Source organism: Halogranum gelatinilyticum (assembly GCF_900103715.1).
Taxonomy (GTDB): Archaea; Halobacteriota; Halobacteria; order Halobacteriales; family Haloferacaceae; genus Halogranum; species Halogranum gelatinilyticum.
This window is the reverse complement of sequence record NZ_FNHL01000003.1, coordinates 1-223,938: the sequence shown is the minus strand read 5'-3', so window position 1 is coordinate 223,938 and position 223,938 is coordinate 1. Positions and strand designations below refer to the sequence as shown.

The 223,938-nt window shown below is 66.5% G+C and carries 228 protein-coding genes, 1 tRNA gene and 1 pseudogene; 123 read left to right on the top strand and 107 right to left on the bottom strand.

What is annotated here, in order from left to right; all coding sequences use genetic code 11:
• Positions 1-101 precede the first annotated feature (101 nt).
• Positions 102-257 (top strand): rubrerythrin-like domain-containing protein, encoded by a 156-nt coding sequence (locus tag BLR57_RS18980; protein WP_139173345.1) that lies wholly within the window; start codon positions 102-104, stop codon positions 255-257.
• A gap of 14 nt (positions 258-271) precedes the next feature.
• Here the strand turns inward: BLR57_RS18980 and BLR57_RS12455 are convergent, their stop codons facing one another.
• The 6 genes from BLR57_RS12455 to BLR57_RS12430 all read right to left on the bottom strand — a co-directional run bounded on the left by BLR57_RS12455 (position 272) and on the right by BLR57_RS12430 (position 9,422).
• Entirely contained in the window at positions 272-1,237 is a 966-nt protein-coding gene (locus tag BLR57_RS12455; protein WP_244510012.1) for a DUF368 domain-containing protein, read from the bottom strand.
• Positions 1,237-4,380, bottom strand: coding sequence for an oligosaccharyl transferase, archaeosortase A system-associated (locus BLR57_RS12450; protein ID WP_089697960.1), 3,144 nt, complete (start codon positions 4,378-4,380; stop codon positions 1,237-1,239). The genes BLR57_RS12455 and BLR57_RS12450 overlap by 1 nt, the downstream gene beginning before the upstream one ends.
• Before the next feature lie 151 nt (positions 4,381-4,531).
• On the bottom strand, positions 4,532-5,434 hold the full coding sequence (locus BLR57_RS12445) for a glycosyltransferase family 2 protein (protein ID WP_089697958.1): 903 nt from the start codon (positions 5,432-5,434) through the stop codon (positions 4,532-4,534).
• A gap of 51 nt (positions 5,435-5,485) precedes the next feature.
• The gene (locus BLR57_RS12440) at positions 5,486-6,964 is read right to left on the bottom strand and encodes a sulfatase (RefSeq protein WP_089697956.1); all 1,479 of its coding nucleotides are present in this window, start codon (positions 6,962-6,964) and stop codon (positions 5,486-5,488) included.
• Positions 6,965-6,966: 2 nt separating this feature from the next.
• Positions 6,967-7,962: a hypothetical protein gene (locus BLR57_RS12435; RefSeq protein WP_089697954.1), complete on the bottom strand. Its 996-nt coding sequence runs from the start codon at positions 7,960-7,962 to the stop codon at positions 6,967-6,969.
• An 83-nt stretch (positions 7,963-8,045) separates the two neighbouring features.
• Positions 8,046-9,422, bottom strand: coding sequence for an arylsulfotransferase family protein (locus BLR57_RS12430; protein ID WP_089697952.1), 1,377 nt, complete (start codon positions 9,420-9,422; stop codon positions 8,046-8,048).
• 144 nt (positions 9,423-9,566) lie between these two features.
• Between BLR57_RS12430 and BLR57_RS12425 the strand changes: the two genes are divergently transcribed.
• Positions 9,567-10,466: an alkaline phosphatase family protein gene (locus BLR57_RS12425; RefSeq protein WP_089697950.1), complete on the top strand. Its 900-nt coding sequence runs from the start codon at positions 9,567-9,569 to the stop codon at positions 10,464-10,466.
• 26 nt (positions 10,467-10,492) lie between these two features.
• Here the strand turns inward: BLR57_RS12425 and BLR57_RS12420 are convergent, their stop codons facing one another.
• On the bottom strand, positions 10,493-11,326 hold the full coding sequence (locus BLR57_RS12420) for an SDR family oxidoreductase (RefSeq protein ID WP_170830633.1): 834 nt from the start codon (positions 11,324-11,326) through the stop codon (positions 10,493-10,495).
• A 398-nt stretch (positions 11,327-11,724) separates the two neighbouring features.
• On the opposite strand from BLR57_RS12420, the gene BLR57_RS12415 reads away from it, so the two are divergent.
• The 3 genes from BLR57_RS12415 to BLR57_RS12405 are packed head-to-tail and all read left to right on the top strand — an operon-like array spanning position 11,725 to position 16,186.
• Positions 11,725-13,146, top strand: a complete 1,422-nt coding sequence (locus tag BLR57_RS12415) for a sulfatase-like hydrolase/transferase (protein ID WP_089697947.1) — start codon at positions 11,725-11,727, stop codon at positions 13,144-13,146.
• A gap of 59 nt (positions 13,147-13,205) precedes the next feature.
• On the top strand, positions 13,206-14,744 hold the full coding sequence (locus BLR57_RS12410) for an alkaline phosphatase family protein (protein ID WP_089697945.1): 1,539 nt from the start codon (positions 13,206-13,208) through the stop codon (positions 14,742-14,744).
• Positions 14,741-16,186 (top strand): lipopolysaccharide biosynthesis protein, encoded by a 1,446-nt coding sequence (locus BLR57_RS12405; protein WP_089697944.1) that lies wholly within the window; start codon positions 14,741-14,743, stop codon positions 16,184-16,186. The genes BLR57_RS12410 and BLR57_RS12405 overlap by 4 nt, the downstream gene beginning before the upstream one ends.
• Positions 16,187-16,189: 3 nt before the next feature.
• Here BLR57_RS12405 and BLR57_RS12400 read toward each other — a convergent pair whose 3' ends face one another.
• Together BLR57_RS12400 and BLR57_RS12395 are read right to left on the bottom strand one after the other, a co-directional pair.
• Complete coding sequence (locus tag BLR57_RS12400; protein WP_089697942.1) at positions 16,190-17,248, bottom strand: glycosyltransferase family 4 protein; 1,059 nt, start codon at positions 17,246-17,248, stop codon at positions 16,190-16,192.
• Positions 17,245-18,387, bottom strand: a complete 1,143-nt coding sequence (locus tag BLR57_RS12395) for a glycosyltransferase (RefSeq protein WP_089697940.1) — start codon at positions 18,385-18,387, stop codon at positions 17,245-17,247. Before BLR57_RS12395 ends, BLR57_RS12400 begins: the two co-directional genes overlap by 4 nt.
• Before the next feature lie 92 nt (positions 18,388-18,479).
• Between BLR57_RS12395 and aglJ the strand changes: the two genes are divergently transcribed.
• A complete protein-coding gene (aglJ, locus tag BLR57_RS12390) occupies positions 18,480-19,451 on the top strand; it encodes an S-layer glycoprotein N-glycosyltransferase AglJ (RefSeq protein ID WP_089697938.1) in 972 nt (323 codons plus the stop codon).
• Here aglJ and BLR57_RS12385 read toward each other — a convergent pair.
• A complete protein-coding gene (locus BLR57_RS12385; protein WP_089697936.1) occupies positions 19,448-19,774 on the bottom strand; it encodes a DUF5789 family protein in 327 nt (108 codons plus the stop codon). The two genes, aglJ and BLR57_RS12385, sit on opposite strands and share 4 nt — an antisense overlap.
• Before the next feature lie 105 nt (positions 19,775-19,879).
• On the opposite strand from BLR57_RS12385, the gene BLR57_RS12380 reads away from it, so the two are divergent.
• The gene (locus BLR57_RS12380; protein ID WP_089697934.1) at positions 19,880-20,089 is read left to right on the top strand and encodes a ribbon-helix-helix domain-containing protein; all 210 of its coding nucleotides are present in this window, start codon (positions 19,880-19,882) and stop codon (positions 20,087-20,089) included.
• A gap of 9 nt (positions 20,090-20,098) precedes the next feature.
• On the opposite strand, the pseudogene BLR57_RS12375 reads toward BLR57_RS12380, so the two are convergent.
• Positions 20,099-20,509, bottom strand: a pseudogene (locus BLR57_RS12375) (hypothetical protein); the annotation flags it as partial.
• Between the two features lie 197 nt (positions 20,510-20,706).
• Here BLR57_RS12375 and BLR57_RS19890 point away from each other — a divergent pair.
• On the top strand, positions 20,707-20,841 hold the full coding sequence (locus BLR57_RS19890) for a DUF7503 family protein (protein WP_280140453.1): 135 nt from the start codon (positions 20,707-20,709) through the stop codon (positions 20,839-20,841).
• A gap of 17 nt (positions 20,842-20,858) precedes the next feature.
• Here the strand turns inward: BLR57_RS19890 and BLR57_RS12370 are convergent, their stop codons facing one another.
• A complete protein-coding gene (locus BLR57_RS12370) occupies positions 20,859-22,931 on the bottom strand; it encodes a hypothetical protein (protein WP_089697928.1) in 2,073 nt (690 codons plus the stop codon).
• Positions 22,932-23,027: 96 nt separating this feature from the next.
• A complete protein-coding gene (locus BLR57_RS12365) occupies positions 23,028-23,717 on the bottom strand; it encodes an MBL fold metallo-hydrolase (protein WP_089697926.1) in 690 nt (229 codons plus the stop codon).
• A gap of 144 nt (positions 23,718-23,861) precedes the next feature.
• Between BLR57_RS12365 and BLR57_RS12360 the strand changes: the two genes are divergently transcribed.
• Together BLR57_RS12360 and BLR57_RS12355 are read left to right on the top strand one after the other, a co-directional pair.
• Positions 23,862-24,569, top strand: a complete 708-nt coding sequence (locus tag BLR57_RS12360) for a VOC family protein (RefSeq protein ID WP_089697924.1) — start codon at positions 23,862-23,864, stop codon at positions 24,567-24,569.
• 47 nt (positions 24,570-24,616) lie between these two features.
• On the top strand, positions 24,617-25,099 hold the full coding sequence (locus BLR57_RS12355) for a cupin domain-containing protein (protein ID WP_089697922.1): 483 nt from the start codon (positions 24,617-24,619) through the stop codon (positions 25,097-25,099).
• Between the two features lie 50 nt (positions 25,100-25,149).
• On the opposite strand, the gene BLR57_RS12350 is transcribed toward BLR57_RS12355, so the two are convergent.
• Complete coding sequence (locus BLR57_RS12350; RefSeq protein ID WP_089697920.1) at positions 25,150-25,440, bottom strand: DUF5779 family protein; 291 nt, start codon at positions 25,438-25,440, stop codon at positions 25,150-25,152.
• A 393-nt stretch (positions 25,441-25,833) separates the two neighbouring features.
• Between BLR57_RS12350 and BLR57_RS12345 the strand changes: the two genes are divergently transcribed.
• From BLR57_RS12345 to BLR57_RS19435, 11 genes are all read left to right on the top strand, one after another.
• Complete coding sequence (locus BLR57_RS12345; protein ID WP_089697918.1) at positions 25,834-26,994, top strand: LeuA family protein; 1,161 nt, start codon at positions 25,834-25,836, stop codon at positions 26,992-26,994.
• Positions 26,995-27,306: 312 nt separating this feature from the next.
• A complete protein-coding gene (gene ilvB, locus BLR57_RS12340; RefSeq protein ID WP_089697916.1) occupies positions 27,307-29,070 on the top strand; it encodes a biosynthetic-type acetolactate synthase large subunit in 1,764 nt (587 codons plus the stop codon).
• Positions 29,067-29,762 (top strand): acetolactate synthase small subunit, encoded by a 696-nt coding sequence (gene ilvN, locus BLR57_RS12335; protein WP_089697914.1) that lies wholly within the window; start codon positions 29,067-29,069, stop codon positions 29,760-29,762. Before ilvB ends, ilvN begins: the two co-directional genes overlap by 4 nt.
• Complete coding sequence (gene ilvC, locus BLR57_RS12330) at positions 29,755-30,792, top strand: ketol-acid reductoisomerase (RefSeq protein ID WP_089697912.1); 1,038 nt, start codon at positions 29,755-29,757, stop codon at positions 30,790-30,792. The genes ilvN and ilvC overlap by 8 nt, the downstream gene beginning before the upstream one ends.
• On the top strand, positions 30,789-31,025 hold the full coding sequence (locus BLR57_RS12325; RefSeq protein WP_089697909.1) for a DUF7989 family protein: 237 nt from the start codon (positions 30,789-30,791) through the stop codon (positions 31,023-31,025). Before ilvC ends, BLR57_RS12325 begins: the two co-directional genes overlap by 4 nt.
• Positions 31,018-32,439 (top strand): 3-isopropylmalate dehydratase large subunit, encoded by a 1,422-nt coding sequence (gene leuC, locus BLR57_RS12320; protein WP_089697907.1) that lies wholly within the window; start codon positions 31,018-31,020, stop codon positions 32,437-32,439. The genes BLR57_RS12325 and leuC overlap by 8 nt, the downstream gene beginning before the upstream one ends.
• A complete protein-coding gene (gene leuD / locus BLR57_RS12315) occupies positions 32,436-33,056 on the top strand; it encodes a 3-isopropylmalate dehydratase small subunit (RefSeq protein ID WP_089697905.1) in 621 nt (206 codons plus the stop codon). The genes leuC and leuD overlap by 4 nt, the downstream gene beginning before the upstream one ends.
• Positions 33,049-34,026, top strand: a complete 978-nt coding sequence (gene leuB / locus BLR57_RS12310; protein ID WP_089697903.1) for a 3-isopropylmalate dehydrogenase — start codon at positions 33,049-33,051, stop codon at positions 34,024-34,026. The genes leuD and leuB overlap by 8 nt, the downstream gene beginning before the upstream one ends.
• A 91-nt stretch (positions 34,027-34,117) precedes the next feature.
• On the top strand, positions 34,118-35,323 hold the full coding sequence (locus BLR57_RS12305; RefSeq protein ID WP_089697902.1) for a hypothetical protein: 1,206 nt from the start codon (positions 34,118-34,120) through the stop codon (positions 35,321-35,323).
• A 126-nt stretch (positions 35,324-35,449) separates the two neighbouring features.
• Positions 35,450-35,731 (top strand): HPr family phosphocarrier protein, encoded by a 282-nt coding sequence (locus tag BLR57_RS12300; protein WP_089697900.1) that lies wholly within the window; start codon positions 35,450-35,452, stop codon positions 35,729-35,731.
• An 83-nt stretch (positions 35,732-35,814) separates the two neighbouring features.
• Complete coding sequence (locus BLR57_RS19435) at positions 35,815-35,964, top strand: DUF7557 family protein (protein ID WP_170830632.1); 150 nt, start codon at positions 35,815-35,817, stop codon at positions 35,962-35,964.
• 70 nt (positions 35,965-36,034) lie between these two features.
• On the opposite strand, the gene BLR57_RS12295 is transcribed toward BLR57_RS19435, so the two are convergent.
• Positions 36,035-36,493: a DUF5799 family protein gene (locus tag BLR57_RS12295; protein WP_089697898.1), complete on the bottom strand. Its 459-nt coding sequence runs from the start codon at positions 36,491-36,493 to the stop codon at positions 36,035-36,037.
• 111 nt (positions 36,494-36,604) lie between these two features.
• Here BLR57_RS12295 and BLR57_RS12290 point away from each other — a divergent pair, with 111 nt between their 5' ends.
• Together BLR57_RS12290 and BLR57_RS12285 are read left to right on the top strand one after the other, a co-directional pair.
• Positions 36,605-36,931 (top strand): 2Fe-2S iron-sulfur cluster-binding protein, encoded by a 327-nt coding sequence (locus BLR57_RS12290; protein ID WP_089697896.1) that lies wholly within the window; start codon positions 36,605-36,607, stop codon positions 36,929-36,931.
• Positions 36,932-36,978: 47 nt separating this feature from the next.
• The gene (locus tag BLR57_RS12285; RefSeq protein WP_089697893.1) at positions 36,979-37,431 is read left to right on the top strand and encodes a DUF6194 family protein; all 453 of its coding nucleotides are present in this window, start codon (positions 36,979-36,981) and stop codon (positions 37,429-37,431) included.
• Between the two features lie 4 nt (positions 37,432-37,435).
• On the opposite strand, the gene BLR57_RS12280 is transcribed toward BLR57_RS12285, so the two are convergent.
• Positions 37,436-38,605, bottom strand: a complete 1,170-nt coding sequence (locus BLR57_RS12280; protein ID WP_089697891.1) for an MBL fold metallo-hydrolase — start codon at positions 38,603-38,605, stop codon at positions 37,436-37,438.
• 123 nt (positions 38,606-38,728) lie between these two features.
• Here BLR57_RS12280 and BLR57_RS12275 point away from each other — a divergent pair, with 123 nt between their 5' ends.
• Complete coding sequence (locus tag BLR57_RS12275) at positions 38,729-39,364, top strand: ferritin family protein (protein WP_089697890.1); 636 nt, start codon at positions 38,729-38,731, stop codon at positions 39,362-39,364.
• Between the two features lie 49 nt (positions 39,365-39,413).
• Entirely contained in the window at positions 39,414-39,953 is a 540-nt protein-coding gene (locus BLR57_RS12270; protein WP_089697888.1) for an MOSC domain-containing protein, read from the top strand.
• Positions 39,954-39,970: 17 nt separating this feature from the next.
• Here the strand turns inward: BLR57_RS12270 and BLR57_RS12265 are convergent, their stop codons facing one another.
• The 5 genes from BLR57_RS12265 to BLR57_RS12245 form a co-directional block, all read right to left on the bottom strand.
• The gene (locus tag BLR57_RS12265; protein ID WP_089697886.1) at positions 39,971-40,930 is read right to left on the bottom strand and encodes an acetamidase/formamidase family protein; all 960 of its coding nucleotides are present in this window, start codon (positions 40,928-40,930) and stop codon (positions 39,971-39,973) included.
• 268 nt (positions 40,931-41,198) lie between these two features.
• Complete coding sequence (locus tag BLR57_RS12260) at positions 41,199-42,437, bottom strand: mandelate racemase/muconate lactonizing enzyme family protein (protein WP_089697884.1); 1,239 nt, start codon at positions 42,435-42,437, stop codon at positions 41,199-41,201.
• Positions 42,438-42,574: 137 nt separating this feature from the next.
• The gene (locus BLR57_RS12255; protein ID WP_089697882.1) at positions 42,575-43,297 is read right to left on the bottom strand and encodes a SipW-dependent-type signal peptide-containing protein; all 723 of its coding nucleotides are present in this window, start codon (positions 43,295-43,297) and stop codon (positions 42,575-42,577) included.
• The gene (locus tag BLR57_RS12250) at positions 43,297-43,863 is read right to left on the bottom strand and encodes a signal peptidase I (RefSeq protein ID WP_089697881.1); all 567 of its coding nucleotides are present in this window, start codon (positions 43,861-43,863) and stop codon (positions 43,297-43,299) included. The genes BLR57_RS12255 and BLR57_RS12250 overlap by 1 nt, the downstream gene beginning before the upstream one ends.
• 1 nt (position 43,864) lies before the next feature.
• On the bottom strand, positions 43,865-44,446 hold the full coding sequence (locus BLR57_RS12245) for a DUF7344 domain-containing protein (RefSeq protein WP_089697879.1): 582 nt from the start codon (positions 44,444-44,446) through the stop codon (positions 43,865-43,867).
• 280 nt (positions 44,447-44,726) lie between these two features.
• Here BLR57_RS12245 and BLR57_RS12240 point away from each other — a divergent pair, with 280 nt between their 5' ends.
• The 3 genes from BLR57_RS12240 (at position 44,727) to BLR57_RS12230 (ending at position 47,407) form a co-directional block, all read left to right on the top strand.
• Positions 44,727-45,443 carry a TasA family protein gene (locus BLR57_RS12240; RefSeq protein ID WP_089697877.1) on the top strand — a complete coding sequence of 239 codons (717 nt, stop codon included), beginning with the start codon at positions 44,727-44,729 and terminating at the stop codon, positions 45,441-45,443.
• A 17-nt stretch (positions 45,444-45,460) separates the two neighbouring features.
• The gene (locus BLR57_RS12235; RefSeq protein WP_089697875.1) at positions 45,461-46,204 is read left to right on the top strand and encodes a SipW-dependent-type signal peptide-containing protein; all 744 of its coding nucleotides are present in this window, start codon (positions 45,461-45,463) and stop codon (positions 46,202-46,204) included.
• A gap of 345 nt (positions 46,205-46,549) precedes the next feature.
• Positions 46,550-47,407, top strand: a complete 858-nt coding sequence (locus BLR57_RS12230; protein ID WP_089697873.1) for a hypothetical protein — start codon at positions 46,550-46,552, stop codon at positions 47,405-47,407.
• Positions 47,408-47,430: 23 nt separating this feature from the next.
• Here the strand turns inward: BLR57_RS12230 and BLR57_RS12225 are convergent, their stop codons facing one another.
• Complete coding sequence (locus BLR57_RS12225) at positions 47,431-47,784, bottom strand: DUF5658 family protein (RefSeq protein ID WP_089697871.1); 354 nt, start codon at positions 47,782-47,784, stop codon at positions 47,431-47,433.
• Between the two features lie 243 nt (positions 47,785-48,027).
• Positions 48,028-48,558 (bottom strand): DUF7344 domain-containing protein, encoded by a 531-nt coding sequence (locus BLR57_RS12220; RefSeq protein ID WP_089697869.1) that lies wholly within the window; start codon positions 48,556-48,558, stop codon positions 48,028-48,030.
• 391 nt (positions 48,559-48,949) lie between these two features.
• On the opposite strand from BLR57_RS12220, the gene BLR57_RS12215 reads away from it, so the two are divergent.
• The 7 genes from BLR57_RS12215 to BLR57_RS19625 all read left to right on the top strand — a co-directional run bounded on the left by BLR57_RS12215 (position 48,950) and on the right by BLR57_RS19625 (position 57,191).
• A complete protein-coding gene (locus BLR57_RS12215) occupies positions 48,950-50,323 on the top strand; it encodes a SipW-dependent-type signal peptide-containing protein (RefSeq protein WP_089697867.1) in 1,374 nt (457 codons plus the stop codon).
• 77 nt (positions 50,324-50,400) lie between these two features.
• Positions 50,401-52,242, top strand: a complete 1,842-nt coding sequence (locus BLR57_RS12210) for a SipW-dependent-type signal peptide and vWA domain-containing protein (protein ID WP_089697865.1) — start codon at positions 50,401-50,403, stop codon at positions 52,240-52,242.
• Positions 52,243-52,334: 92 nt separating this feature from the next.
• Positions 52,335-53,693, top strand: coding sequence for a hypothetical protein (locus BLR57_RS19630; RefSeq protein ID WP_211603253.1), 1,359 nt, complete (start codon positions 52,335-52,337; stop codon positions 53,691-53,693).
• 107 nt (positions 53,694-53,800) lie between these two features.
• Entirely contained in the window at positions 53,801-54,562 is a 762-nt protein-coding gene (locus tag BLR57_RS12200; RefSeq protein ID WP_089697863.1) for a hypothetical protein, read from the top strand.
• A gap of 171 nt (positions 54,563-54,733) precedes the next feature.
• The gene (locus tag BLR57_RS12195) at positions 54,734-55,318 is read left to right on the top strand and encodes a hypothetical protein (protein WP_089697860.1); all 585 of its coding nucleotides are present in this window, start codon (positions 54,734-54,736) and stop codon (positions 55,316-55,318) included.
• 255 nt (positions 55,319-55,573) lie between these two features.
• Positions 55,574-56,611 (top strand): signal peptidase I, encoded by a 1,038-nt coding sequence (locus BLR57_RS12185; protein WP_089697857.1) that lies wholly within the window; start codon positions 55,574-55,576, stop codon positions 56,609-56,611.
• Complete coding sequence (locus BLR57_RS19625; protein ID WP_211603250.1) at positions 56,598-57,191, top strand: hypothetical protein; 594 nt, start codon at positions 56,598-56,600, stop codon at positions 57,189-57,191. The genes BLR57_RS12185 and BLR57_RS19625 overlap by 14 nt, the downstream gene beginning before the upstream one ends.
• Positions 57,192-57,298: 107 nt before the next feature.
• On the opposite strand, the gene BLR57_RS12175 is transcribed toward BLR57_RS19625, so the two are convergent.
• The 5 genes from BLR57_RS12175 to BLR57_RS12155 all read right to left on the bottom strand — a co-directional run bounded on the left by BLR57_RS12175 (position 57,299) and on the right by BLR57_RS12155 (position 61,699).
• Positions 57,299-57,652, bottom strand: a complete 354-nt coding sequence (locus tag BLR57_RS12175; protein ID WP_089697856.1) for a DUF5658 family protein — start codon at positions 57,650-57,652, stop codon at positions 57,299-57,301.
• Between the two features lie 52 nt (positions 57,653-57,704).
• Positions 57,705-58,169 carry a luciferase domain-containing protein gene (locus tag BLR57_RS12170; RefSeq protein ID WP_089697854.1) on the bottom strand — a complete coding sequence of 155 codons (465 nt, stop codon included), beginning with the start codon at positions 58,167-58,169 and terminating at the stop codon, positions 57,705-57,707.
• A 135-nt stretch (positions 58,170-58,304) separates the two neighbouring features.
• Complete coding sequence (locus tag BLR57_RS12165) at positions 58,305-59,561, bottom strand: HAD family hydrolase (protein WP_089697852.1); 1,257 nt, start codon at positions 59,559-59,561, stop codon at positions 58,305-58,307.
• A 104-nt stretch (positions 59,562-59,665) separates the two neighbouring features.
• Complete coding sequence (locus BLR57_RS12160; protein WP_089697850.1) at positions 59,666-60,754, bottom strand: mandelate racemase/muconate lactonizing enzyme family protein; 1,089 nt, start codon at positions 60,752-60,754, stop codon at positions 59,666-59,668.
• A 9-nt stretch (positions 60,755-60,763) separates the two neighbouring features.
• Positions 60,764-61,699: a 1,4-dihydroxy-2-naphthoate polyprenyltransferase gene (locus BLR57_RS12155; RefSeq protein WP_089697848.1), complete on the bottom strand. Its 936-nt coding sequence runs from the start codon at positions 61,697-61,699 to the stop codon at positions 60,764-60,766.
• Between the two features lie 114 nt (positions 61,700-61,813).
• Here BLR57_RS12155 and BLR57_RS12150 point away from each other — a divergent pair, with 114 nt between their 5' ends.
• Positions 61,814-62,017 carry a DUF4177 domain-containing protein gene (locus BLR57_RS12150; protein ID WP_089697846.1) on the top strand — a complete coding sequence of 68 codons (204 nt, stop codon included), beginning with the start codon at positions 61,814-61,816 and terminating at the stop codon, positions 62,015-62,017.
• A gap of 202 nt (positions 62,018-62,219) precedes the next feature.
• Here the strand turns inward: BLR57_RS12150 and BLR57_RS12145 are convergent, their stop codons facing one another.
• The 4 genes from BLR57_RS12145 to menD all read right to left on the bottom strand — a co-directional run bounded on the left by BLR57_RS12145 (position 62,220) and on the right by menD (position 66,096).
• Positions 62,220-63,134 carry a 1,4-dihydroxy-2-naphthoyl-CoA synthase gene (locus BLR57_RS12145; protein ID WP_089697845.1) on the bottom strand — a complete coding sequence of 305 codons (915 nt, stop codon included), beginning with the start codon at positions 63,132-63,134 and terminating at the stop codon, positions 62,220-62,222.
• 52 nt (positions 63,135-63,186) lie between these two features.
• Positions 63,187-63,669, bottom strand: coding sequence for a DUF8215 family protein (locus BLR57_RS12140; protein ID WP_089697843.1), 483 nt, complete (start codon positions 63,667-63,669; stop codon positions 63,187-63,189).
• A gap of 82 nt (positions 63,670-63,751) precedes the next feature.
• Positions 63,752-64,249 (bottom strand): hypothetical protein, encoded by a 498-nt coding sequence (locus BLR57_RS12135; protein ID WP_089697842.1) that lies wholly within the window; start codon positions 64,247-64,249, stop codon positions 63,752-63,754.
• An 89-nt stretch (positions 64,250-64,338) separates the two neighbouring features.
• Positions 64,339-66,096, bottom strand: coding sequence for a 2-succinyl-5-enolpyruvyl-6-hydroxy-3-cyclohexene-1-carboxylic-acid synthase (gene menD / locus BLR57_RS12130; RefSeq protein ID WP_089697840.1), 1,758 nt, complete (start codon positions 66,094-66,096; stop codon positions 64,339-64,341).
• 140 nt (positions 66,097-66,236) lie between these two features.
• On the opposite strand from menD, the gene mce reads away from it, so the two are divergent.
• Positions 66,237-66,620, top strand: a complete 384-nt coding sequence (mce, locus tag BLR57_RS12125; RefSeq protein WP_089697838.1) for a methylmalonyl-CoA epimerase — start codon at positions 66,237-66,239, stop codon at positions 66,618-66,620.
• Positions 66,621-66,713: 93 nt separating this feature from the next.
• Positions 66,714-68,864 carry a thermonuclease family protein gene (locus BLR57_RS12120; protein ID WP_089697837.1) on the top strand — a complete coding sequence of 717 codons (2,151 nt, stop codon included), beginning with the start codon at positions 66,714-66,716 and terminating at the stop codon, positions 68,862-68,864.
• Positions 68,865-68,869: 5 nt separating this feature from the next.
• On the opposite strand, the gene BLR57_RS12115 is transcribed toward BLR57_RS12120, so the two are convergent.
• A complete protein-coding gene (locus BLR57_RS12115; protein WP_089697835.1) occupies positions 68,870-70,258 on the bottom strand; it encodes an arylsulfotransferase family protein in 1,389 nt (462 codons plus the stop codon).
• A gap of 78 nt (positions 70,259-70,336) precedes the next feature.
• On the opposite strand from BLR57_RS12115, the gene menE reads away from it, so the two are divergent.
• A complete protein-coding gene (gene menE, locus BLR57_RS12110; protein ID WP_089697833.1) occupies positions 70,337-71,956 on the top strand; it encodes an o-succinylbenzoate--CoA ligase in 1,620 nt (539 codons plus the stop codon).
• Between the two features lie 34 nt (positions 71,957-71,990).
• Entirely contained in the window at positions 71,991-73,670 is a 1,680-nt protein-coding gene (locus tag BLR57_RS12105; RefSeq protein WP_089697831.1) for a long-chain fatty acid--CoA ligase, read from the top strand.
• Positions 73,671-73,701: 31 nt separating this feature from the next.
• Here the strand turns inward: BLR57_RS12105 and BLR57_RS12100 are convergent, their stop codons facing one another.
• Complete coding sequence (locus BLR57_RS12100) at positions 73,702-75,198, bottom strand: TrkH family potassium uptake protein (protein ID WP_089697829.1); 1,497 nt, start codon at positions 75,196-75,198, stop codon at positions 73,702-73,704.
• A gap of 178 nt (positions 75,199-75,376) precedes the next feature.
• On the opposite strand from BLR57_RS12100, the gene BLR57_RS12095 reads away from it, so the two are divergent.
• From BLR57_RS12095 to BLR57_RS12075, 5 genes are all read left to right on the top strand, one after another.
• On the top strand, positions 75,377-76,525 hold the full coding sequence (locus tag BLR57_RS12095; protein WP_089697827.1) for an acyl-CoA dehydrogenase family protein: 1,149 nt from the start codon (positions 75,377-75,379) through the stop codon (positions 76,523-76,525).
• 93 nt (positions 76,526-76,618) lie between these two features.
• On the top strand, positions 76,619-77,419 hold the full coding sequence (locus tag BLR57_RS12090; protein ID WP_089697824.1) for an N-acyl homoserine lactonase family protein: 801 nt from the start codon (positions 76,619-76,621) through the stop codon (positions 77,417-77,419).
• A gap of 167 nt (positions 77,420-77,586) precedes the next feature.
• Positions 77,587-77,814: a UPF0058 family protein gene (locus BLR57_RS12085; RefSeq protein WP_089697822.1), complete on the top strand. Its 228-nt coding sequence runs from the start codon at positions 77,587-77,589 to the stop codon at positions 77,812-77,814.
• A 97-nt stretch (positions 77,815-77,911) separates the two neighbouring features.
• Positions 77,912-79,690: a helix-hairpin-helix domain-containing protein gene (locus BLR57_RS12080; RefSeq protein WP_089697820.1), complete on the top strand. Its 1,779-nt coding sequence runs from the start codon at positions 77,912-77,914 to the stop codon at positions 79,688-79,690.
• 98 nt (positions 79,691-79,788) lie between these two features.
• A complete protein-coding gene (locus tag BLR57_RS12075) occupies positions 79,789-79,947 on the top strand; it encodes a DUF1059 domain-containing protein (RefSeq protein ID WP_089697818.1) in 159 nt (52 codons plus the stop codon).
• On the opposite strand, the gene BLR57_RS12070 is transcribed toward BLR57_RS12075, so the two are convergent.
• Complete coding sequence (locus tag BLR57_RS12070; RefSeq protein WP_089697816.1) at positions 79,944-80,162, bottom strand: DUF7511 domain-containing protein; 219 nt, start codon at positions 80,160-80,162, stop codon at positions 79,944-79,946. The genes BLR57_RS12075 and BLR57_RS12070 overlap by 4 nt on opposite strands.
• Positions 80,163-80,308: 146 nt before the next feature.
• On the opposite strand from BLR57_RS12070, the gene BLR57_RS12065 reads away from it, so the two are divergent.
• Together BLR57_RS12065 and BLR57_RS12060 are read left to right on the top strand one after the other, a co-directional pair.
• On the top strand, positions 80,309-80,494 hold the full coding sequence (locus BLR57_RS12065) for a DUF7576 family protein (RefSeq protein ID WP_089697813.1): 186 nt from the start codon (positions 80,309-80,311) through the stop codon (positions 80,492-80,494).
• Between the two features lie 253 nt (positions 80,495-80,747).
• Entirely contained in the window at positions 80,748-81,692 is a 945-nt protein-coding gene (locus BLR57_RS12060) for a calcium/sodium antiporter (RefSeq protein WP_394327576.1), read from the top strand.
• 28 nt (positions 81,693-81,720) lie between these two features.
• On the opposite strand, the gene BLR57_RS12055 is transcribed toward BLR57_RS12060, so the two are convergent.
• From BLR57_RS12055 to BLR57_RS12040, 4 genes are all read right to left on the bottom strand, one after another.
• Positions 81,721-84,120, bottom strand: coding sequence for an ATP-dependent DNA helicase (locus BLR57_RS12055; protein WP_089697809.1), 2,400 nt, complete (start codon positions 84,118-84,120; stop codon positions 81,721-81,723).
• Between the two features lie 149 nt (positions 84,121-84,269).
• The gene (locus BLR57_RS12050; RefSeq protein WP_089697808.1) at positions 84,270-84,677 is read right to left on the bottom strand and encodes a hypothetical protein; all 408 of its coding nucleotides are present in this window, start codon (positions 84,675-84,677) and stop codon (positions 84,270-84,272) included.
• A 79-nt stretch (positions 84,678-84,756) separates the two neighbouring features.
• On the bottom strand, positions 84,757-86,343 hold the full coding sequence (locus BLR57_RS19885) for a S8 family serine peptidase (RefSeq protein WP_170830631.1): 1,587 nt from the start codon (positions 86,341-86,343) through the stop codon (positions 84,757-84,759).
• Between the two features lie 39 nt (positions 86,344-86,382).
• Positions 86,383-86,991, bottom strand: coding sequence for an ArsR/SmtB family transcription factor (locus BLR57_RS12040; protein WP_089697804.1), 609 nt, complete (start codon positions 86,989-86,991; stop codon positions 86,383-86,385).
• A 143-nt stretch (positions 86,992-87,134) separates the two neighbouring features.
• Here BLR57_RS12040 and BLR57_RS12035 point away from each other — a divergent pair, with 143 nt between their 5' ends.
• Genes BLR57_RS12035 through moaC form a run of 3 tightly spaced genes read left to right on the top strand, consistent with a single transcriptional unit; the run spans position 87,135 to position 89,601 of the window.
• Positions 87,135-87,593 carry a DUF5518 domain-containing protein gene (locus BLR57_RS12035; protein ID WP_089697803.1) on the top strand — a complete coding sequence of 153 codons (459 nt, stop codon included), beginning with the start codon at positions 87,135-87,137 and terminating at the stop codon, positions 87,591-87,593.
• Between the two features lie 51 nt (positions 87,594-87,644).
• The gene (locus BLR57_RS12030) at positions 87,645-89,084 is read left to right on the top strand and encodes an NAD(P)H-hydrate dehydratase (protein ID WP_089697801.1); all 1,440 of its coding nucleotides are present in this window, start codon (positions 87,645-87,647) and stop codon (positions 89,082-89,084) included.
• Positions 89,077-89,601 (top strand): cyclic pyranopterin monophosphate synthase MoaC, encoded by a 525-nt coding sequence (gene moaC, locus BLR57_RS12025; protein WP_089698400.1) that lies wholly within the window; start codon positions 89,077-89,079, stop codon positions 89,599-89,601. Before BLR57_RS12030 ends, moaC begins: the two co-directional genes overlap by 8 nt.
• 1 nt (position 89,602) lies before the next feature.
• Here the strand turns inward: moaC and BLR57_RS12020 are convergent, their stop codons facing one another.
• The 3 genes from BLR57_RS12020 to BLR57_RS12010 all read right to left on the bottom strand — a co-directional run bounded on the left by BLR57_RS12020 (position 89,603) and on the right by BLR57_RS12010 (position 91,778).
• Entirely contained in the window at positions 89,603-90,073 is a 471-nt protein-coding gene (locus BLR57_RS12020) for a DUF7522 family protein (RefSeq protein ID WP_089697799.1), read from the bottom strand.
• A 92-nt stretch (positions 90,074-90,165) separates the two neighbouring features.
• On the bottom strand, positions 90,166-91,467 hold the full coding sequence (gene hflX, locus BLR57_RS12015) for a GTPase HflX (RefSeq protein WP_089697797.1): 1,302 nt from the start codon (positions 91,465-91,467) through the stop codon (positions 90,166-90,168).
• On the bottom strand, positions 91,464-91,778 hold the full coding sequence (locus BLR57_RS12010) for a DUF2209 family protein (protein ID WP_244510020.1): 315 nt from the start codon (positions 91,776-91,778) through the stop codon (positions 91,464-91,466). The genes hflX and BLR57_RS12010 overlap by 4 nt, the downstream gene beginning before the upstream one ends.
• A gap of 272 nt (positions 91,779-92,050) precedes the next feature.
• On the opposite strand from BLR57_RS12010, the gene BLR57_RS12005 reads away from it, so the two are divergent.
• Together BLR57_RS12005 and BLR57_RS12000 are read left to right on the top strand one after the other, a co-directional pair.
• Positions 92,051-92,386 (top strand): FUN14 domain-containing protein, encoded by a 336-nt coding sequence (locus tag BLR57_RS12005; protein WP_089697794.1) that lies wholly within the window; start codon positions 92,051-92,053, stop codon positions 92,384-92,386.
• A 148-nt stretch (positions 92,387-92,534) separates the two neighbouring features.
• A complete protein-coding gene (locus tag BLR57_RS12000) occupies positions 92,535-92,819 on the top strand; it encodes a translation initiation factor eIF-1A (protein WP_089697793.1) in 285 nt (94 codons plus the stop codon).
• 135 nt (positions 92,820-92,954) lie between these two features.
• On the opposite strand, the gene BLR57_RS11995 is transcribed toward BLR57_RS12000, so the two are convergent.
• Together BLR57_RS11995 and BLR57_RS11990 are read right to left on the bottom strand one after the other, a co-directional pair.
• Positions 92,955-93,680 carry a ribosome assembly factor SBDS gene (locus tag BLR57_RS11995; protein WP_089697792.1) on the bottom strand — a complete coding sequence of 242 codons (726 nt, stop codon included), beginning with the start codon at positions 93,678-93,680 and terminating at the stop codon, positions 92,955-92,957.
• Positions 93,681-93,895: 215 nt separating this feature from the next.
• Entirely contained in the window at positions 93,896-95,050 is a 1,155-nt protein-coding gene (locus tag BLR57_RS11990) for an acyl-CoA dehydrogenase family protein (RefSeq protein WP_089697791.1), read from the bottom strand.
• A 190-nt stretch (positions 95,051-95,240) separates the two neighbouring features.
• Between BLR57_RS11990 and BLR57_RS11985 the strand changes: the two genes are divergently transcribed.
• Positions 95,241-95,546 (top strand): NifU family protein, encoded by a 306-nt coding sequence (locus tag BLR57_RS11985; protein WP_089697790.1) that lies wholly within the window; start codon positions 95,241-95,243, stop codon positions 95,544-95,546.
• A gap of 115 nt (positions 95,547-95,661) precedes the next feature.
• Positions 95,662-95,808 (top strand): DUF7542 family protein, encoded by a 147-nt coding sequence (locus BLR57_RS19430; RefSeq protein WP_170830630.1) that lies wholly within the window; start codon positions 95,662-95,664, stop codon positions 95,806-95,808.
• 164 nt (positions 95,809-95,972) lie between these two features.
• Here BLR57_RS19430 and trxA read toward each other — a convergent pair whose 3' ends face one another.
• Together trxA and BLR57_RS11975 are read right to left on the bottom strand one after the other, a co-directional pair.
• Positions 95,973-96,308 carry a thioredoxin gene (trxA, locus tag BLR57_RS11980; protein WP_089697789.1) on the bottom strand — a complete coding sequence of 112 codons (336 nt, stop codon included), beginning with the start codon at positions 96,306-96,308 and terminating at the stop codon, positions 95,973-95,975.
• 66 nt (positions 96,309-96,374) lie between these two features.
• The gene (locus BLR57_RS11975) at positions 96,375-97,040 is read right to left on the bottom strand and encodes a 2,5-diamino-6-(ribosylamino)-4(3H)-pyrimidinone 5'-phosphate reductase (RefSeq protein ID WP_089697788.1); all 666 of its coding nucleotides are present in this window, start codon (positions 97,038-97,040) and stop codon (positions 96,375-96,377) included.
• Between the two features lie 135 nt (positions 97,041-97,175).
• Between BLR57_RS11975 and BLR57_RS11970 the strand changes: the two genes are divergently transcribed.
• Entirely contained in the window at positions 97,176-99,149 is a 1,974-nt protein-coding gene (locus BLR57_RS11970) for a PAS domain S-box protein (protein ID WP_089697787.1), read from the top strand.
• Between the two features lie 138 nt (positions 99,150-99,287).
• The gene (locus BLR57_RS11965; RefSeq protein ID WP_089698398.1) at positions 99,288-100,337 is read left to right on the top strand and encodes a glycosyltransferase family 4 protein; all 1,050 of its coding nucleotides are present in this window, start codon (positions 99,288-99,290) and stop codon (positions 100,335-100,337) included.
• Between the two features lie 42 nt (positions 100,338-100,379).
• On the opposite strand, the gene BLR57_RS11960 is transcribed toward BLR57_RS11965, so the two are convergent.
• Positions 100,380-100,724, bottom strand: coding sequence for a DUF7510 family protein (locus BLR57_RS11960; RefSeq protein ID WP_089697786.1), 345 nt, complete (start codon positions 100,722-100,724; stop codon positions 100,380-100,382).
• Positions 100,725-101,161: 437 nt separating this feature from the next.
• Here BLR57_RS11960 and BLR57_RS11955 point away from each other — a divergent pair, with 437 nt between their 5' ends.
• From BLR57_RS11955 to BLR57_RS11945, 3 genes are read left to right on the top strand one after another with little or no spacing between them, the layout of a single operon-like run.
• Entirely contained in the window at positions 101,162-102,445 is a 1,284-nt protein-coding gene (locus BLR57_RS11955) for a Single-stranded DNA binding protein (RefSeq protein WP_089697785.1), read from the top strand.
• On the top strand, positions 102,442-104,271 hold the full coding sequence (locus BLR57_RS11950) for a hypothetical protein (RefSeq protein ID WP_089697784.1): 1,830 nt from the start codon (positions 102,442-102,444) through the stop codon (positions 104,269-104,271). The genes BLR57_RS11955 and BLR57_RS11950 overlap by 4 nt, the downstream gene beginning before the upstream one ends.
• Before the next feature lie 3 nt (positions 104,272-104,274).
• On the top strand, positions 104,275-105,039 hold the full coding sequence (locus tag BLR57_RS11945) for a metallophosphoesterase (RefSeq protein ID WP_089697783.1): 765 nt from the start codon (positions 104,275-104,277) through the stop codon (positions 105,037-105,039).
• Positions 105,040-105,047: 8 nt separating this feature from the next.
• Here BLR57_RS11945 and BLR57_RS11940 read toward each other — a convergent pair whose 3' ends face one another.
• Together BLR57_RS11940 and BLR57_RS11935 are read right to left on the bottom strand one after the other, a co-directional pair.
• Positions 105,048-105,311 carry a hypothetical protein gene (locus tag BLR57_RS11940; protein WP_089697782.1) on the bottom strand — a complete coding sequence of 88 codons (264 nt, stop codon included), beginning with the start codon at positions 105,309-105,311 and terminating at the stop codon, positions 105,048-105,050.
• 34 nt (positions 105,312-105,345) lie between these two features.
• Positions 105,346-105,651 carry a hypothetical protein gene (locus BLR57_RS11935; RefSeq protein WP_089697781.1) on the bottom strand — a complete coding sequence of 102 codons (306 nt, stop codon included), beginning with the start codon at positions 105,649-105,651 and terminating at the stop codon, positions 105,346-105,348.
• A gap of 132 nt (positions 105,652-105,783) precedes the next feature.
• Between BLR57_RS11935 and BLR57_RS19880 the strand changes: the two genes are divergently transcribed.
• From BLR57_RS19880 to BLR57_RS11920, 4 genes are read left to right on the top strand one after another with little or no spacing between them, the layout of a single operon-like run.
• Positions 105,784-105,909, top strand: a complete 126-nt coding sequence (locus BLR57_RS19880) for a hypothetical protein (protein WP_280140452.1) — start codon at positions 105,784-105,786, stop codon at positions 105,907-105,909.
• Positions 105,910-105,963: 54 nt separating this feature from the next.
• Positions 105,964-108,804, top strand: coding sequence for a DEAD/DEAH box helicase (locus BLR57_RS11930; protein WP_089697780.1), 2,841 nt, complete (start codon positions 105,964-105,966; stop codon positions 108,802-108,804).
• A 42-nt stretch (positions 108,805-108,846) separates the two neighbouring features.
• Complete coding sequence (locus tag BLR57_RS11925) at positions 108,847-109,452, top strand: DUF8108 domain-containing protein (RefSeq protein WP_089697779.1); 606 nt, start codon at positions 108,847-108,849, stop codon at positions 109,450-109,452.
• Positions 109,453-109,500: 48 nt separating this feature from the next.
• Positions 109,501-110,037, top strand: a complete 537-nt coding sequence (locus tag BLR57_RS11920; RefSeq protein ID WP_089697778.1) for a hypothetical protein — start codon at positions 109,501-109,503, stop codon at positions 110,035-110,037.
• A gap of 3 nt (positions 110,038-110,040) precedes the next feature.
• On the opposite strand, the gene BLR57_RS11915 is transcribed toward BLR57_RS11920, so the two are convergent.
• Positions 110,041-111,063: a PAS domain-containing protein gene (locus BLR57_RS11915; protein ID WP_089697777.1), complete on the bottom strand. Its 1,023-nt coding sequence runs from the start codon at positions 111,061-111,063 to the stop codon at positions 110,041-110,043.
• 122 nt (positions 111,064-111,185) lie between these two features.
• Positions 111,186-111,578, bottom strand: coding sequence for a DUF7522 family protein (locus tag BLR57_RS11910; protein WP_089697776.1), 393 nt, complete (start codon positions 111,576-111,578; stop codon positions 111,186-111,188).
• Between the two features lie 149 nt (positions 111,579-111,727).
• Between BLR57_RS11910 and BLR57_RS11905 the strand changes: the two genes are divergently transcribed.
• Complete coding sequence (locus BLR57_RS11905; RefSeq protein ID WP_089697775.1) at positions 111,728-112,444, top strand: class I SAM-dependent methyltransferase; 717 nt, start codon at positions 111,728-111,730, stop codon at positions 112,442-112,444.
• 11 nt (positions 112,445-112,455) lie between these two features.
• On the opposite strand, the gene BLR57_RS11900 is transcribed toward BLR57_RS11905, so the two are convergent.
• Entirely contained in the window at positions 112,456-114,636 is a 2,181-nt protein-coding gene (locus tag BLR57_RS11900) for a CDC48 family AAA ATPase (RefSeq protein WP_089697774.1), read from the bottom strand.
• Positions 114,637-114,842: 206 nt separating this feature from the next.
• Here BLR57_RS11900 and BLR57_RS19875 point away from each other — a divergent pair, with 206 nt between their 5' ends.
• Positions 114,843-114,977 (top strand): DUF7128 family protein, encoded by a 135-nt coding sequence (locus BLR57_RS19875; protein ID WP_280140451.1) that lies wholly within the window; start codon positions 114,843-114,845, stop codon positions 114,975-114,977.
• Between the two features lie 101 nt (positions 114,978-115,078).
• On the opposite strand, the gene BLR57_RS11895 is transcribed toward BLR57_RS19875, so the two are convergent.
• Both BLR57_RS11895 and BLR57_RS11890 read right to left on the bottom strand, forming a co-directional pair.
• Positions 115,079-115,312 carry a DUF7508 domain-containing protein gene (locus tag BLR57_RS11895; protein ID WP_089697773.1) on the bottom strand — a complete coding sequence of 78 codons (234 nt, stop codon included), beginning with the start codon at positions 115,310-115,312 and terminating at the stop codon, positions 115,079-115,081.
• Between the two features lies 1 nt (position 115,313).
• A complete protein-coding gene (locus tag BLR57_RS11890; RefSeq protein WP_089697772.1) occupies positions 115,314-115,745 on the bottom strand; it encodes a DUF5796 family protein in 432 nt (143 codons plus the stop codon).
• Between the two features lie 94 nt (positions 115,746-115,839).
• Between BLR57_RS11890 and BLR57_RS11885 the strand changes: the two genes are divergently transcribed.
• The 5 genes from BLR57_RS11885 (at position 115,840) to BLR57_RS11865 (ending at position 119,446) form a co-directional block, all read left to right on the top strand.
• Positions 115,840-116,997 carry a hypothetical protein gene (locus BLR57_RS11885; RefSeq protein ID WP_089697771.1) on the top strand — a complete coding sequence of 386 codons (1,158 nt, stop codon included), beginning with the start codon at positions 115,840-115,842 and terminating at the stop codon, positions 116,995-116,997.
• The gene (locus BLR57_RS11880) at positions 116,997-117,476 is read left to right on the top strand and encodes a hypothetical protein (RefSeq protein ID WP_089697770.1); all 480 of its coding nucleotides are present in this window, start codon (positions 116,997-116,999) and stop codon (positions 117,474-117,476) included. Before BLR57_RS11885 ends, BLR57_RS11880 begins: the two co-directional genes overlap by 1 nt.
• 87 nt (positions 117,477-117,563) lie before the next feature.
• Entirely contained in the window at positions 117,564-118,232 is a 669-nt protein-coding gene (locus BLR57_RS19620) for a hypothetical protein (RefSeq protein WP_089697769.1), read from the top strand.
• 69 nt (positions 118,233-118,301) lie between these two features.
• A complete protein-coding gene (locus BLR57_RS11870; protein ID WP_089697768.1) occupies positions 118,302-119,153 on the top strand; it encodes a shikimate kinase in 852 nt (283 codons plus the stop codon).
• The gene (locus tag BLR57_RS11865) at positions 119,150-119,446 is read left to right on the top strand and encodes a chorismate mutase (RefSeq protein WP_089697767.1); all 297 of its coding nucleotides are present in this window, start codon (positions 119,150-119,152) and stop codon (positions 119,444-119,446) included. The genes BLR57_RS11870 and BLR57_RS11865 overlap by 4 nt, the downstream gene beginning before the upstream one ends.
• 2 nt (positions 119,447-119,448) lie before the next feature.
• On the opposite strand, the gene BLR57_RS19725 is transcribed toward BLR57_RS11865, so the two are convergent.
• On the bottom strand, positions 119,449-120,867 hold the full coding sequence (locus tag BLR57_RS19725) for a hypothetical protein (protein WP_244510008.1): 1,419 nt from the start codon (positions 120,865-120,867) through the stop codon (positions 119,449-119,451).
• Positions 120,868-121,105: 238 nt separating this feature from the next.
• On the opposite strand from BLR57_RS19725, the gene BLR57_RS11855 reads away from it, so the two are divergent.
• Both BLR57_RS11855 and BLR57_RS11850 read left to right on the top strand, forming a co-directional pair.
• Positions 121,106-121,663 (top strand): LysE family translocator, encoded by a 558-nt coding sequence (locus BLR57_RS11855; protein ID WP_211603248.1) that lies wholly within the window; start codon positions 121,106-121,108, stop codon positions 121,661-121,663.
• A 106-nt stretch (positions 121,664-121,769) separates the two neighbouring features.
• Complete coding sequence (locus BLR57_RS11850; RefSeq protein WP_089697765.1) at positions 121,770-122,606, top strand: alpha/beta fold hydrolase; 837 nt, start codon at positions 121,770-121,772, stop codon at positions 122,604-122,606.
• Between the two features lie 6 nt (positions 122,607-122,612).
• Here the strand turns inward: BLR57_RS11850 and BLR57_RS11845 are convergent, their stop codons facing one another.
• Positions 122,613-123,302, bottom strand: coding sequence for a carbonic anhydrase (locus BLR57_RS11845; RefSeq protein WP_089697764.1), 690 nt, complete (start codon positions 123,300-123,302; stop codon positions 122,613-122,615).
• Between the two features lie 58 nt (positions 123,303-123,360).
• Positions 123,361-124,335, bottom strand: coding sequence for an SDR family NAD(P)-dependent oxidoreductase (locus tag BLR57_RS11840; RefSeq protein WP_211603246.1), 975 nt, complete (start codon positions 124,333-124,335; stop codon positions 123,361-123,363).
• Between the two features lie 20 nt (positions 124,336-124,355).
• On the opposite strand from BLR57_RS11840, the gene BLR57_RS11835 reads away from it, so the two are divergent.
• Positions 124,356-125,153: a helix-turn-helix transcriptional regulator gene (locus BLR57_RS11835; protein WP_089697763.1), complete on the top strand. Its 798-nt coding sequence runs from the start codon at positions 124,356-124,358 to the stop codon at positions 125,151-125,153.
• Between the two features lie 191 nt (positions 125,154-125,344).
• On the top strand, positions 125,345-130,219 hold the full coding sequence (locus BLR57_RS11830; RefSeq protein ID WP_139173343.1) for a right-handed parallel beta-helix repeat-containing protein: 4,875 nt from the start codon (positions 125,345-125,347) through the stop codon (positions 130,217-130,219).
• A gap of 11 nt (positions 130,220-130,230) precedes the next feature.
• Here the strand turns inward: BLR57_RS11830 and surE are convergent, their stop codons facing one another.
• The 3 genes from surE to BLR57_RS11815 form a co-directional block, all read right to left on the bottom strand.
• Positions 130,231-131,013, bottom strand: a complete 783-nt coding sequence (gene surE, locus BLR57_RS11825; RefSeq protein ID WP_089697761.1) for a 5'/3'-nucleotidase SurE — start codon at positions 131,011-131,013, stop codon at positions 130,231-130,233.
• A 143-nt stretch (positions 131,014-131,156) separates the two neighbouring features.
• The gene (locus BLR57_RS11820) at positions 131,157-131,540 is read right to left on the bottom strand and encodes a DUF7522 family protein (RefSeq protein WP_089697760.1); all 384 of its coding nucleotides are present in this window, start codon (positions 131,538-131,540) and stop codon (positions 131,157-131,159) included.
• Between the two features lie 84 nt (positions 131,541-131,624).
• The gene (locus BLR57_RS11815) at positions 131,625-132,059 is read right to left on the bottom strand and encodes a PRC-barrel domain-containing protein (protein WP_089697759.1); all 435 of its coding nucleotides are present in this window, start codon (positions 132,057-132,059) and stop codon (positions 131,625-131,627) included.
• A gap of 111 nt (positions 132,060-132,170) precedes the next feature.
• On the opposite strand from BLR57_RS11815, the gene BLR57_RS11810 reads away from it, so the two are divergent.
• The 3 genes from BLR57_RS11810 to BLR57_RS11800 all read left to right on the top strand — a co-directional run bounded on the left by BLR57_RS11810 (position 132,171) and on the right by BLR57_RS11800 (position 134,482).
• Positions 132,171-132,860: a plastocyanin/azurin family copper-binding protein gene (locus tag BLR57_RS11810; RefSeq protein ID WP_089697758.1), complete on the top strand. Its 690-nt coding sequence runs from the start codon at positions 132,171-132,173 to the stop codon at positions 132,858-132,860.
• A 103-nt stretch (positions 132,861-132,963) separates the two neighbouring features.
• Entirely contained in the window at positions 132,964-133,347 is a 384-nt protein-coding gene (locus BLR57_RS11805; protein WP_089697757.1) for a DUF5798 family protein, read from the top strand.
• Positions 133,348-133,501: 154 nt separating this feature from the next.
• A complete protein-coding gene (locus BLR57_RS11800) occupies positions 133,502-134,482 on the top strand; it encodes a PLP-dependent cysteine synthase family protein (protein WP_089697756.1) in 981 nt (326 codons plus the stop codon).
• 123 nt (positions 134,483-134,605) lie between these two features.
• Here BLR57_RS11800 and BLR57_RS11795 read toward each other — a convergent pair whose 3' ends face one another.
• The 3 genes from BLR57_RS11795 to BLR57_RS11785 all read right to left on the bottom strand — a co-directional run bounded on the left by BLR57_RS11795 (position 134,606) and on the right by BLR57_RS11785 (position 137,169).
• A complete protein-coding gene (locus tag BLR57_RS11795; protein WP_089697755.1) occupies positions 134,606-135,028 on the bottom strand; it encodes a CoA-binding protein in 423 nt (140 codons plus the stop codon).
• Positions 135,029-135,117: 89 nt separating this feature from the next.
• The gene (locus tag BLR57_RS11790; RefSeq protein WP_089697754.1) at positions 135,118-135,729 is read right to left on the bottom strand and encodes an RAD55 family ATPase; all 612 of its coding nucleotides are present in this window, start codon (positions 135,727-135,729) and stop codon (positions 135,118-135,120) included.
• A gap of 303 nt (positions 135,730-136,032) precedes the next feature.
• A complete protein-coding gene (locus BLR57_RS11785) occupies positions 136,033-137,169 on the bottom strand; it encodes a hypothetical protein (protein WP_089697753.1) in 1,137 nt (378 codons plus the stop codon).
• A gap of 168 nt (positions 137,170-137,337) precedes the next feature.
• Between BLR57_RS11785 and BLR57_RS11780 the strand changes: the two genes are divergently transcribed.
• Positions 137,338-138,621 carry a geranylgeranylglyceryl/heptaprenylglyceryl phosphate synthase gene (locus BLR57_RS11780; protein ID WP_089697752.1) on the top strand — a complete coding sequence of 428 codons (1,284 nt, stop codon included), beginning with the start codon at positions 137,338-137,340 and terminating at the stop codon, positions 138,619-138,621.
• 73 nt (positions 138,622-138,694) lie between these two features.
• Positions 138,695-138,769: transfer RNA gene (locus BLR57_RS11775), tRNA-Arg, on the top strand.
• A 69-nt stretch (positions 138,770-138,838) separates the two neighbouring features.
• Here the strand turns inward: BLR57_RS11775 and BLR57_RS11770 are convergent.
• The gene (locus BLR57_RS11770; RefSeq protein ID WP_089697751.1) at positions 138,839-139,705 is read right to left on the bottom strand and encodes a DUF7537 family lipoprotein; all 867 of its coding nucleotides are present in this window, start codon (positions 139,703-139,705) and stop codon (positions 138,839-138,841) included.
• 127 nt (positions 139,706-139,832) lie between these two features.
• Between BLR57_RS11770 and BLR57_RS11765 the strand changes: the two genes are divergently transcribed.
• The 5 genes from BLR57_RS11765 (at position 139,833) to BLR57_RS11745 (ending at position 146,703) form a co-directional block, all read left to right on the top strand.
• Positions 139,833-140,270, top strand: a complete 438-nt coding sequence (locus BLR57_RS11765) for an arsenate-mycothiol transferase ArsC (RefSeq protein ID WP_089697750.1) — start codon at positions 139,833-139,835, stop codon at positions 140,268-140,270.
• Positions 140,271-140,389: 119 nt separating this feature from the next.
• Positions 140,390-141,625 (top strand): hypothetical protein, encoded by a 1,236-nt coding sequence (locus tag BLR57_RS11760; RefSeq protein WP_089697749.1) that lies wholly within the window; start codon positions 140,390-140,392, stop codon positions 141,623-141,625.
• A 189-nt stretch (positions 141,626-141,814) separates the two neighbouring features.
• Positions 141,815-143,284: a lamin tail domain-containing protein gene (locus BLR57_RS11755; RefSeq protein WP_089697748.1), complete on the top strand. Its 1,470-nt coding sequence runs from the start codon at positions 141,815-141,817 to the stop codon at positions 143,282-143,284.
• The gene (locus tag BLR57_RS11750) at positions 143,284-143,778 is read left to right on the top strand and encodes a DUF3006 family protein (protein WP_089697747.1); all 495 of its coding nucleotides are present in this window, start codon (positions 143,284-143,286) and stop codon (positions 143,776-143,778) included. Before BLR57_RS11755 ends, BLR57_RS11750 begins: the two co-directional genes overlap by 1 nt.
• A 111-nt stretch (positions 143,779-143,889) precedes the next feature.
• Positions 143,890-146,703, top strand: coding sequence for a PAS domain S-box protein (locus tag BLR57_RS11745; RefSeq protein WP_089697746.1), 2,814 nt, complete (start codon positions 143,890-143,892; stop codon positions 146,701-146,703).
• Positions 146,704-146,709: 6 nt separating this feature from the next.
• Here BLR57_RS11745 and kynU read toward each other — a convergent pair whose 3' ends face one another.
• Positions 146,710-147,999 carry a kynureninase gene (gene kynU, locus BLR57_RS11740; RefSeq protein ID WP_089697745.1) on the bottom strand — a complete coding sequence of 430 codons (1,290 nt, stop codon included), beginning with the start codon at positions 147,997-147,999 and terminating at the stop codon, positions 146,710-146,712.
• An 85-nt stretch (positions 148,000-148,084) separates the two neighbouring features.
• Positions 148,085-149,395: an MFS transporter gene (locus BLR57_RS11735; protein ID WP_170830629.1), complete on the bottom strand. Its 1,311-nt coding sequence runs from the start codon at positions 149,393-149,395 to the stop codon at positions 148,085-148,087.
• A 170-nt stretch (positions 149,396-149,565) separates the two neighbouring features.
• On the opposite strand from BLR57_RS11735, the gene BLR57_RS11730 reads away from it, so the two are divergent.
• Positions 149,566-150,519: an alpha/beta hydrolase gene (locus tag BLR57_RS11730; RefSeq protein ID WP_089697743.1), complete on the top strand. Its 954-nt coding sequence runs from the start codon at positions 149,566-149,568 to the stop codon at positions 150,517-150,519.
• 1 nt (position 150,520) lies between these two features.
• On the opposite strand, the gene BLR57_RS11725 is transcribed toward BLR57_RS11730, so the two are convergent.
• The gene (locus tag BLR57_RS11725) at positions 150,521-151,537 is read right to left on the bottom strand and encodes an AIR synthase family protein (protein ID WP_089697742.1); all 1,017 of its coding nucleotides are present in this window, start codon (positions 151,535-151,537) and stop codon (positions 150,521-150,523) included.
• A gap of 90 nt (positions 151,538-151,627) precedes the next feature.
• Between BLR57_RS11725 and BLR57_RS11720 the strand changes: the two genes are divergently transcribed.
• The 3 genes from BLR57_RS11720 (at position 151,628) to BLR57_RS11710 (ending at position 153,405) form a co-directional block, all read left to right on the top strand.
• Positions 151,628-152,071: a GNAT family N-acetyltransferase gene (locus tag BLR57_RS11720; protein WP_089697741.1), complete on the top strand. Its 444-nt coding sequence runs from the start codon at positions 151,628-151,630 to the stop codon at positions 152,069-152,071.
• Positions 152,072-152,154: 83 nt separating this feature from the next.
• Positions 152,155-152,550, top strand: a complete 396-nt coding sequence (locus BLR57_RS11715) for a VOC family protein (RefSeq protein WP_089697740.1) — start codon at positions 152,155-152,157, stop codon at positions 152,548-152,550.
• Between the two features lie 42 nt (positions 152,551-152,592).
• On the top strand, positions 152,593-153,405 hold the full coding sequence (locus tag BLR57_RS11710) for a BtpA family protein (RefSeq protein WP_089697739.1): 813 nt from the start codon (positions 152,593-152,595) through the stop codon (positions 153,403-153,405).
• Positions 153,406-153,447: 42 nt separating this feature from the next.
• Here the strand turns inward: BLR57_RS11710 and BLR57_RS11705 are convergent, their stop codons facing one another.
• A complete protein-coding gene (locus tag BLR57_RS11705; protein ID WP_089697738.1) occupies positions 153,448-154,755 on the bottom strand; it encodes an NAD(P)/FAD-dependent oxidoreductase in 1,308 nt (435 codons plus the stop codon).
• Between the two features lie 102 nt (positions 154,756-154,857).
• Between BLR57_RS11705 and BLR57_RS18975 the strand changes: the two genes are divergently transcribed.
• Positions 154,858-156,120, top strand: a complete 1,263-nt coding sequence (locus BLR57_RS18975) for an outer membrane protein assembly factor BamB family protein (RefSeq protein ID WP_170830628.1) — start codon at positions 154,858-154,860, stop codon at positions 156,118-156,120.
• Between the two features lie 22 nt (positions 156,121-156,142).
• On the opposite strand, the gene mvaD is transcribed toward BLR57_RS18975, so the two are convergent.
• Positions 156,143-157,120, bottom strand: coding sequence for a phosphomevalonate decarboxylase MvaD (mvaD, locus tag BLR57_RS11690; RefSeq protein ID WP_089697736.1), 978 nt, complete (start codon positions 157,118-157,120; stop codon positions 156,143-156,145).
• Between the two features lie 294 nt (positions 157,121-157,414).
• On the opposite strand from mvaD, the gene BLR57_RS11685 reads away from it, so the two are divergent.
• Both BLR57_RS11685 and BLR57_RS11680 read left to right on the top strand, forming a co-directional pair.
• A complete protein-coding gene (locus BLR57_RS11685) occupies positions 157,415-158,059 on the top strand; it encodes a SatD family protein (RefSeq protein WP_089697735.1) in 645 nt (214 codons plus the stop codon).
• The gene (locus BLR57_RS11680; protein WP_139173341.1) at positions 158,052-158,597 is read left to right on the top strand and encodes a hypothetical protein; all 546 of its coding nucleotides are present in this window, start codon (positions 158,052-158,054) and stop codon (positions 158,595-158,597) included. The genes BLR57_RS11685 and BLR57_RS11680 overlap by 8 nt, the downstream gene beginning before the upstream one ends.
• Before the next feature lie 120 nt (positions 158,598-158,717).
• Here the strand turns inward: BLR57_RS11680 and BLR57_RS11675 are convergent, their stop codons facing one another.
• Positions 158,718-159,575 (bottom strand): 3-hydroxyacyl-CoA dehydrogenase family protein, encoded by an 858-nt coding sequence (locus BLR57_RS11675; protein ID WP_089697733.1) that lies wholly within the window; start codon positions 159,573-159,575, stop codon positions 158,718-158,720.
• A gap of 154 nt (positions 159,576-159,729) precedes the next feature.
• Between BLR57_RS11675 and BLR57_RS19420 the strand changes: the two genes are divergently transcribed.
• From BLR57_RS19420 to BLR57_RS11655, 3 genes are all read left to right on the top strand, one after another.
• Positions 159,730-160,407: a DUF7409 domain-containing protein gene (locus BLR57_RS19420; protein ID WP_170830627.1), complete on the top strand. Its 678-nt coding sequence runs from the start codon at positions 159,730-159,732 to the stop codon at positions 160,405-160,407.
• A gap of 207 nt (positions 160,408-160,614) precedes the next feature.
• Positions 160,615-161,445, top strand: a complete 831-nt coding sequence (locus tag BLR57_RS11660; protein ID WP_089697730.1) for a class I fructose-bisphosphate aldolase — start codon at positions 160,615-160,617, stop codon at positions 161,443-161,445.
• Positions 161,445-162,329 (top strand): class 1 fructose-bisphosphatase, encoded by an 885-nt coding sequence (locus BLR57_RS11655; protein WP_089697729.1) that lies wholly within the window; start codon positions 161,445-161,447, stop codon positions 162,327-162,329. The genes BLR57_RS11660 and BLR57_RS11655 overlap by 1 nt, the downstream gene beginning before the upstream one ends.
• A 6-nt stretch (positions 162,330-162,335) precedes the next feature.
• Here the strand turns inward: BLR57_RS11655 and BLR57_RS11650 are convergent, their stop codons facing one another.
• Positions 162,336-163,166: an NAD-dependent epimerase/dehydratase family protein gene (locus BLR57_RS11650; RefSeq protein WP_089697728.1), complete on the bottom strand. Its 831-nt coding sequence runs from the start codon at positions 163,164-163,166 to the stop codon at positions 162,336-162,338.
• Positions 163,167-163,267: 101 nt separating this feature from the next.
• Positions 163,268-164,755, bottom strand: a complete 1,488-nt coding sequence (locus BLR57_RS11645; RefSeq protein WP_089697727.1) for a globin-coupled sensor protein — start codon at positions 164,753-164,755, stop codon at positions 163,268-163,270.
• Between the two features lie 212 nt (positions 164,756-164,967).
• Here BLR57_RS11645 and BLR57_RS11640 point away from each other — a divergent pair, with 212 nt between their 5' ends.
• Both BLR57_RS11640 and BLR57_RS11635 read left to right on the top strand, forming a co-directional pair.
• Positions 164,968-166,722, top strand: a complete 1,755-nt coding sequence (locus BLR57_RS11640; protein WP_089697726.1) for an acyl-CoA carboxylase subunit beta — start codon at positions 164,968-164,970, stop codon at positions 166,720-166,722.
• A 122-nt stretch (positions 166,723-166,844) separates the two neighbouring features.
• The gene (locus BLR57_RS11635; RefSeq protein ID WP_139173340.1) at positions 166,845-167,228 is read left to right on the top strand and encodes a DUF5658 family protein; all 384 of its coding nucleotides are present in this window, start codon (positions 166,845-166,847) and stop codon (positions 167,226-167,228) included.
• Here BLR57_RS11635 and BLR57_RS11630 read toward each other — a convergent pair.
• Positions 167,220-167,681 (bottom strand): MaoC family dehydratase, encoded by a 462-nt coding sequence (locus BLR57_RS11630; RefSeq protein WP_089697724.1) that lies wholly within the window; start codon positions 167,679-167,681, stop codon positions 167,220-167,222. The genes BLR57_RS11635 and BLR57_RS11630 overlap by 9 nt on opposite strands.
• A 186-nt stretch (positions 167,682-167,867) precedes the next feature.
• On the opposite strand from BLR57_RS11630, the gene gdhB reads away from it, so the two are divergent.
• The 8 genes from gdhB to BLR57_RS11595 all read left to right on the top strand — a co-directional run bounded on the left by gdhB (position 167,868) and on the right by BLR57_RS11595 (position 175,785).
• Positions 167,868-169,145, top strand: coding sequence for a glutamate dehydrogenase GdhB (gdhB, locus tag BLR57_RS11625; RefSeq protein WP_089697723.1), 1,278 nt, complete (start codon positions 167,868-167,870; stop codon positions 169,143-169,145).
• A gap of 162 nt (positions 169,146-169,307) precedes the next feature.
• Positions 169,308-170,156 carry an HpcH/HpaI aldolase/citrate lyase family protein gene (locus BLR57_RS11620; RefSeq protein WP_089697722.1) on the top strand — a complete coding sequence of 283 codons (849 nt, stop codon included), beginning with the start codon at positions 169,308-169,310 and terminating at the stop codon, positions 170,154-170,156.
• 147 nt (positions 170,157-170,303) lie between these two features.
• On the top strand, positions 170,304-171,560 hold the full coding sequence (locus BLR57_RS11615; protein WP_089697721.1) for a Glu/Leu/Phe/Val family dehydrogenase: 1,257 nt from the start codon (positions 170,304-170,306) through the stop codon (positions 171,558-171,560).
• 234 nt (positions 171,561-171,794) lie between these two features.
• Positions 171,795-172,709: an aspartate carbamoyltransferase gene (gene pyrB, locus BLR57_RS11610; RefSeq protein WP_089697720.1), complete on the top strand. Its 915-nt coding sequence runs from the start codon at positions 171,795-171,797 to the stop codon at positions 172,707-172,709.
• Positions 172,706-173,167, top strand: coding sequence for an aspartate carbamoyltransferase regulatory subunit (gene pyrI / locus BLR57_RS11605; RefSeq protein ID WP_089697719.1), 462 nt, complete (start codon positions 172,706-172,708; stop codon positions 173,165-173,167). The genes pyrB and pyrI overlap by 4 nt, the downstream gene beginning before the upstream one ends.
• A gap of 346 nt (positions 173,168-173,513) precedes the next feature.
• Positions 173,514-174,365, top strand: coding sequence for a hypothetical protein (locus BLR57_RS11600; protein ID WP_089697718.1), 852 nt, complete (start codon positions 173,514-173,516; stop codon positions 174,363-174,365).
• A 217-nt stretch (positions 174,366-174,582) separates the two neighbouring features.
• Positions 174,583-174,744: a hypothetical protein gene (locus tag BLR57_RS19415; protein WP_170830626.1), complete on the top strand. Its 162-nt coding sequence runs from the start codon at positions 174,583-174,585 to the stop codon at positions 174,742-174,744.
• 78 nt (positions 174,745-174,822) lie between these two features.
• A complete protein-coding gene (locus BLR57_RS11595) occupies positions 174,823-175,785 on the top strand; it encodes a nucleoside hydrolase (RefSeq protein ID WP_089698393.1) in 963 nt (320 codons plus the stop codon).
• 4 nt (positions 175,786-175,789) lie between these two features.
• On the opposite strand, the gene BLR57_RS11590 is transcribed toward BLR57_RS11595, so the two are convergent.
• Entirely contained in the window at positions 175,790-176,506 is a 717-nt protein-coding gene (locus BLR57_RS11590; RefSeq protein ID WP_089697717.1) for a ThuA domain-containing protein, read from the bottom strand.
• A 131-nt stretch (positions 176,507-176,637) separates the two neighbouring features.
• Here BLR57_RS11590 and BLR57_RS11585 point away from each other — a divergent pair, with 131 nt between their 5' ends.
• Positions 176,638-176,985, top strand: a complete 348-nt coding sequence (locus tag BLR57_RS11585) for a hypothetical protein (RefSeq protein WP_089697716.1) — start codon at positions 176,638-176,640, stop codon at positions 176,983-176,985.
• Here the strand turns inward: BLR57_RS11585 and BLR57_RS11580 are convergent.
• Together BLR57_RS11580 and BLR57_RS11575 are read right to left on the bottom strand one after the other, a co-directional pair.
• Positions 176,982-177,434: a universal stress protein gene (locus tag BLR57_RS11580; protein ID WP_089697715.1), complete on the bottom strand. Its 453-nt coding sequence runs from the start codon at positions 177,432-177,434 to the stop codon at positions 176,982-176,984. The two genes, BLR57_RS11585 and BLR57_RS11580, sit on opposite strands and share 4 nt — an antisense overlap.
• A gap of 25 nt (positions 177,435-177,459) precedes the next feature.
• Complete coding sequence (locus BLR57_RS11575; RefSeq protein ID WP_089697714.1) at positions 177,460-177,819, bottom strand: DUF7964 domain-containing protein; 360 nt, start codon at positions 177,817-177,819, stop codon at positions 177,460-177,462.
• A 99-nt stretch (positions 177,820-177,918) separates the two neighbouring features.
• Here BLR57_RS11575 and BLR57_RS11570 point away from each other — a divergent pair, with 99 nt between their 5' ends.
• The gene (locus BLR57_RS11570) at positions 177,919-179,553 is read left to right on the top strand and encodes a flippase activity-associated protein Agl23 (RefSeq protein ID WP_089697713.1); all 1,635 of its coding nucleotides are present in this window, start codon (positions 177,919-177,921) and stop codon (positions 179,551-179,553) included.
• 68 nt (positions 179,554-179,621) lie between these two features.
• Here the strand turns inward: BLR57_RS11570 and BLR57_RS11565 are convergent, their stop codons facing one another.
• Positions 179,622-180,575 (bottom strand): transcription initiation factor IIB, encoded by a 954-nt coding sequence (locus tag BLR57_RS11565; RefSeq protein ID WP_089697712.1) that lies wholly within the window; start codon positions 180,573-180,575, stop codon positions 179,622-179,624.
• Positions 180,576-180,733: 158 nt separating this feature from the next.
• Between BLR57_RS11565 and BLR57_RS11560 the strand changes: the two genes are divergently transcribed.
• The 3 genes from BLR57_RS11560 (at position 180,734) to BLR57_RS11550 (ending at position 183,027) form a co-directional block, all read left to right on the top strand.
• The gene (locus tag BLR57_RS11560) at positions 180,734-181,750 is read left to right on the top strand and encodes a lamin tail domain-containing protein (RefSeq protein ID WP_089697711.1); all 1,017 of its coding nucleotides are present in this window, start codon (positions 180,734-180,736) and stop codon (positions 181,748-181,750) included.
• A 246-nt stretch (positions 181,751-181,996) separates the two neighbouring features.
• Entirely contained in the window at positions 181,997-182,404 is a 408-nt protein-coding gene (locus tag BLR57_RS11555; protein ID WP_089697710.1) for a DUF7961 family protein, read from the top strand.
• Positions 182,404-183,027, top strand: a complete 624-nt coding sequence (locus BLR57_RS11550; protein ID WP_089697709.1) for an METTL5 family protein — start codon at positions 182,404-182,406, stop codon at positions 183,025-183,027. The genes BLR57_RS11555 and BLR57_RS11550 overlap by 1 nt, the downstream gene beginning before the upstream one ends.
• 5 nt (positions 183,028-183,032) lie before the next feature.
• On the opposite strand, the gene BLR57_RS11545 is transcribed toward BLR57_RS11550, so the two are convergent.
• From BLR57_RS11545 to BLR57_RS11535, 3 genes are all read right to left on the bottom strand, one after another.
• Positions 183,033-184,778, bottom strand: a complete 1,746-nt coding sequence (locus tag BLR57_RS11545; protein WP_089697708.1) for a rhomboid family intramembrane serine protease — start codon at positions 184,776-184,778, stop codon at positions 183,033-183,035.
• Positions 184,779-184,894: 116 nt separating this feature from the next.
• Positions 184,895-185,173, bottom strand: a complete 279-nt coding sequence (locus BLR57_RS11540) for a UPF0058 family protein (protein ID WP_089697707.1) — start codon at positions 185,171-185,173, stop codon at positions 184,895-184,897.
• Positions 185,174-185,259: 86 nt separating this feature from the next.
• Positions 185,260-185,472 (bottom strand): DUF7120 family protein, encoded by a 213-nt coding sequence (locus tag BLR57_RS11535; protein ID WP_089697706.1) that lies wholly within the window; start codon positions 185,470-185,472, stop codon positions 185,260-185,262.
• A gap of 191 nt (positions 185,473-185,663) precedes the next feature.
• On the opposite strand from BLR57_RS11535, the gene BLR57_RS11530 reads away from it, so the two are divergent.
• The 3 genes from BLR57_RS11530 (at position 185,664) to BLR57_RS11520 (ending at position 188,730) form a co-directional block, all read left to right on the top strand.
• Positions 185,664-186,257: a sulfite oxidase-like oxidoreductase gene (locus tag BLR57_RS11530; protein ID WP_089697705.1), complete on the top strand. Its 594-nt coding sequence runs from the start codon at positions 185,664-185,666 to the stop codon at positions 186,255-186,257.
• A 44-nt stretch (positions 186,258-186,301) separates the two neighbouring features.
• Entirely contained in the window at positions 186,302-187,642 is a 1,341-nt protein-coding gene (locus BLR57_RS11525; protein WP_089697704.1) for an isochorismate synthase, read from the top strand.
• A gap of 65 nt (positions 187,643-187,707) precedes the next feature.
• Entirely contained in the window at positions 187,708-188,730 is a 1,023-nt protein-coding gene (locus BLR57_RS11520) for a hypothetical protein (RefSeq protein ID WP_089697703.1), read from the top strand.
• Positions 188,731-188,765: 35 nt separating this feature from the next.
• Here BLR57_RS11520 and BLR57_RS11515 read toward each other — a convergent pair whose 3' ends face one another.
• Positions 188,766-190,442: an acyl-CoA mutase large subunit family protein gene (locus BLR57_RS11515; protein ID WP_089697702.1), complete on the bottom strand. Its 1,677-nt coding sequence runs from the start codon at positions 190,440-190,442 to the stop codon at positions 188,766-188,768.
• Between the two features lie 107 nt (positions 190,443-190,549).
• Here BLR57_RS11515 and BLR57_RS11510 point away from each other — a divergent pair, with 107 nt between their 5' ends.
• Complete coding sequence (locus BLR57_RS11510; protein ID WP_089697701.1) at positions 190,550-191,218, top strand: O-methyltransferase; 669 nt, start codon at positions 190,550-190,552, stop codon at positions 191,216-191,218.
• An 18-nt stretch (positions 191,219-191,236) separates the two neighbouring features.
• Here BLR57_RS11510 and BLR57_RS11505 read toward each other — a convergent pair whose 3' ends face one another.
• The 5 genes from BLR57_RS11505 to BLR57_RS11485 form a co-directional block, all read right to left on the bottom strand.
• Positions 191,237-192,328, bottom strand: coding sequence for an aminopeptidase (locus tag BLR57_RS11505; protein WP_089697700.1), 1,092 nt, complete (start codon positions 192,326-192,328; stop codon positions 191,237-191,239).
• A 136-nt stretch (positions 192,329-192,464) separates the two neighbouring features.
• Positions 192,465-193,259 carry a DUF4397 domain-containing protein gene (locus BLR57_RS11500; RefSeq protein ID WP_089697699.1) on the bottom strand — a complete coding sequence of 265 codons (795 nt, stop codon included), beginning with the start codon at positions 193,257-193,259 and terminating at the stop codon, positions 192,465-192,467.
• A gap of 114 nt (positions 193,260-193,373) precedes the next feature.
• Positions 193,374-194,171 carry a creatininase family protein gene (locus BLR57_RS11495; protein ID WP_089697698.1) on the bottom strand — a complete coding sequence of 266 codons (798 nt, stop codon included), beginning with the start codon at positions 194,169-194,171 and terminating at the stop codon, positions 193,374-193,376.
• A gap of 41 nt (positions 194,172-194,212) precedes the next feature.
• Positions 194,213-195,049 carry a hypothetical protein gene (locus BLR57_RS11490; RefSeq protein WP_089697697.1) on the bottom strand — a complete coding sequence of 279 codons (837 nt, stop codon included), beginning with the start codon at positions 195,047-195,049 and terminating at the stop codon, positions 194,213-194,215.
• A complete protein-coding gene (locus tag BLR57_RS11485) occupies positions 195,046-196,299 on the bottom strand; it encodes an outer membrane protein assembly factor BamB family protein (RefSeq protein ID WP_170830625.1) in 1,254 nt (417 codons plus the stop codon). Before BLR57_RS11485 ends, BLR57_RS11490 begins: the two co-directional genes overlap by 4 nt.
• A 99-nt stretch (positions 196,300-196,398) precedes the next feature.
• Here BLR57_RS11485 and BLR57_RS19410 point away from each other — a divergent pair, with 99 nt between their 5' ends.
• Positions 196,399-196,779 (top strand): nascent polypeptide-associated complex protein, encoded by a 381-nt coding sequence (locus BLR57_RS19410; protein ID WP_170830624.1) that lies wholly within the window; start codon positions 196,399-196,401, stop codon positions 196,777-196,779.
• Positions 196,776-197,495, top strand: coding sequence for a tRNA (adenine-N1)-methyltransferase (locus tag BLR57_RS11480; RefSeq protein ID WP_089697695.1), 720 nt, complete (start codon positions 196,776-196,778; stop codon positions 197,493-197,495). Before BLR57_RS19410 ends, BLR57_RS11480 begins: the two co-directional genes overlap by 4 nt.
• Before the next feature lie 63 nt (positions 197,496-197,558).
• Here the strand turns inward: BLR57_RS11480 and BLR57_RS11475 are convergent, their stop codons facing one another.
• The 4 genes from BLR57_RS11475 to BLR57_RS11460 all read right to left on the bottom strand — a co-directional run bounded on the left by BLR57_RS11475 (position 197,559) and on the right by BLR57_RS11460 (position 199,682).
• Positions 197,559-198,170 carry a DUF6517 family protein gene (locus tag BLR57_RS11475; protein ID WP_089697694.1) on the bottom strand — a complete coding sequence of 204 codons (612 nt, stop codon included), beginning with the start codon at positions 198,168-198,170 and terminating at the stop codon, positions 197,559-197,561.
• Positions 198,171-198,491: a transcription factor S gene (locus BLR57_RS11470; protein WP_089697693.1), complete on the bottom strand. Its 321-nt coding sequence runs from the start codon at positions 198,489-198,491 to the stop codon at positions 198,171-198,173.
• A 95-nt stretch (positions 198,492-198,586) separates the two neighbouring features.
• Positions 198,587-198,841: a DUF5789 family protein gene (locus tag BLR57_RS11465; RefSeq protein WP_089697692.1), complete on the bottom strand. Its 255-nt coding sequence runs from the start codon at positions 198,839-198,841 to the stop codon at positions 198,587-198,589.
• 67 nt (positions 198,842-198,908) lie between these two features.
• A complete protein-coding gene (locus BLR57_RS11460; RefSeq protein ID WP_089697691.1) occupies positions 198,909-199,682 on the bottom strand; it encodes an enoyl-CoA hydratase/isomerase family protein in 774 nt (257 codons plus the stop codon).
• A 146-nt stretch (positions 199,683-199,828) separates the two neighbouring features.
• Here BLR57_RS11460 and BLR57_RS11455 point away from each other — a divergent pair, with 146 nt between their 5' ends.
• A complete protein-coding gene (locus BLR57_RS11455) occupies positions 199,829-200,332 on the top strand; it encodes a DUF5797 family protein (protein WP_089697690.1) in 504 nt (167 codons plus the stop codon).
• A 363-nt stretch (positions 200,333-200,695) separates the two neighbouring features.
• Here BLR57_RS11455 and BLR57_RS11445 read toward each other — a convergent pair whose 3' ends face one another.
• Both BLR57_RS11445 and BLR57_RS11440 read right to left on the bottom strand, forming a co-directional pair.
• Positions 200,696-201,697: a DUF5787 family protein gene (locus BLR57_RS11445; protein WP_089697688.1), complete on the bottom strand. Its 1,002-nt coding sequence runs from the start codon at positions 201,695-201,697 to the stop codon at positions 200,696-200,698.
• Between the two features lie 3 nt (positions 201,698-201,700).
• A complete protein-coding gene (locus BLR57_RS11440; protein WP_089697687.1) occupies positions 201,701-202,162 on the bottom strand; it encodes a bis(5'-nucleosyl)-tetraphosphatase in 462 nt (153 codons plus the stop codon).
• A gap of 171 nt (positions 202,163-202,333) precedes the next feature.
• Between BLR57_RS11440 and BLR57_RS11435 the strand changes: the two genes are divergently transcribed.
• Entirely contained in the window at positions 202,334-202,666 is a 333-nt protein-coding gene (locus BLR57_RS11435) for an uS10/mL48 family ribosomal protein (protein ID WP_089697686.1), read from the top strand.
• Between the two features lie 175 nt (positions 202,667-202,841).
• On the opposite strand, the gene BLR57_RS11430 is transcribed toward BLR57_RS11435, so the two are convergent.
• The gene (locus BLR57_RS11430) at positions 202,842-203,108 is read right to left on the bottom strand and encodes a DUF7513 family protein (RefSeq protein WP_089697685.1); all 267 of its coding nucleotides are present in this window, start codon (positions 203,106-203,108) and stop codon (positions 202,842-202,844) included.
• Positions 203,105-204,643, bottom strand: coding sequence for a Na+/H+ antiporter NhaC family protein (locus tag BLR57_RS11425; RefSeq protein ID WP_089697684.1), 1,539 nt, complete (start codon positions 204,641-204,643; stop codon positions 203,105-203,107). The genes BLR57_RS11430 and BLR57_RS11425 overlap by 4 nt, the downstream gene beginning before the upstream one ends.
• Before the next feature lie 147 nt (positions 204,644-204,790).
• On the opposite strand from BLR57_RS11425, the gene BLR57_RS11420 reads away from it, so the two are divergent.
• Entirely contained in the window at positions 204,791-206,065 is a 1,275-nt protein-coding gene (locus BLR57_RS11420; protein WP_089697683.1) for an amidohydrolase, read from the top strand.
• A gap of 94 nt (positions 206,066-206,159) precedes the next feature.
• The gene (locus BLR57_RS11415; protein WP_089697682.1) at positions 206,160-206,381 is read left to right on the top strand and encodes a hypothetical protein; all 222 of its coding nucleotides are present in this window, start codon (positions 206,160-206,162) and stop codon (positions 206,379-206,381) included.
• Between the two features lie 34 nt (positions 206,382-206,415).
• Here the strand turns inward: BLR57_RS11415 and BLR57_RS11410 are convergent, their stop codons facing one another.
• The 6 genes from BLR57_RS11410 to BLR57_RS11385 form a co-directional block, all read right to left on the bottom strand.
• Entirely contained in the window at positions 206,416-207,786 is a 1,371-nt protein-coding gene (locus tag BLR57_RS11410) for a geranylgeranyl reductase family protein (RefSeq protein WP_089697681.1), read from the bottom strand.
• A gap of 122 nt (positions 207,787-207,908) precedes the next feature.
• Positions 207,909-209,003, bottom strand: coding sequence for an ABC transporter permease (locus BLR57_RS11405; RefSeq protein ID WP_089697680.1), 1,095 nt, complete (start codon positions 209,001-209,003; stop codon positions 207,909-207,911).
• Positions 208,996-210,312 carry an ABC transporter permease gene (locus BLR57_RS11400; protein ID WP_089697679.1) on the bottom strand — a complete coding sequence of 439 codons (1,317 nt, stop codon included), beginning with the start codon at positions 210,310-210,312 and terminating at the stop codon, positions 208,996-208,998. Before BLR57_RS11400 ends, BLR57_RS11405 begins: the two co-directional genes overlap by 8 nt.
• Positions 210,309-211,868 (bottom strand): ABC transporter ATP-binding protein, encoded by a 1,560-nt coding sequence (locus tag BLR57_RS11395; protein ID WP_089697678.1) that lies wholly within the window; start codon positions 211,866-211,868, stop codon positions 210,309-210,311. Before BLR57_RS11395 ends, BLR57_RS11400 begins: the two co-directional genes overlap by 4 nt.
• Positions 211,869-212,025: 157 nt before the next feature.
• A complete protein-coding gene (locus BLR57_RS11390; RefSeq protein ID WP_089697677.1) occupies positions 212,026-213,150 on the bottom strand; it encodes a BMP family lipoprotein in 1,125 nt (374 codons plus the stop codon).
• Between the two features lie 165 nt (positions 213,151-213,315).
• Positions 213,316-214,662 (bottom strand): phosphopentomutase/phosphoglucosamine mutase, encoded by a 1,347-nt coding sequence (locus tag BLR57_RS11385; protein WP_089697676.1) that lies wholly within the window; start codon positions 214,660-214,662, stop codon positions 213,316-213,318.
• Positions 214,663-214,914: 252 nt separating this feature from the next.
• Here BLR57_RS11385 and BLR57_RS11380 point away from each other — a divergent pair, with 252 nt between their 5' ends.
• Positions 214,915-215,193: an acylphosphatase gene (locus BLR57_RS11380; RefSeq protein ID WP_089697675.1), complete on the top strand. Its 279-nt coding sequence runs from the start codon at positions 214,915-214,917 to the stop codon at positions 215,191-215,193.
• A 107-nt stretch (positions 215,194-215,300) separates the two neighbouring features.
• Positions 215,301-215,513, top strand: a complete 213-nt coding sequence (locus BLR57_RS11375; protein WP_089697674.1) for a DUF8132 family protein — start codon at positions 215,301-215,303, stop codon at positions 215,511-215,513.
• A gap of 3 nt (positions 215,514-215,516) precedes the next feature.
• Here the strand turns inward: BLR57_RS11375 and BLR57_RS11370 are convergent, their stop codons facing one another.
• The 6 genes from BLR57_RS11370 to BLR57_RS11345 form a co-directional block, all read right to left on the bottom strand.
• Positions 215,517-216,413 carry a DMT family transporter gene (locus BLR57_RS11370; RefSeq protein WP_089698389.1) on the bottom strand — a complete coding sequence of 299 codons (897 nt, stop codon included), beginning with the start codon at positions 216,411-216,413 and terminating at the stop codon, positions 215,517-215,519.
• Positions 216,414-216,552: 139 nt separating this feature from the next.
• Positions 216,553-217,275 (bottom strand): ABC transporter ATP-binding protein, encoded by a 723-nt coding sequence (locus tag BLR57_RS11365; protein ID WP_089697673.1) that lies wholly within the window; start codon positions 217,273-217,275, stop codon positions 216,553-216,555.
• On the bottom strand, positions 217,272-218,114 hold the full coding sequence (locus BLR57_RS11360) for an ABC transporter ATP-binding protein (RefSeq protein ID WP_089697672.1): 843 nt from the start codon (positions 218,112-218,114) through the stop codon (positions 217,272-217,274). Before BLR57_RS11360 ends, BLR57_RS11365 begins: the two co-directional genes overlap by 4 nt.
• Positions 218,111-219,178, bottom strand: a complete 1,068-nt coding sequence (locus tag BLR57_RS11355; RefSeq protein WP_089697671.1) for a branched-chain amino acid ABC transporter permease — start codon at positions 219,176-219,178, stop codon at positions 218,111-218,113. The genes BLR57_RS11360 and BLR57_RS11355 overlap by 4 nt, the downstream gene beginning before the upstream one ends.
• A 1-nt stretch (position 219,179) precedes the next feature.
• Positions 219,180-220,145, bottom strand: a complete 966-nt coding sequence (locus tag BLR57_RS11350; RefSeq protein ID WP_089697670.1) for a branched-chain amino acid ABC transporter permease — start codon at positions 220,143-220,145, stop codon at positions 219,180-219,182.
• Between the two features lie 30 nt (positions 220,146-220,175).
• Positions 220,176-221,489, bottom strand: coding sequence for an ABC transporter substrate-binding protein (locus tag BLR57_RS11345; RefSeq protein WP_170830644.1), 1,314 nt, complete (start codon positions 221,487-221,489; stop codon positions 220,176-220,178).
• Between the two features lie 213 nt (positions 221,490-221,702).
• Here BLR57_RS11345 and BLR57_RS11340 point away from each other — a divergent pair, with 213 nt between their 5' ends.
• Positions 221,703-222,539: a proline dehydrogenase family protein gene (locus BLR57_RS11340; protein WP_089697668.1), complete on the top strand. Its 837-nt coding sequence runs from the start codon at positions 221,703-221,705 to the stop codon at positions 222,537-222,539.
• A 22-nt stretch (positions 222,540-222,561) separates the two neighbouring features.
• Here the strand turns inward: BLR57_RS11340 and BLR57_RS11335 are convergent, their stop codons facing one another.
• Positions 222,562-223,284 (bottom strand): helix-turn-helix domain-containing protein, encoded by a 723-nt coding sequence (locus tag BLR57_RS11335; protein ID WP_089697667.1) that lies wholly within the window; start codon positions 223,282-223,284, stop codon positions 222,562-222,564.
• Positions 223,285-223,390: 106 nt separating this feature from the next.
• Here BLR57_RS11335 and BLR57_RS11330 point away from each other — a divergent pair.
• Positions 223,391-223,938 (top strand): aldehyde dehydrogenase family protein (locus BLR57_RS11330; RefSeq protein WP_139173338.1); only part of this gene is annotated, 548 nt, incomplete at its 3' end.

Genomic DNA, 223,938 nt, shown 5'->3' with positions numbered 1-223,938 from the left:
GATTTTGGCCGAAAGACAGGCAGACGTCGATATTAGGTACTAGTATTCTCCCAAGAGGATTCAGGAGAACGCTTATTCCCGAAAACCTGCGACCGACTAACATGGTACTGAACAACACAGACCTCGACCCGTACACGGCAGAGCGGGGCTACTACGAGTGTCACGCCTGCGGCAATCGCACGACGAGCGAGACGCACGTCGGTTCCTGCCCCGAGTGTGGCGGGACAGTCCGCAACATCGCCGTCGCCCGCGAGTAACGAGCCGAGTTTTTTCAGTCGAGGTCGATGTCGCCGTAGTGGTCCACCAGGAGGACGACGGCCGCACCGACGACGGCAGTCGCGAGGAAGACGGCCAGGAGTTCCACCGTCCACACGGAGAGGTCCGTCCCCGCGCCGCCGTTGAGTTCCTGCGTCGCGTTCACGACCGGTGCGCGGAGCGCGCCGAGGATGAGGCTGACGAGAAACGCCAGCGTCGCCTCCCGGTAGTGGACTAACGCCAACTTGACCGCGTGGGCGATGGTGAACAGCCCGACGAGCGCGCCGGAACAGAACGCAACGACGACGGTGCCGTCGCCGACGAGCGATGAGACCGGCGCGCGGCCGAGCGCGACGGCGAGTAATCCGTCGGTGAACTCCCGGAGCGTCCCGATCATGAACTGGTACTGTCCGAGGATGATGAGCAACAGCGACCCCGAGATACCGGGGAGAATCATCGCGCTCACGGCGATCGCGCCGGCGACGACGACGAAGCCGAGACCGTTGTCGATGGCCGCCGACGCCGGTCCCGAGACGAGGAAGGCGACGGTGAAGCCGAGGACGGCCGCGGCGGCCCGCCGGGGCGTGTCGAGGCTGACCTCCGAGTAGAGGACGACCGCCGACGCGAGGATGAGCCCGAAGAAGAACCCGAACGTGAGGACGGGAATGGACTCGATAGCCCAGTCGAGCAGCCGCGTGACAGTGATGATGGCCGTCGCGATGCCGCCGCCGAGGACGAGGAGGAACACCCCATCCATCTCCATGAACGCGTCGTAGGCGTCCCGCTGGCGGCCGGGACGGACGCCGCCGAGAATCGTCAGAATCCGGTCGACGTCGACCGCGGTGATGGCACCGATGAGCCGCTCGTAGATGCCCGTGATGAGGGCGATGGTCCCACCCGAGACGCCGGGGACGGCGTCCGCGGAGCCCATACAGAGGCCCTTGAGGTAGACGACCAGCCACGAGCGGAGGTCGGTGGCCATCAGTTGGCTGTTGCCGTGTCTGCGGTGACGAGCGTCGGTGCGGTCAGCGACTGGCTCGTTTCGTTATTCGCCTCGTCTCCGCTCGACGAGTCGTCCGGCTGCTGGAACAGCGGTTCGGACTGCAGTTCGACCTGCGTGGCCGAGCCGTCCTCACCGACGACCTGTCCCTCGGTCACGTCCGCGGAGGCGGTGTAGACGACGGGCGTTCCGTTGTCGTTCGCCGTCGGACCGGAGACGAACTGGTACTGGCCGGTCGCACGCACGCTGACGTTGGTGTGGCCGTTCTCCGGGCCGAACTGGTCGTAGCCCGTCGTGGAGTACGGCACCGTCATCGTGAACTCACCGTTTGCATCCGTCTCGACCTGCTGCGTGTAGGTGAAGTTGCGCTCCTGCGACGGGATGCGCATCTGGACGCGAGCGGTGACCGTCGAGTCGGCGGGACCGGTCCCTTCGACCGTCGCACCGTCGACGCGCTCGAACGTCTTCACCCAGGCGGGACCGCCCTGCAGCGGCGCGTCGGACTCGCTGGCCTTCACGAGGCGGTAGTGTTCGAGTGCCGGGACGCGCTCGGACGGCAGACCGGGGAGACCACCGACCTGTGCGGTGCCTTCCTCTTCGACGAAGGCGCGAGCGGCACTCATGTTCTGGAACTGCCGGACCGCGCTCTGGTTACCCGAGGGGACCGTCCGGAAGGTGACTTCCTCGCCCGTGTTCGGGTTGGTCAGCGTCTCGACCTCGTAGTCGACGACGACCGGCTGGGCCTCCAGCGCGCTGCCGTGCGTCTCGTACAGGCGAACCATCATGCTGTCGTAGTAGCGCTGCTTGTTCACCTGCGTAATCGGCTGGTACTGTCCCTCGCCGACCTGCTGGTAGATTGGGTAGTAGAAGTCGTCGCTGGAGATGTTGCCCTCGTCGTAGAAGACGATGGGCGCGCCGAACTTCTGGCCGGGCGTCGCCATCTGGTAGTCGACCATGACGTACCGGGTCTGGTTACCCTCGCCAGCCTGCTGGCTGTCCATGTTCGCGAGCACCTGGTTCGCCTCCGCCTCACTCGGTGCGAGCAGGTAGTTTGCGGCGGTGGTCGCACCCTGCTGGAACGGGTTGGCGGTCGGGATACGCTCGCCCTGGACGGTGATCCAGTGGCCGTAGTCCCACCACGACATCACGCCGTAGGCACCCTCGGGGTAGTCGTAGTTACCGTCACCCTCGCTGTAGGTGCCGTAGTAGTCCAACTCACCTGCGTTGCCTGCACCGCCGTAGTCGCCCTCGGTGGGCGTGTTGTTCTGCATCCAGGCGAACGAGCCACTCCACTGGGTGACCGAGCCGGGACCGTGGTTATCCGCGATCTGCAGCGCGTTCGCGCTGGACTGCTGGCTGCCCTGCGCGCCGACGCCGACAGAGAAGGTCAGTGCCGGGCCGAGGACGACGAGCAGGACGACCGCGACGGCCGCGACCTGATAGAACTGGACGTCGTCGACGGCCTCGCTGACCGAGTCCGCCGAGAGCAGCCCGACGAACGGGAGGCTCATGACGCGGTAGAACAGGTAGGCGTTCAGCACCGCGACGACGACGGCGAGATAGTAGTTGAAACGGATCTGCGTGAACGCGGCCGACGTGATGAACGCCGCCCAGACGATGACGAAGAGCTGTTCGGCGTCGTAGCGCGTCAGGAGCGTCGCACCCACGATGAGTGCCGTGACGATGACGAGTCCGAGCAGCTGTCCCGTGACCGGGATGCCGAGCGCGCTGTCGAGCGGGGCGGCGACGGCGTTCAGGATGCTCGGCGCGAGGAACATGAGACCGATGACGGCGACCGCGCCGCCGACGTAGCCGTAGTCGCGCGTCTCACCGTCTTCGAGCAGCGGCCCGACGACGAGCCAGCCCGCGGCGACGACGCCCGTGAACATCGCGAGCCCGTACTCGGAGAGGATCTGGCCGGTCTGACTGACGCCACGCTGCTGGAGGAGCGTGGGGTCGAGGAAGGGGCGCGCTTCGGCGATGGTCCGGGTCTCTGCACCCGCGTTGAAGCCCACCGTCCGCAGCAGGTTCGCCCGAACCGTCCCGAACACGTCGGGGAGGACGAGTGCGACGGCACCGAGACCGACGACGATGAGACCGAAGACTGCGACCGGATACAGCGAGAGGTCGACGTCGCGAGCCTCCCACTGGCGGGCGAGCCACGCGAGGAAGACGCTGCCGACGGCAATCGCGAACGCGACACCCGGCTGGAGGAGCGAGAAGCGCGTCGCGGTGAAGCGGAAGACCTCGATCTGGACGGCCATCAAGAGCGTCGTGACGGTCATCGAGACGGCGGCCGCGAACGCGATGGGTTCGGGACTGCCGCCGTTGACGGTGTCGGAGACCAGCTTCAGGACGACGAACGCGCCGACGACACCGACGAGGAGGACGCCCGGCGGCCACACCCACATGTAGAGGGCGGTGGCGACGCCTGCGAGGCCCGCCCAGAGGAGCGGGGTTCGGAGGGCGTCGGTGTCGCGGTCGACGACGAGTTCCCAGATGGGTTTCTCGCGCTCGGCGACCGCGAACGCGACGAGCAGTGCGAGGACCGCGAGTGCCTGGAACAGCGGCTCGACGCCGTTGTGGTCGGCGACGCCGACCAGCGTGCGCTGGAGGAACGTCCCCGGCAGCAGCATCAGGACGACCGCGCCGAAGAGACCGGCGAGGCGGCCGCCGAGACGCTTGCCGATGTAGTAGACGGGAATCGCGGTCAGTGCCCCGAAGACGGCCGGGGCGACGAGCAGCGTCTGCGCGACGAGGTCCTGGCTCGGACTGCCGAGACCGACGAGGAGGGCGACCGTCGCGACGAGCTGGTCGTACAGCGTCCCGAACTGGCCCTGCGACGTGCCGAACGGGAAGTACGTCCAGGGGTCGAACGGCATCGTCGACGGCCAGTTGCGGACCGTGTAACTCACTTCACGGAGATGATACCATGCGTCGTTCCCCGAGAAGAGCACTTCGCCGTTCCGGGTGAAGCTGTCGTACGGGACGAGCCGTACGTACAGCATCGCCGCCACCACGGCGACGAGCGCGGGGACGTGATACTTCTGTTTGAGTACCTCGACGAGCGAGCCGTCCGTACTGAGGACGGCACTGTCGTCGGCACTCTCGCTACGCTCACTCATTGGTCGGCAAGACTCGAAAAACGCGCATAAGCCTTGTGAAACGGCACTGCCGCCCGCACCGCCCAGACTGCCGTACGCAACTGGTCTCTGGGCTATTTACACCTGATGGCCGCCTCGGCGAAACCATCCGTGTCTCCCGTCGTGAGACGGCTCATCCGTCGCGACAGAGCAGCTCACGGCCGCGCTCGGAAAGTGCGTCGCGGTCGACCTCGACGCCGTATTCGGTCTCTAACTCGGCCAACGGCTTTCGGTGGTCGGCGATGAGCCGTTCGACCGTCCCACGGCGGTCCAGCCCCGGCGGCGTCTCGAACCGCGGCAGGTCGCGCGCCGCGTAGTACGCCAACGGATAGGTCACGAGGTCGTAGAGGCTCTTCGCGGCCGTGCCGAGCGGGCCGCGCTCCTCCTCCAGGATGTAGTACCGCGGGTGGCTGACACTCCAGCGCAGACACGACCAGAAGTCGATGCCGACCTGAGCGTCGGCGACCTTGCCGGTCCAGTCCCGGCGGAGATGGTCCTCCAGCGTTTTCTCGTAGCCGATCTGCTCGCGGACCTGCGCGTGGTCGAGCCAGAGCGACGCGTCGGCCGCGAAGAGTCGTCGCCAGAGGTCGCGGTCCTCGGAACTGGCGAGGTTGCGGTACGGAATCTCCAGATAGAGCGACTTCGGGGCCATGTTGATGCCGGTCCCCGAGAGCAGGAAGTCGCCGTCGACGCCGGCTTCGAGGTCGTGGTAGATGGCGACGAAGTCCTCGATGATCGGCTCGTAGACGTCGTCGACGTCGAGCTGTGTCAGGACGTACTCGCCCTCGCACTCCTCGATGGAGCGTTGGCGGTCCGCGCCGAGTCGGCGGTCGGGGTCGGGGTCGAGCGCGACGACCCGGACGCGGTCGTCATCGGCTTCGAGGTCGCGGAGCTTCTCGACGGTTCCATCGGTAGAGCCGCCGTCGACGACGACCATCTCGAAGTCGTCGCCGACCTGGTCGAGCATACTCCGCAGGGAGGGCGTGACCGTCTCGGCCATGTTGTAGCTACAGACGGCGATGCTGTACCGCGGCATTACTCGTGGGGTGTTGTGGCGGGGTGATAAACGGGTCGCTTCCTCGGGTTCTCATTCGGCGTACCCGAGGTCCCTGAGCCGCTGTCGCGTCGCGTCGTCGACGTCGTCGACGTCGGTCCCCGCCTCGCGCACGCCTGCGTCCGAGAACTCCCCGAACACGTCGCCAACCCGGCCGTCCGCGTCCTCCCCACGCAGATACGACGCGTGGGCGTCGACCACGCGGACGTCGACCGACTCCTCGTCCCAGTCGGCGCGTTTCAGCACCGCGCCGTCGACGTCGCTGTCGCTCTCGGCTTCGTACACCGCCCGCATCTCGCCGCGGAACTGCCACAGTGCCGACGGCTCGCAGAACTGTTCGGCCAGCTCCATGTTCGGCTCGGTCAGCCCCTGAGACGAGGCGACGACCGGTCCGTCAGTGAAGCCCTCCCGCGCTCGCTCGTCGTCGCCGTCTCGCACCGCGCGGACGACGTCGGGGAAGTTGGTCAACGACGCCGGGTCGGTAACGACTTCACCCTCCTCCTGCCCCGGCCGCTTGACGACGAGCGGGACGTGCAGCTGCGACTCGTCGATACCTTCGACGTGGCCGACGAGACGCGTGCCCTTCAGCCGCGAGACCTCGCCGAAGCCCTCGCCGTGGTCCGAGGTGACGACGAGGAGCGTGTCGTCCAACTCGCCGCGCTCGTCGAGCACGTCGACGATGCGTCGCAGTTGGGCGTCCATCTGGTGGATCGCGCCGTCGTAGAGTGCCTCGAACGCCCGGCACTGCCACCACGGCACGTCGCCCCCGTGGAACGACCAGACGTGCTTCTCCAGGTCCGCCTGAAGCTTCTTGAGGCGTTTCCCACCCCACAGGTCGTGTTCGGGATTCGGCTCGTAGGGCGCGTGGCCGTCCATGAGGTTGATGCAGGCCGCCCACGGTCCCTCGCGCTTCGACTGCCAGTCGACGAACCGGTCGACGTAGGCCTCGGCGGGAGCCGACGCCATCAGCCAGTCCGGGACGAGGTCGGGGTAGTCCCACGCGAGTTTCGTGCCGACGCCGTTCAACAGCGACTTGACCGGATGGTCGTCGTCGAGACACCGCTTGACGTATTCGACGTACTGGCCCTGTCCCTCGGCGGCAGTGAACTCCGTCGGGTTCGCCGCTTCGGGGAAGAGGACGTTCTGCGCGCCGGAGACCTCGTCGAAGCCCGCGTCGAGACCGACGTCCATGATGGTCAGCCACGGGTTCTCCGAGAAGACGGCGGTCTCGTAGCCCGTCGTCTGCAACTCCTCGAAGACCGTGTTTCCGGCCGCGAGCTTGTGTTTCGGTTCGGTTACGCGGTGCTCGGCGACGTGCAGCCCGGTGAAGATACTCGTGTGACTCGGCAGACTCCACGACCCCGGCGAGCGGGCCTGGTCGTACCGCGTCGCCGACTCACTGAGACTGTCGAGGAAGGGTGTCGTCTCGTTCTCGTGGCCGTGCAGCGAGGTGTTCTTCGCGCGGACGCTGTCGAGGACGACGAGCAGGACGTTTGGGTCGTTCGTGCTCATGGTCAGACGTATCCGAGGTCGGCCAGTCGGTCTTCGAGGTCGTCCTCGTTCGAGTCCGTCACGGAGCGCGTCTCGCCGGTACGGATCGTCCGGCGCGGGCCGACGTCTCTGACGGCCCACGGCACCTCGACCAGTTCCTCGTTTCTGATTCCTTTCGGATGGCCATAGACCCGCAGCGGGAGCGGGAAGGTACGCTCGCCGAGCATATTGCCGTGGTCCGACGTGATGGCGACGCGGCCCTCGATGTCGTCGAGGAGGTCGTCGACGGCGTCGAGCGCGAGCGTCAGATTGTCGCCGTAGGCGTCCCAGAGGTCGTCTTTCGAGACGCGACCCATCCAGAGGGCGTCCCACGGGGTGTAGGGACGCTGGCGTTCTGTCGGTTCGCTGTCGTCGCTGTCGCTACTCTCCTCGCTCTCACTACCGTGACTCTCGCCCTCGATCTGCCACCCCGCGAACGTCAGCTCGCGCTCGCCGATGAAGGGATGGTGCGGCTGCATGAAGTGGACGATGACGCGCTTGTCGGGATACTCCTCGTGGGCGCGCTTGGCGGCGTCGACGACGGCCTCCGGCGGAACAGTCTTGCGCTCGTCGTCGAAGTCGGTCATCCAGCACTCGATCAGCTCGTGGAAGGCGTCGCCCGCCTCCCGTGAGACGTAGGGGTTCGAGGTGACGTAGACCGTGTCGCCGAAGTCGCCGCCCGCGAAGTTCTGGCGGACCCACTCGCGGGTCGTGCTCCCCCTGCTCGTGACGGTTCGGTAGTCGTCGTAGTCGGTGACGCTCGCGCGCTCGGTGAACAGGTCCTCGCGACAGGCGTCGAGGACGACGAGCGTGTCCCAGTCCTCGTCCATCACGCGAACCGACCCGCCGCGGCCGGGATAGACGTTCGTGTGGAAGGGACCGACCAGGAACTCGAAGACCCGCTCGCGCCACCAGTAGGGGTCGTCGTAGCTCTCGCGAAGGCCGTCGACGACGTAGGAGACCGTCTCTGTCAGACTCATCGGGACCCTCTCATTAGTGTAGGACGCACGACCCGAGGACAAAAGTCTGCTCTCTCTTCTTTCTCTTCGCTCTCTTGCCGCTCTTACCGACGGCGGAGCGGCGACTGCACTTCCCACGCCGACCACCGGAACTCGGCGACGGCCCAGACGAAGGCGATGCCGCCCATGCCGACGACAGTCAGCACGTCGCGGAAGCCGACCCACGCGGGCATGATGAAGACGACGCCGTTGACGATGAGACTCGGGACGAGCCCCTGGATGAGGTTCCACAGCTGTCGGGAGGGGTTGGTGTGGCGTTGCTCCTCCTCGCCGGTCGACTCGACGGCTCCCGTGTCACCGCGCGGTTCGAGACCAAGCTCCTGGGCGGTCTCGCCACCCCCGCTCTCGTCCGGCGTGTTCAGCCGTTCGGCCTCGTACGGCGTGTCGACGGAGACGCTCCAGACCACGTCGCCCGCCTGATTAATTTCGAGGACGCGGTTGCCGTTGGAGTCGGTGATGAGCGTGTGGCCGTTGGGCATCCGGTCGGCGTCACGCGGCCACTGGAGTTCGCTGTCGGCCCAGGCCCACGAGGCCTCCCACGTCCCCTCGTCGGTCCGCTGGTATTCGATGACGCGGCCGTTCTCCGAGTCGGCGACGAGGACTGCGGGACCGCCCTGGTCGGCCGGGATGAAGTCTGGGTTGTGCTGCTCGTAGAGCACGTCGTGGTTGTTCTCGCTCCCGAGCGTCCATTCCTCCTGCATCCCCTGTTCGGGGTGGAGGAAGACGACCTGGTCTTGGTTCCGCAGCCCGACCATGATGCGGCCGTCGTCGAGGTGCTCGACGTCGTTCATGTGCGTCCAGTCGCTCGGATAGAAGCCGCCACCTTTGATCGGGAAGTCCTCTTGGGCGTCCCAGGCGAGTTCCTGCATCCCGCTCGTGGTGTTGACGACGAAGACCTGGTCCTCGGCAATGTCGGCGACGAGCAGGCGGTGCGGGCCGAGACGGTCGACGTCGTGCCAGTCCTTGTGAGTCACGTGGCTGTAGACGACCTCCTCGGTCCCCGTCGAGACGTTGACCCGGACGACGCTGTTCAGGATACACTCCTCGCGGGCGGCTTCGACGGGACATTTCGCCTTCGGGAGGTTCTTCGTGGCGACGTACTCGACGGTCCGGTCGGTGCCGACAACGGGGTCGACGTCGAAGAACTTGCGGAACGAACTGTTGTAGTACGCGACCGTCCCGTTGGGGTTGAACGCGACGAGTTCGGCCTGACTACCCGGCCGCGACGACGTGGTGATGACGGTCATCCCGTCGCGCTCGGCGGCGACGGCGTCGCGCTCGCCTGCGGGCAACGATGCCTGCTGGGCGAGTTCCGCCTCGCCGCCGCGCGCGGTCGAGGTCAGATATCCGTTCAGGAGGAACCCCGAGGAGACGACGAGGAGGGCGAGGAAGACGATGCGATAGGTCCGTTTAGAGGGCATTACGAATGAGAATCGATGGCAGACAGTTGTAGATTGTGATTGTGACACAGTTCCGACCGTCGTGCCGACGGGGCTGTCTCGGCTGTGGGGCCCCCAGCCCGCCGAGCGAACGATATAACTCCCCGGCGCGGCGACTCGGAGGCAATGACCGACACCGTCGCAGTCCTCGCGCTCGACGCCGTCGACGTGCGGTTGGCTCGCGAGTGGGACTGTGAGAACCTGCTGCTCGACGACCACGCGAAACTGGAGACCTACGCCCACAGCCTCGAGTTCCCGCGGACGATGGAGGTGTGGCCGACCGTCGCCACCGGTCTCGCGCCCGACGAACACGGCGTCGTCGGCGACGCAAACGAGTGGGAGAACCCCGCCCTCCGCGCCGCGAGCAAGGTGACGCAGTATCTCCCGCGCGAGGTGCGCTCGACGCTCGGCAAGCCCTTCCAACGCGCCGGCGAAGAGCGGTCGATGGCCCAGACGGACGCCAGCCACGTCTTCGAGGACGGCGTCGTCCGCTACTGGCCGGGAATCACGCCCGCCGACCACGTCCGCGAGGCGTGGCGACTGATGGCACTCGCGAGCAGCGGCGACATCACCGAAGAGCGGCTCGAACGCGAACTCACCGGCTTCGCGGGCGAGGAGTTGGGCTGGCTCGCCGTCGCCAGCGAGTGGGACGTTCCCATCGCGGGCGTCCACTCGCACGTCGTCGACATCATGGGCCACACCTACGCCGAGCGCGAGGCGCGGTACCGCGAGACCTACGAGTGGATCGACGAGCAGGTGGGCTATCTCCGCGAGCGGGTCGACCGGCTCGTCGTCCTCTCGGACCACGGGATGCAGGTCGGCTGGCTCGACGACGAGGAGCCGGGCACCCACAGCTTCGAGGCGTTCGTCTCGGCGGAGGGGGTCGACGGCCCGCTCCCCGACTCGGTGTACGACGTCCGCGAGTGGCTGGCGGGCCAGCTTGACGAGGCGGTCGCGGCCGACGAGCGGGCAGCCAGTTCGGACACGCCGGTCCAGCATCTGAAGGATCTCGGCTACATGGAGTAGTCGGCCAGACCCCGCTTTCTCGCTCCTTATCTGTCAGCGAGCCGCGCGACGAATCCCGCGACCGACCAGAGCCGGTCGCGGACGCTCGCGGGAAGATGGCTCGCCGCCGAGAACACGCGTCCCTGCCATCCCACCGGATAGCGTCGCTTGGGGTTCTCGGCCGTCGCCGCCGTCAGCACCGCGTCGGCGACGTCGTCGGGGCCGCTGCCCGTCCGCGCGAGCAGCGGCAGCCAGAAGGCGAGCATCCGGTAGAGGTCGTCGTAGCCCTGCGTCGTCTCTCGGCGACCTGCGACGGTTGTCATCGCCGTTTCCATGAACCCCGTCCGGGTCACGCCGGGTTCGACGAGGACGACGTCGACGTCGTGCGGCCGCGTCTCGACGCGGAGCACGTCCATCAGCCCGTCGACCGCGTGTTTCGAGGCGGTGTAGCCGCCCATGCCCGGCAGCGGCCACCGCGCGGTCACGCTGGAGACGGTGACGATTCGCCCCCGGCCGCGTTCGCGCATCGCGGGCAACACGGCCCGAGTCACGCGGTGGACGCCGGTGGCGTTGACGGCGAAGCCCGCGCCGACGCTCGACGGCGGGACGTCCTCCAGCGCGCCTGTCACGCCGATTCCGGCGTTGTTGACCAGCACGTCGATGTGGCCCGCCTCGGTCAGAATCTCGGCGACGACGCGTTCGGCCTGTCCGGGCCAGCGCACGTCGAGTTCGCGGGTCTTGCAGCCGAGGTCGGTCAGGGGCGCGAGCGCGTCCTCGTCGAGACCGGTGGCGTAGACGGTCCACCCGGCGCGGGCGAACCGCTCGGCTGTCGCGTAGCCGATGCCGGAGTCACAGCCGGTGACGAGGACGACCTTGTTCACGTGCTCCCTGTGGTCGCTCGTCTCGTTTAAGTATCGTGGGTTTCGGGGAGGTGGTTCGAGCGCGACGACGACACACACCACGTGGCGCGTGGCTTCGCGCCGTCTCGTCGGCGCGTACTCTCACGCGAGGGATGAGCGAACGAGCACCGCGAGTGAGCGAATCGGTTGGGGAGGCTGTGGCTGCTGTCGGGTGGGACAGAAAGAGGACGTACTCTCGACGAGCTCCGCCGAAGTAAGCACCGCAGTGACTGGAAGGAACGAGGAGCACTGCGAGGCGCGGGAGTCGAGAGCACGTGGGCTTTCGAGATGCCGTCAGCAACGATCCGAAGCCCAACAATCTCTCTTTCACAGAACAGGGTCCACGTGATTTATACATCCACTAGCCGACGCTCAGACTAATGCGAAACGTCGTCCTCATCTGCCTCGACACGGTCCGCAAGGACTTCTTCGACGAGTACGCCCCCCGCATCCAGGAGCGTGCCGAGGTCTCCTTCGAACAGTGTCGCGCCGCCAGCTCGTGGTCCATCCCGAGCCACGCGAGCATGATGACCGGCGAACTGCCGTCCGTCCACGGCGTCCACGACCACAACCGCGACTTCTCCGGCATCGCCAAGGAGGACACCTTCCTCGCGGACCTCCCTGACCACTACACGACGGGCGTCTCCGCGAACGTCTACGCCTCTTCTGGATTCGGCTTCGACCGGATGTTCGACGACTTCTGCGACGTCTCGCCCGACAGCCGGTTCCCCGAGGGCATCCACGTCGGCCGCTTCGGCTACGAACATAAGGGCGAAGGGCCGAAGAAGTTCGTCTCGTTCGCGAAGGCCTGCTTGGAGCACGACCACCCGCTGAAGAGTCTCGCCAACGGTGCGGCCGTCGAACTCGACAAACTGCTCGCCAAGCTCCCCGTCCCGAAACTCCTCGACGAGGGGGCGAGCATCATCGCCCGCGAGGGGGTCAAGACCGTCTCCGCCAGCCCCGAACCCCTGTTCCTGTTCACGAACTTCATGGACGCCCACGCGCCGCTGCGGCACGTCTGGGGCTACGACCGCTCGCTGCACAGCGCCTCGTACACCTGGTCCTCCGGTGACTTCGACAAGTGGGAGCTGAACTTCGACGGCGAGGAAGGCCTGGAGCGCAACATGGCCGACGTACAGACCCACCGCGGGCTGTACAGCGCGGCCATCGACTACCTCGACCGCAAGGTTGTCGAGTTCATCGACGACGTGCAGGCCGCCGCCGACGAAGAGACGACGTTCGTGATTACGGCGGACCACGGCGAGAATCTCGGCTACGAGGCCGAGGACTACCTGTTCGGCCACGACTCCAGCCTGTCAGAAGGACTCCAGCACGTCCCGCTCTACGTCGTCAACCCGCCCGAAGACTGTGACTACGACGCCGAGGAGGACGAGTACTTCTCGCATCTCCGACTCGGCGAACTGCTCGTCGGTCTCGCCCACGAGGAGACGCCGGACGTCTTCGACGAGCGGATTCCCGCCGAGTTGATCGGCAGCAGTATCGCGAATCCTCCAGAGGACCCGGAGTACTGGAACCGGATGCTCCGCTGCGTCTACGAGGACGAGGAGAAGGCCGAGTGGGACTCGCTCGGTGGGAGTTCGCTCTACGAACTCGACCACGACCGACCGTGTTGGCAACAGCGCGTCGAGGAGGGCATCCCCTACGCCGCCTTCGACAGCGAGTTCTTCGAGGAGGAGATCTCCGCGTACAAAGAGCGCGCCGAAGCGGGCGAGGCCGCTGGCGACGGGCCGGACGTCGACGAGGCGACGCAGGACCGGCTGCAGGACCTCGGGTATCTCTGAGTTCGACTGCTGAAGCCGACCCACAAACCACATAACGGCCGCTCCAGTATCCCGCAGTAATGGAACTGCTCATCGTCGGGCTCGATGGCCTCTCGTACAACATGCTCGAGCGGTTCGACATCGACCTCCCGTACCTCAACGAGACCCGTGAGGAGGGTGTCTCCGGCCACCTCATGAGCGTCGACACGCCGACGACGATTCCGGCGTGGACCTCCTTCGCCACCGGCAAGGACCCCGGCAGCCACGGCGTCTCGAATATGCTCCGACAGGGTCCCGACTACGAAGTCGGCCCGAGCGAGCCGAACACGACCGACGCCGCCGCTTACGACCTCTTCGACGACTCCGTCTTCGTCAACCTCCCCGCCTCCGTCGGCCGCGTCCCCGCCGCCGACAACGCCCACCTCGTCGCGGCGATGCTCGCGAAGGACAAAGCCGACGCCGTCCCCGACCATCTGAAGGACCTCGACGCCTACGACGACTACATCCTCGACCACGACCGCAGCCTGAAGATGCGCCCCGAGAAGTATCTCGACCACGTCCTCGAAATCTCGACGAACCGCTACCGGTTCGCGAAGGAGGCGTTCGAGACCTACGACCCCCGCGTCGGCTTCGTCCTCTTCTCGACGCCCGACTGGGCGGGTCACATCCTCTCGAATCTCTCCTCGGACGCGAAACGCGAGCAGTTCTACACGCAGCTCGTCGAACTCGTCGACGAGAAAACCGCCCAGTTGGCCGAGCAGGCCGACAACGTCGTCCTGATGAGTGACCACGGTTTCGAGTACAAACACACCAACATCCATCTCGCCGAGTGGCTGGCCGACGAGGGCTACTTCGTCGAGGAAGCGTCCGCCACCGGCGCGGCCGACGTCGCCGTCGACGCCGCGAAGGCCGTCGCCAAACGCTCCGACCGGCTCTACTCGGTCATCCGCAAGGTCCACAACCTCATCATGGGCACCGAGGTCGGCTCGAAACTGGAGTCGGCCGCCAGCCCGCAGATCGACTATCCGAACTCGCAGGCGTGGCAGGTCCGGTACGGCTGTATCTACGTCAACGACGCCCGGTTCGACCATCCGCAGGTCGACGACCCCGACGCGCTCCGCCGGGAGGTTCGCGACGGTCTCCGGTCGCTGACGACCGATGACGGCGAGCCGGTCTTCCGCGACGTCGTCCTGCCCGAAGAGGCCTACGCGGACCCCGGCCCGAACGCGCCGGACGTCATCGCCCGCCCCGCCCAGCATCTGTTTCCGACGACGCTCTGGTCGCCGACGGGCGGCGTGACGAGTCCGACGAGCAACTACGAGCACCGCTACCGCGGCCTGTTCGCCGCCCGCGGCCCGCTGTTCGAGTCGGGCGGCGCGACCGTTGAGGGGATGAACATCGTCGACGTGTTGCCGACGGTGATGGCCGCCCTCGGCGACCCGCTGTCGCCGGAGTTCGACGGTGCCGTCCGCGAGGAGACGCTTGCCTCGCCGGGTGAGCTCTCGTATCTCGATGCCGACGACGTCCCCGCGGCACTGACCCGCGAAGACGACCTCGGAAGCGAGAACCGCGACGAGGCAGTCCAAGAGCGACTGGCGGACCTCGGCTATCTCGAATGAAAGAGACTCCGTCGCTGTCCATCGGCCGGGAGGCCCTCCTCGCCGTCGGCTCGAAGGCACTCATGGCCGGGATCGGCTTCGGCGGCATCCTCATCTTCGCGAACCTGCTCGGCGACACCGGACTCGGCGAGTACAAGACCGTCATGGCCGCGGCGTTCGTCCTCACGCAGATTCCGGCGGGCGTCGCGACCGCCGTCAAGAAACGCGTCAGTGAGGTCGACATCGACCCGCCGGGGTTCCTCGGTGCCGGGCTCCTCGTCCACGGCGCGTTCTCGCTGCTCGTCCTGCTCGCGTTCGTCGCCTTCCAGCCGTGGCTGGTCGGCTACTTCGGCTCCGTCCAGTTGGCCTACGGCGTCGTCGCCATCGTCGTCACGCTCGGCTTCTTCAACGTGACCAACCGGCTCTACTCGGGCATCGGCTACCCCGCGCTCTCGTCGTGGATGGACTCCATCAGGAGCGTGCTCACGTTCGTCCTCCAGCTCGTCGGCATCTGGTGGGGGCTGGAGTCGTTCGGTCTCGTCGCCGGTCTCGCCGTCGCGACCGCCATCACCGGCGTCATCTCCGCAGTTGCCGCGCGGGTCCGCCCCGCCATCCCGACGGTCGAAACGGCGCGGCACGTCTACGACTTCGCCCGCTGGAGCGTCCCGAACTCCCTTCTCACCAATCTCTACGCCAGCGCGGACGTGCTCATCATCCGGGCGTTCGTCGGCGCGGGCGCAGTGGGTGTCTACACCGTCGCCCAACAGCTCGCGATGCCGGCCGCGATGTTCGCTGGGAGTATCCGCGACGCGCTCTCCGTGAAGTCCAGCGGCGTCGACTCGCAGGGCGGCGAGGTCCGTGCCGACTTGGAGAACACGCTGTCCTACACCGGTCTCATCGCTATCCCGCTGTTCTTCGGCGCGCTGGCGATTCCGGGCGCGCTGCTCGCCATCTTCGGCGAGACGTTCACCGGCGCGCCCGTCCTCGCCGTCGCCGGACTCGCGCTCTTTCAGGTGTTCAACGTCTACCGACTGCCGTTCGAGGCCGTCATCGAGGGGACCGACCGGCCGGGCATCATCTTCCGCGTCAACGTCGGCATCCTCCTGGTCCATCTACCGCTGGCGGTCGGTCTCGGCTACACGGTCGGGCTACTCGGCGTCATCCTGAGCACCGTCCTCGCCGAGGGGACCCGGGTCGTCGTCTACCAGTACGTCGCCCACCGCGAGTACGGCGGGGTCGTCCTCACGCGGCCGATGGCCGAGCAGGTGCTCGCCGGGGCACTGATGTTCGTCGTCGTCGAGGCACTCACCCGCTACGTCGTGAGCATCACGAACTGGGTGTGGCTGGTCGTCGTCGTCGGCATCGGCGCGGCCGTCTACTTCCTCGCACTGCTCGGTCTCAGCCGACATTTCCGCGAGACGCTGCGGCACACGCTGCCGATGCTGGAACCGCGGGAGACGTAACCCTCAGACAAGCGATTCGTACACCGATTCGACCTCGCTGACGACGCCGTCCCACGTCGGCAGCGGCTCGCTCGGCGCGTCGAGCGCGACGGCTCGTCTGACCGCGTCGGCGACGTGTCCTCCATCGGTCTCGGCGACGCCGACGACGTCCTCGCGCCGCGTCCAGTCGACGAGCGCGCCAGCCTCGCGGACGACGCAGGGCGTCCCCGCTGCGAGTGCTTCCGCGACGGTCATCCCGTAGGCCTCGAACCCCGAGAGCGTCACGAAGGCCGCCGCACCGGCGTACAGCCCCGGCAGCTCCTCGTCGGCGACGTAGCCGAGGAAGTCGACGCGCTCTTCCACGCCGGCCTCGCGGGCGACGCGCCGCAGTTCCTCGCCGTAGTCGCCGCTCCCGGCGACGACGAGGTCGTAGTCGGGGAGGTCGGCGAGGGCGCGAATCGCGTGCTGGACGCCCTTGTACTCCTCCAGCCGACCGACAGAGAGGAGGTAGGGCCGGTCGCGCTCGGCCGCCGCTGCCTCGGAAAACCGCGCGACGTCGAGTCCGTTCGGAATCACGCGGGCGTCGACGCCGAAGTCCCGCTCCAGTTCGCCGCGTTCCCAGTCGCTGACCGCGATGACCGAATCTGCCTCCCGGAGCGCCCAGCCGCCGAGCGGCCGGTAGAGCGAGAGCAGTCGGTCGCGGAACCCGGACGCGCTGCCGCCGTGGTAGTGCGGCGTGGCGACGAAGGGGGCGTTCGGCCCGGACTCGTCGCCGACGGCGGCGAAGAAGAGCGGCAGCGAGTGGTAGTTGTGCGCGTGGACGACGTCGGCGTCGCTGGCGCGGACGGACTGGACGATGCCGGGCGCGACGTGGAACGCGCCGCCGGGGGCGACGCCGCGGTGGCGGACCACCCGGACGCCCTCGCGTCGTTGGCGACGCGGTGCGTCGGCCGTGCGGGCGTCGGCGGTGAGGACCGTCACCTCGTGGCCGCGGTCGACGAGTCCCTCGGCGAGTTCGGCGACGTGCGCCTCGACGCCGCCCGTGTGCGGCGGGTAGCGAGTCGTAACCTGGAGGACTCTCACTCGAAGGCCTCCCGCGACTCGCGGTCGATCTCCCAGACGCCGCTGCCCTCACCGCGGAGCAGACGGACGGACGCGACGAGCAGCGAGACCTGCGAGTCGACGACCGCGTAGAGCGGCTGGAGCGGGCCGAGGTTGTCTCGCTGGCCGAGGTAGCCGAACCCGAGGACTGCGAGCGGGAAGGCGAGCCCAGCGAGACCGACGAGCGAGACAGCCGCGGCCGTGACGAGCAGGATATCGAGCAGGAACAGCCACGGCGAGAGCACCATGAACCACCAGTTGAACGGGATGACGACCCGGCCGTAGTAGCCGTAGCGGCCGAGGAGGTCGCGTTGCTGGAACAGTAGCTTGAGAAGACCCATCGCGCGGCGGTCCTTGCGCTGGCGACGCTTCCGGAAGTCCGAGACGCCGGACTCGGTGAACTGGAGCGCGGGGTCCATGACGACGCGTTTGCCCGTCCGGCGGATGCGGAGGGCGACCTCGGTGTCGTCGGCCAGCGAGTTCGGGTCGATGGGGACGAAGTCCTCGCGGCGGAAGGCGAAACAGGGGCCGTGGAAGATGAACGTCGAATCGAGCCGCGATTCGAGGCTCTGGAGCTTGGCGATGATGCTTCGGTAATCAGCTTCGACCTCGCTGTCGCCGAGCACCTCGGTCTGTTGGCCGGTGACGGCACCGATGTCGGCGTCGCCGAGGTTGGCGACCGCCTCCCGAAGCACGTCGGGAGCGAGCGCGGAGTCCGCGTCGGTGCGGAAGATGATCTCGCCGGTTGCTTCCTGGAAGGCCTCGTTGAGCGCGGGTGCGACACCGCGGCGTTCGTCGTCGTGGAGGACGGTGAGGCTGGGACCGTCGCGGCCGGCCAGATAGTCGCGGGCGACGTCGGCGGTGCCGTCGTCGCTGGCGTCCGCGAGGACGATCTCCAGCTTCGAGGCGGGATAGTCAAGCGAGCAGATGTCGTCGAGTTTGCGTTCGATGATCGTCGCTTCGTTGTACGTCGGGATGACGACGCTCACGTTCGGCTCGCAGTCACGCTTCCGCGCGGGCGACCCAGCGGGACGCAGGAGGGCGTAGAGGGCGACGTACCCCACGTAGGGCAGTGCGGTCACGGCGACGGCGAGGGCCGCGACGACGGCGAGCAGGTTCATGTGCCCGGCTATGCACCGCGAGGGATAAACTCCGTGGAACCTGGTGCAGCCTACAGAAGGGCTTTTAGTACCGCCGCGTCCAGTGTCGGCCAATGGAGCACGCCGCCGCCGCGACCGCAGCCGAAGCGACCAGCGTCTCCCCGGACGACGTGTGCGTCCTCCTCCCGACGTACAACGAGGCGGAGACTATCGGCGAGGTCATCGCTGGCTACCGTCGCGAGGGCTTCGAGAACGTCCTCGTCATCGACGGTGGCTCCGAAGACGGGACCCGCAAGATCGCCTCCGAGCACGGTGCTCGCGTCCTCATCCAGTCCGGCTCGGGCAAGGGCCAGGCCATCCGCGAGGCCGTCGACGCCATCGAGGTCGACTACGTCCTCATGGCCGACGGCGACGGAACCTACCGACCCGAGGACGCCGTCCAGATGCTCGACCCGCTCGCCGAGGGCTACGAGCACGTCATCGGCGACCGGTTCGCCGATATGCAGGAGGGGGCGATGACCGGACTCAACCGCATCGGCAATCGGATCATCAACCGCACGTTCGCGTTCATCCACGGCCAGGACTACCAGGACATCCTGAGCGGCTACCGGGCGTTCACCCGCGAATCGTTCGACAGACTGACGCTCACCGCCGACGGCTTCGGTATCGAGACGCAGATGGCCATCGAGTGCGTCAAACACGAGGTGTCGACGGCGGTCGTTCCCATCACCTACCGGCCGCGACCCGACGGCTCGAACACGAACCTCCATCCGCTCCGCGACGGCGGAATCATCTTCCTCGAACTCTACCGGCGGGCGAAGACCAACAACCCGCTGTTCTACTTCGGGAGCGTCGGCACCGTCTCGACGTTCGTCGGGTTCGCCGTCGCCAGTTACGTCGGCTACGAGTGGTTCATCCGGGTGCCGCGCGTGTCCCACGAGGTGCTCGCCATCGTCGCCGCGGCGGCCGTCCTCTTCGGGGTCCAGCTCCTGATGTTCGGTGTGCTGGCGGACATGATTCTCAGCTTCCACCGAGAACAGATCGACCGCCTGGAGAAACTCGAAGGCGACGGCCGGTCGGATTAGAAGGGCAGCAGTTTGCGGAGTCGGCCGACGACGCTTCCCGAGCCTTCCGCTCGTCGCTCCTCGAAGATGGGATGGAGTGCGTTGAGCAGGTCGGCACGTTTCTCGAACTGGTCGTACGGGACCTGTTCGAGTGCGTCCGCCAGTTCGAACGTGTTGCCCGAAGCGTCGTACGGGATGGCCGTGTCGTCGACGGCGCGGACCACGTCTTCCGATGTCGCCGGGAACGACACGTTCGCATCGTCGAGTCGTGCGGCGACTGTCGCGATACCGAACTCGATGACCTCGGGTGATGAGTCGTCTCCCTGCGGTGGCCTAGCTGCCATTAGCGGCCGCTATGTGCTGAGTCCGTAAAAATCCCCGAGTGACGACGACAGAATTGTCGGGCCGTGGCGACAGACTTTATCCCGCGCGACCACTTCCCGCCGAGTATGACCGAGTACACGACAGTCTCCATCCCGAAGGAACTGGCAGAGCGCGTCGAGGACACCATCGAAGGAACGAGTTTCTCCAGTACGAGCGACCTCGTGCGCTTCCTCCTGCGGAGTATCGTCATCCAGCACCAGCGGTCGGGGCAGCTCACGGAGGCGGAGTTCGAGGAGATCACCGACCAGCTGACCGACCTCGGCTATCTGGAATAGCTGGAGCAGTTAGGCGAGCGATTCTTGCGGCGGCTCGGCATCGAGTACCGACAGGTCCAGCTGGCGGCCCGAGCGGTCGAACGCCGCGTAGGAGCGTTCGTCCCACGGCGGGACCGCGAGGAGCATCACCGCCGCGAGATGGTCGCGCTTGGTGACGACCAGTTTCCCCTGCGGATGCGTGATGAACCGGGCCTTGCCGCTCCCAGCGGGCGTCCCGAGGTCCATCCCGAAGACCGCGCCGACCGACCGGCCCGCGTCGGGGAGGTAGAAATGCGTCAACACGGGTGTCTCCGGGTCGAGATCGAGGTCGGACTCGAAGTTGCGCGCTGGCGTCGACGCCAGCGTGATGTCGAGCGCGTTCGGCTCGGCATCCTCGGCGAGGTCGAGAAGGACGTCAACCAGTCCGCGTGTGACGTATATCACAGCGACCCTACGCGAGTCGAACGCATAACCCCGTCGGCGATCTGAACGATTCGGCCGTTTCCTCCGCCAAACGAGTGGTTACTTAGGTAGCTAGCCGGATATCTAGCGACAGTGGCAGTTGTTCTCATAATGTTTTAGTCTGTCAGAAACTTGTCGGAAGTTTTATATGTTTGCGGCGTGTCGGTGTAATTGTAATGTCCGACGATACCCTCACGACGTACCTCGCAGAGAACCCGCGGATGATCGGCGTGCTGTTCACGATGATGCTGCTGCTCACGCAGGCTGGGAACGCTTCGGCAGGAATCTGGGCAGGTACTGGTGGCCCGTGAACCAGGGAGCTCTCAGTTCATTCGTCGATAATCGAGAAGTTCTGTGACCAGCGGAGTCTGCCATCAAACAGTATTGGGATGTTCTCCATCGCGACTACGTCTGAGATTTCTTCTGCAGTGGCCACCCGCACATCGATTTCTCCCGCTGCGAGGTGTTGCTTCTTCTCGTCGCCGAATGGTGTAATAGCCATTGTTCCCATGCCATGAGAGTTCGTCGGGAATAATTTGGAGGAAACTTCGTATACGTCACCATTCGACTCAATTTTGAGCAATCCCGGCGTCCGACTGTCTGACTGAACCACGTCGACGTTCCCGTCGCCAACGACGATGTACTGCCCACCGACGATAGATTCATCCTTCGCAATGTTCAGTGCCGCCCGTAGCGGGAAGCCCTGATTCAACAGCCGAACCATCGTCTTGCCGACTCGCACGGCACCGCTGTTGATGACGTCCGAGAGGGTGACGACGCCGCCGATGGCACCGCGTTCGATGAGTGCCATCCCCTGGTCGTAGGAGCGACAGGCGTTCAGGAAGAACGCGTCGACGCCGACGGTATCGAGGTCAGCGACGTCGAGTTTGCCGTCAGCGCAGTCGAAGCCCTCGTCGTCGATGTGGCCGATGTAGTGCAGGAAGTCGCTGTCGGTCTCGATGACCGCCTGCAGCGCGACCGTCGACAGATCCCGGTAGATGGTGACGTCGAACGGGAGGTCCGACCGTGAGCCGTAAATCTCCTCGGCGAGGTCACCCTCCTCGTCCATCGCGTCGTCGTTGCAGACGACGGTGATGTCGATGTCGCCGTCGGAGGCCGTCCGGTCGAGGCGGTTGCGGAAGGCCTGGACCGACGCTTTGCTCGCGCCGATAGGGGCGTCCTCGCCCGCCCACGCCTGCTCCAGGGAGTCGGCGGCCTCGGGTTGGACGAGCGACGGTGCGTCGCTCTCGCTCGGACTCTCGGCGGCACTCCGGACGAACTCGTCGCGCGTGAAGTCGCTCAGTGCGGCCATCTGCGCTTCGGAGGCCGAGACCTGCTGCCCCTGCGGCAGTCGGACGACCGCAAGGTCGTTGACCAAGAAGGGGAGCAGTTCGACGTTCTCGGGGTCCGGAGCGACGTGGGTCGTCAGCTTCCACTCGGGGACGTGGTCCTCGACGACAGCATAGGGGATGTCGAGATACGCCTCCAACTGCTCGGCGAGCGAGCGGTCGTAGAGACTGGTGAAGTCGAGGTCGACGAGATCCTCGACCGCCTCACGCTCGTGCAGAGCCACCTTGTAGTAGCCTTCCGTCCGGGTGAGACAGTCGAAAAAGAACGTCTGTTTCAGGACGCGTTCGACCTCGTGTTCGAAGCCGCGTGGCGTGTCCAACGAATGCTCGAAGCCCGTCTCGGTGACGATTCGGGGTGTCGGTCCCGGTTCGATTGCCGCACCGAGATAGTACGCCAGTGGGACGACCGGATAGAGATACCGGCGTGTCGGTGGAATCTCGATGCGGACGCCCGTCTCGGGGGTCGACAGTTCGTCCGGGATTTCGAGTTCGTCGCCGAGTTCGACCGTCGGGGGATGGCCCCGGAGCGTCGGATACGACCGTTCGCAGGTCGTCGTCTTCAGCGACGACGAGAGTGCCGAGAGAGCCTGCATCTGGTCGCGTGGGTCGGCGGTCGTCGTGATGGTCGCCTCGGGATGTTTGTGGTGCGAGCGCGCCCCGACGACGACGTCGGCGTCTGCGTCGAACGAGAGCGTCATGTGGTCGGCGTGGGTCTCGACTGAGAGTCCACCGTCGACCTGCACGTAGAGTTTGATTGGTGCGCAGAGTTCGACGCTGTAGCGCGCCGGTTGAAATGTCTGGCTGTCGAAATGTTCGATCTCGCGCAGCATCTCGCCGTCGGCCGTCCGGACGTAGGTGGCGACGACGCTTGGGAGGGTGAGAGTGGCAGTCCGAATGGAGACTGCCTCGTCGACCGGGAACCAAAATCGGTCGGGGTCGGCCGGGGTCGGCGTCACCGACGCTGGCGTCTCGAGAGCGTACTGGCGGCGTTCGGCGACGTCCGAAACCGTCAGGCCGGTCGACGCGTCCCGCTCGGCGAACGAGATCGTCAACGTGAGACACCTCGTCGGCGGTTGTTACGGCCCAGCACGGTCATCATATGCAATCTGGTTTAAACTGTGCTACTAAAAATGTACCGGCAAGTGAAGTTATCCTGCGACGAACATTTTCAGCGTCTTCCCGTAGAGAGACACGCTGCGGCTCCGTGAACCGTCGAGCGCGTCACGGAGTGCCGACGTGGCATCGCTCGTGACGCCTTCGCCGTGGCCGACGAAGAGACGCTCGGGTTCGAGGTCGCCCAGTGCGCGCTCCGGCGGGAAGAGCCGGAGCATCGGATGGACGCCCAGAGACTCGCCCGGCGCGAGGAAGTACTCGGCCGCACCGACGGACTCCGCCACGACGAGCGTCCCCGACGCCTCGTGGTAGAGTCCGACTTCCTGCCACGGCGGAACCGACGAGTCGCGGACCGTGATGGCGCGGTAGCCCGTGTCGGCCAGCTGGCGGCCGAACCGCTCGACGGGCGCGTTGAGCTCCGAGGCGACGCCGGTCATCCAGTCCGGCACGTAGACCGAGACGTCGTGACGGTTGGCGATGGCTGCGGAGTCACGCTTGTGGCGGTCGAGCATGACGACGACGCCCGCGACGTCGCCGAACTCCGCGAGCAACTCGTCGAGTCCGTCGGCGTCCACGGGGTCGACGACCCAGACGCCGCCGTCGTCGCCGACGAACGCGTGGCTGGCGCGTTGCATCTCTTCGTCGGGGTACGCGATCCAGCCGACGCCATCCTCCCAGCGGTCGATCTCGCGCAGTTCGCTCGTTCCGGAGCCTTTCATCGGCATATGCCCCGAGTTGGGACCGAATTCGCTTAAAAGACGCTCTCCCGGTGCTCCCCTCCGCTTTCGGCCGCCGAATCGTTCGCGTCGACCGACGCGCCGGTGCCGACGCGGACGTGCCCTTTTGCATTCCCGAGCCGTAGCCCCGGTATGCTCACTGGTCTCGACCGCCTCGGTCTGGAAGTCAAGTATCTCGACCGAGCGCGCGACTTCTACGAAGGACGGCTCGGACTCGACCCGACGAGCGTCACCGAGACGGCCGTCGGCTACCGCGTCGGCGACACCGACCTCGTCCTCAGACGGCCGACCGAGGCTCCCCGTGGTGGACTCCACGTCCACTACGCGTTCACGACACCGGCCGACGAGTACGACGACTGGCTCGACTCGCTCGCCGACCTCGACCCTGCGGAGTATACCTTCGGGAGTTACCGGTCGCTCTACGTCGACGACCCGGACGACCACTGTGTCGAGATCGGCGGTATCGACGGGGACGGTGGCGAATCCAGTGAAACTGGCCTGACCGGCATCTTCGAAGTCGTCCTCGAAGTCGGTCATCTCGCCCGGGCGGAGGCCTTCTACACCGCCCTCGGCTTCGAGGTCGTCGACCGCGGCGACGAACGCCACCGCGTCAGACTGCGCGGCCCGTTCGACCTCGAACTCTGGGAGCCGCAGTTAGGTCTCGCGGACGCGCGTGGGGGCGTGCACGTTGACCTCACGCTCGCCGTCGACGACCCGGCCGAGGCGGTCGCCGCAGTCGTCGGCTGGTGTGACGAACCCATCGCGGTCAGCGAGAGCGGGAAACGCGGCCTCCGCGTCCGCGACCCCGACGGCCACCTCGTGACGTTCGTCGAGACCTGATTCGGTTCCGTCCACGAGGTTATCAGGGCCGACGCTGTAACCCGCGTATGACCGGCTACCGTAAGGTCGCTATCGACGACCTCCCGAACACACCGAACCCGACGCGCGAGAAGAAGGAAGTCGACGAAGCAGTCGGCGCGACGGCGTTCAGCTTCAACGTCTTCCGGGCCGACCCCGGCGAACAGATCCCGTGGGGCTACCACAAACATCCCGACCACGAGGAGCTGTTCTACGTCCTCGCTGGCGAGCTCGTCGTCGAGACGCCCGACGAGGAGTATCACGTCGCTGCGGGCGAGGCGTTCTTCGTCCCGCCGGAACACTGGAACCGAGCCCGTGCCGTCGGCGACTCGGTGGCGGAGGTCGTCGCCGTCGGCGCGCCGAAAGACAGCGACGCGGCCGTCATCGAGGAGGAATGTCCGGCCTGCGGCGAGGTCACTGGCCGGGACTACGAGAAGCGAGAAGGCGACGACACGGTCGAATACGTTCTCTCCTGTGACGCCTGCGGTGCCGAGACGAGCCGGTTCGACTGAGTCTGACGCCGGGCCGAGTGAGCCGACTTGGGTCGGCCGAACACGCCGATTCAGTCGAGGCGGCTGGTGTCGATGTCGACGTTCTCGGGCGCGACGATGAGGAACTTCCGGAAGTGCATCAGCTCGCCGCCCATATCCTTGACCTCGCGTGCGAAGCCCGCCGCGAGCGCGTTCAGGTCGCCCTCGATGGCGAGAAACAGCACGTTGCCCTCCTGTACCTTCCGGATCCAGACGTCCGGTTCGGTGCTCCCGTCGAGGACGCCCAGGACGACGTTGCCCTCGATCTCCACGTCGTCGAGCTGGTCTTCGGCCCCTCTGAGGTCGAGTTCGAAATCGCTCATACCGAGGTTCTTGCAGGGGGCCGAGAAAAGCGTTCGGTCGTTCCGACGGGTTCGGCCGCCGAGTCCACACTCGTCCAGTCGGGGGTGCGCGTGAGCCGCTCGGGAGTTAATCTTTCTCTTTTTGGTTGAAAATATACTATTTCACGGTTCTTTTGGCTGGCCAACACATCGGTGTGATATTATGCTATATAAGGACAATCAGGGAATTGAAGGGCGTCGATGTCGTGCGGTTTCTCGAATCACCCGTGTTGCCGAGCCACATACGAAACGTGACACCGACTGTCTAAGAGACACTTTTATATATCGGAACGACCGTGACATCGAGTACAATGTCCAACCACAACATGGACACGTCGAGTACCAGCTCGGCGGGTCGAGTTCTTCCAGGGCACACTGGAACACTCTTCTGAGATAGAGAACGTACGGATTTTCGACACGACGCTCCGTGACGGTGAGCAGTCGCCACGCACCTCGTTCAGCTACGAGGAGAAGCGCGACATCGCCGCCGTACTGGACGAGATGGGCACCCACGTCATCGAGGCCGGGTTCCCCGTCAACTCCGACGCGGAGTTCGAAGCCGTCAGTGACATCGCTTCGTCGACTGACGTGACCACCTGCGGACTGGCCAGAGTTGTCGACAAGGACGTGGAGGCTGCACTCGACTCGGGTGTCGACCTCGTCCACGTCTTCGTCAGCACCAGCGACGTCCAGTTGCAGGACTCGATGCACGCGAGCCGCGAAGAGGCAGTCGAACGCGCCGTCGCCTCCGTCGAGCGAGTGAAGGAGGCGGGCGTCGACGTGATGTTCTCGCCGATGGACGCCACCCGGACCGAGGAGGCGTTCCTGATCGAGATCATCGAGGCGGTCAGCGAAGTCGACGTCGACTGGATCAACATCCCGGACACCTGCGGCGTCTGTACGCCGACCCGAATGGCCAAGCTGGTCTCGACGGTCCGCGAGCACACGGACGCCCAAATCGACGTCCACGCCCACGACGACTTCGGGCTGGCCAGCGCCAACGCGATGGCCGGCTTCGAGGCCGGTGCGCACCAGGCACAGGTCTCGGTCAACGGCATCGGCGAGCGCGCCGGTAACGCCGCCTACGAGGAGGTCGTCATGTCGGCAGAGGCGCTCTACGGCGTCGAGACCGGTATCGACACCACGCGCATCACCGAGCTGGCTCGACTGGTCGAGTCGGCCTCGGACATCCCCATCCCGGCGAACAAGCCGGTCGTCGGGCGCAACGCCTTCTCCCACGAGAGCGGCATCCACGCCGCTGGCGTGCTGGAGAACAGCGACACCTTCGAACCGGGTGTCATGACGCCCGAGATGGTCGGGGCGACACGCGAGTTCGTCCTGGGCAAGCACACGGGGACCCACTCGGTCCGCAAGCGACTGGAGGAGGCTGGCTTCGAGCCGACCGACTCCGAGGTCCGCACCATCACCCGCCGCGTCAAGGACTACGGCGCGGAGAAACAGCGGGTGACGATGACCGAACTCAAACGGTTCGCCCGCGAAGAGGGCGTCTACCGCGAGGAGGAGGTTCGGGCGTAAGATGTCCGGGCCGTCGTCCGTTTCACTACCCAGCCAGTGGCGAGTGAACGAGCCGGTGGCTTCGCGCAACCCTTGCACGCCGCGAAAAGATTATGCACGTCCGGGCAAACCAATCCAACACGATGACGCAGTCAGTCGCGGCACGTGGGTCCGCTCTCACCGCCAGCGACGCTGTCGTGCGGACGCTCATTATTGTAGGGGCCGCCTAGCCCCTTCCACCACCCCTTCTGACCCGGCGCTTGCACCGTTTTCAGTGCACCAAGCCACGCACACGACTAACCAACCACAGACCCATCGACACGGGGGTATCCAATGAGCGAACCCGAACCCGCAACCAAGACAGACACAGACACAGACACACGAGACGAGGAATCGACAACAGCCACGCCCGTCACGACCGGCGCGCAGTCGACCGTTCGCGCCCTCGAGAACGTGGGCGTCGACACGGTCTTCGGCGTCCAGGGCGGGGCGATCATGCCCGTCTACGACGCGCTCTACGACTCGTCGATCCGCCACGTCACGATGGCCCACGAGCAGGGCGCGGCCCACGCGGCCGACGCCTACGGCGTCGTCAAGGGCGACCCCGGCGTCTGCTTCGCGACGTCCGGTCCCGGCGCGACCAACCTCGTGACCGGTCTCGCCGACGCCAACATGGACTCGGACGCCATGCTGGCACTGACGGGACAGGTCCCGTCGCATATGGTCGGCTCGGACGCCTTCCAGGAGACGGACACGACCGGCGTCACGATGCCCATCACGAAACACAACTACTTCGCGAGCGACTCGGACACCGTCGGCGACACCGTCGGCGAGGCGTTCAGTCTCGCCGGGACGGGCCGCCCCGGTCCGACGCTCGTCGACCTGCCGAAGGACATCACGCTCGGCGAGACCGACCGTGAGCCTGGCGAGGCGACGACGCCGCGGAACCACACCGTCCAGACCGAAGCCGACGGCGAGGACGTCGAGACGGCGGCCCGCGCCATCGAGCGCGCGGAGAAACCGCTCTTGCTCTTCGGCGGCGGCATCATCAAGGGCAACGCGACCGAGACGGCGCGGGCGTTCGCCATCGACAACGGCATCCCTGTCGTCGAGACGATGCCCGCAATCGGCACGATGCCCGACGACCACGAGCTGTGTCTGGAGTGGGCCGGGATGCACGGCACCGGCTACGCCAACATGGCCATCACCCACACGGACCTCTTGATCGCTGTCGGCTGTCGGTTCGACGACCGCCTGACCGGTGGTGTCGACACCTTCGCCCCGGAGGCGGAGGTTATCCACGTCGACATCGACCCGGCGGAGATTTCGAAGAACGTCTACGCGGACTATCCGCTCGTCGGCGACGCGGAGACCGTCCTCGACCAGCTGACCGCGGAGCTGAACCGCTCGCCCGACGCCCGCGAGTGGCGGCAGCAGTGTCACACGTGGAAAGACGAGTATCCGATGGACTACGCCGCGCCGGACGACGAGCCGCTGAAGCCGCAGTTCGTCGTCGAGGCGTTGGACGCAGCCACCTCGGACCGCGCCATCGTCACGACCGGCGTCGGCCAACACCAGATGTGGGCCGCCCAGTACTGGAAGTTCTCGCACCCGCGCACGTGGGTCTCCTCCCACGGGCTGGGGACGATGGGCTACGGCCTGCCCGCCGCAATCGGTGCGCGGCTCGCGGCCGACGACGACCAGGAAGTCGTCTGTGTCGACGGCGACGGCTCGTTCCTGATGACGATTCAGGAGCTCTCAGTCGCCGTCCGTGAGAACCTCGACATCACCGTCGCCGTCCTGAACAACGAGTATATCGGGATGGTTCGACAGTGGCAGGACGCCTTCTTCGAAGGTCGGCGGATGGCCGCCGGTTACGACTGGTGTCCCGAGTTCGACAAGCTGGCCGAGGCGTTCGGTGCCCGCGGCTGGTCGGTCGACAACTACGACGAGGTCGCAGACACCATCGAGGAGGCACTCGCCTACGACGGTCCCTCGGTCATCGACTTCCACATCGACCCCGCGGAGAACGTCTATCCGATGGTCTCCTCGGGCGGTGCGAACGGTAAGTTCGCTCTCTCGGAGGACCAGCTATGACACAGAATCAAAAGGGACTGGCGGGTCCGACTCCGGAGGAACGACCCCATCCGGAGGGACGCCGCAATTCCCACGGCGAACGTATCGACCCCGAAGCGGAGGCAGAACAGGAGCCTCGAAGCGCGGTCGTCTCGGCACTCGTCGAACACGAGCCGGGCGTCCTCGCGCGGGTCTCGGGGCTGTTCAGCCGCCGACAGTTCAACATCGAGAGCCTGACCGTCGGCCCGACGACGGTCGAGGGCCACGCCCGCATCACGCTCGTCGTCGAGGAGACCGAAGCGGGCATCGACCAGATCAAAAAGCAGCTCCTGAAGCTCACGCCGGCCATCGCGGTCGGCGAACTGGGTAACGACGCGGTTCGCGCCGAACTCGTCTTGCTGAAAGTCGAGGGCGACGAACCGGACAAGGTCCACGCCATCACGCAGATGTACGAGGGCCAGACGCTGGACGCCGGGCCGCGGACCATCACGGTCCAGATCACCGGCGACCAGCAGAAGATCGACGACGCCATCGACGCCTTCCGGCAGTTCGGCATCATCGAGATCGCCCGGACGGGCCAGACGGCACTCGCGCGTGGCGACACGCCGACGACGCCGGGCGAGTCGCCCGGCGCGTCGAGCGAATACCGCCACAGCGACGACCACGACCAACACGCAGACGATTCCACGCAGACACCAAACTACGATGACTGACGAATTTACCACTGAAGTCTACTACGACGACGACGCTGACGCAACGCACATCACGGACAAGACGGTCGCGGTACTCGGCTACGGGAGCCAGGGCCACGCCCACGCGCTGAACCTCCACGAGAGCGGCGTCGACGTCGTCGTCGGCCTGCGTGAGGACTCCTCGTCGTGGGACGACGCCGAAGAGGCGGGCCTCCGTGTCGCCACCCCGGACGACGCGGCAGCCGAGGGTGACATCGTGAGCATCCTCGTGCCCGACACGGTCCAGCCGGCCGTCTTCGAGGCCATCGAGGACGAACTGGAACCCGGTGACACGCTCCAGTTCGCCCACGGCTTCAACATCCACTACAACCAGATCGAGCCGCCGGAAGACGTCGACGTGACGATGATCGCCCCGAAGACGCCGGGGCACATCCTCCGTCGCAACTACGTCGAGAACTCCGGGACGCCTGCACTCCTGGCCGTGTATCAGGACACGACGGGCGATGCGAAAGCGCAGGCTCTCGCCTACGCGAAGGCACTCGGCTGCACCCGCGCGGGCGTCGTCGAGACGACCTTCCGCGAGGAGACCGAGACCGACCTGTTCGGCGAGCAGGCCGTCCTCTGTGGCGGCATCGCCGAACTGATCAAGCAGGGCTACGAGACGCTCGTCGACGCCGGATACAGTCAGGAGATGGCGTACTTCGAGTGCCTCAACGAGATGAAGCTCATCGTCGACCTGATGTACGAGGGCGGCATCGGCGCGATGTACCACTCCGTCTCGGACACCGCCGAGTACGGTGGCATGACGCGTGGCCCGCGCATCGTCGACGAGCACGCTCGCGAGAACATGGAGCAGGTGCTCGAAGAGGTGCAGGACGGCACGTTCGCCCGCCAGTGGATCGTCGAGAACCAGGCGGGTCGTCCGCAGTACCACCAGCTCTACGAGGCCGAGAAGAACCACGAGATCGAGGAGGTCGGCGCGCGCCTGCGCAGCCTGTTCGCGTGGTCCGAAGAGGACGAGAAAGACGAGAAAGCCGAGATGAAAGCATGACAGAGCGAGACGACCGACAGGCGATGAAAGACATCAGCCACACGAACCCGTACACGGGCGAGACGTTCACGACCGTGTACACTCGTGGCCCAGCCGTCGCCGACGGGGGCGCGACCGAGTCCGAGCAGGAGCAAGAGATGAAAGACATCGACCACACGCCGCCGCACGGCGACGGTGCCAACGAAGTGTGGGAGCGCGGCGTATCCGACGCGGAGGACGACGTCGATGAGTGAGGGAACGCTCTACGACAAGGTGTGGGACGAACACACCGTCACCGAACTGCCGACGGGCCAGACGCAGCTGTTCATCGGGCTGCATCTCATCCACGAGGTCACGAGTCCGCAGGCGTTCGGGATGCTTCGGGAGCGCGACATGGAGGTCGCCTACCCCGAACTGACGCACGCGACGGTCGACCACATCGTCCCGACGGCGGACCAGTCGCGCCCCTACGGCGACGACGCCGCCGAGGAGATGATGGCCGAACTGGAAGAGAACGTCCGCGAGGCGGGCATCCAGTTCTCGGACCCCACCTCCGGAAACCAGGGTATCGTCCACGTCATCGGTCCAGAGCAGGGCATCACCCAGCCCGGCAAGACCATCGTCTGTGGTGACAGCCACACCTCGACACACGGCGCGTTCGGCGCGCTGGCGTTCGGGATCGGGACCAGCCAGATTCGCGACGTACTCGCGACCGGCTGTCTCGCCTTCGAGAAGCAGAAGGTGCGGAAGATCGAGGTCACCGGCGAACTCGGTGACGGCGTCGAAGCCAAGGATGTCATCCTCGAAATCATCCGCCGGCTTGGCACCGACGGCGGTGTCGGCTACGTCTACGAGTACGCCGGCGAGGCCATCGAGAGCCTCGACATGGAAGGTCGCATGAGCATCTGCAATATGTCCATCGAGGGCGGTGCTCGTGCGGGCTACGTCAACCCCGATGAGACCACCTACGAGTGGCTCGCCGAGACCGACGAGTTCAAAGACGACCCCGAGAAGTTCGAGCGTCTGAAGCCCTACTGGGAGTCCATCCGATCCGACGAGGACGCCGAGTACGACGACGTCGTCACCATCGACGGCAACGAGCTGGAGCCGGTCGTCACCTGGGGGACCACGCCCGGACAGGGCGTCGGCATCACCCAGCCCATCCCGGCCCCCGAAGACCTGCCCGCCGATAAGCAGGACACCGCCCGGCGCGCGCAGAAACACATGCGCGTCACGCCCGGCGAGACGATGGAGGGCTACGAGATCGACGTCGCCTTCCTCGGCTCCTGTACGAACGCGCGACTCGCCGACCTGCGCCGTGCCGCGAAGCTCGTCAAGGGCCGGCAGGTCGCAGAGGGCGTCCGTGCGATGGTCGTCCCCGGCAGCCAGCGCGTCCAGAAGCAGGCTGAAGAAGAGGGTCTCAAGGACATCTTCGAGGAAGCTGGCTTCACGTGGCGCAACGCCGGCTGTTCGATGTGTCTCGGCATGAACGAGGACCAGCTCGAAGGCGACGAGGCGTGTGCCTCCTCGTCGAACCGCAACTTCATCGGGCGGCAGGGGTCGAAAGACGGCCGCACCGTCCTGATGAACCCGCGGATGGTCGCCGCCGCCGCCATCAAGGGCCACGTGACTGATGTACGCGAACTGAAGGAGGTGAACGTCGCATGAGCGACGAACAGGAGATCCCCGAAGTCGACTACGTCTCCGGCACGGGTGTGCCCATCCGTGGCAACGACATCGACACGGACCAGATCATCCCGGCGCGGTTCATGAAGGTCGTCACCTTCGACGGTCTCGGCCAGTTTTCGTTCTTCGACGTGCGCTTCGACGACGACGACACGCCGAAGGACCATCCGATGAACGAAGACCGGTTCAAGGACGCCTCCGTGATGGTCGTCAACAGCAACTTCGGCTGCGGCTCCTCGCGGGAACACGCCCCACAGGCACTGATGCGCTGGGGTATCGACGCGTTCATCGGCGAGTCCTTCGCCGAGATTTTCGCAGGCAACTGTCTCGCGCTCGGCATCCCGACCGTCACCGCCGACCAGGAGACGGTCGAAGCGATTCAGGCGTGGGTCGACGAGAACCCCGACGGCGACATCGACGTCGACGTCGAGGCCGAGACCGTCACCTACGGCGACACCACCGTCGACGTGAACGTCGACGAGGCCCAGCGGAAGGCACTCGTCGACGGCGTCTGGGACACCACCGCACTGATGAAGTCGAACGCACAGGCCGTCCGCGACAAGGCCGAATCGCTCCCCTACGTGAGTCTCGATGACTGAGGAGATCGTCGTCATCCCCGGCGATGGCATCGGCCAAGAGGTCATCCCGGCCGCCCAGAAGGTACTGGATGCCGTCGGCGACTTCGAGTACGTCGAAGCCGACGCGGGCGACGCCACGAAGGAAGCGACGGGCGAGGCACTCCCGCAGGAGACCTACGACCTCGTCGCCAACGCGGACGCGACGCTGTTCGGAGCCGCTGGCGAGACGGCGGCAGACGTCATCCTGCCGCTCCGGACGGCCGTCGACTCGTTCGTCAACGTCCGGCCCGCGAAGGCCTACCCCGGCGTCGACGCGCTCCGTCCCGAGACGGACCTCGTCTTCCTCCGGGAGAACACCGAAGGCGTCTACTCGGGTCACGAGGACCGTCTCTCCGACGACCTCTCGACGCTGACGCGCGTCGTCACCACCTCGGCCTCCGAGCGGCTGGCCGAGTTCGCCTGCGACTACGTCGGTGGCGAGGGCGGCTCGTTCCAAGTGGCTCACAAGGCGAACGTGATGCGCGAGACCGACGGTCGGTTCCGTGACGCTGTCGTCTCCGTCGCCGACGAGCGCGGCGTCGAGACCGAGGAGGTCCTGATGGACGCCTTCGCGACGAAGGTCTGTCTCGACCCGACGCAGTTCGACACCATCGTCTGCCCGAACCTCGCGGGCGACGTGCTCTCGGACCTCGCGGCCGGTCTGGTGGGCGGTCTTGGACTACTCCCGTCGGCCAACATCGGTCCCGACCGCGCGCTGTTCGAGCCGGTCCACGGCACCGCGCCGGACATCGCGGGCGAGGGCGTCGCCAACCCGTCGGCGACGGTTCTCTCCGCGGCGATGCTGCTGGACTATCTCGGCTACGAGTCCGAGGCCGACGCGGTCCGCGACGCGGTCGAGTCCGTCCTCGCGGACGGCCCGCGGACGCCGGACCTCGGCGGCGACGCTTCGACCGAGGACGTGACCGAAGCGATCGTCGCACGGCTCGACTGAGTCAGCCAACGGACGGTCTTTTCCCTCGACGTGTGCGGACGCGACACAGCTGACAGCGTGGTTTATCCTCTCCGACAGTGTACTATCTTCGATGGATATCCGACGGAGAGCGGTGCTGAGCACGCTCGCCGGTCTCGGACTCGGAACGCTGTCCGGCTGTCTCGGTAGTCCTCCCGTGAGCGGCGACGGTCGGCCGCTCCCCAGAGCGCGCTCGGCCGTCGAATCGTGGACCGGCGGCGAGCGACGGGTCCCCGCGCCCCCGACCGAACTCGCTGCCGTCACCGACGGACTCGTCGGGACGACCGACCACTTCGTCCGGTACAGCCTCCGGTCGGCGACGGTCCAGACCTACGCCGCACTCCAGGACTACGACTACCCGAACGGTGCACAGGTCTGGGTCGTCCTCTCGACGTATCCCGTCCCGGAGCGCGACCCGGTGACGCTCGCGGAGGGCCGGACGGCCGTCGACGACGTGGCCGAGCGCGACCAGCCGGTGACCGTCGCGCTCGACGTCGAGACGGTTCCCGCGGAGCCGCTGTTTCTGCAGGCCTACGTCGTCCGCGCCGACCGCACTCCTCAGACGATTGGTCCCGGCGACAGCGAGAAACTGTGCGAGACCGACCCCTTCGTTGTCGCCGACGGCGAACTTGTCAGGTACGACCACGAGCACAGCCACGACTCGTTCGCGCAGGACGGCTACGTCCGCAAGTCGGCAGAGGGCGTCTACCTGCTCTCCTTCACCGGATGGACCGACCGCGAGGACTGGCGCGTCTCGTTCGTCGCGTACAAGTCGGCGTACGTCCGCGAGAAGTACGCCGCGCGCAAGCGACGCAGCCAGTACGTCACCGACGCGATGGCCGACGGTACCGCCGACGCCTTCGGTGCCATCCTCGCGGCCGAGGCGGCGGCCAACGGCTTTCGGACCCCCCGATCGAAAGTGGACTTCCTCATCGACTTCGTCCAGAACCTACCGTACGTCCCCGACGACGTCGGGACGGGCTACGACGACTACACGAAACACATGGTCGAGACGCTCGTGGAGGGCGGCGGCGACTGCGAGGATACGGCCGTCATGCTCGCCTCGCTCTTGCAGTCGGACTCGTTCAACTACGACACCGTCCTGCTCCTCTTGCCGGGCCACATGGCGGTCGGCGTCTACGGCGACGACCTGCCGGGGACGTACTACGAGTACGAGGACAGGCGGTACTACTACGTCGAGACGACGGGCAGTGGCTGGGACGTCGGCGAGATACCCGAGGAGTACGCGACCGAATCGGCGTACGTCTCGCAGGTCTGAGCGAGATGACCCGACAACTTACGTACCCGCGCCCCGTGTGGTCACGACACACATGGCAGGCAACTGTGACCGACACTACGGCCCCAGACGACGGCTCCGAACCGAGCCTTCGACGGGGAGGGAGCGATGACCGAGCGCGTCGTGACCGTCGCGACGGAGGCTGGCCTCCACGCGCGACCGGCGGACGTCTTCGTCGAGACCGCAAAGCGGTTCGACGCCGACCTCCGGCTGTCGAGAGCCGACTCCGACGACGTCGTCGCCGCCGACAGCATGATCGGCGTGAACAGTCTCAACGTCCGTAACGGCGAGGACGTCCGCCTCGTCGCGGAGGGTCCGGACGCTGAGGAAGCACTCGACGCGCTCGAAGCCGTCTTGACGACCCCGGAAGCGGAACTGCGAAGCGACTGACGGCCGCAGACTCCCGTCGCTGCCGTCGGCCGTCTCCCCGAGACGGGCGTGGGATTAAGGTTCTCGCTGACGAACTACGACCTATGCCACAGGTGGAACTCACAGCGGAGACAGTTGCCCGTCTGGATAGCCTCCGAGAAGAGGACGAGGACTACGACGAGATCGTCACCGAACTCATCAACATCTACGAAGCCGAGGAGCTGACGCTGTTCCGCACCGGCGACGAGATCTGACCGATCACCTCACGGTCCGCTGCTAGCCCGTCAGTCGATGGGCCCGACTCCACTGCCTCGCGGCCGCGACCTACTCCTGGTACGCGATCCGGACCTGCTCCCACTTGCCTTTCGTTTCGAGATGTTGTTGCAGTTCGTCGGCGTACTCCTGTGTGAGCCGTTCGGCCGCGCGGAGCCGTTCGTCGTCGCCGCCGCCCGAGCCGCCGCCACCGAGACCGAAGGCCTTCTTGATGGAGCCGAAGAGCCCGCCACCGCCGCTGCTTCCACCGGACGACCCGCCGGTCGCGCCACCCATCGCGCCCATCTGCGAGCGGATGTTCTCCAACTCGGGCATGATCTGCGGCAGTTTCTCCGTGTCGGAGACGATGCGGGCCGCCTCGGGGTCGTCGGCGTTCTCGATCTCGAACTCCGTCGCCGTCATGATGAGCCCCCACTCCTGGCCGGTGAACTCCGAGGATTGGATGCGGTCGTTGAACTCGCGGTCGACCGTCATGCGGTCGCCGACGATGCTGTCGGTCCAGTTTGACATACCGGAGCGTTGGGCGAGTGGCTATGTCAGGGTTTTGCTGCCGTACCGACCACGGCCCGCCGACAGAATTGCGCATAAAGAGTTTTGCCGGGGTCATCCGTAGCCGCGGGTATGACCGAGTACACCGTCGAGTTCGTCGGCACCGGTGAGACCATCCAGGTGTCCGACAAGCAGACCATCCTGAAGGCCTGCATAGAGGAGGGAATCGCGCAGGAGTACTCCTGTCGCGTCGGGATGTGTCTGGCGTGTTCGGCCGAGATCATCGAAGGCGAGGTCACCCAGCCGGCCGCGCGCGGCTTCACCGACGAGGAGCGCGAGGCGTACGCACTGACCTGCATGGCCCGACCGCAGTCGGACCTGAAACTCGACCGCGGGAAGTATCCCCCGAGCATCGAGAACGACGCCGCGACCGAGGCTCCCGCGGCCGACGACGACTGAATCCGCATCGCAGAAACCCCTTTGCCCGCCCGCCCCCATACGATGCTATGAACGCCGACAGGCTGCTCACGACGACGCTCGACAAGTACGACAACGTCGTGATGACCTCGGCGTGGGGCGAACAGGGGCTGTTCTACAACCCCGACAACAAACTCGCCCGTGGCACCTACTTTCTGACCGTCAAGGACTACGACAGCGGGACCGACTCCGCCTCCGAGCTGGACCGCGACGGCATCTACCGTGTGAACTTCGAGATTCGCCCCGAGACGTACCGCTCGCTGTTCGGCGAGCAGCCGCCACGCCCCGCCGCTGGCGAGCTCTGTGAGACCGGCCACGACTACGATCTCCTCGACAGCCTGCTCCCGCATCCGACGTACGCCTGGGCCTCGTGGGTCTGCGTCCTCAGACCTTCGGAGGCGACGGTCGACAGCCTCTCCGCGCTCGTCGACGAGGCGTACGAACTCGCCCAAGAGCGGTTCGAAGGACAGTTCGTGGTATAAGGACTCAGTCAGCCGTTCCCGTCGCCGCGCAGTTGTTCGGGCCGAGTTCGAGTTCGAACGCCTCCGCGTCGTCGGTCTCGCGGCGGCCGAGGTTCGTCTCGATGATGGTCTCGTAGTTCGCTGGCTGTGGGGGCATATTTTCGAGAATCCGCTCGACGAAGGCGTCTTCGTCCAGCGTGAGAACGTCGAGTCGGTCGCGGAGGTCGCCCAGCGTCGCGACGTACCGTCCCGCGTCGTCGGGCTTCGTCCGGTCGCCGACGTGTCCCGGAACGACGCGCGTCTCGGCGGGGAACGCGAACAGCCGCTCGTGGAGCGTCCCGTAGAGCGTCCGCGCCATCTCGCTCGCGCCGTCGTCGCCGACTTCGAGGTCCGGCCGGGCGACGCTGTCGAGGAAGACGCTGTCGCCCGCGAGGAGCAGGTCGCCGACCCGGAAGCCCGTCATCTCTGTCGTGTGGCCGGGCAGGGAGACGGCAGTCAGTTCCACCTCGCCGACGCCGAGCGTGTCGCCGTCGCCGACGAGCGTGGCGTCGAACGCGAGGCCACGATTCTCGGCCCCCCTGGGTAACACGATTTCCGCACCCGTCTCGCGGGCGACGTCGCGGACGCCCGAGACGTGGTCGGCGTGGACGTGCGTGTCGACGGCGTACGTGATTTCCGCACCCAACTCGGCCGCGTCGGCGACGTAGCGGTCGGTGAAGGCCCGCAGGGGGTCGACGACGACGGCCTCGTCGCCCGCGACAACGAGGATGGCGACACAGCCGCTGGAGGGACGGAGATACTGGCGGACGGTCGCCTCGTCGTGCGGAATCTCGACAGACTCGTAGACGCGCGCCCAGCCCTCCATCCCGCCGTCGAGGTTCAACGCCTCGATACCGTTGTCCGCGAGGAGGTCGGCCACGTCGGCGCTCGCCTTCCCCTCGCCACAGACGACGAGCACAGGTTCGGCGAGGTCGGCGACGAGTTCTTCCACGCCGCCGCGGACCCGCGCGACGAGGAACTTGTTGTGTGGAATCTGTGTCGCGTGGACGCTCTCGCCGTCGATGTGCCACGCCTCGAACTCGTCGCGGTCGCGGACGTCGAGGACGGTGACGGCGTCGCCACGGCGGAGTCGGTCGCGGAGGGCGTCGGCCGAAAGAGAGCCTGCCTCCCGCCCGGTGTCGGGGTCGTCGGTCATAGAACCGGTACGTCGCTCTCGGGTAAAAACTCGGGGGCGGCCGGGCTCGTCGGTCGCCCTCCTCAGCCGTGTGACGCCTCGGCCGCGCGAAACTTGAAAGCCGTCGCGCCCGTGGTGTGGGCTATGGACGCCGAAGCCTTCCAGGCGACGTTGGAGCAGTCGAAAGCGACCCAGCTCTCGCGGCTCGGTTCGAACAACCTCCTCGTCGCGCTGACCGACGCCGAACTGGAGACGCCGGTCGTGCTCCGCGTCGCCGCCAACAGCGAACACGCCGCCCGGACGACGTTCCACGAGTGGGCCGACACGGAGTCGGACGACGAGGCGAAAGCGACCTTCGAACACGTCGCCGACCAGGAGGACGAGCACTACGACCGCGTCGTCGCCGAACTCAGTGACCCGGATTTCGACCCGGTCGACGGCGGCGCGATGCACACCTACCTCCGCGGCCGCGAGGACACCGTCGAACGCCTCGCCGCCGGACTGGTCGCCCGCGGACTGGTCAGCATCCGTGCGCACACCCAGATTGTCAGTTTCTTCGTCAACGAGGCCGACGAGCGGCGTGCCGACCTCTTCCGTGACCTCAAACGTGAGACGCAGGAGGAGGTCGAACTCGGGCTCGGCCTGCTCGACGACCTGTGTGAGACCGACGAGGACTGGCAACGCGCCCAGATGGTCGCCGAGTACGTCATCCAACTCGCGTACGACGACTACGCCGACTCGCTGCGCGGGATGGGACTGGACCCCAAGCCCGTCTGCTGAGCCACGATACCACACGAACCGCTTTCTCGCCCCCGTCCCAACCTCAGCCATGAACCGGACTCCCCGCGTCGAGACCATCTTCGTCGCCCCCGAAGACTCCGCGCCGATGGAGCAGCTCGAATCCGTCGAGGCCGTCGAGGGCGGCCTGACCGGCGACCGCTATCTGACTGGCAAGGGGTACTACTCGCCGTTCGACGTCTGCGAGGTGACGTTCATCGAGGGCGAGGCAATCGAGACGATACGCGAGGAGTTCGGCATCGACCTCTCGGACGGTCGCCACAGGAGAAACGTCGTCACCCGCGGCGTCGACCTCCACGACCTGCTTGAGACAACGTTCCGCGTCGGCGACGTCGAGTTCCGGGGAACCCGCCCGCGGCCACCCTGTGCCCACGTCGAGAAGGTCGCCGACGAGGAGAACGTGATGCGCGCGCTGAAGGAACGCCGCGGTGGTATCTGTGCCGACGTCGTAACCGGGGGAGAACTCCACGTCGGCGACGAGATCGAAATCGTCGAAGACGCGCCGCGGGACGTGGGACGGTCGATTGCGGACCGGCTCCGGAGACAGTCCGAGTCGGGTCCCTCGCACTGAGCGTCGCGGCCGCCTGCTCAGGGGAAGATGCTGTCCGGCACGTAGGCCGTGACGATCCAGTTGGGCGCGTCGACGACCTCGCTGACCTTCAGGTCGACTGCCGCAGAGCAGAGGATGTACGCCTCCCCGCGCGTCAGCCCACGCTCGGCTTCGAGATGGTCGATCATGTGTCGGACCGCCTTCTTCGTCGCCTCCATCAGGTCGTCGGCGATGCCGGTCGTCGCGTACATCGGCTCGTCCTGGCCGGTCGGCGTGAACGGTCCCGTCGTCTGCAGCTGGGGCTGTTGGATGTCCATATCCTTCCGGACGTTGAAGCGGGCCGTGACGAACATCGGCGACTCGATACCCGTCACGCAGACCTCGCCGTCACCCTGTGCGGCGTGGCAGTCGGCCGTCGAGAACAGCGCGCCCTCGACCTCGACCGGGAGATAGACCGTCGACCCCTTCGTCATGTGCTTGACGTCCATGTTGCCGCCGGTGTTGCGCGGCGGGAGCGTGTCGTGTTCGCCGTCCTCGCCGGGGGCGACGCCGACGATGCCGGGGAACATATCGAGCGGGACCTCGATGCCGTTCACGAAGTGTGCCACCTCGTCGTCGAGTTCCCAGATGTGGAGTCCTGCCTCCTCGAAGTCCTCGGGCAGCAGACCGAGTCCCATCTCGCCGGGCATGTAGCCCGTGAATCCCCAGCCCTTGTGCTCGAAGTCGAGCAGTTCGACTTCGAGGACGTCGCCCGGCTCGGCACCCTCGACGGCGACGGGACCAGTCAGCGGGTGGACCGGGTCGAAGGTGGCGTTCGCGAGGTCTTCGGCCGTCGAGTCCGGGCCGACCTGTCCGTCGAGCGCGTCGCGACACTCGAACCGGACGACCTCGCCTGGCTCGACCGTCACCAACGGGTCGAGGCTGTTGTCCCAGACGCTGTGGATGTTCTCGGCGTCGTCGCTCAAGTCGTAGTCGACGGTGTAGTCTTCGTTCGACATATGGTACCGCACAACGTACTCGGTGGGCAAAAGTCTCGGTGTGGCGGAAGTCCGCGTCGCTGGTGCGCAGCTAATGAACGAAAGAAAACTGCAGGTCGTCAGTTCGGCTTCGGCTTACGCTTCGTCGAACAGCGCAACACTTCGTGCTGCTGGCTCGACGAGTCGTTTCACTCCTCGTCGAACACGGAAAATCAGAGATTTTCCTTCACGACGACGCTTAGGCTTCGTCGAACACTGCTGAGCGAAGCTCAGCAAGTTCGACGTCGGCTTACGCCTCGTCGAACAGCGTCTCGCCGTCGACCATGTGCTCCTCGACGGTGTCCATGTCGAGCGTCAGGCCGAGACCCGGCTCCTCCGGGATGGTGATGTAGCCGTCCTCGATGACGTCCTCCTCGACCAGGTCCTCCCACCAGCCGAGTTCGTAGCTGTGGTATTCGACGGCCAGCGAGTTCGGGATGGACGTGCCGACGTGGGCACTCGCCATCGTCGCGATCGGCGAGGAGACGTTGTGCATCGCGACCGGGATGTAGTACTGGTTCGCGACGTCCGCGATCTTCTGCGTCTCGCGCATTCCGCCGACCTTCGGCAGGTCGGGCGCGATGATGTCGACCGCCTGGTTCTCGATGAGACGGCGTTCCTCGGTGACGCGGTAGCGGTTCTCGCCCACGGTGATGGGCGTCGTCGTCGACTTCGTGACCTCTTCCTGCACCTCCAGGTTCTCCGGCGGGACGGGGTCCTCGAGCCACCAGACGTCGTACTCCTCGATGGCCGAGGCGAGACGCTTCGCCGAGCCGCCCGAGAACGTCCAGTGACAGTCGAAGGCGACGTCGGCGCGGTCCTTCACGCGCTCGGTGACCTTCTCGACGATCTCGGCCTTGTGACGGATCTCGCCGGGACGGAGATGGCGGTTCGCGCGGTCCTTCTCCAGGCCCGAGGGGACGTCGAGGTCGAACTTCAGGGCGTCGTAGCCGAGTTCCTCGACGACGCGCTCTGCCTCGTCGGCACAGGCGTCCGGGTCGGCCTCCTCCTCGGTGTGGCAGTCACAGTAGACGCGGACCTTGTCGCGGTACTTGCCGCCGAGCAGCTGGTAGGCCGGGACGTCGAGAATCTTGCCCGCGACGTCGTGCAGCGCGACCTCGATGCCCGAGATGGCGGTGACGGTGACACCCTCGACGGAACCCTCACCGGACATCTTCTGGACGAGATGCTCGAACAGACGGTCGATGTCGAGCGGGTTCTCGCCGACGAGGAACGGCTTCATCCGCTGGATGAGTTCCGGGACGCCCGCGCCCCAGTAGGCCTCACCGGTGCCGACGATGCCGGCGTCGGTGTAGATGCGGACGAGGGTCCACGGGAAGTTGCCGTCGACCATCGTCGTCTGGATGTCCGTAATCTCGACGTCGCGGCCGCCGCCGCGCTTCGCTGTCACTCCCATCGTCTCCGACGAGAGCTCTCGCATCGTGTACTCCGCGTTCGGGTCGTGGAGCTCCGCGTAGTCTTTGCTCATAGGTGGTCCTTTACTCGATAGTAAGTAAAACTTTGGAGAGCGGTGACGGTGACCGTGGACGGCTCAGGCTCACACTCAGGTGAGAAAGATGTATGGTTGACTGCTGAAACCGTTGGCGACGACCAATACTCTTGTTGTTATCCACGAGTAGAGGCTGCCATCGATAACGTGGTCGAACCCCCGAGGATTTGGGTCGTCGTCGATTCACAACCCGAGTTCGTCGAACTGCTCGTGCAGGTCTGTTGGTTCCCAGCGGACTGCGTCGGGGTCGATTCACAGCCGGAATTGCCTGTCACACTCGTGCAACGATCATCGTTATCCGTAGACTGTTCTGTCGTGGAGTCGCAGTCGGTGTTTCCGGCAGTGTTGGTACACCGCTCTTCGCTCTGCGTAATTTCGACCGTCCCGGTCAACTCGAAGTCCCGCCCTCGGTCCCACCACCCCGAAAGCACGAGGTCATACGTGCCAGCACTGTCAGTCTGCGTCACCAACTCGTCGCGCTCGAACTTGATGCGACAGTTCACTCCCCCTCTCTTCTCTTTGCAGGATGCGCGTGTTGCGTCGAGGGTTCCTCCGGTCTCGACAATACGGAGTGTGAAGCGGTCCGTGTCCACCTGTCCTGGTTCGTCGATGTCGAAGTGGACGTGGAATGTACCACCGTTCGATGAACGACTGATATGTCCCGGATCGGCGTCGAAGTTTCCAGCAGTGACGGTGAAGTCACTCGCTGCCTGAATCGTCACCTCGGACGTTTCTGAGTCGCTGAATGCCGCGTGGGTGTAGACGCCACCACCGAGACTGGCCATCACGAGACCGACAACGGCGTACAATGCCGCTAGTCGTTGCCTCGTCACGCGCATCAGTCGTCCTCGACTGTGACCGACGGCTGGTTCTTGTCCTCTTCACCCGTGGTCGCCGCCTGATACAGATCCCAGACCTCACCCACGACGAGAAGCGCCGACGGGACGACGACCAGAGCGAGCAGTCCAGTTTGCGACCCGCCAAAGTCGAGTACCCAGCCGATGAGCGGAATCGCGAAGAACACCCGACCGATCAGGTTCTCGGCTGGCACGAGTTGTTGGTCCACCTCCTCGTTGGCATCACCCTTGGTCTGGAAGTAGAGGCCGTCTTCCTCCTCGACAACGTCGACGACGCGGTGGGTCACGCGGTCGACATCACCCTCGCCACCGAAGTTCTCACCCGGTGCTTCGAACGTGATGACGTCCCCTTCGTCGACGCTCGTCGGATCGACGTCGTTGACGACGACGGCAGACCCGGCGTGGAACGCCGGAGCCATACTGGACGAGACGACGACGAAACTGTGTTCGGCACCGACGACCTGCGGGACGGCGAAGACGACGAACGGCACCACGAGGACGGCCAGGAGCACCAGACCAGCAGTGTTGAGGAGTTTCGACCGGTCCATCTCACTCGTCCTCCTGTTGGAGTTCCTGTTCGTAGCCCGGTGGTGGGCCTTCTTGCCCCAGACGCATCTGCCGGTTCATGTACGCGTGCGTGGCCGCAGACGCGAAGAAAAGGAAGACGACGAGTCCCGTCCAGGCTACGACTTGAATTTCACCGAACGGGAAGACACCGAACTCCGCGGCACCAATGAGCAATCCCGAGAAGACGCTCAGACCGAGATAGTAGTCGCTCCACGGGATGTCGTTCCCCGGAATGACTTCGAGGTACAACTGCAGATCACTTGCCTCCTCGCGGAGTTCAATCTCCGCGCGGTTCGGGTCGAAGTCGACGATTCCCGCTCGGTCCATCCGCGGGAGGTGTGCCTGCCTGAGCGCGGTGTAGACGTTCTTCCGCTGGTCGGACGTGACCTCGACGGGCTCGATGCCGTTCTCCCACGCTGCCACCTGCCGCGACAGCTCGCGAAGTTCGACGGGTCGGTCGTGCTGTAAGAGGTAGTGCAGCGTGTGTCGTCGTCGCTGACTACTCAGCATATCGAAGACGACCTCCCGTGGAAGCGTCTCGGTATCCGCCCCGACCTGCTTCATGCTCATTCTATAGAAATTCTTGATAGATTACACCTTATCTAATTGGCTGTTTAGGGTCCACGGTGTCGGCCGAAAACAGCGTTCGACGGTCTTTAATCGGTGATTAGAGGGGTTTCTGACTCCCTCCGAGAGACGTTCAACCGCGGTTTGTCTCTGGTCTGCCCGGGTTTGTCATCACGTCAATCGGCATATACAAAAGGGGGTATGGTGCCTTGGAGCAACTGCGTGCTAGGTGGGAGCGACCCCACGGATGCACACGTGAACGAGGTAAGACAACCCAATGTCTGACAAGAGAGTCGAACTCACGCGACGCAAGGTACTGGGCGGACTCGCAACGATCGGCGCCGCTGGCGCAGCCACGGGCGCAGGGACGATGGCGTACTTCAGTGACAACGAGACGAGCTCGGGGAACAATATTTCAGCAGGGACGGTTGACCTTAATAGCCCGAGCGGTTTCTCTGCAAATATTGAAAATCTGAAACCAGGTGGATCGGCCGAATCAAAGACTGTCTCTGTGACGTACGATGGGAGTATCGATGGTGTCAGTCTTGACATCGATACGGCTCTCAGTGAGCCGAGTGAATCAGAGGCAGCTACCAATGGTAGTGACCTTTCTGCAGATGAGTTTGCAGACAGGGTAGAGGTCGTGTCAGCATCGATTACTCATGACAGAGGGGGGACTAAGGAAACGGACGACCTCCTAGCGGATGATTCCCCATCTTCACCGATCAAGGGGAATATTAATGCGACCGATGATGCGGACGCGGAAGAAGCTAGAGATGGTGAAACGTACGTTGACCTGAGCGAACTCAACGACGCGATGGAAACGGTCAAGGGTTACGCTACCTTAAATACTGATGATACAATCACCCTCGACTTAGAGGTCAAACTTGCTGCTGACGTTGGCAACGAAGCACAAGGAGACGGGGTTGACTTTGAGGTTGCCTTCACCGTCACGCAGTCTGCTGACAACACCACTTCCCCGACTCAGGCCTAAATAGGAGGGTTCAGTCAATGGAACTTACGCGTCGGCGATTGTTGAGTGCTCTTGGAGCGACCGGCGCGGTCAGTGCAGGAACTGGTGCTGGTACGTTCGCGTACTTCACTGACTCAGAGAGTTCTGTAGATAACCAAATCAAAGCCGGCACAGTTGACTTAGGGATGCATGATGGTACGTTCGGTACCTCCTACTCGTACGACTGGAAACCGGGTGAGACCACTGAGAATCCCTACGCTCTCGAGTTAGCCCTGTTCAATACGGGGACGAGGAGACTGGATCACCTCGAAATCGACTTCAGCAATACCACTTACGAAGACAGAGACGGAGATATCGACGAAAATAATGATGGAACGCCAGATACCCCTGGAGACAGTGGTCCTGATGCAGACACTAATCCAGGAGGTAACATGGCGAAGTGGATTGAGGTGAAGTCACTCACCTACACCACAACAGATGGAGATATTGTGAATCTGGTCACCGACAGTCAACCTGACGAGTCACACAACGGAAACACCATCCAGAAGGATGCGACTGCACCAGACGATTTTGTGTCCCTCGCAGATTTGGCTGCACCAGATACCAACGAAGCGGTCTTAGACGAATTCGATCCACCGAAGTTGGGGCATACACCCCCAGATTCGCCCGAGGAGACTATCTTCAACATCGATCTGAAGATGAACGAGAACATCCCAAACGACTATCAAGGTGACGTCTTGCGGACGGATATCACGTTCGCTCTGAAGCAGGCTGGCCAGTAGACCGCTTCAAACCCCGTTTGTTCTTTTATGATTGACAGTGAATCAATAGACAATTGGATTACTATTCGAAAAATCAGTATCATATGCGTTGCACTCTTCGTAACCATCGCAGCGACTGGGGTAGGGTTGTTCGGAGGCACTGTTCCTGTTAGCCAAGAACACATTTCAACTGGGGCCAATGAGACACCACACGCTCCAGAGCCATCATCAACTACATCAACGCCAACCCGAAGCCAGAGCCATAACAATGCTGACGAAGCCTCTCAACCCGAGAACGCAGCAACCACTACCGAACCAAACTGCGGCTGCCTCGACGTCGCCTTCACACCCACCGACCCCGACGACGTGACCAACGCCGAGGGTATTGTCCCCCCGCTGGCTGGGGAACTCAGCGGCTCCGTCGAGTGGGATGTCCCTGCCGACCGAGTCACGCTCGTCGCCCACACGTGGACACCGAACGAGGAGTGGACCGAACGGAGGCGTACGACCGTCGAAGCGAGTAACGACCGTTCACTCTCTCTCAGTCAGGCGTTCGATTCGACGCGGTTGTTCTACACGGAAGCCACGACGCCCGGATTCGCCAATCCCGCCGACGCTTCGACTCGGACCCGTCGCGGCTACGTCTCGGTCACGGCCGTCCTCTACGATGGCGACGATGAACTCGACCGCGTCGCCGTCGTCGAACCGTACGAGTTCGACGTGACGAACACGGCCGAAACGGCGGTCGCGCTCGACGTCGGCGGTGCTGCCGAGACACCACTGTTGGCAGTCGAGGGTGCCGCCCCCGGATCGGCAGGTGACTCCGCCGTGACGGTCAGTAACGACGGCACCGACGACGCGACCCTCTCAATCACCGTCTCGAACCTGGTCAACGCCGAGAACGGCCTCATCGAACCCGAGCGAGCGGTCGACGCGAGTCCCGATGTCGGCGAACTCGCAGATGCACTCGAACTCAGAGTCGCGCTCGTCCGAGGCGACGGAAGCCGGTCGTATCTCGTTGGCTCCGGGAACGGCCTCCTGTCGGGGCCGAACTACGTGTCGCTGTCGACGCTTGCGACGGGCGATCCGTTGGGTTCGGTCGGCCTCGAGGCTGGCGAGCACGCACATCTCGTCGTCGAGTGGCGACTTCCGGCCGATGTCGGGAACGAGATACAGAGCGACCAGGTCTCGTTCGACGTGACGCTCGGACTGCGGACAGCGTAGTTACTCCGCCGCCGATATCTCTCTCACATCAGCATCAACTGGATGTTGTATACCGTCACGGTTGTCCCGAGAAGCGTCAGCCCAACCGGTGGCAGGTAGTACCAACTCCTGCTCCCGTCGTGGGCGGCGTCGACGCTCACCACGAGACAAATCAGGAAGGCACCGAGTTTCAGTCCGACGAGGCCTGCCTGTCCAAACGCGCCGACGGCAGTCGCGACGACGACGTTCCCCTCGGTGACGGTCGGACTGAAGTAGATGAGTGCGATGGTCGTCACGATGTCGCCGACGCCGTACGTGGTCGTCGCGAGAACCCACAGCGTGACGAACTCCTCGTCGTCGAAAGGCGTCTCTCTCAGAGAGAGCCACGTGTCGGACATACGTTATTCGAACAACTCGACAACAATGATAGCTTATGTTCTGCCGACATATCCGAGCCGGGTTCCTGTGGTGATGAACTGGCCAGTACAGTCGAAACAGCGAGCCTTCGGTTCGGTAGGGTCCGGATGCCAAGGCTGTCGCTGAGCGGAGCCACGAAACTGACGAAAAAGCGCGAATTCGCGCCGCGAAAAGGTGCCGTTCGTCCGACAAAGTGGACCATTACCTCCGGTACTGACCGAGACTTACCCGACAAGCTGCCGCAGATACAGCCACCGTTGGGTCCACAGTTGGTAGAGCGTCGAGAGCGCGACGACGAGCAGGAAGCCGCTCGTCACGAGAAGTGTGCCCGCCTCGGAGAGACCGGGGACGCCGATGGTGACGGCCAGCACCGTCAGCAGCGACAGCGTCGCGATCCCTCGGTAGTAGTCCGCCCAGGTGATGCCGTACTTCGTGACGACCTCCATGTAGATGTTGACCGCGCGAGCGCGCTCTTCGAGCGCGATGGTCTTGCGGTTCTTGTCGTAGCTGATGACGCCGCGTTCGTCCAGCTTCGGGAGGTGCGTCTGGTGCAGTGAGTTGTAGACCGACTCGCGGATGTTCTTGGGCGGCGGCGACTCGCCGGTTTCGATCTCGGCGATACCCTCCGCAAGGTCGCGCAGGGTAACGTCGCTGGTCGTCTGTCTGAGATGCTTGAGCACCGCGCGGCGGCGGTCGTTCCGCAGGATGTCGTGAATCTCGGTTTCGAGCAGGCCGGACTGGGTGAACAACTGCATGAGTGGGTCTCTCCTGTGGCGCGCGTCGTCGCGAGTTGGCGGCGATGGGGTCGCGCCGTAGTCACCACTGGGTACTATACCCCCTTATACATCCGCTGATTGCGTGGTTATACCACTCAAACCGCCGAATACGGGTATTTCAGCCGACAGTCGTGTGCGAGCAACTGGCCGTTGTCGCTCTCACAACGGCCCGTTTCGAGGTGAACAACCAGCGATTGTTGCCTGGAAACTCGTCGTTCGTCGGACTCAGTGGCCGGTTGAGCGAGCGAGGCCAGCCGTTGCGGTGAGTCAAGTCCGCCGTTCGACCTGTCAATTCGGTTATTACCTAATACCGTACTAATCCAGGGTTCTGACAGTGCTCAGCGGGATCCCCGCCGGGCGACACCCACCAATGGCAGACAAGAAACTCAACCTCTCGCGCCGCAACGTCCTGGCCGGTCTCGGAACCATCGGCCTCGCGTCTGCGGGTGCTGGAATCGGTACGACCGCGTACTTCAACGACACCGAATCGTTCACCGACAACACGCTGACCGCCGGCTCGCTCGACCTCGCAGTGCAGGCGACGGTCTACGAGTACCAAGCAGAAGCCAACGGCGGCGGCGAGACCTTCGGACCCGTCGTCATCAACGGCGAGAACGGGGTCAGCCAGCAGCTGACCGACGTGAAGCCCGGCGACTACAGCTACGGGACGTTCTGCTTCTCGCTCGTGGACAACCCCGGCTACATCTGGGCGGGTGGCGAACTCACCGCGAACGACGAGAACACCGTCAACGAACCCGAAGCGGACGCCGACCCGAACAACACCACCGAGTCCTCTTCGCCCATCGATGGCGAGGGCGAACTCGCCGACGCCATCGAAGCCGTTCTCTACTGCGTCGACGACGGCTACGTCCCGGGCGACCAGGGCCGTCCGAGCGAGAACGAGTCGATCCCAGTGGCGGGTGACGCGGAACTCGTCTTCGAGGGCAGCCTCCGCGAGGTGCTTGCAGCGCTTCAAGCTGGCATTCCACTAGACAACGACTCCAGTACGGCGGATCGAGAGCCGTTCCCGGGCACCCCCGAACAGGACTTCTCGGGTAAGTGTCTCGCGTTTGCGTGGGAACTGCCGACCGAGGTCGGCAACGAGGTCCAGACCGACTCCGTCGAGTTCGACCTGACCTTCTACGCCGTGCAGTCACGGCACAACGACGGAACGGCGAACCCCTTCGTCGATGACAGTTTCGTCTCGGGGCAGTATGACGCTGACAGTAACTACGCGGCTGATGAGTCTGGTCACCTGACGCTTGACGTCGCGTACGGGACGTCTCAGACGTTGTTCAAGATCACCGACGTTGCTGACAGCTTTGACTACATGAACAATATCCTCGCCGTCGACAGCGACGACGATGGGACTGCTGACTGGCAGGTTATCTGGCAACCGGGGCACAGTCAACTCCCGTCTGGAACCGACACGGGATACTCAGAAGTCATCACCAGCGGTGGAAACCCAGTCTGGGAGAAAGATCAGACGGGGATGTTCCAGAACCCGAGTGACGTGTCGAACCCAATCCTGTTTGCGAGTCACTCTGGAAACGTCCTGTGGGTCGCTGTAGACAACAGTGCAATGCCCAACCCGGGCGACAACTACCGCGTTCAGGTAGATGCGTTCAATTACCCTGACAGTCGCGCAGTGATCAACGCTGACGACCCAGCAACGAACCCGATCTACCCGGGGACCAACTCCACGGGTAGCGGTAACTACATCGTCACGACGTATAGTCCGTAGTTTTCTCTGCAGTAACTATCCCATTTGGAGCACGGCGGTTCGACTCCGCCGGTGGGATTCCCGAGAGGGACAGTACCATGACCGACGACAGACTCAACATCTCACGACGAACCCTCCTGGCTGGCCTCGGCACCGTCGGTGTCGCCTCGGCCGGCGCGGGTCTCGGCACGACCGCCTACTTCAACGACACCGAGTCCTTCGAGGGCAACAGCCTCACGGCTGGCGAGTTGAACCTCCGACTCGACTACCGCTCGACGTACACGACCGGTCCCGAGGTCGCCTTCGACTCGATGTCGAACGGCAACACCGGTATCAACTACGACTCGCCGGCGTCGGTCGATCGCGTCCCCGACACCGACGAGCCGATGTACGTCCTCAGCCAGATTCCTGACTTACGATACGAGACGACCGGCAACCCTGGCGCACAGGGTCAGGTCTACTCGGAGAACGACTGGGGCGACGTGACGAAGGGCGTCGACTGCGACGGGATGTACGAGCCGATCGACAGCGACGACCTGGGATTCGCTGGGCTCGTCGACGGCTTCGAGGCCACGATGTTCGACCTTCCGGACGTCAAGCCCGGCGACTCCGGCGAGATGACCATCAGCCTCCACCACTGCGGTAACCCGGCGTATCTCTGGTTCGAGGGGATGGCCGAGGTCGACAGCGACGAGGGCATCGTCGAGCCGGAAGACGCGGCGGACGGCACCTACGACGATTCAGACGGCACCGCCGACGGCGACCTCGACGACCTCATGTGGGTCGAGGCGTGGTACGACACCAACTGCAACAACCGCCTGGACGCCGAGACGAGCGAGGCCGACATCGTCCTCGCCATCGACGTCTCGGGGTCGATGCTCTACCCGAACCGCGGCGGCGAAGTCGACTTCGACGGCACGCAGGCCGCGAACGGCAACGCCCTCCGCGGCGTCGACAAGGACAACGACAACGACCTCTACCGCATCGACGTCGTCGAGGAGGCGACGAAGGAGTTCGTCACGCAGCTCAACGCCTTGCTGCCGAACGCCGACGTCCGCATCGGTGTCGTCTTCTACGGGACGACCGAGGGCCAGGACATCGACCTGAACGGCAACCCCCGAGATGCCGTGCGCGACGTGGCACTCGTCGACTCCGACGACTCCGCGCTCGTCAACGACACGCTCGACGACCTCCGCGAGGAGATCGCCGCCTCCGAGGGCAGCGCGGGCAAGACGGGGACGTTCATCAGCGCGGGCATCAGTGCAGCCAGCGACCTCCTCTCGAACGTGTCCGACCCGGCGGCCAACCAAGCCATCGTCCTGCTGTCGGACGGCGGCGACGACCAGGACCCCGGCAACGCGGTTCAGGAGGCGACCGACGCCAAGACCGTCGGTCAGCAGATCAGTTCCATCGCCATCGGTCCCAACGCCGAGGACGCGCTGCTCAACACGATTGCGACTGGCAGTGACGGGTCGTCGTTCTACGACGTCGAGTCGCTGTCGGTGTCGGGGACGAACCTGGAGGCCGCTTACACCGACGTCGCTGCCAGCATCTCCGGCGGCGCGGAGAGCCCCTTCTACCGTGGCTCGTTCGCCGGTCTCATCGACCTGCTCGAAGGCGGCCAGCCGTTCGACCCGCGGGCGGAGCCGTTCGAGATTCCCGACCCGGCCGACGCGACCTGTGTCGACCCCGGCGTCTACTGTCTCGGTATCGAGTGGTATCTCCCGAAGACGCCCGCCGAGTTCTCGACGCTGCCGTGGCAGACGCCGGACGACGAGGACGAGGCGACCTTCGCGGACCAGGTGTCGGCGCGCTACGGCGACATCGACTACGAGACGCTCAACCTCGCACAGACCGACGAGCTGACCTTCGGGCTGCGGTTCGGCGCGGTCCAGTGTCGCCACAACGAGACCAACGAGAACCCACTGCAGGCCGACTAACCACTTCGTCCCTCTCACCTCTCGGCGGTGACGCTTCGCATTCCCCCCACACCGGTGTTCCGTGGTGGTTCGACTCCACCAGTGGGCCTCACATGAAGACAGACGACACGTTCGGACTCTCGCGCCGACGGCTCTTGGCCGGGCTGGCCACCGTCGGCACGGCCTCCTCTGCGACGGGCTTCGCCACGACTGCCCTCCTCTCGGACCGCGAGGAGTTCACCGACAACACGCTCGTTGGCGGCCGTCTGGACCTCGCTGTCGCCGTCCGGTCGGTCTACGACGGAGCAGGCGAGACGCCCGTCGTGGTCGAGGGCGTCGCCGACGGGTCCACCGCGGTCGCGCTCGAACTGACCGACGTGAAGCCGGGCGACTCGGGTCGGCTCCGCTTCGACCTCGACCTCACGGGCAACCCGGCGTATCTCTGGCTCTGCACCCGGCTCACCGCGAACGACGAGAACGGCCAGCCCGAACCGGAGCTGAACCACGCCGCCGACGACTCCACGGAGACCGGCGAACTCGCCGACGCGTTGCAGGCGACGCTCGGCTACTGCGACGCGGACGGCGAACTCCTCGCGACCATCGCCTCGGGGTCGCTCGCGGACGTGCTCGACGCTATCGCTGGCGGCCTGCCGCTCGACGGCACCGGCGACGAGACCGCCGTCGCGGGCGAGCAGGTCTGCTACGCTGGGTCGGACTACGAGGCTCCCGACGGCGTCGTCAACCCCGCGCTCTGTCTCGACTGGGAACTCCCCTTCGAGACGGGTAACGAGGTCCAGACCGACACCGTCGGCGTCGACGTCGCGTTCTCGGCGTTCCAGTGTCGCCACAACGACGGCACCCGGTCGCCCTGCGCGGGCGGCGGTGACACCGAGGAGCCGCCGGACGAACCGCCAGAGGAGCACGACGCCCCCGCCATCAGCTTCGTCGCCTTCGGCACCGACGAGGAGCTGTCGGGTGACGTCGCGTTCAGCAACGTCCAGTACAAGGAAGAGAACGAACCCATCGGCTTTGACTGGGCGAGCGACGACCCGGTCGACCGCATCGTCGTCAAGGGCGCGCAGTGCTGGCAGACGGTCGACCTCTCGCCGCCAGCGACCGCGGGCACCGTCGTCTTCGACGAGTGTGACCCCGTCGCTGACGGCCAGAGTGAGAACGCGCCGCTCGGCAACAGCGGTCTGTTCCAGTACGCGAAGTACAACTACAACGGCGATTTCGTCCCTGACGATTCCGAAGACAGCGACGATAGCGGGGACGGCGGCAGTGGCAGCAATGGTGGAAACAGCGGGAACAGCGGCAACGGCGGCAACGGAGGCAGTGGTGGAAGCGGTGGAAATGGTGGAAACGGCGGCAACGATAGCAATGGAGGTAACAGCGGAAACAGCGGCAACGGTGGGAACAACGGCAACAGTGGCAGTGGAGGAAGCAGCGGCGGATTCGGAGGGATTCGGTAGCGTCCGCCCGCACGACCAGCAGAATCCGACCTGCACCGGTGTCCCGGCGACGCTCCCGTCGCCACGGCGGTTCGACTCCGCCAGCAGGTTTCCCACACGGGAACGCCATGACCCACGACATCACCCCCTCCCGTCGACAGCTCCTGGCCGGACTCGGCGGCTTCAGCCTCTTGTACGGCGGGACGGCCGTCGGCCGAGCGACCTTCGGCTTCGAGCCGGTCGAACTCACGAGCCAGCAGACCCACCAGGTCGACGGCGGCCTCGACCTCCGGGTCGGCTGGCGCGAGACCTACAACGGCGCTGTCAGAGCCGAGACGACCGAGACGACCGGCGACGCGACCGACGGCCCGGTCGTCGCGCTCGACAATGCCCTGCCGGGGGACCACGGGTCGCTCACGGTGCTCGCCGAACTGGTCGGCGACACCGCGAGGACCGCTCGGCTCTCGCTCGCGCTCGACCTGACCGACACCGCCGAGAACGGCCGGACGGAACCCGAAGTGACCGCCGGCGACGACACGCCGGACGACGGCGAACTCGCCGAGTCCATCGACGTATCCCTCCGATACGACACCGGTATCCTCGGTGTCGACGCCGCCGGCGGGCAGAACGGCATCCACGACCTCACAGAACCGCTCGTCGCCCCCGACGCGGAGGGGACGCTCGCAGAAGTTGCCGCCGCCCTCGCCGACGGCGTCGCGCTCGCGCCGGACGCAGGCGACGGCCAGCCGTGTCTCGAAGCGGGCACGACGATCCCGCTGACGATGACCTGGGCTATCGACGAGGACGTGGGCAACGTCGTACAGGGTGACAGTGCGACGTTCAGTCTCGATGTCTTCGCCGAGGAGTGTCTGGCGGAGGACAACGCATGATTGCGCCGATACATTGGCCGATTGCGCGCTGTGAACGCGCGATTAGTTATCCCCGTTCCAGTGGTGGAGTGAACCGATGGAGACGGAGAGCGTGGCTTCGAACGGTGGACGCAACGGGCCGAGCGACGCCCCACACGGCGGACGCGACGGCCCCGACGGCGGAGGACAGCCGTGACTGACGGTTCCGCCGACGGGCTTTCACGCCGACGGCTTCTCGCCGGTCTCGGCGCGGTCGGCTGTCTCGGTCTCGGCGGCGGTGCTGGCGCGTACGGCACGCTGTTCGACAGCGAACGTCTGCCAGTGACGCTCGCCTCCGGCCAGTTCGACCTCCGGTTCGCGCTCTCTGCCGACGGGACGGCCGTCCCCGAACAGTCCGGCTCCTTCCCGTCGTCGTTCACCGACGGGCCGCTCGCGCTCGACGTGGGTGAGCTGGGCACTGGCGACGTTCGGAGCGTGACCGTCGCCCTCGCCGTCCCCGACATCCCCGCCGCGGGGACGCTGACGCTCGACGCACCGAAAGGCCCGATTGCGGACGACATCGACCTCCGCGTCGAGCCGTCGTCGGTCGGCGACTCGACGGTCGCCGCCGCGAGCGACTGGACGGCCCTCGCCGAGGTCGGCACGCTCCCGCTCTGGAGCGGCTGTCGAGCCGACGAGGTCGTCGCGCTGGAGCTCGCGCTCCGCGTCACCGACGACGGCCACGCGGGCGAGTCACCCGAAATCGCGGTCCACTTCCAAGCATCACAGTGTGAGTAACATGACCCGAACCCTTCCCCCGACCCCGAACCGCGACCCGAGCGACCGCCGCAGCCACGCGAGACACCGCTCCGCGGACGACGACTCGGCGACACTGTGTCGCTGTCCGCACCGCCCCGGTCTGTCTCGGACTCGCCATCACACCGACGGCTGTCGCCACCGAAACGCCCGAACCTCCCGAGACGAGCGAGACGAACAAGACGAACGAGATGTCCGAGACGTCCGAGACAACAGCGAGAGCGACGAGGTGTCGCGATGAACACCGGACGTCTCGCACGGATCCTCGGGTTGCTCATCCTCGTCGCCGCGGTCTCCCCGTTCGTCGTCTACGGCGTACCAGAGGTCGTCGGCGGCGAGCAGAGTTACGTCGTCCTGACGGGCAGTATGCAGCCGAACATCAACCCCGGCGACGCCGTCGTCGTCGAGTCGGTCGCACCCGCGGCCGTCGTCAGCGGCGACGTCATCACGTTCACGCGCGGCGGCGAGTCGGTGCCGACGACCCACCGCGTCACCGAGGTCGAAGAGACCGCAGACGGCGTCCGCTACTGGACGAAAGGCGACAACAACGAGGACCCCGACCCCCAGCCGGTGACGCCGGACCGGCTCGTCGGCCGCGTGATGCTGACCATCCCGTACATCGGCTACGCGGTCCAGTTCGTCAACACCGACGCGGGCTTCGCCGCGCTCGTCGTCGCACCCATCGCGCTGTTCGTCCTGAACGAGGTCTGGCTCGTCGCCACGAGCGTCCGCGGCCGGTCGTCCGGTGACGAGGCGGCCGGTGACGCCGACGGTGCGGAGACGCCCGTCGCCGAGCACACGGAACACACCGAGCACACTGCGCAGACCGACGTCACGCTCGCTGTCGCGTCCGACGCGGACGACACGGCCGCCGACCCGGTGGCGGCACCGAGTGCTCCCTCGACCGTCTCCGACGAAGCGGACGAAGTCGCCTCGGGATACAGCATCTCGCGGACGGACATCCGGCTCGCCATCGTCGCGCTCGCGGCCTTTACCGCGTACAGCGTCTGGGTCGCGACCCAGCTGACCGAGGGCTGGTCCGTCGCCGTCGTCGCCGGGACCGGCGCGTCGACACTCCTGCTCTGTGGACTCTACTACGCGGCCGGGCCGGCCGGGAGTACCGAGCCGACGTCGTCGACGAGAGAGACCCCACCCGAGCCGTCGGGGGGCGGCCAGGGTCTCACCGACGGCGGGACCGACCCAGCCGAGTCTGCGGACGTCGCGCACGTCGCCGACACCGAGGACTTCTGGGAGGAGGACGATGCGGACGCCTGACCGGCGACTGTCGTCGCTGGCACTGGTCGGTCTCGTGTTCTTCACGACGCTATCGGGGGGGTTCACCGCCGCCGCGCTCTTCGACGTGGAGACGGCCGAGGTCTCGTTGACCGTCGCGGGCAACGACGCCCCGTCGACTGCCAGCGGACTGGCGGCCTCGTCGGCGGGTGGTCCCGCGCCGAGTTCGGCGGACGAGTCACCCGACGGGCCGACAGACTCCGACGGCGAGCCGACTCAGGACGCGAAGAACGAGTCGTCTCCGTCCGAGTCGACGGCGACGCCGGAACCAACGACCACGACGCCTGAGGCGACGGCGACGCCAGAGTCGACAGCAACGCCAGAGGCGACGACGACGCCGGAATCAACCACCACGACACCAGAATCGACGACGACGCCCGAGACGACGGCGACCCCGGAACCGACGACCACGACGCCTGAGGCGACGGCTACGCCAGAACCGAAGGCCACGCCGGAGTCGACCACGACACCAGAGTCGACGGCAACGCCAGAGGCAACGGCGACGCCCGAACCGACGGCCACGCCAGAACCGACGGCGACACCGGAACCGAATAGCGGCTAACGGCATCGGCTGCTCGGCTCCTGTAGAATTCACGTTTCCTTTTATCCTGTTCCAGGTGCACCGCTCTACTCTCTTATTCAATCCATGGAGAAGGGAGCGACGTCGGCTCAGCCCAACAGCAGCCGGACGTTGTAGACCGTCACGAACGCCCCGAGGAGCGTCAGTACGACGGGTGGCAGGTAGTACCAGCGTCTACTGCCGTCGTGAGCGGCGTCGAGGCTGACGACGAGACAGACGAAGAAGGCGGTCAGTTTCAGGCCGACGAGACCGGCCTGTCCGAAGGCGTCCACGGCGGCCGAGACGACGGCGTTGCCCTCGGAGATGGCCGGGACGAAGTAGATGAGTGCGATGGTGGTCACCGTGTCGCCGACGCCGTACGTGGTCGTCGCGAGAATCCAGAGCGCGACGAACTCGTCCCTGTCGAACGGCGTTTCCGACAGCGAGAGCCACCTGTGAGTCACGACCGGTCTCTGAGATGGCAGCCATAATGAGTCTGTGGGTCCCCTGTCGCCGTCAGGCCGACTGCGCGGCGTCCAGCGACTCCTCGGCGGCCGGACCCGGCCGCGTCACGAGCAGTCGGAGCGGGGTCGAGAGACCGAGCCGCTCGATCTCCGGCGTGAGGTCGACGTCGGGCGCGACCGTGCGTACCCGTTCGGGCGGGAGACCGTAGAGCTGACAGACGTAGGCGAGTCGGAGCAGCCAGTAGACGTCGCGGACGTCTTCGGGTGCGCGGAGCCACGCCGAGACCCACCCCGAGTCCGGGTCGCGGTGGTGACGGTCGGCGCGACCCTCGGTCAGGAGTTGGTCGCGGACCCCGCGGCTGAACGCGAGATCGACGAGGCCGGTATCGTAGACGTGGCCGACGAGACCGTCGGCGACGTAGAGTTCGATTCCGCCGTCGGGACAGGCGGCGAGGGTGACGCCCGGCCAGCCGGTGACGCGGTCGAGAACGTGCTCGGTGTATGGTGATGTGGTCATCTGAGTCCTCCCCTCCCCCGTATCGTTACCAGTAGTACGCGTGGGAAGAACATAACCGTGCTGTGTGTTATCGCGACACGCAACCGTCACGACTAGCGCGGCGCAGTGAGATTCCAACGACGGGCTCGCGGCCGCCTATCCGAGCTTTGCCAGCAGATTGAGAACGTAGACCGTCCGGAGCATCTCCGCGGACTTCCCGCGGTCGAAGACCAGTTCGTCCGTGTTCATCACGTGGTCGAGCACGTCCCGCGAGGCGTGGTCGGGGGCGGCACCGATACCGTAGTCGTTCTCCTCGACCCACTGCATCACGCGCAGGTCGGACTTACTGTCGCCCATGACCGTCACGAAGGGGTCGTCGATGTCGAGAACGTCCAGGGCCGCCTCGACGCCAGCGACCTTGTTGAGTTCGAGCGAGCCGATCTCGGCCGCGTCGGCGTGGTAGTAGGCGACGTCGATGCGCTCGAAGAGATCCCGAACCGACTCGGGGACGTCGTCGACCGCGGCCCCCGAGACCTCCCCCTCGGACTCCAGCACCTCGCGGATCTCCGGGTCGGCGTCGGCGTAGTAGGCACGTGCCCACTCGCGGGCGTCGTCGACGTCGACGTCACCGTTCGCTTCCTCCACGCCGGCGATTGCCTCCGCCAGGAGGTCGATGAGGTAGACCAGCCCCTCGTCGATGACCGTCTCGGCCTTCGAGGAGCCGATGTCGAAGTTGGGCTTCAGGGTGATGTTGAACTCGTTGCCCTGCAGGTGGACGCCGCGGCGGAGGTCGGCGGGGGCGTCGGGCAGCACACGCGAGCGGATCTCGTCGAAGACGGCGCGGATCTCCTCGTCGAGGTCTTCGTAGAGCAACTGTTTTGTCTGCGAGCCATGGCCCGGCGTGAAGACGCCCGTGCCGGCCTCGTAGACGATACTCACGTCGCCCGAGTGGACGAGTTCGTTGCCGAGTCCCTGGATGGCGAAGCCCTTGACGTTCTCCAGGGTCTGGCCGGTACAGATGACGATGGGGACGCCGCGCTCGTGGAACTCCGTCAGGACGTGTAGCGTGTCGCGCGGAATTTCGTTGTCCGTCTTCCCCGCAGAGCGCAGGGTCTCGTCGACGTCGAGGACGAGGGCGTTGACCGCGCGGCCGTACTTCGAGTAGAGGTCCTGTGCGGCGAACGCCTGTTCGCGCGTGGCGCGGGCGGCGACCTCGGCGAAGGTGCCGCCGGTCGCGAAGCCGTCGCGAATCTCGTCCTTTCGGCGTTCGAGTTCGTCGCTCGCCTCCTGCCAGTGGTCGAGGGCGACGCGCGAATCCACAGGGGGAAAGACGTCGACGAAGTCCTGATACTCCCGAAGCGTGTCGGTGTCGAACTCGTCGTACAGTCGATAGAGAAGGTCGTACCGCTCCATGCACGGACTCCGCGCGGGAGGCTGATAAACGCGGCGAGACGCGCAATCCGTGTGACGGCTCGCTGGTCTCACCCTCGTCGTCGGGTCTCGCTCCCGCGAATCGCTCACTCCACGTCGAGCAGCTCGTCGAAGGCGTCGCCGGCCAGCCCCGGTCCCTCGGGAACTGCCACCGCGCCGTCGACGACGGGACAGGGGTCGGCCGCGACGTCGTCGCTCAAGTAGTCTCCTGTCGCCAGCCCGCAGGCCGGTATCTCGGGGATCGCCGCGGCGACGTGGACCGCGGCGGTCCGGGCGACGACGGCGTCGATGGTCGTGGTGACGACGGGCGTGACGCCCTGCGAGCGGACGTGCCGGCCCACCGAGACCGTCGCCCGCGGGCCGCCCTGCGCCATCGGTTTGAGGACGACGACGTCGGCGTAGGCGGCGACCCCGCGGGACAGTCCGTCCGCGCCGTTGACCGACTCGTCGAGCGCGATGTCGACGCCGCGGCCGCGGAGGTCGCTGTGCCCCGCGAGGTCGTCGGCCGCGAGCGGCTGTTCGACGTAGGCGAAGTCCAACTCGGCGAGGACGCCGACCGCGCGGTTCGCTTCCGCACGAGACCACGCGCCGTTCACGTCGGCTCGGAGCGTCACGTCGTCGCCGACGGCGTCGCGGACCGCGCGCAGTCGCTCGAGGTCCGTCTCGAGGTCGCGCGCGCCGACCTTCAGCTTCAGGCAGTCGAAGCCGTCGGCGACGGCAGTCTCCGCGGCGTCGACCGTCTCTTCGACGGAGCCGTCGCCGACGGTTCCGTTGACCGGGACCGTCTCGGCCACACCGTCGGTCGCGGCCGCCGAGGTGAGATGCTCGGCCAGCGAGACGCCTTTCGTCCGCGCCGTCGCGTCGGCCGCCGCGAGAGTGACGCCGTGGCGGGCGGCCGGGCCGAGACCGTCGAGGAGGCCGCCGTCGCCGTCGACTGATTGGTCTTCCTCACCACTCTCCGCGGTCAACCCCCGAAGCGACGAGATACATTCGTCGTAGGACTCGGTCCACGGCGTGAGCGGGGCGGCCTCGCCGATGCCCCGAATCCGGGTCCCGTCCGGCCCGTAGCGGTCGACGCCGACGAGGACGCCGCGGCGTTCGGTGATCGTTTCCTTCGCTGTGCCGAGCGGCGTCTCGAGGTCGAGTGCGAACTCGCGGAGTGTGAAATCTGTCATGGTATCATCTCAGAGTGCCATCCCCACTGCGAAGAGCAGTGCGTAGAGGGCGAGCAGCTGGCCGGTCCGTTCGAGTGCGGGGTTCAGTGCCTCGCCGTCGGTCCGGGTCAACATGGTCTTCGTTACCTGTCCCGCGAGCGGAAGCGAGAGCAACGGGAGGAGGACCGTCCAGTCGAACTGGCCGCCGGCCCAGAAGTACAGCGGGACGGCGTACGCGAGAAGCAGGAGACCGACGAACTGGACGCGGCTGAAGCCGTAGCCGAAGCGAACCGCGAGGGTCCGTTTGCCCGTCTTCGTGTCTTCCTCCTTGTCGCGGACGTTGTTGACGACGAGGATGTCCGTCGAGATGGCGGCGACGGGGAGGCTGGCGACGACCGCAGCGAGCGGCAGGGTGCCCGGCGGGATGCCCACGGGGAACGGCGCGGCCAGCACCGACGCGGCCTGCACGTAGAACGTCCCCGTCACGGCGATGACGCCGAAGAAGAGGAAGACGAAGACGTCGCCGAGGCCGTGGTAGCCGAGCGGATACGGGCCGCCGGTGTAGGCGATGCCGCTGGCGACGGAGAGCAGGCCGATGACGAGGATGGGAACGCCGCCGACGTAGACCAGATAGCTCCCGACGACGATGGCCGCGAGGAACGTCAGATACATCGCGCGTTTGACCTCGCTCGCGTCGATGAGGCCCGAGGAGGTGACGCGGGTGAAGCCCTGTCGGTCCTCGGTGTCTGCGCCCTGTACGGCGTCGTAGTAGTCGTTCGCGAAGTTCGTCCCGACCTGAATCAACGCCGCGCCGACGAACGCCGCCAGTGCCGGGAGCGCGGCGAACACGCCGTCGTGGAGTGCCAGCCCGACGCCGACGAGGACGGGCGCGGCGGCCGCTGGCAACGTCTGCGGCCGGGCGGCCATCACCCACGCCTTCGTCCGGGAGATGTCCTGCGTACTCATTACCTACGAGTCAGAGCGGCTTCGGTGTCAAGGTTCGGTTCTCGGCTGCCGTCGGTGTCGCGTCGGCACGCGACCGCCACAAGACATACACGACAACCGTCTGACCACTGTCGTATGCAACAGTGGGAATACAAAATCGTCGAACTCGAAGACGGCGGGTTCATCGGCGACGGCGAGGAGGCCTCCGAGGAGACGCTGAACCGACTCGGCGAGCAGGGATGGGAGTTAGTGGAGTCGCTGGTCGGCTCACACACGAAACTGGGTTCGGGCGTACAGACCCGGACCAGCGGCCTCGTATTCAAGCGACCGAAGAAGTGAGCGGTCTGCGGTAAACCCTCCAGCGCGCTGTACCGCGCCGAGCGTAGCGAGGCGCGGAGCGGTCTTTTTCATCGACGTTTTTCAAGGAGCGGTGCCCGCAGCGTGCCGCAGGCACGCGAGGACACCCGACGTCTCCAAAAATCGGAGATTTTTGAGAAGCGCGGACGGCTTGCCGTCCGCTATCTCAGAAAAAGGTCGTCGGTTAGTAGTGCCAAGGGAACTCTCTGAACTCGGGTTCGCGCTTCTCCAAGAACGCGTCGCGGCCCTCCTGCGCTTCCTCGGTCATGTAGCCGAGTCGCGTCGCCTCGCCGGCGAACACCTGCTGGCCGACCATCCCGTCGTCGATGGAGTTGAAGGCGAACTTGAGCATCCGCATCGCCATCGGCGACTTCTTGGTCATCTCGTCGGCCCACTCCAGCGCGACGTCTTCTAACTCTTCGTGCGGAATCGCCTCGTTGGCCATCCCCATGTCGACCGCCTCTTCGGCCGAGTAGGTCTTGCCACGGAAGAAGACTTCTCTGGCTTTCTTCTGGCCGATCTGGCGGGCCAGATAGGCAGAGCCGAAGCCGCCGTCGAAGGAGGCCACGTCGGGGTCGGTCTGGAGGAACTTCGCGTGCTCCTCGGAGGCGAGCGTGAGGTCGCAGACGACGTGTAGCGAGTGGCCGCCGCCGACGGCCCAGCCGGGGACGACGGCGACGACGGGTTTCGGCATGAAGCGAATCAGCCGCTGGACTTCGAGGATGTGTAGGCGGCCGGCCTTGGCCTCCCGAACCGCGGGGTCGTCGTCGACGCCAGCCTCGTCGTCGTCGCGGTACTCGTAGCCCGAGCCGCCGCGGACGGACTGGTCGCCGCCCGAGCAGAAGGCCCAGCCGCCGTCTTTCGGCGAGGGACCGTTGCCGGTCAGGAGCACGCAGCCGACGTTGGCCTGTTTGCGGGCGTGGTCGAGGGCGGTGTAGAGTTCGTCGACCGTGCCGGGGCGGAACGCGTTGCGCAGCTCGGGGCGGTCGAACGCGATGCGGACGGCGGGGACGTCGACGCCGCGGTGGTAGGTGAGGTCGTCGAAGTCGAACCCGTCGACCGTCTCCCAACGGTCGGGGTCGAAGATGTCCGAAACCATGCTCCAAGGCGGGGTCGGAGCGCGCAAAAAGATTCCCGTCGGGGCGTTCCGGTCACTCCGTCCCGTGCAGCCCCAGCGCGACGGTCAGATACGGGAAGGCGACGACGAGGGCGGCCAGCAGGACGACGGCGACGAGACTCGGGGCGACGAGCGGGCCGCTCGCCCACGAGATATCGACGACCGGCTCGGTGAACGCCACTTCGCTAATCCAGAGGGTGGCGGCGAATGCGACGTTGTAGACGACGAGCCGAAGCAGTCCCAAGAGCGGCGTCACCTTCGGCCACGGCGGGCCGAGGGGCCGCTGTCGCTGGAGACCGACGCCGAGTACCATCGTCACCAGTGCCGCGACGGCGACGAACGTCAGTTCGGCGTCGCCGGCGAGCATCACCACGGCGAGGACCGGGGCGGTGAAGACGAACACCTCCGAGGCGGCGTCGAAGAGATGTTCGAGCCACGTTCCGAGCGCGTCGTTCTCCTCGCGCGGCCGGAGCTGTCGCTGCTCGGTCGACAGGTCGGTTCCGCGGTTCGGCGGCATGGCAGGGCCTTGTGCCGTCTCGGTATTAAACGCTCGTTCGTCGCCTGCGCCTCACTCGTCTCTCGGTCGTCGCCAGCGACGGCTAGTTTGCGGCCACGAGCGGGCCACCGGGACTCGTCAGCCACGCGGCCAGCCAGAGGAGACTGACCGCGATGAGACCGATCAGGAGTTGGCCGACGATGAGCAACGCGTAGGCCATGACGAGAAGCGAGAGCACCGAGACGGCGATTTTGCGGTTGCGACTGAGCGAGGGTGAGTAGCTCGACTGTGCAATCGCCGCGTGGAGGAAGGCGACGCCGAACGCGAGGACGCCGACGAAGACGCCGACCCAGATGGTCTGCCCGAAGACGACGCCGTAGGCCAAGGCGACGAGCGTCACGACGCTTGCGACAGCCTCCCGGCGGCGGCCGAGCGTGGGAATCGCGTCCGACTTCCCGGCGTGGCCGAGCAGCCAGCCGACGAGGAAGACGAGCGTCGCACCGACGACCCCAAGCAGGATGTTGCCAGCGATGAGGACGGCGTACGCGAGGACGAGAAGGACCGCGAGCCCGGTCGGGATTTTCCAGTCGATGGAGGACATGGCCGAAGTCTCGGACAGCGGCGTGAAAAGCTGTTCGACGGCCGACAGTCTTCTCGTTGGTGTCGTCGATGGGTCGACGGGCCGGAGCGTTACTCGCTCAGCGCGTCGACGACCTGCTCCTGTAGCGACTCGCGCACCCGGTGGCTCGACTCGGCGTCCGTCTCGACCTCGATGACGTGCGTTCTCGGCGTCGTCACGGCCTCGGCGTAGGTCTCGCGGAAGCCGTCGACGTCGACGCGGGCAAATTCCATGCCGAAGAGGTCGCCCGTCGACTCGAAGTCCAGCCCGTGCGGCGTCTTGAACTGGCCCGTGAAGGGCGGGTCGTAGTCCTCGATGGGCAGCATATGGAAGATGCCGCCACCGTCGTTGTTGACGACGACGATAGTCGCATCGACGTCGCAGCGGCCGACCGCCAGTAGGCCGGAGAGGTCGTGGTAGTAGGCGATGTCGCCCGTGACGAGCGTCAGGTCGTCCGTCGTCGCGCTGCCCGCGCCGAGTGCCGTCGACGTGATGCCGTCGATGCCGCTCGCGCCGCGGTTGCCGAGGACCGTTAGGTTCCGTGCCGCGGGACGGCCGAAGCGGTCTATGTCGCGGACGGGCATACTGTTGGAGACGAAGACCGTCGAGGGTTCGGGCGCGACGTCGGCGACGTCGGCCAGAATCCGCCCCTCGAAAGTCTCGCCGTCGTCGACCGCGCTGTCGACGGCCGACCAATGGGTCTCCTCGGCTGCTTTCCAGCGTTCGGTCCACGAGGGGTCGCGGGGGGCGCGGACGATCTGTGAGAGCCGCCACGCGAGTTGGCTGGGGTCGGCGACGACGAGGTCGGTCGCGGCGTACTCGGCCTCGCGCCACTCGCCCGCCGGGTCGACGACGAGCTGTCGGGCGTCGGTTCGGGCGAGATACTTTCTGAGGGGTTTCGACGTCGGCGACGCGCCGAACCGGAAGACGATTTTGGGGTCCGGCCAGTCTTCCGTCACCTGCTCGTCGAGATAGGCGTCGTAGCCGCCGAGGACCGTCGTCACGCGGGTGTGGCCGCCGAAGCGCAGGCCAGAGAGCGGGTCGGCGACGACGGGGAAGTCCGTCGCGTGCGCGAGAGCGGCGACGGCCTCGTGGTCGACGCCGGGCGCGTCGGCGGGTCCGGCGACGATGAGGCCGCGTTCGACTTCGAGGTCCTGTGCCAGTTGCCTGAGTTGGTCGTCGTCGAGTTCGGGGACGCCCGCGGTGGTGTCGACGTACGCGCCACCCTCCTCGCGGCCGAGGGCGGCCTCGGTGTCGAGGTCCGCGGGGACGTCGTCCGCGACGGGCGTCGGCTCCAGCGGCTTGCGGAACGGGAAGTTGAGATGGACCGGTCCCGAGGGCGTGCCCGTCGCCTCCGACAGCGCGCGGGTGGCCGTCGTCCGCAGCATCCGCAGCTTTCTGTCCGTCGCCTCCGGCTCGGGCATATCCTTGTACCACCTGACCGAATCGCCGTAGAGCTTCTCTTGGTCGATTGTCTGGTTCGCTCCAGAGTCCCGAAGCTCCGGCGGCCGGTCGGCCGTGAGGAGTAGGAGCGGGACGCGCGACTGGAACGCCTCGATGACCGCGGGATGGAAGTTCGCCGCGGCCGTCCCCGACGTGCAGACCAGCGGCGTCACCTCGCCCGTCCGACGGGCGCGGCCCAACGCGAAGAAGGCCGAGGCGCGTTCGTCGAGATGCGAGAAGACGTGGATGTCGTCGTGTTCGTCGAACGCCGTCGTCAGCGGCGTCGAGCGACTCCCCGGCGTGATACAGACGGCCGAGACGCCCGCCTCCGCCAACTCGTCGACGAAGGTGCGGGCCCACAGGACGTTACGGTTCGGCGCGCTCATTGGTGGCCGTTGGACGTGGTGGAAGAATACTCCTGTGGGTTCGGCTCGTCGCGGTGACGCTCGGTTGTTCTCCGACTCCTCGTCGGCTAGCGCCACGGCCGTCGAGCACGTTTATACGACTCACCCGCGTCACCTCGGCCATGCAGTTCGACCACGCCGGTATCGCGACCGACGACGCCGAATCGCTCGCCGACCTCTTCTCGGATCTCTTCGACGCGCCCGTCGCCCACGAGGAACGGTTCGACGGCATGACCGTCGTCTTCCTCGAACTCGACGACGGCTACTTCGAACTCTTGGAGCCCCACGATGACGGTGCCATCGGCCGCTATCTCGACAAGCGCGGGCCGGGCATCCACCATCTCGCGCTCGCCACCGACGACATCCAGGCGGCACTCGCGACGGCGCGAGAGTACGGCGTCGAACTCATCGACGAGGAACCTCGGCCGGGCGCGTGGGGACACCAGGTCGCGTTTTTGCATCCCAAGTCGACCGGCGGCGTCCTCGTCGAGTTCGTTCAGCACTGAGTCCGAGTCACTCCAGACCACTCTGCAGTTTATCGTTACCGAAGTAGTTATCGAATACTAACACTTAACCGCGGTCGGTCGGCAGAGACAGCCATGCGACGACGCAGCTTCCTCCGAACCGTCGGTGTCGCCACCGCGGCGACCTCGGTACTCGGCACCGGCCACGCCACACGCCGCGCGCTCGCCGCGGCCGACCGCATCCCCGCCATCGAGTTCGACTCCACCGCCAGCCTCCTCGCTCCGGACCGTACCCCGCTCACCGACGACAGCCACGTCGCCGTCTGGGCCGAAGCGAGCGCGTTCAACGTCGACGAGGACGGCGACGGCGACGCCGTCTCCTACCCCGACTCGACGCCGATTCCGCTCGTCGCCGTCGACGACGCGGTCGTCGGCTTCGGCGCGCCCATCGCGCAGAACGACGCGAACTTCGTCCGCGGCAACGAGGAGTTCGTCCTGAACGTGCTGGACGCCGAGGCAGGTAGTGGGACCGTCGCCTTCGACACCGGCCACGACCAGTTCTACGACCCCTCGCGCTTCGAGCAGTTCATCGGCTACACCGAAGCCAACGGCTACGACGTCGTCGGCACCGACGACCTCGCCGCCGAACTGCCGGACGCCTCAGCCGCCATCGTCACCTCACCCGCCTCGGCCTTCTCGCAGTCCGAACGCTCGGCCCTCCAAGCGTTCGTCGCCGACGGCGGCGCGCTGTTGCTCTTCGACCAGTCGGACTTCCGGAACTTCGACGCGACGGCCAATCTCAACGCCATCGCCGACGCGCTCGACCTCGCGTTCCGCTTCAACGACGACCAGGTGCTCGACCCCGACAACAACGTCGGTCCCGACTTCATCCCGCTCACGTCGAACTTCAACACGGCCTTCCCGTACTTCGCCGACCGGCCCGGTCTCGGCTTCGAACTCGACGCCGAGGAGACCTACACGGTCGACGTCGTCTCCGTCACCGACGGCGACACCGTCGACGTGCAGTTCGACAACGGCCGCGAGGAGACGGTTCGCGTCCTCGGCATCGACACGCCCGAGACGCCGCAGAACCGCTTCGCCGAGCGCGCCGAGGAGTGGGAGGGCATCGAGTCCTACGACTATCTCGGCGAGGCCGGGCTCTCGGCGACCGAGTTCGCACAGGGTGAACTCGAAGACGCCACCATCGACCTCGGCTTCGACACCAACGAACCCGTCCGCGACGCGTTCAACCGACTGCTCGGCTACATCAGCTACGACGCCGACGGCACCGGCGAGCGCGACACGCTCTACAACCGCCGCGCCGTCGAAGCGGGTCACGCCCGCCTCTACGATTCGAGTTTCGCGATGCACGACGACTTCTTCGACGCCGAACTCGCCGCCCGCGAGGCCGGACGCAACGTCTGGACCGCGAGCGACCCGGAGAACTCGACGACGATCCGAAACGACCCGGTCGACTCGTTGTTCTTCCCGAACGCGGCGGCCGTCCGCACCAGCGCGGGCGCGCTCGACCCACGACGCGCCCCGGTCTCCGCCGAATCGTCGGCGACGGTCGAGGGTGGGTCGGCCGCACACGAGTCGGACGAGATTCCGCTCGTCGGCATCGACGGCCACGCCCGCGTCGCCATGGTCGGCGCGCCGCTCGTCGACGAGAGCTACGAGGAGGCCGAGGGCTACCCGGTCTCGACGGCCGACTACGGCAACTTCGTCTTCCTGACGCATCTCGTCGACCGACTCTCCGACCGCGAGGGCGACGTGCTCATCGACGGCGGCCACGGCCAGTTCGGCGTCGGCTACGCGCTCTCCGCCGAGGACGCCGCCTACTACCAGCGGTATCTCGAAGGCGTCGGGGTCGGCTTCGAGGGGGTCAACACCATCACCCGCGAGAACCTCGACCGCGGTCGCGCGTTGCTCGTCACCGCGCCCGTCTCGGCGTTCTCCGACGCCGAACTCGAAGCACTGCGGGCGTTCGTCGCCGACGGCGGTGCCGTGGTCCTCCTCGGCGGCGACGTCCCGCCCGCCGCCCGCGACAACCTCGACGCCGTCGCCGACGCGCTCTGTTCGGACCTCCGACTCGACTCGGGCCGCGTCGTCGACACCGAAAGCAATCTCGACGACGACCCGGACGTCCCCGTCACCGGGAACGTCGACGACTGGTTCCGGCTGTTCGGCAGCTACGACGGCGAGACGACCTACAAACGCACCCGCGGCGGTCCGGGGCGGCCGGGCTGTTCGGCTGGCGGCAAAGGCAAGAACACGAAGAACTGAGTCGACTACTCTTTTCGGCGGAACCGCACCGGCTTGTGGAGGCTCACGGACCACGGTGCCCAGTAGAGTTCGAGCACGGCCCACAGGCCGAGCGTGGCCACCAGCCCGCCGACAACGAGTGCCTCGCGGAAGCCCATCCAGCCCGGCAGGACGAAGCCGAGTCCGAGGATGATCTCGCCGGGGACGATGGCGTAGGCGATGGCGCGAAGCGACAGGCCGCCACCGCCGCCGTCGCCCGCCTCGTGGGACTGGAGGTCCGCGCTGGCCGCGCTCGGGCCGCCGGTCGACTCGTCGCCCGTGCCGAGGCGTTCGGCCTCGTAGGGGAGGTTGACGGTCAGTTTCCAGACGACGTCGCCGGACTCGTCGACCTCGATGACCCGGTCGCCGTTGGAGTCCGTGACGAGCGTGTGGCCGTTCGGCAGGCGGTCGCCGTCGCGGGGCCACTGGAGGACCGCGTCGCCGTACTGCCAGGTCTGCTCCCACTCGCCGTCGACGCGCTGGTACTCGACGACGCGGTTGTTGTGGGAGTCGGCGACGAGGACGGCCGGGCCGCCCTGCGATTCGGGGAGGTAGTCGGGGTTGTGCTGCTCGTAGAGGATGTCGTAGTTGTCCTCCTCGCCGAGCGTCCAGTCCTCTTGAACACCTGTTTCGGGGTCGACGAAGACCACGCGGTCCTGATTGCGGAGGCTGAGCATGAAGCGGCCGTCGTCAAGGATTTCCACGTCGTTGATGTGGGTCCAGTCGGTCGGATACTCGCCACCCGAGTCGAGCGGGAGGTCCGACTGAGCGTCCCACTGCCACTCGACGATGCCCGTCTCGGTGTCGACGACGAACGCACGGTCCTCGGAGATGTCGGCGACGGCGAGGTGCGTCTCGTCGACGCGGTCGACGTCGTGCCAGCGGATGGAGGGTTCGTTGCGGACGACGTAGCCGTAGACCTCCCGCGTCTCGCCCGTCGAGACGTTCGTCCGGAGGACCGTATTGCGGTAGCAGTCGGTCGCGGCGTCGCACTGCTCGGCCGAGAGATACTCGGCGGCGACGTATTCGACGGTCGATTCGGTCCCCTCCACGGGGTCGACGTCCCAGTACGCTTGGTAGGTGTCGTCGTAGTAGGCGACGGAGCCGTCGGGGGCGACGGCGACGAGTTCGCCGGGGCTGTCGCCGACGAACGCCTGGTGCCAGCCCTCGCGGCCGAGACCCTGCGTGGCGACGACGGTGGTGCCGTTGGCCGGTTCGGCGATTGTCCCACCACGCTCGACGCGTTCGGGGAACGTCGGCGGCGCGGTGACGTACGAGACGGCGAGCAGGCCGACCGCGACGAGCACCACGAGAACGAAGGCGATACGGAGGGGGCGACGCGAGTCGAGAACCGAGCGGAGCCGAGAGAGCGCCATCTGTCGCTCCCTGCGGCAGGCGACTGAAAGAAGCTACCGATGCAAAGACAGTTGACCCCACAGGCCGACGTGCGGACGATGAACGACTGGCTCGCCCACCGCGCTCGGGCCACGCCCGACGCGACCGCGCTCGTCTGGGCCGAGACGGGCGACGAGTGGACTTACGCCGCCCTCGACGACGCCGTCGACGACCTCGCGGGCCGCCTCGCGGGACTCGGCATCGGTCCCGACGACCATCTCGGGATGCTGCTGTCGACACGGGTCGAAGCCGTCCGGGTCGTCCACGCGGCGATGCGGCTCGGGGCGACGCTCGTCCCGCTGAACACGCGGCTGACGCCGCGGGAACTCGACGACCAGGTCGAGCTGGCCGACGTGACCGCCGTCGTCTGCGGCGAGGCGACCGAACAGCTCGCCGTCGAGGCCACCGACGCGGCCGAGTCGGTCCCCCTCGTCTCGCTCGACGAACCACAGTGGGAACACGTCGAGCCGCTGTCGGCGGCGAGCAGCGAGCCGTTCGACCGCGCCGACTGGGCCGACGACGACCGGCTCCTCTTACTGTTCACGTCGGGGACGACCGGCGACCCGAAGGCCGTCACGCTGACCTACGGCAACATCTATTCGAGTGCCGTCGCCAGCGCGTTCCGGCTCGGCATCCTCCCCGAGGACCGCTGGCTCGTTCCGCTGTCGCTCTACCACATGGGCGGGCTTGCACCCCTCTACCGGTCGACGCTCTACGGGTCCACGGTGGTGCTCCGCGGTGAGTTCGAGCCGGGACCGACCGCCGACGACGTCGACAGCTACGACGTGACGGGCGTCTCGCTCGTGCCGACGATGCTCAAGCGGATGCTCGACAGCCGCGGGACGCTCGCGGACTCGCTGCGGTTCGTCCTCCTCGGGGGCGCGCCCGCCCCGGACAGCCTCGTCGAGCGCTGTCGGGACTACCACGTCCCGGTCTGTCCGACCTACGGCATGACCGAGACGGCCTCGCAGATTTCGACCGCCCGCACGCAGGAGGCGGTCGAACAGCTCGGGACCGTCGGCCAACCACTGTTCGGGACCGACGTGACCGTCGTCGACGAGGACGGCGAGCCGGTCGACCAGGGCGAACTCGGCGAGTTCGTCGTCTCGGGACCGACGGTCACGCCGGGCTACTACCACAACCCGGAGGCGACCGAGGCGGCGTTTTCGCAGCTCGGTCTCCACACTGGCGACGTGGGCTACCGCGATGAGGCCGGTCGGCTGTACGTCAGAAACCGGAAGGACGACCGCATCATCACCGGCGGCGAGAACGTCGACCCCGGCGAGGTCGTCGCCGTCCTTCGCGAACATCCCGGTATCGAGGACGCCGCCGTCGTCGGACTGCCCGACGAGGAGTGGGGCGAGAAAGTGGCCGCACTGGTCGTCGCCCGCGACGACGAACTGACGGCCGAGGAGGTGGAGGAGCACTGTCGCGAGCGGCTGGCCGGCTACAAGCTCCCCCGGCTCGTCGACTTCACGGACGAGTTACCCCGGACTGCCTCTGGGACGGTCGAGCGGGCGGCGGTGCGCGAGATTCTGACCGCGCCAGACCGTGTCGACGTCGCCGACGCCGAGGAGACGGCGGCGGGCGACGCCAGCCCGAAGGCGGCGGGCGAGACGGACGAGCGGGAATCGCGAGACGAGACCGCTAGCCGGGACGGCGACGACGACGCTTTGTAGGAACAATCATTAGGGACCGGCCGCTTGTCAGGGTATGGCAGGCACGACTGACCAGACTCTGCGGCCGTTCTTGTGGCGGGCGAGTCGACTGTTCCCCGACCAGGAGATCGTCTCGCGGACCCACGAGGGGATGCAACGGTTCACCTACAGCGAGTACGAGGAGCGTGTGGGACAGCTCGCGAACGCGCTCGCCGCGGCTGGCGTCGGCGAGGGCGACCGGGTCGCGACGTTCTCGTGGAACCACCACTGGCACTTCGAGACCTACTTCGCCGCGCCGAGCATGGGTGCGCAGCTCCACACCATCAACCCCCTCCTTCCCGACCACCACATCCAGTACATCGTCGAGAACGCGAACGACTCGGTGGTCCTCGTCGACCCGTCGCTCCTCCCGAAGCTGGAGGCGGCGGTCACCGCCGAGGGCGGCGAGGAGGCGTTCGCCTCCGTCGACCAGTTCGTCGTCGTCGGCAGCGAGGTTCCCGACACCTCCCTCGACATCGTCGACTACGACTCCTTCGTCGGCGGCCACGACACTGAGTACGACTGGCCCGCAGTGAGCGAAGAACAGCCAGCCGGGATGTGTTACACCTCCGGCACCACGGGCAAGCCGAAGGGCGTCGAGTACACCCAGCAAATGCTCTGGGCGCACACGATGGCCTCCTTGCCGCAGACGGGTCTCGACATCGGCGCGTCCGACGTGGTGATGCCGGTGGTCCCGATGTTCCACGTCAACGCCTGGGGACTGCCGTTCACGACGACCGCGGCGGGCGCGAAACACGTCTACCCCGGCCCGTCGCCGACGCCGGAGGACCTCGCGAAGCTCATCGAGGAGGAGGGCGTGACCATGACCGCGGGCGTCCCGACGGTCTGGCTCGGCCTGCTCGACTATCTCGACGAGCACGACGCGGACCTCTCCTCCTTGGAGCGCATCGTCATCGGCGGCAGCGCGGCCCCGCCGTCGGTCATCCGCCGCTTCGACGAGGAGTACGACGTCGACGTGCTCCACGCGTGGGGGATGTCGGAGATGTCGCCCGTCGGCACCGTCTCGCATCTCAAACCCGAGATGCAGGACTGGCCGAAGGAGGAGCAGTACGAGAAGCGGGCCAAGCAGGGCCTGTTCGTCCCCGGGCTGGAGTACCGCGTCGTCGACGACGACGGCAACGAAGTACCGGAAAACGGCGAGGACTTCGGCGAGCTGTGGGTCCGTGGTCCGTGGGTCGTCACGGAGTACTTCAAACGGCCCGACGCCAACGAGGAGGACTTCGTGGACGCGCCGGACGGAAAGTGGCTCAAGACGGGCGACGTGGTCACCATCGACCCCGACGGCTACATGGAACTCGTCGACCGCGCGAAGGACGTCATCAAGAGCGGCGGCGAGTGGATCTCCTCCGTCGAACTGGAGAACACGCTCATGGCCCACGACGACGTCGCCGAGGCGACCGTCATCGGCGTGCCGCACGAGCGGTGGCAGGAGCGGCCCGTGGCGTTCGTCGTGCCGAAGCAGGGAGCCGACGAGGCGGCCCTGAAGGCCGACCTGCAGGCGATGGTCAAAGACGAGTTCCCGAAGTGGTGGGCACCGGACGAGGTCGTCTTCATCGACGAGGTGCCGAAGACGGCGACCGGGAAATTCGACAAGAAGGTGCTGCGTGACGAGTACGACGACGAATCGCTGGTCTCGGGGAAGACGCCCGACGACGCCGCGCCTGGGCAGGACTGAACCGTCAGTTCGGTCGTCGCAACTCTCTCTTTTACGACCGCCAGTACGAGGGCGTCAAGATGACCAGCACGGGGATGATCTCGATCCTGCCGAGCCACATCAGGAAGGTCATGAGCAGCGTCGTCGTCCGCGAGAAGGGCTCGTAACTCGCGAACGGTCCCGCGATACCGAACGCCGGGCCGACGTTGAAGAACGTCGAGGCCGCCGCCCCCATCGCCTCGAACTCGGTGACGTCGACGCGACTCCGCGAGGCGTTGACCGCGACGATCACCGTCGCGACGATGAAGACGAGCAGGCTGACGAGCGTGTAGGCGTAGATGTCTCGGATGGTATCCTCGTCGACGACGCTGCCGCTCAGCCGAACCGGTCGGACGACGCTGGGATTCGAGGCGACGAACAGGTCCCGGCGGAACGCTTTGACCACGACCAGCCAGCGCACCGTCTTGATGGAACAGGTCGTACTGCCGGCCATCCCGCCGACGAACATACAGACGAACAGCAGATGTTTCGCGCCCGACGACCAGAGGTCGAAGTTCGTGCTCGCGTAGCCCGTCGTCGTCACGATGGAAACGACCTGAAAGAGCGCGTGGCGGAGGACCTCTTCGGGATTCGAGTAGGGTCCGCCTTCGAGGACGAGCACGCCCGCGACGCCGATGGTAAACAGCCCCAAAAGCGAGATGTAGAAGCGGAACTCGTCGCTCTCGCGCAGGCGGCCGACGTTGCCGCGGAGGACGACGTAGATGAGGATGAAGTTCGTCGCGCCGATGATCATGAAGGGGATGATCGCCCACTGGACCGCGGGCGAGAACGCGGCGATGCTCTCCGCCCGTGGCGAGAAGCCGCTGGTCGAAACCGTCGTGAACGCGTGGGCGACCGCGTCGTAGAGCGTCATCTCGGGTGCGAGTCCGACGAGATGCAGGGCCATCAGGACGGCCACCTGCAACGCCGTCAGGCCGAGATAGACCCGCCAGAGCAGCCCCGCAGTCTCCGAGATACGCGGGGTGAGCTTGTTGACGTCGCGAGTCTGGGATTCGGTCTCCATGAGCTGCGCGCCACCGACGCCGAGCTGTGAGAGCACGGCCGTCGCCAGCACAAGGATGCCGAGACCGCCGAGCCACTGCAGTATCGCTCGCCACAGGAACATCGCCCGCGAGTGCGCCTCGAAGTCGACGACGACCGTCGCGCCCGTCGTCGTGATGCCGCTCATCGCCTCGAACAGCGCGTTGGTCGGGTCGGCGATGGTGCCGTTTCCGGCGAGGACGAACGGGACGGCACCGACGAACGCGACGCCGAGCCAGGTCAGCGCGACCATCAAGAACGCCTCCCGCTCGCGGAGGTCGCGGCTCGTCGTCACCCGCTCCAACCCGAACCCGAGCGCGAGGGTTCCGGCCATCGTGAGCGCGAACGGCCGTAGTGGTGTCCCGTCGTAGAGTGCCAGTGCGAGCGGAAGGACGAGCGGGACCCACAGCCACTTCAGGACCGTCCCGACCAACCCGACGCTCACTCGCCAGTCGACTCGGGTCCTCATGTGGTAGTTCTCACCTCCACTGTTCAGTCACACCGACAAAAACACGTGGGACTCGGCGACTCTCGTTGCCGGACTGCGGACCGACAGCTTCGTGTCGGCACTGCAGAAAACAATAAACTTGTTTCAGTGGACATCGAATTTCACTTGGTATTAAATCATGTGGGTTCTACCCACCTGCATGGACCTTCTCGACGACTCCATCGTCCCCGAACACGCCCGCGAGGTCAAGCAGCAGGCCCGCGAGTTCGCCGAAGAGTACATCGAGCCGAACGCTGAGGAGTATTACCGTACGGGTGAGTATCCGTGGGAGATCCTCGAAGCCGGGATGGACGCCGGACTCGTCGCCCAGGACATCGCCGAGGAGTACGGCGGTTCCGGCTACGACCTCGAACAGATACTCGCCATCGCCGAGGAGTTCTACAAGGCCGACGCCGGCATCGCGCTGACGCTCCAGCTCGCGAGTTTCGGCTGTGAGATCGTCGAACAGTACGGCTCCGAGGAGCAGAAAGAGGAGTATCTCCGCCCCGTCGCGGAGAACGACCAGATTTCGGGCCTCGCCGTCTCGGAACCCGAGACCGGGTCGGACCTCGCCGGCATGACCACGACGGCCGAGAAGACCGACGACGGCTGGGTGCTCAACGGCGAGAAGTACTGGATCGGCAACGGCGTCGAGGCCGACTGGCTGACCGTCTACGCGAAGACGGGCGACGCCGAGGACCGCTACTCGAACTACTCGATGTTCATCGTCGAGACCGACACCGAGGGCTACGAGGCCGAACACATCCCGGAGAAGATGGGGATGCGCGCGTCGAAGCAGGCCCACATCGTCTTCGACGACTGCACCATTCCGGAAGAGAACCTCGTCGGCACCGCCGGTGGCGGCTTCTACATGCTCGCGGACTTCTTCAACCACGGCCGCGTCGTCGTCGGCGGCCACGGTCTCGGGATGGCCGCCGCCGCCATCGAGGAGGCGTGGGACTTCGTCCACGACCGCAACGCCTTCGGCCGCAACATCTCGGAGTTCCAGGCCGTCCAGCACGACCTCGCCGACATGCTCTTGGAGTTCGAGTCGGCCCGCTCGCTCAACTGGCGCGCCGCCGAGAAGGTGAAGAACCACGACAACGCGGGCTACTGGGCCGCGCTCTGTAAGTGCCGTTCGACCGAGGCCTCCGTCTTCTGTGCCGAGCGCGGGATGCAGCTCCACGGCGGCCGCTCGAACCTGACGGACCGGCGCATCGCTCGCGTCTACCGCGACGTCCGCATCCCGGTCATCTACGAGGGTGCCAACGCGGTCCAGCGCAACCTCATCTACCGCCAGCGGCAGTAAGGCCGCCAGCGGCAGTAAGTTCGCACCCCGCCCGACCACGCCTCGGCCTCTCACCGAGCCAACAGTTATTCTCGCGGCACCCTAACCACCGTTATGTCCGACCTGTCAGTCACGCCCGTCGACCGCGGCCGCGTCTACGCCGACACGAACTACGTCGTCGACGGCTACGCCATGGCCGACGCCGAGACCCCGAACCCGACCCACGAGATGGCCGAGTTCGTCGTCTGGAACGCCGTCGTCGACGGTCCCGAGACGACGGTGCTCTGGGATACCGGCTCGCACCCCGACGCCGGCGACGGGTACTGGCCCGCGCCGCTCTACAACGCCTTCGAGCACGTCGACGCCGCCGACCACCGCCTCGCGGACGACCTCGACGCGGCGGGCTACGCTCTCGACGACATCGACGCGGTCGTCATGAGCCATCTCCATCTGGACCACGCGGGCGGCCTCTCCGAGTTCGCCGGGACTGACGTCCCGATTTACGTCCACGAGGAGGAGCTGAAGTTCGCCTACTACAGCGCGAAGACGACCGAGGGGTCTATCGCCTATCTCGCGAGCGACTTCGACCACGACCTCAACTGGGAGATCGTCCACCGCCACCGTCACACGCTCTTCGACGGTTTCGAACTCCTCCACCTGCCGGGGCACACGCCCGGCGTCATGGGCGCGAAACTCGACCTCGGTGACGAGACGCTGCTCATCGCGGGCGACGAGTGTTACGTCGACGCCAACTGGGCAGACGAGGCCCCGCTCGGTCCCGGCTTGCTCTGGAGCGAGCGCGACTGGTTCGAGAGCCTCCAGACGTTGAAGGAACTCGAACGTCGTCACGACGCCGCCGTCCTCTACGGCCACGACCTCGACCGCTTCGAGACACTGGCCGAGCGGCTGGGCTGATATGACACGGCCGAGCAGTTGGGCAGATATGAGATGGCCGAGCGGCCGATATCCCGGATAAATCTCCAGCTAGTTCGCCCTTTATTTCCGGACAGTCAGATTCGCAAATTCCTTCGAAACGGTTCTTACCGCGTCATTTAGGCCGTCTGAGCACGTTAGTGTATCCTGTGAAGAAGAACGAACTGATTCACCTCCACACGCTCCTCGCGCAGATCGCAGAGCGGTTCATCGCGCGTGGAGTCGCAACGTCGGCGGACTTCGAACCCTACACCGCCCTCGGCGTGACGCCGATGACACTCCGAGAGTCGAGAGACCGCCACGAGGAAGCGGTACAGACCCTCACACGACTTCTTGCAGACTGCGCGCGGCGGGCCGAGACGGTCCCCGCCCAGTAAGCGACACGCTTCGCGCGAGGTACCGGAACCCGTGCGCCGAGTCCGTTCACGACGAGCGACAGGTAACCACTAAGCCAGCGGCCATACCACACCAGGTATGCGACTGGAGGACTACTGGGGAGTCGGACCGAAGACGAAGACACGGCTCACCGACGCGCTCGGGACCGAGGCCGCCATCGACGCCATCGAGTCGGCGGACCTCCGCGCGCTCGCCGACGCCGGCATCACCCGCGGCCGAGCCACGCGCATCCTCCGGCGGGCCAACGGCGACGCGGGGATGTCGATGCTCGGCACCTCGGACGCCCGAAACGTCTACGACGAACTGCTCTCGCTGGCCGGTGAGTACGCTGTCACCGAACACGCTGCCGACCGGATTCGCGTCCTGACGCCGCTGACCGACCGCGAGGCCATCACCGACCGCCTCGACAGCGTACTCGCCGCCCGCGAGGCGTGGGACTCGCTCGACGAGGCCGACAGAGACGCTGTCCTCGACGCCTTCGCCCGCTACGACGAGCGTGGCGGGACCGAACGCGCGGCCGTCGAGACCGCGCTCGCGCTCCGCGAGGCCGGACTCCGCGGCGAGACCTTCGCCGCACTCGACGACGTCGACCCCGACGCGCTCCGTGAGGCGGCGGGCGCGCTCGGCTACGTCTCCGAGGGCCGCGTCGTCGACGGCGCGGACGACGAACTCGACCGCCTGCGTCGCCAGCACGAGGCGGCGAAATCCCTCGCCAACGACGCCTTCGACGTGCTCGACACCGTCCGCGATTCGGGCGTCCGCACGCTCGACGACTTCGAACACGCCGTCGTCGAGTACGTCACCCGCGAGACCGACCTGACGCGGAGCGACGTCCAACGCGCCGCCGCCGACGACCCCGTCGACGCCGCGGACTTCGTGAGTACGACGCTGCGCGCGCTGGCGGCGGACTTGGAGGAACAGGTCGCAGACCGCGAGGAGACGGTCGAGGCGGAGATTCGAGAGGCGGTAGAGACCGCCCGCGACGACGTCGACGCCGCGGTCGCCGCCGTCGACGACATCGGCTTCGCCCTGTCGCTGGCGCGGTTCGCCGAGGCGCACGACCTCCGGCGGCCGACCCTCGTCGACGACGGTCTCGCCGTGACTGGCGCGCGGAACCTGCTCCTCTCGGGCGACGTCCAACCCGTCACCTACGGCGTCGGCGAACACGCCCTCGCTGGCAACGCTGGCGTCGACCGCGCAGGCAACGGCGCGGCGGGCGACATCACACCCCCCTCCGGCGACCGCGTGACGGTCCTCACGGGGGCGAACTCCGGCGGGAAGACGACCCTGCTCGAGACGCTCTGTCAGGTCGTCCTGCTCACCGCGATGGGACTGCCCGTGCCCGCGGAGGCCGCGGAGATCGGCGCGTTCGACACGGTCGTCTTCCACCGACGACACGCCAGTTTCAACGCGGGCGTCCTCGAGTCGACGCTGAAATCCATCGTCCCGCCGCTGACCGACGACGGGCGGGCACTGATGCTCGTCGACGAGTTCGAAGCCATCACCGAACCCGGCAGAGCGGCCGACCTGCTCAACGGACTGGTCCAACTGACCGTCGACCGCGGCGCGCTCGGCGTCTACGTGACGCATCTCGCGGACGAGCTGAGTCCGCTGCCATCGCAGGCGCGCATCGACGGCATCTTCGCCGAGGGGCTGACCCAGGACCTCGCGCTACAGGTGGATTACCAGCCGCGGTTCGGCACCGTCGGCAAGTCCACCCCGGAGTTCATCGTCTCCCGACTCGTCGCCAACGCCCGCGACCGCGCCGAGCGACAGGGCTTCGAGGCACTGGCGGCCGCCGTCGGCGAGGAGGCCGTCCAGCGGACGTTGTCAGATGCGCAGTGGGACGGAGAATAGGCGGACGAACGGCTGGTAATCGTCCCCTCAACGAACGAAACCGTCTCGAAACCCCGAGAAACACGTACCACTCACCGACTCCTCACGACGCACAACCCATGGGCTGGAGCCGGAAGCTCGTCTGTCGGCCGGGCTGTCCCTACGAGGTCACGTCGGAGGACGACGAACAGCTCGTCGCCGTCATGCTCGAACATATGTGGGACGACCACGGCGTCGCCGTCGACCCCGAGGACCTCCGCGAGATGATCTCCGGCTAGCAGGCGTCGGCGAGGTCGACGAAGCAGTCGAAGTTCGCCGAGAGCCAGACCGTGGTTCTGTCCAGGTGGCCGCGTTGTCGCGGAAAGATGGTACACTCGTCGGGACCGTTTCCGTCGCTGACGACGACACTGTGGAGGTCGAAGTCGCGTCCCGTCCGCGTATCCGTGTCTCTCCGACGGTCCACCGCCTCGAACTCCGTGTCGACGCCTGACATGACTCGGGTGAGAAAACCCGCGGCGGCCACATAAACCCCGCTAAGAGGACTCCATAGCCGAACGTAGCGGTCGGCAGGCTCTCCCTTCGGCCGAAACTGCCGTCGCAGTCGGATTGAAGTGCCGCCAGCGACGACTCTTCCGGAACATGGTTGACCCCACCTCTGACCTCGGTGAGGACGTAGACGAGAGCAACGCACCCGAGTGTGCGACCTGCGGCGAACTGATCATCCAATCGCCCACACACCGCGTGCTCACGTCTGTCGAGGACGGTATCGTCCAGCACCGGCATTTCTGTGACGACGACTGCAAGGCCGAGTGGACCGAGAACTGACCCACGACCCCTCTCACGCACCGCCACCGACGCACCGCGCGCCCGAAGCTCCCTCCGCGCTACTGACTCCTCTGGACTGTTGATTCTCTCAGATTCATAATTATTGTTCCTGATGGCTGACTCGGCGGATTTATCACTCGTTGTCGGCTACCGACCGGTAATGTTCCGTTCGGCCGACTTATCGAGCTATCTGTTATCTCCTGACACACCGGTGGTACTCCAGACCGGCGGGGGAGTCTCGGCAGCCGACGTGCTGCTCTCGACGAACACGCTCTATCTCGTCGTGGGCATTCTCCTCTTGTATCTCGGTGCCGAACTCCTCGTCGACGGTGCCGCCCGCCTCGCGCTCGGCTTCGGACTCAAGGCCGCGATCGTCGGCGTCACCGTCGTCGCCTTCGCGACGACGACGCCCGAACTGTTCGTCGCCATCCTCTCGGGACTCGACTACTCGACGAGCCTCGGGCTGGGAGCCATCATCGGTTCCAACATCGCCAACATCGGTCTCGTGCTCGGCATCGCCGCGCTCATCCGGCCGCTCTCTGTCAACGAGGACGTCTTCCGCGAGCACGTGCCCTTCATGGTGCTCGCGGCGGTGCTCCTCGTCGGTCTGGGACTCGACGGTACTCTCGGTCGCTTCGACGGTGGGGTGTTTCTCCTGCTGCTCGCGGCGTTCACGGGCTATCTGTTCTACCGGATGCAGCAGACCGAGGGTGAAGTCGAGTCCGACGAGGTCGACCTCGACGAGGACGTCGACCCCAAGCTGATGGACTTCGCGAAGCTCGGTGGCGGCCTCCTGTTGCTCCTGCTCGGCTCGCGCTGGCTCATCCAGGGCGGCCAGGGCGCGCTCGAAGCACTCGGCTTCGGGCCGCGCTTCGTCGGTCTCACGGTGCTCGCGTTCGGGACGTCGCTGCCGGAACTGGCGGCCTCCGTCGTCAGCGCGGCTCGCGGTGAGGAAGAACTCTCCATCGGCAACGTCGTCGGCTCCAACATCTACAACATCCTCGCTGTCCTCGGCGTGCTCGCGCTGATGGTCCCGCTCAACGTCCCCACGGACACGCTCAGCTTCGACTTCCCGGTGCTCATCGTCTTCACCTTCGGCATCATCGCCATCATGCTCAACAACCGCGACATCTCCCGGCTCGACGGCGGCGTCCTCGTCGGCGGCTACCTCGTCTTCTTCTACTTCCTCCTGCCCTGAGTCGACTCGTCGACTCAGTCGGTGTGACTTAGAGACTCGCCTCGCCGTCCCAGAAACGGTCGAGCGCGAACGACAGCATATCGGGACTCACCGGACGGAACTCCTCGCGCTCTTCTTCGGGCAGATACTCGCGGACGCTGTTCCACGACTCGCGAGCGTAGCGGCCGTCGACGAAGACGCGGACGCCGACCTCGTCGCTTCCGCGGATGACGCGGCCGATGGCCTGCCGCGCCTTGCGGACCGCCGGGACAGTCAGGGCGGTCTCGAAGCCGCTTCGGCTTCCACCGCCGCCACCGCCGCCGCCAGTACCACGACCCGCCGCGCTCCCGTCGCTGCCGAACTCCCGGTCGTAGGCCGTCACGAGCGCTTTGGTTCGGGGACTGGCCGTGTTGATGATGGGGACGCCGCAGACGACGGCGGCCGACAGGCGGTCGCCGCGGTAGTCGACGCCCTCGGTGAGCGTCCCTCGCAGACTGGTCACGAGCACCTTGTCCTGCCCGCCGAAGAAGTCCGTCTTCAGCGACTCGGTGGCGACGTCGTCACTCGACTCGTCGACGAGGACAGGCTTGTCCAGTCGCTCGCGGAGGACGCTCGCGATCCACTCGGCCTCGCCGTAGCTCGGCATCCCGACGAGCACGTTGCCGGGGCGTCGGGCGACTTCCGCGACCGAGTCGGCGTAGACGCGGCGCGTCTCGTTGTCCTCGCCCGGCGACCCGCGGTTGCCGTAGGTGAACTTCGGCGCGTCGACCGCGAAGCTCGCACGGTTCTCCTCGGGGAAGCCAAGACCGAAGGTCCGTTCGACGACGGGGCGGCCTTCTTCCTCCAAGTAATCGAGTCCCGAGACGCGACGGAAGACGTCGAGCGGTTCGAGCGTCGCGCTCATCAGGACGCCGCCGCCGAACTCGGCGAGCCGGTCGCCGATGGCGTCGCTCGGGACGCAGTTGTGCAGCGCGAGCCGGGCGTTGTAGGCGCGTCGCCACGAGTCCGGTGGCTGCGTCTCGTCCCACGTTCTCTCTAACTCGATTTCGCGGAAGTAGCGCTCGTGGTCCTGGCGGTACCACTCGCCGAGAACGCGGCCGACACCGGGCGTCACCCGTTTCTTGTCCTCCTCCTCGGCGGAGTTGAGGATGCGGGCGACGGTCGAACCGATGATCTCGGCGCGCGCCCAGACGCCGCCGTCGTAGCCCTCCTCTCCTGCCCACTCGGTGATCTCGTCGGTCGCGGGGACCTCGGGGTCCCGGAGGGGAAGTTCGTGGTCGTCCAGTTGGGTCAAATCGGCCCGCCAGTCGGGTTGGACGTGGTCGAGGTGGGCCGTGACGCGCCGGTCGAGTTCCTCGCGGAGGTCGCGGACGAACGACCGGAGTTCCTTCAACTCGCTGAGCGTGACGTCTGACTCCTCGAGTTCGGCGCGGACGAGTTGGGCGTCCATCGTCTGCGCGCCGGTCGACTTCGCGCCGTCGTCCTCGAACTCGACGGGCTGGATGACGCGCGTCAGCTCCGATTCGGCGTCGCGGAGGCTCACGTCACCGACGGCGTCGCTGACGAGGTCGCGGACGCGCGGTTCGAGCATATGCGCCTCGTCGCAGACAAGGAACGTCGAGTCGTCGAGCAGCGCGCCGGTGAACGTCGACGCCGTCGTCGGGTCGAAGGCGTGGTAGTAGTTGCCGACGACGACCTCGACGTGGGAAAGCACCGCGCCCATCATCGAGTGGGGACAGGTGCCGAAGCCAGCGGAGAGCGAGACGAGGTCGTCGGGTTCGATGAGGCCCTGACTGTCGAAGTCGAACGGGACGGCCTCGATGGGGTCGCCGTCCTCCGGCAGGTCGTCGAGGAACTGCGCGTAGAACGGGCAGAACTCGGTGTCGCCGTACTCGGGCATTTCTGGCAAGTAGGGCGTCGGGTCGCCCGCGGTCTCGAGATAGTCGGGACCGCTGGAGCTTGAGTCGGCGAGTCCGGTCTGGGCACTCCGGGCCTGCGAGACGAGGCTCGCGGCGGTGGTGTCGCCGCCGTCGCCGACGAGGTTTCGCGTCCGCTCGCGGAGTCCCTCACAGCGGTCGTAGACGTTCTTCTCGTCGATGCCAGCGACGCGCTCGCGGCTGTACGGACAGACGTCCGCCTTGCCGACGAGCGTCAGCCCGGAGACGGGTCGCCAGTCGTCGGGGAGGTTGTCGTTGATGGTGCGGAGGTCGTCCTCGAACTGTCGGAGCTGCTGTTTGACGCTCGTGAGGACGACCACGCGTTCGTAGTCGGAGTCGGGGTCGCGCACGCGGTCGATGCCCGCCGTCAGCGCGAGCATGGTCTTGCCAGTCCCACAGGCACCTTCGAGGACGACGAAGCCGCCGTCGTCTGCGGTCTCGATGGCCGTCTCGATGCCTGCCGCCTGTTCTGGATACGGCTCCGCGTGGCCGAACACCGACTCCCAGGTCACGTCGCTTCCTCACTGTCCGTCATGGTTAGCTGTATCGGAGCGTGGTCGCCTTCTCAGACAAAAGGGTTCGGCTGGGGTGTCGTCAGCGAGGGCGGCTTGTCGGCGAGGTCGGCCCGTCGATGGGGGCGGCCTGCTGGCGACGACGAAACTCACAGCAGACTGTCGCCGAGGACGACGACCGAGAGATTGTTCGCGAAGACGAACAGCCCGGCGGCGAGCAGCAGACCGAGCCAGAGTTCGATCCCGAACGCGAAGTAGCGGTCGTACGGCGCGGGCGTCACCCGGAGCATCCGCATCACTCCGGCGAAGGCCACTGCGACGAGGACGACCGCGAGGACGTTGACGCCGACGACGACCGGAACCGACTGTCCGAGGAGCCACCGCATCAGCGGATTGCTCTCGGCACCGACGCCGACGGCGGCGGCCGCATAGAGCGACGTCAGGAGGTCGACCGTCACGAGCAAGAACAGCGCGACGGCGATCCAACTCCAGTACTCTCGAATCCGCGGCTCCGCGCGCGGACCGCTTCGACGCCGCCTCTCGGAGGCAGGCGTCACTGACGGCTCCGGACGGGTCGGTCGGCTCCCATGTCGTCTCTCTCGGTCGCGTGCGTATTCAACTGTGCGGCGAGGATTGTCATGGGCCGTTTCCCTCGGCCGTGTCGTCGATATCGTCGAAGTCATCGATGTCGTCGACGCCGCCGACGCTGTCGACCTCGTGGCCGTCGTGGCCGTCGACGTTCGCACGCCGAACCGCGGCAGCCGCCTCGACGGCGTCGACCGCGTCGAGTCGCCGACTTTCGCCGTCCGCCGTCCGTTCGAGCAACTGCTCGACCTCGCGCGGCGACAGCCCGTCGTAGGAGGACTCGACGAGTGCCGCCGTGCCTGCGACGTACGGCGCGGCCGCGGAGGTCCCGTAGAACGTCCCGGTGACGCGCGTTCCCACCCCGTCCGGCGCGCCGACGTCGACGTCGAACTCGTCGGTGCCGTGGGAGCTGTAGTCGCGGAGCTGGCCGCTCCGGACGTCGATGGCTCCGACGGCGATGACCGAGCCGCTCGTCGCGGGCGCGACCATGCTGCCCGACGTCGTGTGCGTCAGCGACGTCGTCGTCGAGAACAGCCGGAGCCGACTGGTCGTGGGGGTCGTGTGGTTCGCGGGACTCGTAGCGTTCGTGTGACTCGTACGGTTCGCGCCGTCAGCGTCGGCCGTCCCGCCCGCGTCGTGAGCGTAGATGCCGACGTAGTAGACGCCCTTCGGGACGACGGCGTTGATGGTCTCCGTCGCCGTGGCGTTCGTCCCGTTCTGCCGCGTCACCGATTTGGCGACGACCGGGTCACGCGCCGTCCCCTTGCGGTAGAGATAGAGGTCGTAGTCGGCCGAGGTGTTCCACGAGAGCCGCAGCGAGACTCGGCCGCTCGTGGCGGTGCCGTCGGCGAGGGGGTTGGCCTCCGAGTCCGGGGCGAACTCGACCCAGCCCTCGCCGTCGTCGACGCCGCGCCAGTGGCGGTCGCCGTAGTTGCCCGCGGAGGTGACGAAGACCACCCCGTCGTCGGAGGCGTTCTCGGCGACGGCGGCGATGCGGTCCGTGTCGCCGTCCGCCGTCGAGAAGTAGCTCCCGGCGTCGACGACGACGTCGACGTCGTTGGCGACGAGCCACGAGACGGCGTCGGCGTAGGAGTCACCGGTCGGACTCGTCCCCACCTCGGCGAGATAGAGGTCCGCACCCGGTGCGGTCCGCGTGACGACCTCGGCGACGGCGGTGTCGTGGCCCGTCTCGCTCCGCGGCCGGACCGGCGGCCGCTCGACGCTGTAGTGGTCGGCGACGTGCCCCGCGATGGCCTCGTGGTCGGCGGCGAACGTGCTGCCGACGACGCCGACGCGGACGTCCTCGCCAGTGACGCCCTGCTCGTGGAGTTCGTCGGCGCGGATGGCCTGGACGCCGTCGGTCGGTTGGGACCGAGTCTGGTGGAGTGTCAGCCACGGATGCTCTTCGGCGGGGTCGGTCTGAGTCGCCGTGGGTGCCGCAGTCCCAGCTTCGCTCCCCTCGCTCTCCTCGCTCTCCTCGCTCCCAGCCGCCTCGGTGAAGAGTCGCCAGTGGCCGTCGGCGAAGCCGCCCGTCTCACTCCCCCCACCGACCGCAGTGGACGTGACTGCGGGCAGCCCGGCCGCCGAGACGAGGAGGAGCGTCACGAAGAGCTGCAGGGCTATCCGACGGCGGCTCACGGCTCCCACCTCCCGCGAGACCGACTCCGTTTCATTGGGTTACCTCCGCCGGTATTCCCACCCGGCGACGAGCGCGAGGACGAGCAGCCCGCCCGCGAGGAAGGCGACGCCCGGCGGGAGGAGGCCGAGGACTGGTCCGGCCGCGCCACCGAGACTGTCGCCGACACGGGGACCACCGGCCGGCCCGCCGAGGTCGACGACGCCCGCGCCGAACGCGAACTGGACGAGCAGACTGAGGACGCCGAGGACGGCGACAGTGCCGACGAGTCGTTTGAGCGAGTCGAGGAAGGACGAGCGGTCGTCCGCGCTGCCGACGCAGACGACGAGCGAGTCGTCGACGGGCCCGTAGACGTTCATCTCCCGGCCCTTGACCGAGTAGCGGATGTCTTTCACCTCGACGAGGCCGGCGTCTTGGAGTCGTGTCAGATGGTGGCGGACGTTCTGGATGGAGGTGTCGACGCGCTCGGAGAGTTCCGAGGCCGTCTCGGGGGCGTCATAGAGGGCGGTCAGAATCGAGCGGGCCGTCTCCGACGAGAGCGAACTGATGAGTTCGTCAGACTCCTCGTCGTCGAGCCAGAGGACGCGGAGGTCACCCTCGTCGTCGTGGTCCTCCCCCTCGGGCGGTTCGGACGGTAGGAGTCCGGACATTACTTCTGATTGCAGTTCCACCAACTAAACGGTTCGGAATCAGTTAACACACCTCGTTGCGTTTACATTCTGACTGACACGACTCGTCGGCTGGGTCCAGCGTGAGCGGCGTGCTTATGTTATTTCGTTGTGAACAAGTCAGCATGGCCCTCCATCCACTTCGTCCGCTCCGAGCGCTCCGTGACTTCCTGACCGCCACCTACTGGCGGTTCGCCGTCGTCGCTGGCGGTCTCACTGCCATCGTTGTCGGACTCGACTACTGGCAGATGGCCTCGGGAAATCTGGACTTCACTCTCGTCGTCCTCGCGGGCTTCGTCGGCGGCTACCTCTTTCACGGCCGCCCGGAGACGCCCACGCAGGTCGGCTTCCGTGTCGGTCTCGTCGGCTCGCTGCCGGTACTCCTGCAGGTCGCCGAACCGCTCGGCTACATCGTCGGCCTGAACCAACCGGCGTGGTTCACCGTTCTTCAGGGGCTGATGCTGCTCGGCTACGTCCTCCTTGCGACCACGCTCGTCGGTCTCTCGGGCATCGTCGGCGCGCTGGTCGGCAACTGGCTCGCGGGGAAGACGAGCGGACATCAGGAGTCGGCCGCGGGCAACTGATTCACTCTCGGACACCCACATCTTAACACCGCCCCGAGCGAAGCGCGAGCCATGATAACCGCCGAACGCATGGCCGTCGTCGACCGCAACGCGGCGGCACTGGGGGTCCCACAGAAACAGCTGATGGAGTCCAGCGGCAACGCCGTCGCCCGCGCCGTCCGCGAGGCCTCAGAGGAGGGCGCGCAGGTCGCCCTCGTCTGTGGCCGCGGCAACAACGGCGGCGACGCCCTCGTCGCGGCCCGCTTCCTGAAGGACTACGACGTGACGGTTCATCTGCTCGGCCGCGCTGAAACCATCACGACCGACATCGCCCGCGAGAACTGGGATGCCCTGCAGGACGCCGAGTTCGAGACACAGGTCGTCCGCGACTCGGCGGACCTCGCGCTCGACGACCCCGACGTCGTCGTCGACGCGATGCTCGGGACGGGTATCACCGGGTCGCTCCGAGAACCCGAAGCGACTGCGGCCCGCGCCATCAACGACTCTGACGCCCTCGTCGTCGCCGTCGACGTCCCCTCCGGCGTCGACGCGAACACCGGCGAGGCCGCTGCGGGCGCAGTCGAGGCGGACCACGTCGTGACCTTCCACGACATGAAGCCCGGTCTGGAGAGTTTGAAGACCGAGGTGACCGTCGCCGACATCGGCATCCCCGCGGCCGCCGAGACCTTCGTCGGTCCCGGCGACCTGACCCGACTCACCCGGAAGTCCGCGAGCCACAAGGGCGACCACGGCGAGGTGCTCGTCGTCGGTGGCGGGCCGTACACCGGCGCGCCTGCGTTGGCCGCACAGGCCGCGCTCCGGGCCGGTGCCGACCTCGTGCGGGTTGCCTGCCCGAACAACGTGGCCGACGAGATCCAGGGTTACTCGGAGAACCTCATCGTCCGACCCTTCGAGGGCGAGCGGTTCACTCCCGAGGCCGTCGACCACGTCCAGTCGCTCGCTGCGGAGCACGACGTGACGGTCCTCGGTCCCGGTCTCGGCGACGCGCAGGCGACGCTCACAGCTGTCTCGAACTTCCTGGCTGGCTTTTCGGGCACCGCCGTCGTCGACGCCGACGCGCTCCAGGTCGTCCCCGAGGTCGAGACGGACGCCGACCTGCTCTGTACGCCACATCAGGGCGAGTTGCGGAAGATGGGCGGGGAGACGAGCGACGACTGGCGCGAACGCGAAGGGCTGGTGACCGAGTTCGCCGCCGAGGTCGGCCACACGCTGCTCGTGAAGGGTGCCTACGACATCGTCTCGGACGGCGAGACGACCCGCATCGGCCGGACGGGCAACCCCGGTATGACTGTCGGCGGGACGGGCGACGTGCTGGCGGGCGCGACGGGCGCGCTGGCCTGCACACAGCCGCTCGTCGACGCCGCGGCCATCGCGGCCTACGTCAACGGCCGTGCGGGGGACCGCGTGGTCGACAGACAGGGCTACGGGCTGGTGGCGACGGACCTCGTGGACGAACTGCCGCTGGCACTGTGGGGTGACGACGATGAGTGACCCCTCGGACGACCCGACGCCGACGAAACAGGGAGACACTGGCGACGACCTCACCCACACCGACACGGAGGGCAACGTCCAGATGGTCGACGTCGGCGCGAAACCCGACACGGCCCGCCGGGCGGTCGCCCGCGGTGTCATCCATCTCCAGCCGTCGACGGTCGCGGCGATTCACGACGACGGCATCGCGAAGGGCGACGTCCTCGCGACGGCCCGCATCGGTGCGATTCAGGCCGTCAAGCACACCTGGGAGACGATTCCGATGTGCCACCAGATTCCCATCACGAACGTCGACACCGACTTCACGGTCCACGAGGACCGCGTCGTCCTCGAAGTCGCCGTCGAGACGACGGGCAAGACGGGCGTCGAGATGGAAGCGTTGGAGGGCGTGACGACGGGACTCAACGTCGTCTGGGACATGGTGAAGGCCGCCGAGAAGGACAGCGAGGGGCAGTATCCGGGCACTCGAATTACGGACGTCGAGGTGCTGTCGAAGGAGAAGCGCGCGGTCAAGTAGGTTATCGGAACTCGGGGTCGACGGCCGACTGAAGCTCTTCGACGAGCGTCGGTAGTTCGACCTCCTCGCTCGCGTCGAACGAGAAGAAGACGCCTCGGTGCTCGTCGATCGGGATGCGCACCATCGTCGCCTCCTCGAACCCGCGGACGACGTGGTCGAGGTCGCCGACCTCGTAGACCCGCTCTTTGTGCTTGTCGGTGAGCGCGGACGCGAAGCCCATCTCACGAGCGATGTCTTCGAAGTCACCCTCGTCGTACGTGGTCACGACGTCCGGCCGGACGAACAGCAGTTCGAGCGTCGTTCCGTCGTAGAGACCGACGGTTCGGAGGCTGTCGCCGACCTTCTCCTCGAGCCACGTGTCGACGCCGTCGGCGTCGGCGACGACCCGCCTCTCGGGAGCCAGTGCCTCGGTCGTCCCCGCCAGACTGTCGCCCTCCTCCCAGAACAGCTCGGGTGTCCCTCCCATCGTCATTCGAATTTCTGTTCTATCTGAATATGCATAAATATGTCTCGGGGGTGTGCGGAATCCGGCGGTGAGAGATAGAGAGAGCGAAGACTCGGCCGTCAGTTCGCCGCGACCGACAGGTCCGCCGCCTTCGAGCGTGCCTTCTCGATGATTTCGGGGCGTGCTTTGAACTCCAGCATGACGTTGTCGTCGGTGTACTCTTCGGCGTCGACGTGGCCGTGGTCGTGAATCCACGAGACGACGCTCATCGTGTCGTCGGTCATCGGGAGCATCAGCCGCTCGTCGTGCCACTCGGGGAGGTCGGCCTCGATGCGTTCGCAGAGTTCCGCGACGTTCTCGCCGGTCAGCCCCGAGACGACGACGGGGTTCGGCGCGAGCGCGGTGAGTGCCTGCTTCTTCTCTTCGAGTTCCTCGGGGTCGACCTTGTCGGCCTTGTTGAGGACGGTGACGATGGGTGCCTCGTTGCGCTCGTAGAGCGTGTCGTGGCAGGTGACGAGCTTCTCGCGCATCTCCTCGACGGGCTCGCTGGCGTCGACAACGAGGAGCACGAGGTCTGCACGATAGACCGAGTCGAGCGTCGACTGGAACGACTCGACCAGCCAGTGCGGCAGGTTCGAGACGAACCCGACCGTGTCTGTCAGGAGGACGTTCCGCATCCCGGTGTCGGCGCGGCGGGTGGTCGTTCCGAGCGTCGTGAACAGCTCGTCCTGCGACTCGGCGGTCGTCTGGAGGTCCGGATGGAGGTCCTCGTTCTCGTCGACGTCGAGGTCCTCGGCCAGCCGGCGCATCAGCGTCGACTTGCCCGCGTTGGTGTAGCCCGCCAGCGCGACGAGGTCGAAGCCCGACTCCCGACGCTCGGCGCGGCGGGTCTCCTCCTTGTCGGCGATGGCGTCGAGTTCCTGCTTGATGTTGGCGATCTGGGACTTGATGTCGCGCTCGCGGCTCTCGTCGTACTCGCCGAGTCCCATGAACCCCGGCCGCTCGTCGCGCTTGGCGAGGCTGGCCTTGGCGGCGGCGCGGGGGAGTTCGTACCGCAACTCGGCGAGTTCGACCTGGAGCTGCGCCTTTCGCGTGTGTGCCCGCTGGCCGAAGATGTCGAGGATGAGCGTGAATCGGTCGACGACCTCGACGCCCTCGGGCAGTTTCTGGCCGATGTTGTAGGTCTGATACGGCCCGAGTCGGTTGTCGACGACGACGACGTCCGCATCCGTCTCTCTGACGACTGCGGCCAACTCGTCGACCTTCCCCTTTCCGAAGCCGTAGGCGGCGTCCTCCTCACGCGTCTGCGTGAGCGAGCCGACGACGTCGTAGCCCGCAGAGCGGGCGAGGTCGGTGATCTCTTCCAAATCGGCACTTCCGGTGTCGACGCGTTTGGCGACGACGGCTTTCGTCCCTGTCATAACAGTAGCTCTCGGGCGGCGTAGGCGGCGTAGTGGGCGGCTTGCACTGTTTCGCGTTCGGCTATGCTCTCGATGTACTTGAACGGTGGCCGAAACTCCAACTCGACACGTTCGGCAGGCTCCTCGTAGAACTCGCCGCGCTCGGAGACGACCGGCCCGTCAGGCGTGTTCGGCAACTCGGCGACGGCCTCGGCGACGACGGCGAGCGTCGCGTCCAGCGTCGGCTGGGCGCGGCTGGTCGCAAAGCCCATCCCCTCGACGCTGCGGATGCGCGTCGAGTCGACGACCGCGTGGACCGCGGCGGCGACCATCAGATACTCGCCAGCCTCCTCGTGGCGACCGCTGATGTCGACGCCGACCACCTCAGGGGTGGGGGTTCTTCACCTCACGTTCTTCCGACTGCTCCATAGTCGCGGGTAGGCGACGGGTACTCTTGAAGCTTCCCGGCGACACGCGGCCGGTCAGTCTCCCGAACCTCCCCGGCGACGAGGAACCACTCACTCCATCCGACCTGTCGGCGCGGCTGACGTGTGTCCGACGGTCGGGCACAAAGGTCTTAACCGAGAGTGACGGATTTGTGACTATGCTGCAATCTGGTCTCCCCATCGCCATCGACTTCCAGCAGCTCGGCATCGAAGCCGGCTCCGGAGCGATCATCGGTGGCATCATCGGATTCGCCGCCAAGAAGGTGGCCAAGATCATCGCGATCCTCGTCGGTATCGAGCTCGCGCTGTTCAAGTTCCTCGAATCGCGCGAAATCCTCACCGTCGACTGGGACAGGCTCACTGCGGGCCTCGTCGAGACCAGTCAGGACGCCGCGACCGGCGCGCCGCCGGACTGGGTCATGACGATCCTCTCGACGCTCTCGATCTCCGGCGGGTTCGCCGCTGGCTTCTTCCTCGGCTTCAAGAAGGGATAACGCGCTCTCAGGCGGTCTCCGACGGTCGTACGGCTCTTCTCTTCCGACCGATTCTCGTCCGTTTCACTCCCCTCGTTTGCCGGGACCCCGTGGTATACGATAGCGCGCATCTCCAATGATTTAACCGTTTGCGTGTCCCAGCTATATTATGAGCGAAGAATCCGGGCGCCGTAACCTTCGGATGCCCAACAAAGACGAAGTGTTCGCCGTGGTCACAGAACGACTCGGTGGCAACCACGTCCGTCTCCGCTGTGCAGACGGCAAAGAACGACTCGGCCGCATCCCCGGCCGCATGAAGTACCGGACGTGGATTAACGAGGACGACGTCGTCATCTGCGAACCGTGGTCCTGGCAGGACGAGAAGGCCAACATCGAATGGCGCTACACCGACCAGGACGCCGACCAGCTCCGCCGCGAAGGCCACATTCAGTAGATTTTCTTCTCTCTCAACCGACCGGCTCAGTCGTGAGATTCGACGGCCGTTTTCCATCTCTGCCAGCGACCGCGTCGCTCGTCCATGGCACTGTCGGTAGCAACGCAGCCACACGAAAATGACGTCCCGACCGCGTTACCGCGTGTTGAGTTCGTCTTTGTCCTTGACGATGCGCGTCTCGGCCTCGCCGCTGGTGAGGTCGTTGACGAGGTCGTAGAAGTCGTTCTGCATCCCCGCGGGGAACGTCAGGACACCGACCCAGCCGCCGTCGTTCGTCCACTCCTCGCGTTCCAGGTCGCCGAAGGTCCGGACGCGCGCCTGCGCGCTCCCGGCGTATTCGGCGGGGAGGTTGACCGCGATGGTGACCTCGGCGAAGCGGATCGGGATGACCGGCCGCAGCGCGTCCAGCGCGTCGTCGACCTGCGACTCGACGGTCTCCATCGGGTCGATCTTGAAGCCCGCCTGCTCCAGCGCGCGCTCGATCCGCTCCGGCGGATGCGGGGCGTCGTCCATCTGCGGGTTGACCGCGTTACGGGCGATCTTGTTGATGAGCTGTTTGCGCTTCTGCTCTTGCATCTCGCGACGCTGTTCGGCCGTGATCTGAATCTCCCCGCGTTCGACGACCTCGGGGATGATCTGCATCGGGTCGGTCGTGCCGAAGACCTTCTCCAGGTCGCTCTCGGCGGGGCGGTCCCCGCGGGAGGCGTCCTCGAAGACGTCCTCGGCGGCGATGACGTCCTCCAGCTCGCCGTCGAACTCGCCGCGTTTCATCGCCAACGCTGCGTCGGGGTCGATGAGCACCTCGAAGCGCGCGCCGTGCGATTCGAGTCGTGCTGTCACGGCCTCGTCGAGTGAAATCATATCTCGGGATACCACCTCCGAGCTTAAAAGCCCTCCCCGATGTTGACACGTGCCGAGGACAGCAGGTCGGATGGCAGAGCGACGGGGCGACGGGCGACTGGTGACGGGGCGGTGGAGCGACGAAGTGACGGGGCGGCGAGGCGGCGAGGCGACGGGGCGACGAGGCGGCGTTGTCACCGCGGTTCGATGGCTTGCCGTGGCCGCCCGCAACCCGGTCAGAAGCCCTTACCGAGCAGCTCGCGGGCGACGATGTTCTTCTGAATCTCCGACGTCCCCTCGTAGATCTGCGTGATCTTCGAGTCGCGGTAGAGCCGCTCGACGTCGTGGTCGTTGACGTAGCCCGCGCCGCCGAAGACCTGGACGGCCTCGTCGGCCGCGTCGGTGGCGACCCGCGAGGCGAACTCCTTGGCCATCGACGCCAGTGCCGTCAGCTGTCCTTCGTCGTTGTCGACGCTCCACGCCGACTTGTAGGTCAGCTGTCGGGCGGCCTCTGTACGGATGTGCATATCGGCGAGCTTGTGCTGAATCGCCTGGAACTCCCCGATAGAGCGGCCGAACTGCTCGCGCTCCTGAGCGTAGTCGAGCGCGCGCTCGCAGGCACCCTTCGCGATGCCGACGCCCTGTGCGGCGACCGCGGTGCGCGTCTCGTCGAAGAACTGCATCAGTTGCAGAAAGCCCATCCCCTCCGTGCCGACGAGGTTCTCCTCGGGCACGCGGACGCCGTCGAAGTAGAGTTCGGCGGTGTCGCTGGCGCGGATGCCGAGCTTTCCCGTTATCTTGTCGGCCTCGAAGCCGTCGCGGTCGGCCTCGACGATGATCTGTGAGAAGCCCGCATAGCGGTCGTCGGCGTCGGGGTCGGTCTGGCACATGACGACGAAGTAGTCGCCGACGGAGCCGTTGGTTATCCACATCTTCGAGCCGTCGATAACCCACTCGTCGCCGTCTTTCTTCGCGCGGGTCCGAATCGACGTCACGTCCGACCCGGCCTGCGGTTCGCTGATGGCCGCACCCATGACGGACTCGCCCTCGACGATGGGCGGGAGATACTGCTCTTTCTGCTCCTCGGTGCCGAACTCGATGATGGCCTCCGCGCCGAAGCCGGCACTCGTGATACAGAGACCGACGCCGGGGTCGACGGCGAACAGTTCCTCCGTGACGAGCGCGTTCTCCAGCGACGAGTAGCCGACGCCGCCGTACTCGACGGGGAAGTGCGCGCCCGTCAGCCCCATTTCGGCAGCTTTCTGGACGACCTCGTGGGGATACTTCTCCGCTTGGTCGTACTCGCTTGCGACGGGCGCGACCTCGTTCTCGGCGAACTTGCGGACCTCCTCTTTGATGGCACGGTGCTCCTCGGAGAGTGCGTAGTCCATGAGTGTTAATCACACTCAATCGTGATATATGCCTTGTGACACTCGGAAGAACCCACCGGCAGTTCCTCGCCGACGTGTGGCGGTTTCGTCGCTGTCGACGTCGGGTCCACCGCTGCTGGCGACAGCGACGAGACCAACAACACCGTTCGCGACACGAAGTCATATATCGGCTGGCCGCCTTCCCCGACCAATGAGCACGACAGCTCCGGAGAAGGGCCTCGAAGAACGTATCGAGCTGTTCATGATGCGAAACTTCCCGCAGATACAGATGCACGGCGGCGACGCCGGCATCGACGCCATCGACGAGGAGACCGGCGAGGTCTGGATCTCGCTCACCGGTGCCTGTTCGGGCTGTGGCATCTCCCCGATGACGATTCAGGCACTCAAGACCCGGATGGTCGCCGAGTTCGACGAACTCTCCGAGGTCCACGCCGGAACGGGGATGTGGGCCCACGAGTCCGACGATGGCGAGGACTTCTCGGACGTTCCCTTCTGACCCGGCTAACGGCCGATTACGCAGACGGCAGCCGGCCGGTACGGTGTCGTTACTCTCCGTGAGACCGGCATAATGGTGTGATTACTTAACCCCCTGTCCGGGCATGGCTTGTGACATGGCGTCACATTACCGGACCTTCCACGTCGTCTGCCGCGACTGTCAGACCGAATCGCTCGTCGACTCCGAAGAGCGGGCTCGTGAGTTCGTCGACGAACACACCGCCGATTCGGACCACACTGTCGACTTCAAGCGCGTCGCGTAGCACGAGCGGTCTGGCTTCGGGACGGTTCGTCGTCGCTGGCGTCGGAACGGCTGGCGTCGTCGTCGCTGAGGGCTGTTGCAGACGTTGGAATCCGAGTGAGTCCGAGCCGTTTCGGACGTCACAGTCCGGACCGTTTCGTTCTGTGGAAAAAACGAGAGTCGCGATTAGGAGAGCTGTTCGATGACGTCGACGAGGTCCGCTTTGTCCTGTACGCCGATGACGGATTTGGCCTCCTCGCCGTCGGCGAAGAACTTCAGCGTCGGGACCGAGCGGATGCCCTGGGACTTGGCGAACTCCTGCAGTTCGTCGATGTCGACTTTGGCGACGACGGCGTCGGTCTCGGCGGCGACCTCTTCGAGGGTCGGCTCCATCATCTTACACGGCCCACACCAGTCGGCGTAGAAGTCGACGAGGACGATGTCGTTGTCCGCGACGAGTTCGTTCAGGTGGTCTTCGCTCTCGACGGGTACCGGCTTGCCTGCGCTCTCGGGTGTACTCATGGGGATACCTACTGGTGGCAGTGGCTTAACTATTGAGCCGGTTTGTCGGCGACGTGCACGACCGGCTCACACCGTGTAGTGAAGGACGACGCCGTCGTCGAGCCGTTCGACCGAGTCCAGTTCGAGCTGCGGGAACTCCTCGCGGTCGACGAACCCCTCGCCGTCGGCCAGCGTGGGCGCGTCGCGGCCGCCGATGACGAGCGAGCCGACGTAGAGCGAGAGTTCGTCGACCAGCCCGGCCGCGAACAGCGAGAAGATGAGTTCGCCGCCGCCTTCGACCATCAGCCGCTCCACGTCGCGCGATTCGAGTTCTGCGAGGCCCGCAGCGAGGTCGACGCGCTCCTCGCCCGCCCGAACCACGACCGCGCCAGCGTCTTCCAGCGCGGCGACGCGGTCGTCGGGGGCGACGTCGGCGACGAGCAGGTAAGTCACGGCCTCGTCGTCGAGGATTCTCGCGTCGGTCGGCGTCCGAGCGCGTGAGTCGGCGACGACGCGGGCGGGGTTGCCGGGACGGCCGTTCTTGAGCCGTTGGACGCGGCGGTCCTCCACGTCGAGGACGAGATGGGGGTCGTCGGCGAGGACGGTGCCGACACCGACCATGACCGCGTCGGCGGCGGCGCGGATGCGGTCCATCCGGTCGAAATCCTCCGGGCCGCTGATCTTGATCTGCTCGCGCCGCCGCGACGAGAGCTTTCCGTCGGCACTCGTGGCGGCGTTGACGACGACGTGCATACCGGGGCAATCGCGTGGGGTGTGAAAACCGCTTTCGGTGGGGTCATGCGGCGGTCGTCGCGCCCCGAGCGGTGGCCGGTGTCGACCCGGTGACGCACCAAACAGTTATCTTCGTGTCGCGAAGTGGGTGAAACCATGACTCTCTCGTCTGCGGACGCGCTTGCCGTCCTCTACGTCGGGGACGACGGGTCCGCAGATGCTGTCGCGGACGGTCTGGAGCGCGTCGACGGCCGGTTCGACGTCGAGACGGCGACGACGGCCGGGGACGCGCTGCGACGGCTCTCCGAGACGGCCGTCGACTGTCTCGTCTCGGAGTACGACCTCCCCGACAGCGACGGACTGGCACTGCTCGAAGCCGTCCGAGGCGACGCGGACCACGACGGTCTCCCCGTCGTACTCTACACCGACGCTGGCAGCGAATCGGTCGCCAGCGAGGCCATCCGTGCAGGCGTCTCGGACTATCTCCCGAAAGCCGACGCCGACATCGACCGTCTCGCCGAGCGCGTCGCCGCGGCCGTCGAGAGCCGTCGCTCGCGAGCGCGCTTCGAGTCGAACGAGCGGCGACTCTCGCTGTTCTTCGAGCAGTCCTCGCTGGGCGTCATCGAGTGGGACTCGGAGGCGCGACTCGTCCGGCTAAACGACGCCGCCGAGGACATCCTCGGCTACACCGAAGCGGAGCTGCAGGGAGAGCCGTGGGGAACGCTCGTCCCGGACGACAACCAGGAGGCGGTCGCCGACGTCATGGAACGGCTCGTCGCCAACGACGGCGGCTCACACAGCGTCAACGAGAACATCCGGAAGGACGGCGAACGCATCGTCTGCGAGTGGCACAACCGTGTCGTCACCGACGACGACGGCGAGGTCATCGCGCTCTTCTCGCAGTTCCGCGACGTGACCGAACAGCATCGACAGCGCGAACTCCTCGAAGGCCGCGAACGGGTGCTCAAAGAGATGTACGAACTCATCTCGGCACGCGAGAAGTCGTTCACCGAGCAGGTCGAGGCGTTGCTCGCGCTCGGCCGGGACGTCCTCGGCGTCTCCTACGGCACCCTCTCGAAGGTCTGTGGCGACGAGTATCTGTTCGAAGTTGTTGACGCCGCCCCCGACGCCGAATTCCAACTCGAGGCAGGCGACACGATTCCGCTGTCGATGACGAACTGCGAGGTTGCCGTGAGCACGGAGCAGACGCTCGTCCTCGGCGACATCGAGCGGGACGCACCCGAACTCCTCGAGCGGGGCGGAAACGCCGAGTGGGGGATTGGCTGTTACCTCGGCGCGCCTGTCTTTGTCGACGGCGACGTCTACGGGACGTTCTGTTTCTACGATACCGACACCCACGCTGAGCAGTTCACCGAGTGGGAGGTGACGCTCGTCGACCTCATGAGCGGCTGGGTCGGCTACGAACTCCAGCGTCGGGAGGCGAACCAGCGACTCAAGCGACAGAACGAACGGCTGGAGGAGTTCGCGTCGCTCGTCTCTCACGACCTCCGGAACCCGCTCAACGTCGCGCAGGGGCGACTCGAATTGGGGCGCGAGGAGTGCGACAACGACCATCTCGCGGTCGTCGAACGCGCACACGGCCGGATGCAGACGCTCATCGAGGATATGCTCCTGCTCGCACGCGTCGGCCGCGGCGTCGACGAGGTCAGTCCTGTCGCCCTTGCCGAGCTCGTCCGGGACTGTTGGCAGGGCGTCGCGACCGGCGACGCGACACTCGTCGTCGACACCGTCCGGACGGTACGTGCCGACGAGACGCGGCTTCGACAGCTCTTGGAGAACCTGCTGCGCAACAGCGTGGAACACGGTTCCACGAGCAGCCGGACGGAATCCGGCGACTCGGTCGAGCACGGCGGTGAATACGTGACCGTCACCGTCGGGACCTTCGCTGATGGCTTCTACGTTGCCGACGACGGCCCTGGGATTCCTGCGGAGAGCCGCGAGCAGGTGTTCGACTCGGGCTACACGACGAAATCCGACGGAACGGGCTTCGGTCTCGCCATCGTCCGCGAGATCGCCGACGACCACGGCTGGGCGATCCAGATCACCGAGAGCGAAGCGGGTGGGGCACGGTTCGAGTTTACTGGTGTCGAGTTCGAAGACAACGAGTGAGTGACGCGGCGGTATGCGGACTCGTCGCGAGGCTCAGGCCGAGTACCGGACCCGGCGTCGGCTCCGCGAGGAGTCACCGGGGCGGGCTTTTAAATAATGTGACTGGCAAGGTAGCCCAAGATGGTTCCACGAGTGTTGATGCTCGGGTGGGGATACCCACCGAACGTGACGGGTGGGCTGGACACACACGTCGGCGAAGTGTTCGACCGGATGGAAGAGCGCGACGACGTCGAGGCGGAGCTGATTCTGCCCGCGGAGTACGCGCCGGAAGGCCGCGAGAACATCGAGGGCGTCGCGACGGGTGACGGCGACATCATCACCCGCATCGGGCGGCTGAGCAAGCGCTTCGCCGAGAAGGCCGACGAGGGCGACTTCGACGTCGTCCACACGCACGACTGGTTCGGCTACGGGCCGGGATCGCGCGCACAGCAGGCCGACGCCGACATCGAGTGGATCACCTCGTTCCACTCACTGTCGTCGGACCGTAACGTCGACCCGCCGCAGCGTGAGGTCGAGACCGAACAGCGCGTCACCAACCGCTCGGACTTCCTCATCTCCGTGAGCCACCTGCTCGCGGACAAACTCAACCGCGAGTACGGCGGTGAATCGACAATCGTCCACAACGGCTTCACGGAGCCGCACATCACCGGCCGCGACATGAAGGACGAACTGGGTATCGACGGCGATATGCTCTTCTTCGTCGGCCGCCACACCGACCAGAAGGGTATCTCGCATCTGCTCTATGCGATGAAGCATCTCCGGAACCCCGACGTGACGCTCGTCGTCGGCGGCAAGGGGCATCTGACCGAGCAGTTGAAGAAGTTCGTCGAACTCATCGGCGTGGCGGATCAGGTGGAGTTCGTCGGCTACATCCCCGAAGAGGAGCTGGGCGACTACTACGCCTCGGCGGACGTGTTCGTCTCGCCGTCGCTCTCGGAACCGTTCGGCATCACGGTCACGGAGGCACTGGCCGCCGGGACGCAGGTCGTCTCGACGCCCGCGGGCGTCATCGAATGCCTGCCCGAGGGCTGTGTGGTCGAGGTCGAGATCGACTCCTACTCCATCGCCGACGGCATCGAGGAGGCACTGGCCCGCGAGGGACCGCCGGAGTACGAACCGCGGACGTGGGACGAGGTCGTCGACGAGACCATCGAGGTCTACGAGCGGGTCGCCGCGGGCGACTTCTGAAAAGGGCGGCAGTCGGACTTGTTAGTTTTCGAGCGTCTGAGACTACCGGTAGACGCTGTACTCGGTCACTTCCTCGCCGTGGACGATGGTGAAGCCGTCGGCGGTCTTCGTCACGCCGGGACCGCGTCGGATGGACTGGTACGGACTGTCGTCGCGGGCCGACTGGTACGGACTGTCGCTGTCGACCGACTGGTACGGGCTGTCGCTTCTGGCTGCTTGATACGGGCTGTCGAGGTCGGCGTCGGCGTCGAAGCCCTCCGGCGGCAGGTAGACGCGCTCGCCCGACTCTGAGCGGACGACGACAGCGGCCTCTTGGGTGCCGCTGATGGCGATTTCGGTCTTCCCGTCGGCGACGCGCACGTCGCAGTCGAACTCGTGTTCGGTCATGGAGTCGTGTCGAAGGCGAGGGCACTTAGCAGTTCGTGCCGAGATGAGTTTTTGGTGGCTTTCGTCAGACTCGGTGCTGACTCGGTTGTGGTCAGTGGAGTCGAAAACATTCAGAAAGCCCACGCGTTCTCGACTCGGGAGGCTCGCTGCGCGCTTCGCTCACTTCGTTCGCTCCAGTGCTTACGTCGCCTGCCTTCGTCGAGAACGCGTCCCCTTTCAGTCCCACCCGACGGCACGGCCACACCCTCACCAGCCGATTCGCTCACTCGCAGGCTCGTTCGCTCATCCCTCGCACGAGTGGCTCGCGCCGACGAGACGGCACGAAGCCACGCGCCGTACCGGTGGCCCAGTCTCACGCCGTCGTGTCTCCGTCCAATGGTGTGGGCCGGCTTCCCGCGTGCAACGGTTTTTAACGCATGGGGACCAAGCCGTGGCTGATGCAGTTAGACGACCATGCCGAGGAGCTCGCCTCCGCTCTCGGCGTTGACAAAGAGGAGGTCAAGGAAGACTTAGAGAACCTGGTCCAGTACAGCGTGCCGCTGGACGAGGCGAAACAGAGCATCCGACGGAAACACGGCGGTGGTGGTGGCGGCAGCACACCCTCGTCGAAGGACGTCGCCGACATCACCACCGAGGACGGCAGCGTCAACGTGACCGTCCGGGTGTTGACCGCCGGGACCCGGACCATCCGGTATCAGGGCGACGACATCACCATCCGCGAAGGCGAACTCGCCGACGGGACGGGGAAGGTCTCCTACACCGCGTGGCAGGACTTCGGCTTCGAGGCCGGCGACTCCATCACCATCGGCAACGCGGGCATCCGCGAATGGGACGGCAAACCCGAACTGAACCTCAACGACAGTTCGACCGTCGCGATGGCGTCCGAGGAGGTCGACGTCGAGTACCCCGTCGGCGGCGACGCCGACCTGCTCGACCTCGAACCCGGCGACCGCGGCCGCAACGTCGAGGTCCAAGTGCTCGAAGTCGAAGAGCGGACCATCAACGGCCGCGATGGCGACACCGACATCCTCTCGGGCGTCGTCGGCGATGAGAGTGCCCGACTGCCGTTCACCGACTGGGACCCCCACACAGAGATCGAAGAGGGTGCGAGCCTCCGTATCGAGGACGTCTACATCCGTGAGTTCCGCGGCGTTCCCTCGGTCAACCTCTCCGAGTTCTCGACGGTCACCGAACTCGCGAGCCCGGTCGCAGTCAACGACTCCGCGCCCAAGCTCTCGGTCCGCGAGGCCGTCGACAGCGGCGGGATGTTCGACGTCGAAGTCGTCGGCAATCTCCTGGCGGTGCGCGACGGCTCGGGCCTCATCGAGCGCTGTCCGGAGTGCGCCCGCGTCATCCAGAACGGCCAGTGCCGGAGCCACGGTGCGGTCGAGGGTGAGGACGACCTGCGCGTGAAAGGCATCCTCGACGACGGCACCGACACCGTCACCGTCGTGCTCGACGCCGACCTCACCGAGCGCGTCTACGGCGGCGACGTCACCGACGCGAAGGAAGCCGCCCGCGACGCGATGGACAAGGAGGTCGTCGCCGACGCCATCCGAGAGGAGATCGTCGGCCTGGAGTTCCGGGTCCGGGGCAACCTCTCGGTCGACGAGTACGGCGCGAACCTCGACGCCGAGGAGTTCGCCGAGTCCGACGACGACCCGGCCGACCGCGCCCGCGAGCTGCTTGCTGAAGTCGGCGTCACGGAGGTGAAGGCATGAGCGCGGACGACGGGGACAACGGTCCGGGCCGCCGCGAGGTCGCCCACCGTCTCTTCGCCGCCGAGTTCGACGACGCCTCCCTCTCGTACTCCGAGAGCGACGAGGAGCGCGCGCCGAACTACGTCGTCACCCCGACGGGTGCTCGCGTCAACCGCCTCTTCGCAGTGGGCGTCCTGACCGAGAAAGAACCCGTCAACGACGACGTGCTCCGAGGGCGGCTCGCCGACCCGACGGGCGCGTTCGTCAGCTACGCCGGGCAGTACCAGCCCGACGAGATGGCGTTCCTCGACCGCACGACTCCGCCAGCGTTCCTCGCGCTGACCGGGAAGGCCCGGACGTTCGAACCGGAGGACTCCGACCGCGTGTTCACCTCGGTCCGCCCCGAGAGTCTGAACGACGTCGACGGCGACACCCGCGACCGGTGGGTCGTCACGACCGCGAGAGCAACGCTCGAACGGGTCGCCGTCTTCGACGAAGCACTCGACTCCGAGAACCGCGGCGACGCGCTCGCCCGCGAACTCGAAGCCCGCGGCGTGACGCCGTCGCTGGCCTCGGGCATCCCGCTCGCCATCGACCACTACGGTACTAGCCGCGCCTACCTCGAAGCCGTCCGACAGCTCGCCGTCGACGCGCTGGAGGTCGTCACCGGCGACCGCGAAGAGGTCCGCTCGCTCGACTTCGCACCCGGCGAGGGCGGCGACGTGGTGCTCGGTCCGCTGCCCGCGGTCGACCTCGGCGACGCGCCGGAGATCGAGACGCCCGCGGAAGTCTCCGAACCGGCAGTCGAGCCTGACGAACCGGTCGACGAACCCGACGAACCGCAAGTCGACGACTCCGTCGCGGCCGAGACGGACGCCGCTGCATCGACAGAGACGCTCGTCGACGAGGCTGCCAGCGAAGAAGCGGACGAGACCGCTGAGACCGCTGCCGAACCTGCGGAAGCCGTCAGCGCGACCGACACCGGGGCAGAGCCGACGTCCGACACCGCCACCGACCCCGACCCGGTCGAGGAGACGGACGCCGAACCGGTCGCCGAGACACCGACCGAGTCGGCTGCGGCGGAGACCGACGCTGCCGGTTCGACCGAGACGCTCGTCGACGACTCCGCCACCGAAGCGGACGACGTGGCGGCCGAACCCGCGGAAGCCACCGGGACCGCCGACTCTGGTCTGGGTGACTTCGACGACACTGAGAGCGAAGCCGAAACCAGCACGGACTCCGGACTCAGCGACTTCGACGACGACCTGGGAGACTTCGACGACGACGCAGACACGGAGAGTGGTCTCGGCGACTTCGACGACGAAGACGGGACGACAGAACCAGCGGACTCAGGGACCGAAACGGGGGAAACCGACGACAGCGGGATGTACGAACTGCCCGAGGAGGAGCGCAAAGAGGTCGAAGCCGAGTTCGGTACCGAGTTCTCGACCGGCAGCGAGGTCGGCGAACCCGGCGAGGCGGATATCGACGTGCCCGACGCCGACGACCTCGAATCCGAGTTGGACGCAGCCGACTCCGAGACCGAAGAGGCCGAAGAGGACGAACCGGCCACCGCAGCACCGTCGGCAGATGCCGACGCAGACAGCGCGGACGACACCGCGGACGCCGCTGACACCGCCGACGCCGCGGACGTCGACCTCGAAGACGCCGCGGTCGCGGCGATGAGCGACCTCGACGACGGCGACGGTGCCTCCCGCGAGGCGGTCGTCGCGGCCGTCGTCGACGAGTACGGCGTCGACCCCGGAGCCGTCGAGGACGCGATTCAGGACGCGCTGATGAACGGCCAGTGCTACGAGCCGAACGAGGACCAGCTGAAGGCCATCTGAGCCGTGCCCACGGTCGAACCGCTCCCCCGCCAGCCCGCCGCCGTCGCCGACCTCGGCCACGAGCGGGCACTCGTCGTCGCCGACGTCCACGTCGGCATCGAAGCCGCGTTGCGCTACGAGCGCGGGGTCGAACTCCCGAGCGACGCCGACAGCCGCCGTGAGCGACTGCTGTCGCTGCTCGCCGAAACCGGTGCGGACAGGCTCGTCGTCCTCGGCGACCTCGGCCACCGCATCGGCGACCCGAAGGGCGACGAACTCGCGGAGTTGAACACGCTCGTCGACGCCGTCACGGACCGCGTGGCGATGACGCTCGTGACGGGCAACCACGACGCTGGTCTCGCCGACGTCGTCGCCGCCCGCGTCGACGTGACGCCCGGCTCGGGCGTCAGGCTGGGTGACGTCGGCTTCGCCCACGGCCACACCTGGCCGAGCGAAGCGGTCCTGAGCGCGCCGACGGTCTGTACGGGCCACGAGCATCCGACGGTTCGCCTGACCGACGCCGTCGGCGGCAGCCGGACCGAGAAGGCGTGGCTCCGTGGCTCGCTGGCGAGGGACGTCTTCGCCGAGGGTCTCGGTGTCGACGCCGCCGACTTGGACTGGCACGACCCGGACCTCGTCGTCTTCCCGGCGTTCAACGACCGCTCGGGCGGGACGTACGTCAACGTCGAGGGTCAGGGATTTCTCTCGCCGTTCCTTCCCGAAGGTCTCGTCGACGGCGAAGCCTACCTGCTTGACGGGACGCGCTTGGGTGACTACCGTCGGGTCTGAATCTCGACTCAGGCGAGCGTGAGCGCGAGGCCCACGACCGTGAGGACTGCGGCGAGGAGCACGAGATACAGCTGCCATCCCGGCTCGGTCGGGATGCCGTGCTCGTCGGGGTCGCGCACGAGCAGCGAGGTGACTGCGAGGAAGCTTCCGCCGACGATGACGACGACAGTTGGAACGGAGAGACCGCTCGTCCGGAGGGTGTCGAGACCGTTCGCGGCCAGGCTCGCGCCGACGACGGCGAGCGCGACGCGGTAGAGGCGGGGGACGTTCACAGCGGCGATTGTTTGTACGGCGTCATGAACCCTGTCACACCGACGCAGGCGTGTCCTCGCGCACCGTGACGCCCCTCACGTTGCTGAGGTCCTCCCACTCCGTCTCGTCGGCCTCGGTGTCGCACCGCCGAACGTGAACCGGACTCCAGCGCGTCCCGCCGTGTTCGGCGACGAGTTCGTACCGGACCCCGGAGTGCCGCGGTCGGAGTTCCAGCCGGAGACTCTCGTTCGGGACGTAGTCGATGGCGGTCGCCCGTCCTTCGATCTGCCGCTCGTCGCTCAGGAGGATCTGCACGTAGTCGAACGGCTCCAGTCCGCCGAGTGTCGTCACTTTGCTCATTGATAACATTTTGCTCGCCAGCGGCATGAACGCCTGTTCCGCTTGCACGGGAAGTCTGCCGAACGAGTGAGTCAGACGCTTCTCGTCGGACTGGCCACAATCCATTCCCGTCGCCCGCGACAACCCTCCCCCGTGAACGCATCCACCATCGCACTCGCGTTCGGTATCGGGCTGTTCGTGCTTCCGGTCCCCGGCACGTTCGTGACCGGCGGGCTGGTCATCGTCGCCGCGTTGGCGGCACGAAAGCTCGGGTCTTAACCCTCGTCGGCCGCGAACAGTGCGCTTAATCCCGTCGCGCCGTTAGCGGAGTCAATGCCAGACGGCGAGACGCAGACCGGTGTCGACGCCTTCACGCATCTCGGCGACGCCGTCCGCGGCGCGCTCTCCGAGCGTGGGTTCTCGACGCCGACGGAGCCGCAGCGACGAGCCATCCCGCCGCTCGCCGCCGGAGACAACGCGCTCGTCATCGCCCCCACCGGCACGGGGAAGACGGAGACGGCGATGCTGCCGGTCTTCGACTCGATTGCGGAGGCCGAGGACCGCTTCGGTATCTCCGCGCTCTACATCACGCCGCTCCGCGCGCTCAACCGTGATATGCGCGATCGCCTCGACTGGTGGGGCGACTATCTCGACCTCGATATCGATGTTCGGCACGGCGACACCACGCAGTACCAGCGGGGCAAGCAGGCCGACGACCCGCCGGACGTGCTCGTGACGACGCCCGAAACCCTCCAGGCGATGCTGACCGGGAAGAAACTCCGGACGGCACTCTCGGACGTTCACCACGTCGTCGTCGATGAGGTCCACGAACTCGCCTCCTCGAAGCGCGGTGCGCAGTTGACCGTCGCCTTCGAGCGACTCGGCCAACTCGCCGGCGACTACCAGCGTATCGGCCTCTCGGCGACGGTCGGCTCGCCCGCGGAGGTCGCGAAGTTCCTCACCGGCGACTGCGACTTCACCATCGTCGAGGTCGACGTCGACAACCGCGTCGACTTCACCGTTACCCATCCGCGCGTGACCGACGAGGACGAACGGCTCTCGGGGAAACTCGCGACCGACGCGGAACTCGCCAGCCACGTGCGGGCGATTCGCAACTTGGTCGAGGAACACACCTCGACGCTCGTCTTCGTCAACACGCGTCAGACCGCCGAAGCACTCGGCGCGCACTTCAAGAAACTCGACGCACCCGTCGGCGTCCACCACGGGTCGCTCTCGAAAGAGGCCCGTATCGAGGTCGAAGACGCATTCAAATCCGGCGAGCTGGACGGGCTCATCTGTACCTCCTCGATGGAACTCGGCATCGACGTGGGCCGGGTCGACCACGTCGTCCAGTACGGCAGCCCTCGGGAGGTCGCTCGCTTACTCCAGCGAGTCGGCCGCGCGGGCCACCGCCTCGGTCTCGTCAGCGAGGGGACCGTCGTCACCAGCGACGCCGACGACACCTTCGAGGCACTGGCCATCGCCCGCCGCGCCGAAGCGGGGGAGGTCGAACCGGCCCACATCCACCACGGCAGTCTCGACGTCGTCGCGAACCAGATCGTCGGCTGCGTGATGGACCACGGCGAGGTGAGTGCTCGCGAGACCTACGACCTCCTCACCGACGCCTATCCCTTCCGTGACTTGTCGGAAGAACAGTTCCGCGAGGTCGTCCGCGAACTCCACGGGAATCGTTTGCTCTGGCTGAACGAGGAGAAGGACCTGCTGGAGAAGTCCGGCGGGACGTGGCAGTATTTCTACGCCAATCTGTCGATGATTCCCGACGAGGAGACCTACGACGTCCACGACATCTCCTCACGGAAGCAGATCGGCACGCTCGACGAGAAGTTCGTCGTCAACTTCGCCGAACCGGGCGAGGTGTTCATCCAGCGCGGCGAGATGTGGCGCATCAACGACATCGACGAGGACGAGGGCGAGGTCAACGTCACGCCCATCGAGGACCCCACGGGCGAGGTCCCCTCGTGGGTCGGATCGGAGATTCCGGTCCCGAAACCCGTCGCCCAAGAGGTCGGCGAGATGCGCGGCGTCGCCGGGCCGCAGTTCGAGCGCGGCGCGCCGCGAGCGGGCGTCACGTCCGAGTTCGTCCGGCGGTATCCGACGGACGACTACACCGTCAGCGAGGCGTTGGAACTGCTCGAACGGCAGGCCGAGGCCGGCACGCCGATACCGACGCACGACCGCGTCGTCGTCGAGGGACAGGGCAGAACCGTCGTCGTCAACGCCTGTTTCGGCCACAAAATCAACGAGACCTTCGGACGCCTCCTCTCGGCACTCATCGCCCAGCGCACCGGCTCGTCGGTCGGGATGGAGGTCGACCCCTACCGTATCGAGTTCGAGGTGCCCTCGAAGGTCGGCCCGAACGAGTTCGTGGAAGTCCTCGAATCGACCGACCCCGCCCACATCGAGGGGCTACTCGAACTCGCGTTGAAGAACGCCGACTCGTTGAAGTTCACGCTGGCGCAGGTCGCCGCGAAGTTCGGGTCGCTGAAGCGGTATCAGGGGCGCAAGCGCTTCGGCGGCGACCGCCTGCTCGCAGCACTGAAGGACACGCCCGTCTACGACGAGGCAGTCAGGGAGGTCTTCCACACCGACCTCGCGGTCGAGGAGACGGCCGAAATCCTGGCCCAGATGCAGTCGGGTGACATCGACCTCGTCGTCGCCCGCGAGCGGACGCCCGTCGGTATCGCGGGCAACTCCAGCGGCCGGGACTTCCTCGTTCCCGAGAACGCCGATGCGAGTGTCATCGAGACGGTCAGAGAGCGCATCCAGAACGACCGCGTCATCCTCGTCTGTCTGCACTGCCGGGAGTGGTCGCGGAAGACGAAGGTCCGGCGCGTCCGCGAGCAACCCGAGTGTCCGAACTGCGAGTCGACGCGCGTCGCGGCGTTGAATCCCTGGGCCGACGACACCGTCCAGGCCGTCAAATCGCAGGATAGAGACGAGGAGCAGGAGGAGTTGGTCCAGCGCGCCTACAAATCGGCGAATCTGGTCCAAAGTCACGGCAAGCGTGCCGTCGTCGCGCTCGCGGCCCGCGGGGTCGGCCCACACAACGCCGCGCGCATCATCTCCAAGTTGCGCGAGGACGAAGACGACTTCTACCGGGACATCCTGGCCCAAGAGCGGCAGTTCGCGCGGACGAAGTCGTTCTGGGACTGACTCGCCGTCGCGCTTTTGTCACCAGACAAACAACGTCGGCGTATGTCAGACGAGCCCTCCTCCGTCGTCGCGCTCGCCGACTCGGTCTCGGACCTGCTGAACGGCATCGCCGGGTGGCTGCTGGTCGGTTTCGGCGTTGCCGGCCTGCTCAGTGCCGGCGGCTCGGTGGTCCAACTGGTCGGTGGTGCGTCACCCGCTCCGAACCCGGCCGTCATCCCGTTCTTAACGCTGTTCTCGCTCCTGTTCGTCACGTTCGGCATGTTCGTCAACCCTCGGTTCCGGCGACGACTCGACCGTCGCCACGCGCCGAGTCGCTTCGGATGGGTCCGGAGCGTCGACGATCGCGTCGTCCACGCCGACGAGGACTGCCGCGAGCGGTGTGTCGTCTGCGAGGACCGTGTCGACCGAGGACTGGACCGTCGGTACCGTTCGGAGTTCGTCGTCGCCGGTGTGCCGGTCTACACAGCTTCGGAAGACCACAACTACTACTGTCTAGCGTGTGCGACGGCCGACCGCTCTGGCGTCGCCGCGGAGAGCGTGACGCGTCCCGCAGCCGACGCCAACGACCTCGATACTGAAACCGACGAATCCGACACCGACACTGACGACCACGACACACGGTCCGTCGCGACGGTGGACGAACGCTGACTTCTGGGCCACGCACACTCTTGTCAGGCCGCGCCGAAAACCTCACCAATGCTCCGCCGACTCCGTGAGACTGGTCCGGTCGTACTCGTCCCGCTCGCGTGGCTCTTTGCGACAGCGGCACATCTCCAGTATCTCGAACTACGCACTGTTCTCATCGCCCACGTCGTCATGGACGTGCTTCTCTTCGGCTTCGCCGCGCTCTCGTGGCGCGATATGCAGGCTCATCCGGTCCTCAAGGCGTGGCTGGCCGTCATCGCCGCCGGGTTCGGTATCACGCTCGTCGGCACGTACGCCCTGGTGACGGGGGGCGACGAGACGCTCCTCCGGGCGACGGTCTTCGGCTGGATGCTCGTGCCCGCCGTGGCACTCTACTACACCGGACAGGTCCTCCCGGCCGAGGAGCGGGCGGCCGCGTACACCGTCGGCGGCTGGCTGTCGGGACTCGGCGCGCTGTTCTTCGTCGACGCAGCCGTCGCCGGGCCGTTCACGACGCTCTTCGCGGGTATCGACCTGACGCTGCTCTCACTCGCCGTCGTCGGCGTCGGCCAGACGGTCGGCATCGCCGTCGCGGTGCTCGAATACTGAGAGTCAGCCCCGCCACTGGATACCCGATATCTCGTACCGCATCGTCCCGTCCTCCGCAACCGTCGAGAACTCCCAGCCGTGGACTTCGGCGATACGGGCGGCGACGGCCACGTCGGGGTCGATCGCACTGCTCCCACTTCTCGCGCCCCCCTCGACGACCGCTTGCGGGACCGAACTCCGGTGGTACTCGAAGTAGATTGCGTCGTTCGCGACGCCGACACGGATGTCGACTTTCGTCCCGCCCTGGATGAGCGCGCTCTGGAAGAGATGCTGGAACAGCTGGCCGAACAGGCTGAGGTCGGCTTCGAGGACGCCCGACTCTTCGACGTCCAGCGTCGCGTCGAGCGTGTCGGTCCGCCCCCACGCCGCCAACGTGGTCGCTTCGAGACTGACGTCGGTGACGTCCAGCGTCTCGCCGCGGAGGAGCGCGAGCGCGTCGGTGAGGAGCGCGCTCATCCGCTGGAGCGACGCTTCGAGCCGGACGGTCTCCTCGGAGTCGACCTCGCTGCTGAGGACGATCACGCGGCTGATGGCCGTCGAGAGGGTGTCTTGGAGGTCTTCCGAGAGGAGCGTCGCGATGGCCTCGAACTGGTCGGTTCGGGTCTGGACGTCCAACTCGGCGAGCTTCCGGTCGGTCACGTCCATGTGGGCGACGAGGGCGTACGTCGCCTCGCCGACGCTGAAGGGGATGACGCGCATGACGAACCACCGCTTCTCGTCGGGGCTGTGACAGGGGTATTCGAGGCGGAACTCGTCTCGAATGCCGTCGAAGACGTCGCGGATGCCGGCTGCTGCGGTCGCCGAGACGGGGTCGTCGGACGCGGCGGCGTCACAGACGTCGAGGTAGTTGACGCCGACCATGTCGGCACCCTCGGTCAGCCCGTTGGCCTCGCCGAACATCCGCCACGCGAGGTTCGTCGAGACGATGACGCCGTCTCTGTCGAGTACCGCGATCTCTGCGGGAAACAGATGGAGTGCCGCCTGAGCGAACGTCCGCCCCCCACGGTTCGCGTCTGAAGTTCCCATACGAACTCCTACGCGTGCAAACTACTTGGCTCAGACGCTCACCCTGGCTCAGGCACTTATTCGACGCCGAAGCCGCCGCCGTCGCGGCTGTCTCTCACTCGCCTGTGCTCACTCGCCCGTGGTCACTCGGCGACGGCCCATTCGTCGAGGACGCCCTCGACCGCCTGCGACAGGGCTTCGAAGTCCTGCATGGTGATGCCGTCGGTCGTGATGAACACGCCGGAGTCCTCGATGGTGATGCGGACGAGATAGCCGTTCTCGAAGACGCGAATCGTGTAGCGGTAGTCGCCCAACTCGGAGCCGCGGTAGGCGTCCTGGGTCATCTTGAAGTCGTGCCATTCGTTACCGATGAAGGAGTTGAGGTCGGCGTCGCGTTCGAGGTCCTCACGCAGATAGACCTGCTCGTAGTCGAACCGGTTGATGTACGTGAGCGACCGGAGGCTGTCGCCGACGGCGGTTCGGCAGGTGCGTGTCAGGCGGTCCTTCGCCTTGTCGGGGAGTAACTGGTTCTCCATTGTCCGACACACGGTGACGCACCCTCATATATCCGGCGGCGATGCGACCGCGGGACGCGGCCGCCACGAGCGGACCGACCGACAGCCCACGTAATGCTATCACGTAGCGTCGTGACAGATTTATTACGTGTGGTATCGACTGTGACACCATGCCCACAGACGCGCTCGGACTGGCGATGCTCGACTACCAGCGCGGCGGTCTCCGCGGGCCGTGTCGCTACGTCGACGGCGCGGAGACGGCCGACGGTCAGGTTCGTGAGAACTACTTCGGCGACCCACAGCGGTGGCCCGAGCCGACGCGGCGGCTGCTCGACTCGCTCGACGGGCCGGTACTCGACCTCGGCTGTGGCGCGGGCAACCACGCACTCTACTTGCAAAGTCGAGGAGAATGCGTCGCCGCCGACGTCAGCCCTGGGGCCGTGGCCGCCGCCCGCGAGCGCGGTGTCGAAGTCGCCGTTGTCGCCGATATGTTCGCTCTTCCCTTCGCCCGCGACAGCTTCCGCTCGGTCTGGATGTGGGGAACGCAACTCGGCCTCGCGGGGTCGTTGGCGGGCGTTTCGGCGATCCTCGCGAATCTCGCGGTCGTCACCGACGGGGAGGGTACTGCCGTCGTCGACGGCTACGATCCCCGCCACGTCGACACCGACACGATGGTGGGCTACCGCTCCGACCTGCGCGAGGGCGTCGCCCGCCGCGCCTTCCACTTCGAGTACGAGCGCGACGGCGAGCGGCTGGTCGGGCGGACGCTCTCGTTCGTGTTGTTCGGACCCGACAGACTGCAGGACGCAACCGTCGGAACGCCGTGGACGGTGAGGGACGTCCACGAGCGCGACGGCGGCCACTACTGCGCCGTCTTGGAGAAGTGACGTCGGGCGACCTAGATCGCCCCGAGTGACGGCCGCACCGACTCGACTGCCCGGTCGAAGTGCTCCCGCGTGATCAGCACCTCGTCGCGGTGCTCGTTGGCCTCTTCGGGCGTCTCGTAGGCGTCGGCGACTTCCCGAATCGCCGACATGGCGGCCTCTCGACAGACTGCCGTCAGGTCGGCACCGGAGTAGCCCTCCAGCTGCCCTGCGAGGTCGTCGAGGTCGACGTCGTCGTCAACGGGCTTGTCGCGGGTGTGGACGTCCAGAATCGCCCGCCGGGCGTCGTGGTCCGGCGCGGGCACCTCGACGTGCGATTCGAGCCGGCCGGGACGCAGGAGAGCCGGGTCGAGCGCGTCGCGGCGGTTGGTGGCCGCAAGGACGACCAAGTTGGGGTTGTCGGTCAGGCGGTCCAGTTCAGTGAGAAGTTGGGAGACGACGCGCTCGCCGACGCCCGAGTCGCTGCCCATGCTGTCGCGGTCGGTCGCGACGGCGTCGATCTCGTCGAAGAAGACGATGGCTGGCGCGGCCTGTCGGGCGCGTTCGAAGACCTCGCGGACGGCTTTCTCGGACTCGCCGACGTATCTGTCCAGCAGTTCCGGCCCGGCGACGTGGATGAAGTTGACGCCGCTCTCGCCCGCGATAGCCCGCGCCAAGAGCGTCTTGCCCGTGCCGGGCGGCCCGTAGAGCAGGACACCCGACGGCGGGGCGGTGTTGGCGGACTCGAACAGCGGCCCGTAGGTCAAGGGCCACGTGACGGCGCGTTCGAGGGTGTCTTTGGCGTCCTGCAAGCCACCGACGTTCTCGAACGTCGTCGTCGGCGTCTCGGCGACGTACTCGCGCATCGCGCTCGGCTCGACGGAGGCCATCGCGGCCTCGAAGTCGGCGCGCAGCACCTCCAGTTCGTCCAGCGCGACCCGCTCGCCCTCCCGGCGCACGCGACGCAGCGCGGTCATCGCCGCCTCCTTGGCGAGCGATTCGAGGTCCGCGCCGACGAAGCCGTGCGTCCGCGAGGCGATGCGGCCGACGTCGACGTCCTCGGCCAGCGGCATCCGGCGCGTGTGGACGTCCAGAATCTCACGTCGCCCCGTCTCACCGGGCACGCCGATCTCGATCTCGCGGTCGAAGCGGCCGCCACGGCGGAGCGCGGGGTCCAGCGAGTCCACCCGGTTCGTCGCGCCGATGACGATGACGTCGCCGCGGGCGTCCAGTCCGTCCATCAGCGTCAGCAGCTGGCCGACGACGCGGTTCTCGACGTCGCCGCCGTCCTCGCGTTTGCCCGCGATGGAGTCGATCTCGTCGAAAAAGACGATGGCTGGCGCGTTCGCCTCGGCCTCCTCGAACTTTTCTCTCAATTTTTCCTCGGATTCGCCCTTGTACTTCGACATGATCTCGGGCCCCGAGATGGTGAGAAACGTCGCGTCGACCTCGTTGGCGACGGCCTTGGCGATGAGCGTCTTCCCTGTCCCCGGCGGCCCGTGCAGGAGAACGCCCTTCGGCGGCTCGATGCCGAGGCGGGCGAACACCTCCGGCTCCGACAGCGGCAGTTCGATCATCTCGCGGACGAGGTCCAGTTCGTCGTCGAGTCCACCGATGTCCTCGTAGGTGACGCCCGTGCGGTCTTCGGCGTTCGGTTTCGAGGACCCGCCGGTGACGCGCTCGACGGCCTTGCCGACGGTCTCCGACGCGCTCGACCCCGACGACCGCGTGACGGTCACGGTCGTATCCTCGGTGACGCGGACGGTGCCGTCGGGAACGGTCTTCGTGACGACGAACGCACTCCCACCCAATCGCTCGATACGGACGCGCTCGCCCTGGTGAAGCGGCCGGTCCAACAGGTCCTGTTTGACGCTCTGTCGGACGAGGTCGCTGTCGTCGAAGCCGAGGTCGTCGGGGGCGGCGAGCGTCACGCGGACGGCTTCCTCGACCGCCTGCCGACGGATACGGACCGTCTCGCCGATCTTGACGCCCGCGTTCATCCGGGTGTCGGCGTCGACCTGGATGCTGCCGTCGTCGGCCCCGCGAGCGGGCCAGACTTTCGCCACCGTCTCGCGCTCGCCCTCGATGACCACCGTGTCGCCGGAGAGGACGCCGAGTCGCTGCCGGGCCGTCTCCGGCAGGCGGGCGATACCCCGCCCGGCGTCGCGCTTCTCCGCACCCCGTACGGTGAGTTGGAGGGCCGTGTCGTCGCTCATGGCACCGGCTTGGCGTGGCCGGGCCTTTACCCTTCCCCAGCGTCGGGGCGACGTCGGCGATTCACCGTGGGACAGACTGTCCCCGCGGACTGTCCGCTGTGGGATAGATTGTTCTCCCAGACTGTCCGTCGTGGGACCGCTCATCCTCCCAGACTGTCCGCCGCAACAGCAGAGCGGCTATCTCCCGTGCTAGCTCATCTCATACCATGGTTGCCGCGACACAGGTCGAGCAGACGACGTGGTACCGCTGTGAGAAGTGTGGACTAGTCCTCGCCACCAAATTGGACGCCGAACAGCACGAGGAGTGGTGTGCAGGAGACTTGCCGTCGTACTGCTGGTGATAGGGGTACTGCGTCGCCGACACCGATTTCGTCGACGCTGGGTTCGTTGACACTGGTCTCGTCGACGTAGTTTCGTCGACATCGGTCTCGTCGACACCGGGCTACTCGTGTTCCTCGGCCAGCCGCTCGGCGTGGTCGAGCGACGTCGCCTCGACCCACCGGACCTTGCTGGCACGGCTGTAGGCCAGCGCGTCCTTCAGCGAGTCGCGGAGGACGCCCGTACCGCTGTCGACGACGGTTCCCTCGTCGTCGCCGAGTTCGTAGTAGCCGGGGCGGTCCGGCGCGCGGGCGACCGTCTTCCGAGAGAGGTCGCGCCACTGCTTAGCCAGTGCCATCTCAGTCCTCGGCGACGAACTCGTAGCTCTCCTCGCCCCAGTCGTCCTCGACGAAGGCGAAGACGCGGCCGCGAGCGACCTCGGGGTCGGCCTCGACCTCGTTGCGCATCCCGCCCGTCCGGCGGACGACGACGCCGGGGAACAGCTCCTCCTCTTCGCCCTGGTCCAGGATGACGCGGCCGACGCCGCTCCCGTCGAGGATGTCGTCGTGCGTCTTGAGGTCGTTGACGTAGATGAGCACGCCCTCGGTCTCCGTCGGGTCGGTGACGAGGATGTGCGTCTCCTTGCCCGGCCCGGTGGTCAGCGTGTCGGTGACTTTCTGCGGGGCACCGCGGTAGAGGGTCGTCCGGCCGTCGAGATACTCGACGACAACGCCCTCCTCGCGGAGTTCGACGCCGAGAGTGCTCGGCGAGACGTCGTTGCGTGCGCTCATGGATTGTGGTTTCCACGGCGCGGGGAAAAGCGTCGCGTCTCGTCCACCGGCTTCGGCCCAACATATTTATCGGCTTCGCGCCGTGTCAGACGGTATGACTCTCTCTCGACGCAGGCTGTTGGCAGCCGCACTCGCCGCAGGGTCGGCGACGGCGGGCTGTCTCGGCGGCGGCTCGAACGTCCGCTATCCCGCGGAGGGCGCGCCCGACGCCGTCGGTGACGGCGCGCAGGCGGTCCAGTCGGACGACGAGACCGACGCCAGTGCCAACGAGTCGACGACGCGGTCGGTTCCGAACCCCGCCCTCGCCGATGCGACCGGCCGCGTCGTCGACGAGATCGCGTGGTTCGCCCGCGACTACGACGCCGCCATTGCGACGACGAAAGCGGCGATGCGTCGCGGTGCCGCCGTCGTCGAGGAAGCCGAGTCGCAGGCGACGCTCGACGGCGAGACGCTCGACTGGGTCGACGACAACCTCGGTGAAGTCACCGGGACCGTCGAGACCGCGCTCGCCCCGCATTTCGGGCTACACAACACGGTCGCCGACGAGAACGACTACCACAGCTCAGTCACCCGGAAGTTCGTCGCCCGCGGCGACATGGACCGCGCACGGGAGGAACTGACCCGCTGGCGCGGCTTCTACACCGCCCGGACGACCGACACCTTCGTCGACGAGGTGCTCTCGGACGGCCCGATTCAGAACCGGCTGGTCCGGCTCGCGGCGGGCGCGCCGACCGACGACGACGAGCGGCTGTTGCTCGGCGTCTCCCACCTCGCGACGGGCTTTCGGGCCTACGCCTACAGCGGCACCGCCGACGGCCGCCGCGACTTCTCCAGCACGCCCGCCGCCGACGCCGAGGGCGTCGACACGGCCGAGGCGTTCGTCCCGTTCGGCTACGCCGAGGGACGGGTCGACGAGACGGTCCTCGTCGCCCGCCTGCTGCCCGACGGCTTCCGCCGGGGCAACGCGGGTCGCCTCGACGGCAACGAACTCTACGTTCAGGAGTACGCAGGCGTCGCCGAGGCGACCGCTGCCGTCGACGCGTTGCTCGCTGGCCCGCTCACCCAGGAAGGCAGCTACGACTTCGGGTCGACGGCGTGGCGACGGGTCTACGCCCGCGAACCCGACGACGCGCTCTACGCCTTCCTCGTTCAGGCCGGACCGTACGTGCTCACCGCCGCGCCGTCGCTGACGGCGTGGGAGGAGCGCGTCGACTGGAGCGTCCCGTTCGAGCACACGTGGCTGTGGCAGTGATGCGCGGCCAACTCAAGAGCCATCTCGCGCTCGTCGTCGGCGTCTTCACCGCCGTCGGCGTCGGGCTCGCGCTCACCGCCTACGTCTCGATGGGCTGGGCACGCCTCCAGTTCGTGACGGACGCCGCCGGTGCGTCCCCCGAGACCTTCGGCCCGGTCTTCGTCGCCGCCGTTGCCGTCCAGACGACCGTGACGGCCTTCCTCGTCGGGCCGGTGCTCGCCGGGGTGCTCGGCTTCCTCGTCGGCTCGCGCTACACCGTCGGCAGCACTGCGGCCGTCGTCACCGGTGGCGGCTCGCTCCTCGGCTTCTACGTCCTCGCGCTCTGCGCCGTCGGCGGCGTCGTCGCCGGGCTGTCGGGTGCGGGCACCGAACAGGTCTACGGCGTCGGACAGGTCTTCGGAACACTCCTCGTCGCGGGCGTCCCGACGCTCGTCGTCGGCGCGGCGGGCGGCGTACTCGGGTCGGCGACGAACGCATGACGATGACTACTACCACCACCACAACAGGGTCGCTCCACACCACCCCGAACTGTACAGTTAAGTCACTCCGCCGAAACCATCTCCCGTATGCCTGACGGGGGGACGACGCGACGGCGGCTGCTCGGACTCGTGAGCACGGGCGTCGCCGTGGCGGTCGCTGGCTGTGAGACGACGCCAGAGGACACGACGACCACTGAGACGGCGGAACCGCTCGTCGGTGGCGACGCCGGGAGCGGCGACGGCGACGGAGGGTCGGATACTGCGACGCCGACGGGAGACAGTGGTGGCAACGGAGGCAGCGGAAGTGGCGGGAGCGGCGGCGACTCCGCCGCGACGACCGACGCGCCCACCGAGTCGGAGCCGACCGGGACGCCGACGGTCGTCCCGGTGCCGCCGCCGAACGCGCTCCAGGTCGTCGAGCGCGGCCTGTCGGTGCGCCAGGACGACTACTACACCTACGTCGACGTCCGTCTCGAACTGGAGAACACGAGCGACGTGACGTTCACCCAACTGGAGTTCCGCGTCACCGTCAGTTACGACCCCGTCGACGGCGAGCCGCGGGAGATCGGGTCGGGCTACGTCGAACGACGGTGGCCCAGAGAGGAGCGAAACCGGGTCGACCAGGGCTTCGCACCGGGCGAGACCTACGAGTTCACCGAGCGGGTCCGCTTCGAGACCGACGGCCGAGCGGGCCGGTCGAGTGACGACAGCCGCTTCTCGTTCGACATCGCCTACCGACGCGTCGCCTACCGCTGATTTGCTGTCCGACCGGGCGAAAACGGCACCGACCGCCACACCTAAACCGGTCTACGGCAGTCCCCACGTATGAACGGCCGAGCGGCCGCCCTCGGGGCGGGAACCGTGTTGAACGCCCTCGCGACCGGCTTCGGGTCGGCGTTCGCCATCGACGCCGAGACGCGCGCGACCGTCGAACTCGACGACACCGGGACGGTCGACGGCGCGGTCGACGGCGTCCCCGACGCCGACACGCGACTGATCGAACGCTGCGTCGAACTCGTCGTCGAGGAGTTCGGCAACGGCCAGGGCGGCCACGTCCGAACGGAGAGCGACGTGCCGATGGCCGCGGGGCTGAAGAGTTCCAGCGCGGCCGCGAACGCGACCGTGTTGGCGACGCTCGACGCGCTCGACGCCGCCGACGAACTGTCGAGAGAGGCCGCCTGTCGCCTCGGTGTGCAGGCCGCCCGCGACGCCGGTGTGACCGTCACCGGCGCGTTCGACGACGCCTCGGCGAGTATGCTCGGCGGCGTCACCGTCACCGACAACGCCGAGGACGACCTGCGCAAGCACGAACCCGTCGAGTGGGACGTCCTCGTCTGGACGCCGCCCGAACAGGCGTTCTCGGCCGACGCCGACGTCGACCGCTGTCACGACGTCGCGCCGATGGCGGATCTCGTCTACGACCTCGCGCTCGACGGCCGGTACGGCGAGGCGATGACGGTCAACGGGCTGGCCTTCTCGGCCGCACTGGACTTTCCGACGGACCCCGCGGTCGAGGCGATGCCCCACGTCGACGGCGTCTCGCTGTCGGGCACCGGCCCGAGCGTCGTCGCCGTCGGCGAGCGCGAGCAGTTGGAGACGGTGAAGGACCGCTGGGACGAACGAGACGGCACGACACGGCTGACCACCACACGGAACGACGGAGCACGCATCCTATGACACAGAACGAAGCACGACCCGAAGAGATGAATCTGGACGAACTGCGCGAGGAGATCGAAGACATCGACCGGGAGATCGTCGAACTCATCGCCCGGCGGACCTACGTCGCCGACACCGTCGCGCAGGTCAAAGCCGAGAAGGACCTGCCGACGACCGACGAGTCCCAGGAGGAGCGCGTGATGGAACGCGCCGGGACGAACGCGGCGCATTTCGAGGTCGACTCGAACCTCGTGAAGGCCATCTTCCGGCTGCTCATCGAGATGAACAAGGCCGAACAGCGCGAGAGTCGGTAGGGCTAGTTGACCGCCTTCGACAGCTCAGCTCCCGCCTTGAACTTCACGTCCTGAGACGCCCGACTCGCGCTGGTCAGGTGAAGCACCGGCGCGTCTACCGACACGTGGGTCACGAACCGGTGATTCTCTCCGTTCACACCGTCATCAACTCTGGTCTCCCCACCTCGACTGGTGATGACATCGATGATGTCCTCCGCCAAGCCGTCGACTCCTCGCTCAACGAACTCCTCCACAGTACCCGAATCAATCCGTGCCCCCCGCAGCGCACGCTCACCAGAACTTGACCGCTTCACCACATCCTCCAGCCCGTCCCCATCCAAGTCCCCGCCCCCAACAGGAACAACACTCGTCGGGCCGGCTATCGAAACCACCGTCACCGAGTTCTCGTACAGCGCGGCGTCGTCGATGACCCACCCACCCGTGTACACGAGCTGGTCGTTGCTCTCACACCGCTGAACGTACAACAACGCTGGGAACGACTTCGGACACCGCGGCGGCTGTACCATCACCTGAAACACCGACACCCCAGTCGACGAACCAACCTCCGTCGTCCGCGCCCAGCCACCCGACCCGCACCGTTCCAGTTCAAAAGGCCATTGGACACTACAAACCTGCTCAGAGCCACGGCCCGAGCCCGGCGGCGAACTCACAACCAACACCGACCCATCCTCCGCCCGAATGGCCTCCAGACTCCCGCCCGTCGACACCGGTCCCGTCACCTCCGCAACGAAGTGCGGCGTTGTCCCACAAACCGCTCCCGGGAACACCTCCGGGTCGTTATCATCGCAATCACCTCCTCCATCCTGACCGGCCTTCGGCGTCCCCCACGAGTACACCCGGCCTTCGCCGCTGGATTTACCCGTGAGATACGCGACCAGCCGCTCCGGCGTCACCGCTTCCCGGATACTCCCGTTCCCACCCGGAACCGCGGCGTCGGGCAGGCAGACGGTAAACCGCTCGGCGACCATCGGGTTTCCGTCCAGATACGCGACGAGTTCGTCGTCCTCGTCAGCATCAGCCACGCCGTCGTCGTCGGAATCTTCATCCGACCCCCGCAGCGAGTGACGGTTACTCCGCGACGAGTTGTGATTCTGCGCGAAAAGCGGCGAGGAGGTGACCCAGCCCTCCATCTCGACCCGCTCGGCCAGCGTCGGCGTCAGCCGACTCACGTGTGGCTCACCGACGGCGAACTCGCCGACACTCTCTCCCTGCGTCCCTGCGAACACCGCCGCAGGCGACGCGGCCGTATTCGTCACCGACGACGCGACGCGGTTCAGACAGCCGGCGAGCGACCCGAGCGCGACCGCACCGACTCCCGTGAGCAGGCGACGACGACTCGTGGTAGCGTGTGACATATCTCGCGAGATACCGACCGGTCTTCGTGAACTCATGATGGACTGATAGACGGGCGGCGTAATCATAAGTATATTTATAAATCTAGTACAGAATGTTCACTCCGGAATCCAGCGGTCGACGGTCCGTGTCCGCTCTCAGCAGCCTGAGCGAGGTCGAACGGAGCAAGTTCGGTAGCACATGACACACCAGCAGAAGCTATATCGCGGAGAGTCGCCTCCGAGCGGTCGTAGGTGATGCGTATTAACGACGACAATCGGCATCCTGATTCAGGGTATCGTTCTCGGGTTCTCGATTGCGGCCCCGGTGGGTCCAATCGGCATCCTGTGCATCCAGCGAACGCTTTCTAAGGGGAGACGCTCCGGCTTCGTCAGCGGTCTCGGAGCGGCGTCTGCGGACGCCGTCTACGGGGCGATTGCGGGCTTCGGAGTCACGGCACTGTCCTCGCTCCTGCTCGACTACCGGACGGGAATCCGCGTCGGTGGGGGACTCTTGCTCCTGGCTCTCGGCGTCCAGTCGTTCCGTGCGGAACCGGCGGAGACGGCGGCCTCGGCCGCGGACGTACGGGGTCTCGCCGGTGACTACGGGTCCACGTTCCTGTTGACGGTGACCAACCCGCTCACCGTCCTCGCCTTCGTCGGCATCTTCGCCGGACTGGGTGTCGGCGCGTCGGGTGACACCACCGACGCCGCCGTGCTGGTCGGGGGCGTCTTCCTCGGGTCGGCACTGTGGTGGTTCGTCCTGAGCCTCGGTGTGAGCTTCTTCCGGTCACGGTTCACGCGGCCGGTCATGCGTCGGGTGAACCAGCTGGCGGGCGCAGTCGTCGTCGGGTTCGGGCTCCTCGCGCTCTGGGGTGTGTTCTAACCCACCCCGTGCCCCCGCGACCGGGCTTCGCCCGCGACGACGACAAGATACGTTCGGCCCACTCGTCAGCCGCCAGTTCATGCTCGTCTCGCCCCTCTAGAGGGCTATGCCCTTCGTCCAGACCGGCGACAGCCGGACGTACTACGAGCAGCGCGGCGACGGCCCGCCGGTCGTCTTCGTCCACGCGGCCATCCTCGACCACTCGCTGTGGGACGCCCAAGCCGAGGCACTCGCCGACGAGTATACGACCGTCGTCTACGACCTCCGCGGCCACGGCCGGACCGGCGGGTCGACACGGGAGCAGTACGCCGTCGAACTGCTCGCCGACGACCTCCACGCGCTCGTGACGGGTCTCGGGCTGGACCGCCCGGTCGTCTGCGGTCTCTCGCTCGGCGGCCTCGTCGCACAGTCCTACGCGGCGCGGTATCCAGACGACCTGTCGGGGCTCGTTCTCGCCGACACGTTCACCCCACCCATCCTCTCTCGCGGGGAGTGGTTCCTGCGACGCGTCGTCCTGAACGCGCTCGTGTATCCGGTCCGGCTCGTCGGCTACGAGCGTGTCGAGAAGGCAAACGTCTGGCTGACTGAACGTGTCTTCCGCGGCTCCGGCGGCGACTACGAGCAGATCGAACAGCTCCGTGCGACCGGGCCGAAGATGACCACCGACGAGTTCGCGAAGGTGATTCACTCGATGACGCGGTTCCACGAGGAGCGCGTCGACCTCGCGGCCATCGCTGTGCCGACGCTCGTCCTCTACGGCGAGCACGAACTGCCGTTCGTGCGGCACCACGCGGCCGAGCTGGCCGCACGACTCCGCGACGTCGCGGTCGACGTGATTCCTGACGCTGGCCACGCCTCGAACCTCGACGCGCCCGACGAGTTCACCGACACCGTCCGTCGGTTCCTGCGCGAGCGCGTCGCTCTCTACGAAGCGAGCGAGTGACCAGAATCAGTACGTCCAGAGGCGGTTGATGCGGTCTTCGACCTCGGGGTGGGACTCGCGCAAGCTGTCGACGTCGGTCTCGCCGTCGACGTTGACGAGCTGGACCTCGCCGCGTTCGCCGCCGTAGACGTCCTGAAAGTCGTAGACGACGCCGACGACGCTCACGCCGTCGGGGACGTCGTCGCTGTCGCACAGAAACTCGACCTGTCGGTCGACGTTGTACTCGACGAGCCGGTTGACCGCTCCGGCGCGGCCGACGTCGTCGGGAAGCGTCTCGACGCCGGGTCGCAGATGCGGCTTCAGGAGGTCGAGACAGTATTCGATACCGGCCGGCTCGGAGCCTTCGGGGAGGCGGCCAGTGAGTGCGTCGTACGTCGCCGTCACGGCCCCACAGCCCGTGTGGCCGACGACGACCACTGTCTCCGTCCCCGTGTGGGCGACGGGATAGAGCACGTCGCCCGAGACGACCGGGCCGGCCTCGGTCCGCTGAATCACGCGGTTGCCGATGTTGCCGACCGTGAAGACCTGTCCGGGTTCGTCGTTGCCCCAGATGTGGTCTTGAAGGACGCGCGAGTCCGAACAGCAGACCGTCACCGCACCGGGAAACTGCGCGTCCTGTACCGTGTCGAACCGGTCGCGGAACTCCCGGACGTGGCGTAGATTGACACGGAGCAGGTCGACGACCAGCTGATTCACTGGTGAGACACACACGTCGGAGGATATAGTGGTTGGTGCTCCCGCAACCAGCGGACGCTCACAGCAGCTCGGTGTCCAAGTAGAACGGCTCGGGCTGTGACCCGTCGACGTCGGTGAAGCCGTACTCGGTCCCGAGGTCGGCAGTCTTGTAGACACCCCCCGACTTCCCCATCACCCCGTCGTCGCCGGCGAGTGCGACGACCGCGCGGCCGACGAACTCCGGCGAGTGGGTCGTGTCGGGCACGTCCTCGTCCATCTCCGCGAACGCCCGCTCGACGCGCTCCGTGCTGACGAAGCCGGGATGCAGGACGACCGAGGCGACGCCGTGCGGCCGAAGTTCGTGGGCGACGGCCTTGCCCATGCGGTCGACGGCGGTCTTCGCAACGTCGTACATCACGCTGCCTCTGTACTTCTCGCCGTCACCGGCAGAGACGAAGACGACGAGGCCGTCGCCTTCCTCGATCATCGTCGGCGCGGCGAGTCGCGTGGCGGTGTAGTGTGCGCGGACGCCGGCGTCGAACATCCCCGGCCACCGGTCCAACGACTGCTCCCAGAAGGGGTCGGCGAAGGTCTCGTCGTGACCCTCGTAGCCGCCCCAGACGTTGTTGACGAGCACGTCGAGTCGTCCCTGTTCGTCGGCGATTCGCTCGAACAGTGCCGCCACGTCGCCGTCGACGGTGTGGTCACAGTGGACGGCGACGCCCTCGCCGCCACGCTCGGTGACGAGGTCGGCCGTCTCGGTGACGGTGCCCGGGAGGTCCTCGGTCCGGTCGTCGTCGACGCTTCGACCCGTGACGTACACTGTCGCGCCGGCACTGCCGAGTTCGAGAGCGACACCGCGGCCGACGCCACGGCTCGCGCCCGTGATGAGCGCGACCGTGTCGGAGAGGTCAGCACGAGTCACTGACTGTGCGGTCATGCTCCACTCGTCGACGTCGACGGAGAAAAACTCGCGTGCGTCGGCGTCGGTTCGCGTGGTCAGCGGCCGCAGGACGTGGTGTCCCTGACGAACTGCGCGGGGGATATATGTCACCGTAGTCGAATGGGGTGGGTATGTCAACAGCTCTCGAGGACGTCGCGTTTCTCACGCGGTCGCCGAACCGGGTGGCCGTGTTGGCCGCGCTCGCGAGCGGGCCGCAGCGCAGACACGAACTCGTCGAGGCGACGGGTGCCTCACGGGTGACCGTCGGCCGTATCCTGCGCGACCTCGACACCCGCGGCTGGGTCGCCCGCGACGGCCCGACCTACGAGACGACGACGCGCGGCCGACTGGTCGCCGAGAGCCTCTCGTCGCTCCGCGAACGGCTCGACGCCATCGACCGACTCGATCCCGTCCTCGCACACTTCCCCGCCGACCGCCTCGACGTCCCGCTCGAAGCCTTCGCCGACGCCGAGGTGACCGTTCCCGACGCGACCGCGCCGAACCGACACCACCGCCGCATCGGGACCGTCGGTGCCGCCGCCGCCGAGGCGCGGATGTACTCACACGGGGTGACGCGCGAAGCGACCGAAATCCACCGACAGGCGGTCTGTACGGACGGACAGCGGTGCGAACTCCTGCTCAGCCAGCAGGGCTTCGACGACAGCCTCGACGACGAGCAGGTCCGTGCGGGGTTCCGCGACATCGTTGCGGCGGAGAACGCGACCGTCTCGACGGTCGACGAGGGACCGCCGGTCCCGTTCCTCGCTCGCTTCGACGGCCGCGCGTTCGTCGGCGTCACCGACGACGAGGGCGTCCCGCAGGGTGCCGTCGAGTCGACGGACGCGACCCTCCTCGCGTGGGTCGACGCCACCCTCGACGACCTCGCTGCCGAGGCGACGCCGCAGCAGCCCGACCGCTTCACGTCCTGACCGAGTCTGACCGATTCTCGCCGCTTCGACCCCTGAATGCCCCGTTCACACCGTGAACGGCCGTTCACGCGGTAAGGTAACGTCTCTCGTTCACGCTGTGAAAACATGATTAGAAGAGAGAGTGACTCGAACTCCGATGGGTCACGGGCGGTACAGCGGTGGGCGGCGACACGGCCGACGACGAGAGAGTGGTGGCGTACGCGACCGACGACGGAGCAGTGGTGACGATGTCGTCGACCGACAGTGTCAGATCCTACTTCGCGCTCGTCGTGACGGTGCTCGTCGTCACCGGTGGGTTCGTCGGGTTCGTCGGGTTCGTCGGCGTCGGACCGGCGGCAGCAGCCGGCAACACGCTCGTCGTCGACCCGGCTGACCCGAGCGCGTACGACACGGTCCAAGCGGCACTCGACGCGTCGAGCGACGGCGACACGGTCGAAGTCCGGCCGGGAACCTACCCCGAGGAGGTGGCCATCTCGACGGCCGTCACGCTGACCGCGCCGTCGGGGGCGACGCTCGACGGGTCGAGTTTCGGGACCGACAGCGTCGGCATCGACATCGACCCGAGTCTGTCGTCGGGGCTCCTCGTCGAGGGCTTCACCGTCGAGGGCTACGGCGACGGCATCAGCGTCGGCGGGACGACCGGCGACGCGAGCTACGGCGACACCGGCGAGACGGAGATCGTCGGCGGCTGGACGATTCAGGACGTGACCGTCCGGAACAACGCCGACGACGGACTCGACGTCGCCGCGGCGACCGGGTCGGCGTGGACGATGACTGGCGTCACCGCCGTCGACAACGGCGACGAGGGTATCGAAATCGGCGGTCCCGGTGGCTCCGTCGCGTGGACGATGGATTCGGTCGAGTCCTCCCGGAACGGCGACAAGGGTATCTTCGTCAGCCTCTCGACCGGCACGTGGTCGATACTCGACTCGACGACGGACGACAACGACAACGCGGGCGTCTACATCACCAGCCGCGACAGCACGTGGACCATCGGTCGGCACACCGCGACGGGCAACGGCGCGACGGGCATCGACGTCGCCGGAAGCTTCAGCGACGCGTGGACGGTCCACAACTCGACGCTCTCGAACAACCAGGGGTCGGGTATCGGCAACGGCGGCGGCATCGCCGGCGACTGGGAAATCCGAGACACCGTCACCGAGAGCAACTACGACTTCGGTGTCTACGTCCCGAACGCACCCGACGACTGGCGTCTCCGCAACGTCACCGTCCGCGACAACAGCTGGGGCGGCATCTCCGTGCAGGGCACGGAAGGTAACTGGCGCATCGACGACTCGACAATCGAAAACAACGGCGACTACCGCGGTCTCGACGCCATCGAAGCAAAGTACACCGAAGGTGCCTGGGCCATCGACAACACCAGTATCGTCGGCAACGCCAACGGCGGCATCGACGCCGAAGGCGGCGACTACACCGGCGACGCCACCGGCAACTGGTGGGGGCAGGCGAGCGGTCCCACGGGGACCCAGTGCGTCGGCAACGTCGACTGCTCGTCGCCGCTCCCGTCGGCACCGGGGACGACCCCGCCCACGACGGCCACTGTCGCGGGGACGGTCACGGACGCGTCGGGCACGCCGCTCGACGGGATCCTCGTCGTCGTCTCCCGCGACGACGGCACCGGGTCGTTCGTCGATCTGCCGGGTGTCGGCACCGACGCCAACGGACAGTACAGTGCCGAGGTGGACGTTCCCTCCGGCCAGACGAACGTCGACGTCCGCGTCCGCTTCGTCGACGCCGACGACGTCTACGCCTCCGAGTCCTACGACGAGGCACTCGACCCCAACGACGCGACGACGGTCCCCGTCAAGGCGGGGACGACCGTCACTGTCGACGAGGATCTGCTCGTCGAGGACGACGTGACCGGCGGCTTCGCCGGGACCGTGACGACCGACGCGGGCGACCCGCTGTCGGGCGTCGAGGTGACGGTGTTCCGCGACGACGGGACCGGGACCTTCCGCGAGTGGACGACCGAGCGGACGGACGCGAACGGCGAGTACGACATCGCGGTCCGGCCGGTCAGCCAGTCCGACGCCGACGTCACCGCCAAACTGCGGTTCGTCGACCCCTCCGGCCTCTACGCGACCGAGTGGTACGAGAGCGTCGGCGAGGCCGCGACGCAGTCCGACGCCGAGGCGGTCACGGCCGCGGTCGGGAGCGCGCAGTCGAATCTGGACGTCTCGCTCGGCGACGCGAGCGTCGCCACCGTCGCGGGGACCGTGACCGACGAGGCGGGCGATCCGCTGGACGGCATCCTCGTCGTCGTCTCCCGCGACGACGGCACCGGGTCGTTCACCGACGTCGGCACGACCAACACGCTCTCGACGGGGCGGTATTCGTTCGAGGCCGACGTGCCCTCGGGTCAGTCGAGCGTCGACCTGCGGGTTCGGTTTGTCGACGCCGACGACGTCTACGCCTCCGAGTCCTACGACGACGCGCTCGACCCCGACGACGCGACGACGGTCACCGTCCCCGCTGGCACGACGGGTACCGTCGACGAGGACTTGCTCCTCGAAGACGACGTGACTGGGCGGTTCCTCGGGACGCTGACCGACGAATCCGGCGCGCCGGTCTCCGGGATCGACGTGACGGTCTTCCGCGACGACGGGACCGGGACCTTCCGCGAGTGGACGACCGAGCGGACGGATGCGAACGGCGAGTACGACATCGCCGTCCGGCCGGTCAGTCAATCCGACGCGTCGGTCGACGCCAAGCTCCGGTTCTCCGACCCCGACGAGGAGTACGCGACCGAGTGGTACAAGAGCGGGACGGTCAACGCCCGGAGCGGCAGCGACGCCGAGGCCGTCACCGCCGCTGTCGGCAACGGTCTCATCGACCTCGACGAGGAGCTACAGGACAACGTCGTCACGGTCGGCGGCATCGTCGACAACGCGGAGAACGAGCGGTTGGAGGGCATCAGCGTGCGCGTCTACCGCGACGACGGGACGGGACAGTTCGTCCTCTACAGCCCCGCGACCACGACGACCGACAGTTCGGGGCGGTACACCACCGAAGTCGCGCCGCTGCCCGGCGAGTCGACGGTCCGCTTCCGCGTCAAGTTCTCCGACCCCGGCGATGACTACGGTCGGATCTTCTACCGCGACGCGCTCAACCCCGACAACGCCGAAGTCCTCGAATACGTCAGCGGGACGAAACTTCCGAACGTGCCGGGGACGCTCTCGCCCAGACAAGACGTGTCCGTCCGCTACTTGGGGTCGGTCTACGACGGGGCGGACCAGTCGACGCCGCTTGAGGACGTCCGGGTGACGATCTTCCGCGACGACGGCACCGGTACGTTCCGCGAGTGGACCAACGTCCGGACCGACGAGAACGGCTACTGGGAGACCGACGTCTACCCGCCCGAAGGCGAGTCCGAGGTCGCCGTGAAGATACGCTACCGCGACGAGACGGGGAAGTTCGTCGAGGAGTGGGAGTTCGACGCCCCAAGCGAGGCGACCGCAGACGTGAAAGCCGCCAGCGTCGGCAACTCCTTCCTGCTGTACGGGACGCGACTCGCCCGCGACGAGACGGCGACGGTCAGCGGCGCGGTGACCGACAGATACGGCAACCGGCTGAGCGGTATCGAGGTGACGCTCTACCGGCACGACGGCGTCGGGGCGTCGGAGCCGTACGCCACCACCACGACGCGGGACGTCACCGGCCAGTACCGGTTCGACGTGCCCGCGCCGTACGGCGAGTCCACGGTCGGCACGCGCCTCCGGTTCCACGACCCGAGCGGTGAGTACGCCCCGATGTGGTACGACGACGCGCGCCGCCGGGCCAACTCGACCAGACTGAACACCGCCGTCGGCGACAGCTCCGGGGGGCACTTCCAGACGCTCTTCGAGGCCGGTCTCCTCCTCGACGTCCGGGTCCAGGCACTCTCGACCTGTCCAGACCCCACCGACGCCGACAGCTGTACCTTCGCCGACGCCACCGACGAGGTGACCGTCGACCCCGGCGAGGAGGTCGCAATCCGTTACGAACTGTGGAACGGCGACGACCGGACCTATCCCAGCTACGAGCTGACCGACTCGGAGACCGGGGCGAGCCTGCAGAACTCCGGCTCGGGACTCCCCCGCGGCTCCATCGTCGGCACCGAGGCGACGCTGACCGCGCCAATCGTCGACGGGACGTACGACTACGAGGTCGACGCGTCCGGGGTGAACTCCCTCGGAGAGACGACTACCGACAACGACTGGTACACGGTCAAAGTGACCGGCTCGGTCGTCCAGACGGTCAAGACCGACGGGCAGTTCGACGCGACCGTCTCGAACGCCGGCTCCGGCCAGTCGGTGCTCGTCGATGGCGGCGCGAGCGGGATGTCGGCGGCGGCGAACACGACCTTCGAGAGCCTGCGGCTGACGACCGCTGGCGGCGACTTCACGCTCAGCACGACCGCGAGCGACGCGGCACCGGCCGGGACCCAGCGGCTCGCGACCGGGTCGGGACCGACGCTCGGCTATCTCACGGTCGACCACTCGGTGCCCGACTCGCAGATCGACGGTGCCGTCTTCCGGTTCCGGGTGAACAAGTCGACGCTCGCCGACGCAAGCGCGTCGCCGAGCGACCTGCGACTCTACCGCTACGTCGGCGGCTCGCCGACGGCGTTGTCGACGACGCTCGTCCGCGAGACGCCGACGCAGTACGTCTTCGAGACGGACTCGCCCGGACTGTCGGTGTTCGCCGTGGGCGTGCGCGAGTCGCGCCGTGGTGGTGGCGGTGGCGGCGGTGGTGGTGGTAGTGGCGGCGGAGATGGCGGTAGTAGCGGTGGTGACGATGGCAGTAGCAGTGACATCGACGACGGGACCGAGGACGTCGAAGCCACGTCGACCGCCACGCCCGCGTCGGCGACGACGACAGCCGAGTCGCCGACGTCGACGCCGACGGTCACGGCGTCGCCAACCGCGACAGCCGAGCCGACGAGTCCCGCACCGCCGACGACGGCTACCAGAACCGAGACGCGGAGTCCGGGGTTGGGGCCGCTCGCGGCACTGCTCGCGCTGTTGCTCGTCGCGGTGGCAGCGCGACGAGAGAGTCGGCAGTAGCGAGAAGTAGGTCAGTCGCGGTAGGCCGCGGCGAGACCGTCCAGCGACTCGTGGTGTTCGGTCGTGTGCGGCGCGGTCAACGGCGAGACGCTGACGTTCCCCTCGACGAGCGTCCGGCGGTCGGTGCCCTCGGGGTCGGGGATGTCGCCGTCGCGCATCCGCTCCCAGATACGGTCGACGAGGCGGACGGTCGAGTTCTCGTGTTCGGCCGTCATGTCGTAGAGCGTCGACGGCTCGGTGATGACCATGTCCGCGGGTTCCTCACCCGGCATCGGCGCGTTGACGTTCAGATACTCCGCCTGCTCGAAGACGCCGCCGTCGATGGCGTGTTTGACGAGGAAGGTCGCCGCGTCGGTCGCCTCGCGGTAATCTTCGGGTTCGTTGGCCCGCTCGCGCCAGTCGCCCTCGCCCTCGGGGACGTACAGCGAGACGGCGATGGCAGGGACATCGAAGAAGGCGGCCTCGACGGCGGCACTGACGGTGCCCGAGCGGCCGAGGACGTACGCGCCGAGGTTCGCGCCCTTGTTACAGCCCGCGACGACCATGTCGACGTCGGGACAGAGCGATCCGAGGCCCGCCACCGTACAGTCGGCGGGTGTCCCGTGGATGGCGTAGCCGAGTTCGTGCTCCGCGACGTCGGCCTCGTGTGACATCGCCCGCCCGACGGCACTCTTGTCGTCGGCGGGGGCGACCGCCGTCACGTCGGCGAACTCGTCGAGCGCGTCGTAGAGTGCGCGAAAGCCAACGCTCTCGATGCCGTCGTCGTTGGTCAGAAGGATGCGGGGTGTGTCCATGGCTGAACCTGTGACGGCGGCCGCAAAAACACACCGGTGGGGGCTGTCCGTGCGCCGTCTCCGAAACCCGGATGGACAGGAAGGTTCGGACGGTTCGGACGGTTCGGACGGTTCGGCCGGTTTGGCCGGTTCGACCGGTGGAGTCAGTCGTCGTCCGAAAGGCTTCGGACTATCTCGATGACCCTCGGGACGGTCGCTTCGTCGTCGCCGAGACCGATGTAGATGGTCGGGATGTCGTCGAAGCCCCAGGCCATGACGTTGATGCCGTCCTCGAAGTAGCGGACGGTGAACTCCAACGAGCCGATCGGCTCGAAGAGCGACTCCTGTCGGGACGCGCCGACCTGTTCGAGGGAGATGTCGTCGACGATCTGTTTCGTGTCCTCCGGCGAGTACTGTGAGAGAATCTCCTCGTCGGCGTAGACGACCTGGTACTCACGCGTCTTGAAGTCGCCGTAGAACACCGTTCGGAGCTCGTCACCGACTTCGTCGCGGAGCGTCGTCGCCAGTTCGTCTATCTTACTCGCCATTGGCTACCGGACAGTTCCCCCGCGAAGCATATCAATACTTTCAATGATTACAGGGTAGGGGTGGCGACGCGAGACGGCAGACTGCTACTCGATCGGCCGTCTCCCCCCGCTGTCGACATCGTTCGTGTCGGTCGTGTCGGTACCGTCGGCAGCGTCAGCAGCACCAGAAACGTCGGGTGCGTCGGCAGTGTCAGCAACGTCGGCAGTATCGGAAGCATCGGCGGGACCGCCGCCCGAGTCGGCCGCGCCCGGCGGCGAGAACCGCTCGACCGCAGCGGCGACGACGACGATGTCGTCGACGGCGACGACCCAGCGGAAGGGAACGTGGACGCCGCGGGCGTCGCGCGGATAGGTGCCGAAGAGGTCGGTGTTGAGGTCGGCGAGCGCGAGACTCGTCGCGAGCCCGCCCTCCAAGTCGACGGCGACACCTGTCGCAGTGCCGACGTGTGTACCGTTCGTCGTGTAGACGTCGCGGCCGACGAACTCGGTGACCGGTCGGCCTATCGTGTCAGGGACCATGACAGTCGCACATCTCAACGAGCCGTAATATATTTCTCGGTCGTCGGCATCGGCAGACGGCCGTCTCGGTTCGGAACGTGCATTTATTCGGTCTCCTCCCGTAGTTCCGTCATGCGTTCCTCCACCATCCACCGAGCGACGACGGAAGCGCTTCGGTCCGACAGACAGCCCTCCTCGGAACAGTCGTCGACGACACGGCGTGGATTTCTGCGCGGAGTCGGTGTCGCTGGCGCGGCCGCGGTCGCCGGTCCCGCGGCCACCCCGGTCGCTGCCCAGGAAGACGGGTCGAGCGGGGGGACCGAACACGTCGTCGACATGACCGACGACCTGATCTTCGACCCCGAGACGCTGACGGTCGCGCCCGGCGACACCGTCCGCTGGGTCAACGTCGGCGGTGTCGGCCACAGTGTCACCGCCTACGAAGACGGCATCCCCGACGACGCCGCGTTCTTCGCCAGCGGCGACTTCGAGACCGAGTCGGCCGCTCGGAGCGGCTATCCGCAGCGCGGCGACGTCACTGGCGGCGAAGAGTACAGCCACACGTTCGAGGTCGAAGGCGATTACGAGTACTTCTGCATCCCTCACGAGACCGTCGGAATGGTCGGCGAGATCTCCGTCGTCCCCGGTGGAGCGACGCCGGAGCCTGCGGTGAACGTCCCGACGGTCCCGGATTCGGCGAAGTCGCTGGCACTGGCGACGACGACGGCACTCGTCTCGGTCGTCGCCCTCGCGTACTTCTTCCTGAAGTACGGTGGTGATTACGGCGGCCAAGAGCCGTCGGGACGAGCGGGTCGTCGCTGACACCGGAGGCGGGTGAGTGGGTCGTCGGCGACGCCGGAGGCAGATGAGCGAGTCGGCGACGCAAGCCGGAACGCACACAAGGGAGCGCGTGTATCCTCCGACCATGGGACTCGGAAGCACGGCCAAAAATCTCCAGAAGGTCGCGAAGATGGCGGAGGAACTCTACCAGAGACTCAACGAGGTCCGCGACCAGGTCACGGAGATGCAGGTGACGGTCAAGGACACGAAAGCCCGCGTCGAGGCACTCGAAGCCGAGAACGCCGAACAGCGGGCGTTGCTCGAAGCCATCGCCGAGGAGCAGGGCATCGACCTCGACGCCGTCACGGCGAAGGCACACATCACGGAAGCCGAGCGCAAAGCAGCCGAGGCGGACAGCGAGACCGAGAGCGCGAAAGACGGCGCGTCGGACGCGGACGGCGACGGAGCCGAGTCGGCGGACGAGACGGAGACGACCCCGGCGTCCGACGGCGGACGGGACGCGAACTGAGCCGCTCTTTCTCACTCGACGCCGTTCCTCGCGAGCGACCGCTATCTTCGGCCACCAGTCCTCGGCCGCTAATGGTCGACCGCTAGTCGCCAGTCGCCGGTCGCCGACAATCGGATGGCAACCTTAACCAACTGGGGCAACATTTGCCTCGGTAATGACGACCCATCGAGCCCCCCTTGACTCCGTCCTCGACACGGTCGGCGAGACGCCGCTCGTCTCGGTCCACGCCGCGCCGGACGAGGTTCCCGTCTACGCGAAACTGGAGTCGTTCAACCCCGGTGCGAGCATCAAAGACCGCATCGGGAAGTACATGCTCGAACAGATGCTCGAACAGGGAACCATCTCCCCCGGTGGGACGGTCATCGAGCCGACTGCGGGCAACACGGGCATCGGCTTCGCCGTCGCGGCGGGCCAGTTGGACGTGAACGCCATATTCGTGGTTCCCGAGCGGTTCAGCGTCGAGAAACAGCAGCTCATGCGCGCGCTCGGCGCGGAGGTCATCAACACGCCCACGGCCGACGGGATGGGCGGTGCGATCGACCGCGCCCACCAACTCGCCGAGGAACTCGACGGTGCCGTCGTCCCCCAGCAGTTCCAGAACCCGCTCAACGCCGAGGCACACTACGAAACCACGGCTCCGGAGGTCTACGACGCGCTCGACGCCGAAGTCGGAGCCATCGTCGCGGGCTGCGGGACCGCGGGCACGCTGATGGGGATGGCGCGCTACGGGCGCGAGATGCACGAAGACACCTACGTCGTCGCCGTCGAACCCGAGGGCTCGCTCTACGCGACGCTGAAGGGGACGGACGCCGAAGAGGCCGAGTACAAGACCGAGGGCATCGGAACGCACGACACGTCGACGAACGAGCTGTTCGACCCCGAGCTCGTCGACGAGGTCGTGCAGGTGCCGGACCGCGACACCCACACCGAGATGCAGCGGCTCGCCAGCGAGGAGGGGCAGCTCGTCGCGTCGAGTGCCGCGGCCAACAGCCTCGTCGCCCAGCAGGTCGCCCGCGACATCCGCGACGGCGAGACCGACGCCCCCTACGACTCCGTCGTCACGGTCTTCGCCGACTCCAGCGAACGCTACCTCTCGAAGGGTGTGTACGGTGAGTACGAGGAGTGGCAAGGCTAGCCGTCGACACGCGGTGCCAGTCGGCGGCATGCAGGGATAGCCGCCGACACGCGGAGCCAGTCGGCAGCGTACAGGATAGCCGTCGACATACGGGGCCAGTCGGTGCGTAGACCGCGATTCTGTCTACCGAACCAACATGCCGTGTTCGACCTTCATACACTTGTCTTGCACCACGCGTAGTCCAGCCTCCTCGGCCCGCGCGGCGGCCTCGTCGTGTTCGATACCGAGTTGGAGCCAGACGGCCTGGACGTCACCGCGGTCCTCGTGGCGGGCGAGCACGTCGTCGACGATGTCGGGCACCTCCTCGCTCGGCCGGAAGACGTTGACGAGATCGACGTCTTCCTCGATGTCGGCCAGGCTGTCGTAGGCGTGTTCGCCGAGGATCTCGTCGGCGAAGGGGTTGACCGGAATCACGTCGTAGCCGTGTCGCTGGAGGTACGCCGGAATCTCGTGGGCGGCCTTGCCGGGGGTGGTCGAGCAGCCGACGACCGCGATGGTTTGGAGGTCGAGCAGCTCGCGCAGACCGTCGTCGTCAGTGATGGGCATGACTGAAGAGAGACGCGAGAACGGCAAAAGGCTTCGTCCGGTGGGCGGGGGCGGTACACACGACGACACCGCACCGCGTCGGCGACGACTCAGTCGCTCGCGAGTCGGAGCGTGGGTTCACCGTCCTCGTGGGTCGTGACGATGCCGTCGAACAGCTGTTTGAGCGTGTTCATCGTCCGGTCGTCGTGGGCCGTCGAGTCGATACAGAACAGCCCGAGCCCGTCGACGCTCTGGATGCGGCCGGTGAAGACGTGGAGGAACCGGAAGACGGTCTGGAGGTTCGAATACATCAGGAGCGTCGACAGCGAGTGGACCATGATGCGGTTGCGCTCGATGCCCTGGTCCTGGTAGAACGCCTGGAGGAACTCCGAGAGCTTGATTCCGATGCCGGTCATGTCCACCGGCGAGGAGGTGTACTTGATGCGGTCGTCGTCGCGGATGTCGCTGACGCCCTGCTGGCGGGTGACGCAGTCGACGACGGCGACGGGGTTGCCCTCGTAGGGGACGCGTTTGGCGTAGTCGTCGAGGACACGGTCGGCACTGTCTTTGGTCGTGACGACGATGGCACCGTTGCCCTCACGGGTCCCTTCGGCGAGGATGTCGAGTGCCAGCGACCGCTTGCCGGTCAGCGGCGGCCCGGTGACCAAGATGTTCGTTCCCGGCTCGACCTCGGCACCGAGGTCTGGACCGAGGTCATACATGTGGCGCCTCCGCCAGCCGCCGGGCTCTCCGGTGGCCGACCATATGACGCTCCGTCTCGCCGGGAGTCATCAACTGATAGCAACATCCCGTGAGCCGGTAATATTCTTTTTGATTAAGAGGGTGCCACGAGGAGTGCCAGGAGTGTCTGTTCACGGATGTGTCGTTGGCGAAACAATGGCCGTCTCGACAATATCTCTGTCGGTCTCCGTCCGTCGATAGCCACCACTGTCGGCCGAGAGACGGCGGCGGCCGCCGGTGGTCCGTTGACCCGGTCGGCGTCGGTGCCCGGAGGCGACGCCGACTCACTGGTCGGTGGCAGCCAGCGCGGCCAGTCGGTCGAGTGACTGCTGTCTGATGTACTCGATTGCCATGTTGGTCAGATGGTCGGGCGAACACGCCTCGGCCCGGTCGAGATATTCGACGACCACCTCACGGAGGTTCTCGACGCCCGTCTCGCGGTCGGCCGCGAGGTTCAACTCCGCCGTCACGGGCGTCAGCTGCGTCCGACGGTCCTCGGGGTAGTCGTCGGTGTCGTCGAGACCGACCTGTGCGGCGATGACCATGAGGACGATGGAACGCTTGAATCCCTCACCGAGTTCCACGTCGAGGTCCGCCTCGTACATGTTCAGCATATCCTCGTAGAGGATGCCGACCCGGAGATACTGCGTCAGGAAGTACGGCAGGTCGGCGTCGGCCGCGAAGAGGTCAAGCGGCTCCTCCGGCTCGGCGAACTTGTACCGCTCGCGGATCTCGTCGGCGACGGTCGCTCGCTGCTCCTCCGTGCCGTCCTCGTTGGCGGCGTGATACCGCTCCAAGAGGTCGCGGAACGCCTCGTCGTCGTCTTGGTGACCCTCGGAGAGGTCGACGGCGTGCTGGTAGGACTCGCGGACGGCGGCGGGGGTGTCCGGCTCCTCGAACCACGCCTGGACGTTCTCGGCCAGCGTCGCCTGCGCCCGCTCGGCGACCGTCGACTTCGGCCGCGCGTTCGTCTCGAAGTCCTCGTACTCGGCGTCGTTGATGGCGTCGCGCATGTCGCCGTCGACGAGTGCCTGGACGATGTTGTAGGTCGTCGCCCGACTCTCGCGGGCGAGGTCGTCGTCGACGTCGCGGACGTGCCGCAGTACGGGAACGTCGTTGGCGACGAGACAGAGCCGTCCGAGCGTCAAGAGTGCCGGGAGCACGAGCCGGGTGTCGTAGTCGAACCGCACCGTGTCGCCGACGCCGACCGTCTCGATGGCTCCCTCGTCGACCGCGCGTTCGAGGTCGAGTTCGACCTCGCGGAACATCCGCGCGGTCATCGCCTCGATGTCGTCGTCGACCTCCGACCGCAACAGGAGCATCGGGACCACACTCGGGTCGCGGGAGCGGCCGACGTAGCGGAGGAACGCCCGCGCGATGGGCGGCGTCCGCGACCGGACCGCGACTGCTAAGTCCTGCATTGGTTGTGTCATACACGACCCGATACATATGGGTTGTGAACGACCCGACGGCCGTGGCTCTCACTCATGTCACCGTACCTACTGCGTCGCCGACGCTCGCAGTGCGTCGCCCACGCCGCTGACGACAACCCGTGAGCTATTTAGCCGCTGCAGCGGCCTCTCGGAGTAATGGCTGCCCTCGACGACGTCGCCCGCGCGGTCGGCCGTCTCGCCAGCGTCGTCCGTAGCGGTGTGCGGACGCTCGGGCCGGTCGACTCCAACCCCGTCCCGACCGACTGGACGCACGTCACCAAACTCGACCCCGAACACGCCAAGAAGCTCCCGCTGCTCTACCCGCTCTATCTCCAACACACGAGTGCCGTCTCCGTCGGCGGCTCCAGCGACGTCACCGCCGCGAACACCGAGGAGACCTTCACACTGCTCTCGCCGCTCACCGTCCCCGTCTTCCACGAACCGAGCGGCCCGCGCCACATCACCCACCGCACCCGCGACGCGGCGGCCTTCATCGCCATCCCCGAGGTGCTCAACGGCGACTCCGAGTCGCTCGTCGGCACGCTCGGCGTCGGTATCGAACACATCCGCGAACAGCTCGCGCCCGAACTGCTCGACGATGCCCTGCCACGGTGGACACCCGAGCGAATCGTCGACGCGCTCGCCAACGTCGCTACCTCCGTGCTGCTCTCGGAGGCCGTCTTCGAGGCCTACATCATCCAGAACCCCGACAGCGCGGCGGCTCGTGAGGCCAACGTCGGTCCCGACGACCTACTCTCGCCGACGGAAGCGAAACAGCACGCGATGGCCGCCGAACGCCACCTCGACAGCGAACTCGTCTATCTGGAGTACTCGGGAACCTACGGCGACGAGGAGGCAACGGCTATCCTCGACGCGGTTTCGGAGGGTCTCGACTGGTCGCGGCTCTGGTACGGCGGCGGTCTCGACTCGCGGGAAGGCGTCGAAGCGATGCTCGACGCCGGGGCCGACACGGTCGTCGTCGGCAACGCCTTCCACGACGTCGCCGACGAGGAAGCCGAGTTGGTCGCGGCAGCGACCGAGACGCTCGCGACGGACGCCGACGAGACGGCCGTCCGCGAGTGGCTGACCGAGACGGTCGACGTCGCCGACTCCGCGGCCGCACGCTATCTCTCGACGGTCCCCTCGGTCGCGGACCCGACGTCGACCGCCGAAGACGCGCTCGTCGCGTCGGTCCGAACCGCGCTCGAACTCGACGGGCTGGCCGAGCAGGTCTCGGAAGCCGAGCCGTCGACCCGTGCGGAGCTTCGCGCGGCCGTCGACGACGCCGGGAATCTGCCGGGGGCGCGCTACCTCGACGAGTCGATGTGCAAGCATCCCGAGGCGATGGCACGCTCAGTGGCGGTCGACGTGCTGGCCCGTCGTCTCGGTCTCGATATCGACGGACGGCTCCCCGTCTCACATCTGAGCACCGACCGCTGAGGTGTGTCTCTCGGTCGCACTGCCGACACGAATCCGGGGGTTTAAAACCAAAGCCGGATGTAGAAGGTGGTGAGGGCGCTTAGCTCAGTCTGGACAGAGTGCTTGGCTTCGGACCAAGTTGCCGTGGGTTCAAATCCTGCAGCGCCCATGATTCTGCGAAAAACTACGTGACGAGTCGCATCGAAGTCGAGAACACCGCCCGCTACTCGTCTCGTTCTCAGTAGTCGCTCTGCGTCGTCGCCTCCGACACCCATTCAGGTTCTTCAACGACCGTCGTTCCGATATCCGAGTAGCGGAGCTCGAACTGGAGCCGAACAGTCTCGCCACCTTCGGCGACTTCGACGTCGTAGCTCAGCTGTCGAATCACGCCCGCGTCGTCGACGAGTAGTCGGAGGTCGAAGACGCCCACCGAGCTCGTGTCGAACTCGGCCGTCGAAGCCGTGCTGTCCGGAAGCGAGAGTTGGTCGACGTCCGAGACGGTGTAGACGTGGAGCGTCTCGCCGTCGACGGTGGTCGTGCCTTCGTACGTGACGTTCTCGGATTCGGCGTCGAGATCGGTCGTCACGTTCATCGCCGAGAGGTAGGTCGAGAGGTTGTACTCGTCGGCGGGTACTCGCTGGTACTGGACGGAGTCGCCGAACGACGAACGCTGGACGGCCGTGCCGTCGGGGGCGACGTAGAGGTCGAAGACCATCGTCGTGTCCGGCCGGTCGCCGATACCCGATAGATTGGCGTGAATCAGCTGCGCGCCGCTGTCGACGTCGGCGCGGACCGTCCAGTCGAACGCGAACTCTTGGGTCTCGTTCGGTGTGCTCCGAGTCGTCCGTATCGAGTAGTCGAGCTTGAAGCTCTCGGCGTCGCGGAGAGCAGTCGTGTGCGACGTAGCGAGTGTCGTCGATTCGAGCGGATGTGTGCCAGCCGCCGGCGCGTCGTCGCCAGTCGACTCGCCAGTAGTCGGAGCCGTTGTAGTCGGCGAGGCGTCAGGGGTATCGGTGCCCGTGTCGGTTCCTGCGCCCCCGAGACAGCCGGCGAGGACGACGAGGGTGACGAGCAGGATGGTGAGAAGTCGGTGGTGCGAAAGCATCGGTCACACGAGGCTTTGCGACGGGATAAGTCGGTCTGTGCAGCCAAGAGAGTCCTGCCTACGACTATATCCCGCACAGTAGATTCTGACCAGAACCGATTTGTGAGGGCTTCTCCCACCAGTTCGTATGAACGTCGCATTCGTCTGCGTCCAGAACGCCGGGCGGAGTCAGATGGCCACCGCATTCGCCGAACAGGAGCGTCGTCGCCGTGGCGTCGAGGACGAAATTGGCGTCGTCACCGGCGGCACGCAGCCCGCAGACCACGTCCACGAGGAGGTCGTCACGGTCATGAACGAGGTCGGTCTCGACCTCTCCGAGCGGACGCCCCGAGAGGTCACGTTCGAGGAGCTGCAGGCGGTCGACATGGTGATCACGATGGGCTGCTCCGCGGAGGACGTCTGTCCGGCAACGTGGGACGGCGAGAACCGCGACTGGGGACTCGACGACCCCGACGGCCAGGACCTCGATGCAGTGCGGGGGATTCGCGACGAAATCCGCGAGCGCGTCGTCGCCCTCTTCGACGAGATTCTCGCGGACGCAGGCCACGACGACGTAGGGAACTAAGACGTCGGCGTCGCCGACCGCGCCGACCGCACCGACCGCGCCGACCACGCCGACGAACCGACGCAGGAGTGAACCCCAACGCTCGGTAGTTTCTTCTCCCGCTCGCCTGAAGCGAGCGTATGTCCAGTGCGGCGCGGGGATTGACGGAGCCACACGTCCTCGCCTACGCGAAGCGTCGGCTCTTCCCCGACGACGAGGGATACGCCGTCGTCGACACGCAGTTCGCGACCGACCAGTGGCTGGCGGATGTCAGCATCGACGCCGACGTCCGCGAGGCACTCGCGCCGTTCAACCACGTCCACGTCGGTTCGGGCTACCCCGACCTCGTCGGCGCGCGCGTCCTCGACGCCGACATGCTCGCAGTCGAGCGCTTCGGCGACACGCCCCCGCTCGTCGTCGTCGAGGCGAAGGGCTACACCCAGCGCGGCGGCGTCGACGTGGAACGCGGCGTCGTGCAGGCCTACGACCGGCTCCACGAGGCCAACGCGGCCTACGTCGCCGCCCCGGTCGAGGCCGTGAGCCAGTCGGCTCGCACCCTCGCTCGTGAGTTGAACGTCGGCGTCCTCGGGGTCGCCGGCGACGGCGACGTGCAGCCGATGGAGGTGCCCCGACTCGTCGGGACGCACACGACGAGCGAGACCGACGCGGTGCAGTTGCGAGCGGGACCACAGGCACTCACCGACCGCTCGTTCGGCCTCAACCACCCGAAGAACTACCTCGGCTACCCGCTCGCGGTGGCCCATCCAGCTGACACCGCAGCCGTCCTCTCGGAGCGTGTCGTCGGTGCGGTCGACAGTGCTCGGAAAGGGGCCGTCTCGCTCGGGCTAATCGAGTCCCATCCGGCCGGCGACCGGCTCACCCAACTCGGTCGGGAGGTCGTCCGGTTCGCCCGCCGCGAGTACGGCTCCGTCGACGCGGCACTCGACGCCTTCGACGACTGGAAGGGGTCACCGACGCGGTTTTGCGACCTCGCGCCGCGATGGGGGCTGCTCGCACGGCAGGTCGTCCTCAGCCATCCAGCGACGCAGTTGCTCGTCGAGGAGCTCCAGCATCTGCACGAGGACCGTGTCCGCGAACCGACGCTCGTCGAGTTCGTCACCTACCTCCACGAACTGCATCCGTCGTTCACCGTCGAACTGTTCCTCCGCGGGAACGACGACGTGCGGTCGCGGCTGCTGACGGAAGACGGGGACCTCAGGACCGGAGAACTCACCGACGGCAACGTCTACCACTCGCCGACGGTCTTCCAGCTGAAGGCGATGTGCTACCACAAGGGAATCCTCACCGAACGCGGAGCCGAGCCCTCGAATCTCGACCCGACGACGGACGTATGGGCACTCCGCGAGCCCGTATAGTCGGACTCAGCACTTCCTGAGGGGACGGAGTGTCGCTCCTGCGCCCCGACGACGAGGCTGACGGGGAGAGAGGCGGGATGCATCGTAACCGCCAGGCTCCGTCAGCGGAGTCTCCGCTCCGACGTATCGCACGCACAGACTGCTGTGACGAGCAGAAGGATTGTCTCCCTGGGGGTCCTCTGTGGGGTGATGGACTCCCACCGACTCGTCGTCGTCGCGTTCGCCGCCCTCGTCGTCCTCGCGGGCTGTGCGTCTCCCGCTGGCGACACCGGCTCGCCCGTTTCCGACGGCGCGACGAACGACGCGACGGCGACCCCCGCGACGACCGACGCCGACAGCCCGCCATCCTCGCCTGCCGCACCGGGCGGTACACTCGAAGTCCACTTCATCAACGTCGGCCAGTCGTCGGCGACGCTCGTCGTCGGGCCGGACGGCGAGACGATGCTCGTCGACACGGGCGACTTCACCGACGACGGCGAGGAGGTACTCGCGTATCTCGACCGCGTCGGTGTCGACCGTATCGACCATCTCGTGACGACCCACAACGACGCCGACCACATCGGCGGCCACGCAGCCGTCATCGACCATTACGAAACAGACGGGGAGGGTGTCGGTGCGATCTACGACCCCGGTATCGCCGCGTCGACGGCGACCTACGGCCGCTATCTCGACGCCGTCGAGGAGCACGACGTGCCGCTCTACGAGGTCCGCGCGGACGACGTGCTCCCGTTCGACGGCGCGGAGGTCCGCGTGCTCGCGCCGCCGGAGGACTATCTCGCTAACGACGAGCGCAACGAGAACAGCGTCGTCCTCCACGTGGCCTTCGGCGAGGCGCGGTTCCTCCTCACGGGCGACGGCGAGGACGCCGCCGAAGAGTATCTCGTCGAGACCTACGGCTCGGAGCTCCGGGCGTCGGTCCTGACGGCGGGCCACCACGGCAGCCGGACGAGCACGAGCGCGGGGCTGCTCGACGCCACCGGGCCGCAGGTCGTCGTGATCTCCAGTGCCTACGACTCGCGGTTCGGCCACCCCCACCAGGAGACGCTCGACAAACTCGCCGCGCGGGAACTCCCGACCTACTGGACGGGTACCCACGGCGACGTGGTCGTCCGCACCGACGGGGAGCGACTGACGGTGGCGACCCAGCGCGACGCGCCGACGGACCCGAGTCGCCTGCGCGACGCCCCGGCCGTCGAACCCGGAACGACCGACCCGGTCGAGACCCGCGTCACCCTCGACGTGACGACGGGGAGTGCGTCGGACAGTCCGGTGACGGCCGTCGCGACTGACGGTGGCAGCGAAACCGACGGTTCGACGAGCGGGGCGACGGACTCACTCGCGCTCGTGGACGTCCACGCTGACGCCGACGGCGACGACCGCGACAACCTCGGCGACGAGTACGTCGTCTTCGAGAACGTCGGCGACGGCCCGCTGGATCTCTCGGGGTGGACCGTCTCGGACGAGGCGGGCGCGACCTACACCGTTCCCGACGGCGTGACGCTCGCTGCGGGCGAGCGGCTGACGCTCCGAACCGGCTCGGGGACGGACACCGAGACCGAACTCCACTGGGGCCGGGAGTCGCCCGTCTGGAACAACGATGGCGACGTCGTCACGGTGGCGACCGCCGCGGGCGACGTGGTCATTCAGGAGGCCTACTGATGGACGATACGAACGACACCAACGACACCAACGACACCAACGACACGGACAACACGAACGACGCGGCCGACGCGAACGAGACACACACAGACGCGGACGACGGCAGCTACACGGCAGTACTCGACCGTATCGAGACGGGGAGTGACGAGGAGTTGGCGGTGCTCGTCCTCGAACGCGACGGTCGGGCTGTCGGCGACCTCGTGGTCGCACTCGACGCGCTCCCCTCCGAGGGACGCGCGGCCGACACGGTGCTGGAGGTCGTCGTCGAGGACGGCAAGCTCGCCGCCGCGACGGTCGACGCCGAGGAGACGACGAACCGTCGGGACCGCGCGCAGGGTCGCTTCCGACGGCTCGCACGTCGGCTGCCGCGTGAGGAGCGTGCGGCCGACGAGTCGGACGGGAGCGACGACGAACCGGACGGGATGGACGGGAGCGACGACGAGACGAGCGAGATGAACGAGCCGGACGGGACCGACGACGCACACACCGAGTGAGCCGTTCGTTCATTTCTATTGATATTCCCGAGGCGGACGAGCGTCCGCCGACACTGGAATTCGGTTGTCAACACGAAACACACATTTACCCTGCTGCTGTTTTGCTGGCAAATGGCGGACGACTCGGAAGAGTTCGGTGTGCTCGTAGTCGACGACGACGAGGCGATGGCCGAACTCACCGCAACGCACCTCTCACGGCTACTCACGGAGGCGACCGTCAGCACGGAGACCGATCCGACGGCGGTCCTAGACCGAATTGAGTCCGAACGCGTCGACTGTATCGTCAGCGACTACGACATGCCCGTCTGGACCGGTCTCGACCTGCTCGAACAGGTCCGCGCGGCGGATCCGCGGATGCCCTTCATCCTCTTCACCGGCAAGGGAAGCGAGGAGATCGCGAGCGAGGCCATCTCCGCCGGTGTCACCGACTACCTCCAGAAACGTGCGGGTAGCGACCGCTACGAGGTGCTCGCAAACCGCGTCCGCAACGCGGTCTCCCGGCAGTGGGCGGTCCGCGAGGCCGAGCGACTCCAGCAGATCACCGACGTCATCCGGACCACCCAGCGCGAACTCGTCGGCGCGTCGACGGTCACGGAGATCTGTGACGGCGTCTGTCAGTCGCTGACCGACGCGGCAGCCTACGAGGGCGCGTGGCTCGGCGAGTACGACCCCGAGACGGTGACCGTCACCCACCACGGGAGTGCCGGTCGGGGCGACACACTGCGGGGAGCGACACTCGACCTCACCGACGACGACTGGGCGTTCGTCGCGGACTGTGTGAGCGACAACGAGACGCGCGTTCAGACGGCCACCGTGGCAGCCGGTGGTGATACCTCAACGACGGACAGTGACACAACGGCGACCAATGAAACGAGTCCCTCTGTGTCGGTGACGACCACCGACTGGGAGCTGCTCGCGGTCCCGCTTCTTCACGAGGACGGCGTGTTCGGCGTCCTCTTCGTCTACGCCGCCGCGGACTACGAGTTCGGTGAGACAGAGGCCGACGTGCTCATCGAACTGTCGTGGACGGTCGCACAGGCCATCTCGGCGACTCGAACCCGCCAGACGCTCTTGGAACGCGAGCGGACGCTCACGCGCTACGAGACCATCCTCGACGTGCTCGCCGACCCGGTCTACGCGCTCGACGCCGAGGGGAATCTGACCTACGTCAACGAGGCGTTCGAGACCATCACCGGCTACGACGAGACCGAACTCCTCGGCAAGCACGGCTCGACGCTCCTCGCCGACGACGACGTCGCCGCATTACGGCGAGACGTCGAATCGTTGCTCGACGACCCCAGCCGGACGCGGACGCGCCGCGAGATCGACGTTCACACCGCCGATGGCGGGACGGTTCGCTGTGAGGACAACATCACACTCCTGCCGGACCTCGGCGACGGCTTCCGTGGAACAGTCGGCGTCGTCCGTGACATCGAGGACCGCGTCGAAACCGAGCAGAACCTCAGAGAGACGAAGGCGAAGATGGAGGCCATCCACGGCTTCGCGCGCGACGTCGCCGCCTGCGACAGCGTCGACACCGTCTGTCAGCGAACCGCGGAGGCCGCAGAGCGTATTCTCGATTTCGACGTCTGTTACGTCGGACTCCGCGAGGGGGGCTGTATCGTGCCGAAGGCCGTCCACGGCGTCGACGAACCCGCGCCCATCCCCTACGACGGGAGCGTCGCCGGGGACGTGATTCAGGCGGGCGAACCGCGGGTGACCGACCGCCTCGCCGACGATCCCGCCGCCGCGGTCGACGACGAGGACGAGCGCTTCGAGTCGGGAATCACCGTCCCCATCGGCGAGTTCGGCGTCTTCCAGGCTGCGTCGGCGTTGACGGCCGACTTCGACGACCGCGACGTCGAGTTGACGGAACTGCTCCTCTCGCACGTGACCGAGGCACTCCACCGGCTCGAATACGAGACGAAACTGCGTGACGAACGCGACCGGGTCGCCGCGCTGTTCGAGAACCTGCCGGAACCCGCCGCGGCGTGTCACGCCGGATCGGAGGGACCGGTCGTCGACGACATCAACACGGAGTTCGAGCGCGTCTTCGGCTACGCGCCGGAAGAGATCGTCGGCGAGAACATCGACGACTACGTGATCCCCGACGGGGACGACCCCATCACCCTCGAAGAGACGCTCTACGTCGGCAAGACGATTCAGACCGAGGTCCGAAGACGGACGAAACACGGCGTCAGAGACTTCCACGTGACCATCATCCCGGTCGACCTCGACGGCTTCAGCAGCGACGGCTACGTCATCTACAACGACATCTCCGAGCAGAAACACCGCGAGCGGGAACTCAGCAGACAAAACGACCGGCTCGCGGAGTTCACGAGCCTCGTCACCCACGACCTGCGCAACCCGCTCAACGTCGCGATGGGCAACCTCGAACTCGCCAAGGAGTTGGAGGACTACAGCCGAATCGACACCGCACAGGCGGCACTCGACCGGATGGAGGGACTCATCGGCGACTTCCTCTCGCTGGCGAAACAGGGGCGGACAGTCAACGACCCGACGACGATGACCCTCGAAACCGTGGTCAGACAGGCGTGGCGGACCGTCGACACCGGGCCGAAGGCGACGCTCGACATCGTCGACAACCTCGGGGTCGTCTCCGCCGACGCCGAACGCTGTCGGACCGTCTTCGAGAACCTGTTTCGTAACGCGTTGGAGCACGGGAGAGAGGACGTCTCGATTCGCGTCGGCAGCCTCCCCGACGGCTTCTACGTCGAGGACGACGGTCCCGGTATCGACGCCGAGACGCGAGAGCAGGTCTTCGAGTACGGCTACTCGACCGAGCGCGACGGCACGGGCTTCGGTCTCGCCATCGTCGAGCGCGTCGTCCACGCCCACGGCTGGGAGATTACGGCGACGGAGGCGGACTCCGGCGGGGCGCGCTTCGAGGTTCGGACGAAGTAGGGTGATTCAGGTGACGCCCGCCCCGCGCGGGTCGTAGTCGGCGTAGACCTCCTCGTCGAGAATCTCGCGGAGAATCTCCACGACGTCCCACACGTCGGCGAAGCCCGTGTAGAGCGGGGCGGGACAGACCCGCACGACGTTCGGCTGGCGGTAGTCGACGACGACACCGCGGTCTTTCAGGGCCTCGCTGAGTCGGTAGGCTTCCGGATGTTCGATGGCGACGTGGCCGCCGCGGGCTGCCGCGTCACGCGGTGTGCCGACCGTACAGCCCGAGAGTCGCTCGTCGACGAGCGCGACGAGATAGTCGGTCAGCGCGACGGATTTCTCGCGGATGGCGTCGATACCTGCCTCCTCGTGGATGTCGAGCGCGCCCTCCAGGGGCGCGGCCGAGAGCATATGGACGGTCCCGATCTGCCACGCGCCCGCGCTGTCGGCGGGCGTGTAGGTCAGCTCCATGTCGAACTGCGTCTCCTTGTCGTGGCCCCACCAGCCCGCGAGCCCGGGCATCGAGCCGAAATGTCGCTCGTTGACGTACAGCCCCCCGACCGAGCCGGGACCGGCGTTGAGATATTTGTAGGTACACCAGACGGCGAAGTCGACGCCGACCGCCGAGAGGTCGTGGTCGACGACGCCGACCGAGTGCGCGAGGTCGAAGCCCGCGTAGGCGTCGTTGTCGTGGGCGACCTCGGTGATGCGTTCGAGGTCGAACAGTTGTCCACTGCGGTAGAGTACCGAGGGCATGAACACGATGCCCACCTCGCGCTCTTCGATGGCGTCCACGACGTCCTCGGTTGCGACCGTCCGGCCGTCGCGACTCTCGACGGTGAGCAGGTGGTCGTCGGGGTCGAGGCCGCGCTGGCGCAACTGGGCGCGGATGGCGTAGTGGTCCGTCGGGAAGTCGAGGTCGTTGGCGAGGACGGTCTGGGGTCTCCCCTCTTCTCCGAGTTTGTCGAGGAACGTTCCCACGAGCGTGTGGATGTTCGTCGTCGTCGAGTTGGTGATGACCACCTCGTCGTCCTCGGCACCGACGAGCGGCGCGAGTTTCGCGCCGAGATGTTCGCCGTAGTTGAACCAGTCGGGGTCGGTGTCGGTCCAGCCTCTGATACCAAGGTCGCGCCACTCGTCGACGACGCGGTCGAGCGTCGCCTCGGCGTCGGTGGAAATCGGCCCCAGCGAGTTGCCGTCCATGTAGAACTCGTCGGGGAGGGTGAACCGCTCGCGGAAGGTCGCGAGGGGGTCCTCGTCGTCGCGGGCGACGGCCGCCTCGCGACTCGGGTCGAAGTCGTCTGCGTCCATGGCTCTCACTCGGCGGGAGCCGTGTTGGTCGTTACGCCTCGTGTCCCGGTCCTGGCGGGTGACGCCGCCAGGACGGAGCGACGACTCAGTCGGCCGTCGACGTGCCCGCTCGCGACCGTGCCGGCGCGTCGAACCGGTCGACCACGGCCACGCTGACGACGCCGACGAGGACGGCGGCGGCGACGACGCCGACGACGCCCCACCGGACCGAGTCGACCGGCCCGAGCGTGGGCGCGGCGACCGCGACCACTGCACCCGTCAGGACCGGTGCGACGGTGCTGCCGAGGCGGCCCGCGGACTCGCCGAGGCTGACCAGCCCGCCCCGGAGTTCGACGGGCGCGCTGCCGGTCAGCGCGCTGCGGTAGAGCGTCAGCCCGAGTCCGAACCCTGCGCCCGCGAAGACGACCCCGACGCCCGCGACGAGTGTCGAGGGGGCGAACACGAGAGCCAGCACGCCCGCGCCGATGGCGGTCGTCGAGGCGAACATCGGGACGACGCGGGTGTCGAATGCCGCCGTGATGCGGCCGGACTGCGTCGAACTCACGGAGGAGGCGACGCTCGCGGCGGCGACGAGGAGACCGGCGACGCCCGCAGAGCCGCCCAGGAACCGCACGACGACGACCGAGTTGTACGTCAGGAAGACGAACCAGAGAAACGAGGGCACGGCGCGGCCGACGAGGGTCGCCGCGACCCGCGGATGGGTCGTGAGCGAGAGGAGCGCGCGGGTGGAGCCGTCGCGCACCGGTTTGTCCGCATCGTCGGCGTGCCCGGCGTCGGCCCCGTTCGGCCCGACCGCGTCGGCGGCCGTCGGCTCCTCGAACAGTGCCCAGACGACGAGTGCCGTCGGCACGGCCAGCCCGTAGAGGTAGAACGGATACTGCCACGCGAGGACGACGAGCGCGCCCGAGAGGACGGGAAAGACGGTCAAGGAGACGCCGACGGCGGTGAACCGGAGGCCCTGTGCGGAGGCTTCGGCGTCGGCGTCGTCGGCGAAGATGTCGCCGACGCTCGTGATGAGCACCGGCGCGATACCGGTGTAGCCGACGCCCTGGAGGAACCGCAGCCCGAGGACCGACCGGAAGTCGGTTGTCAGGGTGACGGCCAGCCCGGCGAGACCGAACAGGAGCAGCCCGCCGGTCAGGACGGGTTTGCGTCCTACGCGGTCAGAGAGCACGCCGACCAGCGGGATGAGGACGATGGCGGGCGCGGTGAAGACGGCCATCAAGAGACCGGCTCGGGCACTGGACACGCCGAGCGGCCCGGTCAGACCTTCGAGAATCGGCGAGACGACGGACGCACCGAGCGGCGAACTGAGGCTCGCGAGGAGCAGGAGTTGGAAGTCGCGCTCGTAGAGGACCGCCGCGTCGTCGCCGAAGAGCGTCTGCAGGATACCCACGACTAGCTTGTGACGACTGGGACGTTTGAACTGCGTGGTGTTGGGGCGGTTTGCCGGTATGTGGCGTGTTCTCTACTCGCTCCGAACTGAATCACGCCGTGGTGACAGCTGGCAGAAACCGGCTGGCCGCGATACGTGTCCTTAACACCGCACTGCCCGAACCGCCCCCAATGAGCGACGAGGAACTCGACCCGCAGTTGCGAGCGGTCATCGAGCAGATCGAAGCCGAGGGCGTCCCCGAGTGGCACGCGATGAGCGTCGACTGCGGCCGACGCGTCGAGGACGAACTGTTCACGAGCGACAGCCGACAGGAGATCGACTTCGTCCGCGACCTGGCCTTCGCGGGACCGCACGGCGAGGTTCCGGTCCGGGTCTACCGTCCCGGTGTCGACGGCCGTGAAACGCCGCTGCCGACGCTGGTCTTCGCCCACGGCGGCGGCTGGACGCTCGGGACGCTCGACTCCGCGGACGACCTCTGTCGCAACCTCGCCCGGCGCGTCGGCTGCGTCGTCGTCTCCGTCGACTACCGACTCGCGCCCGAGCATCCCTTTCCCACTCCGCTCGACGACGTCTACGCCGCACTGGAGTGGGCCGCCGACACCGCCGAGACCTTCGGCGGCGACCCGGCGCGGCTCGGCGTCGCGGGCAGCTCCGCCGGGGGAAATCTCGCGGCCGCAGTCGCGCTCCGCGCCAGCGAGTTCGACGGTCCCGACCTGAGCCACCAGCTGCTCCTCTACCCCATCACGGACCACGCCTTCGACACCGACTCCTACGCCGAGAACGCCGACGGGCCACTGCTCACTCGCGCCGACATGGTGTGGTTCTGGGAGCAGTATCTCCGTAGCCCGGTCGACGGCGCGAACCCCTACGCTTCAGTCCTCCGCGCTGGCGAGGACGCCCTCGCGACCCTCCCGCCCGCGACCGTCGTCACCGGCGGGTTCGACCCGCTGCGTGACGACGGAGCGGCCTACGCTGACCGCCTCGCCGACGCCGGTGTCGACGCCGTCCACCAGCACTATCCGACGATGGCCCACGGCTTTCTGAGTCTGGCCGACAGCGTCGCCGTCGCCGACGAGGCGTTCGACGCCGCGGCCGAACGCGTCCGGTCGTCGCTGTCGGAGTGACTCACTCCTCCGCCCGCGCCGCCAACCGCTCGTAGGCCGCCCACGACGGGTCGACGCCGGGGTGTTCCAACAGGTCGCCGTCGACGTAGACACCCTCGCCCTCGGTGACCTCGCCGACGACGGCGACGGGCGTTCCTCTGGCGTCCAACTCCGCGAGCACGTCGTCGACGCCGTCGGCACCGACGGTCATCACGAGCGTCCCCGAACTCGTCGAGCACCAGGGGTCGATGTCGAGGAAGTCGCAGACCTCGCGGACGCCGGACTGCATCGGCACGGCGTCGGTGTCGACGTCGAGGCAGACGCCCGCCCCCTCTGCCACCTCGTCGAGCGCGCCGAAGAGGCCGCCCTCGGTGGCGTCGTGCATCGCCGTGACGGGACCTGCCGCCGCAGCGGTCGTCGCGTCGCGGACGGTCCGCGTCTCGTCGAGAAGCGACTGCGCGTCCGCGAGCACGTCGGCCGGGAGGTCGAACTGGTCGGGAAAGAGTGTCGTCATCAGCCCCGTCGCCTCGACGGCCGGACCCTTCGTCACGAGCACTTTGTCGCCGGGGCGTGCGCCGTCGGGGCGGACCACGTCGTCCGGGTCGCCGACGGCCATCGCCGTCGCGCCGCCGACCCACGAGTAGTCGACGCCGCCGTAGCGGGCGGTGTGGCCCGTGACGATGCTGATCCCCAACTCCTCGCACTCCTCGTGAATCGCGCCCCAGAGTTCGGCGAACTGGGCGTCGGTCATCTCCGGCGGGAGGGTGAAGGAGACGGCGAGATGGGTCGGCAGGAGACCGGAGACGGCGACGTCCGAGAGGACGATGTGGAGGGCGAAGCGGCCCGCACGGTCGAAGCCGAGCTGCGGGAGCACCGAGAGGGGGTCGGTTGCCATGACGAGCGCGGTGCCGTCGAGGTCGAGCATCCCGAAGTCGACGCCGTGCTTCGGGCCGATGGCGACGTCGTCGCGCTCGGCACCCAGATTGGGATAGATGTGTTCGTCGAAGAACGCACGGTCGACTTTGCCGAGGTCGGTCATATCCTCGCTCCAGTGGCCAGCGGAATAGACCTGCCGAAGGTGGAGGCGGGAACCCAAAACGCGAAAGTCCCGCGTCGCCAACGCCGACGCATGACACGAGACGGCGTCGTCGTCGTCGACAACGAGGAGACCCGAGACGACGCGTTCGAGGTGCGGCGGGCGGTGTTCGTCGAAGAGCAGGGCGTCCCCGAATCCCTGGAGTGGGACGAGTACGAGGACGAGGCGACGCACGTCGTCGCCTACGACGAGGGGCAGCCGGTCGGCGCGGCGCGCTTCCGCGACTACGACCTCGACGGCGACCGCGTCTGCAAGGTCGAGCGCGTCGCCGTCCTCGAATCTGCTCGCGGCGAGGACTGGGGCCGACGGCTGATGGAGGTCGTCGAAGGCGAGGCCGAGGCGGCGGGCTTCGACCGCTTCTTCCTCCACGCCCAGACCAGTGCCCGCGAGTTCTACCAGAAACTCGGCTACGAGCAGGTCGGCGAGGAGTTCCTCGAAGCCGACATCCCGCACGTGAAGATGGTCAAGTCGCTGTAGCTCTGGAGAGAGCCACCGGTCGCGTAGACGGACCAAATCGCCGAGGCCACCGCGTTCTTGGTCTCTGCAAGCTACCCCCGTGTATGGATGTCGAAGCAATCGACCACGTGAACCTGCGTATCCCGAAAGAGGGCGGCGTCGAGCGCGCGACGGAGTTCTACGTCGACGTTCTCGGCTTCACCGTCGAGGGCTTCGACAAGTACCCAGAGGAGAAACCCTTCTTCAGCGTCCGGCTCTCGGACGACTCTGTCATCCATCTCTGGCCGACCGCGGAGTTCGAGGTACCCCACCGACGGGAGAACTACGACCACGTCGCCCTCCGGCTGGCCGAGGATATCGCGGACGTGAAGGACCGACTGGACGCGGGCGGCGTCGAGGTCGAACAGGAACTCGAACCGCTCGGGGCGACGGGCGTCGCACCCGCGGTCTACGTCCGTGACCCCTTCGGCTACCGCGTCGAGTTGAAGGCGAGCCGCTGAGGACCCACGCACTCTTTGCCGCACCCCGCCGAATCGACCGTCATGAACACCGACGTGTTCGACGTCGAGACGCCCCTCGTCGGCATGGTCCACCTCGAAGCGCTGCCCGGCGCGCCCGGCTACGCCAACGACAGGCGGACCGTCCACGAGCGCGCCGTCGCCGACGCCGAAGCCCTCGAAGCCGGCGGCGTCGACGGCGTGATGGTCGAGAATTTCGGCGACGCGCCGTTCTACCCCGACGACGTTCCGAAGCACGTCGTGGCAGAGATGACGACCGCGGTCTCGGCCGTCGTCGACGCCGTCGACCTCCCGGTCGGCGTCAACGTCCTCCGCAACGACGCCGAGGCGGCCCTCTCGGTCGCCGCCGCGACCGGCGCGGACTTCGTCCGAGTCAACGTCCACACCGGCGCGCGAGTGACGGACCAGGGTGTCGTCGAGGGTCGGGCACATGAGACGATACGTCTGCGCGAACGGCTCGATACCGACGTGAAACTCCTCGCCGACGTCGACGTCAAACACTCCACGCCGCTCGGTGGACAGGCGTTCGACCCCGAGGTCGTCGCCGAGACGGTCGAGCGCGGGCTCGCGGACGGCGTCATCGTCTCCGGGACGGGAACGGGCCACGCGGTCGACGTCGACCGACTCGCCGCCGTCGCCGAGCGGAGTGCGAGCCTCGACGTGGCCGCGCCCGTCTTCGTTGGCAGCGGCGTGACCGAGGAGACGGTCGCCGAGTTACTCGACGTCGCCGACGGCGCGATCGTCGGCACAGCACTCAAGCGTGACGGGCGGACGACGAATCCCGTCGACGAGACGCGCGTCTCGGCACTCGTCGAGGCTGCACGGTCGCGGCTCTGAAAATAGCTGAACGTCCGAATCCCCTGTTGGTCCGTCGTCTCCTCAGAACTCGTCTCCTTCCTCGTCCTCGTTCTCGTCCTCATCCTCGTCGTCTTCACCGAGGACGTCGATGGTGACCTCGTCGACGCGGTCGAACACCTCGTCGGCCGAGACCTCGTCTAACTCTTCGGGAGCGAGGTCGTCGAGGTCGTTGAGGTCGTCGAGACCGCCGTGGCCGTGGCCCAACTCCTCTCGGACCAACTCGGCGGCCTGCTTGATGGCCTTCACCGACCCGAGATAGCCCGCGCCGACGGTGGCCTTCATGGCTCGCGCGGCCGGGCCGCGGACGACCGTCGGGCCGACCTGTGCCACCGCGCCGTCGCCGACGGAGACGATCCAGCCCGGAACCTCGAACCGGTAGGGCTTCATCCGGGGGGCGAAGTCGTCCGGGTTCGTCAGGTCGTGGTCGACCAACTTCGCGATGTTGCCCGCGACGGTGCCCGCCTCGCGGATGGCCGCGGAGGCACTGGCGGGGACGGCTTCTCCGTCGGCGTCGACGGCGCGGGCCGCGTCGCCGACGACGAACGTCGAGCGATTGAGTCGAAGGTCGTTGCGGACGGTCGGCCGGTCGCCGTCCATCGCTTCGGAGCCGGTGATGCCCCCGGTCCAGACGAACTGGTCGTACGCCTGGCTCCCCGACTCCAGTTCGATCTCGTCGGCCGTCGCCTCGACGACCGTCTGGCCGGTCCGCACGTCGACACTGCGAGTGACGAGTTCGTCGTGAACGGCCTCCTGAAAGTTCTCGGGGAAGTTGGGCGCGACGGCGTCCAGCTGTTCGAGCAGGACGACGTCGACCGACTCGCTCGCGCCCTCCTCGTCGGCGAGCGCGGCGAGTTCGCCCGCGATCTGTACGCCCGAGAGACCCGCGCCGCCGACGACGACGGTGCCGCCCGTCTCACAAACGTCGAGGAAGTCCTCACGGATCTGCTCGGCGTCGGCGACGCGCTTGAGGGGCGTGCTGTGCTCCTCGACGCCCGGCAGGCCGTAGTAGGCCGTCTCGGCTCCGAGACAGACGGCGGCGTAGTCGTAGTCCAGCGTCTCGCCGGTGTCGAGTTCGGCCATCCCCGCGTCGGCGTCGACGGTCTCGACCCGGGCGGTGATGACGTCCGCGCGGTCGAGCACCTCGTCCAGCGGGACGGTGATGGCGTCGACGATGGAGGGCTGGCGGACGACCCGGTGGACTTCGTGTTGGACGAGATGGGTCTCGGACTCGTCGACGACGACGATGTCGGCCGCGTCGGGCAGTCGGTCTTCGAGTCTGCGGGCGAGGGTCAACCCAGCGTAGCCTGCGCCGAGGACAGCGATTTGCATATGAGGCAGGTAGGACCGGAGGACAAAGAGGGTGTGGGCAGGGGCGGTTCGCGAGGGCGAGACGACCACAACCGACTTGGCAGTCGCCCGAGCATGGCAGCTATGCGCCGCCGCAGTGCCCTCCATCTGGCAGGCGGAAGCCTGTCGGTCGCCCTCGCTGGCTGTGTCGCCATCCCGTCTCTGACCACCGACTCGTCGCCACCGACCCCGACGGAACGCTGGCGGTTCGCGCTCGACGACCCCTTGGCTGGTCGGCCCGCCGTCGCCCCGCAGAACCTCCTCGTTCCGGCCGCGGACGAACTGCTCGCGCTCAGTCAGGAGACGGGCCAACAGTACTGGCAGACGAGTGCGACCGAGCCGTCGGTCGACGTCGCCGACGAGATGTTCTTCCTGTGGACTCCCGACGCTGACCCCGAACTCCGGGTCTTCGACCTCGATAGCTACGCCCCTGCGTGGGAGGCAACCGACCTCCGGACGATGCCGACGGCCGTCGACGGGACGGCCTACCTCTCGGTGGGAGACACGAGCGACGCAGGGAGTGGTGAGTATACCGACACGGGTGGTCTCCGCGCCGTCGACATCCGGAGCGGCGAGACGCGGTGGTCGGTCGCCACACCCGGCCCGGAACCCCTCGCGGACGCCGACGCCGACACGGCCTACGTTTGGTTCGCCGAGGACTCCGCCGAGCAGTCACGCGGCGTCTCCGCTGTCTCCGTCGCCGATGGGAGCGAACGGTGGCATACGGCCATCGAGACATCCTGGGGACCGACGATGCGCGCCGGCGACACGCTCGTCGTCGGCAGCGACAGCGTCGCCGACGGCAGTGCCCGCGTGGCCGGACTCGACGCGACTGACGGGAGCGAACGGTGGACCTTCGACCCCGATGGCTCGGCGACCAGTGCCTTCCCGCGACTGGCGAGCGACGACCACGTCGTCGTCTGGTCGTGGTCCGAGGAACGCGAGGGAACGACGACCGCGCTCGACCCGCAGACGGGGGAGCGACGGTGGAATCGAGACGGCGACAGCACTCCCCAGGTGCTCGCCGACGGACTCGTCTGTCTCGTCTCTACCGAGGGCGTCGTCAGCGTCCTCGACGCTGCGGACGGCAGCGAACGGTGGACCCACGACACCGCGCCCGGACTCGACGTGAACAGTCTCACCCCGAGCGTCCGCCTGTACGACGGGGCGCTCTACGTCGTCACCGCTGACGCGGCGTGGGCACTCGACGCGGCGTCCGGTGCGGTGCGTTGGCGGTTCGAGCCGACGGGTGAAGAGGAGTTGACGCGAGGCTGGGAGGTCGGCGACGGCGGCGTATATCTCTCGACGCGGCAGACGCTCTACGCGTTCGAGAGCGAGGACTCGTGAATAGAGAGAGTCGTAGACCGAGTTAGAACAGCGCGTCGTCTTCGTCGAGCACCCGCGCCGGGCCGCCGATCTCCCAGACCGTCGTCTCGACGTCGCAGTCCGCGATGGCCTGCTCGACTTCATCCACATATTCCTTCGTCGTGTTGACGTAGACCGAGGCACCCGTGTCAGTCGAGAAGTAGACCGGGACGCCCTCCTCGCGGAGTTCGCGGACGGCGTTGAAGATGGCGATGGTCTCCGGCTGCCAGTATACCCAGCCCGCGGGACCGGTCATCGTCGTCGCGGTCAGCGAGAGCGAGTCGTGCTCGGCCGTCTCGAAGACGCGGTCGAAGTCACCCTCGCGCAGGGCGTCGCGCATCTCCGCGATCTGGCCGTGGACGTGGGCCATCCGCGCGTCGAACATATGGCTCTCGGCAGCTTCCTTGTGCGCCTGCTCGGTCTCCTTGTAGGACGGGACGAGCCCGGCGACGATGCGGATGTCCTCTTCGAGGTTGTCGGCGGTCTCGATACGCTCGGAGCGGCAGTCGTAGTCGTTGAGACCGGTGTGGAGATGCGAGTAGGAACCCGTGACAGCGCGGGCCGCGGACGACGAGCCGCGACGCGCGACCGTCGAAATCTCGGGCAGCGTCATGTCGAGTCCGGCGGCTTCCACGGCAGCGACGGCGAGTGCCGCGAAGCCCGACGACGACGAGCCGAAGCCGACGTTCGACGGGAAGGAGTTCTCGGACTCCATCCGAACGGCGTGGTCGATGTCGGCGAGTTCGCGCACGTGGTCGAGCACCATCGCGATACGCTCCGCGCCGCGACCCTCGACTTCCTCGCCGTCGATGACGTAGGTGTCTTCGTCACCTTCGGGCAGCCACTCGACCGTCGTCGTCGTGTTCGACGGCGCGGTACAGAGGCTGATGCTGTCGTGGTACGGGAGACGGAGCTCCTCGTCTCGCATCCCGTGGTACTTCACGAGGCCCTGGATGGGGTGGGCACGTGCAGTCGCTTTCATACTCTCGTTGCTGTCGGGTGGTGGGTTAAGCGTGCTGGATGCTGGTGACACCGGTTCTCTTCGTCGCACTATCTCTCTCTCCGCTCACGCCAACGACTGAGAGACAGCGAGTGTCTAGTAGTGAAGCCCGACCGGTTCAGCAAATGCCTGAGCCACGCGATTCCAGCCGTGAAGAAACACTCGATTGCCGACAAGAAACAAGCTCAAGAGCTTGTGAAGATAGGATACAAGCTCAAAAGCTTGTTATAGACCAATACAGTTACCAGGGATTGTACTGTAGCCGTAGGAGAGAGTATGGCCGACTCCAAACCGGACACACGGTACGTCGTTCTCGTCGATGTCGTCGATTCGAGGGAGATACCGAATCGAGAAAGATTCGAAGAACAGCTTGAAGATGCGTTGGGGTTTGTGAACCAGACCGAATCAGAGAACGTCTCGACACCGTTCACACAGATGAAAGGTATCGACGAGTTCGGGTGTGTCCTCCGGAAGCTGTCCCCGATACCGGATATCATCCCCGAGGTTCTCAACCGGATATACCCCGCGTACGCTCGCTTTGCCGTCGCCAGCGGAGAAATCGACATCGGCACCGGACGCGAGACGGTCGCGCAGATGGACGGTCCCGCATTCCACCGTGCCAGTGAACTCTTAGAATCGGTCGAAGCGACCGACCTGTACGTCGATGTGAAGACGAATCAGAAGACGGACGCGTTGGTTGCGAACGCGCTAAACCTCCTACTCCTCGAAAGAGAGCACCTCACAAGTCGGCAAGTCGAAACCATCCTCGCCTACGAAAAACACGGGACTCAGTCGAAAGCTGGAGCAGAGTTGGGTCTCAGACAGCAGGCAGTCTCCGATACGCTTCACCGGGCGAATTATAAGCGTCGGAAGAAAATTCGGCGTAGCCTCCGCGATACAATAGAGAAACTATATGACTGAAACTGTGCACGAACTTTCACGGCGGCGGACCCTAACCAACGTATTCGCAGTCGTCGTTGGGATTCTCTCGTTTGCGGTCTTCGTACTGTTTGGAAACGAGATCGCACTCGTCGTCGGTTTCCACGCGCTACTGTTAGGAACGAGTACTGCCGTCGTGACGTACTGTCTGACACAGTTTACGGGAGTACTGCTCGGTGAGGGAGACGAAGACGAGGGAGATCAGAAGAGTACAACCAGTTTTCGTGACCGATGGTGGCAGATTTTCTCCGGAAAGGCACTCGAAACGGACTCCGATGTCAAGGTAGACACGGGATGGCTGATCGGTCGGCTGGAAAACATACTGGTCATGACCTTGGTCGTCGCCGGACAGTACACAGCATTGAGTATCATCTTCGCCGCAAAGTCTTGGGTTCGAAAAGAGGACACAGCCAGCGGAAACACGACGTACTACCTTGCAGGCACACTGGTCAACTTCACGTACTCAATCGTCGTGGGGCTGACTGCGGTATGGGTTCTCGGCATGGTCTCCACGAACTGAAGTCGTGTAGAAGCACTTGGCTGGCAATCTTCGTGGAGAGGTGGTAAGCCTCCGGTCGGCTACGTGGAGCAGCAAAACGAGCGTACGTGAACGCGACTCTCTCGCATTCCAGCGAGGACGTCAGTACTCGTAGAAGCCCTTGCCCGTCTTCTTGCCAAGGTCGCCTGCGTCGACCTTGCGCTTGAGCAGGTAGGCCGGCTTGTAGCGGTCACCGAGTTCCTCGAACAAGGTTTCGGACGCGTCGAGACAGATGTCCAGGCCGATGTGGTCGGCGAGCGTCAGCGGTCCCATCGGGACGTTCGTGCCGAGTGTCATCCCGCGGTCGATGTCCTCCTTGGAGGCGACGCCCTCGTCGTAGGCGCGGATGCCCTCGTTGAGCCACGGCATGAGGATGCGGTTGGTGACGAAGCCGGGCTTGTCGTCGGACTCCCAGGTCTCCTTGCCGAGTTCCTCCGAGAGGTCGTGGGCGAGGTCGACGACGGCGGGGTCGGTCTTCTCGCCGACGACGAGTTCGACGCCCTTCATAATGGGGACGGGGTTCATGAAGTGGAGGCCGACGACCATCTCGGGTCGCTCGGTCGCGCTCGCGATGGTCGTGATGGAGAGTGTCGAGGTGTTCGTCGCGAGCACGACGTCCTCGGGCATCAGCTCGTCGAGGTCCGCGAAGATGTCCTGCTTGACGTCCATGTTCTCGACGGCTGCTTCGACGACGAAGTCGCAGTCAGCGAGGTCGTCGAGGTCGGTCGTGCCGGTGATGCGGCCCTGGACTGCGTCGGCCTCCTCGGTGCTCATCTTGTCCTTGGAGACGAACCGCGAGAGGCTGTCCTCGATGCTGTCGAGGCCGCGGTCGACGAACTCCTGCTCGATGTCGCGCATCACGACGTCGTAGCCCGCCGTCGCGGCCACCTGTGCGATGCCGTTGCCCATCGTTCCCGCGCCGATGACGCCGATCCGCTGGATGTCGTCCATGCCACGCATGGCCGGGACTGCACCCGGTGGGGACGTAAGCTTAGCGACGTCGTTCACGGTTCTTCAGCCGGGTGGACTGTCAATGCCGAACGTGCACGCCGAGTGAGAGGTGTGGAAACGCTCAAGTCGGCGTACCGAAACCGTCCGACCGAGTGGTAAACTCGTGACCGGGAGCCGTGACGTGACGAGCGAGTCGGATGCGTCGACCGACGTGTCAGAGTCGGCCGAGACGTCCAAGTCGACCGACACGTCCGATACGTCCGAGTCGACCGATACGTCCGAGTCGGCCGACGTCTCCGAGCTGACTGCGGTGGCGTTCGTCGGCCGCAAGACGGCCCGCCTCCTCGTCGACGACGGTATAGACGCGAGTGACATCGACGACAAGCGCGTCTCGTACACGGACCTCGTCGACGCGGGCGTCAATCCCGGTGTCGCCGCGCGCATCCGCCGTGCACACTCGCTCTCGTGGTCGTTCACCTCGGACGGCGCGGATCTCGAACGCCGGTCCGCCCAGGTTCGCGGTCTTGGCGACGCCGAACGCGCTTGGGTCGCGGCAAGCTCCGGCGACTGGGAAGCGTCCGAACGGGCCGCCGGTAACCACCCCGGCGACGACGCCGACACACCCGAACTCGGAAGCGTCTGGGAGGTGCTGTCGCGGCCAACAGCGCTCTCGACGCTTCCCGACATCGACGCCGACCTCGTCGCCCGCTTCCACGAGGGGGGCATCCGGTCGGTCAGACGGCTCGCAACGGTCGACGCCGTCACCGTCGCCGACGCGCTCGCGCTCGACGAGGAGACGGTCCGTCGCTGGCGGGCGACTGCACGGCGACACCGCGATTGACGGACACGACGGCTCCGTTCGACGGAGACCCGACGCGGTCCCACATCGGACGTGGCCGATTCTTTACTATCTGAGTAGTAAGTTGATTGCTCAAACGAATCGCCCATTTCTTTACGCGAGGTGCGTTCTACACGGACATTTCTCGCGTTCGCGGTATTTGCGACTGGTCAAATGATTTTTATACACGGTTACCGGAAATTGTAGTAGATGATCCCGCTCGCCGACGACGCGATCACGCGCGACGACAAAGCACTGATTCTCGCCTACGACCACGGGCTGGAGCACGGTCCCGTCGACTTCGCGGACGTCCCCGCATCGGCCGACCCCGAGACGGTGTTCGACGTCGCGACCCACGACGCCGTCACGGCGCTCGCCGTCCAGAAGGGCATCGCAGAGGCCTACTACCCCTCCTACGAGGACGACATCACGCTCCTCGCGAAGCTCAACGGCACCTCCAACATGTGGATGGGCGAGCCGGACTCCGCGGTCAACTGGTCCGTCGAGAACGCCGCCGAACTGGGCGCGGACGCCATCGGCTTCACGCTCTACGGCGGCTCGAACAACGAAGTCGAGATGGCCGAGGAGTTCCGCCAGGCACAGGAGGCCGCCCGCGATCACGACATGGGCGTCGTCATGTGGTCCTACCCGCGCGGACAGGGCCTCAAGAACGACACCAGCGCGAGCACCATCGCCTACGCCTCCCGGCTCGGTCTCGAACTCGGGGCCGACATCACGAAGATCAAGTATCCCGGCTCCGCCGACGCGATGAAGTGGGCCTGCGACGTGGCGGGCAAGTCGAAGGTCGTCATGTCCGGCGGTTCGAAGGCGAGCGACCGCGACTTCCTCGAGACGGTCGAGACGGCGATGAACGCCGGTGCCTCCGGTCTCGCCGTCGGCCGCAACGTCTTCCAGCGCGAGAACCCGACGGCGTTGCTCGACGGACTCGAGCAGGTCATCTTCGAGGACAAGACGACCGAGGAAGCCCTCAGCGTGATGTCGAGTACCGAGACCGACCGCGTCGACGCGACCTCCGACTGATGGCCACGGAACACGCCGAGGGACTGACCGAAATCTTCGACACCGTCGCGGCACTCGCCCCCGAGATACGCGAGGCACTGCCCGGCCGACGGGTCAAGAGCGACGAGACCAACCCTAGCGGCGAGACACAGCTCGCCGCCGACTCCTACGCGGACGAACTGTTTCTCGACCGTCTCGGCGACCTCGACGGCGTCGTCGAGTACGCGAGCGAGGAGCGGACGAAGGCGGTCCACACCGACGACGACGGCCAGAACTACGACGCGGGCGACCTCTCGGTCGCCATCGACCCGCTGGACGGCTCGTCGAACCTCCAGTCGAACAACACGATGGGGACCATCGTCGCTGTCTACGACGCCCCGCTGCCCGCGTCGGGCGCGGACCTCGTCGGTGCCGCGTACGTTCTCTTCGGTCCCATCACGACGATGATTACCGCCGACGACGAGGGCGTCACCGAGTATCTCGTCGACGACGGGACACGACAGGTCATCCGCGAGGACGTCACGCTGCCCGAGGAGCCGTCGGTCTACGGCTTCGGCGGCCGCGTCCCTGACTGGCCCGCGGACTTCGCAGACTACGCCGACGAGGTCGAAGCCGACGACACGATGAAACTGCGCTACGGCGGCGCGATGATCGGCGACATCAATCAGGTCCTGACCTACGGCGGCGTCTTCAGCTATCCCGCACTCCAGTCCGCCCCGAACGGCAAGCTCCGCCTCCAGTTCGAGGGCAACCCTATCGGCTTCATCATCGAATCTGCGGGCGGCCGCTCATCGGACGGGAGCGGCTCTATCCTCGACGTCGAGCCGACTGACCTCCACCAGCGCGTCCCGGTCCACGTCGGCAACGAGGGACTCGTCGAGCGACTCGAAGCCGCACTGGACTGACTCGCCCTACCTCGGCGGCATATCCCAGTCGTCGGCACTGTCGTACGGGTCGTAGCCGATTTTCTCGCGAGCGTGGTCGATGTCGAACCACGCGCGCTCGTTGTCACTGAGCCCGTAGAAGACGTCGAAGCGGACCGAGTCGTCCTGGAGACTGCAGTCGACCATGTGTGCGATGTCGCGCCGAGACTGCCAGAGACAGCTCATCCGGGCGGCCTGCGTCCGGTAGTCGTCGCTGTCGCGCGCCCAGCGTCCCTCGTCGACGCCGCGCTCGGCGTCGCCGAAGGGATGGTCGTACGCCGGGTCGCGGACGCTGCCGATGCGGAGCGCGTAGACGTTCATGCCGTGGTTCTCGGCGTACTGTCTGCCGAAGACCTCGCCCGCCGCCTTCGAGGAGGCGTACTCCGAGTCCGGCCGAACTGGCGACTCGTGGTCGACCTCGATGTCCGTGCCGAAGTAGATGTCCGGCTCGTTGGCGACCTCGTACATCCCGACGACGTGGTTCGTCGACGCGAAGACGACGGTGTTGACGCCGGCGTCGCGCGCCGCCTCGAAGACGGTGTGCGTGCCGACGATGTTGGTGTCGAGCAGGTCGTCGAACGTCCCTTCTGGGTCGGTGTGGCCCGCGAGATGGACGACGGCGTCCTGGCCGTCGAACGCCGGGCGGATGGCGTCGTAGTCGGCGACGTCGGCGACGACGGTCTCGTACTCGTCGGTCGCGTGCGGATGGTCGCCGTCGACCCTCCGTCTGTCGAGAAGCGTGTAGTCGTACGCTTCGGGGAGCTGTTCGGTGAGGGCCGTACCGACCGTTCCGTGAGAACCAGTGACAAGGACGTCCATACGAGCAACGCGGGAGACGGCCCCTTAGGCATCTAGGTCGAGCTACTGACCTGTCACGGGTCAGTCACGCAGGTCGTCGACCGGAGGGGTACGCGGCGGACTCAGGCCGTCCGCTGGCCGTCGAGTTGACGTGCCGTCTCCGCGACCGTCTGAATCCGTGCCCGCTGTTGTTCGTTTGCGGTCGCCAGCTCGTCGACCTGCTCCGCCATGTCCTCGATGCCGTCGGCGAGTTCGTCGACCATGCTCGCGACCTCCTCGGTCGACGCCGACTGGTCGTCGGTCGCAGCCGACACCTCCTGGATACCCTGCGACGCCTCGTTGATCGCTTCGACGATGTCTTCGAGTTGGTTCATCGCGGTCTCGACCTGCGAGACGCCGTCGTTGACCTGCGTCGTGACCTGTTCGAGACTCTCCATGCTCTCGACGGTCTCGGTCTGAATCTCCCGGACCGTTTCCTCGATCTGGTTCGCGTGGTCCTGTGAGTCGCCCGCGAGTCGCTTGATCTCGTTGGCGACGACGGCGAAGCCGTCACCCGCCTCGCCCGCCCGCGCCGCTTCGATAGAGGCGTTCAGTGCTAGGAGATTCGTCTGGTCGGCGATGTCGTTGATGACCTCGACGATGTCGTCGATCTCGGCCGCCTGTGCCTGCAAGCCGCCGATGTCCGTCCGGACCGCGTCGACCGCGTCGTCGACCTCGTGCATGACCGAGACGGCCTGCTGGGCGGCCTCCTGTCCGTGTTCCGCGGTCTCTTCTGCGGCCCGACTCGTCGCCGCGACGCCGTCGGCCGTCGCCGCGATCTCCTCGATGGTCGCGCTCATGTCGGCGACCTCGTCTGCGACCTCGTCCATCGACTGGTTTTGCTCGTCGGCCGTCGTGCTGATACGCTGGCTGGTCTCGCTGACGGTCGCTGCCGTCGCGGAGATCTCTTCGACCGGTTGGCGGAGACCGTCCTCGACTTCGCGCATCAACGCCTGCTGGTCGTCGATTGCCGCCTCCAGCCGCCGGTTGTACGACTCGATGTATGTGTCCATCGCCACCTGCTGGTCGAGGTTCATGATCTTGAACACCGACAGCGCGTTCTCGGCCAGCTCGTCGAGTGCTTCGTCGCGCGACGTGTCGCTCCGCTTCAGGTCGTCGACGACGGCTCCGAGGAGATTGCGGAAGTAGATGGAGAAGGCACCGAGGTAGATCTTCGGCCCGAGACCGAGCATATCGTGAATCTTCCCGACCCGTGCGCGGTTCTCGAAGTACCGCTCGTCGTACTGCCCGCCGACCAGCCCGCGGAGATACTGGTGTTGGGTCTGCTTCAGCTGGTCGACCGTCTTGGTCGACCGGCCGAAGATTTCGACCGTCTCGTCGAACGCTTCGAGATGGTCGTAGAACTCCTCGACGATACTGTCGGCACGGCTCGTGATGTCCGACTCCATCGCTGTCAACCGCTGGACGTCGCTGTGTTGGAAGCCGGTGAAGTCCTTTCGCCACTGGATCTCGTGACTCGTCAACCCGATGCTCTCCGCCAGTTCTCCGCCCCGAACACTGCTCCGCTCGGCATCAGTAATCCGTCGCCGAGAACCACGCTGTTGGACCATACGGTAGCTCTCACTCTCCAGTATATGTATCTCGCGTGCCAATTTTCAGCGGTGATAACGGCCGGTCGCGTGCGTGACCGTTCTGTTCTCTCTCGGCAGTCTTCCGTCACGGTTCGCTCGCTCGTCGCCCCGCGCCAGTCGATACTGATCTGACACGAATTGGCAGAAACCACATGGAAAACAATTTTGAATAGCCCCTCGGACACCGAGACATGAAAGTCCACGTCGGCTCCGGTGCGACCGAGGAGGAAGCCAGTGCCATCGCGAGCGCGCTCGCCGAACATCTCGGCGTCGACATCGAGGTCCACGTCGGCGACGCCGCCGAACCCGCGGCCACCGCCGAACCGCCTGAGGTCGACTATCCGCTCGACGACGATCTCGGCCCGACCGAGCGGGAGGCCGCACTCCGCGAGGAGATCGACGACATCCTCTCGGGCGGTCCCGAGAAGTACAAACAGCGGCTGCCCGACCAGGGTAAGCTGTTCGTCCGCGACCGACTCGACCTCTGGTTCGGCGACGGCGAGGACGGTATCCTGTTCGAGGACGGCAAGTTCGCACATTTCGACGGCTGGCACGAGAACTCCCCGAACGTCGACGAGGCCGACGAGAACAGCCGCCTGCCGACGGACGGACTCATCACTGGCGCGGCGGAGTTCGAGGGCCGAGAGCTGCACTTCATGGCCAACGACTTCACCGTCAAAGCGGGGAGTATGGCCGAGCGCGGCGTCGAGAAGTTCCTGCGGATGCAGCAGCGCGCGCTGAAAACCGGCAAGCCGGTGCTCTATCTGATGGACTCCTCGGGCGGCCGCATCGACGAACAGACCGGCTTCTTCGCCAACCGCGAGGGAATCGGGAAATACTACTATAATCACTCGATGTTGTCGGGGCGCGTCCCACAGATCTGCGTGCTCTACGGTCCGTGTATCGCTGGCGCGGCCTACACGCCGGTCTTCGCGGACTTCACGGTCATGGTTGAGGGGATGAGCGCGATGGCCATCGCCTCCCCGCGGATGGTCAAGATGGTCACCGGCGAGGATATCGATATGCAGGACCTCGGTGGCCCCGAGGTTCACGCGAAACACTCCGGGAGTGCCGACCTCGTCGCCAGCGACGAGGCTCACGCCCGCGAACTCGTCTCCCAACTCGTCACCTATCTCCCCGACAAAGCGGGCGAGAAGCCGCCGAAGTCCGAACCCAAGCCACCGAAATACTCGCCCGACGGCATCGACGAACTCATCCCGGAGGCACCGAACCGCCCCTACGACGTCTTCGACCTGCTCGACCGGATCGCCGACGCCGAGTCCGTGTTCGAGTTGAAGCCCGACTTCGGGTCCGAGATCGTCACGGCCTTCTGCCGCATCGACGGCCGCCCGGTCGGCGTCGTCGCCAACCAGCCCACCCAACGCTCGGGAGCCATCTTCCCCGACGCCGCAGAGAAGGCCGCGGAGTTCATCTGGACCTGTGACGCCTACGAGATTCCGCTGCTCTACCTCTGTGACACGCCGGGCTTCATGGCCGGGTCGCAGGTCGAGAAGGACGCCATCCTAGAGAAGGGCAAGAAGTTCATCTACGCCACGTCGTCGGCAACAGTCCCAAAGCAGACCGTCGTCGTCCGGAAGGCCTACGGCGCGGGCATCTATGCGATGGGCGGCCCGGCGTACGACCCCGAGAGCGTCATCGGGCTCCCGTCGGGCGAGATCGGCATCATGGGTCCCGAAGCGGCCATCAACGCGGTCTACGCGAACAAGCTGAACGCCATCGACGACCCCGAGGAGCGCGCGAAACGCGAAGAAGAACTCCGCGAGGAGTACCGCCGCGACATCGACATCCACCGGATGGCGAGCGAGGTCGTCATCGACGAGGTGGTGCCGCCGAGCACGCTCCGCCAGGAACTCGTCAACCGCTTTGCGTTCTACGAGACCGTCGAGAAGTCGCTGCCGGATAAGAAACACGGGACCGTCCTCTAGGCTCGGCCATGTATTGGTTGGATTGAACTGTCTGTTAATCCCGAGATAGGATGCGTCTACTAAGGGAGGAGTCGTCCGAAGTGGCAGGTAGCCGGGGACTGCTGTGCCCGGAGGTGACCCGCTTGTCCACCCTACCCAGACCTCGACTCCCCGCTGCCCGAACCACCACCATCGGTTGGCTCTCGAAGGCCAGCGAGCTGGCCACCGCTCATCAGGCGACGCTGTGGGTGCTCGCTGTGGTCGCGCTCGTCCTCGACATCGTGACGACCACGTACGGTCTTCAGGTTGGACTTGCCGAGATGAATCCGGTTGTCAACTACTTGTTACCGATGCTCGGACTCGCTGGGACCTTCACCTTACTCAAGGGGTTGGCGATGCTCGTTGGACTCCTCGCCTGGTGGGCGATGCCGAAGCCACACCGTGGTATCGTCCCTCTCGGACTCGTTCTCCTGTGGGGAGTCGCAGTGACGAGTAACAGCCTCCTGCTCGCCGACGTGTTACTCTGACGCTCGACTCTCGCGCTTCAACGAGAGAACTGTCCGGTCGAACTCACAGACGAGCGTGTCGTCCTGATTGAAGACTTCGACGTGCATCGTGACGACCCCGCGCTCGCCGTCGGAGGTCTCTCGCTTGTCGGTCACGGTCGACTGCGCGCGGATGGTGTCGCCGTGGTAGACTGGATGGGGATGCGAGATATCGTCGTACGAGAGATTGGCGACGATGGTCCCTTCAGTCGTGTCGGGGATCGAGACGCCGACGGCGAGCGCGAGGGTGTAGATACCGTTGACGAGCCGCTCGCCGAACTGCGTGTCGGCAGCGAACTCTGCGTCGAGATGGAGGGGCTGCTGGTTCATCGTCATGTCGCAGAACCGTTGGTTGTCGCTCTCGCTCACGGTTCGCCGCTTGTCGTGTTCGATGGTCTCGCCGACATCGAACTCCTCGTAGTACCGTCCTGCCATACACCTCGTGCAGCCGTGTCACAGAAAACCGTGACGATTGGCAGGATGTGTCACTACCAACAGTAGTTAAGAACAATTATACACCGTGGCGGGTAACCCTCGGGAAACAGCTCCGACCGGCACGCAGGCCAGTCGGGCCAGTTGCTCGCGGTGGCGACACACCGTGAGTCGGAGGACGACCCACCCATGACACAACAAACCGGCACATCCGAACCCGAGGCACAGGAGACAGCCGTCGAGACCGCCCGTCGGCAGCTCGAACGCGCCGCGGCCCATCTCGACGTCGACCCCGGCACCATCGAACGGCTCAAACATCCCGACAAAGTCCACCAGGTGTCGATTCCGCTGAAGCGCGACGACGGCGACACGGAGATCCTCACCGGGTACCGCGCACAGCACGACAGCGTCCGCGGCCCGTTCAAGGGCGGTCTGCGCTACCATCCCGAGGTCGACGCCGAGGAGTGTATCGGTCTCTCGATGTGGATGACCTGGAAGTGCGCCGTGATGGACCTCCCCTTCGGCGGCGGCAAGGGTGGCATCGTCGTCAACCCGAAGGACCTCAGCCGCGACGAGAAAGAGCGGCTCACCCGTCGCTTCGCCGAGGAACTCCGAGAGGTCGTCGGACCGATGAAGGATATCCCCGCACCCGACATGGGGACGGACCCCCAGACGATGGCGTGGTTCATGGACGCCTACTCGATGCAGGAGGGCGAGACCCAGCCGGGCGTCGTCACCGGCAAGCCGCCGGTCATCGGCGGCTCGTACGGGCGTGAGGAATCGCCCGGTCACTCGGTCGCCATCGTCGCCCGCGAGGCTATCGACTACTACGACTGGGACATCGAGGACACGACCGTCGCCGTGCAGGGCTTCGGGAGCGTCGGTGCCAACGCAGCGCGGTCGCTGGACGACTGGGGCGCGACGGTCGTCGCCGTCTCCGACGTCAACGGAGCCATCTACGATCCCGACGGGCTCGACACGAAGGACGTCGAAGGCCACGACGAGGTTCCCGGGATGGTCTCGGGCTACGACGCCCCGGAGAAGCTCTCGAACTCCGATCTCTTGGAACTCGACGTCGACATCCTCATCCCGGCCGCTATCGGCAACGTCCTCACGGCCGACAACGCCAACGACGTGCAGGCACGGATGATCGTCGAAGGCGCGAACGGGCCGACGACGACGGCCGCCGACGCGGTCTTCGAGGAGCGTGGGATTCCGGTCCTGCCGGACATCCTCGCCAACGCCGGGGGCGTGACGGTCTCGTACTTCGAGTGGCTGCAGGACATCAACCGTCGGCAGTGGACGCTCGAACGCGTCACCGAGGAGTTGGAGGCGGAGATGCTGAAGGCGTGGGACGCCGTCTGCGAGGAGTACGAGGCGCGCGACGTGACGTGGCGTGACGCCGCCTACATCGTCGCCCTCTCGCGCGTCGCCGAGGCACACGACGCACGCGGTCTCTGGCCGTAAGCAGGCAAACAGGTGGCCGGTCGTCGCACGAGGCGGTCGGCCACACAGCCGCTGGCCGCCCCGTGGCTGTCGTCAGGTCACGGGGCGTCTGGCCGCGGCTTCGTACTTGTACTTCTGCACTCGCCCTCCGGTTTCAAACCCGTCGCCGACGACAGAGGAGATATGTCCCGACGTAGCGTCATGTTCTCGCCCGGTGACCAGCTGAAGCTGATGCGAAAAGCACCCCAGACCGGTGCCGACACGGTCGTCTTCGACCTCGAAGACGCCGTCGCGCCGTCGCGGAAGGACGAGGCGCGGGCAGCCGTCCGCGACGTGCTCTCCGACCCTGCGTTCGACCCCGACGCCGAGGTGTGTGTCCGGGTCAACCCTGGTGACGCGGCAGCAGCGGACTTCGATGCGATACTGGACGCCGACCTCCGACTCGACGCCGTGATGGTCCCGAAAGTGAGCGGTCTCGACGACGTGGTCCGTGTCGAAGAGCGCGTGACGCAGGCGGGTTTCGACCTCCCGCTGCTCACGCTCGTCGAGAGTGCTGCCGGTGTGCTGAACGCGGCCTCCATCGCCACCGCGAGTGCGACGGACGCGCTCGTCTTCGGTGCCGAGGACCTCGCAGCCGACGTCGGCGCGGTCCGAACCGACGAGGGAACTGAGGTGCTCTACGCCCGCGAACACGTCGTGCTCGCGGCGAGCGCGGCGGACGTCGACGCAGTCGACACCGTCTACACGGATTTCTCGGACCCCTCGGGCCTGCGCGAGGAGACCGAGTTCGCCCTGACGCTCGGCTACGACGGCAAGATGGCCATCCATCCCTCACAGGTGGACGTCATCAACGACGCGTTCACGCCCGAGACCGAGCGCGTCGCGTGGGCGAAGAAAGTGCTCGCCGCCCGCGACGAGGCCGAAGCGGAGGGGCGTGGCGTCTTCCGCGTCGACGACGAGATGATCGACGTGCCGCTCATCGCACAGGCCGAGCGGGTCCGCGAGCGAGCCGAGGCTGCGGGCGTCTGGTAGGTCTGTCTCTCACGTCCGGCCGCTGGGCCGTGTCCCGTGCCGCAGTCGAGGACGTATCGTGTAACTGGAACACATACAAGGTATCTTAATTATTCTCTATGATATTGTTTCGTCACACTTAACGTATCACCGAGTCGTATATCGGTTATGTCGGATGAGGCAAATCCGTTCGAGTCCCTGCAGGAGCAGATCGACGACGCAGCCGCGTATCTGGACGTGGCACCGGACGTCATCGACCGTCTAAAGCACCCCGAGCGCGTGCTGGAGACGAACCTCTCCGTCGAGATGGACGACGGCACGCTCGGCGTCTTCAAAGCGTTCCGCTCGCAGTTCAACGGCGACCGCGGGCCGTACAAGGGCGGCATCCGCTACCACCCGGACGTCTCGCGCGACGAGGTGAAGGCGCTCTCGGGCTGGATGGTCTACAAGTGCGCCGTCGTCGACATCCCGTACGGCGGCGGCAAGGGCGGTATCGTCATCGACCCCGCCGACTACAGCGACGGCGAGCTGGAGCGCATCACCCGCTCGTTCGCCAAGGAACTGCGGCCGTTCATCGGCGAGGACAAGGACATCCCCGCGCCGGACGTCAACACCGGCCAGCGCGAGATGAACTGGATCAAAGACACCTACGAGACGCTGGAGAACACCACCGCACCGGGCGTCATCACCGGTAAAGCACCCGACTCCGGCGGCAGTGCGGGCCGTGTCGAGGCGACGGGTCGCTCGACGATGCTGACCGCCCGCGAGGCCTTCGACTACCTCGGCAAGGACATCGAGGGCGCGAGCGTCGCCGTCCAGGGCTACGGCAACGCCGGCTGGGTCGCGGCCAAGCTCATCGACGAACTCGGCGCGAACGTCGTCGCCGTCTCCGACTCCAGCGGCGGCATCTATTCGGAAGCAGGCTTCGACCCCAAGGCGGTCAAGGACTTCAAGACCGAGACGGGCAGCGTCACGGGCTACGAAGGCGCGGAGAAGGAACTCACGAACGAAGAGCTCCTGACGCTCGACGTCGACTTACTCGTCCCCGCAGCCCTCGAAAACGCCATCGACGGCGACCTCGCGAAAGAGGTGGAGGCCGACGTCATCGTCGAGGCCGCGAACGGGCCGCTGACGCCCGACGCCGACGACGTCCTCACGGAGCGCGACGTCTACGTCTTCCCGGACATCCTCGCCAACGCCGGCGGCGTGACGGTCTCGTACTTCGAGTGGGTCCAGAACCGCCAGCGGTTCTACTGGACCGAAGAGCGCGTCAACGACGAACTCGAACGCATCATCGTCGACGCCTTCGAAAACCTCGTCGACGCCTACGAGTCCAACGACCTCCCGAACTTCCGGACGGCGGCCTACGTCGTCGCCATCGACCGCGTCGCCAAGGCCTACACGCAAGGCGGTAACTGGCCCTGAGCTGAAGCACCGTCGGGACTCGACCCGCCGAATCTCCGTCTGTGCTCCTGTTCACCGAACCGACGACGACACCGGAAGTCATTGAAGTTTCCTTTCGCTTACCGCGTCACACCACGGCTGACAAACGCTGGGACGCAGCCGACGACGCACCACCGACCTAGACACGTCCGCGCATAACCACCTCCTCACAGAGACCCGATTGATTCAAGCCGCTGCACCGACCGAGTGAAAACGATGCGTCACGACCACCTCATCTCCGCGAACCAGCTCACGCGGGAGGACATCGAGGCGGTGCTCGACCGGGCGGCCGACATCGCCGACGACCCCGCGGCGTTCCGGGAACGACGCGCCGGGTCGGTCCTCGCGCTCTGTTTCTTCGAACCGAGTACCCGAACCAAGATGAGCTTCGATACGGCCATGAAGCGGCTCGGCGGCGACACCACCGACATGGGGTCGGTCGAGTCCTCCTCCGTCAAGAAGGGTGAGAGCCTCGCCGACACCATCCGCGTCATCGAGGGCTACGGCGACGCCATCGTCCTCCGCCACCCGAGCGAGGGCGCGGCCAAGATGGCCGCGGAGTTCACCGACGTCCCCATCGTCAACGCCGGCGACGGCGCGGGTCAGCATCCCTCCCAGACCCTCTTGGACCTCTTCACCATCCGCGAGAACGCCGGACTGGACGACCTCACCATCGGCATCATGGGTGACCTGAAATACGGCCGGACGGTCCACTCGCTGTCGATGGCACTGACGAACTTCGACGCCCGCCAGCATTTCATCAGCCCCGAGAGCCTCCGCCTGCCGCGCGGTGTCCGCTTCGACCTCCACGAGGCCGGCGCGCAGGTCCGCGAACACACCGAACTCGAAGAGGTCCTCGGCGACCTCGACGTGCTCTACGTCACGCGCATCCAGCGCGAGCGGTTCCCCGACGAGAACGAGTACCACAAAGTGGCGGGAGAGTACCAGATCGACCTCGACACGCTCGAAGCCGCGAGCGACGACCTGACCGTCATGCATCCGCTGCCGCGCGTCGACGAGATCGCCCCCGAGATCGACGACACGACACACGCGAAATACTTCGAACAGGCACACAACGGCGTCCCGGTTCGGATGGCGCTGCTCGACGCTCTCCTGGAGGACGACCGATGAGTGAACACGAACTCCGCGTCTCGAAGATCCGCAACGGTACCGTCATCGACCACGTCACCGGCGGCCAGGCACTCAACGTGCTGGCCATCCTCGGCATCGACGGCGCGTCCGGCGAGTCGGTCTCTATCGGGATGAACGTCCCCTCCGACCGCCTCGGCAAGAAGGACATCGTCAAGGTCGAAGACCGCGAGCTGAGCCAGTCCGAGGTGGACGTCCTCTCGCTCATCGCTCCCGAGGCGACCATCAACATCGTCCGCGACTACGAAGTCGTCGACAAGCTCCGCGTCGAACGGCCCGAGGTCGTCACGGGCGTCCTCTCCTGTCCGAACCGCAACTGCATCACGCAGGGCAACGAACCCGTCGCCTCGAAGTTCGACGTCGTCGCCGACGGCGTCCGCTGTAGCTACTGTGGCGAGATCGTCCGCGAGGACATCGCCGCCCACCTCGACGTCGCTTAAGTCCCGGAACCGCCACTTTCACTCCTTCGACGACAGCCAGACGGACAGCTGGCTGACGTGCGTCTGACCGCTCCAGAAAGATTTTGACGGTGTGGTGTCCACTAGCGTGTATGTCCACGAAAGCGAAATTCGTCGTCGCCCTCGCACTAGTCGCACTGGTCTACGTCTTCGCCTCCGGCGGCAGCGAGCCGGTCGAAGTCGAAGTCGAATCGTAAGCTGACCCCTCCTTCGGTTTTTCTCACACTGCCGAGCGACTGCGTTGGAGCGACTGCGTTAGGGCGACTGCGTTAGGGCGACTCGACGGGGGAACGAACGACTTACCCACCGGGCGGCCCAACCGCGAGTCATGTACGGCGTCGTCACGCGAAACGCACCGGAGGTCGACTGGCCCGACTTCGACATGGGTTTCTACGAGGTCAAGGACGTCACGGGCCGGGCGGCCGCACCGCTTCCCAATGCCGTGAACATGGTCTCGTGCTTCGGCGACAACGCCGCCGCCAACGAGAACCCCGAGCTCGTCCCCGTCGACGACGAGGGCAACCTCGCCACCCGCGACCGCACCTACTTCGACTGGGCCTACATCTGCCCGACGAACGAGAAGTACCGCGCTGGACTCCTCGAAATCGTCGAGGACTGTGCCGAACAGAACGGCGACGTCCGCCTCGACGACGTCGGCTTCCCCCGCGCGGAGTACTGTCACTGCGAGCGTTGCACACGCCTGTTCGAGGAGAGCGACTACGACGACTGGTTCGCGTGGCGCGCCTCGGTCATCACCGAGTTCGTCGCCGAGGCCGCCGAGCGGATTCCGGGCCGGACCTATCTCACGCTCTACCCCGACCCCTATCCGGGCCATCTCTACGAGCGAGCCGGTCTCGACATCGACGCGCTCGCCGAACACGTCGACGAGTTTGTCGTGCCGCTGTACGACGTCGACTACGGGACGACCTACTGGCTCGAAACCATCGCGAAGGGCTTCAACAGCCTGCTGAACTGGTCGCCCGAAGAGCAGGAGGGAACGCCCTTCTCCATCGAACTCTACGCGGTCGAGGTCGACATCGACGACCTCATCCACGCGGTGGAGGTCGCCGACGCCTACGCGAAGGACGTCTTCTTCGGCTACGACGCGAGCAACGCGGCGGCGACGCTCAGGCGGATGAAGGCCGACGAGCAAGAGGGCAAGACGTTCGACGGGACCTAAGTGCCCTACGCGCCGCCGGAGAGGAACCAGATGACGACGATACCCAGAACCGTCATGAGTATCGCGAACGCGAACAGGCCGAACATGAGTCGGCGCTGGCCGGAGGTCGGTTGAGCCATGGTCGTAGCAGGGCCTCGATTCGCTTAGTTCGCACGGTAGCGGCTGTCAGTCGCCTCCCGACGCAACGACTATGAACAACCGTGCACATTGGTAACACATGGAAACAGAAGCCACTGCCCCGAACCGGTCGAGATGCCTGAACTGTGGATTCGACGCACCCGCGGGCGGGACCGAGTGGGACCGCGTCGAGTCGCCGCCGTTGGGGCGGCTGACGCAGTGTCCCGAATGTGGATCGACGAACGTCATCAGCGGCTGGTGAATCGGCCGACGGCCCGGCGTGGACACACGGGCCGCGCGGGGCGTAACCGACTTCACCCCCGACCCCGACACCACCATCATGAGTGACGAGTCACGTCGTGTCATCGTCGACACCGACACCGCTGGCGACGACACGCAAGCGATTCTCATGGCGCTCGCCTCCGAACGGCTCTCCGTCGAGGCAGTGACGATCGTTGCGGGCAACGTCGAGTTCGACTACGAGGTCGAGAACGCGAAGTACACCCTCCAGCTCGGCGACGCAGAGGGCGTCCCGCTCTACGAGGGCGCGCGCAGTCCGCTGCTGAAAGACCACGTCTTCGCCGACCACGTCCACGGCGAGGGCGGTCTCGGCGGTGACCTCTTCCCCGACACTGGTATCGAGTCCGCCAACGGCTACGGTCCCGACGTCATCGTCGAGAAAGCCGGCGAGCATCCGGGTGAAGTCTCCCTGCTCTGCATCGGCCCGCTGACCAACATCGCGCTGGCCTGCAAACAGGAGCCGGAGCTGAACGACCTGCTCGACGAGGTGTGGGTGATGGGCGGCGCGGTCAACGTCCTCGGCAACGACACGCCGAGCGCGGAGTACAACTTCTGGGTCGACCCCGACGCGGCCAAGATCGTCGTCGACGAACTCGACACGACGCTCGTCGACTGGGGGCTCTGCATGGAGTACGGCGCGTTCGGTCCCGAGATTCTCGATCAGATCGACGCGATGGAGACGCCCTACGCCGACTTCTACCGGACGGTCACGGGCCACGTTCGGGAGTTCACCCGCGAACAGCAGGGCGTCGACGCGGTGACGCATCCCGACTCGTTGGCGGCGGCACTGATGCTCGCTCCCGAACTCCGCGGCGAAATTAGTGAGTACTACGTCGACGTCGACGAGCGCGAAGGGATGACCCGCGGCTACAGCCTCGTCGACGAGAACGGCGTAATGGACGAAGCACCGAACACCCGAATCGTCGAGTCACTGGACGCGGACCTCTTTGCGGAGATGTCGCTGGCGATGTTGCAGGGCGAAGCACCGGAGTCGGTGCTCTGAGGAGTTAGTCCAGCTTTTCGATGGGGTCGGCGTTCTCGTACGACGGCGTCGGCCCGTCGACCGGCGCGGCCCAGTCGACCGCGTTGGCCAACACCTGCTTGATCTCGTCTTGGTAGTAGATGGGGTAGGTCTCGTGGCCCGGCCGGAAGTAGAAGATACGGCCCGAGCCGCGGGTGTAACAGCAGCCCGAGCGGAAGACCTCGCCGCCCTCGAACCAGGAGTTGAAGACCAGCGTCTCGGGCGCGGGCACGTCGAACCGCTCGCCGTACATCTCGGCCTGCGGGACCTCGAAGTATTCCTCGATGCCTTCGGTGATGGGGTGGCTCGGCTCGACGGTCCAGAGGCGTTCTTTCTCGCCCGCCTCGCGCCACTTCAGCGAGCAGGAGGTGCCCATGAGCTTCTTGAATATCTTCGAGTAGTGCCCCGAGTGGAGCACGAGCAGGCCCATCCCGTCGAGGACGCGCTCGTGGACGCGCTCGACGATGTGGTCCGAGACCTCGTCGTGGGCGCGGTGACCCCACCACGTCAGGACGTCCGTGTCGTCGAGGACGCCCTGCGTCAGCCCGTGTTCGGGGTCGTCGAGCGTCGCGGTTCGGGTGTCGTAGCCGTACTCTTCCAGCCCGTCGGCGATGGCGGTGTGGATGCCGTCGGGGTAGATGTCGGCGACCTCCTCGCTGTCCTTCTCGTGACGGAACTCGTTCCAGACGGTGACGCGTGTCATTACTCCCACGACTCGGCGCGGGGTGAAGTGGATTGTGGAGCGCGACAAGAGTTCGGACTGTCGCCGTCGATGCGACGGCGGCAAGTGGCAGGGACCGCGCGGTTCAACTCCATCCAGCCCAAGACTCGGACGTGTTCGACGCCGACCCCGTGCTCCACCCCGAGGACCGCCCCGACGCCGACGACGAGGCCGGACCGTGGCTCGCGATTCTCGTCGTCGCCACCGTCGCGTGGGCCGCGCTGGCGACGCTGGACTGGCGGCTCCTGAGCGAGGGGACGTTCCTCTGGGCGACCGTCCGGTCGCTCTACGCGCTGGTCTTCGCCCCGCTCGCCGCTGCCGCGCTCGTGCAGGACACGCGGATGCTCGGTCTCGACGACGTGGAGTTCGGTCGGCTGAAGTGGGTCTACGCGGGGGTCGCACTGCTCTTCCCGCCGGTCTGCGTGGTCTATCTGCTCGACCGACGACGACGAACCGGCTAGTCGCGGTCCGCCGACGCCGAATATTCGGTCTCACGAACTGCCAACACCGGCACGTCGGCCCTGCGGACGACGCGCTCCGTGACACTGCCGAGCAGATAGCGGTCGATACCGCTCCGGCCGTGTGTGCCCATGACGACCAGGTCGACGTCGTGGTCGGCCGCGTAGTCCAGAATCGTCCGCGAGGGATGGCCGGTGACGACGCTCGTGGTGACGTCGACGCCGTGGTCACCGGCGAGCTGTGCGACCGCCTCGACCACCTCATTCCCCTCCCTTTCGAGCGCGCTGGCGACGAGTTGTGACTCGCTCATCATCCCTCCGACCGCCGACTGGTCGACGACGTAGAGGACGTGGAGCTGTGCGTCGTACCGCTGGGCGAGGTTCAGTGCGTGTTCGGTGGCGACGGCCGCCGCGTCGCTGCCGTCGCTGGGGAGGAGGATTTCGGCGTACATCCTCGAATGTACGCGCGCAGAGAACTTAGTTGTCGTCCGCGTCGGTGTCGGTGTCGTCGTCAGGATTGTCGTCCGCATCGGCGTCGCCGTCAGAGTTATCGCCCGCATCGGCGTCGCCGTCACGAACCGCCCGGACGGTCTCCTCGCAGACTCTGAGTCCCTCGTACCGTTCGGTCTCGTCGTCGAGCGTGACCGTCTCGACGACCGACCAGCCCTCGTCGGCGAAGAGCAGTCCCTTCACCCACGAGTCGGTCGCGAGCAACACGGCGTCGGTGGGACCGTCGTCGTCGACGGCGACGGCCAGTGAGACCGACTCCGAGCGGTTCAGCGAGGCGACCTCGCCGTCGTCGAGCGGCCGCGGCGGGAGCGAGTCGAGAAACGCCATAGAGGACAGAGGGGTGGCGACGGTGTTGACGCTTGCGAACTCGCTCGAAGCGTCCGGCAAGTCGAAAGCTTTCTCCTACGCCGGAATGCATGGCCGCATATGTCGAACGCGCGCGACCCCACGCCGTCGTCCGGACGGAGTCGGGTCACCCTCGCCGTCGCCGCCGTCGCCCTCCTCGCGTTGACGGCGCGTCTCGTCGGTCTCGGCTCGCGGCCCTTCCACTGGGACGAGGCCCGTGTCGGCTACTGGACGCTCCGCGCCATGGAGTCGGGCGTCTTCGAGTACCGCCCCGTCGCCGGTGGTCCCTTCCTCTATCTGGTCGACCAGCCCGTCTTCGCGCTGCTCGGCGTCACTGACGCCTCCGCCCGCCTCGTCGTCGCGCTCATCGGCGGCCTGCTCCCGCTCGCTGCCCTCCTCTTTCGCGGCCGGCTCACCGACGACGAGACACTCGTCTTCGCGACGATTCTCGCGTTCTCGCCGACGTTCGTCTACTACTCGCGGTTCCTCCGTGGCGACCTCCCGCTTGCGGCCTTCTCGCTCGTCGCCCTCGGCTGTCTCGTCCGACTCGTCGACACCGGCCGCCGCCGGTATCTCTACGGCGCGACGCTCGCCGGCGCGCTCGCGGTGACGACCTCGGGCTTCGTCGTCGGCTACGTCGCCGCGTGGCTCGCCGCGGCCGCACTGCTCTTCGACCACGCCCGCGTCTACGGCGAGGACCGACAGACCGTTCTCGACCGGCTGACACGCTACACGCGGACGCTCCGTGACTGGGCGACGCCACTCGCTCGGAGCTTCCTCCTCGCGTTCGCCGTCGTCGTCTTCTTCTACGCACCCCGCGGGCTGGAGGGAGCCGACCTCTGGGACCCACTGACCATCCCCGCGGTCCTCGACGAGGCACTGTTCGGGTCGGTGCGGAAGTTCGTCGGCGTCCGCGTCGAGTTCCGCGACGGCCACGAGTTCCTCTCGTACGTCGTCGGCTACGCGGAACTGCTCGTCGTGCTCGCGGCTCCCGTCGTCGTCCTCGCGCTGGTCGGCTTCGTCGTCGAGCGCTACCTCGGGAAGAACCGCCCCGTCGTCGCCTTCGCGAGCTACTGGGCGGGGGCGTCGCTGCTCTTCTTCCCGGTCATCACCGAGTTGAACGCGCCGTGGGTCGTCCTCCACAGCCTCGCGCCGCTGAGCATCCTCGCGGCCGTCGGCGGCGGAAAGGTCGTCGCCTTCGGCCGCCGCGCGGTCGCCGACCGGAACGCCGCTCGAACCGGTATCGCGGCACTCCTGCTCGTCGCCGTCGTCGTCCAGGCCGGAGCACTCACGGCCTCGTCGGTCTACGGCGAGTCGGACCGCGACAACCGGCTGGCCCAGTACGGCCAGCCCGCCGGAGACCTCCACGCGCTGCATCAAAACGCCTCGGCCGCGATGGCAGACAACAGCGGCATCGACGTGGTCTACGTCGGCGACCGGTTCTTTACCGTCTCGGAAGCGTCCAACGGCCAGCCGCCGGTCCCCGAGGCGTGGGGCGAACGGCTGCCGCTGCCGTGGTACTTCGAGCGGGCCGACGCCGAGACGGCGAGCATCGTCAACGCCAGCCGCCTCGACGAGTTCGAGTCACAGCCACCCGTCGTCGTCGCCGACCCACAGTACCGCAGCACGCTCGACAGCCGATTGGACGGCTACCGGATGACGGAGTACGAACTCGCGCTGTGGAACCGTGAGGTCGTCGTCTACACGCGACAGTAGGTGGAGTGCTGTCGCTCACGACGTGAAAAACCGAAAACGGAGCGTCTCTGGGGCGATCAGTGGGCGACTCAGCGGAAGCCCATCGCTTCGATCTGTTCTTGATACCGGTTGCGGATGGTGACCTCCGTCACCTGCGCGACGTCGGCGACCTCCCGTTGGGTCTTCTTCTCGTTACAGAGTAGCGAGGCAGCGTAGATGGCGGCGGCCGCGAACCCAGTCGGCGACTTGCCGGACAGGAGACCCTTCTCGGCGGAGACGTCGATGATCTCGACGGCCTTCGCCTGGACCTCTTCGCTCAGTTCCAGCGCGCTCGCGAACCGGGGGACGAACTGCTTGGGGTCGACGGGCTTGAGTTCGAGACCGAGTTCTTGGGAGATGTAGCGGTAGGTACGGCCGATCTCTTTCTGGGGAACCCGTGAGACTTCGGCAACTTCGTCGAGGCTTCGGGGGATACCCTCCTGTCGGCAGGCGGCGTAGAGCGCGCTCGTGGCGACGCCCTCGATGGAGCGGCCGCGAATCAGGTCCTCGTTGAGCGCGCGTCGGTAGATGACCGATGCGACCTCGCGTACCGACCGGGGAACGCCGAGCGCGCTCGCCATGCGGTCGATCTCGCTGAGTGCGAACTGGAGGTTACGCTCGCCCGCGTCCTTCGTCCGGATTCGCTCCTGCCACTTGCGGAGGCGGTGCATCTGGCTTCGTTTCTCCGAGGAGAGCGACCGGCCGTAGGCGTCCTTGTCCTTCCAGTCGATTGTCGTCGTCAGCCCGCGGTCGTGCATCGTCTCGGTGATGGGAGCACCGACACGCGATTTCGACTGCCGTTCGGAGTGGTTGAACGCCCGCCACTCGGGACCGCGGTCGATGGAGCGTTCGTCGATAACGAGGCCGCAGTCGTTGCACACCAACTCCCCCTGGTCTGCGTCCGTGATGATGTCCGTCGATTCACACTCCGGACAGTTCACGTTCTCGTCCGCTTCCTGTTCGACCTCTTGCGCTTGCTGACGCTGACGGGTAGGACGCTCCATTATAAGGTTTGTGGACGAGAGCCAATTTAAACCTTTGTACGGGTACGACGAGATATACCAGTCTTGCGGAAGGAATTGCCGATAGTTAGCGGCAAGGTTAGAAATCTATCGGTCTGTGTGTTAGCCTTTATATACTCTCGTTCCGATTAAATGAGGAAATGGCTGGCGCGCGTTCGCTCGTCGTCGTAGTCGCCGTACTTCTCGTCTCTGCTGGCTGTCTCTCACCGGCCGGAGTTGGGGAGCTGACCCCGGCCGCTGGCGACGCCTCGACGGAGACTGCGACCGCGACCGTCGCAGACGACCTCCCCGGGACGCCCGTGCCCTCCACCGAGCCGGTCGTCCGGGCCACCGTCGTCGAAGTCGTCGACGGCGACACCGTGAAGATCCGGTACGACAACGGGACCCGCGACACCGTCCGGCTGCTCGGCATCGACACGCCCGAAGTCCACGCGGAGAACACGCCCGGCGAGTTCGAGGGCGTCCCCGACACCGAGCAGGCCCGGCAGTGTCTCCGCCAGTCCGGCGTCCGCGCGAGCAACGTCGTCGAAGACCGGCTCGCGGGCGAGCGGGTCGGACTCGGCTTCGACGAGAACGAGGGTCGCCGCGGCTACTACGACCGCTTGCTCGCCTACGTCTACCTCGACGGCGAACAGGTCAACTACCGCCTCGTCGCCGAAGGCCACGCCCGCGTCTACGACAGCGAGTTCGTCGAAGGCGAGCGGTACTACGCAGCCGAAGAACGTGCCCGCGACGCTGGCCGCGGCCTCTGGACCTGTACGACGGCCACCGCGGACGGCGGTGAGACGACAGCCAGCGACGGCGGCCAAGCCGAGCGCACGGCCGACGCGACGCTCGACATCTCGGTCCACGCCGACGCGGCCGGACCCGACGGCGACAACCTGACCGACGAGTACGTCACGCTCACCAACACGGGCGACGACGCCCTCGCTGTCGGCGGCTGGACGGTCAGCGACGAGGCGGACCACGTCTACAGGATTTCCGAGGGGACGACGATTGCCCCCGGTGGGTCGCTCACGGTGTACACCGGCAGCGGGAGCGACACCGAGACCGACCGCTACTGGGGTCGGAACTCCCCCGTCTGGAACAACGACGGCGATACCGTGACCGTCCGCGACGCCCGAGGGACGACGGCTGCGACTCGGACCTACGGATGAGACTGCGATACCAAGCCTGACGGACCGCAGCGGCACCGCAATGTGACAGCTCCCGGGAGCATCCAGAATCTCGGTAAGGGGGAGGGGAGCGTGTGACTCCCCGATACTGTCTTGTGCCGCGTTCTCATTAGTCACTAGGCCGACTTCGGGTGACAATCACTCGGAGTGACGTCTCCACCACATCCGAAGATAACTCTCAGACATAGACAAAGACTTTTGTATTACCTTTGAATATGTATAGACAGTATGAGTACGACTCACTCACCCGGTGTGCAACGCGCGGTCTCGGCGTGTCGGCCCGCGGACGTCACGCCGGTCGCGCTGGACGCGACGGCGCTGGAGTCGACGGCCCCCGCCTACCTTCGCGACTTGAAGGGCGAACTCGCCGACGCGGGCTACCAGCCAGCGACGCTCACCGTCCCGGCGAGCTTCGACGAGGACTGCTCGCTCGCGACCCAGGCCGAAGCCGACGACCTCCGTGAGTACGTCCGCGCGGCGGCGTTCCTCGGTGTCGGCCAGCTGTCGGTCGAACTCGACGCCGTCGCCAACGCCGAGAAGGTCGAGCCAGCACTCGACGCGCTCGCCGAACGGGCGGGTCGCGAGGGCGTGCGACTCACAGTCGACGGCGACACGGACGTCTCGCTCTCCTCCTGATGGCGACGAAACGCGCGTTGGAGGCCCAGCTGTCGGTCGTCGCCGGCTTCGAAAACCCCCAGGCCGCGCTCGAACAGTATCCGACGCCGCCGGAGATCGCGGCCCACGTCATCCACGTCGCCGACCTCCAGGGCGACATCGACGGCCGGACGGTCGTCGACCTCGGGACGGGCACGGGGATGCTCGCCTTCGGCGCGGCGTTGCGCGGCCCGGCCCGCGTCGTCGGCGTCGAGGTCGACCGCGACGCGCTCGCGACGGCCCAGACGAACCGCGTCCGCGTCGGGACGACCACACCCATCCACTGGATACAGGCCGACGCGACCCGCGCACCGCTCCGTATCGAAGAACCCGTCACCGTCGTCATGAACCCGCCATTCGGCGCGCAGGACGGCCACGAGGGCGCGGACAGAGCCTTCCTCGTCACCGCCGCCGAAGTCGCGGACGTCTCGTACTCCGTCCACAACGCCGGGAGCCAGGAGTTCGTCGAGGCCTTCGCCGCCGACAACGGGGGCGAGGTGACTCACGCCTTCCGCGCCACCTTCACCCTCGACCGGCAGTTCGACTTCCACGACGCCGAGTCCAAAGAGATCGACACCGAGGTCTACCGCATCGAGTGGACGTAATCCGACTACTCGTACTGTTCTTTCGCCGCAATCCGTAGCTCCGTCCCGTCGGTCGTCCGCGCGACGATGGTCCGCTTCTCGCGCGTGAAGTCGATGCCCGCGAGCGTCACCGTCTCGTTTTTCCCCGGAAGTGGCGCGCGCACGACGCCCGAGTCGGTCTCGACGCCGACGGTGAAGTTCGTCGCGTTGGCCGCAAAGGAGACGTTGTGACCGGCGAGTACCGGTCCCGCCTGACGCTCCGGCGACGCGTAGACCGGCACCGTCTCGCCGTCGTGGGTGAGCGTGACCCGGTAAACGGGGTCGCCGCCGACGACCGTCCAGCCCTGGCGGGTCGCTGTCAGCGTCTCGCGCCAGCCGACGCCGCCGACGCGGACCGGGACGCTGCCGTCGAACGCCAAGCGTGACTTCGAGACGGCGGTCGTCCAGATGTCGCGCTCGTCGCTGGTGACGATGACGCCGGAGGTGTCGACGGTCGTCGTCTCGCCGAAGAACTCCACGTCGACGACCGCGACCATCTCGTTTTGGACGTCCTCGGCGTAGGTGATTCGGTAGTCGCGCACGTCGACGCCGGGACCGTCGAGACCGCTGTCGGCGTTGGTGAGGAGGTTGACGCCGACGGCCGGTCCGGCGAGCGCGGCCGTGCTGAACAGCAGGAGCGCGGCGGCGAGCTGTCGGCTCGACAGACTCGCGAGCCAGCCCCGGACCGTCTCGTCGTCCGACTGTCGGTCGGCGTCCGGGCGGCCTCCGTCGGCGCGCCCCACCTCGGTCGGCTGTCCCCGGTCGGCCGTGCGGGCCAGCCACGCCAGCGGCCGACTGTCACTCGCGTGGACGGCCGCGACGACGAGCGTCGCGAGAAGTGTGACGAGTGCCAGCCCTCCGGCGCGGTAGAGGACGTACTGGCTGTTGCCGCGATACCAGTAGACCGCCCACAGCGACTGCGACACCGCAAACAAGAGCATCCCGGCCCAGAGCCGCCTGACTGGGGGGAGGTCGTCGCCCCGACGCTGGACGAGCCACAGCCCGAGTAACACGCCGACGAGAAGTCCGAACGCGTGGCCCTGGATGGCGATGTCGGCGAACCACGGCGTCGAGAAGACCGGCTGGCTCCGCGCGCCGACGACAGGGTTCAAGAAGGCGTTGTAGGTCAGATTGACGACCCGCCCGGTGACGAGTGCGAGCACGGTCGTCAGCGGGTAGGAGACGAGCGCGAACCCGGCAAAGGCGAAGACGACGCCCGAGAAGCCGACGACCGGGCCGAGTCCGAACAGCGAGGTCAGCGTCCCGACGACGACGACGGCGGCCGGGAAGACGACGAACGCCCGGACGTAGGGGTTCGTCCGCCACGAGGAGAACGTCGAGACGCCGCGCCGACGCGGATAATGGCCCCACGCGTACTCGGCGACAACGCCGTAAGTTAGGGTGCCGACGAGGTTGCCGACGAGATGGCCCGCGCCGGAGTGTGAGAACGCGGCGGTCAGCATCCCGAGCGGATAGCTGTAGGACCACGCGGTGAAGGGGACGACCGTCGGCGAGTACCAGTAGTCGAGACCGCCTTGCACGAAGAGATAGACGGAGAGGACGAGGAGAACGGAGACGACGGTGCCCCACGGCACCCCGAGGACGAACCGCTCGCGGAGCCGTCGGCCCACGCGGCCCGACGCGTCGAGCCGCCAGAGGACGGCGAGCGCGAGCAGCCCCGCGGCGACGACGGCCGCGCGGTGGAGTGTCACCGTCTCGATACCAGCGAACATATCTCACACTACGCCCGCCCCCGCTTGAACCCCGTGGTCGGGGCGGGGGTCGCCGCGGGGTTGCGGGCCGGAGCGGCCGCTCCGGCTGTGGAGACTCCGCAGTCAGGCGTCCGCGCTCAGAGTTTCGACTCGGCGTCTTCGGCGAGTTCTTCCATGCGCTTGCCGACGCGGCCGGCACTGGAGAACTCGTCTTCGCTCATCGCGCTGGCGAGTGCGTTGCCGAGCACGAAGACGGCGTGTTTGTGTTCGCTCTTGGATTTGTGGACGTGCGACGGGTCGACGCTCAGCTGTTCGTACGGTTCGAAGAGTTCGGAGTCGACGTTGTCTTGCGAGCGGAAGTAGTCCATGATGGTAACCATCTGCTCGTGAAGTTCGAGGAGTTCGTCTTTGTGCATGGACACAGTTACGCGAGTCGGCGTTTTAAGAATTGTTGCGTTCCCCTAGCATAGCGTGGGGAGTAGTCATGTGACGTCCTGACAGCTCAGAAGACGTACTCGTCTTCGTGGCCCATCATACCGTCGTCTTCGAATCCCGGTTCGTTGTCGTCCATCGGACCACTGGTCTTGTACGCCTTCATCCCGGTTGAGAGGAGGTCCTCGATGGCCTCCTCGCGGTTCAGGAACTCGCCCTGTTCGACCATCTGGGCGATCTGCATCTCGAGGTGTTCGGGGATGTTGATCTCTACTTTCGGCATCTGAACGTCCGACGCTTTGGATAGGGCGTATTTAAATGTACCGGGGCATTGGGGTCCGTGCGTACGAGTACCGCGAAGATATTTTGTTACCTCAAAAAGCACAGTTACTGTATCGTCCCCGAGATTCATGCCGATGGCAAAATCCGCCGCCGATTCGGTAACCATAGGTAAACCGAGACCAACTCACGGATATGGTTACTGACGTCACCGATCTCTATCAGGCGTACGGTGAGGACAGACTCCCGCCGGGCCAGCGCGAGACCGACCGCTTTCCGGTCCTCTCGAAGGGCGGGACGCCTTCCTGGGACCGCGACTCGTGGAAGTTCGAAGTCTGGGGCGCGGTCGACGAGGAACTCACCCTGACGTTCGACGAGTTCAGAGACCTCCCGTCGGAGACCCAAGTCCAGGACTTCCACTGTGTCACCGGCTGGAGCAAGTTCGACTGCGAGTTCACGGGCGTCACCTTCCCGACGCTGGCAGAGACCGCAGGAGTCACCGACGACGCGGTCCACGTCATGTTCCACGCGCTCGACGGCTACACGACGGACCTCACCCTCGAGGAGTGCATGCGCGACGAGGTCATGTTCGTCTACGAGTACGACGGGGAACCCCTCCCCGCGGACCACGGTGGTCCCCTCCGCGTCGTCACCCCGCACAAATACGCCTACAAGGGCGCGAAGTGGGTCTCGGGCGTCGAGTTCCTCACGGAGCACGAGCTGGGCTACTGGGAGAAACGTGGCTACTCGGACACGGCCAACCCGTGGAACGAGGAGCGCTACAGCTAACGGTATAGTTAGGGTAAAGAGTCCGCGGCCCTGACCGTTTTTTAATGGGAGCGCCGCAACGCGACCCGGCGACCGTCTCCGATGGCTTGGTCAGCCGGGCTGTGCAGATTTCACCGCCACCGTTCCGGGCAGTTCTCGCCGACGCCGACGCGCCGCGGACGGTCTGGAGTGCCCCCGACGAGGCGACGGTCGTCGGCAGTGGCACGGCCGCGACACTCACCGCAGACGGTCCCGACCGCTTCCAGCGTATCCGCGACAGAGCGGAGGCGCTGTTCGCCACCGGAGACGTCCACGCCGGGACGGAGGCAGCCTGCCCCCGACTTTTCGGCGGCTTCGCCTTCCACGACGACGGGGCCGAACGCCCCCCGTGGACCGACTTCCCCGGCGCGCGCTTCGTCTTCCCGCGCGTGCAGGTGACCTACGCCGACAACGGCACGTGGCTCACGGTCAACGCCGTCGGCCCGGACGTCACCCCCGAGGCCGTCGAGGACCGCCTCGAACAGGAGCGCGACCGCCTCGAGAGCCTCCCGGACCCCGGCCCGGTCTGTGACCCGCCGGGCGTCCGCGACCGCACCCGCACCACCGACCTCGACGACTGGCGCGCCGGTGTCGACGCCGCCGTCTCGCGAATCCGGTCGGGCGAACTCCGGAAGGTCGTCCTCGCGCAGGCACTGGAGTGCTCGCTCGACTCCGAACTCTCGATTCCGGACATCCTCGACCGGCTCGCGGGCAAGTATCCCGACTGCCACCGGTTCCTCGTCGAACCCGTCTCCGGCGACGCCAGCTTCTTCGGCGCGACGCCCGAGCGGCTCGTGACGCTCCACGGCCGGACTGTCGAGACGGGCGCGCTCGCCGGGACGACCGGCCGCGGGGAGACCCCCGCCGAGGACGAGTGGCTCGCCGAGGAACTGATGGACTCCGAAAAGAACGTCCACGAACACGAACTCGTCGCCGACGCCATCCGCGACCAGCTCAGCCCCTTCACGGCGTCGATGTCGACGGGTAACCGGACCGTCCGCAGGCTGGCGACGGTCCAACATCTCTGGACGCCCATCACCGCCGAACTCGCTGGCGACCAGCACGTCCTCGACCTCGTGGAGGCACTCCATCCGACCCCTGCCGTCGGCGGACTGCCACCCGAGAAGGCACTCGACACGATTCGTGACACCGAACCCTTCGACCGCGGCTGGTACGCCGCCCCCGTCGGCTGGATCGACGCCGCCGGCAACGGCTCCTTCGCCGTCGCGCTCCGCTCGGCGGTCGCCTCGGGCGACGTCGCGACGCTCTTCGCCGGCGTGGGCGTCGTCGCCGACAGCGACCCGGACAGAGAGTGGGACGAGGTACAACTGAAGTACCGGCCGATTCTTGACGAACTGGAGAACTGACGCCGACAGCCGACGTTTCTCCCGCGACGGACAAGACATTTATCTGAGCGGTCGGCAGTCCGCATATGTCCCCGGTCCCCCGCCGACGGTTCCTCTCTGGGCTCGCTGCGACCACAGGTATCGCCGCGAGTGCTGGCTGTCTCGGCAGTCTCCAGGAGACGAAGTTCTCTCTCTACACGCGTCCACTCGGCGACTCGCTCGCCGAGGTGACGGACGGCTTCGTCCTGTCGGACCCGACGGCGATTCAGGCCCAACAGGCGGTCGACTACTCGGACGACTACAAGCGGTCCGTCGTCGACACGCTCTTCGAGAACGGGCGGGCCGACGCCGTCCAGTGGGAACTCACCTACGACACCGACTTCGGGACGACGAGCCGTCCCTTGACACGCTTCCTTGAACGTGACGGCCGCTACTACGCGGTCTTCCGAACCGACGAGACCACGTTCACCGAACAGCGGTGGGTGTTCTACCTCGACCGAGTCGACGAGGAGCCGACCGCGTCGGACACGGTCGTGACCGGCCCCCCGTCGTCGCTCTCCGAGACGGACCGACTGCTCGTCGAACGTGCGGTCGAGACTGTCCGGATGCACGGCGACGTCGACGGCCGCCCGCTCGACGGGCGCGGTCCCAGTTTCCACCACGAACTGGACCCCGAGACGAGCGACCTCGTGCCGTCGGCTCCGTTCGACTACCTGCGGCTGGACGACTGGTATCTCGTCCCGCGGGCCGAGCGCGGGCCGATCGACCTGACGCGCTACACGTACCGTATCGAAGAAGTCGCGACTTCGCAGGCAGAGCTGGCGGAACACGTCGCCTCGAACGTCGTCGTCGCCGACTTCGACCCCGACGCGGACGCTCCGGCGACGGCCGTGCTTCGCGACGCGACGAGCGTCGGCAACGGCCGGATTCACACCGAGCGCTCAGAAGACGGCACGATGTCGGACGGGCTCGCCGAGGTGACTGCTCGCCTCGGACTGTCGTCACACATCCCCGACGACGTCTCTCAGCGACTCTCGTTCGACGACGTTGTGTTCTCGTTCGGTGACCGCTGGTACGACTCGGATTTCACCGTCCGCCGAGTCTTCTAACCTCGTCACGGCGGGCACTCGGCGTGGGTACTGCCTCAGTACCCCTGCTGGTACTCGCCGAACACGTCGCGCATGACGTTGCAGATCTCGCCGACTGTCGCGTAGGCCTTCACCGCGTCGACGATGGGCGGCAGGACGTTTCCGTCGCCCTCTGCGGCTGCCCGGAGGTCGTCGAGTGCGGCCTCGACGGCCTCGCTGTCGCGTCGCTCGCGGACGGCCTCGACTGCTTCGACCTGTTTCTGCTCCTCTTCTTCGGCGACTTCCTCGATGTCCATCTCCTCTTCCTCGTCGACTTCGTACTTGTTGACGCCGACGATGATTCGCTCCTCGTCTTCGATTTCGCGCTGGCGGTCGAAGGCGACGTCCTGAATCTCCCGCTGGACGTACTGGTTCTCGATGGCGTCGAGCATCCCGCCGCGCTCGTCGATCTCGTCGAGAATCTCGAAGGCTTCCTCCTCCAAGTCGTCGGTCAGCGACTCGACGTAGTAGCTGCCCGCCAGCGGGTCGATGGTGTCGGCCGCGCCGGACTCGTGGGCGAGAATCTGCTGCGTTCTGAGTGCCGTCCGGACGGACTGCTCGGTCGGCAGCGACAGCGCCTCGTCCTTCCCGTTGGTGTGGAGCGACTGCGTCCCGCCGAGGACGGCCGCGAGTGCCTGGTAGGCGACACGGACGACGTTGTTCTCGACCTGCTGGGCCGTCAGCGTCGACCCGCCGGTCTGGGTGTGGAACTTGAGCTGCTTGGACTTGGGATTCTCCGCGCCGAAGCGGTCCTCCATGATCTTGGCCCACATCCGGCGGGCCGCGCGGAACTTCGCTGCTTCCTCCAAGATGTTGTTGTGGGCGTTGAAGAAGAAGGAGAGCTGCGGCGCGAACTCGTCGACGTCGAGTCCGGCGTCGATGGCAGCTTCGACGTACTGGATGCCGTTTCCGAGCGTGAAGGCGATCTCCTGGGCCGCCGTCGACCCGGCCTCGCGGATGTGGTACCCCGAGATGGAGATGGTGTTGAACTTCGGCGTCTCCTCGGCGCAGAACTCGAAGATGTCCGTGATGATGCGCATCGATGCCGCGGGCGGGTAGATGTAGGTGTTGCGCGCGACGTACTCCTTCAGCACGTCGTTCTGGATGGTTCCTCGCAACTCTCCGCGGTCGACGTCCTGCTTGTCGCCGACGGCGATATACATGGCCAGCAGGACGGAGGCGGGCGCGTTGATGGTCATACTCGTCGACACCTCGTCGAGCGGGATGCCCTCGAAGACGCGTTCCATGTCTTCGAGCGTGTCGATGGCGACGCCGGACTTCCCGACCTCGCCCGCCGACATCGCGGCGTCGGAGTCGTAGCCCATCTGCGTCGGCAGGTCGAACGCCATCGACAGCCCCGAGGAGCCGTTGTCGATGAGGTAGCGGAACCGCTCGTTGGTCTCGGCGGCGGTGCCCATGCCCGCGTACTGCCGCATCGTCCACAGGCGGCCGCGGTGCATCGTCGGGTAGACGCCACGTGTGTACGGTTCCTCGCCGGGGAAGCCGACATCGTCGAGGTAGTCGAGGTCGCCCACGTCGTCGGGCGTGTAGAGCCGGTCGACGGTCTGACCGCCGGTGTCGGTCGTGAACTCCTCCTCGCGCTCCCCGAACCGCTCCAGCGTCGGGTCGAGGGTCTCCTCTTCCCACTCGTCTTGCGCGGAGCGGATCTTCTCCAAGTCGTCGGGGTCGAACATTGTCGAAGGTGACGATTGGTCACGACTTAAGTGTTGGATGCTGCGTGCGTGACGGCTTTCGACCCTTCCGACGAAACTTGAAGGGCGACTGTAACGAACCGCCACCCATGAGCGTCCTCCCCGACGACCTCGCGCGGTTCGTCCGCGCCACCGCACCCGAACACGACGAGATTCAGCGAGAGATGGTCGACTACGCCGAGCGCGAGGGCTTTCCCATCATCGGCCCGGAGGCCGGTGCCGTCCTCCGGCTGTTCGCGCGCCTGACCGACGCCGAGCGCGTCTTCGAGTTCGGGTCGGGCTACGGCTACTCGGCGTACTGGTTCCTGCGGGGGATGGGCGACGACGGCGATGTCGTCCTGACGGAGTTCGACGCTGACGAACTCGACATGGCACGGGATTTCTTCGAGCGGGCTGGTCTCACGGAGCGCGCCACGTTCGAGGAGGGCGACGCCGTCGCCATCGTCGACGACCACGACGGCCCGTTCGACCTCGTCCTCGTCGACCACCAGAAACATCGCTACGCAGAGGCATTTGAGAAAGTACGCGAAAAGGTCGCGGTCGGCGGCGTCGTCGTCGCCGACAACGTCATGAAGGGACCGGTCGACTTCGACGCCCTGCTCGCGTACTTCGAAGGCGACGACGACGCGGTAGCCGACGCGGGCGACGACACACAGGGTATCGCCGAGTACCTCGATACTGTCCGCGCCGACGACGCCTTCGAGACAGTCGTGCTCCCCGTCGACGAGGGGATCGCCGTGAGTACGCGCGTGGAGTGACCGCGAAGAGGCGTGTATCTACGCGCCGAACCCGTCTTCGAATTTGAACGTCCCGTCCCGCTGGACGACCTCACCGTCCAGTTCGATGTAGGAGTCCTCGCTCATGTCGACGATCATGTCGGTGTGGACCGCGCTGTCGTTGGCCTCCTTACCCTCGGGGACGTTTTCGTCGATGGCGCGGCCGATGGCCATGTGGACGGTGTCGCCCATCTTCTCGTCGAAGAGCATGTTCTTCGTGAAGCGGTCGATGCCGCGGTTCATCCCGATACCGAGTTCGCCGAGCCGTCGCGCACCCTCGTCGGTGTCGAGCATCGCCGTCAGGAGGTCTTCGTTCTTGTCGGCACTGTGTTCGACGACCTCACCGCCCTCGAAGACGAGTCGGACGTTCGTCACCTCGCGGCCGCGCGTCACGAGCGGCATGTCGAACAGCACCTCGCCCTCGACGCTCTCGGGGTTCGGCGCGGTGAAGACCTCGCCAGCGGGCATGTTGTGCTTCCCGTGGTCGTTGGCCGCGCGCATCCCCTCGACGTTCATGCGGATGTCCGTGGTGTCGCCGCTGACGATGTGGACCTCCGAAGCCTCGTCGAGCATCTCGGTGAACTGCGCTTGGTGGTCGTACTGCTCCTGCCAATCGCGGTTGATGGCGTTCCAGACGAAGCCCTCGTAGACGTCCGTCGGCATCTCGGCGTTCTGTGCGTCGGCCTCGGTCGGGAACTGGGTCAGCACCCACCGCTTGCCCATCCGAATCTCGCTCGTCTCCTTGTTGGCGCGTTGGGTCGCCGTCATCTTCTCCGGAGGGACGTCACTGAACTCGTAGCTGTTTCGATTCGACCGGATGTAGACGAAGGCGTCCGTCGTCTCGGTCATCGCCCGCTCGACGGCGTTCTCCGTGATGTCCTCTTCGTCCTTGGCGTTCATGTGCGCGCGGCCGGCACGCGAGGACGAGAGTTTCGTCGTGAGATTCGCGCCCCGCTCGCCGAGTTTCTCGGCGATGGCGACGACGAGGTCCTCGGCTTCGGGTGCCGCGCTGACGACGACCTCGTCACCAGCCTCGGCTTCGATACTGTAGTCGACCAAAATCTCCGCGTGTCGTTCGATTCGGGGATCCATAGCTGAACCTGCGTCGGGTGACAGTTCAACCTTTCCAGAACGGGAGTTCTGTCAGCGAACTGTTGCCGTGGCTGTCGTCGCTGTCGCCAGAGAGGTCAGAGAAAAGCGGAGTGGGCCGAAGCGTGTCGGCGGGGACTCAGTTGTTCTGGACGAGTGCGAGACCGAACGCCTCGTCGGTCGGTTCGTCGTCCGGCGTGAGATAGCCGAGTGCCATCGCACTGTAGACCGCGCCGCCTGCGAGGCTCACGTCGACCGTCGTGACGACGTCGCCGTCGTTGCTCTCGGTATCGCCGCGGATCTCCAGGCCGTAGTCGCCAGCGGGGACTTCGACGGTACTCGTCTCACCGAACGCGACGCCGTCGTAGAGGACCGTCTCGCCGTCGCCGACGGTCACGTCGACCGCAGGTGCGTCCGGCGAGGCGTGGACCAGCGTGACGCGGGCCGTGTCGTCGCCGGGGTCGCTCAGGTAGTCCTCGACGATGAGCGGCCCGAACTCCGTGTCCTCGCTCGTGAGTTCACCGATGGCGGCGACGGTGTAGGCACCGCTGCCGACCTCGACCTCGCCCTCGAACGCCACGGTTTCGGCGTCGCCCGCGGCGGTGATGGTCACCGTGTGTGGGCCGACGGGAACCATGAGATAGTCGCTCACCGCGCGGAAGGGGACGTCTTCGAGGACGACGCTTCCGTCGACGTAGACGTCGACGTTCGGTGCGTCCGGCGAGGCGTGAGCGACGCGGACCATCCCGGTCTCGGGTTCCGGCGTCGCCGTCGGCTCGGCTGTCTCGGTCGGCGTCTCCGTTGGCGTCGCCGTCGGTTCGGGCGTCGGCTCGGCCGTGGTCGTCTCGCCGCCCTGCCCCGCACAGCCGGCGAGGCCGCCGACGAGCACCACGCCACCGACCGCTTTCAGTACGTCGCGTCGTTGTGTGTTCATACCGTCACTGAAACCGTAGCGACGACGAGAATCTGAAGCTTTTCCCAAATCTCTCCGAACTGTGTCCACATTACTCGCCAAAATCTCTCTGTAAATACAGACTTTCAAGAAATACTAGCGTTTACTCCCTGGCTGTGGGTCGACGTGCGGCTTCGGCAGGAGGTCCGCGAAGGCCTGCTCGTCGAGCCACTCCAAGAGGAAGACCAGCTGCTCCGTCGCGGCCTCGAACAGCTGCTCACCGTTCTCCGCGGAGGCGTCGGTCTGGTCGCCGAGAACCCCGTTGGCAGTGTTGTCGGCGGCGTCGTAGAACGTCCGCGAACCGTGTCGGACCGTGTCGACGTCCTCGGGGAAGTTCCGGCAGCCGCCCTCGGCGGCATCCTCGATTCTGTCCTCGCGGACGTTGTCAGGGTCGAGATGCAACATCATCGAGGTCTCCTTCGGCCCGCCGTGGGGACCGGGCGTCTCGAACAGCTCCTCGACGAGCGGCGTGATGGACTCGTCCCACATCCACTCGATGCAGTAGGACTCGCCGTCGTCACGGAGCCGACGGCCCACCTCGCGGAGATGCTGGACGTTGCCGCCGTGGGCGTTGACGTAGACGACGCGGTCGATGCCGTGGTAGGTCAGGTTTCGCGTGAAGGACTCCACGTAGTCGCGGAACTGCGGCGGGTCGACCCACATCGTCCCGTGGAACTGTCGGTGGTGGGGGCTGACGCCGACGTTGATCGTCGGCGTGCAGAGAAAGCCCGTCCGCTCGGCGGCCTCCCGCGCCAGCGACTCGGCGATGGTGTGGTCGGTCGACAGCGGGAGGTGTGGGCCGTGTTGTTCGGTCGACCCGAGCGGGACGATAGCGACGGACTCCTCGGCGACGTAGTCTCCGAGGTCGGGCCACGTCTGGTCGGCGAGGTACATGGTCGCTCGTCGCGGGCAGGAGAGAAGAAGCTGTGGTCGGGCTACAGGTTGGCTGCGTTCGGCCCGGCGGTCGCCGACGCCCCCGAGTCCGTCTCGGCTGCCTGCGCGGCCACCCGTTCGACGAACAGGCCGAGGACGACCGCGTGGAGCGTCCCGAAGACGGCCGAACTCAGGACGGGACCGACGACGGGGACGGCGGCGAGCAGCGTGTAGCCGAGACCGAGCAGGAGCAGGACACCGAAGACCGACCAGCCCCGGCCGGACGTCGCGACCCAACTCCGTTGGGCCGCCGCTCGGAAGCCGTCTCCCTGCACAAGATACGCCGGAATCACGAACAGCCGGACGGTTACGTAGGTCGCCCCGACGAACAGCGGCAGGCCGACGACGGCGGCACCGCCCGACAGCGTCAGTTCCGGGACGAGCCACAGGAAGACGACGAAGGCGGCGTAGCGTGCGAGGGCGACAGCCGAGAGTCCCCCGCCAATCACACGAGCGATGACGACCGCACCCGCGACGACGGCCGCCAGTCCGGCGACGAGTTCGACCCCCACGACCAACGCGAGATACTGGAGCTTCAGGTCGACGATCGCGTTTAGCGACGTCGTCGTCCGCGAGAGGACCGTCGGATAGAGCGAGGCCTGGATATCGACGCCGGTTTCGAAGCCGTAAGTCGTCGTGCGGACGGGGACTGGGATCCGCAGTCGGAGCAAGTCGACGCCAGCGGCGACGAGTGCGGCCAGCAGAAACGGGAGTGCGAGCGACGGCGAGTCCACGAGGCGGCGGCCAGCGTCGCCGGTGAGACCGGTCGACGTGAGCCGTTCTGCACGGGCGTCGTATCGGCTCGGCTCGCTGCTGTCGGAGCCACTTTCTGCACTCACCGTCCCGCCTCCAGCGCGTAGACGGACTCGTACCCGCCCGACACGAAGAGCACGCCGTCGCTCACCGCTGGAGTCCCCGCGCCGTTCTCCGTCTCGAACCGCCAGTGAACCGTCCCGTCTCCGGCGTCGACAGCGACGACGTCGAAGCCGTCGGCAGCGAGGTAGACGACGCCGTCGGCGACGACCGGGGTGGCCTCCCGCGCCACGTCGGGAACCCGCCACCGCTCCTCGCCCGTCGTCACGTCGACGGCGTGCAACGACCGGTCTTCGGTGTCCGAGACGACGAAGAGCGTGCCGTCGGCGACGGCGACGGCCCCGTCGTCGGTCACGTTGCCAGCGTGGTCGAAACGCCACAGTTCGCTCCCGTCGGCCGGGTCGAGTGCCGTCACGCCTTCCGGGTCGGGGAACAGGACACGGTCGTCCATCGCAGTCGGCGAGAACACGATGTCGCCGTCGACCTCCTGTTGCCACAGCTGTACACCCGTCTGTGCGTCGTAGGCTCCGGCTCCCTGTGGCCACCAGCCGACGTAGACGGTGCCGTCGTGGACGGCGGGGCGACCGGGCTGGCCACTGGCGTTCTCGTGGCCGACCTCGGTGTGCCACCGTTCGCGGCCACTGCTCGGGTCGAGTGCAGCGAGACGGTCCGTCACCGCGTCGGCGACGTAGACGACGCCGTCGGCGACGACGGGTGGAGAGGCGGTCGGCAGAGCACCGATAGTGAAGCGTGATGGCGGCTCGCCGCCCTGGTGCCACCGTTCGAATCCGAACCGTCTCCCGAGCAGGGTCGCGCCACCGCGGCTGTTGAGACCGACGTAGCCTTGCGAACCCGCGACGACGAGCGTCTTCGAACGGTACGCTTCCGCCGGGACCACCCCCGGTCCCGAGAGATACGACCCCTCCACGGCGTACTGGACGGTACCGTCGCGTGCGTCGAGCGCGGCCACACCCGCCCCGACGGCGTACAGCGTGTCGTCGACGAGAATCGGGGAGGCTCGCCCGCCGCGGAAGTCGTTCAGTTCCGTGCGCCACTTCACTTGGACGGACTCACCCGGTCCCGACACGTCCGGGTTGTAGCCCGTCCCGGCGGGGTCGTAGCGTTCGAGCGGCCAGTCGGAAAACGTCGATTCTCCCGGCTGTACCGACTGCGCGTCTCCAGTCGTCGCAAGCACCGACCCGGCGAGACCACCGGCGGCGACGGTTCCGCCAACACCGAGCACTGCTCGACGGGAGAGAGGGCTGTTGGGGACCACGCGCCGCGCTTCGCCGCAACCGGACAAATAGCTGACGTCCGGCAGCGAGGAGCTGAGGGCTTCGTCACCCTTTTTGTACCGGACCCCGACTCTCCGGGTATGTTTGGAGGCGGCGGTATGAACCCGCGGAAGATGAAGCAGATGATGAAACAGATGGGCATCGACGTCACGGAGCTCGAGGCCGAGGAGGTCATCATCCGGACGGCCGACGAGGAGCTCGTCTTCGACGGCGCGCAGGTCACGCGCATGGACGCGCAGGGCCAGGAGACCTACCAGATCGTCGGCGAGCCGACGTCGCGGCCGGTCGGTGCTGGCGACGCCAGCGCCGTCGAGGCCGGTGAGGAGTCCGCCGGCAGCGACATCCCGGACTCGGACATCCAGATCGTCGCCCAGCGCGCGGGCGTCGGCAAGGACGAGGCACGCGAAGCTCTCGAAGCCGAGAACGGCGACCTCGCGGCCGCCATCTCCCGGCTCGAGTGATACTCCTCGTCCACGGCGACCGAGAGTATCTCCGCGCACCGGGCGACGAACTACACACCGACCTCGGCATCGTCGAGGTGCCCGAGGACGTCGAACCCGGACAGGTACTGGAGTCACATCTGGGCGACGAGTTCGTCGTCCGCGAGCCGCGCGGCCCGGACCTGTTCAACCACTTCGAGCGGACCGGCGCGCCGATGATGCCGCGTGACGTGGGGCTCCTCGTCGGCCACACCGGCGCGGCGATGGGTGACAAGGTACTGGACGCCGGAACCGGAACGGGCGTCCTCTCGGCGTATCTCGGCCGACTTGGTGCCGAGGTGACCACCTACGAGCGGAAAGCCGAGTTCGCCGAGGTCGCCCGCGAGAACATGGACCTCGCTGGCGTCACGGACAACGTGGACGTGCGCACCGGCGACGTGACCGACCATCTCGACGACCTCTCGGGCTTCGACCTGCTGACCTTGGACACGGAGAACGCGCCCGAGGTCGTCGAACACGCGCCGGACCTGTTGGTGTCGGGTGGCTTCGTCGCCGTCTACTCGCCGTTCGTCGAAAACTCGCGCGCTTCGGTCGAGGCTGCCCGCGAGGCCGGACTGACAGATATCGAGACGTTCGAGACCATCCAGCGGCATATGGACTTCGGCGACCGCGGCTCGCGGCCGTCGACCGCGGGTGTCGGCCACACGGCCTATCTGACGTTCGCGCGTTACGAGTAGCAGTAGCCGGTAGCCAGTAGTCGGCCGTCACGAGACGCACGGCGCGCGGGACGTGTCGGCGCGCTACCGACGCTCGCCCGGCTGTACCGACCGAACGAGTTCGAACAGCTCCTCGCGGAACCGACCCGGTTCCAACCGCTTCTGTAGTTCTTCGACCTCTTGAGCTGCGTCGCCGCCGTCACGCCGTCCACCGCTGACGCCGGTCGGATACGCGCCACCGGCGAGGAAAAAGTCGCCGTCCGTCTCCCAGACCGCGAGCCAGCCCTGGACGTCGACCGTGAGGTCGCCGACCGGACACTGCCCGTCGTAGGCGACGAGCCGAGCGTCCGCGCCCGCGACGGAGAACGCGCGTTCGTCGGTCCGTTCGACCCGAGTGAAGCCCCGTTCGCGGAGCTGGTCCGCGAAGCTCCGACTCGCGCGGTCGGTCACGAGTTTTCGGAGCGTCCCCGATACCGGGGGCTGTGGCTTGAGGGATACGTGACTCGTGAGAAAGAACCGGCCCGGACCGTCGCTCCCTGTCGCGTCACGGACGGCCGTCGCGAGTTCGGGGTCTTCGTAGACGGCCGTCGCCGCCGTGACTGTGACGAGTCGGACGTCGAACGGCGTCTCGACGCGTTCGTCGACGAGTCGCCAGCCGTCGATGCGGTCGCTCGCGACGGCTGGCAACGTGGCCATCTAGTGGTCGTCCTCGCGCCACTTGTGTTCGCACTCGGTACAGACGAAGAAGCGTGTCTCGGACTCGTCGGCGGAGCGGATCTGCTGCATATACCAGTAGGCGCGGTCGTTCTCACACTTCGGACAGTGGACCTTCGTCGTCGGCAGTCCCTTGTCCTCGGCGTCGCTGACGTCGACGATTTCGCTCTTCTGTTGGCCCTGCGTCGTAACCATCTGCGCTTCCTTGGCACTGTCGCGGAGCTTCTCCGCGCCACAGCTGCCGCAGACCCAGTGGTCGCCATCCGTCTTCATCATCGAACCGCAGTCGTCACAGAATTCCATATTTGGTCTATGACTCGTCTCGGCCACTTAAAGCCGGGGATTCCCCCACCAGAACCGAACGACGGCGTATTCACCGTTATCGACGCGGAGAGACCTCAGGCGTCGCCGTCGGACTGTCCCGGCTCGCCGACGGCTTCGATGGGGAGCGTGTTGTTCAGTGCCGCGTAGAGTTCGTCCGCCCCGTGGAACCGCTCTGCCTGTGCCTCCGAGAGCATCTCTCCGAGGTTGGCCTCGCCGTCGGCCAACTGAACCGTCGTGTCCGAGAACTCTGTCGCCGCCTCGTCACGCGTCACCGGGAAGTCGAGGTCTTCGAACAGCGATTCGACTCGGCTCAGCTTCACCATATTCATAACGAATAATCATTCGCTTCTCAGATACTTAGCCTCACCGGTACTGTCTGTCTTCCCGACGGATCGCTCACTCGAAGTCAGGGTCGCGCTTCTCAAGGAACGCTGCGGCTCCCTCACGCTGGTCGTGGGTGCCGAACAGTCCGCTCCACGCCCGGCGTTCGAAGGCGAGTCCCGCCTGCTGTGGCTCCTCGTGGACCGCGTTGAGTGCCTCTTTCGCGACTCGCATCGCGTGTTTCGGCTTCGCGGCGAGTTCGGCGGCCATGTCGGCGACGTGCCCGTCCAGCTGGTCGTGGGCGACGACCTCGCCGACGAGACCGAGTTCGTAGGCGTCGCTGGCGTCGACGCGCTCGCCGAAGAAGATCAGCCGCCGAGCGTGCTCGTCGCCGACGAGTCGGGGGAGCCGCTGGGTGCCGCCCCAGCCCGGAACCAGCCCGAGGTCGATCTCGGGCTGGCCGATGACGGCGCGCTCGCTCGCCACTCGGAGGTCGCAGGCGAGCGCGACCTCGCAGCCGCCGCCGAAGGCGTAGCCGTTGACCGCGGCGATGACCGGCGCGGGGAACGACTCGATGGCGTCGAACACGCGGTGGCCGAGTTCGGAGTAGGCCTGCGCCTCCGTCGTCGAGAGCTCGCGCATATGGCTGATGTCCGCGCCGGCGATGAACGCCTTGTCGCCCGCGCCGGTGATGACGAGCGCACGCGCCCCCTCGGCTTCGGCCTCGTCGAGTGCCTCGCCCATCGCTTCGAGCGTCTCGACGTTGAGCGCGTTCATCGCGTCGGGGCGGTTGACGGTCAGCGTGGCGACGTCGCCGTCGAAGTCGAGTGTCACGGTGTCCCAAGACATGACAGAGCCGTCGTCGGGAACGGTGATAACCGTTCGGCAGGGGACGGGCGGCCGTGGCGAGCGGAATCAGTGGATAGGGGGCGGGCAGGAGGTGCAAACTGACTGTTCCAGAACGTAAATATGTCCCCGCTGCCGACACGCAGACAATGACACTCGACGAGGAGGAACAAGAGCGGCTGGTGGATATCGTCAAACTCCAGCCGACGAAGAACAAGGAACTCCAGAAGCGGTGGGGGCTGGAGAGCGGCAGCGAGGTCCACCAGTATCTCGAAGGCCATCTGAAGGACTACTACTACCGCGACGACAAGAGTCTGATTCGCGCGACGGCCGAGGCGGCCGAACTCGTCGGCGTCGACCCCGGCGTCGAAGGCGAGGAGGCCGAGGAGGGCGGCGTCCCGAGTATCATCCGCGTCCCCGAACTCGAATCGCAGGTCTTCCAGGTCGTCGCCGGTCCCGACGACCGCTCGGAGAGCGTCGTCAGCGTGCTCAACAAACTCCGCGCGGAGTTCGACATCGACCCCGAGGCGGGCGACGTCCGGAGTGCTCTGCAGAGCCTCCGCCGGAAGGGCGTCGTCGAAGTCGTCTACCGGACCGTCCCGACGTTCAAGCTGGCTGTCGAACGCGACGACGTGGAAGTCGAAGTCGTCTGAATAGTCTGTAGTGCGGTCTCTGCTTCGTGTGTCGGGACCTCGTTTTCGATACATGGGTCCCGTCGGTTGGTCATGTCTCGGCAGAAGTTACGGAACTCCCTCGAAAGCCCACGCACTGTCGACTCCCGGGCTTCGCTTCGCTCCTCACTCACTCTGTTCGCTGCGGTGCTTACTTCAGCCGGGTTCGTCGACAGTGCGTCCCCTTTCAGTCCCACCCGCCACCGCCACACCCTCCCCAACCGATTACGATGCTCGGTCGCTATCGCTCCCTGCGCTTCTCATCCCTCGCGTGAGTGGCTCGCGCCGATGAAACGGCACGAAGCCACGCGCCGGGGTGATCGATTCACTTGTCGCCACATGTGGTTACTCTGTTTCCCTTTCTCGGACCCACTCGCGCCGCCCCTCCAACAGCTGCTTGATGCCTTTTCCCGGTCCGCCTTCGATTGGCCAGCCGCCCGTCCGCCACTGCGGCGGCTCGGGCGAGAACTCCGCACAGGACCCCGAACACTGCGCGGCAGTCTGGCCACACTCTTTCGTCGCACACCACGGGACGAGCGCGCGACCCTCCCGCCGGAGTTCGAAGCCCCGACAGTCCGGCCGCATCGTCTCGTGGAACGACCGCCAACCCTTGCCGTAGGCGCGTTCGGCGATTTCGAGGCGACGGTCGGCCTTCTCGTCGGCGTCGAAGGCGTCGCTGTCGCTCGCGACGTCGAGCGTGCTCGGATGCCACACCACGTCGGCCGCGTCGGCGACGACGCCCCGCGAGAAGTCGAGCGTGAGGATGCCCACGTCGACCGGCAGGTCTTCGAGCAAGGCGGGTTCGACGCTCGCGCCCGTCGCCGCCGTCGCCACCCACACCTCGTCGGCGAGGGCGGTCTCGACGTCGTGTTCGAGTTGGGCCGAGAGCGCGCGCGCCGCGCTGGCGTCGAGGTCCGGCTTGTTCTCGATGGCGACGATGCGTCGCACCCAGTCGGGGTACGGCGCGACCCGCCGGATCTCGATTCGATTTCCTTGCTTTCGCTTCTCGACGACGCCGCGAGCCGCCGCGCGGTGGATGGCCTCACGGACGTAGCGCCACGGATAGCCCGGATGGGGGAGCGCGTCGCGGTAGTACGTCCACTCTGCGGGTGCGTTGCGGACGACGTGCAGGAGGTCGGAGTCGAGCGCGTCCTCGCCGAACTGCGCGCGAGCAGCGAATCCCTCCGGGTCGCACTCGACGACGATGGTGTCCCAGCGACGCTTCTGCGTGCCCAACTGGCGGGAGACGAAGACGGCCGAGTCGCGTCGCTCGTCGGGCGGCCAGGCCAACTCGGCCCACCGGCAGGCGAGCAGTTCGAAGCCGAACTCGGCGTCGCCGTAGGTCACGGCTCAGCCGAGGTAGGTCGTCGTCCCGTCCTCCTCGTCCTGTTCGGCCAGGTCGTCGAGATACTGGTGGGCGCGTTCGAGAATCTCGCGGGGACCGTCCTGCGTGATGGTGTTGATGGCCTGCTCGTAGTCGCGCCACTGCAGGTCGCGATGCTCTTTCGACAGTTCCGCGCTGGCCTCGAACGAGCGGGCGATGAACAGATGGACCGTCTTGTGGATGGTCTTGCCATTCGCCTCGAACACGTAGTCGTAGTCCTCGCGGAATCCGTCGATGAGGCGGAAATCACCGATGCCCGCCTCCTCTTTGACTTCTCTGATTGCCGTCTGCTGAAGCTCCTCGTTCCCCTCGACCCCGCCCTTCGGGAACTCCCAGTCCCCCGGGCGGCTCTTCAGGAGCAGATACTCCCGTCGGCCGCGGGTATCGCGGAAGAGGATGGCTCCAGCACTGACCGCTTCTACCGTCATTGCGCGGATGTAAACCACGGGCCGTTAAGAGAATATCGGACGAGAGACCCGAAAACCGGTCGGCGGGACCGAGTGTGAGCCACTTCGTCATGTGGGGGTGTCACGCGGCGCGGCGGTGTAGATGCGTTTTTGGTGCTGGATGTCCCCAGTACGTGATAGTCACCCCCAGCTATGACCTTCGTCACCAAACTCAGCTTTCAGAGCGGTGACCGCGCCGTCCTCGACGACGTGGTCTCCGACCTGAAAGCCATGATCGAACGCAAAGGCGCGGAGTGTAAAGGCCCCCACTCGTCGCCGCCCGAGCACGTCCGCGTCCCACAGTACCGCAACCTCGCCCCCGGCGACGAGTTCTCGTCGTGGGACTACACCGTCTACGCGCGCAAACTGGAGATCCACGGTGCCGACCACATCGCGCGCGAGGTCGGCCACATGGAGTTCCCCGCGAGCGTCCACGTCGAGATCGAAGTCGAACAGAAGAAGCCGCTCGGCCACCGCCGCAACTGATCTCTCCTCTCTGCAGTCTCGGTCGGTCGACCAGCGAAGCCGCCGCTCCGTGCGGTGGGGTCCTCTCAGTCGGTCGCGGAGCCACCGCTCCGTGCCGTGGCTCTCTCAGTCGCCCGTAGAACTGTCGCTCCGTGTCGTTTCGTCTCGATACCTGAAAAAGGAAGACTCGAACCGACTACTCCTCGTCGTCGAAGACGGAGAGTAGTTCGCCTGCGCCCTCGTGACGCTGCGCGTCGAACTCGGTGACGCGGAGTCGAACCCGCTTCTCGACGAGTTCGCCGTCGCCGTCTGCGTCCGGCAGCTGAATCACCGTGTCGCCGATGCGGACGATGGGCGTCGAGCCGTCCGTCCCGGTGACGAAGGCGGTGAGTTCGTCGCCGACGGCGTAGTCGGGCGTGCTCGTCCGGAAGCTCCAGCCGGCGAGCAGTTTCTTGACGTTCATACGCGGCTCACCTCCTCGCTCTGGCGGTCCGGCACGTACTCACGGCCGAAGCCGGTCCACGCGGCGACGATGAAGACGGCGACGAGGAACCAGCCGTGGAAGACGTACGGGAAGACCGACGCCGGATTGACCATCATCGACTGGGTGAACCACGGGGTCGCCTGCGAGCCGACGAGGTTCTGCATCGCCCCGTAGCCCGCGAGCAGACCGCCGCCCCACGGGAAGATGTATCCGAGCGCGGAGGTGTTGGCGTCGAGGATGTTGGCGCGGCGGTAGCCGTTGATGTTGAACCGCTCGCCGAGGCTGCGGATGTACGGCGCGATGGCGATCTCGGCGGCGGTGTTGATGGTGACCGTCGCGTTGACGAGCGCGGTGCCGAGCACCATCGTCATCTCCGCGCGGCGGACCGTCGTGGCGACGGTGCTGACGAGGAAGTCCTGAATCGCGTCGAAGCCGCCACCGGCGCGCATGATCTCGGCACTGGCGACGAGCAGGACGGTCAGGACGATGAGCGGGAAGAAGCCCGCTGCGCCCGTATAGAGGCTGCCGCCGACACCGGCGTTGGCCGGGTCGACCGGGACGACGAACGCCCCGAAGACCGGGAGGCTGTCGAGGACGGAGACGAGTGCTGCGCCCTCGGGCGCGTTGAAGGCGATCATGTCGCTCGGCGCGGCGAGACCGAGCACGAGGTTGAGCACCGCGGAGACGACGAGTCCCCACGAGACGGCCTCGATGATGTGGCGGCCGGCGACGGCCGTCACGATGACCACCGCGATGGAGAGCAGGTGGACGAGACCGAGCGGACCGACGCCCGCGGCCACGTCGCTGCCGACCTCCATCGGCTGACCGGCCAGCTGCGCACCGGCGACGAGGTAGGCGACGAACGCCAGTACGGCCGCGACAATCGCGTACTTGACACGGGAGGCGACGACGCCACCGATGTCGGCGTTCTGCGTCACCGCGGACACGATGGTGGTGTCACTCACGGGTGCGAGGTTGTCGCCGAAGACGGCTCCCGAGAGGATGGCACCGAACAGCAGGACGGGGTTCGCCCCGAGCAGGATACCGGCGGGGAAGACGAGACCGGTGAAGGCGATGGCGGTCCCGTAGCCGGTCCCGATGCCCGTCGCCAGCAGCGCGGCGAAGAGGAACGTCAGTGCCGGAAAGAGCGCGGCACCGACGTTCAGGGCGGTCGACGCCCACACGAGACCGTCGACGAAGCCGCCGACCTGGATGGTCTGGGCGAACATCCCGGCCCAGAGCCACGCGACGATGGCGGTCGCGGCGACCCGGCGGGTCATCCCCTCGAAGATGACGTCGGCGTAGGTCTTCCACGGTCCCTTCACGAAGAAGAGACCGACGATGAGGCCGACGAGCATCCCGGCGACCAGTCCTGTTGTGTCCCCGATTCCGAGCAGTCCGCTCTGGACGATGGCCCAGGCGATGAAGAATGCGATGGGCAGCGCGCTGACGAGACGCCCCCCACGGAACGACAGCTCTGGTTCGGTCGATGAACTGGTTTCGACGTTGCTCATCTACTCGGGACGATACCGACCACAGTATAAAATCGTGCGGAATTTGTCTCCTGTCACCCGACGGAACCCCTCCCCTCCGGCGACTGTCTCGGCCGTGACACACCCCGGATGTCATCACTTATCACCCCCGACAGCCTCCGACGAGATATGAGCAGTCTCTCCGAGGAACTCGTCGCGTTCCGTCGCGACCTGCACCGCCATCCCGAGCCCGCCTGGCGCGAGTTCTACACCACCGCCCGCATCGTCGACGAACTGGAGACGCGCCCGCTCGACGAACTCTACGTCGGCAGCGAGGTCCTCACCGACGAGCGACTCGCACTCCCCGACGAGGCGACGCTCGACGAGTGGCTCGAACAGGCCCGCGCCGACGGTGCGCGCGAGGACCTCTTGGAGAAGGTCGCGGGCGGCAACACGGGCGCGCTCGCCGTCCTCAAGCGCGGTGAGGGACCCACCATCGGTCTCCGCGTCGACATCGACGCGCTTCCCATCCTGGAATCCGAGTCCGACGGCCACCATCCTGCTGCCAACGGCTTCCGCTCGGAACACGAGGGGTTCATGCACGCCTGCGGCCACGACGGCCACGCGACGCTCGGTCTCGGCGTCCTGGACGCCGTCATCGACAGCGACTTCCAGGGCACGCTGAAGGTGTTCTTCCAGCCCAGCGAGGAGCAGATCGCGGGCGGCAAGCCGATGGCCGAGAGCGGCCATCTCGACGACGTCGACTACCTCCTCGCTGCCCATCTCGGTCTCGACCATCCGACCGGGCAGATCGTCGCCGGTATCGACGGCTTCCTCGCGGTGCACCACTTCCACGCCGACTTCACGGGGTACCCCTCACACGCCGGTGCGAAGCCCGAGGAGGGCGACAACGCCGTCCTCGCGATGGCGACGGCCATCCAGAACCTCTACAGCATCTCGCGGCACTCAGACGGCGCGACCCGCGTCAACGCCGGACTCGTCGGCGGTGGCACCGCGACGAACATCATCCCCGAGGAGTCGTTCATCGAGGGCGAGGTTCGCGGCGAGACGACCGAGCTGATGGAGTATATGCGCGAGAAGGCCGAGCGAGTCATGCGCTCTGCAGCCGAGATGCACGGCTGCGAGGTCGACGTCAAGACCGAAGGCATGGCTCCGAGTGCCCGCAGCGACGACGAGATTCGCAACGTCGTCGCCGACGTCGCGGGCACCACCGAGGGCGTCACCAACGTCCTCCCGACCGACTCGCTCGGCGGCAGCGAGGACGCGACGTTCCTCATGCAGCGCGTCCAAGAGCACGGCGGCAAGGCGGCCTACATCGGCGTCGGCACGAACCACCCCGGCGGCCACCACACGAGCACGTTCGACGTCGACGAGGAGTCGCTCGGAATCGGCATCGACGTCCTCTCAGGTGCGATTCTGAAGCTGGCCCAAGAGCGGCCCTGAACCGAGGAGAGCCGTCCGAGCCTGCACCGAGAGCCAACGTCCGAGCGACAAACAAGTTTCTTCACGATCCCAGTCTCATGCGATAAATGTGAGGATGCTAGAGTTCGTCCGGTCGAGCCCGCTCTTCAGCAGTCTCCGGTTGGTCCTCTGTCTCGGCCTCACGGTCTTCGTCCTGACGACTGACGTACTGTTCATCGGCTTCAAAGACATCCAAACGACCGCTGAATTCGCCACCGAGGTCGTGATTCACACGCTCGGATTCTACGGCGGATACACCATCGTGGCCTTGTTCAACCGCCCCAGCGACAGCGGGTAGACTCCCGTCCCGACAGATGGGGTCCGCTCGCGGCCTAGTACTTGGGTTCCGCGCCGGTCGTCTCGTAGATGCGGTCCATCAGCTCGTCGCGGTAGTTCTGCCAGCCCGACAGCGCGCCCGGGCGGCTCGGATAGCGGTCGTAGTGGTCGATGAGCTTGTCGGCGAGCTGCTTCGTCTTGTAGAAGGTGTAGAGGACGTCCCAGTAGTCGCGGCTCTGGATGGCGACCTGTGCCTTGAGCTTCCAGCTCATGTTCGTCTTCCCGGCGTAGAGCGCCTCCGAGATCTGCTCGCCCGGCAGTGCGGCCAGCAGGCTCTCGAGGTCGTCGACCTCGCCGGCGGTGACGAGGATGTTGTAGACGTCGAGCGCGGCGTAGCGGCCGCCGAAGTGCTCCATGATCCGCTGGTTGTACCGCCAGAGGTTCGCTTCGGAGACGTCGCCGTCGCCGACGGCTTTCACGGCCTGCTCGCCCGCGTACTTCCCGCCGTAGGCCGCGCCGGCGATGCCGCCGCCGGTCGTCGGGTTGACGTGGGCCGCGGCGTCGCCGATGGCCATGTAGCCCGGCGCGACCGCCGAGTCGTAGGGCCGTCGCGTCGGCAGCGAGGCACCGAGTTTGTCCTTCACTTCCGCGCCCTTGAACTCCTCGCGGTTGCGGAGATCCTCTTTGAGGTCCTCGACGAGCTTCATCGGCTGCTCGTTCATCTGGAAGCCGAGGCCAGCGTTGATCTCGGTGTCCGTCCGCGGGAAGTACCAGAGGTAGCCCGCCGCGCGCTTCGTCGGCTTGAAGACGAGCGCGTCGTCCCACTCGACGGGTTCCTCGACCTCGACGATCTCCCGGTAGGCCGAACAGAACTGCGAGTAGGAGACGTTGGTGTCGAAGGTCGCATCGGAGAAGTCGACCTTGTCCTGCAGGAGCGACAGCGCGCCCGCGGCGTCGATGGTGATGGGTGCGTCGTATTCGACGGCCTCGCCCTTGCGCTTGCCCGTGATGCCCGTCACCGTGCCGTCGTCGTCCTGCGTCACGTCTTGGACGACGGTGTCGTAGTGGAACTCCGCGCCAGCCTCTTTCGCACCCTCGATGATGAGGCGGCCGAACTCCCAGCGGTCGAGGACCGCGAGTTCGCCCGGAATCGGGATTTCGAGGACCGTGTCGTGGCTCGGAATCTCGAAGCGGCCGTGCGTGACGTCCGTGTTGGTGAACGCCGGTTCGATCTTCTCCTTCGGAATCGCCTCGGGGAAGGCGTCCGCACCCTTGAGCGCGTCGCCACAGGCGATGTGGCCCGCCTCCTCCTCGTCCTTGCGCTCGACGACGACGACGTCCAGTCCCTCGTTCGCGATGGTCGCCGCGGCGTAGCAGCCGGACGTACCCGCGCCGACGATGACGACGTCGTACTCGTGTGTGGTCATGCCTCTGTCTCCCGGGTCCGGGAGCAAAACTCTTTATCCCCGAATCGGTCCTCGCGCGTCCGACGTATCCACGGATGGCTCTCTCAACGGGAGAAAATGTCAAAAACCGCATAAAACCGTGCTCAGTCGTCGCCGGAGTCGTAATGTTCGCCTGCCGCTTTGGGAATCTTCGTCCGCCCGACGAGCGCGAGCACGACGATGACCGTCACGTACGGCACCGTCTGGATGAGCGTGTCGGGGATGGCGTAGCCCGGCACCTGCTGGAGACGGAGTTGGACGGCCTCCAGTCCGGCGAAGAGGAACGACGCGCCGAACGCGCCGACCGGGTTGTAGTTGCCGAACAGGAACGCCACGATGGCGATGAACCCCTTGCCGTTGACCATCGTCTGACCGTTGCCGATGAACTGGCCGAGGCTGAGCGAGAGTGCCGCGCCGCCGACGCCCGAGAGGACGCCGGAGAGCAGCACGCCCGCGTAGCGGACGCGGCTGACGTTGACGCCGACCGTGTCCAGTGCCTTCGGGTTCTCCCCGCTGGCCTGAATCCACTTGCCGAAGGAGGTCCGGTTGAGGACGAACCAGCTGACCGGGACGGCGATGAGCATCAGATAGACGACGGGCGTCGCGCTGAACAGTGCCCCGAAGAACGGGATGTCCGAGAGCACCGGAATCGTCCACTCCTGGAAGGTGCCCGCGCTGCCGAGGTTCGCGGAGTTCGGACTGCCGTACTTGACGTTCGCCGCGAACGGCGCGAGACCGAGCGCGATGAGCCAGACGGCCAGCCCCGCGATGATCTGGTCGGCACGGAACTCGATGCAGACGATGGCGAAGAGCAGCGAGAACAGCGTGCTGGCGACGATCCCGGCGAGGAAGCCGACCCAGACCGCGTCGACGAAGAGCACCGACTGCCCCACGCCGACGATGTCGGTGACGAGCACGCCCGTGAACGCCGAGATGATGAGCAGCCCCTCCAGTCCGATGTTGATGACGCCGCTCTTCTCGGCGAAGATGCCGCCGAGTGCCGCGAAGACGATGGGGACGGCGAGCCGCAGCGCCGAACTCAGCGTACTCTCGCTCGTGATGATGCGGAACAGCTCCGCGGCGATGCTGCCGGGGAAGAGCAGCCCCGCGACCGCGACGAGCGCGAAGACGCCGACCGTCCCCGCGGCGATACCCTGCCGGTAGCTGAGGGACGCGAGCGGGTTCTCCGTCTCACTCATCGTCCGCACCTCCCTCGACGGAAGCGTCGTCGTCGACGGTCCCGCCGTCGGCCGCGACGGCCGTGTCGTCGTCGCCGCTCAGGTCGACGACGCGCGTGCCGATCATGCGGAAGAACTCCGGCATAGCGACGAACAGGATGATCAGCCCGCGGAGGACGCCCACGAGCTGTTTCGGGACGCCCGTCTGGAACTGGACCGCGAGCGACCCGCTCTTGAGAGTCCCGAACAGCAGTGCCGCCGGAACCACGCCGAGCGGGTTGTTGCCCGCGAGGATGGAGACGGTGATGCCGTCGAAGCCGAAGGCGGGAACGCCCGTCTGCCAGCGGCCGACGACCATCAGTACCCAGACCGCACCGCCGATGCCGCCGATGGCACCCGAGAGTGCCATCGACGTGACCGTGGTTCGCTTGGCGTCGACGCCGCCGTACTCGGCGGCATCGGGCTGTTGGCCGCTCGTCCGCAGGTCGTAGCCGAAGGAGGTGCGCTCGATGACGAAGTAGAGCACACCCACGAGGACGAGTCCGAAGACGAGTGCGATGAGCGAGAAGTCACCGCCCTGCGGGAAGCCGAACGGCAGGAACGACGAGACGGGGAGGAGCAGCCCGAAGTCGGGGATGGGCGTCGTCTCGACGACCTGGCTGTCGGGGTTCTTGAAGAACTCGTCGACGAGGACGAACGCCACGCGCGCCGCGATGAAGTTGAGCATGATGGTCGTGATGACCTCGTTGGCGTCGGCGTAGGCCTTCAACGCACCCGGGATGGCCCCGTAGAACCCGCCCGCGAGCGCGCCGACGGTGATGCCGAGCGGGATGAGAATCAGCCCGCCGACGACGCCCGAGGGGGTGACCCCCGAGGCGTAGAAGACGACGATGCCCGTGGTGAGCGCGCCGATGAGGAGCTGGCCCTGCGTCCCGATGTTGAAGAGACCGGCGCGGAACGCGACGGCGACCGAGAGACCGGTGAAGACGAGCAGCGTCGTCTCCTTCAGCGTCAGCGCGAGTCCGAAGTTGAACAGGCTCCAGTTGGGGTTGAAGACCGCCGGGTCGTTCAGCGCGAACAGACCGCCGAGTGCCCCGTTGAACAGTACGAGATACACCTGAATCGGGTCGTAACAGAAGCCGACGCCGAAGTACGTCGCCGCGGCGGCCTCACAGGTCGCGACGCGGCCGGAGACGAGCACGAGCGCGCCGCCGACGAGGACGGCGAGCACGAGCGCGGCCACGCTGATGAGGAGCCGTTCGACGCCCGAGAGACCGACGAGCCGTTCGAGCGCGCCCTTGACGCCGCCCTGGGAGTCACTCCCGCTCATCGGTTCCCTCCGTCCGTCGTCACGGCGGCACGTTCGCCGCCGTCGATGTGCTCACCGGCCATCAGCAGGCCGATCTGTTCTTCGGTCACGGTCGCCGGGTCGACGACGTCCATGATTTCGCCGTCGTGCATCACGGCGAGGCGGTCCGACAGCCCCTGCACTTCGGTGAGATTCGACGAGACGAGCACGATGGCCTTGCCCTCTCGGCGGAGGTCGAGCAGGCGGTCGTGGATGAAGTTGGTCGCCCCGATGTCGACGCCGCGGGTCGGATGGGTGGCGACGACGAGGTCGGGGTCCCGCTCGAACTCGCGGCCGACGATGAACTTCTGCTGGTTGCCGCCGGAGAAAGACTCCGCGTCGGCCTCGGCGTTCGGCGGTCGCACGTCGTACTGCGAGATTATCTCGTCGGTGTGGGTCCGCGCTCGGCCCCAGTTGATTCGGCCGCGCTTCGCGAACGGTTCGCTGTGTTGGCTGCCGAGGATGCTGTTCTGCGTCAGGTCGAAGTCCATCACCAGCCCGCGCTCGTGGCGGTCCTCGGGGATGTAAGCCATCCCGCTGTCGATGCGCTGCTTGCGCGGCGCGTGGGTGATGTCGCGGTTCTTGTACGTGATCTCTCCCGCCGTCGGCGTCTTGAGACCGGTCACACACTCGATCAGTTCGGACTGGCCGTTGCCGTCGATGCCGGCGATGCCGAAGATCTCGCCTTCGCGGACGGCGAAGTCGGCGTCGGAGACGACTTCGACGCCGCGGTTGTCCTCGGCGGAGAGCCCGGCGACGTCGAGGACGGTCTCGCCCGCCTCTTGGTCGTCCGTCTCGGTCTCCATCAGGACTTCGCGGCCGACCATCAGCTCCGCGAGCTGCTCGCGGGTCGTGTCGGCGGTGTCGACGGTACCGACGTTCTTGCCGTCGCGGAGGACCGTCACCTCGTCGGCGGCGTCCATCACTTCGCCCAGCTTGTGGGAGATGAAGATGATGGTCTTCCCCTGGTCGGTGAGTTCGTCGAACACCTCGAACAGTTCGTCGACCTCCTGTGGGGTGAGGACGGCCGTCGGCTCGTCGAGAATGAGGACGTCTGCGCCCCGGTAGAGGGCTTTGAGAATTTCGACACGCTGTTGGACGCCGACGGAGACGTCCTCGATCTTCGCGTCGGGGTCGACGTCGAAGCCGTAGCGGTCGGACAGTTCGCGCACCTGCTTTCGGGCCCGCGCCGAGTCCACGGCGAGGCCGCCCCACTTTCGGGGTTCGTTGCCGAGAACGATGTTCTCGGTGACCGTCATGGGGTCGACCAGCATGAAGTGCTGGTGGATCATGCCGATCCCGGCGTCGATGGCGTCACGGGGTGAGTCGAAGTCGCGGGCAGTGCCGTCGATGCGAACCGTCCCCTCTGTCGGTTGATACAGGCCGTAGAGGATGTTCATCAACGTCGTCTTGCCCGCGCCGTTCTCACCTAACAGCGCGTGGACCGTGCCGCGCTCGACGGAGAGGTCGACGTCGTCGTTGGCGATGACCCCCGGAAAGCGTTTGGTGATGCCGTCGAGATGAACCGCGGTACTCATCTGCCCGCAGATTTTGCACGGTTCCGTATAAAGACGTGGATTCGGCTCCAGAGAAAAGGGGTTTCGGGCCGTCTCGCGCCGAAATATTCGGCCTAACGCTGCGGCTCGTTGACGTGACTCGCGTCGAAAATCCGTCGGTGTGAACGCCGTAGTCGCGTTACTCGACCGACGTCGGGACGTCGATGTCGCCGCTGATGATCGCCTCTGCGGAGGCGTCGAGCGAGGACTTCACGTCGCTGGAGATCTCCGAGCCGAGCGACTGGCCGTAGACGCAGGCGACACCCTCCTGTTCGAGACCGAGCGTGACCGTCGAACCGCCTTCGTACTCGCCGTTGACGACGTTCTCGACGGACTCGTAGACGGCCGTGTCGACGCGCTTGACCATGCTCGCCAGGATGACGTCCTGGTAGCTCGGTTCGGTCTGCGACTGGTCGGAGTCGACGCCGATGGCGTAGCGACCCTGCTCCTGTGCGGCCTGGAAGACGCCGACACCGGACGCGCCGGAGGCGTGGTAGATGATGTCGGCACCCTGGTCGTACATCGACAGCGCGGCCTCCTTGGCCGCCGTCGGGTCACTGAACGAGCCGGTGTAGGCTGTCAGCACCTCGATGTCGCTGTTGGCCTCGGCGATACCGGCCTCGTAGCCAGCCTGGAACTTGCGGATGAGCGGGACGTCGACACCGCCGACGAAGCCGACCGTCATCTCGTCGGGGTTGGTCGACCCCTCGCCCGCCGAGAAGTCCTGCGTCGTGAGCAGGCCGGCGAGATGGCCGACCTGGAAGGAGCCTTCCTCCTCTCTGAAGAGGTAGTTGGCCACGTTGTCGGTCTCGACGACGGCGTCGACGAGCATGAAGTCCTGATCCGGGAAGTTCGGTGCCGTGTTGTTCAGGGCACTCTGCTGTGCGAAGCCGATACAGCAGACGAGGTCGTAGTTGCCCGACTGGGCGAACTGCCGCTGGAACTGCGGGAACTCCTCCGCCGAGGACGGCTGTGCCTCGTTGTAAGAGATTCCGAACTCCTCTTCGGCCTGGACGACACCGCGCTGGGCGGCGTCGTTGAACGACTTGTCACCGAGACCACCGAGCGCGTAGACCATCCCGACGTTGACGTCGCTGGAGGTGGACGTCTCGGTGCTCTCGGACGTCGTCTCCTCGGACCCCGAGGACTCGGTGGTCGTGCTCTCGCTACCACCGTCGCCACCCTCGGACGGCCCACCCGTACAGCCCGCAAGTCCGGTAATTCCTGCAATACCCGTACCTTTGATGAATGTGCGTCTATCCATGTCTATGGACACCTTAGATGTCAAACGCGGAGTTGAACGCATAAACCCGTCGCATTGCCGTCGACGAAATATTAATATAATATATGGTTATCGGACTGTCGTTTCCGCCAACACCTTCGGCCTGTCGTGTCCGCTAGCACACCGACGACGGGGGCGTAACGCCCCCTACGCGGCGTCCGCGACGGCCTCGTCGACGACGGCGCGGACGTCGGCGACGAGACCGTCCACTTCGTCGCTCTCGGCGTAGATTCGGACGTACGGCTCCGTCCCGCTCGGACGGACGAGCGTCCACGACGCGTCGGGGAACTCAAGCCGGACGCCGTACTCGGTGTCGACCTCGGCGTCGGGGAAGGCGTCGGGCAGCGTCGTTGCCACCGTCTCCATCACGGTCGCCTTCGCCGTGTCGGGACATTCGACACTGACCTTGCGGTACGGCCGTTCCGTAACCGGTTCGCGGAGCGCGTCGAGACCGACGTCGGCGACGAGACGGCCGACGACGGCCGCGCTCGTCACGCCGTCGATCCAGCCGCCGAAGGGGACGTGGATGTGCTTCCACGGCTCGGCCGCGAAGACCACGTCGCCGCCGTCGGCGCGGGCCGACGCGATGCCCTCGTGGAGCGCGCCGAGTCGGACGCGCTCGACGCGGCCACCGGCCGCCCGGACACGTTCGTCGATGCGGGCCGAGGCGTTCGGCGTCGTCACGACCACGGGGTCGGCGACGTCTTCCGAGCGGACGTAGTGCTCGGCGAGGATGGCGAGAACCGTGTCCTCGTGGACGACCTCGCCGTCGCCGTCGATGATGACGATACGGTCCGCGTCGCCGTCGTGGCCGAGTCCGAACGCGAACTCGCCGTCGGCGACGAACTCCCGGAGGTCCGAGAGCGTCTCGGGCGTCGGCTTCGACTCGCGGCCGGGGAAGTGGCCGTCGACGTTGGCGTTGAGCGTGACGACCTGCGCGCCGAGTTCGCGGAGCACCTGCGGGGTCGCCAGCGCGCCCATCCCGTTGCCGCAGTCGACGGCGACCCGAAGCCCGTCGAGGTCGGCACCGCGAGTCGACGCGAAGTCGGTGACAGCCGAGCGGTAGGCGGCCAACGGCTCGACCTCGTCGCCCCCGCCCCACTCGTCCCACGCGACGGGCGACGCTCCGGCTTCGACGCGCTCCTCGATGGCCTGCTCCGCCTCGCGGGCGTACTCGACGCCGTCGTCGAAGACTTTGATTCCGTTGTCTGTCGGTGGGTTGTGCGAGGCGGTGAGCATGACTCCGCGACGACCCTGTGAGGCGAACGCGAGTGCCGGTGTCGGCAGCATCCCGGCGCGGTGGACGGTCGCGCCGGCGGATTCGAGGCCAGCTTCCATCGCGGCGGCGAGTGCCGGACCGGTGACGCGGCCGTCGCGGGCGACGACGAACTCGTCGCCGTCCACACCGGCCGCCCGGCCGACGGAAAGCGCCAGCTCGGGCGTCACTCGCTCCGTGACGCTCCCGCGGATTCCTGCGGTGCCGAAGAGTTCCATACAGCCACCTTTCTCGCGGTCCACTTAGAGGGACGCGATTCGGGACCGGCCACTCCGGCGCGCTCGCGGCGGAGGTTCAAATACGAGGACGGAACCAGACGCAGCCATGCGCTGACGAACCGCCGTGAGGCGTTCGCGGGTGTACGGCACTCGCCTCACGGGTCTCGACTGTGCCGTCTGTTCGCCACACACTGCGCGCGACACCGCCGAGTCACGACTGGGTTTTTGCCGGCGGCGGAGCAACGTGGGCATATGTCCGACCGCACACGCGCACACGTCTACGTGACTGGGAAGGTACAGGGCGTCTTCTACCGCGCTACCACACGCGACACCGCGGGGGAGCACGGTGTCGACGGCTGGGTCCGGAACCTCGACGACGGCCGCGTCGAAGCGGTGTTCGAAGGGAGCGAGGACGCCGTCGAGGCGATGGTCGAGTGGTGCCACACCGGCAGTCCGGCGGCGACCGTCGACGACGTGACCGCCGAGTACGAGGAGCCACAGGGCGAGGACGGCTTTCGGATTCGTCGGTGAGCGAACGGGAGTCTGCCATCCGTCGGTCGCCCGGCAGACACGTCTCAACGAGACGGCGAAAACGCTCTTGAGGCTGGTTTTCGTCCTGCGAGTAACGACACGTACTCATGAAGATCGCCGCGATTCCCTGGATGGTACTGACCGCAGTCGGTCTCGGTGTGACGACGACGACCGGCTACCTCGTCGTCCGCGGACCGTTCTTCGGCGGCGCGATGCTGCCGCCACGCCTGTTGCTCGTCGCGACGGGCGTCTTCATCGTCGGTCTCGTCGTACTCGCGCTGGGCGGGTCGAAGCTCGCGCGGGTCTACACCGGCTTCTGACGCCTACGCTCTGTCGGCCGCCGTGACGCTCACCAGCCAGACGCCGACCGCGAGGATTCCCCCGCCGAGTCCGAACGTCGCGCCGACCGCCTCGCCGAGGAGGAACACGCCGAGGACCGACCCGACGACCGGCTGGGCGAAGAAGAACGCCGCGACGGTCCCTGCGTCGACGTATTCCAACCCCTTGTACCAGAGATACCACGCGGCGGCCGTCGCCCCGATACCCAGATAGAGCACTGCAGCGACGCTCTCGACAGTCACTGGGAGGGCCGTCGGGTCGATACCGCGAGCCGCGAGTTCGACGCCTGCGAGGACGGCTAGCATCGGGACGGACGCGAGCGTCGAGTACGTCACCGCCGTGATCGCCGAGTACCGCCGGACGTAGGGCGCGCCCCAGACGGTGAACCCCGCCCACGACACACTGGCCGCGACGAGCGCGAGGACGCCGAGGAGGTCCCCCGTCGCCAGCGACGAGAGCCGGTACTGTCCGACGATGACGACGACGGTCCCGAGCGTCGCGAGCGCGATGCCGACCGTCTTGCCACGAGTGAGCCGCTCGTCGAGGACCGCCACGCCGAGCAGGACGGTACACACCGGCGTCAGGACAGTGAGCAACGAGCCTTGCGAGGCGTTCGTCAACTCCGTGCCGACGAACTGCGTCGCGATGGTGGCCGTCACCCAGCCGCCGAGGAGAACGAACCCTCGGTAATCGTCTGGTTCGACGGTGACGTCCCGACGACGGACCAGCGGATACAGGACCGCCGCACCGAGCGCGACCCGCAGAAACCCGAGCGTGAGCGGGGGGACCAGCCCGAACCCCCACTTGCTGACGACGTACATCCCGCCCCAGAGAGTCGCTGCTGCGAGGGGTGCGAGTGCGAAGGTGTACCGCCGAACCATGTACGCGAGAGTCGCGTGTCGGACGGGTTTCGGTGTTGCGGTCGGCGGGACCACCTATCTCGACAGCGACCGTACCGGCGGTGAAGACGTTTTCGCGCAGGCAGAAAAAGGACGCAGCACCGACCGGGTCGGCCAGCGGCTACTCGTAGTCGGCACCGCCGAGGTAGAGCTGCGACACCTCGGGGTCGTCGAGCAGCTTGTCTGCGGCACCCTCGTAGGCGACCGTCCCCTGGTCGAGGACGTAGCCGCGATCCGAGATGGCCAGCCCCTCGCGGGCGTTCTGCTCGACCATCAGAATCGAGGTACCGAGTTCGTTGACCGTCTGGACGTTCCGGAACACGTCCTCGACGATAGAGGGCGCGAGTCCGGCCGACGGTTCGTCGATGAGCAGCACGTCGGGTTCCATCACGAGTGCCCTCGCGAACGCGAGCACCTGTCGCTGGCCGCCCGAGAGCGTACTGGCTTTGGCACCCCGTTTGTCGTCGAGAATCTGAAAGCGGTCATAGAGTCGGCCGATGACGTCTTCGAGTCCGGACTCGCGGGCGACCCCGCCCATCCGGAGGTTCTCGTCGATCGACAGCGAGCCGAACACGTTGTCGACCTGTGGGACGTAGCCGACGCCCATGCGGACGAGATCAGCCGGGTCGACGCCGCCGATCTCCTCGTCGTGGAGCGTGATCGAGCCGGTCCACGGCTCGAGCAGGCCGAAGACGGTCTTCAGCACCGTCGACTTACCAGCACCGTTCGGTCCGATGAGACAGACGATCTCGCCGTCGTCGAGGTGGAGGTTTAGGTCGTCGAGGACCTGTACCTCCCCGTAGCCGCTGTCGACACCGTCGGCCTGGAGCACGTGCTGGCTCATTCGTCACCTCCCGCGCCGGGGCGACCACCGTCGGCTCCGCCGAGGTAGGCGTCGATGACGCGCTCGTCGGTCCGAACCTGTTCCGGCGTCCCCTCCATGAGGACGCGGCCCTGGTCGAGGACGATGATCGGGTCGGCGAGGTCCATGATAAAGGGCATATCGTGCTCGATGATGAGGAAGGTCTGGCCCTCCTCGTTGAGCTCGCGGATGAACCGCTTGATGTCGTTCGCCAGCGTCGGGTTGACGCCAGCGACCGGTTCGTCCAAAAGCAGGACGTCCGGGTCGGTCGTGATCGCACGGGCGAGCTCGACCAGCTTCAGCTGGCCGCCGGAGAGATCCGTCGACGGCTCGTCGATGAGGTGGGCGATCTCGAACCGTTCGAGCAGTTCCTCGGCCTTGTCGAGGTTCTGTCGCTCCTCCGCCGTGACCTTGCTCGGCGAGAGGAACAGCGGGAGAATCGACTCGCCCGCCTGTGGCGTCGCGCCGACCATCATCGCCTCGCGGACGGTCATCCCCTCCAACTTCCGGGGGGTCTGGAACGTCCGAATGAGACCTTCGCGGGCCACCTCGTGTGGATCCTGTGCCGTCACCTCGGTGTCGTTGACGTAGACGCTGCCCGCGTCGGGCGTATAGAACCCCGAGACGAGGTTGAACAGCGTCGACTTGCCCGCGCCGTTCGGGCCGACCATCCCGGTGATACTGCCGCGCTCGACGGCGAAGGAGGCGTCGTCGGTGGCGACGAGGCCGCCGAACGTCTTGCGCAGCCCCTCCGCACGGAGCACGACGTCGCCCTTGTTCAGGTTCGCGCCCTCGTAGACCATCTCGCTGTCCTGGCTCATGAGTCGTCCTCCCTGGCGGCAGGCCAGATGAGCTCACGCTTCGGCGGGAGCAGTCCCTCCGAGCGGAAGCGGACGACCGCGATGATGAGCAGGCCGACGAACAACAGCCGCAGGGCTGCCGCGTCGAGACCGAACCCGACGCCGCCGAGGAACCGCGTCCCCTCGCGGATGAGGACGATGGTGACCGCCCCGAGGACGGCCCCACGGTTGCTGCCGGTCCCGCCGAGGATGACCGCGACCCACACGTAGAACGTGCTGATGGGTTCGAGGTCGCCCGGTGCGACGTAGCGGAACTGGTAGGCGTAGAAGACGCCCGCGAGTGCCATCAGAATGCTCCCGATGACGAACGCCTGCATCTTGTACCAGTAGGTGTTCTTGCCCAGTGCCTCCGCGAGGTCCTCGTCCGAGCGGATGGTCCGCATGACGCGGCCCCACGGCGAGCGGTGAACCCGCCGGAGGAACGCGTACACGAGGAGGATACCCACGCTGACGAGGAGCAGGTCGACGAGTCCACGGTACGGGAACGCCGGTGCGTCCGGCGCGAAGATGCTATCCAGAAACGTCACGAGCGACGGGAACAGGGCGTCGATACTGATGCCCTGACTCCCCGCCGTGATCTCGCGCTCGTTCAGGATGACGAGTCGGACGACCTCGGCGAGACCGAGGCTGGCGATGGCCAGATAGTCCGTCCGCAGTCGGAGCGTCGGAATCCCGATGAGAAGTGCCAACACCGTCGACGCGACGACCGCGACCGCGACCGCGACGAAGAAGCCCTGGTTGATTCCCAGCGGCGAGCCGGGCGCGGTGAAGAGTGCCACGGAGTACATCCCGATACCCCAGAAGGCGGCGACGGAGAAGTTGATGAGTCCGGCGTAGCCCCACTGGACGTTGAGTCCGAGCGCGAGCAACGCCCACATCCCGACGAGCGCGAGCGTCGGCAGCAGATACGCCAGGGTGAGACCGCCGGTCGCGACGCTGGCGACGAGCAGCAGGGCCACGGCGACGATGCCGCCGAGGACCCATTTCTCGCTGCCGACCTTGTCGATGGCGTCGTTGACCGACATCTCAGGCTGCCTCCCCCATGATGCCCTTCGGACGGACGAGCAGGATGATGACCATCAGGATGAACGCCACTGCCGAGGAGTATTCGACGCTGACGAACGGAATCGCGGGCGTCAGCTCGTGAGCCATCCCGATGACGAGCCCGCCGAGCATCGCGCCGTAGACGCTCCCGATGCCGCCGAGGATGACCGCGGCGAACACGATGAGCAGGATGTCGAAGCCCATCCGGGGGCGGACGAGCGTGTCCAGCCCGAGGAAGACGCCGCCAGCTGCGGCGAGCGCGCCGCCGATGATCCACATGGCGAGGATGACCTCACCGGTGCGAATACCGGCGACGCGGGCCAGGTCGGCGTTGTCCGCCGTCGCCCGCATCTTGCGGCCGAGCGTCGTGTACTGGAGGAGGCTGTGCAGCCCGACCACCAGCACGGCGGTCAGTCCGAGGATGACAACGTCACGGGGCGTGACCGAGACCCCGATGAGGTCGTTGACCCACTCGACGCGTCCCGTTCGGGCGATCTCGTAGGTTCGCTGGCCGGAGCCGAAGCCGAGTTGGACGATGGCGCGGTAGCCGAGCGCGACGCCGATACTCGTGATGAGCAGTTCGATAGAGCCGGCGTCGAGCGGTTCGTAGATGAACCGCTGGGTGACGACCGCGACCAGCGCGGCGAAGGCCATCCCGACGAGGATGCCGACGTACAGCGCGAGCGGCAGTTCGAAGAGCACGATATCGGCACCCGGAATCGGCAGCGACGGCAGCGTCACGCCGAAGATCGTCGGCGGCGCGCCACCGAGGACACCGGCGGCGACAAGCGCGCCGAACGCCCCCGCAGTCATCAGGTCGCCGTGCGCGAAGTTCGCGAAGTCGGCGATGCTGTAGACCAGCGAGAGACCGATTGCTGCGAGGATGATGATACTCGAGAAGATCAGCCCGTTTACCAAGAGCTGTAGGAACTGGCTCGCTGCGACCATTACGGCACCTCCAGTGGCTGGTCGACCATCTTAGCCAGTGATGAAGTCGCCGAACTCGTAGGTGTGGTCGTTGACCTCGTAGACCTGGTAGAACCCCGGCGGGTCACCGTTCTCGTCGAGGTCCACCGGTCCGGAGACGCCCTCGTAGTTGACGTCGCTCGGGCCACCGCCGTCTTCGAGGATCGCCTTCGCGTCCTCGAAGGTGTAGACGGCCTCGCCCTCGGGGCGGGTCACGTCGCGGACGACCTCCTGCAGTGCCGCACCGGTGAACTCGTCGGCTGCCTCGGTCGCGATGGCCGCGACCGTCACCGCGTCGTAGGCGTACGCCGACCAGACCGACGGGGCCGAGCCGAACTCGTCCTCGAAGGTACTCGCGAAGTTCTGGTAGCTCTCCTGGTCGACCGGGGCACTCTCCGTGATACCGGTCATGCTCTCCATGCTGCCCGGCTCGGTGTTCTCGGTGATGGCGTCGGCGACGGTCGACTCCGCGCCGTAGTACTCCACCTGCTCGTGGTAGCCCTGGTCGTACGCCTCGTTGACCATGATGGTGAACTCGTTGGCGTAGGTGATCATCACCCACGCGGTGGCGTCGGTCGCGGCCATCTCCGAGAGGATGCCACGGTATGAGGACTGGTCCTGGTCGTGCGGGGTGTTGTAGGCGACGTCGCCCTCGAACGAGTCGGCGAAGACGTCCGACAGCCCCGTCCCGTAGTCGTTGTTGATCCACGTGACGGCGACGGTGTCGTGGTCCTGTCCGACCAGATTCGCGAGTGCCTGTCCCTTCGCCGAGCCGGACGGACTCATCCGCATGAGTCCGGGCTTGTTTGTCAGCTCGGGGCTGGTACTGTTCTGTGAAATCTGGACGACGTCGGTGCCGGAGACGACGCTGTCGTAGATGGCGATGGAGACGCCGGAGCCGACCGCGCCGATGAGCAGCGGGACGCCGTCCTGCGTGACGAGCTTCCGGGCCGCGTTGACGCCGGATTGGTTCACACTCTCACTGTCCTCCTGGACGACGGCGAACTCCGCACCGTTCGAGCCGATACCGACGTCGTTGATGTCCGCGAGCGCGAGCTGGAGCCCGCGTTCGTTACGCTCGCCGTACGGCGCGAGCGACCCGGTGAGGGAGTTGACCATCCCGATGGTGTACGTGTCCTGCATACTCCCGCCGTCGCCGGAGCTGTCGGTCGTCTCGCTCCCGCCGTCGCCGGAGCCACCGTCACCGGACCCACCGTCGCTCCCGCCGTCACCGGAGCCATCCGAGGACTCCAGACAGCCAGCGGTCGATCCGAGCACGACGAGGCCTCCTGCGCCCGTCGTCTTCAGCACATCTCTGCGCGTCACGTCGTCTCTGTCAAGTTGTCTCATGACGAACTATCACGTACTATCCGAAGGGTGTTGTTATACCTTGACCCTACCATGGTCGGAACCGACCGTACGTCACGGCTTCTCCCCCGTTATTGGGCGGTATGGTCCATTTTTAGTTCACAAAAACACGGATGAATTGTTTGGTAGGGAGGTGGTTTAGGGGGATCCCATCGTGAGAGGACACCACGCATGATTCCGCCGATTGCGAACAACTTCGTCGCGGGCGAGACTCCCGAGGGGGCGCTCGACCACGTCGCCGACCTGAACGAGTCGGGTGTGAAGGGGATACTCAATCTGCTCGGGGAGCACTACGACGAACGGCCACCGGCCGACGCCGACGCCGACGCGTACATCGATCTAATCGAACGCATCGACCGCACCGGTCTCGACTGCTGTGTCTCGGTCAAACCCTCCCAGATCGGTCTCGACGTGGGCGGGGAGGTCTTCGCGGAGAACTTCCGCCGCATCGTCGAGGCGGGCGACGACCACGGGGTGTTCGTCTGGTGCGACATGGAGGATTACACCACCATCGACACCACGCTCGACACGTTCGAAGCCGTCGCCCGTGAGTTCGACGGCGGCGTCGGTCTCTGTGTCCAGGCGAACCTCAAGCGCACGCGCGCTGATCTCGAACGCCTCGCCGACGTCCCCTGCAAGGTCCGACTCGTGAAGGGAGCCTACGACGAACCGCCGGAGGTCGCCTACAAGGAGAAGTCGAAGGTCGACGAGGCCTACCGCGAGTATCTGGCGTTCATGTTCGCGAACTTCGACGGTGGTATCGCCGTCGGCAGCCACGACCCGAAGATGATCGAACACGCCCTGGAGCTCCACGAGGAACACGGCACCAGCTTCGAGATTCAGATGTTGATGGGCGTGCGCGAGGACGCCCAAGAGGTGCTCGCCGTCGACGGCGTCGACGTCTATCAGTATATCCCCTACGGCGGCAAGTGGGTCTCGTACTTCTACCGTCGCGTGCGCGAGCGCAAGGAGAACGCGCTGTTCGCGCTTCGGGCCGTCCTCGGATAGCCGTCGGAGGCTCCCGTTTCTCTCAGTCGTCGGGGTCGAGCAGTTTCGACTCCGCCTTCCGGAGATGTTCGAGCATCGTCGTCTTCGAGACGCCGAGTTCCGACGCGAGTTCCCGCGTGGAGATGCCGCGTGGCCACTGGTAGTAGCCGCGGTCGCGTGCCAACTCGAACACCTCCCGCTGGGTCGTCGTGAGGGAACTCATCCGCCGTTCGCGCTCGGACGTCCCCGTATCGGACGTGGTGATACGCGAGACGCTGACCTCGGCACCGGCGTCCTCGCGCACGCCGTCGAGGCTCGGTTCGATCTCTTTTCTGTTGCCAGCGAAACAGACCTGCCAGTACTCCTGGCCGTCTTCGATCCGAACGGGCGCGCTGTGGACGAACCCGTGTTTGAGCAACGTCGGACACACCATGTCCCGCGGGTTGTACTCGAGGAAGAACTCGCGGACGACGTTTCCGGGGGCGTCGTTGCGGACGTTGCGTCCGAACCGCTCTTGGAGCTCTTGGACCGACCCCGCGTACGGCGACTCCCGGATCTGGTCGAGCAAGGCTTCGACTTCGCTCTCGCTGTCGCCGAACGCCGTGAAGAGTCCGTTGACCGACTCGCTCGTCACCGTCGGCGAGTTGTAGATGGCGTGCGCCAGTACTCCACCACCGGTCTGTTCTGTGGACTCGATTGCCCAACAGTTCGGATGCCACAGTTCGAGTGTGAGTCTGGTCCCCGCTGCCGTCTCCGTCTGGCTCATCGGCTATCCGTTGTTCGGGGAGACGTATGTATGTGTCTGATTCACACGCACTATCCCTCCCATGGACGGGAGTGGTTATTCGACCGTCTTCGATAGTCTCTCACACATGGGTCAGGACGACACAGTATACCAACACTACATCGGCGGTGAGTGGACGGACGGCGAGAGCACGGAGACGTTCGAGAGCGAGAACCCCGCGACGGGCGAGACCCTCGGCACGTTCCAGCGCGGGACCGAGGCGGACATCGACGTCGCACTCGCCGAGGCAGACGAGGCCTACGAGGAGTGGCGCGAACTGTCGCACATCGACCGCGCGGAATATCTCTGGGACATCTACCACGAGCTCCGCGAGCGGACCGAAGAACTCGCAGAAGTCGTGACCAAAGAGTGCGGCAAGGAAATCTCGGAAGGTCGCGCGGACGTCATCGAAGCGTACCACATGGTCGAGTGGGCCGCTGGCGACGCTCGCCACCCCAAAGGCGACGTTATCCCGAGCGAGATTCCCGCCAAGGACGCCTATATGCGCCGCAAACCTCGCGGCGTCGTCGGCTGTATCACCCCGTGGAACTTCCCGGTCGCCATCCCCTTCTGGCACATGGCCGTCGCCCTGGTCGAGGGTAACACCGTCGTCTGGAAGCCCGCCGAACAGACGCC

Coding starts and splice junctions, on each gene's coding strand:
- BLR57_RS18980 (WP_139173345.1), top strand. CDS start 102: ATGGTACTGAACAACACAGACCTCGACCCGTACACGGCAGAGCGGGGC.
- BLR57_RS12455 (WP_244510012.1), bottom strand. CDS start 1,237: ATGGCCACCGACCTCCGCTCGTGGCTGGTCGTCTACCTCAAGGGCCTC.
- BLR57_RS12450 (WP_089697960.1), bottom strand. CDS start 4,380: ATGAGTGAGCGTAGCGAGAGTGCCGACGACAGTGCCGTCCTCAGTACG.
- BLR57_RS12445 (WP_089697958.1), bottom strand. CDS start 5,434: ATGCCGCGGTACAGCATCGCCGTCTGTAGCTACAACATGGCCGAGACG.
- BLR57_RS12440 (WP_089697956.1), bottom strand. CDS start 6,964: ATGAGCACGAACGACCCAAACGTCCTGCTCGTCGTCCTCGACAGCGTC.
- BLR57_RS12435 (WP_089697954.1), bottom strand. CDS start 7,962: ATGAGTCTGACAGAGACGGTCTCCTACGTCGTCGACGGCCTTCGCGAG.
- BLR57_RS12430 (WP_089697952.1), bottom strand. CDS start 9,422: ATGCCCTCTAAACGGACCTATCGCATCGTCTTCCTCGCCCTCCTCGTC.
- BLR57_RS12425 (WP_089697950.1), top strand. CDS start 9,567: ATGACCGACACCGTCGCAGTCCTCGCGCTCGACGCCGTCGACGTGCGG.
- BLR57_RS12415 (WP_089697947.1), top strand. CDS start 11,725: ATGCGAAACGTCGTCCTCATCTGCCTCGACACGGTCCGCAAGGACTTC.
- BLR57_RS12410 (WP_089697945.1), top strand. CDS start 13,206: ATGGAACTGCTCATCGTCGGGCTCGATGGCCTCTCGTACAACATGCTC.
- BLR57_RS12405 (WP_089697944.1), top strand. CDS start 14,741: ATGAAAGAGACTCCGTCGCTGTCCATCGGCCGGGAGGCCCTCCTCGCC.
- BLR57_RS12395 (WP_089697940.1), bottom strand. CDS start 18,387: ATGAACCTGCTCGCCGTCGTCGCGGCCCTCGCCGTCGCCGTGACCGCA.
- aglJ (WP_089697938.1), top strand. CDS start 18,480: ATGGAGCACGCCGCCGCCGCGACCGCAGCCGAAGCGACCAGCGTCTCC.
- BLR57_RS12385 (WP_089697936.1), bottom strand. CDS start 19,774: ATGGCAGCTAGGCCACCGCAGGGAGACGACTCATCACCCGAGGTCATC.
- BLR57_RS12380 (WP_089697934.1), top strand. CDS start 19,880: ATGACCGAGTACACGACAGTCTCCATCCCGAAGGAACTGGCAGAGCGC.
- BLR57_RS19890 (WP_280140453.1), top strand. CDS start 20,707: ATGTCCGACGATACCCTCACGACGTACCTCGCAGAGAACCCGCGGATG.
- BLR57_RS12365 (WP_089697926.1), bottom strand. CDS start 23,717: ATGCCGATGAAAGGCTCCGGAACGAGCGAACTGCGCGAGATCGACCGC.
- BLR57_RS12360 (WP_089697924.1), top strand. CDS start 23,862: ATGCTCACTGGTCTCGACCGCCTCGGTCTGGAAGTCAAGTATCTCGAC.
- BLR57_RS12355 (WP_089697922.1), top strand. CDS start 24,617: ATGACCGGCTACCGTAAGGTCGCTATCGACGACCTCCCGAACACACCG.
- BLR57_RS12350 (WP_089697920.1), bottom strand. CDS start 25,440: ATGAGCGATTTCGAACTCGACCTCAGAGGGGCCGAAGACCAGCTCGAC.
- ilvB (WP_089697916.1), top strand. CDS start 27,307: ATGAGCGAACCCGAACCCGCAACCAAGACAGACACAGACACAGACACA.
- ilvN (WP_089697914.1), top strand. CDS start 29,067: ATGACACAGAATCAAAAGGGACTGGCGGGTCCGACTCCGGAGGAACGA.
- ilvC (WP_089697912.1), top strand. CDS start 29,755: ATGACTGACGAATTTACCACTGAAGTCTACTACGACGACGACGCTGAC.
- BLR57_RS12325 (WP_089697909.1), top strand. CDS start 30,789: ATGACAGAGCGAGACGACCGACAGGCGATGAAAGACATCAGCCACACG.
- leuC (WP_089697907.1), top strand. CDS start 31,018: ATGAGTGAGGGAACGCTCTACGACAAGGTGTGGGACGAACACACCGTC.
- leuD (WP_089697905.1), top strand. CDS start 32,436: ATGAGCGACGAACAGGAGATCCCCGAAGTCGACTACGTCTCCGGCACG.
- leuB (WP_089697903.1), top strand. CDS start 33,049: ATGACTGAGGAGATCGTCGTCATCCCCGGCGATGGCATCGGCCAAGAG.
- BLR57_RS12305 (WP_089697902.1), top strand. CDS start 34,118: ATGGATATCCGACGGAGAGCGGTGCTGAGCACGCTCGCCGGTCTCGGA.
- BLR57_RS12300 (WP_089697900.1), top strand. CDS start 35,450: ATGACCGAGCGCGTCGTGACCGTCGCGACGGAGGCTGGCCTCCACGCG.
- BLR57_RS19435 (WP_170830632.1), top strand. CDS start 35,815: ATGCCACAGGTGGAACTCACAGCGGAGACAGTTGCCCGTCTGGATAGC.
- BLR57_RS12295 (WP_089697898.1), bottom strand. CDS start 36,493: ATGTCAAACTGGACCGACAGCATCGTCGGCGACCGCATGACGGTCGAC.
- BLR57_RS12290 (WP_089697896.1), top strand. CDS start 36,605: ATGACCGAGTACACCGTCGAGTTCGTCGGCACCGGTGAGACCATCCAG.
- BLR57_RS12285 (WP_089697893.1), top strand. CDS start 36,979: ATGAACGCCGACAGGCTGCTCACGACGACGCTCGACAAGTACGACAAC.
- BLR57_RS12280 (WP_089697891.1), bottom strand. CDS start 38,605: ATGACCGACGACCCCGACACCGGGCGGGAGGCAGGCTCTCTTTCGGCC.
- BLR57_RS12275 (WP_089697890.1), top strand. CDS start 38,729: ATGGACGCCGAAGCCTTCCAGGCGACGTTGGAGCAGTCGAAAGCGACC.
- BLR57_RS12270 (WP_089697888.1), top strand. CDS start 39,414: ATGAACCGGACTCCCCGCGTCGAGACCATCTTCGTCGCCCCCGAAGAC.
- BLR57_RS12265 (WP_089697886.1), bottom strand. CDS start 40,930: ATGTCGAACGAAGACTACACCGTCGACTACGACTTGAGCGACGACGCC.
- BLR57_RS12260 (WP_089697884.1), bottom strand. CDS start 42,437: ATGAGCAAAGACTACGCGGAGCTCCACGACCCGAACGCGGAGTACACG.
- BLR57_RS12255 (WP_089697882.1), bottom strand. CDS start 43,297: ATGCGCGTGACGAGGCAACGACTAGCGGCATTGTACGCCGTTGTCGGT.
- BLR57_RS12250 (WP_089697881.1), bottom strand. CDS start 43,863: ATGGACCGGTCGAAACTCCTCAACACTGCTGGTCTGGTGCTCCTGGCC.
- BLR57_RS12245 (WP_089697879.1), bottom strand. CDS start 44,446: ATGAAGCAGGTCGGGGCGGATACCGAGACGCTTCCACGGGAGGTCGTC.
- BLR57_RS12240 (WP_089697877.1), top strand. CDS start 44,727: ATGTCTGACAAGAGAGTCGAACTCACGCGACGCAAGGTACTGGGCGGA.
- BLR57_RS12235 (WP_089697875.1), top strand. CDS start 45,461: ATGGAACTTACGCGTCGGCGATTGTTGAGTGCTCTTGGAGCGACCGGC.
- BLR57_RS12225 (WP_089697871.1), bottom strand. CDS start 47,784: ATGTCCGACACGTGGCTCTCTCTGAGAGAGACGCCTTTCGACGACGAG.
- BLR57_RS12220 (WP_089697869.1), bottom strand. CDS start 48,558: ATGCAGTTGTTCACCCAGTCCGGCCTGCTCGAAACCGAGATTCACGAC.
- BLR57_RS12215 (WP_089697867.1), top strand. CDS start 48,950: ATGGCAGACAAGAAACTCAACCTCTCGCGCCGCAACGTCCTGGCCGGT.
- BLR57_RS12210 (WP_089697865.1), top strand. CDS start 50,401: ATGACCGACGACAGACTCAACATCTCACGACGAACCCTCCTGGCTGGC.
- BLR57_RS19630 (WP_211603253.1), top strand. CDS start 52,335: ATGAAGACAGACGACACGTTCGGACTCTCGCGCCGACGGCTCTTGGCC.
- BLR57_RS12200 (WP_089697863.1), top strand. CDS start 53,801: ATGACCCACGACATCACCCCCTCCCGTCGACAGCTCCTGGCCGGACTC.
- BLR57_RS12185 (WP_089697857.1), top strand. CDS start 55,574: ATGAACACCGGACGTCTCGCACGGATCCTCGGGTTGCTCATCCTCGTC.
- BLR57_RS19625 (WP_211603250.1), top strand. CDS start 56,598: ATGCGGACGCCTGACCGGCGACTGTCGTCGCTGGCACTGGTCGGTCTC.
- BLR57_RS12170 (WP_089697854.1), bottom strand. CDS start 58,169: ATGACCACATCACCATACACCGAGCACGTTCTCGACCGCGTCACCGGC.
- BLR57_RS12165 (WP_089697852.1), bottom strand. CDS start 59,561: ATGGAGCGGTACGACCTTCTCTATCGACTGTACGACGAGTTCGACACC.
- BLR57_RS12160 (WP_089697850.1), bottom strand. CDS start 60,754: ATGACAGATTTCACACTCCGCGAGTTCGCACTCGACCTCGAGACGCCG.
- BLR57_RS12155 (WP_089697848.1), bottom strand. CDS start 61,699: ATGAGTACGCAGGACATCTCCCGGACGAAGGCGTGGGTGATGGCCGCC.
- BLR57_RS12150 (WP_089697846.1), top strand. CDS start 61,814: ATGCAACAGTGGGAATACAAAATCGTCGAACTCGAAGACGGCGGGTTC.
- BLR57_RS12145 (WP_089697845.1), bottom strand. CDS start 63,134: ATGGTTTCGGACATCTTCGACCCCGACCGTTGGGAGACGGTCGACGGG.
- BLR57_RS12140 (WP_089697843.1), bottom strand. CDS start 63,669: ATGCCGCCGAACCGCGGAACCGACCTGTCGACCGAGCAGCGACAGCTC.
- BLR57_RS12135 (WP_089697842.1), bottom strand. CDS start 64,249: ATGTCCTCCATCGACTGGAAAATCCCGACCGGGCTCGCGGTCCTTCTC.
- menD (WP_089697840.1), bottom strand. CDS start 66,096: ATGAGCGCGCCGAACCGTAACGTCCTGTGGGCCCGCACCTTCGTCGAC.
- mce (WP_089697838.1), top strand. CDS start 66,237: ATGCAGTTCGACCACGCCGGTATCGCGACCGACGACGCCGAATCGCTC.
- BLR57_RS12120 (WP_089697837.1), top strand. CDS start 66,714: ATGCGACGACGCAGCTTCCTCCGAACCGTCGGTGTCGCCACCGCGGCG.
- BLR57_RS12115 (WP_089697835.1), bottom strand. CDS start 70,258: ATGGCGCTCTCTCGGCTCCGCTCGGTTCTCGACTCGCGTCGCCCCCTC.
- menE (WP_089697833.1), top strand. CDS start 70,337: ATGAACGACTGGCTCGCCCACCGCGCTCGGGCCACGCCCGACGCGACC.
- BLR57_RS12105 (WP_089697831.1), top strand. CDS start 71,991: ATGGCAGGCACGACTGACCAGACTCTGCGGCCGTTCTTGTGGCGGGCG.
- BLR57_RS12100 (WP_089697829.1), bottom strand. CDS start 75,198: ATGAGGACCCGAGTCGACTGGCGAGTGAGCGTCGGGTTGGTCGGGACG.
- BLR57_RS12095 (WP_089697827.1), top strand. CDS start 75,377: ATGGACCTTCTCGACGACTCCATCGTCCCCGAACACGCCCGCGAGGTC.
- BLR57_RS12090 (WP_089697824.1), top strand. CDS start 76,619: ATGTCCGACCTGTCAGTCACGCCCGTCGACCGCGGCCGCGTCTACGCC.
- BLR57_RS12080 (WP_089697820.1), top strand. CDS start 77,912: ATGCGACTGGAGGACTACTGGGGAGTCGGACCGAAGACGAAGACACGG.
- BLR57_RS12075 (WP_089697818.1), top strand. CDS start 79,789: ATGGGCTGGAGCCGGAAGCTCGTCTGTCGGCCGGGCTGTCCCTACGAG.
- BLR57_RS12070 (WP_089697816.1), bottom strand. CDS start 80,162: ATGTCAGGCGTCGACACGGAGTTCGAGGCGGTGGACCGTCGGAGAGAC.
- BLR57_RS12065 (WP_089697813.1), top strand. CDS start 80,309: ATGGTTGACCCCACCTCTGACCTCGGTGAGGACGTAGACGAGAGCAAC.
- BLR57_RS12040 (WP_089697804.1), bottom strand. CDS start 86,991: ATGTCCGGACTCCTACCGTCCGAACCGCCCGAGGGGGAGGACCACGAC.
- BLR57_RS12035 (WP_089697803.1), top strand. CDS start 87,135: ATGGCCCTCCATCCACTTCGTCCGCTCCGAGCGCTCCGTGACTTCCTG.
- BLR57_RS12030 (WP_089697801.1), top strand. CDS start 87,645: ATGATAACCGCCGAACGCATGGCCGTCGTCGACCGCAACGCGGCGGCA.
- moaC (WP_089698400.1), top strand. CDS start 89,077: ATGAGTGACCCCTCGGACGACCCGACGCCGACGAAACAGGGAGACACT.
- BLR57_RS12020 (WP_089697799.1), bottom strand. CDS start 90,073: ATGACGATGGGAGGGACACCCGAGCTGTTCTGGGAGGAGGGCGACAGT.
- hflX (WP_089697797.1), bottom strand. CDS start 91,467: ATGACAGGGACGAAAGCCGTCGTCGCCAAACGCGTCGACACCGGAAGT.
- BLR57_RS12010 (WP_244510020.1), bottom strand. CDS start 91,778: ATGGTCGCCGCCGCGGTCCACGCGGTCGTCGACTCGACGCGCATCCGC.
- BLR57_RS12005 (WP_089697794.1), top strand. CDS start 92,051: ATGCTGCAATCTGGTCTCCCCATCGCCATCGACTTCCAGCAGCTCGGC.
- BLR57_RS12000 (WP_089697793.1), top strand. CDS start 92,535: ATGAGCGAAGAATCCGGGCGCCGTAACCTTCGGATGCCCAACAAAGAC.
- BLR57_RS11995 (WP_089697792.1), bottom strand. CDS start 93,680: ATGATTTCACTCGACGAGGCCGTGACAGCACGACTCGAATCGCACGGC.
- BLR57_RS11990 (WP_089697791.1), bottom strand. CDS start 95,050: ATGGACTACGCACTCTCCGAGGAGCACCGTGCCATCAAAGAGGAGGTC.
- BLR57_RS11985 (WP_089697790.1), top strand. CDS start 95,241: ATGAGCACGACAGCTCCGGAGAAGGGCCTCGAAGAACGTATCGAGCTG.
- BLR57_RS19430 (WP_170830630.1), top strand. CDS start 95,662: ATGGCGTCACATTACCGGACCTTCCACGTCGTCTGCCGCGACTGTCAG.
- trxA (WP_089697789.1), bottom strand. CDS start 96,308: ATGAGTACACCCGAGAGCGCAGGCAAGCCGGTACCCGTCGAGAGCGAA.
- BLR57_RS11975 (WP_089697788.1), bottom strand. CDS start 97,040: ATGCACGTCGTCGTCAACGCCGCCACGAGTGCCGACGGAAAGCTCTCG.
- BLR57_RS11970 (WP_089697787.1), top strand. CDS start 97,176: ATGACTCTCTCGTCTGCGGACGCGCTTGCCGTCCTCTACGTCGGGGAC.
- BLR57_RS11965 (WP_089698398.1), top strand. CDS start 99,288: ATGCTCGGGTGGGGATACCCACCGAACGTGACGGGTGGGCTGGACACA.
- BLR57_RS11960 (WP_089697786.1), bottom strand. CDS start 100,724: ATGACCGAACACGAGTTCGACTGCGACGTGCGCGTCGCCGACGGGAAG.
- BLR57_RS11955 (WP_089697785.1), top strand. CDS start 101,162: ATGCAGTTAGACGACCATGCCGAGGAGCTCGCCTCCGCTCTCGGCGTT.
- BLR57_RS11950 (WP_089697784.1), top strand. CDS start 102,442: ATGAGCGCGGACGACGGGGACAACGGTCCGGGCCGCCGCGAGGTCGCC.
- BLR57_RS11935 (WP_089697781.1), bottom strand. CDS start 105,651: ATGAGCAAAGTGACGACACTCGGCGGACTGGAGCCGTTCGACTACGTG.
- BLR57_RS11930 (WP_089697780.1), top strand. CDS start 105,964: ATGCCAGACGGCGAGACGCAGACCGGTGTCGACGCCTTCACGCATCTC.
- BLR57_RS11925 (WP_089697779.1), top strand. CDS start 108,847: ATGTCAGACGAGCCCTCCTCCGTCGTCGCGCTCGCCGACTCGGTCTCG.
- BLR57_RS11920 (WP_089697778.1), top strand. CDS start 109,501: ATGCTCCGCCGACTCCGTGAGACTGGTCCGGTCGTACTCGTCCCGCTC.
- BLR57_RS11915 (WP_089697777.1), bottom strand. CDS start 111,063: ATGGGAACTTCAGACGCGAACCGTGGGGGGCGGACGTTCGCTCAGGCG.
- BLR57_RS11910 (WP_089697776.1), bottom strand. CDS start 111,578: ATGGAGAACCAGTTACTCCCCGACAAGGCGAAGGACCGCCTGACACGC.
- BLR57_RS11905 (WP_089697775.1), top strand. CDS start 111,728: ATGCCCACAGACGCGCTCGGACTGGCGATGCTCGACTACCAGCGCGGC.
- BLR57_RS11900 (WP_089697774.1), bottom strand. CDS start 114,636: ATGAGCGACGACACGGCCCTCCAACTCACCGTACGGGGTGCGGAGAAG.
- BLR57_RS19875 (WP_280140451.1), top strand. CDS start 114,843: ATGGTTGCCGCGACACAGGTCGAGCAGACGACGTGGTACCGCTGTGAG.
- BLR57_RS11895 (WP_089697773.1), bottom strand. CDS start 115,312: ATGGCACTGGCTAAGCAGTGGCGCGACCTCTCTCGGAAGACGGTCGCC.
- BLR57_RS11890 (WP_089697772.1), bottom strand. CDS start 115,745: ATGAGCGCACGCAACGACGTCTCGCCGAGCACTCTCGGCGTCGAACTC.
- BLR57_RS11885 (WP_089697771.1), top strand. CDS start 115,840: ATGACTCTCTCTCGACGCAGGCTGTTGGCAGCCGCACTCGCCGCAGGG.
- BLR57_RS11880 (WP_089697770.1), top strand. CDS start 116,997: ATGCGCGGCCAACTCAAGAGCCATCTCGCGCTCGTCGTCGGCGTCTTC.
- BLR57_RS19620 (WP_089697769.1), top strand. CDS start 117,564: ATGCCTGACGGGGGGACGACGCGACGGCGGCTGCTCGGACTCGTGAGC.
- BLR57_RS11870 (WP_089697768.1), top strand. CDS start 118,302: ATGAACGGCCGAGCGGCCGCCCTCGGGGCGGGAACCGTGTTGAACGCC.
- BLR57_RS11865 (WP_089697767.1), top strand. CDS start 119,150: ATGACACAGAACGAAGCACGACCCGAAGAGATGAATCTGGACGAACTG.
- BLR57_RS19725 (WP_244510008.1), bottom strand. CDS start 120,867: ATGATTACGCCGCCCGTCTATCAGTCCATCATGAGTTCACGAAGACCG.
- BLR57_RS11850 (WP_089697765.1), top strand. CDS start 121,770: ATGCCCTTCGTCCAGACCGGCGACAGCCGGACGTACTACGAGCAGCGC.
- BLR57_RS11835 (WP_089697763.1), top strand. CDS start 124,356: ATGTCAACAGCTCTCGAGGACGTCGCGTTTCTCACGCGGTCGCCGAAC.
- surE (WP_089697761.1), bottom strand. CDS start 131,013: ATGGACACACCCCGCATCCTTCTGACCAACGACGACGGCATCGAGAGC.
- BLR57_RS11820 (WP_089697760.1), bottom strand. CDS start 131,540: ATGGCGAGTAAGATAGACGAACTGGCGACGACGCTCCGCGACGAAGTC.
- BLR57_RS11815 (WP_089697759.1), bottom strand. CDS start 132,059: ATGGTCCCTGACACGATAGGCCGACCGGTCACCGAGTTCGTCGGCCGC.
- BLR57_RS11810 (WP_089697758.1), top strand. CDS start 132,171: ATGCGTTCCTCCACCATCCACCGAGCGACGACGGAAGCGCTTCGGTCC.
- BLR57_RS11805 (WP_089697757.1), top strand. CDS start 132,964: ATGGGACTCGGAAGCACGGCCAAAAATCTCCAGAAGGTCGCGAAGATG.
- BLR57_RS11800 (WP_089697756.1), top strand. CDS start 133,502: ATGACGACCCATCGAGCCCCCCTTGACTCCGTCCTCGACACGGTCGGC.
- BLR57_RS11795 (WP_089697755.1), bottom strand. CDS start 135,028: ATGCCCATCACTGACGACGACGGTCTGCGCGAGCTGCTCGACCTCCAA.
- BLR57_RS11790 (WP_089697754.1), bottom strand. CDS start 135,729: ATGTATGACCTCGGTCCAGACCTCGGTGCCGAGGTCGAGCCGGGAACG.
- BLR57_RS11785 (WP_089697753.1), bottom strand. CDS start 137,169: ATGCAGGACTTAGCAGTCGCGGTCCGGTCGCGGACGCCGCCCATCGCG.
- BLR57_RS11780 (WP_089697752.1), top strand. CDS start 137,338: ATGGCTGCCCTCGACGACGTCGCCCGCGCGGTCGGCCGTCTCGCCAGC.
- BLR57_RS11770 (WP_089697751.1), bottom strand. CDS start 139,705: ATGCTTTCGCACCACCGACTTCTCACCATCCTGCTCGTCACCCTCGTC.
- BLR57_RS11765 (WP_089697750.1), top strand. CDS start 139,833: ATGAACGTCGCATTCGTCTGCGTCCAGAACGCCGGGCGGAGTCAGATG.
- BLR57_RS11760 (WP_089697749.1), top strand. CDS start 140,390: ATGTCCAGTGCGGCGCGGGGATTGACGGAGCCACACGTCCTCGCCTAC.
- BLR57_RS11755 (WP_089697748.1), top strand. CDS start 141,815: ATGGACTCCCACCGACTCGTCGTCGTCGCGTTCGCCGCCCTCGTCGTC.
- BLR57_RS11750 (WP_089697747.1), top strand. CDS start 143,284: ATGGACGATACGAACGACACCAACGACACCAACGACACCAACGACACG.
- BLR57_RS11745 (WP_089697746.1), top strand. CDS start 143,890: ATGGCGGACGACTCGGAAGAGTTCGGTGTGCTCGTAGTCGACGACGAC.
- kynU (WP_089697745.1), bottom strand. CDS start 147,999: ATGGACGCAGACGACTTCGACCCGAGTCGCGAGGCGGCCGTCGCCCGC.
- BLR57_RS11730 (WP_089697743.1), top strand. CDS start 149,566: ATGAGCGACGAGGAACTCGACCCGCAGTTGCGAGCGGTCATCGAGCAG.
- BLR57_RS11725 (WP_089697742.1), bottom strand. CDS start 151,537: ATGACCGACCTCGGCAAAGTCGACCGTGCGTTCTTCGACGAACACATC.
- BLR57_RS11720 (WP_089697741.1), top strand. CDS start 151,628: ATGACACGAGACGGCGTCGTCGTCGTCGACAACGAGGAGACCCGAGAC.
- BLR57_RS11715 (WP_089697740.1), top strand. CDS start 152,155: ATGGATGTCGAAGCAATCGACCACGTGAACCTGCGTATCCCGAAAGAG.
- BLR57_RS11710 (WP_089697739.1), top strand. CDS start 152,593: ATGAACACCGACGTGTTCGACGTCGAGACGCCCCTCGTCGGCATGGTC.
- BLR57_RS11705 (WP_089697738.1), bottom strand. CDS start 154,755: ATGCAAATCGCTGTCCTCGGCGCAGGCTACGCTGGGTTGACCCTCGCC.
- BLR57_RS18975 (WP_170830628.1), top strand. CDS start 154,858: ATGCGCCGCCGCAGTGCCCTCCATCTGGCAGGCGGAAGCCTGTCGGTC.
- mvaD (WP_089697736.1), bottom strand. CDS start 157,120: ATGAAAGCGACTGCACGTGCCCACCCCATCCAGGGCCTCGTGAAGTAC.
- BLR57_RS11685 (WP_089697735.1), top strand. CDS start 157,415: ATGGCCGACTCCAAACCGGACACACGGTACGTCGTTCTCGTCGATGTC.
- BLR57_RS11680 (WP_139173341.1), top strand. CDS start 158,052: ATGACTGAAACTGTGCACGAACTTTCACGGCGGCGGACCCTAACCAAC.
- BLR57_RS11675 (WP_089697733.1), bottom strand. CDS start 159,575: ATGCGTGGCATGGACGACATCCAGCGGATCGGCGTCATCGGCGCGGGA.
- BLR57_RS11660 (WP_089697730.1), top strand. CDS start 160,615: ATGATCCCGCTCGCCGACGACGCGATCACGCGCGACGACAAAGCACTG.
- BLR57_RS11655 (WP_089697729.1), top strand. CDS start 161,445: ATGGCCACGGAACACGCCGAGGGACTGACCGAAATCTTCGACACCGTC.
- BLR57_RS11650 (WP_089697728.1), bottom strand. CDS start 163,166: ATGGACGTCCTTGTCACTGGTTCTCACGGAACGGTCGGTACGGCCCTC.
- BLR57_RS11645 (WP_089697727.1), bottom strand. CDS start 164,755: ATGGTCCAACAGCGTGGTTCTCGGCGACGGATTACTGATGCCGAGCGG.
- BLR57_RS11640 (WP_089697726.1), top strand. CDS start 164,968: ATGAAAGTCCACGTCGGCTCCGGTGCGACCGAGGAGGAAGCCAGTGCC.
- BLR57_RS11630 (WP_089697724.1), bottom strand. CDS start 167,681: ATGGCAGGACGGTACTACGAGGAGTTCGATGTCGGCGAGACCATCGAA.
- gdhB (WP_089697723.1), top strand. CDS start 167,868: ATGACACAACAAACCGGCACATCCGAACCCGAGGCACAGGAGACAGCC.
- BLR57_RS11620 (WP_089697722.1), top strand. CDS start 169,308: ATGTCCCGACGTAGCGTCATGTTCTCGCCCGGTGACCAGCTGAAGCTG.
- BLR57_RS11615 (WP_089697721.1), top strand. CDS start 170,304: ATGTCGGATGAGGCAAATCCGTTCGAGTCCCTGCAGGAGCAGATCGAC.
- pyrB (WP_089697720.1), top strand. CDS start 171,795: ATGCGTCACGACCACCTCATCTCCGCGAACCAGCTCACGCGGGAGGAC.
- pyrI (WP_089697719.1), top strand. CDS start 172,706: ATGAGTGAACACGAACTCCGCGTCTCGAAGATCCGCAACGGTACCGTC.
- BLR57_RS11600 (WP_089697718.1), top strand. CDS start 173,514: ATGTACGGCGTCGTCACGCGAAACGCACCGGAGGTCGACTGGCCCGAC.
- BLR57_RS19415 (WP_170830626.1), top strand. CDS start 174,583: ATGGAAACAGAAGCCACTGCCCCGAACCGGTCGAGATGCCTGAACTGT.
- BLR57_RS11595 (WP_089698393.1), top strand. CDS start 174,823: ATGAGTGACGAGTCACGTCGTGTCATCGTCGACACCGACACCGCTGGC.
- BLR57_RS11590 (WP_089697717.1), bottom strand. CDS start 176,506: ATGACACGCGTCACCGTCTGGAACGAGTTCCGTCACGAGAAGGACAGC.
- BLR57_RS11580 (WP_089697715.1), bottom strand. CDS start 177,434: ATGTACGCCGAAATCCTCCTCCCCAGCGACGGCAGCGACGCGGCGGCC.
- BLR57_RS11575 (WP_089697714.1), bottom strand. CDS start 177,819: ATGGCGTTTCTCGACTCGCTCCCGCCGCGGCCGCTCGACGACGGCGAG.
- BLR57_RS11570 (WP_089697713.1), top strand. CDS start 177,919: ATGTCGAACGCGCGCGACCCCACGCCGTCGTCCGGACGGAGTCGGGTC.
- BLR57_RS11565 (WP_089697712.1), bottom strand. CDS start 180,575: ATGGAGCGTCCTACCCGTCAGCGTCAGCAAGCGCAAGAGGTCGAACAG.
- BLR57_RS11560 (WP_089697711.1), top strand. CDS start 180,734: ATGGCTGGCGCGCGTTCGCTCGTCGTCGTAGTCGCCGTACTTCTCGTC.
- BLR57_RS11555 (WP_089697710.1), top strand. CDS start 181,997: ATGAGTACGACTCACTCACCCGGTGTGCAACGCGCGGTCTCGGCGTGT.
- BLR57_RS11550 (WP_089697709.1), top strand. CDS start 182,404: ATGGCGACGAAACGCGCGTTGGAGGCCCAGCTGTCGGTCGTCGCCGGC.
- BLR57_RS11545 (WP_089697708.1), bottom strand. CDS start 184,778: ATGTTCGCTGGTATCGAGACGGTGACACTCCACCGCGCGGCCGTCGTC.
- BLR57_RS11540 (WP_089697707.1), bottom strand. CDS start 185,173: ATGCACAAAGACGAACTCCTCGAACTTCACGAGCAGATGGTTACCATC.
- BLR57_RS11535 (WP_089697706.1), bottom strand. CDS start 185,472: ATGCCGAAAGTAGAGATCAACATCCCCGAACACCTCGAGATGCAGATC.
- BLR57_RS11530 (WP_089697705.1), top strand. CDS start 185,664: ATGGTTACTGACGTCACCGATCTCTATCAGGCGTACGGTGAGGACAGA.
- BLR57_RS11525 (WP_089697704.1), top strand. CDS start 186,302: ATGGGAGCGCCGCAACGCGACCCGGCGACCGTCTCCGATGGCTTGGTC.
- BLR57_RS11520 (WP_089697703.1), top strand. CDS start 187,708: ATGTCCCCGGTCCCCCGCCGACGGTTCCTCTCTGGGCTCGCTGCGACC.
- BLR57_RS11515 (WP_089697702.1), bottom strand. CDS start 190,442: ATGTTCGACCCCGACGACTTGGAGAAGATCCGCTCCGCGCAAGACGAG.
- BLR57_RS11510 (WP_089697701.1), top strand. CDS start 190,550: ATGAGCGTCCTCCCCGACGACCTCGCGCGGTTCGTCCGCGCCACCGCA.
- BLR57_RS11505 (WP_089697700.1), bottom strand. CDS start 192,328: ATGGATCCCCGAATCGAACGACACGCGGAGATTTTGGTCGACTACAGT.
- BLR57_RS11500 (WP_089697699.1), bottom strand. CDS start 193,259: ATGAACACACAACGACGCGACGTACTGAAAGCGGTCGGTGGCGTGGTG.
- BLR57_RS11495 (WP_089697698.1), bottom strand. CDS start 194,171: ATGTACCTCGCCGACCAGACGTGGCCCGACCTCGGAGACTACGTCGCC.
- BLR57_RS19410 (WP_170830624.1), top strand. CDS start 196,399: ATGTTTGGAGGCGGCGGTATGAACCCGCGGAAGATGAAGCAGATGATG.
- BLR57_RS11475 (WP_089697694.1), bottom strand. CDS start 198,170: ATGGCCACGTTGCCAGCCGTCGCGAGCGACCGCATCGACGGCTGGCGA.
- BLR57_RS11470 (WP_089697693.1), bottom strand. CDS start 198,491: ATGGAATTCTGTGACGACTGCGGTTCGATGATGAAGACGGATGGCGAC.
- BLR57_RS11465 (WP_089697692.1), bottom strand. CDS start 198,841: ATGAATATGGTGAAGCTGAGCCGAGTCGAATCGCTGTTCGAAGACCTC.
- BLR57_RS11460 (WP_089697691.1), bottom strand. CDS start 199,682: ATGTCTTGGGACACCGTGACACTCGACTTCGACGGCGACGTCGCCACG.
- BLR57_RS11455 (WP_089697690.1), top strand. CDS start 199,829: ATGACACTCGACGAGGAGGAACAAGAGCGGCTGGTGGATATCGTCAAA.
- BLR57_RS11440 (WP_089697687.1), bottom strand. CDS start 202,162: ATGACGGTAGAAGCGGTCAGTGCTGGAGCCATCCTCTTCCGCGATACC.
- BLR57_RS11435 (WP_089697686.1), top strand. CDS start 202,334: ATGACCTTCGTCACCAAACTCAGCTTTCAGAGCGGTGACCGCGCCGTC.
- BLR57_RS11430 (WP_089697685.1), bottom strand. CDS start 203,108: ATGAACGTCAAGAAACTGCTCGCCGGCTGGAGCTTCCGGACGAGCACG.
- BLR57_RS11425 (WP_089697684.1), bottom strand. CDS start 204,643: ATGAGCAACGTCGAAACCAGTTCATCGACCGAACCAGAGCTGTCGTTC.
- BLR57_RS11420 (WP_089697683.1), top strand. CDS start 204,791: ATGAGCAGTCTCTCCGAGGAACTCGTCGCGTTCCGTCGCGACCTGCAC.
- BLR57_RS11415 (WP_089697682.1), top strand. CDS start 206,160: ATGCTAGAGTTCGTCCGGTCGAGCCCGCTCTTCAGCAGTCTCCGGTTG.
- BLR57_RS11410 (WP_089697681.1), bottom strand. CDS start 207,786: ATGACCACACACGAGTACGACGTCGTCATCGTCGGCGCGGGTACGTCC.
- BLR57_RS11405 (WP_089697680.1), bottom strand. CDS start 209,003: ATGAGTGAGACGGAGAACCCGCTCGCGTCCCTCAGCTACCGGCAGGGT.
- BLR57_RS11400 (WP_089697679.1), bottom strand. CDS start 210,312: ATGAGCGGGAGTGACTCCCAGGGCGGCGTCAAGGGCGCGCTCGAACGG.
- BLR57_RS11395 (WP_089697678.1), bottom strand. CDS start 211,868: ATGAGTACCGCGGTTCATCTCGACGGCATCACCAAACGCTTTCCGGGG.
- BLR57_RS11390 (WP_089697677.1), bottom strand. CDS start 213,150: ATGGATAGACGCACATTCATCAAAGGTACGGGTATTGCAGGAATTACC.
- BLR57_RS11385 (WP_089697676.1), bottom strand. CDS start 214,662: ATGGAACTCTTCGGCACCGCAGGAATCCGCGGGAGCGTCACGGAGCGA.
- BLR57_RS11380 (WP_089697675.1), top strand. CDS start 214,915: ATGTCCGACCGCACACGCGCACACGTCTACGTGACTGGGAAGGTACAG.
- BLR57_RS11375 (WP_089697674.1), top strand. CDS start 215,301: ATGAAGATCGCCGCGATTCCCTGGATGGTACTGACCGCAGTCGGTCTC.
- BLR57_RS11370 (WP_089698389.1), bottom strand. CDS start 216,413: ATGGTTCGGCGGTACACCTTCGCACTCGCACCCCTCGCAGCAGCGACT.
- BLR57_RS11365 (WP_089697673.1), bottom strand. CDS start 217,275: ATGAGCCAGCACGTGCTCCAGGCCGACGGTGTCGACAGCGGCTACGGG.
- BLR57_RS11360 (WP_089697672.1), bottom strand. CDS start 218,114: ATGAGCCAGGACAGCGAGATGGTCTACGAGGGCGCGAACCTGAACAAG.
- BLR57_RS11355 (WP_089697671.1), bottom strand. CDS start 219,178: ATGTCGGTCAACGACGCCATCGACAAGGTCGGCAGCGAGAAATGGGTC.
- BLR57_RS11350 (WP_089697670.1), bottom strand. CDS start 220,145: ATGGTCGCAGCGAGCCAGTTCCTACAGCTCTTGGTAAACGGGCTGATC.
- BLR57_RS11340 (WP_089697668.1), top strand. CDS start 221,703: ATGATTCCGCCGATTGCGAACAACTTCGTCGCGGGCGAGACTCCCGAG.
- BLR57_RS11335 (WP_089697667.1), bottom strand. CDS start 223,284: ATGAGCCAGACGGAGACGGCAGCGGGGACCAGACTCACACTCGAACTG.